This window comes from Streptacidiphilus sp. PB12-B1b (assembly GCF_014084125.1).
GTDB lineage: Bacteria > Actinomycetota > Actinomycetes > Streptomycetales > Streptomycetaceae > Streptacidiphilus.
The window spans coordinates 1,193,120-1,423,805 of the sequence record NZ_CP048405.1 but is presented as its reverse complement, the minus strand read 5'-3'; the positions used below and the strand labels follow the sequence as shown (position 1 = coordinate 1,423,805).

180 protein-coding genes, 5 tRNA genes, 3 rRNA genes, 1 other RNA gene and 4 pseudogenes (2 of these 193 cut by a window edge) are annotated in these 230,686 nt (G+C 73.0%); 71 read left to right on the top strand and 122 right to left on the bottom strand.

Annotated features, from left to right (window positions below):
• On the top strand, positions 1 to 467 hold the 3' portion of the coding sequence (locus GXW83_RS06480; RefSeq protein ID WP_225447445.1) for an acyl-CoA dehydrogenase family protein. The gene continues 712 nt to the left of window position 1, outside the view; the window shows 467 of its 1,179 coding nt (coding positions 713-1,179); its start codon lies off the left edge, out of view; it ends in the stop codon at positions 465 to 467.
• Between the two features lie 27 nt (positions 468 to 494).
• On the opposite strand, the gene GXW83_RS06475 is transcribed toward GXW83_RS06480, so the two are convergent.
• Complete coding sequence (locus GXW83_RS06475; protein WP_182441921.1) at positions 495 to 962, bottom strand: universal stress protein; 468 nt, start codon at positions 960 to 962, stop codon at positions 495 to 497.
• A gap of 681 nt (positions 963 to 1,643) precedes the next feature.
• Here GXW83_RS06475 and GXW83_RS06470 point away from each other — a divergent pair.
• The 4 genes and pseudogenes from GXW83_RS06470 (at position 1,644) to GXW83_RS06455 (ending at position 5,334) form a co-directional block, all read left to right on the top strand.
• Entirely contained in the window at positions 1,644 to 2,465 is an 822-nt protein-coding gene (locus GXW83_RS06470; protein WP_225446802.1) for an HAD family hydrolase, read from the top strand.
• Between the two features lie 417 nt (positions 2,466 to 2,882).
• A pseudogene (locus GXW83_RS06465) lies at positions 2,883 to 4,121 on the top strand (GlxA family transcriptional regulator); the annotation flags it as partial.
• Between the two features lie 421 nt (positions 4,122 to 4,542).
• Complete coding sequence (orn, locus tag GXW83_RS06460) at positions 4,543 to 5,145, top strand: oligoribonuclease (RefSeq protein ID WP_182441920.1); 603 nt, start codon at positions 4,543 to 4,545, stop codon at positions 5,143 to 5,145.
• A gap of 113 nt (positions 5,146 to 5,258) precedes the next feature.
• Positions 5,259 to 5,334, top strand: a tRNA-His gene (locus GXW83_RS06455).
• A gap of 113 nt (positions 5,335 to 5,447) precedes the next feature.
• Here the strand turns inward: GXW83_RS06455 and GXW83_RS06450 are convergent.
• The 3 genes from GXW83_RS06450 to GXW83_RS06440 form a co-directional block, all read right to left on the bottom strand.
• The gene (locus tag GXW83_RS06450; RefSeq protein ID WP_182447129.1) at positions 5,448 to 6,458 is read right to left on the bottom strand and encodes a slipin family protein; all 1,011 of its coding nucleotides are present in this window, start codon (positions 6,456 to 6,458) and stop codon (positions 5,448 to 5,450) included.
• A gap of 93 nt (positions 6,459 to 6,551) precedes the next feature.
• On the bottom strand, positions 6,552 to 7,325 hold the full coding sequence (locus GXW83_RS06445) for a pentapeptide repeat-containing protein (protein WP_225446801.1): 774 nt from the start codon (positions 7,323 to 7,325) through the stop codon (positions 6,552 to 6,554).
• A gap of 72 nt (positions 7,326 to 7,397) precedes the next feature.
• Entirely contained in the window at positions 7,398 to 8,441 is a 1,044-nt protein-coding gene (locus GXW83_RS06440) for a LacI family DNA-binding transcriptional regulator (protein ID WP_182441919.1), read from the bottom strand.
• A 251-nt stretch (positions 8,442 to 8,692) separates the two neighbouring features.
• Between GXW83_RS06440 and GXW83_RS06435 the strand changes: the two genes are divergently transcribed.
• The 8 genes and pseudogenes from GXW83_RS06435 to GXW83_RS06400 all read left to right on the top strand — a co-directional run bounded on the left by GXW83_RS06435 (position 8,693) and on the right by GXW83_RS06400 (position 18,700).
• Positions 8,693 to 10,261, top strand: coding sequence for a glycoside hydrolase family 1 protein (locus tag GXW83_RS06435; protein ID WP_182441918.1), 1,569 nt, complete (start codon positions 8,693 to 8,695; stop codon positions 10,259 to 10,261).
• 112 nt (positions 10,262 to 10,373) lie between these two features.
• Positions 10,374 to 10,679: a hypothetical protein gene (locus GXW83_RS06430; RefSeq protein WP_182441917.1), complete on the top strand. Its 306-nt coding sequence runs from the start codon at positions 10,374 to 10,376 to the stop codon at positions 10,677 to 10,679.
• 447 nt (positions 10,680 to 11,126) lie between these two features.
• On the top strand, positions 11,127 to 12,251 hold the full coding sequence (locus GXW83_RS06425; RefSeq protein WP_182441916.1) for a LacI family DNA-binding transcriptional regulator: 1,125 nt from the start codon (positions 11,127 to 11,129) through the stop codon (positions 12,249 to 12,251).
• A 12-nt stretch (positions 12,252 to 12,263) separates the two neighbouring features.
• Positions 12,264 to 13,250 (top strand): ABC transporter permease, encoded by a 987-nt coding sequence (locus GXW83_RS06420; RefSeq protein ID WP_182441915.1) that lies wholly within the window; start codon positions 12,264 to 12,266, stop codon positions 13,248 to 13,250.
• A 3-nt stretch (positions 13,251 to 13,253) separates the two neighbouring features.
• The gene (locus GXW83_RS06415; protein WP_182441914.1) at positions 13,254 to 14,390 is read left to right on the top strand and encodes an ABC transporter permease; all 1,137 of its coding nucleotides are present in this window, start codon (positions 13,254 to 13,256) and stop codon (positions 14,388 to 14,390) included.
• Between the two features lie 8 nt (positions 14,391 to 14,398).
• Positions 14,399 to 15,403, top strand: a pseudogene (locus GXW83_RS06410) (ABC transporter ATP-binding protein); the annotation flags it as partial.
• Positions 15,404 to 15,567: 164 nt separating this feature from the next.
• Entirely contained in the window at positions 15,568 to 16,728 is a 1,161-nt protein-coding gene (locus GXW83_RS06405) for an ABC transporter ATP-binding protein (protein ID WP_182441913.1), read from the top strand.
• Positions 16,729 to 16,975: 247 nt separating this feature from the next.
• Positions 16,976 to 18,700: an ABC transporter substrate-binding protein gene (locus GXW83_RS06400; protein ID WP_182441912.1), complete on the top strand. Its 1,725-nt coding sequence runs from the start codon at positions 16,976 to 16,978 to the stop codon at positions 18,698 to 18,700.
• 11 nt (positions 18,701 to 18,711) lie between these two features.
• Here GXW83_RS06400 and GXW83_RS06395 read toward each other — a convergent pair whose 3' ends face one another.
• Positions 18,712 to 19,569, bottom strand: a complete 858-nt coding sequence (locus tag GXW83_RS06395; RefSeq protein WP_225446799.1) for a spermidine synthase — start codon at positions 19,567 to 19,569, stop codon at positions 18,712 to 18,714.
• A 38-nt stretch (positions 19,570 to 19,607) separates the two neighbouring features.
• Positions 19,608 to 19,964, bottom strand: coding sequence for a hypothetical protein (locus tag GXW83_RS06390; RefSeq protein ID WP_225446798.1), 357 nt, complete (start codon positions 19,962 to 19,964; stop codon positions 19,608 to 19,610).
• 243 nt (positions 19,965 to 20,207) lie between these two features.
• Here GXW83_RS06390 and GXW83_RS06385 point away from each other — a divergent pair, with 243 nt between their 5' ends.
• Positions 20,208 to 21,566, top strand: coding sequence for a tetratricopeptide repeat protein (locus GXW83_RS06385; protein WP_182441910.1), 1,359 nt, complete (start codon positions 20,208 to 20,210; stop codon positions 21,564 to 21,566).
• Positions 21,567 to 21,588: 22 nt separating this feature from the next.
• Complete coding sequence (locus tag GXW83_RS06380; protein ID WP_182441909.1) at positions 21,589 to 22,689, top strand: Gfo/Idh/MocA family oxidoreductase; 1,101 nt, start codon at positions 21,589 to 21,591, stop codon at positions 22,687 to 22,689.
• Positions 22,690 to 22,704: 15 nt separating this feature from the next.
• Here GXW83_RS06380 and GXW83_RS06375 read toward each other — a convergent pair whose 3' ends face one another.
• Positions 22,705 to 23,343, bottom strand: coding sequence for a histidine phosphatase family protein (locus GXW83_RS06375; RefSeq protein WP_182441908.1), 639 nt, complete (start codon positions 23,341 to 23,343; stop codon positions 22,705 to 22,707).
• Between the two features lie 135 nt (positions 23,344 to 23,478).
• Between GXW83_RS06375 and GXW83_RS06370 the strand changes: the two genes are divergently transcribed.
• From GXW83_RS06370 to GXW83_RS06345, 6 genes are all read left to right on the top strand, one after another.
• Entirely contained in the window at positions 23,479 to 24,741 is a 1,263-nt protein-coding gene (locus tag GXW83_RS06370; protein WP_182441907.1) for a hypothetical protein, read from the top strand.
• Positions 24,738 to 26,402, top strand: a complete 1,665-nt coding sequence (locus GXW83_RS06365) for a hypothetical protein (RefSeq protein ID WP_225446797.1) — start codon at positions 24,738 to 24,740, stop codon at positions 26,400 to 26,402. Before GXW83_RS06370 ends, GXW83_RS06365 begins: the two co-directional genes overlap by 4 nt.
• Entirely contained in the window at positions 26,399 to 27,760 is a 1,362-nt protein-coding gene (locus GXW83_RS06360) for an AAA family ATPase (RefSeq protein WP_182441906.1), read from the top strand. The genes GXW83_RS06365 and GXW83_RS06360 overlap by 4 nt, the downstream gene beginning before the upstream one ends.
• 209 nt (positions 27,761 to 27,969) lie before the next feature.
• The gene (locus GXW83_RS06355) at positions 27,970 to 28,320 is read left to right on the top strand and encodes a hypothetical protein (protein WP_182441905.1); all 351 of its coding nucleotides are present in this window, start codon (positions 27,970 to 27,972) and stop codon (positions 28,318 to 28,320) included.
• Between the two features lie 174 nt (positions 28,321 to 28,494).
• Positions 28,495 to 29,121 carry a bifunctional DNA primase/polymerase gene (locus tag GXW83_RS06350; RefSeq protein ID WP_182441904.1) on the top strand — a complete coding sequence of 209 codons (627 nt, stop codon included), beginning with the start codon at positions 28,495 to 28,497 and terminating at the stop codon, positions 29,119 to 29,121.
• A gap of 100 nt (positions 29,122 to 29,221) precedes the next feature.
• Positions 29,222 to 29,295: transfer RNA gene (locus GXW83_RS06345), tRNA-Lys, on the top strand.
• Between the two features lie 89 nt (positions 29,296 to 29,384).
• Here the strand turns inward: GXW83_RS06345 and GXW83_RS06340 are convergent.
• On the bottom strand, positions 29,385 to 33,761 hold the full coding sequence (locus GXW83_RS06340; protein WP_255431350.1) for an amino acid adenylation domain-containing protein: 4,377 nt from the start codon (positions 33,759 to 33,761) through the stop codon (positions 29,385 to 29,387).
• On the bottom strand, positions 33,713 to 40,531 hold the full coding sequence (locus GXW83_RS33840) for a type I polyketide synthase (protein ID WP_225446796.1): 6,819 nt from the start codon (positions 40,529 to 40,531) through the stop codon (positions 33,713 to 33,715). Before GXW83_RS33840 ends, GXW83_RS06340 begins: the two co-directional genes overlap by 49 nt.
• 615 nt (positions 40,532 to 41,146) lie before the next feature.
• Here GXW83_RS33840 and GXW83_RS06310 point away from each other — a divergent pair.
• Positions 41,147 to 42,238, top strand: coding sequence for a helix-turn-helix transcriptional regulator (locus GXW83_RS06310; protein ID WP_182441902.1), 1,092 nt, complete (start codon positions 41,147 to 41,149; stop codon positions 42,236 to 42,238).
• Here GXW83_RS06310 and GXW83_RS06305 read toward each other — a convergent pair.
• The 4 genes from GXW83_RS06305 to GXW83_RS06290 form a co-directional block, all read right to left on the bottom strand.
• Entirely contained in the window at positions 42,183 to 42,590 is a 408-nt protein-coding gene (locus tag GXW83_RS06305; RefSeq protein ID WP_370466576.1) for a thiol-disulfide oxidoreductase DCC family protein, read from the bottom strand. The genes GXW83_RS06310 and GXW83_RS06305 overlap by 56 nt on opposite strands.
• A 64-nt stretch (positions 42,591 to 42,654) precedes the next feature.
• On the bottom strand, positions 42,655 to 44,721 hold the full coding sequence (locus GXW83_RS06300) for a phenylalanine--tRNA ligase beta subunit-related protein (protein ID WP_182441900.1): 2,067 nt from the start codon (positions 44,719 to 44,721) through the stop codon (positions 42,655 to 42,657).
• A 2-nt stretch (positions 44,722 to 44,723) separates the two neighbouring features.
• Entirely contained in the window at positions 44,724 to 45,680 is a 957-nt protein-coding gene (pheS, locus tag GXW83_RS06295; protein WP_225446795.1) for a phenylalanine--tRNA ligase subunit alpha, read from the bottom strand.
• A gap of 211 nt (positions 45,681 to 45,891) precedes the next feature.
• Positions 45,892 to 46,791 (bottom strand): hypothetical protein, encoded by a 900-nt coding sequence (locus GXW83_RS06290; RefSeq protein WP_182441898.1) that lies wholly within the window; start codon positions 46,789 to 46,791, stop codon positions 45,892 to 45,894.
• Positions 46,792 to 47,166: 375 nt separating this feature from the next.
• On the opposite strand from GXW83_RS06290, the gene GXW83_RS06285 reads away from it, so the two are divergent.
• Genes GXW83_RS06285 through GXW83_RS06250 form a run of 8 tightly spaced genes read left to right on the top strand, consistent with a single transcriptional unit; the run spans position 47,167 to position 55,495 of the window.
• Complete coding sequence (locus GXW83_RS06285) at positions 47,167 to 48,189, top strand: amino acid--tRNA ligase-related protein (protein ID WP_182441897.1); 1,023 nt, start codon at positions 47,167 to 47,169, stop codon at positions 48,187 to 48,189.
• Positions 48,190 to 48,240: 51 nt separating this feature from the next.
• Positions 48,241 to 49,113, top strand: a complete 873-nt coding sequence (locus GXW83_RS06280; RefSeq protein ID WP_182441896.1) for a bifunctional 2-polyprenyl-6-hydroxyphenol methylase/3-demethylubiquinol 3-O-methyltransferase UbiG — start codon at positions 48,241 to 48,243, stop codon at positions 49,111 to 49,113.
• A gap of 6 nt (positions 49,114 to 49,119) precedes the next feature.
• A complete protein-coding gene (locus GXW83_RS06275; protein ID WP_182441895.1) occupies positions 49,120 to 50,154 on the top strand; it encodes an LD-carboxypeptidase in 1,035 nt (344 codons plus the stop codon).
• A complete protein-coding gene (locus tag GXW83_RS06270; protein ID WP_182441894.1) occupies positions 50,151 to 50,666 on the top strand; it encodes a hypothetical protein in 516 nt (171 codons plus the stop codon). The genes GXW83_RS06275 and GXW83_RS06270 overlap by 4 nt, the downstream gene beginning before the upstream one ends.
• Positions 50,666 to 51,580, top strand: a complete 915-nt coding sequence (locus tag GXW83_RS06265) for a hypothetical protein (RefSeq protein WP_182441893.1) — start codon at positions 50,666 to 50,668, stop codon at positions 51,578 to 51,580. The genes GXW83_RS06270 and GXW83_RS06265 overlap by 1 nt, the downstream gene beginning before the upstream one ends.
• Before the next feature lies 1 nt (position 51,581).
• Positions 51,582 to 52,871 (top strand): alanine--tRNA ligase-related protein, encoded by a 1,290-nt coding sequence (locus GXW83_RS06260; RefSeq protein WP_182441892.1) that lies wholly within the window; start codon positions 51,582 to 51,584, stop codon positions 52,869 to 52,871.
• A gap of 4 nt (positions 52,872 to 52,875) precedes the next feature.
• Entirely contained in the window at positions 52,876 to 54,156 is a 1,281-nt protein-coding gene (locus tag GXW83_RS06255) for an MFS transporter (protein ID WP_182441891.1), read from the top strand.
• 49 nt (positions 54,157 to 54,205) lie between these two features.
• Positions 54,206 to 55,495 (top strand): ATP-grasp domain-containing protein, encoded by a 1,290-nt coding sequence (locus GXW83_RS06250; RefSeq protein ID WP_182441890.1) that lies wholly within the window; start codon positions 54,206 to 54,208, stop codon positions 55,493 to 55,495.
• A 606-nt stretch (positions 55,496 to 56,101) separates the two neighbouring features.
• Here the strand turns inward: GXW83_RS06250 and GXW83_RS06245 are convergent.
• From GXW83_RS06245 to GXW83_RS06230, 4 genes are all read right to left on the bottom strand, one after another.
• Positions 56,102 to 59,071 carry a BTAD domain-containing putative transcriptional regulator gene (locus GXW83_RS06245; protein WP_225446794.1) on the bottom strand — a complete coding sequence of 990 codons (2,970 nt, stop codon included), beginning with the start codon at positions 59,069 to 59,071 and terminating at the stop codon, positions 56,102 to 56,104.
• Positions 59,072 to 59,206: 135 nt separating this feature from the next.
• Positions 59,207 to 59,584, bottom strand: coding sequence for an MmcQ/YjbR family DNA-binding protein (locus tag GXW83_RS06240; protein WP_182441889.1), 378 nt, complete (start codon positions 59,582 to 59,584; stop codon positions 59,207 to 59,209).
• A 20-nt stretch (positions 59,585 to 59,604) separates the two neighbouring features.
• On the bottom strand, positions 59,605 to 60,897 hold the full coding sequence (locus GXW83_RS06235) for a lytic transglycosylase domain-containing protein (protein WP_182441888.1): 1,293 nt from the start codon (positions 60,895 to 60,897) through the stop codon (positions 59,605 to 59,607).
• Entirely contained in the window at positions 60,894 to 61,649 is a 756-nt protein-coding gene (locus GXW83_RS06230) for a hypothetical protein (protein WP_182441887.1), read from the bottom strand. The genes GXW83_RS06235 and GXW83_RS06230 overlap by 4 nt, the downstream gene beginning before the upstream one ends.
• A 292-nt stretch (positions 61,650 to 61,941) precedes the next feature.
• Here GXW83_RS06230 and GXW83_RS06225 point away from each other — a divergent pair, with 292 nt between their 5' ends.
• Entirely contained in the window at positions 61,942 to 63,201 is a 1,260-nt protein-coding gene (locus GXW83_RS06225; protein ID WP_225446793.1) for an MFS transporter, read from the top strand.
• 82 nt (positions 63,202 to 63,283) lie between these two features.
• On the opposite strand, the gene GXW83_RS34800 is transcribed toward GXW83_RS06225, so the two are convergent.
• From GXW83_RS34800 to GXW83_RS06205, 4 genes are all read right to left on the bottom strand, one after another.
• On the bottom strand, positions 63,284 to 63,481 hold the full coding sequence (locus GXW83_RS34800; protein ID WP_182441886.1) for an EAL domain-containing protein: 198 nt from the start codon (positions 63,479 to 63,481) through the stop codon (positions 63,284 to 63,286).
• Positions 63,427 to 65,286 (bottom strand): bifunctional diguanylate cyclase/phosphodiesterase, encoded by a 1,860-nt coding sequence (locus tag GXW83_RS06215; protein WP_182441885.1) that lies wholly within the window; start codon positions 65,284 to 65,286, stop codon positions 63,427 to 63,429. The genes GXW83_RS34800 and GXW83_RS06215 overlap by 55 nt, the downstream gene beginning before the upstream one ends.
• Before the next feature lie 371 nt (positions 65,287 to 65,657).
• On the bottom strand, positions 65,658 to 66,713 hold the full coding sequence (locus tag GXW83_RS06210; protein WP_182441884.1) for a GNAT family N-acetyltransferase: 1,056 nt from the start codon (positions 66,711 to 66,713) through the stop codon (positions 65,658 to 65,660).
• A gap of 143 nt (positions 66,714 to 66,856) precedes the next feature.
• The gene (locus tag GXW83_RS06205; RefSeq protein ID WP_182441883.1) at positions 66,857 to 68,128 is read right to left on the bottom strand and encodes an ROK family transcriptional regulator; all 1,272 of its coding nucleotides are present in this window, start codon (positions 68,126 to 68,128) and stop codon (positions 66,857 to 66,859) included.
• A 251-nt stretch (positions 68,129 to 68,379) separates the two neighbouring features.
• Between GXW83_RS06205 and GXW83_RS06200 the strand changes: the two genes are divergently transcribed.
• Positions 68,380 to 69,756 carry a GH1 family beta-glucosidase gene (locus GXW83_RS06200; protein WP_182441882.1) on the top strand — a complete coding sequence of 459 codons (1,377 nt, stop codon included), beginning with the start codon at positions 68,380 to 68,382 and terminating at the stop codon, positions 69,754 to 69,756.
• Positions 69,757 to 69,851: 95 nt separating this feature from the next.
• Here GXW83_RS06200 and serS read toward each other — a convergent pair whose 3' ends face one another.
• Both serS and GXW83_RS06190 read right to left on the bottom strand, forming a co-directional pair.
• Positions 69,852 to 71,174 carry a serine--tRNA ligase gene (gene serS, locus GXW83_RS06195; protein WP_182441881.1) on the bottom strand — a complete coding sequence of 441 codons (1,323 nt, stop codon included), beginning with the start codon at positions 71,172 to 71,174 and terminating at the stop codon, positions 69,852 to 69,854.
• A 123-nt stretch (positions 71,175 to 71,297) separates the two neighbouring features.
• Positions 71,298 to 71,684 carry a methyltransferase type 11 gene (locus GXW83_RS06190; protein WP_225446792.1) on the bottom strand — a complete coding sequence of 129 codons (387 nt, stop codon included), beginning with the start codon at positions 71,682 to 71,684 and terminating at the stop codon, positions 71,298 to 71,300.
• Positions 71,685 to 71,827: 143 nt separating this feature from the next.
• Between GXW83_RS06190 and GXW83_RS34795 the strand changes: the two genes are divergently transcribed.
• Positions 71,828 to 71,962: a hypothetical protein gene (locus GXW83_RS34795; RefSeq protein ID WP_255431286.1), complete on the top strand. Its 135-nt coding sequence runs from the start codon at positions 71,828 to 71,830 to the stop codon at positions 71,960 to 71,962.
• Positions 71,963 to 72,041: 79 nt separating this feature from the next.
• Here GXW83_RS34795 and GXW83_RS06185 read toward each other — a convergent pair.
• A tRNA-Lys gene (locus tag GXW83_RS06185) sits at positions 72,042 to 72,115 on the bottom strand.
• Between the two features lie 194 nt (positions 72,116 to 72,309).
• Here GXW83_RS06185 and GXW83_RS06180 point away from each other — a divergent pair.
• The 3 genes from GXW83_RS06180 to GXW83_RS06170 all read left to right on the top strand — a co-directional run bounded on the left by GXW83_RS06180 (position 72,310) and on the right by GXW83_RS06170 (position 75,659).
• Positions 72,310 to 73,350: an LLM class flavin-dependent oxidoreductase gene (locus GXW83_RS06180; protein WP_225446791.1), complete on the top strand. Its 1,041-nt coding sequence runs from the start codon at positions 72,310 to 72,312 to the stop codon at positions 73,348 to 73,350.
• A complete protein-coding gene (locus tag GXW83_RS06175; RefSeq protein WP_182441878.1) occupies positions 73,347 to 74,228 on the top strand; it encodes a 1-aminocyclopropane-1-carboxylate deaminase/D-cysteine desulfhydrase in 882 nt (293 codons plus the stop codon). The genes GXW83_RS06180 and GXW83_RS06175 overlap by 4 nt, the downstream gene beginning before the upstream one ends.
• 165 nt (positions 74,229 to 74,393) lie before the next feature.
• Entirely contained in the window at positions 74,394 to 75,659 is a 1,266-nt protein-coding gene (locus GXW83_RS06170; RefSeq protein ID WP_370466573.1) for a carbohydrate-binding protein, read from the top strand.
• 96 nt (positions 75,660 to 75,755) lie between these two features.
• On the opposite strand, the gene GXW83_RS06165 is transcribed toward GXW83_RS06170, so the two are convergent.
• Positions 75,756 to 75,989 (bottom strand): acyl-CoA carboxylase epsilon subunit, encoded by a 234-nt coding sequence (locus GXW83_RS06165; protein WP_225446790.1) that lies wholly within the window; start codon positions 75,987 to 75,989, stop codon positions 75,756 to 75,758.
• Between the two features lie 36 nt (positions 75,990 to 76,025).
• Positions 76,026 to 77,636 carry an acyl-CoA carboxylase subunit beta gene (locus GXW83_RS06160; protein WP_182441877.1) on the bottom strand — a complete coding sequence of 537 codons (1,611 nt, stop codon included), beginning with the start codon at positions 77,634 to 77,636 and terminating at the stop codon, positions 76,026 to 76,028.
• 267 nt (positions 77,637 to 77,903) lie between these two features.
• On the opposite strand from GXW83_RS06160, the gene GXW83_RS06155 reads away from it, so the two are divergent.
• Together GXW83_RS06155 and GXW83_RS06150 are read left to right on the top strand one after the other, a co-directional pair.
• On the top strand, positions 77,904 to 78,608 hold the full coding sequence (locus GXW83_RS06155) for a hypothetical protein (RefSeq protein WP_182441876.1): 705 nt from the start codon (positions 77,904 to 77,906) through the stop codon (positions 78,606 to 78,608).
• A gap of 147 nt (positions 78,609 to 78,755) precedes the next feature.
• Positions 78,756 to 79,454, top strand: a complete 699-nt coding sequence (locus GXW83_RS06150) for a thiol:disulfide interchange protein DsbA/DsbL (RefSeq protein WP_182441875.1) — start codon at positions 78,756 to 78,758, stop codon at positions 79,452 to 79,454.
• Here GXW83_RS06150 and GXW83_RS06145 read toward each other — a convergent pair.
• The 8 genes from GXW83_RS06145 to GXW83_RS06110 all read right to left on the bottom strand — a co-directional run bounded on the left by GXW83_RS06145 (position 79,442) and on the right by GXW83_RS06110 (position 90,635).
• On the bottom strand, positions 79,442 to 80,149 hold the full coding sequence (locus tag GXW83_RS06145; protein WP_182441874.1) for a response regulator: 708 nt from the start codon (positions 80,147 to 80,149) through the stop codon (positions 79,442 to 79,444). The two genes, GXW83_RS06150 and GXW83_RS06145, sit on opposite strands and share 13 nt — an antisense overlap.
• Complete coding sequence (locus GXW83_RS06140; protein WP_225446789.1) at positions 80,146 to 82,926, bottom strand: ATP-binding protein; 2,781 nt, start codon at positions 82,924 to 82,926, stop codon at positions 80,146 to 80,148. Before GXW83_RS06140 ends, GXW83_RS06145 begins: the two co-directional genes overlap by 4 nt.
• 213 nt (positions 82,927 to 83,139) lie before the next feature.
• Positions 83,140 to 85,071, bottom strand: coding sequence for an APC family permease (locus GXW83_RS06135; protein WP_182441873.1), 1,932 nt, complete (start codon positions 85,069 to 85,071; stop codon positions 83,140 to 83,142).
• A 194-nt stretch (positions 85,072 to 85,265) separates the two neighbouring features.
• Positions 85,266 to 86,543 carry an MBL fold metallo-hydrolase gene (locus GXW83_RS06130; protein ID WP_182441872.1) on the bottom strand — a complete coding sequence of 426 codons (1,278 nt, stop codon included), beginning with the start codon at positions 86,541 to 86,543 and terminating at the stop codon, positions 85,266 to 85,268.
• 3 nt (positions 86,544 to 86,546) lie between these two features.
• On the bottom strand, positions 86,547 to 87,281 hold the full coding sequence (locus GXW83_RS06125; protein ID WP_182441871.1) for an HAD family hydrolase: 735 nt from the start codon (positions 87,279 to 87,281) through the stop codon (positions 86,547 to 86,549).
• A complete protein-coding gene (locus GXW83_RS06120; protein ID WP_225446788.1) occupies positions 87,274 to 88,221 on the bottom strand; it encodes a carbohydrate ABC transporter permease in 948 nt (315 codons plus the stop codon). Before GXW83_RS06120 ends, GXW83_RS06125 begins: the two co-directional genes overlap by 8 nt.
• Positions 88,218 to 89,531 carry an extracellular solute-binding protein gene (locus GXW83_RS06115; RefSeq protein ID WP_182441870.1) on the bottom strand — a complete coding sequence of 438 codons (1,314 nt, stop codon included), beginning with the start codon at positions 89,529 to 89,531 and terminating at the stop codon, positions 88,218 to 88,220. Before GXW83_RS06115 ends, GXW83_RS06120 begins: the two co-directional genes overlap by 4 nt.
• A 162-nt stretch (positions 89,532 to 89,693) precedes the next feature.
• Positions 89,694 to 90,635 carry a carbohydrate ABC transporter permease gene (locus GXW83_RS06110; protein WP_182441869.1) on the bottom strand — a complete coding sequence of 314 codons (942 nt, stop codon included), beginning with the start codon at positions 90,633 to 90,635 and terminating at the stop codon, positions 89,694 to 89,696.
• A 439-nt stretch (positions 90,636 to 91,074) separates the two neighbouring features.
• On the opposite strand from GXW83_RS06110, the gene GXW83_RS06105 reads away from it, so the two are divergent.
• On the top strand, positions 91,075 to 91,851 hold the full coding sequence (locus tag GXW83_RS06105; RefSeq protein ID WP_182441868.1) for a DedA family protein: 777 nt from the start codon (positions 91,075 to 91,077) through the stop codon (positions 91,849 to 91,851).
• Positions 91,852 to 91,885: 34 nt separating this feature from the next.
• Here the strand turns inward: GXW83_RS06105 and ung are convergent, their stop codons facing one another.
• The 9 genes from ung to GXW83_RS06060 form a co-directional block, all read right to left on the bottom strand.
• Entirely contained in the window at positions 91,886 to 92,581 is a 696-nt protein-coding gene (gene ung / locus GXW83_RS06100; RefSeq protein ID WP_182441867.1) for a uracil-DNA glycosylase, read from the bottom strand.
• Between the two features lie 75 nt (positions 92,582 to 92,656).
• Complete coding sequence (locus GXW83_RS06095) at positions 92,657 to 93,496, bottom strand: TetR/AcrR family transcriptional regulator (protein WP_182441866.1); 840 nt, start codon at positions 93,494 to 93,496, stop codon at positions 92,657 to 92,659.
• A 72-nt stretch (positions 93,497 to 93,568) separates the two neighbouring features.
• Positions 93,569 to 94,267: a class F sortase gene (locus tag GXW83_RS06090; RefSeq protein WP_182441865.1), complete on the bottom strand. Its 699-nt coding sequence runs from the start codon at positions 94,265 to 94,267 to the stop codon at positions 93,569 to 93,571.
• On the bottom strand, positions 94,260 to 95,099 hold the full coding sequence (locus GXW83_RS06085; RefSeq protein ID WP_182441864.1) for a hypothetical protein: 840 nt from the start codon (positions 95,097 to 95,099) through the stop codon (positions 94,260 to 94,262). Before GXW83_RS06085 ends, GXW83_RS06090 begins: the two co-directional genes overlap by 8 nt.
• A gap of 236 nt (positions 95,100 to 95,335) precedes the next feature.
• On the bottom strand, positions 95,336 to 96,115 hold the full coding sequence (locus tag GXW83_RS06080; RefSeq protein WP_182441863.1) for an HAD-IIA family hydrolase: 780 nt from the start codon (positions 96,113 to 96,115) through the stop codon (positions 95,336 to 95,338).
• 120 nt (positions 96,116 to 96,235) lie between these two features.
• Positions 96,236 to 96,949, bottom strand: coding sequence for a phosphonatase-like hydrolase (locus GXW83_RS06075; RefSeq protein WP_182441862.1), 714 nt, complete (start codon positions 96,947 to 96,949; stop codon positions 96,236 to 96,238).
• On the bottom strand, positions 96,949 to 98,067 hold the full coding sequence (locus GXW83_RS06070; RefSeq protein ID WP_182441861.1) for a TIGR03364 family FAD-dependent oxidoreductase: 1,119 nt from the start codon (positions 98,065 to 98,067) through the stop codon (positions 96,949 to 96,951). Before GXW83_RS06070 ends, GXW83_RS06075 begins: the two co-directional genes overlap by 1 nt.
• 141 nt (positions 98,068 to 98,208) lie before the next feature.
• On the bottom strand, positions 98,209 to 99,273 hold the full coding sequence (locus tag GXW83_RS06065; RefSeq protein WP_182441860.1) for an adenosine deaminase: 1,065 nt from the start codon (positions 99,271 to 99,273) through the stop codon (positions 98,209 to 98,211).
• A gap of 81 nt (positions 99,274 to 99,354) precedes the next feature.
• Positions 99,355 to 100,650, bottom strand: a complete 1,296-nt coding sequence (locus tag GXW83_RS06060; RefSeq protein WP_225446787.1) for a DUF445 domain-containing protein — start codon at positions 100,648 to 100,650, stop codon at positions 99,355 to 99,357.
• Between the two features lie 152 nt (positions 100,651 to 100,802).
• On the opposite strand from GXW83_RS06060, the gene GXW83_RS06055 reads away from it, so the two are divergent.
• Positions 100,803 to 101,852 (top strand): aminotransferase class V-fold PLP-dependent enzyme, encoded by a 1,050-nt coding sequence (locus GXW83_RS06055; protein ID WP_225446786.1) that lies wholly within the window; start codon positions 100,803 to 100,805, stop codon positions 101,850 to 101,852.
• A 26-nt stretch (positions 101,853 to 101,878) separates the two neighbouring features.
• Here the strand turns inward: GXW83_RS06055 and GXW83_RS06050 are convergent, their stop codons facing one another.
• From GXW83_RS06050 to GXW83_RS06035, 4 genes are read right to left on the bottom strand one after another with little or no spacing between them, the layout of a single operon-like run.
• Positions 101,879 to 103,645 carry a beta-N-acetylhexosaminidase gene (locus tag GXW83_RS06050; RefSeq protein WP_182441859.1) on the bottom strand — a complete coding sequence of 589 codons (1,767 nt, stop codon included), beginning with the start codon at positions 103,643 to 103,645 and terminating at the stop codon, positions 101,879 to 101,881.
• 32 nt (positions 103,646 to 103,677) lie between these two features.
• Positions 103,678 to 104,670 (bottom strand): ATP-binding cassette domain-containing protein, encoded by a 993-nt coding sequence (locus tag GXW83_RS06045; RefSeq protein ID WP_225446785.1) that lies wholly within the window; start codon positions 104,668 to 104,670, stop codon positions 103,678 to 103,680.
• 56 nt (positions 104,671 to 104,726) lie between these two features.
• The gene (locus tag GXW83_RS06040) at positions 104,727 to 105,590 is read right to left on the bottom strand and encodes an ABC transporter permease (RefSeq protein WP_370466571.1); all 864 of its coding nucleotides are present in this window, start codon (positions 105,588 to 105,590) and stop codon (positions 104,727 to 104,729) included.
• Entirely contained in the window at positions 105,583 to 106,398 is an 816-nt protein-coding gene (locus tag GXW83_RS06035) for an ABC-2 family transporter protein (protein ID WP_182447118.1), read from the bottom strand. The genes GXW83_RS06040 and GXW83_RS06035 overlap by 8 nt, the downstream gene beginning before the upstream one ends.
• Before the next feature lie 387 nt (positions 106,399 to 106,785).
• Between GXW83_RS06035 and GXW83_RS06030 the strand changes: the two genes are divergently transcribed.
• Positions 106,786 to 109,209 (top strand): transglycosylase domain-containing protein, encoded by a 2,424-nt coding sequence (locus GXW83_RS06030; protein ID WP_182441858.1) that lies wholly within the window; start codon positions 106,786 to 106,788, stop codon positions 109,207 to 109,209.
• A gap of 125 nt (positions 109,210 to 109,334) precedes the next feature.
• On the opposite strand, the gene GXW83_RS06025 is transcribed toward GXW83_RS06030, so the two are convergent.
• Together GXW83_RS06025 and GXW83_RS06020 are read right to left on the bottom strand one after the other, a co-directional pair.
• Entirely contained in the window at positions 109,335 to 109,637 is a 303-nt protein-coding gene (locus GXW83_RS06025; RefSeq protein ID WP_182447115.1) for a co-chaperone GroES, read from the bottom strand.
• Between the two features lie 129 nt (positions 109,638 to 109,766).
• Positions 109,767 to 110,114: a DUF3618 domain-containing protein gene (locus GXW83_RS06020; protein WP_225446784.1), complete on the bottom strand. Its 348-nt coding sequence runs from the start codon at positions 110,112 to 110,114 to the stop codon at positions 109,767 to 109,769.
• 139 nt (positions 110,115 to 110,253) lie between these two features.
• Here GXW83_RS06020 and bcp point away from each other — a divergent pair, with 139 nt between their 5' ends.
• Positions 110,254 to 110,721: a thioredoxin-dependent thiol peroxidase gene (gene bcp, locus GXW83_RS06015; RefSeq protein ID WP_182441856.1), complete on the top strand. Its 468-nt coding sequence runs from the start codon at positions 110,254 to 110,256 to the stop codon at positions 110,719 to 110,721.
• A gap of 92 nt (positions 110,722 to 110,813) precedes the next feature.
• On the opposite strand, the gene GXW83_RS06010 is transcribed toward bcp, so the two are convergent.
• Positions 110,814 to 112,424 (bottom strand): glycosyl hydrolase family 18 protein, encoded by a 1,611-nt coding sequence (locus GXW83_RS06010; RefSeq protein WP_370466864.1) that lies wholly within the window; start codon positions 112,422 to 112,424, stop codon positions 110,814 to 110,816.
• Here GXW83_RS06010 and GXW83_RS35270 point away from each other — a divergent pair.
• Positions 112,384 to 112,833, top strand: a complete 450-nt coding sequence (locus GXW83_RS35270; RefSeq protein WP_370466909.1) for a hypothetical protein — start codon at positions 112,384 to 112,386, stop codon at positions 112,831 to 112,833. The genes GXW83_RS06010 and GXW83_RS35270 overlap by 41 nt on opposite strands.
• Here GXW83_RS35270 and GXW83_RS35265 read toward each other — a convergent pair.
• Positions 112,761 to 113,072: pseudogene (locus GXW83_RS35265) on the bottom strand (carbohydrate binding domain-containing protein); the annotation flags it as partial. The gene GXW83_RS35270 and the pseudogene GXW83_RS35265 overlap by 73 nt on opposite strands.
• A 264-nt stretch (positions 113,073 to 113,336) precedes the next feature.
• Positions 113,337 to 114,209 carry a glycosyl hydrolase family 18 protein gene (locus tag GXW83_RS33835; protein ID WP_225446783.1) on the bottom strand — a complete coding sequence of 291 codons (873 nt, stop codon included), beginning with the start codon at positions 114,207 to 114,209 and terminating at the stop codon, positions 113,337 to 113,339.
• A 12-nt stretch (positions 114,210 to 114,221) separates the two neighbouring features.
• On the opposite strand from GXW83_RS33835, the gene GXW83_RS34790 reads away from it, so the two are divergent.
• Positions 114,222 to 114,563, top strand: a complete 342-nt coding sequence (locus GXW83_RS34790) for a hypothetical protein (protein ID WP_255431372.1) — start codon at positions 114,222 to 114,224, stop codon at positions 114,561 to 114,563.
• Here GXW83_RS34790 and GXW83_RS33830 read toward each other — a convergent pair.
• Positions 114,491 to 114,904, bottom strand: a pseudogene (locus tag GXW83_RS33830) (carbohydrate binding domain-containing protein); the annotation flags it as partial. The gene GXW83_RS34790 and the pseudogene GXW83_RS33830 sit on opposite strands and share 73 nt — an antisense overlap.
• A gap of 469 nt (positions 114,905 to 115,373) precedes the next feature.
• Here GXW83_RS33830 and GXW83_RS06000 point away from each other — a divergent pair.
• Both GXW83_RS06000 and GXW83_RS05995 read left to right on the top strand, forming a co-directional pair.
• A complete protein-coding gene (locus GXW83_RS06000) occupies positions 115,374 to 116,063 on the top strand; it encodes an HNH endonuclease signature motif containing protein (protein ID WP_182441854.1) in 690 nt (229 codons plus the stop codon).
• 12 nt (positions 116,064 to 116,075) lie between these two features.
• Positions 116,076 to 116,149 (top strand) — tRNA-Leu (locus GXW83_RS05995).
• A 73-nt stretch (positions 116,150 to 116,222) separates the two neighbouring features.
• Here the strand turns inward: GXW83_RS05995 and rdgB are convergent.
• From rdgB to GXW83_RS05980, 3 genes are all read right to left on the bottom strand, one after another.
• The gene (gene rdgB, locus GXW83_RS05990; RefSeq protein WP_182441853.1) at positions 116,223 to 116,828 is read right to left on the bottom strand and encodes an RdgB/HAM1 family non-canonical purine NTP pyrophosphatase; all 606 of its coding nucleotides are present in this window, start codon (positions 116,826 to 116,828) and stop codon (positions 116,223 to 116,225) included.
• Positions 116,829 to 116,833: 5 nt separating this feature from the next.
• A complete protein-coding gene (gene rph, locus GXW83_RS05985; RefSeq protein WP_182441852.1) occupies positions 116,834 to 117,559 on the bottom strand; it encodes a ribonuclease PH in 726 nt (241 codons plus the stop codon).
• A 64-nt stretch (positions 117,560 to 117,623) separates the two neighbouring features.
• On the bottom strand, positions 117,624 to 117,902 hold the full coding sequence (locus tag GXW83_RS05980; RefSeq protein WP_225446782.1) for a glucose PTS transporter subunit EIIB: 279 nt from the start codon (positions 117,900 to 117,902) through the stop codon (positions 117,624 to 117,626).
• A gap of 86 nt (positions 117,903 to 117,988) precedes the next feature.
• Between GXW83_RS05980 and GXW83_RS05975 the strand changes: the two genes are divergently transcribed.
• A complete protein-coding gene (locus GXW83_RS05975; RefSeq protein ID WP_182447114.1) occupies positions 117,989 to 119,287 on the top strand; it encodes a PTS transporter subunit EIIC in 1,299 nt (432 codons plus the stop codon).
• Here GXW83_RS05975 and GXW83_RS05970 read toward each other — a convergent pair whose 3' ends face one another.
• From GXW83_RS05970 to clpS, 8 genes are all read right to left on the bottom strand, one after another.
• Positions 119,288 to 120,034, bottom strand: coding sequence for an MBL fold metallo-hydrolase (locus GXW83_RS05970; protein WP_182441850.1), 747 nt, complete (start codon positions 120,032 to 120,034; stop codon positions 119,288 to 119,290).
• 175 nt (positions 120,035 to 120,209) lie between these two features.
• Positions 120,210 to 120,410, bottom strand: coding sequence for a MarR family transcriptional regulator (locus GXW83_RS05965; RefSeq protein WP_182441849.1), 201 nt, complete (start codon positions 120,408 to 120,410; stop codon positions 120,210 to 120,212).
• A 310-nt stretch (positions 120,411 to 120,720) separates the two neighbouring features.
• Positions 120,721 to 121,689, bottom strand: a complete 969-nt coding sequence (locus GXW83_RS05960) for a PLP-dependent cysteine synthase family protein (protein ID WP_182441848.1) — start codon at positions 121,687 to 121,689, stop codon at positions 120,721 to 120,723.
• Positions 121,689 to 121,967 (bottom strand): MoaD/ThiS family protein, encoded by a 279-nt coding sequence (locus GXW83_RS05955; protein WP_182441847.1) that lies wholly within the window; start codon positions 121,965 to 121,967, stop codon positions 121,689 to 121,691. The genes GXW83_RS05960 and GXW83_RS05955 overlap by 1 nt, the downstream gene beginning before the upstream one ends.
• A gap of 84 nt (positions 121,968 to 122,051) precedes the next feature.
• A complete protein-coding gene (locus GXW83_RS35260; protein WP_370466569.1) occupies positions 122,052 to 122,156 on the bottom strand; it encodes a putative leader peptide in 105 nt (34 codons plus the stop codon).
• A 99-nt stretch (positions 122,157 to 122,255) separates the two neighbouring features.
• A complete protein-coding gene (locus tag GXW83_RS05950; protein ID WP_182441846.1) occupies positions 122,256 to 122,684 on the bottom strand; it encodes a Mov34/MPN/PAD-1 family protein in 429 nt (142 codons plus the stop codon).
• A 144-nt stretch (positions 122,685 to 122,828) separates the two neighbouring features.
• Positions 122,829 to 123,428 (bottom strand): DUF2017 domain-containing protein, encoded by a 600-nt coding sequence (locus GXW83_RS05945; RefSeq protein ID WP_182441845.1) that lies wholly within the window; start codon positions 123,426 to 123,428, stop codon positions 122,829 to 122,831.
• A 62-nt stretch (positions 123,429 to 123,490) separates the two neighbouring features.
• The gene (clpS, locus tag GXW83_RS05940; protein ID WP_182441844.1) at positions 123,491 to 123,793 is read right to left on the bottom strand and encodes an ATP-dependent Clp protease adapter ClpS; all 303 of its coding nucleotides are present in this window, start codon (positions 123,791 to 123,793) and stop codon (positions 123,491 to 123,493) included.
• Positions 123,794 to 123,970: 177 nt separating this feature from the next.
• Here clpS and GXW83_RS05935 point away from each other — a divergent pair, with 177 nt between their 5' ends.
• Together GXW83_RS05935 and GXW83_RS05930 are read left to right on the top strand one after the other, a co-directional pair.
• Positions 123,971 to 125,362, top strand: a complete 1,392-nt coding sequence (locus GXW83_RS05935) for a nicotinate phosphoribosyltransferase (RefSeq protein ID WP_182441843.1) — start codon at positions 123,971 to 123,973, stop codon at positions 125,360 to 125,362.
• A gap of 176 nt (positions 125,363 to 125,538) precedes the next feature.
• Positions 125,539 to 126,135, top strand: a complete 597-nt coding sequence (locus GXW83_RS05930) for a nicotinamidase (RefSeq protein WP_182441842.1) — start codon at positions 125,539 to 125,541, stop codon at positions 126,133 to 126,135.
• A 195-nt stretch (positions 126,136 to 126,330) separates the two neighbouring features.
• Here the strand turns inward: GXW83_RS05930 and GXW83_RS05925 are convergent, their stop codons facing one another.
• Positions 126,331 to 127,314, bottom strand: a complete 984-nt coding sequence (locus GXW83_RS05925; RefSeq protein ID WP_182441841.1) for a phospholipase D-like domain-containing protein — start codon at positions 127,312 to 127,314, stop codon at positions 126,331 to 126,333.
• A gap of 587 nt (positions 127,315 to 127,901) precedes the next feature.
• On the opposite strand from GXW83_RS05925, the gene GXW83_RS05920 reads away from it, so the two are divergent.
• Positions 127,902 to 128,204, top strand: coding sequence for a hypothetical protein (locus GXW83_RS05920; protein WP_182441840.1), 303 nt, complete (start codon positions 127,902 to 127,904; stop codon positions 128,202 to 128,204).
• Positions 128,205 to 128,276: 72 nt separating this feature from the next.
• Here GXW83_RS05920 and GXW83_RS05915 read toward each other — a convergent pair whose 3' ends face one another.
• Together GXW83_RS05915 and GXW83_RS05910 are read right to left on the bottom strand one after the other, a co-directional pair.
• The gene (locus GXW83_RS05915; RefSeq protein ID WP_182441839.1) at positions 128,277 to 128,909 is read right to left on the bottom strand and encodes an RDD family protein; all 633 of its coding nucleotides are present in this window, start codon (positions 128,907 to 128,909) and stop codon (positions 128,277 to 128,279) included.
• 84 nt (positions 128,910 to 128,993) lie between these two features.
• Positions 128,994 to 129,512 (bottom strand): RDD family protein, encoded by a 519-nt coding sequence (locus GXW83_RS05910; protein WP_182441838.1) that lies wholly within the window; start codon positions 129,510 to 129,512, stop codon positions 128,994 to 128,996.
• Between the two features lie 1,528 nt (positions 129,513 to 131,040).
• Between GXW83_RS05910 and GXW83_RS05905 the strand changes: the two genes are divergently transcribed.
• Entirely contained in the window at positions 131,041 to 131,487 is a 447-nt protein-coding gene (locus GXW83_RS05905; protein ID WP_182441837.1) for an SsgA family sporulation/cell division regulator, read from the top strand.
• Here GXW83_RS05905 and GXW83_RS05900 read toward each other — a convergent pair.
• The 4 genes from GXW83_RS05900 to GXW83_RS05885 form a co-directional block, all read right to left on the bottom strand.
• Positions 131,407 to 132,831 carry a glycosyltransferase 87 family protein gene (locus GXW83_RS05900; RefSeq protein ID WP_225446781.1) on the bottom strand — a complete coding sequence of 475 codons (1,425 nt, stop codon included), beginning with the start codon at positions 132,829 to 132,831 and terminating at the stop codon, positions 131,407 to 131,409. The genes GXW83_RS05905 and GXW83_RS05900 overlap by 81 nt on opposite strands.
• A 175-nt stretch (positions 132,832 to 133,006) precedes the next feature.
• Entirely contained in the window at positions 133,007 to 134,536 is a 1,530-nt protein-coding gene (locus GXW83_RS05895; protein WP_182441836.1) for a cellulose binding domain-containing protein, read from the bottom strand.
• Between the two features lie 211 nt (positions 134,537 to 134,747).
• A complete protein-coding gene (locus tag GXW83_RS05890; RefSeq protein ID WP_182441835.1) occupies positions 134,748 to 136,160 on the bottom strand; it encodes a HAMP domain-containing sensor histidine kinase in 1,413 nt (470 codons plus the stop codon).
• Positions 136,157 to 136,879, bottom strand: coding sequence for a response regulator transcription factor (locus GXW83_RS05885; RefSeq protein ID WP_182441834.1), 723 nt, complete (start codon positions 136,877 to 136,879; stop codon positions 136,157 to 136,159). The genes GXW83_RS05890 and GXW83_RS05885 overlap by 4 nt, the downstream gene beginning before the upstream one ends.
• Before the next feature lie 62 nt (positions 136,880 to 136,941).
• On the opposite strand from GXW83_RS05885, the gene GXW83_RS05880 reads away from it, so the two are divergent.
• The gene (locus GXW83_RS05880) at positions 136,942 to 137,541 is read left to right on the top strand and encodes a hypothetical protein (RefSeq protein WP_182441833.1); all 600 of its coding nucleotides are present in this window, start codon (positions 136,942 to 136,944) and stop codon (positions 137,539 to 137,541) included.
• A gap of 18 nt (positions 137,542 to 137,559) precedes the next feature.
• Here GXW83_RS05880 and GXW83_RS05875 read toward each other — a convergent pair whose 3' ends face one another.
• Together GXW83_RS05875 and hppD are read right to left on the bottom strand one after the other, a co-directional pair.
• Positions 137,560 to 138,951, bottom strand: a complete 1,392-nt coding sequence (locus tag GXW83_RS05875; RefSeq protein ID WP_182441832.1) for an FAD-binding oxidoreductase — start codon at positions 138,949 to 138,951, stop codon at positions 137,560 to 137,562.
• Between the two features lie 132 nt (positions 138,952 to 139,083).
• Complete coding sequence (hppD, locus tag GXW83_RS05870; protein WP_182441831.1) at positions 139,084 to 140,190, bottom strand: 4-hydroxyphenylpyruvate dioxygenase; 1,107 nt, start codon at positions 140,188 to 140,190, stop codon at positions 139,084 to 139,086.
• Positions 140,191 to 140,339: 149 nt separating this feature from the next.
• Here hppD and GXW83_RS05865 point away from each other — a divergent pair, with 149 nt between their 5' ends.
• Positions 140,340 to 140,825, top strand: coding sequence for an Lrp/AsnC family transcriptional regulator (locus GXW83_RS05865; protein WP_225446780.1), 486 nt, complete (start codon positions 140,340 to 140,342; stop codon positions 140,823 to 140,825).
• Between the two features lie 10 nt (positions 140,826 to 140,835).
• On the opposite strand, the gene GXW83_RS05860 is transcribed toward GXW83_RS05865, so the two are convergent.
• From GXW83_RS05860 to GXW83_RS05845, 4 genes are all read right to left on the bottom strand, one after another.
• Entirely contained in the window at positions 140,836 to 141,657 is an 822-nt protein-coding gene (locus GXW83_RS05860) for a S16 family serine protease (protein WP_225446779.1), read from the bottom strand.
• A gap of 112 nt (positions 141,658 to 141,769) precedes the next feature.
• Entirely contained in the window at positions 141,770 to 142,444 is a 675-nt protein-coding gene (locus GXW83_RS05855) for an IclR family transcriptional regulator (protein WP_182441830.1), read from the bottom strand.
• 236 nt (positions 142,445 to 142,680) lie between these two features.
• Positions 142,681 to 144,465, bottom strand: coding sequence for a DEAD/DEAH box helicase (locus tag GXW83_RS05850; protein WP_182441829.1), 1,785 nt, complete (start codon positions 144,463 to 144,465; stop codon positions 142,681 to 142,683).
• A 122-nt stretch (positions 144,466 to 144,587) separates the two neighbouring features.
• Entirely contained in the window at positions 144,588 to 146,000 is a 1,413-nt protein-coding gene (locus GXW83_RS05845) for an MFS transporter (protein WP_182441828.1), read from the bottom strand.
• 367 nt (positions 146,001 to 146,367) lie between these two features.
• Here GXW83_RS05845 and GXW83_RS05840 point away from each other — a divergent pair.
• Positions 146,368 to 146,439 (top strand) — tRNA-Cys (locus tag GXW83_RS05840).
• 139 nt (positions 146,440 to 146,578) lie between these two features.
• On the opposite strand, the gene GXW83_RS05835 is transcribed toward GXW83_RS05840, so the two are convergent.
• The 6 genes from GXW83_RS05835 to GXW83_RS05810 all read right to left on the bottom strand — a co-directional run bounded on the left by GXW83_RS05835 (position 146,579) and on the right by GXW83_RS05810 (position 154,066).
• Entirely contained in the window at positions 146,579 to 148,999 is a 2,421-nt protein-coding gene (locus GXW83_RS05835; RefSeq protein WP_182441827.1) for a xanthine dehydrogenase family protein molybdopterin-binding subunit, read from the bottom strand.
• Positions 148,996 to 150,279, bottom strand: coding sequence for a 2Fe-2S iron-sulfur cluster-binding protein (locus tag GXW83_RS35255; protein ID WP_370466565.1), 1,284 nt, complete (start codon positions 150,277 to 150,279; stop codon positions 148,996 to 148,998). The genes GXW83_RS05835 and GXW83_RS35255 overlap by 4 nt, the downstream gene beginning before the upstream one ends.
• Complete coding sequence (locus GXW83_RS05825) at positions 150,276 to 151,121, bottom strand: xanthine dehydrogenase family protein subunit M (RefSeq protein ID WP_182447110.1); 846 nt, start codon at positions 151,119 to 151,121, stop codon at positions 150,276 to 150,278. The genes GXW83_RS35255 and GXW83_RS05825 overlap by 4 nt, the downstream gene beginning before the upstream one ends.
• Positions 151,122 to 151,373: 252 nt before the next feature.
• Positions 151,374 to 153,053, bottom strand: a complete 1,680-nt coding sequence (locus GXW83_RS05820) for a beta-N-acetylhexosaminidase (RefSeq protein ID WP_182441826.1) — start codon at positions 153,051 to 153,053, stop codon at positions 151,374 to 151,376.
• Positions 153,054 to 153,142: 89 nt separating this feature from the next.
• Positions 153,143 to 153,448 (bottom strand): DUF3039 domain-containing protein, encoded by a 306-nt coding sequence (locus GXW83_RS05815; RefSeq protein WP_182441825.1) that lies wholly within the window; start codon positions 153,446 to 153,448, stop codon positions 153,143 to 153,145.
• Positions 153,449 to 153,487: 39 nt separating this feature from the next.
• Positions 153,488 to 154,066, bottom strand: a complete 579-nt coding sequence (locus tag GXW83_RS05810; RefSeq protein ID WP_182447109.1) for a YqgE/AlgH family protein — start codon at positions 154,064 to 154,066, stop codon at positions 153,488 to 153,490.
• A 362-nt stretch (positions 154,067 to 154,428) separates the two neighbouring features.
• On the opposite strand from GXW83_RS05810, the gene murA reads away from it, so the two are divergent.
• A complete protein-coding gene (murA, locus tag GXW83_RS05805) occupies positions 154,429 to 155,757 on the top strand; it encodes a UDP-N-acetylglucosamine 1-carboxyvinyltransferase (protein ID WP_182441824.1) in 1,329 nt (442 codons plus the stop codon).
• A gap of 164 nt (positions 155,758 to 155,921) precedes the next feature.
• Here murA and GXW83_RS05800 read toward each other — a convergent pair whose 3' ends face one another.
• The 8 genes from GXW83_RS05800 to ftsE form a co-directional block, all read right to left on the bottom strand.
• Positions 155,922 to 156,203: an HU family DNA-binding protein gene (locus GXW83_RS05800; protein ID WP_030260605.1), complete on the bottom strand. Its 282-nt coding sequence runs from the start codon at positions 156,201 to 156,203 to the stop codon at positions 155,922 to 155,924.
• Between the two features lie 559 nt (positions 156,204 to 156,762).
• A complete protein-coding gene (locus GXW83_RS05795; RefSeq protein ID WP_182441823.1) occupies positions 156,763 to 158,214 on the bottom strand; it encodes an NAD-dependent malic enzyme in 1,452 nt (483 codons plus the stop codon).
• A 457-nt stretch (positions 158,215 to 158,671) separates the two neighbouring features.
• Entirely contained in the window at positions 158,672 to 161,062 is a 2,391-nt protein-coding gene (locus GXW83_RS05790; protein ID WP_182441822.1) for a UvrD-helicase domain-containing protein, read from the bottom strand.
• A gap of 97 nt (positions 161,063 to 161,159) precedes the next feature.
• A complete protein-coding gene (locus GXW83_RS05785) occupies positions 161,160 to 162,296 on the bottom strand; it encodes a winged helix DNA-binding domain-containing protein (RefSeq protein WP_182441821.1) in 1,137 nt (378 codons plus the stop codon).
• 92 nt (positions 162,297 to 162,388) lie between these two features.
• Positions 162,389 to 162,758, bottom strand: a transfer-messenger RNA (tmRNA) gene (ssrA, locus tag GXW83_RS05780).
• 120 nt (positions 162,759 to 162,878) lie between these two features.
• The gene (gene smpB, locus GXW83_RS05775; protein WP_225446778.1) at positions 162,879 to 163,376 is read right to left on the bottom strand and encodes an SsrA-binding protein SmpB; all 498 of its coding nucleotides are present in this window, start codon (positions 163,374 to 163,376) and stop codon (positions 162,879 to 162,881) included.
• A gap of 73 nt (positions 163,377 to 163,449) precedes the next feature.
• Positions 163,450 to 164,370, bottom strand: coding sequence for a permease-like cell division protein FtsX (gene ftsX, locus GXW83_RS05770; protein WP_182441819.1), 921 nt, complete (start codon positions 164,368 to 164,370; stop codon positions 163,450 to 163,452).
• A gap of 70 nt (positions 164,371 to 164,440) precedes the next feature.
• Entirely contained in the window at positions 164,441 to 165,130 is a 690-nt protein-coding gene (gene ftsE, locus GXW83_RS05765) for a cell division ATP-binding protein FtsE (protein WP_182441818.1), read from the bottom strand.
• Positions 165,131 to 165,513: 383 nt separating this feature from the next.
• On the opposite strand from ftsE, the gene GXW83_RS05760 reads away from it, so the two are divergent.
• Positions 165,514 to 165,714 (top strand): hypothetical protein, encoded by a 201-nt coding sequence (locus tag GXW83_RS05760; RefSeq protein ID WP_182441817.1) that lies wholly within the window; start codon positions 165,514 to 165,516, stop codon positions 165,712 to 165,714.
• Positions 165,715 to 165,875: 161 nt separating this feature from the next.
• Here the strand turns inward: GXW83_RS05760 and GXW83_RS05755 are convergent, their stop codons facing one another.
• The 4 genes from GXW83_RS05755 to GXW83_RS05740 form a co-directional block, all read right to left on the bottom strand.
• Positions 165,876 to 166,457 carry a hypothetical protein gene (locus tag GXW83_RS05755; protein ID WP_182441816.1) on the bottom strand — a complete coding sequence of 194 codons (582 nt, stop codon included), beginning with the start codon at positions 166,455 to 166,457 and terminating at the stop codon, positions 165,876 to 165,878.
• A gap of 235 nt (positions 166,458 to 166,692) precedes the next feature.
• Entirely contained in the window at positions 166,693 to 167,802 is a 1,110-nt protein-coding gene (gene prfB, locus GXW83_RS05750; RefSeq protein WP_182441815.1) for a peptide chain release factor 2, read from the bottom strand.
• 161 nt (positions 167,803 to 167,963) lie between these two features.
• On the bottom strand, positions 167,964 to 169,436 hold the full coding sequence (locus GXW83_RS05745) for a serine/threonine-protein kinase (RefSeq protein WP_182441814.1): 1,473 nt from the start codon (positions 169,434 to 169,436) through the stop codon (positions 167,964 to 167,966).
• Positions 169,437 to 169,573: 137 nt separating this feature from the next.
• The gene (locus GXW83_RS05740; RefSeq protein ID WP_182441813.1) at positions 169,574 to 171,577 is read right to left on the bottom strand and encodes a serine/threonine-protein kinase; all 2,004 of its coding nucleotides are present in this window, start codon (positions 171,575 to 171,577) and stop codon (positions 169,574 to 169,576) included.
• A 376-nt stretch (positions 171,578 to 171,953) separates the two neighbouring features.
• Here GXW83_RS05740 and GXW83_RS05735 point away from each other — a divergent pair, with 376 nt between their 5' ends.
• Complete coding sequence (locus tag GXW83_RS05735; protein ID WP_182441812.1) at positions 171,954 to 174,809, top strand: FHA domain-containing protein; 2,856 nt, start codon at positions 171,954 to 171,956, stop codon at positions 174,807 to 174,809.
• Between the two features lie 147 nt (positions 174,810 to 174,956).
• On the opposite strand, the gene GXW83_RS05730 is transcribed toward GXW83_RS05735, so the two are convergent.
• From GXW83_RS05730 to GXW83_RS05720, 3 genes are all read right to left on the bottom strand, one after another.
• Positions 174,957 to 179,888, bottom strand: a complete 4,932-nt coding sequence (locus tag GXW83_RS05730; RefSeq protein ID WP_182441811.1) for an NAD-glutamate dehydrogenase — start codon at positions 179,886 to 179,888, stop codon at positions 174,957 to 174,959.
• A gap of 452 nt (positions 179,889 to 180,340) precedes the next feature.
• Positions 180,341 to 181,015: an HAD family hydrolase gene (locus GXW83_RS05725; RefSeq protein ID WP_182441810.1), complete on the bottom strand. Its 675-nt coding sequence runs from the start codon at positions 181,013 to 181,015 to the stop codon at positions 180,341 to 180,343.
• 49 nt (positions 181,016 to 181,064) lie between these two features.
• Positions 181,065 to 181,580, bottom strand: coding sequence for a hypothetical protein (locus GXW83_RS05720; protein ID WP_182441809.1), 516 nt, complete (start codon positions 181,578 to 181,580; stop codon positions 181,065 to 181,067).
• 362 nt (positions 181,581 to 181,942) lie between these two features.
• On the opposite strand from GXW83_RS05720, the gene GXW83_RS05715 reads away from it, so the two are divergent.
• Positions 181,943 to 182,398, top strand: a complete 456-nt coding sequence (locus tag GXW83_RS05715; RefSeq protein WP_182441808.1) for an Rv3235 family protein — start codon at positions 181,943 to 181,945, stop codon at positions 182,396 to 182,398.
• A 36-nt stretch (positions 182,399 to 182,434) separates the two neighbouring features.
• Here GXW83_RS05715 and secA read toward each other — a convergent pair whose 3' ends face one another.
• The 5 genes from secA to pelF all read right to left on the bottom strand — a co-directional run bounded on the left by secA (position 182,435) and on the right by pelF (position 189,983).
• Positions 182,435 to 185,194, bottom strand: coding sequence for a preprotein translocase subunit SecA (secA, locus tag GXW83_RS05710; protein WP_182441807.1), 2,760 nt, complete (start codon positions 185,192 to 185,194; stop codon positions 182,435 to 182,437).
• 237 nt (positions 185,195 to 185,431) lie between these two features.
• Positions 185,432 to 186,316: an endo alpha-1,4 polygalactosaminidase gene (locus GXW83_RS05705; RefSeq protein WP_182441806.1), complete on the bottom strand. Its 885-nt coding sequence runs from the start codon at positions 186,314 to 186,316 to the stop codon at positions 185,432 to 185,434.
• A 38-nt stretch (positions 186,317 to 186,354) separates the two neighbouring features.
• On the bottom strand, positions 186,355 to 187,053 hold the full coding sequence (locus GXW83_RS05700; RefSeq protein WP_225446777.1) for a spherulation-specific family 4 protein: 699 nt from the start codon (positions 187,051 to 187,053) through the stop codon (positions 186,355 to 186,357).
• A gap of 42 nt (positions 187,054 to 187,095) precedes the next feature.
• Positions 187,096 to 188,511, bottom strand: coding sequence for a hypothetical protein (locus tag GXW83_RS05695; protein ID WP_182441804.1), 1,416 nt, complete (start codon positions 188,509 to 188,511; stop codon positions 187,096 to 187,098).
• Complete coding sequence (pelF, locus tag GXW83_RS05690) at positions 188,511 to 189,983, bottom strand: GT4 family glycosyltransferase PelF (protein ID WP_182441803.1); 1,473 nt, start codon at positions 189,981 to 189,983, stop codon at positions 188,511 to 188,513. The genes GXW83_RS05695 and pelF overlap by 1 nt, the downstream gene beginning before the upstream one ends.
• Before the next feature lie 520 nt (positions 189,984 to 190,503).
• On the opposite strand from pelF, the gene GXW83_RS05685 reads away from it, so the two are divergent.
• A complete protein-coding gene (locus tag GXW83_RS05685) occupies positions 190,504 to 191,706 on the top strand; it encodes a winged helix-turn-helix domain-containing protein (RefSeq protein WP_182441802.1) in 1,203 nt (400 codons plus the stop codon).
• Between the two features lie 19 nt (positions 191,707 to 191,725).
• Here GXW83_RS05685 and GXW83_RS05680 read toward each other — a convergent pair whose 3' ends face one another.
• Both GXW83_RS05680 and hpf read right to left on the bottom strand, forming a co-directional pair.
• A complete protein-coding gene (locus GXW83_RS05680; protein ID WP_182441801.1) occupies positions 191,726 to 192,451 on the bottom strand; it encodes a response regulator transcription factor in 726 nt (241 codons plus the stop codon).
• A 166-nt stretch (positions 192,452 to 192,617) separates the two neighbouring features.
• Complete coding sequence (gene hpf / locus GXW83_RS05675) at positions 192,618 to 193,235, bottom strand: ribosome hibernation-promoting factor, HPF/YfiA family (protein ID WP_182441800.1); 618 nt, start codon at positions 193,233 to 193,235, stop codon at positions 192,618 to 192,620.
• Positions 193,236 to 193,588: 353 nt separating this feature from the next.
• Between hpf and GXW83_RS05670 the strand changes: the two genes are divergently transcribed.
• Positions 193,589 to 194,368, top strand: coding sequence for a ComF family protein (locus GXW83_RS05670; RefSeq protein ID WP_182441799.1), 780 nt, complete (start codon positions 193,589 to 193,591; stop codon positions 194,366 to 194,368).
• Here the strand turns inward: GXW83_RS05670 and GXW83_RS05665 are convergent.
• The 8 genes from GXW83_RS05665 to ahcY form a co-directional block, all read right to left on the bottom strand.
• On the bottom strand, positions 194,356 to 196,236 hold the full coding sequence (locus GXW83_RS05665; protein ID WP_182441798.1) for an LpqB family beta-propeller domain-containing protein: 1,881 nt from the start codon (positions 196,234 to 196,236) through the stop codon (positions 194,356 to 194,358). The genes GXW83_RS05670 and GXW83_RS05665 overlap by 13 nt on opposite strands.
• The gene (mtrB, locus tag GXW83_RS05660; protein WP_225446776.1) at positions 196,211 to 198,187 is read right to left on the bottom strand and encodes an MtrAB system histidine kinase MtrB; all 1,977 of its coding nucleotides are present in this window, start codon (positions 198,185 to 198,187) and stop codon (positions 196,211 to 196,213) included. The genes GXW83_RS05665 and mtrB overlap by 26 nt, the downstream gene beginning before the upstream one ends.
• Before the next feature lie 76 nt (positions 198,188 to 198,263).
• The gene (mtrA, locus tag GXW83_RS05655) at positions 198,264 to 198,941 is read right to left on the bottom strand and encodes an MtrAB system response regulator MtrA (RefSeq protein ID WP_182441796.1); all 678 of its coding nucleotides are present in this window, start codon (positions 198,939 to 198,941) and stop codon (positions 198,264 to 198,266) included.
• Between the two features lie 413 nt (positions 198,942 to 199,354).
• Positions 199,355 to 199,471, bottom strand: a 5S ribosomal RNA gene (gene rrf, locus GXW83_RS05650).
• Between the two features lie 88 nt (positions 199,472 to 199,559).
• A 23S ribosomal RNA gene (locus tag GXW83_RS05645) occupies positions 199,560 to 202,684 on the bottom strand.
• A 314-nt stretch (positions 202,685 to 202,998) separates the two neighbouring features.
• A 16S ribosomal RNA gene (locus GXW83_RS05640) occupies positions 202,999 to 204,517 on the bottom strand.
• The 16S, 23S and 5S rRNA genes sit together here, the layout of an rRNA operon.
• 514 nt (positions 204,518 to 205,031) lie before the next feature.
• Positions 205,032 to 205,661 (bottom strand): hypothetical protein, encoded by a 630-nt coding sequence (locus GXW83_RS05635; RefSeq protein WP_182441795.1) that lies wholly within the window; start codon positions 205,659 to 205,661, stop codon positions 205,032 to 205,034.
• A gap of 87 nt (positions 205,662 to 205,748) precedes the next feature.
• A complete protein-coding gene (ahcY, locus tag GXW83_RS05630; RefSeq protein ID WP_182441794.1) occupies positions 205,749 to 207,197 on the bottom strand; it encodes an adenosylhomocysteinase in 1,449 nt (482 codons plus the stop codon).
• A gap of 521 nt (positions 207,198 to 207,718) precedes the next feature.
• Between ahcY and GXW83_RS05625 the strand changes: the two genes are divergently transcribed.
• The 3 genes from GXW83_RS05625 to GXW83_RS05615 all read left to right on the top strand — a co-directional run bounded on the left by GXW83_RS05625 (position 207,719) and on the right by GXW83_RS05615 (position 210,214).
• A complete protein-coding gene (locus tag GXW83_RS05625) occupies positions 207,719 to 208,741 on the top strand; it encodes a heavy metal-binding domain-containing protein (RefSeq protein WP_182441793.1) in 1,023 nt (340 codons plus the stop codon).
• A 79-nt stretch (positions 208,742 to 208,820) separates the two neighbouring features.
• Entirely contained in the window at positions 208,821 to 209,651 is an 831-nt protein-coding gene (locus GXW83_RS05620) for a heavy metal-binding domain-containing protein (protein WP_225446775.1), read from the top strand.
• An 80-nt stretch (positions 209,652 to 209,731) separates the two neighbouring features.
• A complete protein-coding gene (locus tag GXW83_RS05615; protein WP_225446774.1) occupies positions 209,732 to 210,214 on the top strand; it encodes a hypothetical protein in 483 nt (160 codons plus the stop codon).
• A gap of 93 nt (positions 210,215 to 210,307) precedes the next feature.
• Here the strand turns inward: GXW83_RS05615 and manA are convergent, their stop codons facing one another.
• From manA to GXW83_RS05590, 5 genes are all read right to left on the bottom strand, one after another.
• Positions 210,308 to 211,576, bottom strand: coding sequence for a mannose-6-phosphate isomerase, class I (gene manA / locus GXW83_RS05610; protein WP_182441792.1), 1,269 nt, complete (start codon positions 211,574 to 211,576; stop codon positions 210,308 to 210,310).
• Positions 211,577 to 211,635: 59 nt separating this feature from the next.
• A complete protein-coding gene (locus tag GXW83_RS05605) occupies positions 211,636 to 212,973 on the bottom strand; it encodes an SIS domain-containing protein (RefSeq protein WP_182441791.1) in 1,338 nt (445 codons plus the stop codon).
• Between the two features lie 31 nt (positions 212,974 to 213,004).
• Positions 213,005 to 213,175 (bottom strand): Trm112 family protein, encoded by a 171-nt coding sequence (locus tag GXW83_RS05600; protein ID WP_182441790.1) that lies wholly within the window; start codon positions 213,173 to 213,175, stop codon positions 213,005 to 213,007.
• Positions 213,176 to 213,301: 126 nt separating this feature from the next.
• A complete protein-coding gene (locus GXW83_RS05595) occupies positions 213,302 to 214,693 on the bottom strand; it encodes a phosphomannomutase/phosphoglucomutase (RefSeq protein WP_225446773.1) in 1,392 nt (463 codons plus the stop codon).
• Between the two features lie 132 nt (positions 214,694 to 214,825).
• The gene (locus GXW83_RS05590) at positions 214,826 to 215,197 is read right to left on the bottom strand and encodes a DUF3499 domain-containing protein (RefSeq protein ID WP_182447106.1); all 372 of its coding nucleotides are present in this window, start codon (positions 215,195 to 215,197) and stop codon (positions 214,826 to 214,828) included.
• A gap of 143 nt (positions 215,198 to 215,340) precedes the next feature.
• Between GXW83_RS05590 and GXW83_RS05585 the strand changes: the two genes are divergently transcribed.
• On the top strand, positions 215,341 to 215,799 hold the full coding sequence (locus GXW83_RS05585) for a metallopeptidase family protein (RefSeq protein ID WP_225446772.1): 459 nt from the start codon (positions 215,341 to 215,343) through the stop codon (positions 215,797 to 215,799).
• 47 nt (positions 215,800 to 215,846) lie between these two features.
• On the opposite strand, the gene GXW83_RS05580 is transcribed toward GXW83_RS05585, so the two are convergent.
• The 3 genes from GXW83_RS05580 to GXW83_RS05570 form a co-directional block, all read right to left on the bottom strand.
• On the bottom strand, positions 215,847 to 217,352 hold the full coding sequence (locus GXW83_RS05580) for a DUF5719 family protein (protein WP_182441788.1): 1,506 nt from the start codon (positions 217,350 to 217,352) through the stop codon (positions 215,847 to 215,849).
• A 6-nt stretch (positions 217,353 to 217,358) separates the two neighbouring features.
• Complete coding sequence (locus GXW83_RS05575) at positions 217,359 to 221,372, bottom strand: glycosyltransferase family 2 protein (RefSeq protein ID WP_182441787.1); 4,014 nt, start codon at positions 221,370 to 221,372, stop codon at positions 217,359 to 217,361.
• 283 nt (positions 221,373 to 221,655) lie between these two features.
• Positions 221,656 to 221,925 (bottom strand): WhiB family transcriptional regulator, encoded by a 270-nt coding sequence (locus GXW83_RS05570; RefSeq protein WP_182441786.1) that lies wholly within the window; start codon positions 221,923 to 221,925, stop codon positions 221,656 to 221,658.
• A gap of 715 nt (positions 221,926 to 222,640) precedes the next feature.
• On the opposite strand from GXW83_RS05570, the gene GXW83_RS05565 reads away from it, so the two are divergent.
• The 5 genes from GXW83_RS05565 (at position 222,641) to GXW83_RS05545 (ending at position 227,690) form a co-directional block, all read left to right on the top strand.
• Entirely contained in the window at positions 222,641 to 223,213 is a 573-nt protein-coding gene (locus GXW83_RS05565; RefSeq protein ID WP_225446771.1) for a cysteine dioxygenase family protein, read from the top strand.
• A gap of 92 nt (positions 223,214 to 223,305) precedes the next feature.
• On the top strand, positions 223,306 to 224,106 hold the full coding sequence (locus tag GXW83_RS05560) for a response regulator transcription factor (RefSeq protein WP_182447103.1): 801 nt from the start codon (positions 223,306 to 223,308) through the stop codon (positions 224,104 to 224,106).
• Complete coding sequence (locus tag GXW83_RS05555; RefSeq protein ID WP_182441785.1) at positions 224,103 to 225,278, top strand: cell wall metabolism sensor histidine kinase WalK; 1,176 nt, start codon at positions 224,103 to 224,105, stop codon at positions 225,276 to 225,278. Before GXW83_RS05560 ends, GXW83_RS05555 begins: the two co-directional genes overlap by 4 nt.
• 88 nt (positions 225,279 to 225,366) lie before the next feature.
• A complete protein-coding gene (gene cofD, locus GXW83_RS05550) occupies positions 225,367 to 226,377 on the top strand; it encodes a 2-phospho-L-lactate transferase (protein ID WP_182441784.1) in 1,011 nt (336 codons plus the stop codon).
• On the top strand, positions 226,374 to 227,690 hold the full coding sequence (locus GXW83_RS05545; RefSeq protein WP_182441783.1) for a coenzyme F420-0:L-glutamate ligase: 1,317 nt from the start codon (positions 226,374 to 226,376) through the stop codon (positions 227,688 to 227,690). Before cofD ends, GXW83_RS05545 begins: the two co-directional genes overlap by 4 nt.
• Positions 227,691 to 227,742: 52 nt before the next feature.
• On the opposite strand, the gene GXW83_RS05540 is transcribed toward GXW83_RS05545, so the two are convergent.
• Positions 227,743 to 228,747: a DNA-3-methyladenine glycosylase gene (locus GXW83_RS05540; protein ID WP_225447439.1), complete on the bottom strand. Its 1,005-nt coding sequence runs from the start codon at positions 228,745 to 228,747 to the stop codon at positions 227,743 to 227,745.
• A gap of 97 nt (positions 228,748 to 228,844) precedes the next feature.
• Between GXW83_RS05540 and GXW83_RS05535 the strand changes: the two genes are divergently transcribed.
• Together GXW83_RS05535 and GXW83_RS05530 are read left to right on the top strand one after the other, a co-directional pair.
• Positions 228,845 to 229,609, top strand: coding sequence for a TIGR03089 family protein (locus tag GXW83_RS05535; protein WP_182441782.1), 765 nt, complete (start codon positions 228,845 to 228,847; stop codon positions 229,607 to 229,609).
• A gap of 202 nt (positions 229,610 to 229,811) precedes the next feature.
• Positions 229,812 to 230,686: the 5' portion of a LytR C-terminal domain-containing protein gene (locus GXW83_RS05530; RefSeq protein WP_182441781.1), read on the top strand. The gene runs 22 nt beyond the window's last position; the window shows 875 of its 897 coding nt (coding positions 1-875); its start codon is at positions 229,812 to 229,814; its stop codon lies beyond the right edge, outside the window.

The window sequence follows — 230,686 nt, the reverse complement described above, 5'->3', positions numbered from 1 at the left end:
AAGGCCGCGGCTACGCCCAGTTCCTCCGGATCCTCGACGAGGGCCGTATCGCCATCGCCGCCCTGGCCACCGGCCTGGCCCAGGGGTGCGTGGACGAGTCGTTGACCTATGCCGCGCAGCGGAGGGCCTTCGGCAGGCACATCGGCGCCAACCAAGCCATCCAGTTCAAGATCGCCGACATGGAGATGCGCGCACACACCTCCCGGTTGGCCTGGTACCACGCCGCCTCCCGGCTGCTGTCGGGCGAGCGGTTCAAGAAGGAGGCGGCCATCGCCAAGCTCCACTCCTCCGAAGCGGCCGTGACCAATGCCCGCGAGGCCACCCAGATCCACGGCGGCTACGGGTTCATGAACGAGTACCCGGTGGCCCGCTTCTGGCGGGACAGCAAGATCCTGGAGATCGGCGAGGGGACCTCGGAGGTCCAGCGGATGCTGATCGCCCGCGAGCTGGGCATGACCTCCGACTGAACCGGGTCCGCAGCCCGGCCCCTGGGCTCAGGGGATCACCACGACCGGCCGGTTGGCACGACGCGCCAGCCGGCCGGCCACCGAGCCGAAGATGCGGCCGAGGACGCCGTGCGTGCCGCCGACGACGATGGCGTCGGCCGCGTACTCACGGGCGACCTCCTCCAGCTCGTGGCAGATGTCGCCGCCCCGCTCCACCAGCACCCAGGGGACGTCGCACAGGTACTCGGCGCAGGCCAGTTCCAGACCGAGCACCTCGGTGCGGTGGTCCGGGACGTCCACGAAGACAGGGGGTTCGCACCCGGCCCAGACCGTGGCCGGGAGCCTGTTGGCCACATGGACGATCACCAGCCCGGCGCGGGACCGGCGGGCCATGCCCACGGCGTACGCCAGCGCCCGCTCACTGGAGACCGATCCGTCGAAGCCGACGACGACACCGTGGAGGAACGCCGGGTCGCAGGGCCGTACGCCCTGCGACTGAAGTTCAAAACCGGCCATAGGAGGAGGGGTTCCCGTCGGGAGCTCGGGCGGGGACGTGTGCGGTGTCTGCGGCGGGACCTCCCCGCCCCGGCCCGGCCGCCCGCTGAGCTGCGGCTTCCACAGCTTTGATCGGGGCCTGGGCGGGCGCGGCTTCGGCTGCTCCGTGGGATGAGCCGCGGATCTGCCGTCGCTCGGCTCAGGAAGCTCGTAACCGGCCATGGTCATGGGAGTTTCGGCGAGGTGGGATGGGGACTGATATGCATGGTCACGACCCGGAACCGTGCGAACCGGCGGCAGCTGTCCGACGCCCCGTTCCGGCAACGAAACGGACCGAGTGATGGCTTGCGCGACCTCTTCCCTCCAGGGTACGGCGACAATCTGTTCTCGCCCAGACGCAGAGCGCTAGGAGGACACGGTTACCACGAATGGCGGTCGCGTACGCCGGGGCGCGCTGGGCGTGCATGGAGCATGCCGCAGCGGACGCGCATGCGCAACGGTGCCCGGGGGCCCCGTTTCACCGGCTTGCGGCGGCCCGGCCCGGCGCTGATCGCCACAGCCGCGGCGGCGCCCCGCGGCGGCTTGCGCGCCGGGCGGCGACCCCCTGCTCAGACCGGCCGCCCGCTACCGGATCGCACCCTTTTCGGTCAGTTTTGTCGCCATGCCTCGTGCATATGCCAACGGACTGAAACGATGCGCTGCATGCCACCCCTCATGCTGTTCGACCTCGACAACACCCTGGTGGACCGAAACCGCGCGTTCCGCTCATGGGCCCTGGCATTCCTCAGCCAGCGCTCCCTCCCCCCGGCCGACCTCGACTGGCTGGTCACCCTCGACTGCGGCGGCTACCTCGACCGGCAGATCCTGATGCACGCGGCCTGCGAGCGCTACGGCCTCGGCGACTGCGTCGAGGTGCTGCTGAAGGAGTACCGGCAGACCCTCACCGGGCTGATCGAGCTCCCGGCCTCGCACCGGGCGGCCCTGGCCGACGCGCGGGCGGCGGGGTGGACCATCGGCATCGTCAGCAACGGCGCGACCGCGCACCAGCTCGCCAAGATCGAACGCACCGGCCTGGCCGACCTGGTGGACGGCTGGGTCATCTCCGAGGAGGCCGGCTACGCCAAACCCGACCCCCGCATCTTCCGGCTCGCCGCCCGGCGCTGCGGCGCGGCCGGGACGCCCGACTGGAGCGCCGACGCCTGGATGGTGGGCGACCACGCCCCCGCCGACATCGTCGGCGCCCGGGTCTGCGGGCTGCGCAGCGTATGGCTCGACCACGGGCGCCCCTGGCCCGAAACCGACTACTACCCCACCCTGACCGCCGGAACACTTCCGGACGCCGTCCGGCTGATACTCGCCGCAACCGGAGCGCTCGTACCGCCCAGAACACCGGGAACCGGACAGCACCCTGCGCCCCCTTATGCGCCCCTACGCGCCCCCAATGCCTCCGAACACTGCTTTTCGGTCAACTTCGCAGGCGTCCAACGAGGTTGTACGAATGCCACTTCCGGACACAGGCACTGACCAGCGCGTTCTCACGAACCGGCCATCGGGCCCTGCGACAACTGGCCAGCGCCGGACACGCCCCCTTCCCCGACGGCCCGTCGGGTGCGACCCTCGGTGATCGAATGCTTCACGCCAAATTGCCATGTCGACATAGCGTTAGATGGTGAACTTGTCGCACCAGCAACCCTGGACGCAGTAGATTCGATCTTGGCGAGGGCGGGGGCCGCGAAGTGCAGCACTGGACCGTACAACCATGACGCCTCAGGCGTGGGCCGCGCGCTCGGCAGTCCCGGAATTCCGTCCGGGGGCCCCGACCGTCGCACCACCTGCGTCGGCGGACGACACGACCGAGGGGGCCGGAGCGCCTTGAGCAGGGTGAGCAGGAGCGCCGCAACGACGGACGGCGCGATGTCCCCGCACAGCCGACATGGAGCGATCCCTGCCCCCGGCCCCGGTGAACGCGGCGCCGGCACCCCGCCCCCGCCCTGCGACGAAGCCGCCGCGACCGGCGCGGCGGCCCGGAAGCTCTCCGGGCGCCGCCGCCCCGAGGTGGTGGCCGTGCTGCTGTTCAGCGGCGCGCCGATCTTCGAGAGCTCCATCCCGCTGTCCGTCTTCGGCGTCGACCGGCAGGACGCCGGCGTCCCCCGCTACCGGCTGCTGGTCTGCGCCGGCGAGGAGGGCCCGCTGGCCACCACCGGCGGCCTGACCATGACCGCGCCGTACGGGCTGGAGTCCATCGGCCGGGCCGGGACGGTCGTCGTCCCCGCCTGGCGCTCGGCCGCCCAGCTCCCGCCGCCGGAGGCGCTGGAGGCGCTGCGCAAGGCCCACCGCGAGGGGGCCAGGATCATCGGCCTGTGCACCGGCGCCTTCGTGCTGGCCGCGGCCGGGCTGCTGGACGGCCGCGCGGCGACCACCCACTGGATGTACGCGCCGACCCTGGCCAAGCGCTACCCGCAGATCCAGGTCGATCCGCGGGAGCTGTTCATCGACGACGGCGACGTCCTCACCAGCGCCGGCACCGCCGCCGGGATCGACCTCTGTCTGCACGTGGTGCGCAGCGACCACGGCTCCGAGGCCGCCGCGGCGCTGGCCCGCCGCCTGGTCGTCCCCGCGCGCCGCAGCGGCGGCCAGGCCCAGTACATCGACCGGTCTTTACCGGAGGAAATCGGCAACGATCCACTCGCCGAGGTCGTGACCTGGGCCCTGGACAACCTCTCCAAGCAGTTCGACGTCGAGACCCTGGCCGCCCGTGCCTACATGAGCCGCCGGACCTTCGACCGGCGCTTCCGCTCGCTCACCGGCAGCGCCCCGCTGCAGTGGCTCATCTCGCAGCGGGTGCTGCAGGCCCAGCGGCTGCTGGAGAGCACCGACGTCTCCGTGGACGAGGTCGCCCGCAGGTGCGGCTTCCGCTCCCCGGTGGCGCTGCGCGGCCACTTCCGGCGCCAGCTCGGGGTCTCCCCCGCCGTCTACCGGACGTCCTTCCGCTCGCGGCAGTCGATCGGCGCCCCGCTGGAGCCGCTGTCGGCGTCCACGGCGGGCGGCGCGGCGGGCCCGGGGGCCGGGCAGGGCACCGGGTCGGCGGGCGGCGGCACGCTCGCGGCCGTGCCCGCGGTCAGCATCCCGGTGCAGGGGCATTCGGTGACCGGCGTCCCGGCCCAGGGCGGGCCCGCACTGGGCAGTCCGGAGCAGACCCGGATCCCCCGGCCGAACGTACGCACGCGGCGCGGCGGCCACCCGGTCCCCGGTGACCAGGGAGGCGCCGACCACGCGGCGGCCGAGGACGGCCGAGGCGAGCGCGCCTTCACCGACCCCGGGCCGGGTACGGCCCGGGCGCACCCGGACGGCGCCGCCGTCGTCTTCCAGCGCGGCGCCCAGAACTGACCTGCGGCGGCACGGTCGGTCGAGCCCTCCGGGCGCGGCCGACCGGCGCCGGGCACCCGGGCAGCGGCCTGTTCCGTGCCCGGTTTGACTTGTGCGCCGGACGGCAGATGATCGACTATGCGGGAGCGGTCGTGCGCCACGGCGTCGTCCGGCCCGGGCACAGCCAGGTACCGGCGGAAACGTTCCGGTAGAACCCTTCAGGACGGTGAAGCGCGTGAACGATCGCATGGTCTGGATCGACTGCGAGATGACAGGTCTCGACCTCGGGCAGGACGCGCTGGTGGAGGTCGCCGCGCTGGTCACCGACTCCGAGCTGAACATCCTGGGCGAGGGCGTGGACGTCGTGGTGCGCCCGCCCGCCTCGTCGCTCGAGACGATGCCGGAGGTGGTCCGCGAGATGCACACCGCCTCGGGGCTGCTGGAGGAGCTGGAGCAGGGGGTCACCCTGGCCGAGGCCGAGGCGCAGGTGCTGGCGTACATCCGCGAGCACATCCCGGAGGCCGGGAAGGCCCCCCTGTGCGGCAACTCGGTCGGCACCGACCGGGGCTTCCTGGCCCGTGACATGCCCGCGCTGGACGCACACCTGCACTACCGGATCGTCGACGTCTCCTCCGTCAAGGAGCTGGCCCGCCGCTGGTACCCGCGCGCCTACTACAACAGCCCCAAGAAGCAGGGGAACCACCGGGCCCTCGCGGACATCCGGGAGAGCATCGCGGAACTGGCCTTCTACCGGGAGGCCGTGTTCGTGCCGCAGCCCGGCCCGGACACCGACACCGCCCGCGACATCGCCGCACGCCATCAGCTGCCCGGGGCCTGACCTGCCGGTACGCGAGCCGGCGACGCGGGCGGCCGGCTGGAAAAGCCGGTCGTGAGCACAGGTCGGGATCCTGTAGAGTTATCCCCGTCAGCGCGACAGAGCGTCGACAGATGGTGGGTGTAGCTCAGCTGGCAGAGCACTGGGTTGTGATCCCAGGTGTCGCGGGTTCGAGCCCCGTCACTCACCCCATCGGACAAGGGCCGGTTCTCCTCGGAGAGTCGGCCCTTGGCTGTTTTCCGCGCGCCCTCCGCCCGTTTCCCGGCCGACGCAGGGTCAGCTGCGGTGGGGCGCGCGGCTGTTGGTCACTCGGCGGCCCGGCGCCGCTGCCCGGTCTCGTCGGCGTCCGTGTCGGCGTAGGCGTCGGTGTCTGCCGCCGGGCCGGTCGCGGTGCTGTCGGACGGCCGGTCCAGACCCTCGATCTGCGGGACGCCGTCGACCTTCGGGAGCTCCTCCGGCTCGGGCACCGGCGCGATGTCGGGCAGGGCCGCCAGGGCGTCGTCCAGCGAGACCGGCTCGGGCATCGGCCTGCGCGGCACCGAGGTGGGCGACTTGGACTTCTCCGGGGTGGCGCCGTCGAGGAAGCGCAGCAGCTCCACCGGGAACGGCAGGACCAGCGTGGAGTTCTTCTCGGCGGCGACCTCGACCACGGTCTGCAGCAGTCGCAGCTGGAGCGCGGCCGGGGTCTCGCTCATGATCATGGCTGCCTCGGACAGCTTCTGGGACGCCTGGAACTCGCCGTCGGCGGTGATGATGCGGGCGCGCCGCTCCCGCTCGGCCTCGGCCTGGCGGGACATCGACCGCTTCATCGACTCCGGCAGGGCGACGTCCTTGATCTCCACCCGGTCGATCATGACGCCCCACCCGGTGGAGGGGCTCTCCAGCATCAGTTCCAGGCCCTGGTTCAGCGGCTCCCGGTTGGTGAGCAGGTCGTCCAGTTCACTCTTGCCGATGATGGAGCGCAGCGAGGTCTGGGCGACCTGGGACATGGCGAAGGTGTAGTTCTGCACGTTCACCGAGGCCAGGACCGGATCGTGGACCCGGAAGTACACCACCGCGTCGACCCGCACCGTGACGTTGTCGCGGGTGATGCCCTCCTGGGCGGGCACCGGCATGGTGATGATCTGGACGTTGACCTTGCGCAGCCGGTCCGCGATCGGGATCAGCAGGGTGAGGCCGGGCTGTCTGATCGTCTTGTGCACCCGGCCGAAGCGGAACACCACCCCGCGTTCGAACTGCTGGACGACGCGAACGCCGGTCGCCAGCCACAACGCACCCGCCCCCAGTACCCCGAGCACTACATCGACCACGAGCATGTCAGGCACCCCGACTCTTGGTCCGCGCGAATTTCCGGAAGCGGTCAGCTTCCACGCTACTCGGCAGCCCCGGTCACCGGAACACTTGCGGGATCAACCACTCACCGGGACCACCTGCACGCCGAAGGCCGACAGCAGCGCCGCGGCCTGGCGCTCGGAGACAACGGCGCCGCGCAGCACCGGCAGATCCTGGACGGCGACCTCGCCCAGGTCCGAGCCGCGGAGGTCGGCCCCGGCGAAGCGGACCGAGCGCAGCTCGGCGCCGCCGAGGCGGCAGCCGTCCAGCACCGCGTCCCGGAAGTCGCAGCCGGTGAGGTCCGCCTCGGTGAGGTTCAGCCCGTCCAGGGTGCGGCCGCGGAAGTCCAGACCGGCCAGGTCGGCCAGGCCGAGATGGCAGCGGGTGAAGCCGTAGTCGAGGCCGCGCAGGCCGGAGAGCCGGGCCCCGACCAGGCGGCACTCCTCGAACCGGGCCCCGGCCAGCAGCGCCGAGCCCCACTGCGAGTTGGCCAGGTCCACGCCGGTGAAGCGGGCGTCGGTGAAGTCGCCCCGCCCGGCCTTGAGGAAGGCCGCGCTGCCGCGCTCGAACCTGGCCTGCTCGGCCATGGCCCCGCCGAGGTCGGCGCGGTCCAGTCGGCAGTCGACGAACGCGGCCTCGGCCAGCTGGGCGCCGCGCAGGTCGGCACCGTCGAAGGCGCAGTCGCGGAAGGTGTAGGGCGCGCCGGGGTAGCCCAGCGCCCGGCGCAGGTCGAGACCGGAGAAGTCGACGCCGGAGAGGTCCCGCCGGTCGGCGAGCAGGGCGAGGGCGTCGGCGGCGTCGGCCGGACTGGCGGGGCTGCCCGGGTGCGGCCCCGGATTCTGAGTGGTCACGCAGACGACGCTCTCACACGGCACCGACAGACGCCGCCCGGCCCCTCGGCGGGGGTCGGCGGCGGTCCGTGCTCAGGCGGAGGCCCGGCGCACCAGCTCGGTGGCGAGTTCGACCCGGTGGTGGGTGCGGGTGGGCGCGGCGATCTCGTCCAGCAGCAGCCGGGCCATCATCCGCCCCATCTCCTCGGTCGGCTGGCGGACCGTGGTCAGCGGCGGGTCGGTGTGCCGGGCCACCGAGGAGTCGTCGAAGCCGACCACCGCGACGTCGTCGGGCACGCTCCGGCCCGCGGCGCGCAGCGCCCGCAGCGCGCCGACCGCGGTCAGGTCGGAGGCGGCGAAGACGCCGTCCAGGTCGGGCCGCTGCCGCAGCAGTTCGGCCATGGCCCGCTGCCCGGTCTCCTCGGTGAAGTCGCCGTGCACCACCAGCTCCTCGCTGAACGGCAGCCCCACCTCCTCCAGCGCCTGCCGGTAGCCGAGCAGGCGGCTGCGGCCCGCCTCCATGCCGAGCGGGCCGGTGATGGTGGCGATCCGGCTGCAGCCCCGCAGCGCGAGGTGGCGGACGGCCGTCTGGGCGCCGCCCCGGTTGTCGCAGTCGACGTAGCTGAGCGGTTCCAGCACGGAGCGGCGGCCGCCGAGGACGGCCGGTACGCCGATGCGTTCGAGCAGGTCCAGTACCGGGTCGTCGGTGCGCACGGAGACCATCAGCACGCCGTCGACCCGGTGCCCGCTGAGGTAGGAGGCCAGCCGGGTGCGCTCCTGGTCGGTGCGGACCAGGATGAGCAGCAACTGCATGTCGGTCTCGGAGAGTTCGCTGGCCACGCCCCGGATGATCTGCGCGAAGAAGGGCTCGGAGGCCAGCCTGGTCTCGGTCTCCGGGATGACCAGCGCGATGGCGTCGGTGCGGCTGGTGACCAGGGTGCGGGCGGCGCGGTTGGGGACGTAGCCGAGTTCGGCGATGGCCTGTTCGACCACGGCCCGGGCCTGGTCGCTGACTCCGGGGGCGCCGTTCACCACCCGCGACACCGTGCCCCGGCCGACCCCGGCGTGTCGGGCGACGGCCTCCAGGGTGGGACGGGCAGGGCGCCGCTCCGGCGACCGATCGGCGGCGTGAGTCATCGCGCACCCTCCTTCTGGTTCGAGTGGCACCTTAGACCACACCGTGCGGGAGCGCTCCCGTCCGGTTCCGGGGTGCAGGGCCGCGTGCTTGACAGTGGCTCCGGTTGGGACGACGATTTCGACAGGCTCGGTGGGAGCGCTCCCATACATGCGGGCACTCCCTCACCGCTTCCACTAGGCCCACCGGTGCCGGCGTTCCCGCCCGGCGCCGCCTGCCGTATTCGCCCTCCATGCCTTGGGAGCGCTCCCATATGACCGCAGTCCGCTCAGTCACCGTTCCGGCCGCCGCCCCGGCGACCGCCCCCGCGTCCCCCGCAGCCTCGCGGCCGACCGCGCCGGCGCCCGCGACGCCGGGACCGGCCGACACCGTGTCGACCCGGACCGCCGGCTCCGGCCTGCTGCGCTTCCCCAGCACCTTCCTGTGGGGCGCGGCCACCGCCGCCTACCAGATCGAGGGGGCCGCCGCCGAGGACGGCCGGACCCCGTCGATCTGGGACACCTACAGCCACACCCCGGGCCGCGTCCGCAACGGCGACACCGGGGACACCGCCGCCGACCACTACCACCGGTTCCGGGACGACATCGCGCTCATGTCGCAGCTGAGCCTGCAGGCGTACCGCTTCTCGGTGTCCTGGTCCCGGGTCCAGCCCACCGGGCGCGGCCCCGCCGTCGAGCGCGGCCTGGACTTCTACCGGGCGCTGGTGGACGGCCTGCTGGAGGCCGGGATCACCCCGGTGGCGACGCTCTACCACTGGGACCTGCCGCAGGAGCTGGAGGACGCCGGCGGCTGGCCGGTGCGCGACACCGCCGAGCGCTTCGGCGAGTACGCGGCGCTGATGGCGGACGCGCTGGGCGACCGGGTCCGGCTGTGGACCACGCTCAACGAGCCCTGGTGCTCCGCCTTCCTCGGCTACGGCTCCGGCGTGCACGCCCCCGGGCGCACCGAACCCGCCTCCTCGCTGCGCGCCGCACACCACCTCAACCTCGGCCACGGCCGCGCCGTCGCGGCGCTGCGGGCGGCGCTGCCCTCCGCCGCGCAGCTGTCGGTCACGCTGAACCTGCACGAGGTGCGCCCGCTGAGCGAGAGCATGGCCGACCGCGAGGCCGCCCGCCGGATCGACGCGGTCGGCAACCGGGTCTTCACCGGCCCGATCCTGCACGGCGCCTACCCCGAGGACCTGCGCGCCGACACCGCGCACCTGCTGGACTGGGACGAGCTGGTCCAGTACGGGGACCTGGCCGCGATCTCGGCGCCGATCGACCTGCTGGGCATCAACTACTACACGCCCACGCTGGTCTCCTCCCGGCTGGGCACCGACGGCCTGGGCGCCGGCACCGGCGCGGCGACCAGGAACGACGGCCACGGCCGCAGCGAGCACTCGCCCTGGCCGGGCTCGGAGGACGTGATCTTCCACCTGCCGCCGGGCGAGCGCACGGCGATGAACTGGAGCATCGACCCGAGCGGCCTGTACGACCTGCTGACCCGGGTCCACCGCGAGCACCCGGGGCTGCCGCTGCTGGTGACCGAGAACGGTGCCGCCTTCGACGACTACGTCAATCCCGAGGGGGAGGTGCGCGACCCCGAGCGCATCGCCTACCTGCGGGAGCACCTCGCCGCGGTGCACGCCGCGATCGCGGACGGGGTGGACGTCCGCGGCTACTTCCTGTGGTCGCTGATGGACAACTTCGAGTGGGCGTACGGCTACGGCAAGCGCTTCGGCGCGGTGTACGTGGACTACGCGACCCAGCGGCGCATCCTCAAGTCCAGCGCCCACTGGTACGCGGAGGCGATCCGCCAGGGGGGCGTGAGCGACTCCTGAGCGCCCCCCGCATGCCGCGTCGCGCTCCCGTTACGGGGGCGCGACGCCGGTCGTTGTGCCCGTGAGACGCCGACGGCGGGCGCGGCGTCCATCCCGAGAGAGTTGCGACCCCATGCGCCACGCTCCCACGGCAGGCGCGCGCCTCAGGCGTGCCGCCGTCCTCGCCTCGCTGCTGTCGGCCGCCTGGTGCGCGGCGCAGCATTCCGCATGGGGGCACGAGTCGGCCCCGGACGTCCCGGTGCGCGCCGCCGTGCACACCCCAGCCCGCGCCTCGGTCCCGCTGGACGGGATGCGGGCCCCCGCCGGGCGTCCCGGCGACGCGGACGACCCCACGTCCGCCTTGGTGCCCATCGCGCTGGGCCTGGTGCTGACCGGCATCGCCTCCTACAAGCACCGCGGGCTGCCCGGCGGGCACTAGCCGCCGGATCGGACGACCGCTCACAGCGCTGTCCGCGTAAGCGCTTCCAGACGCATCAGCAGTTCGTCTGCGCAGGGTCGCCGCATGCCCTGCGGCGCAGCCGCGCGCGGCCCTTCGTCCGATCCCGGCCGACCACGGGGATTCGGACTGTGAACGCTCCCGAACAGCCGCCGCCGTCCGAACCACCTCCGGAAAACGGCCGCCACCTGCACCAAAAGGGCGCGATCGGGCCCGGGGCCGCTCCGGGAACGACAGCTGACGCCTCGCCAGTGCGTTCATTTCATGAACGTGAATCGGCGATTTCCGCCGGTTGAAGCGACGAAAAGTCACATCACCGTAACGGGGCCGACATTCACTCTTGCGATGCGTTCGGCACGGTCCTACCTTCATCGCAGACAGCGCCCGGTAAGCGCTTACGGAACAACCCCCGACCTGGAGAGGTCCCCCATGGACGCACGAGCCGGCAACGGTGCGACGCCGACGATCTACGATGTCGCCCGCCGCGCCGGCGTCTCCATCGCCTCCGTCTCACGGGTCCTCAACGGCCGGGACAATCCGCGTCCGGAGACCCGGGACCGGGTCATGAAGGCCATCGGCGAGCTGGGCTTCGTCCCCGACGGGGCGGCCCGCGCGCTGAGCAACCGGCTCAAGCAGGTGGTGGGCGTGGTGTTCCGCCGGGTCTACGGCACCGACGACGGCATGTTCGAGGACGAGACCGAGAGCCTGCTCTTCGGCGACCAGATCAACCGGGGCATCGAGATCGTCGCCGGACGCCGCGGCTACGACCTGCTGGTCAGCTCCGTCAACATCGACGAACACACCCTGCCCAACCGGATCATGACCATCGCCGGGAAGTGCGACGGCCTGATCCTGCACGACCAGGTGCTCTCCCCCGCCGGGATCGCCAACATCGCCAGGACCGTCCCGGTGGTGACCCTGGCGGGCGCCAGCGGCGGCCCCACCGCCAACGTCCGCGGCGACAGCGCCACCAGCATGCGGGAGTTGGCCCGGCACCTGGTGCGGGACCACGGCTACCGGCGGCTGGCCTACATCGCCGGGCACGCGGACAGCCCCGACAACATCGTCCGCGGCCGCTCGTTCGTGGCCGAGGCGCAGGCGCTCGGAGGGGAGTGCCTGACCGGCCCGGCCTGGCAGGGCGACTACTCGGCCGGGAGCGGGGTGCAGATCATCCGCGGGCTGATCGCCGTCGGGGCGACGCTGCCCCGGGCCATCGCCTGCGCCAACGACCAGACCGCGCTGGGCGTCATCTACGCCCTCGCCGAGCACGGCTTCGACGTGCCGGGCGACGTGGCCGTGACCGGCTTCGACGACCTGCCCTTCGCCCGGCACCTGCGACCCCAGTTGACCACCGTGCGCCAGCCCATCCAGGAGATCGGCGCCCGAGCCTTCGAGGTCCTCCACAACATGATCACTGCCGACAGCGGCGGGAGCGCTCCCACAGAGGACGGGGCCGAGCTGCCCGACATCGTGCTGCCCACGCGACTCGTCCGCCGCGAGAGCTGCGGCTGCCCGCCCGACTCCCAGCCGCCCGTGTGGCGCCAGATCCCCTGAAAGGAGCCGACGATGAACACGATCCTGCGCCGCCTCGGCTTCTACCTGATCGCCGCCTACGCCGCCGTCACGCTGAACTTCTTCCTGCCGCGCATGCTCCCCGGCAACGCCCTGCAGTCCATCCTGCAGAGCCTGCGCACCACCACCCTCACCCACGCCCAACTCGCGGCCATGTCGGCCCAGTACGGCCTGGACAGCAACCAGAGCCTGCTCGCGCAGTACCTCGGCTACCTCGGCAAGCTGGCCCACGGCAACCTGGGCACCTCCACCCTGCAGTCGGTTCCGGTCACCTCCATCCTCGGCAACGACCTGCCCTGGACGATCGGGCTGATCGGCTCCGCCACCATCGTCGCCTTCGTCCTCGGGACGCTGCTCGGCATCGTCGTCGGCTGGCGGCGCAGCGGACTGCTGGACGCGCTGCTGCCGGTGATGACCTTCTTCCAGGCCGTGCCCTACTTCATCCTGGCGCTGCTGCTCCTGCTCACCGGCGGCTTCTACTGGAAGCTCTTCCCCTACAACGGCGGCTACACCACCGGCCGTGATCCGCTGACCGAGGGCTGGAACTGGCCCTTCATCAACAGCGTGGTCTCACACGGGGTGCTGCCCGCGGCCACGGTCGCGCTGGCCTCCATCGCCGGCTGGATCATCGGCATGCGCAACATGATGGTGACCACCATGGACGAGGACTACGTCCTGGTCGCGGCGGCCAAGGGCCTGCCGCAGTGGCGGGTGGTGGCGGTGGCGGCGCGCAACGCGATCCTGCCCAGCATCTCCAACTTCGCGCTCTCCATCAGCCTGGTGGTGACCGGCTCCATCGTCACCGAGATCGTCTTCTCCTACCCCGGCGTCGGCTACGCCATCTACCAGGCCATCCTCAACGCCGACTACCCGGTGATGCAGGGCATCCTGCTGGTCGTCACCTTCACCGTGCTCGGCGCCAACCTGCTGGCGGACATCGCCTACGTGATCCTCGACCCCCGCGCCCGCAGGGAGGGCTGACCCATGGCTGTTCCGACCACGACCCCCGCGCCCGCCCCGGCCGCCGCGCCCGCGACCCGGCGCGCCTCCCGAATACCCCGCTCCCCCAAGGTGATCGTCGGCGGGACGCTGCTGCTGCTGTTCGCGCTGCTGGCGGTCTTCGGCCCGATCATCGCCCCGCACTCGCCCGACTGGCAGGCGTCCACCAAGGTCAGCGTGCCGCAGCCGCCGTCCGGCCGGTTCCTGCTCGGCACCGACCAGTTCCAGCACGACATCTTCTCGCAGGTGCTGGCCGGCGGTCGGGACACGCTGCTGATCGCCTTCTTCGCCGGCGTCATCGCCACCGCGCTGTCCATCCTGGTGGGCGTGACCGCGGGCTACATCGGCGGCCTCACCGACGAACTGCTCTCCATCCTCGCCAACATCTTCCTCGCCCTGCCCGGGCTGCTGATCCTGATCGTGGTGATGCGCCCGCTGCCGCCGTCCGACACCAACAACCCGCTGATCATCGGGCTGGTGATCGGCCTCACCGCCTGGGCCTGGGGCGCGCGGGTGCTGCGGGCGCAGACGCTGGCGCTGCGCAACCAGGACTACGTCGAGTCGGCCCGGGTGATCGGCGAACGCAAGCCCCGGATCATCGTGTTCGAGGTGCTGCCCAACCTGCTGCCGATCCTGGCCTCGTCCTTCATCTTCACGGTCATCTACGCCATCGGCACCTATGTGTCGCTGTCCTGGCTGGGCGTCATCAACCCGGCCAGCAACACCTGGGGCACCATGCTCAACAGCGCCCAGCAGTCCAGCGCGATGCTCAGCAACTACTGGTGGTGGTACGTGCCGCCGGCGCTGTGCGTGGCCCTGGTCGGCATCGCACTGGCGCTGCTCAACTTCGGCATCGACGAGATCATCAACCCCCGGCTGCGGTCGGCCCGCACCCGCCACCGGGGCGTGCGGTTCACCCTCGGCCTGACCCCGGTGCTGCTCACCGAGCGGGCCGACCAGGCAGAGCAGGCCCGGCAGGCGGGGCGCGCCGACCAGGAGGCCCGGGCCGAGCGGGCCGCGACGGCGGAGCAGCCCACCGCGGTGGCGCTGAAGCCGCAGCCGCCGGCCGACCCGGAGAGCCTCACCTCCACCACCACCGCAGCGAACGGAGACTCCCTGTGAGCGCGACCCTGCCGGCCGCCGAACCGGTGCTGGAGGTACGCAACCTCTGCGTCGACTACGGCCTGGGGCCCCGGGCGGTGCACGGCGTCACCGACGCCACGCTGACCCTGCACCGGGGCGAGGTCCTGGGCCTGGCCGGGGAGAGCGGCTCCGGCAAGTCCACCCTGGCGTACGCGCTGACCCGGCTGCTGCGCGCGCCCGGCGTGATCACCGGCGGCGAGGTGCTGTTCCACAACCGCCCGCAGGGGTCCGGGCAGACCGAGACCGTCGACCTGCTCGCCGCCGACGCCGCCGAGCTGCGCCGAATCCGCTGGTCCCAGCTGGCCGTGGTGTTCCAGAGCGCCATGCACGCGCTCAACCCGGTGGCCCGGGTGGACGCCCAGCTCACCGACGTGCTGCGGGCGCACCGGCGGCAGATGACCGCGGCCGAGCGGCGCGAACGCGCGGTGGAGCTGCTGCGGATGGTCGGCATCAGCGAGGACCGGCTGCGCAGCTACCCGCACGAGCTCTCCGGCGGCATGCGCCAACGCGTCATGATCGCCATGGCGCTGGCGCTGGAACCGCAGGTCGTGATCATGGACGAGCCGACCACGGCCCTGGACGTGGTCACCCAGCGGGAGATCCTGGAGGAGCTGATGCAGCTCCGGGAGCGGCTCGGCTTCGCCATCGTCTTCATCACCCACGACCTGTCGCTGCTGCTCGAACTGGCCGACTCCATCGCCATCATGTACGCCGGACGGCTGGTCGAACGGGCCGGCGCGGGCGAGCTGTTCCACGCCCCCCGACACCCGTACAGCCTGGGCCTGCTCAACTCCTTCCCGGCGCTGCACGGGGAGCGCGTCCGGATGGAGGGCATCCCCGGCTCGCCGCCCTCGCTGACCGCGCTCCCCGGCGGCTGCGCCTTCCACCCCCGTTGCACCTTCGCCATGGACCGCTGCCGCACCGACACGCCCCCGCTGGCCCGGCCCGCGGCCTCGGCTCCGGACGTCGAGCGGCTGGCGGCCTGCTGGCTGCAGGACGGACGCCAACCCGCGCCCGCACCGCTGGCCCTGCCCGACGGCGGCACCCCTGATCCCGCCGACACCCCCGACTCCGCGGCCGGTGCCGCCGACTCCGCGCCACCGGCGGGCGACCGCGCCCGCACCACGTCCAGCAGCGAGACCGCAGGGAGCGACCAGTGACCCCGACCCCGGGCGGGACGCCCACCGCCACCGCAGACACCGCCGACACCGGCGCCACCGTCGTCCACGGACCCCGGCGGCCCGGCGTCCCGGTCCTCGAAGCCCGGCGGCTCACCAAGCACTTCCCGGTGCACCAGTTCGGCCCCGGCTCGCGGCGGCAGGTGGTGCACGCCGTCGAGGACATCTCGCTGGCACTGCCGCAGGGCACGGTCACCGCGGTGGTCGGCGAGAGCGGCTCGGGCAAGTCCACCCTGGCCCGGCTGCTGACCCAGCTGATCACCCCCACCTCCGGCGAACTGCTGCTGAACGGCGTCCCCGTGGGCACCAGCGCCAAGGCCCGGCGGGAGTACACCCGGCAGGTGCACCTGGTGCTGCAGGACCCGTTCTCCTCGCTGAACGCCGTGCACAGCGTCCGCTACCACCTGGAGCGGCCGCTGAAGCTGCACCGCCGGACCGCCCGCGCCGAGCTGGACGCCAAGACGCTGGAGCTGCTGGAGCGGGTCGCACTCAGCCCCGCCTCCGGGTTCGTCGACAAGTACCCGCACGAGCTGTCCGGCGGCCAGCGCCAGCGGGTGGCCATCGCGCGCGGCCTGGCCGTCGAGCCCAAGGTGCTGCTCGCCGACGAGCCGGTCTCCATGCTGGACGTCTCCATCCGGCTGGGCGTCCTCAACCTGCTGGACGAGCTGCGCCGGCAGGAGCAGCTGGCCATCCTGTACGTCACGCACGACATCGCCTCGGCCCGCTACCTCGCCGACACGGTGCTGGTGATGTACGCGGGCCAGGTGGTGGAGTCGGGGCCGGCCACCGGGATCACCGACGCCCCGGCGCACCCGTACACGCAGCTGCTGCTCAGCGCCGCGCCCGACCCCGGGCGGAGCGAGCCGCCGGTGCTGCGCGGCCGGGGCTCCCCGCCGAGCCTGGTGAACCCGCCGAGCGGCTGCCGGTTCCACCCGCGCTGCCCGTTCGCCATGGCGGTGTGCGAGGAGACCGCCCCGCCGGCCTTCACCGTCGCCCCGGACCAGGTCGCCGCCTGCTGGCTGCACGCCCCGGACACGCCTAAGGGCCCGGAGGCGGCACCGGCCGCTGAGGCGGCTCAGGCCCCGGAGCCGGACGGGCCGCCCTCCGGCACGGGCGGCAGCACGGGCACCACCGAGTAGCGAACGCCAGGGAGCCGTCATGGGAGACCCCGCAAGACCCGGCAGGCGCCGGGGCCCGCCTTCCGCTCCGCCGCCAGGAGCGGCCCCGGGCGAGCTGCAACTCCACCGGGGCCGCGGCCCGTACCGCAATCCACCGCTGTACCAGCAGTCACAGATCCGCCAAGACCCTGCACGCCATGGTCACGTACTCCGTGGCCGCCCACCGCTGGCCGGCAGCGCGCCGACCGGACACAAGGAGCCTACGACAATGAGTCGCAACACCACCATGAAGGGGCTTGCCCTGGTGGCCGTCATCGGCCTGGGCCTGACCGCCTGCACCAGCTCCAGCTCCAGCACCTCCGGGAGCAGCAGCAACGCCGCGGGTGGGAGCGCCGCCGGCAAGACCCTGGTGATCGAGGACAACCCGGAGCCCTCGTTCGCCAACGACTTCAACCCGCTGGTGAGCACCTCCGCCAGCTCCACCGAGAACACCGACTCGCTGGTCTACGAACCGCTGTTCATGATCAACAGCATCAACGCGACCGAGGCCCCGATCCCCTGGCTGGCCAAGAGCTACGCCTGGTCCAACGGCAACAAGACGCTGACCCTGAGCCTGCAGCAGGGCGTCAAGTGGAGCGACGGCAAGCCCTTCAGCTCCGCCGACGTGGCGTTCACCTTCAACCTGCTGCAGAAGTTCCCCGCGGCCAACACCGGCGGCGTGCCCGCGACCACCAGCATCACCACCCCGGACGCCAACACCGTGGTGATGAACTTCGCCGACCCGGAGTCCGCCAACTTCGTCGGCATCGCCAACCAGATGATCCTGCCGCAGCACCTGTGGGCCTCCGTCGCCAACCCGGCGACGGCCGTCATCCCGGCCTCGCAGGCCATCGGCACCGGCCCGTACCTGGTCGACAGCTTCGGCACCCAGGACATCACCTACAAGGTCAACCCGAGCTACTGGGGCACCAAGCCGAAGGTCCCGAAGATCTCGCTGCCCGCGTACGCCACCAACGACGCCGCGACGCTGGCGCTGGCCTCCGGTGACGTCGACCTGACCGGCAACGACATCGCCAACGTGCAGAGCGTGTTCGTCGCCAAGGACCCGGCGCACAACCACCTCTTCCAGACCACCGCGCCGTACTACCCGGCGGGCAACACGGTCTCGCTGCTGCTCAACAACAAGAGCCCGAACGCCCCGGCCCTGGCCGACGTGAAGGTGCGGCAGGCGATCAGCGCGGGCGTGGACCGGGCCAGCCTGGCCTCGCAGTGCGAGACCGACTACGAGGCCCCGGCGACCTCGTCCGGCGGGGTGACGCTGCCGACCGACGCGGGCGCCCTGGACGCGTCGCTCAGCAACGACCTGCAGTCGAGCGCGGACACGTCCAAGGTCACCTCGCTGCTCCAGGCCGACGGCTACACCAAGTCGGGCGGCAAGTGGACCAAGGGCGGCAAGACCATCAAGTTCACCATCATCGACCCCAACAGCTTCGCCGACTACTGGTGCGACGCCAAGGCCATCGCCAGCGGGCTGGACGCGCAGGGCTTCGACGTCAGCGCCAACGGCGGCTTCACCGGCGACACCTGGGGCACCGCCGTCACCAACGGCAACTTCGACGCCACCCTGCACTGGGGCCAGGGCTCGACCACCTTCCAGCGGCTGCAGTTCATCCTGGACCCGAGCTCCACGGCCGCCGTCGGCCAGCCCGCCAGCGGTGACCTGGAGCGCTACAGCAGCCCGGCCGCCACGGCCGCCGTCACCGCCTACGAGAACGCCACCACCCCGGCGGCGGAGACCACGGCGCTGAACTCGCTGCAGCAGCTCATGTCCACGGACGTCCCGGCGGTGCCGGTGCTGTACGGAGCGGCCTGGTACCAGTACAGCTCGCTGAACTACACGGGCTGGCCGACCTCGACCAACCCGTACATCAGCCCCGCCCCCAACAGCCAGGGCTACGAGTACATCATCCTGCACCTGACGCCGGTCAGCTGATCAGCGGAGGTTCACCCGAAGGCTCCCGGCGGGGGTGCGGGTGAGGGTCTCGCGCCCCCGTCGGTGACAGGAACGGCTCCTGCCTGGAAGTCCACCAGGCGGGGGCCGTTCTCCACGCGCCCGGGGAACGGGTCGGTGGCGATCCGCCGGGTCAACTCCTCGACCGGGAGCGGCTGCTGGGCGGCCACCAGCACCAGGTTCCCGAACCGGCGGCCGCGCAGCACGGTCGGATCGGCGATCAGCGCCACCTCGGCGAAGACCGCGCGCAGCGTCGCCACCTGCCCGCGGGCGAAGTCGAGCCGTCCGCCGTCGGTGATGTTGACGGCGTAACGGCCGTCCGGGCGCAGGGCCTTGGCGGCGAGCGCGGCGAACTCCACCGAGGTGCAGTGCGCGGGGATGCGCGCGCCGCTGTAGACGTCGGCGACGACCAGGTCGGCCGCGGCCTCGGGGCTGCGGGCCAGGACGTCCCGGGCGTCGCCGCCGCGCACCCGCAGCTGCCAGCCGCGGTCGAGCGGCAGCTCCCGGCGGACGAGCTCGGTGAGCCGGGTGTCGATCTCCGCCACCTGCTGCCGGGAGCGGGGGCGGCTCGCGGCGACGTAGCGGGCCAGGGTCAGCGCCCCGCCGCCCAGGTGCAGCGCGGTGACCGGCCTGCCGGGGGCGGCGGCCAGGTCGGCGACGTGGCCGAGCCGGCGCTGGTACTCGAAGGACAGGTAGGTCGGGTCGGCCAGGTCGACATGGGACTGCGGCGCGCCGTCCAGCAGCAGCGTCCAGGCGTCGGAGCGGTCCCGGTCACGGACGATCTCGGCCAGGCCGGAGTCGACCTGCTCGGCGATCCTGCTGTCCCTGGAGTCCTGCTGCTTGCGCGCCACCCGTACGAGTATGCCGGTGCGGCCCGGGAGAGCGCAGGTCAGGACCGGTCGGAGCCGCTGGCGGCGAGCGTCCGGGCGGCCTCGCCGAGGGCGGCGCAGAGCAGCGCCGGATCGGTCAGGGTGCGCTCGGGCGAGGGCGGGAGCAGCCAGTTGCGGTCGTTCTCGGGCGGCGGGGCCTGGTTCCAGGAGCGGCCGGGCAGGTGCCAGGCGTCGGCCGCGCCGACCGGGACCAGGAACGAGAGCGTGGCGTCGGCGTCCTCGTGCAGCACCGGGCCGCAGGCACCGCGCAGCCGCAGGATGTCCACGGTCTCCAGCCCCTGCCGCTCGGGGACCGTCACCACGTCGCACGAGGGCGCGGTCCGGATCTCCCGGCTGCTGCGGACAGCGTTGTGCATGGTCGCCTCCATCACCGTGCGCGCCGCAGTTCCGTGTCGGCGCTCTACCCATGACAACGTCGCGGAGCGCCGGAAAGCCACGGGCGCGGGACTTGGCGGGTCATGGCATTTCATAGCAGATCGCCGTCGGGGTGTCCGCTTTGCCAGAAAACCCTCCGTGTTCGACGACCTACGGAGAGTACTGTCATGGCGCACCAGTAGGACCAGCCCGTCAGCAGGACCAGCCAGACAAGGGGCAGCCCCATGAGCAACACCCTTGACCGCTCCCCCAACCAGTTGATGCGCGAGCTGCGGGGCGACCTCTCCCCCGGCGAGTTCGCCGCCGCCGTCCGCCGCGCCGCCCGCGAGATCGGCGAGCACGTCTCCTGCGACGCGCGCTACGTGGGCCGGATCGAGTCCGGGGAGATCCGCTGCCCCAACTACGCCTACGAGAGGGTCTTCCGGCACATGTTCCCCGGCTCCTCGCTGCAGGAGCTGGGCTTCGCCCCGCGCCGGGAGGTACGGCGCCCGCAGGCGCGGCGGCACCCGCCGGGCGGCGGGGAGCCTCCGAGTCCGGGCGTCCCGCCCGAGGTCCGCTTCGAGATCCACGAGGAGAACGACGACGTGCACCGACGCACGTTCCTGACCGGTGGCCCCGCCGCCGTGGCCACCGCCCTGGGCCTGGACCAGCCGGCCTGCGCCGAGGTGGCGCCGGGCGCCCGGGTCGGCGTCGAGGACGCCCGGCGGGTCGAGGCGGCCGTCCACGACATCCGGCTCCTGGACGACGCCCACGGCGCGGACGGCCTGTTCGACCGGGCCGGCCGGGCCCTGCGCACCGCCTACCAGCTGCTCAACAGCGGCAGCTACACCGCCCGGGTCGAGCAGCGGTTGCAGGCCGCCGCGGGCGAGCTGGCCATCTCCGTCGGCTGGCTGGCCCACGACTCCGGCCGGCTGGGCGAGGCCCGGTCCTTCTACGCCGAGGCCCTGGCCACCGCGCGGATGGCCGACGACGCCGCTTTGGAGGCGCACTCCTTCTGCAACAGCGCCTTCCTGGCCCGCGACGCCGGGCGCCCGCGCGAGGCCGTCCGGGCCGCCCAGGCGGCGCAGCAGGCCGCCAGGGGACTGGGCTCGGCCCGGCTGCTCTCGCTGCTGGCGATGCGGGAGGCGGGCGGCTGGGCGCAGTTGCAGGACCAGGGGGCCTGCGAGCGCTCGCTCGGCCTGGCCAGGAGGCTCTTCGGGCAGGGGCCCGGTGACGCCGACCCCGCCTGGATGTCCTTCTACGGCGAGGCGGAGCTGCTGGGCCTGGAATCCCAGTGCTGGTCGGCCCTGGGCCGCTGGGAGCCGGCCGCGGAGCGCGCCCGGCAGGCCATAGAGCTGCAGCAGCCGCACTTCGTCCGCAACCGCGCCCTGTACACCGCGGAGCTGGCGCACGACCAGCTCGGCCGGGGCGAGCCGGCGGCGGCGGCCGAGAGCGGCAGCCAGGTGGTGGCGCTGTTCGGCGAGGTCCGCTCGACCCGGATCCGGAGCATGGTCGCGGGCACCGCCGCGCGGCTGCGCGCGCACCGCGCCGTACCGGAGGTGGCGGACTTCCTGGAGCGCTACGACACGGCGCCTGCCTGCTGACATGCTTGGATAGCCTGGCGGCATGACTACGCACACCCCCGAGCACACCCCGGGGCACACCCCGGACCGGCGCCTGCGGGTCGGGCTCATCGGCTACGGCCTGGCGGGCTCGGTCTTCCACGCGCCGCTGATCAGCACCACGCCCGGACTCTCGCTCGCCGCCGTCGTCACCGCCAACCCGGAGCGGCAGGCCCAGGCCCGGGCCGAGCACCCGGGGGTGGCGGTGGTCGACGGCATCGACGGGCTGTGGCCGCTCGACCTGGACCTGGTCGTGGTCGCCTCGCCCAACCGGCTGCACGTCGCCCATGCCACGGCGGCGCTGGAGGCCGGGGTGGCGGTGGTCGTGGACAAGCCGCTGGCCGCCTCGGCCGAGGAGGCCGACGCCCTGAACGCCCACGCGGAGCGGCTCGGGCTGCCGCTGAGCGTGTTCCAGAACCGGCGCTGGGACGGCGACTTCCTCACCGTCGCCGAGCTGGTGCGGTCCGGCCGGCTCGGCACGGTGCACCGGTTCGAGTCCCGCTTCGAGCGCTGGCGGCCGCAGCTCAAGGGCGGCTGGCGCGAGCTGGGCGACCCGGCCGAGGCCGGGGGCCTGCTGTACGACCTGGGCAGCCACCTGGTCGACCAGGCCCTGACCCTGTTCGGGCCGGTCGCCGAGGTCTACGCCGAGGTGGACTGCCGCCGCGACGGCGCGCAGGCCGACGACGACGCCTTCGTGGCGCTGCGGCACGCCAACGGCGTCCGCTCGCACCTGTGGATGAGCGCCGTCACCGGCTCCCTCGGCCCGCGCTTCCGGGTGCTGGGCAGCGAGAGCGCCTATGTCTGCTACGGCCTGGACGGCCAGGAGGCGGCGCTGCGCGAGGGCCGCACCCCGGCCGACGACGGCTGGGGTGCGGTGCCCGAGTCCGCCTACGGGCTGCTCGGCGCGGGCGAGGAGGCGGCGCCCCACCCGACCCTGCCCGGCCGCTACCAGCACTACTACGCCCAGGTCGCCGAGGCCCTGCACGGCCGCGCGCCGCTCCCGGTCGAGGGCAGGGACGCGGTGGCCACGCTGGCGGTGCTGGCCGCCGCCCGGCGCTCGGCGGCGGAGCGGCAGCTGGTGCCGCTCGGCCCGGAGCAGGGCTGACGCCCGGCCGACCGGTCAGGCCAGGTGCGAGCCGTCGTTCCACAGCTCGACGGCGCGCGCCCCGTACTCCCAGGTGAGCACGGACAGGGTGGCCGGGCCGAGCTTCAGCCGCTGCGCGTACTCGGGCGGCAGGCCGAGCCAGCGGGCGGTGAGGATGCGCAGCAGGTGGCCGTGGGCGAAGACGACGACGTCGTTGTCGGCGCTGTGCATGGTGGTGGTGTCCGGGTCAGGCACCCCGCCGTGCTCGGCGGTCCAGTCGATGAAACGGTCGACCCGGGCGGACACCTCGGCCAGGGTCTCGCCGCCCGGCACGCCGTCGCGCCAGATCAGCCAGCCGGGCCGGTCGCTCGCGCGGATGTCCGGGCCGGTGCGTCCCTCGTACTGCCCGTAGTCCCATTCGAGCAGGTCCGGGCAGTCCACGGCGCGGGCGCCGAAGCCGGCGAGCTCGCAGGTCTCGCGGGCGCGCAGCAGCGGGCTGGTGCGGATCTGCGCGTCCGGGAGGCCGCCCCAGGGCTCGCGCTTCAGCCGGTCGCCGAGGCGGCGGCCCATCTCGCGGCCCTCCTCGGTGAGCGGGATGTCGGTGCGGCCGGTGTGCCGGCCGGACGCGGACCATTCGGTCTCGCCGTGCCGGACCAGCAGAATCCGCGAGGGCATGGGGAACTCCTTCGGTGCGGGGCAGCGGGCGTGCGGTCGGTGGGCGGCCCGGTGTGCACCACCATGATCCCTGATCCACCCCTGACCGCCGCTTTCACCCGGTTGTCGGTGCCGGATGCGAGACTGGCCTGCACCATGGACCACGTTGACACCGGGGCGCACCGCACCCCACTGGAGCAGCGCCTCGCGGCCCTGCGCGCCGGCGCCCCGCAGCGCAGTCTGGACGCCCGGGCGCTGGCGGCGCTCGCTGCCAACCCCGGCTGCCGGCGCCGCGCCGTGCTGGACGCCGCCGGGGTGGACAAGTCCGCGCTGGCCACCCGGCTCGGCAGCCCGGCGCCGTTCGGCCAGTCGCCGTTCGCCATCACCCGCGGCCTGGCGTTCGAGAAGCGGATCACCTCGGACGGCTTCGCCGGGCTGCTGGAGCTGCTGCGGCAGCACCTGCCGCTGTCCGCGCCGTTCGACCGGGGCGACGACCGTCCGGCGGTGGTCCCCGACCTGGTCACCGACCGCACCCTGCCCGAGCAGCGGATCGCCGCCACCCGGGTGGCGCTCGCCCGCGCGGCGGAGCGGCCCGGCGTCTGGACCATCCTCGACCATCCGCTGCTGCGGCTGGACGTCGCCGGCTCGCGGGTGCTGCTGGAGCCGGACGTGATCGCGGTGCGGCCGGACGGCCGGTGGACGGTCGTGGAGATCAAGTCCTTCCCGATCCTGGACGGCAGCGCGGACCCGGCCAAGGTCGGGGCGGCGGCGCGGCAGGCCGCCGTCTACGTGCTGGCGCTGCGGGCGACCGCCGCGGAGCTGGCCGAGGTGCCGCCCTCGGACGACCCCTACGATCCCTACACGGAGCCCGAGGGCCTGGCCGGGGCCCCGGCCGGGACGGTGCTGCTGGTCTGCCCGAAGGACTTCTCCAACCGGGCGACGGCCGCCGCCGTCGACGTCCGCAAGCCGATGGCGGTCACCCGCCGGCAGCTGGACCGGCTGACCAGGATCGAGCAGCTGCTGGACCTGCTCCCGGCGGGCACCAGCTTCGACCTGGACCCGGACCGGGCCGGCACTGGGCTGGACGACGCCGTCGGCGCGCTCGACGCCGCCTATGCGCCGGACTGCCTGGCCGCCTGCGAGCTGGCCTTCCACTGCCGCAGCGAGGCGCGCTGCGCGGGCGCGGTGGAGGTGCTGGGCCGCGGGGTGCGCGGCGAGCTGGGCAGCCTGCGCACGGTGGAGCAGGCGCTGGCGGCGGCGGACCCGGCGGGCGGCGCGGGGGTCGGCGCGGGGCCCGGCGGCCCGGGCCGACCGGGCGATCCCGGCGACGCCGAGGCGGCGGCCCGGCTGGCCCGCGCCGCCGGGCTGCGCGCCGAGGCCCTGGCCGCCGCGGGCGCTGCCGCCGGGGGCCGGGGATGAGCCTACTGGCGACGCTGGCGCGGTTGCAGGCCGTGCGCAGCGGTCGGGCGGAGCCGCTGGCCACCGTGCTGCACCGGCACTTGGCGGAGCGGCCGATGGTGCTGGTGCCGCTGGCCGCCGCGGGCGAGGCGGGCGCGCCGCTGGCGGTGATGCTGGGCCGGGACCGGGAGCGGCCCCGGCTGCTGACGGTCCCGCAGCCGCTGGACCGGGACCGGCGGTTCGCGTTCCTGGCCGACCTCGCCGACGAGCTGCTGCCCTACCTGGAGTCCTTCGGGCAGGACGTCGAGATCCTGACCAAGGAGACCAAGGACGCGCAGACCGGCGAGCGGACCGAGGTCTCCCGCGAGCTGTGCCTGGACGCGCCGCAGCTGGTGGTGCCCAACCGGGGCGGGGTGGAGCTGCTGGGGCTGCTCGGCCGGTCCACCCGGTTCCGCCGCACCGCGGAGGACCCCGACCCGGGCCCCTACCCGGCGCCGGCCCGAGTGCCGCTGCTCGGCCGCCACCTCACCCACCTGCGGGAACGCTCCCAGGTGCCGGGCTCGTCGATGCTGGTGGCGATGACCGACCTGCTGTCCCGGCACTGGGCGACCGGGCAGAGCGCCCTGGAGGACCAGCACCTGGGCGCGCTGCTGGGGTGGATCGACCCGCCGCCGGGGCTGACCGGCGCGCAGGCGGCGCTGCACGCCGAGACCGGGCGCGACGACCGGGGACAGCTGCTGTGCCCGCCGGCCGGCCCCAGCACGGATCCGCACTTCGACAGCCAGCTGCTGGCCCCGGCGATCAACCGCTACGACGCGGCCCGGCAGGCCGCGGCCGGGCACGCGGCCGACCGGGCCCTGGTCGAGGCCCGGGAGCAGGAGGTGAACGAGCTGCTGGCGGGCGTGCTCCGGCCGGTCTGGGAGCAGCTCTGGCACGGCCTGGAGCTGCTGCGCACCCTTCCTGCGGCCGGTCATCTGGCGGAGCGCTGGACCGGCGACCGCTGGTCCTACACCGCGCACCGGGACCGGATCGCGGCGGGCGAGCCGCCGCAGCCGATCCGGGACGACGCGGTGACCGCCGCCCGCAAGCTGGCGCAGCGCGAACGCGAACAGACGACGGTCGGCGTCCAGGAGGCCCTGGACGATCCGCTGGCCATGGCCGAGCGCCGGCTGGCCGGGGAGGCGCTGGTGGGCACGGTCACGGCGGTGGAACCGGAGTACGACACCAGCCGCAGGACGCCCAGGCCGAGGCCGCTGCTGACGGTGCGCACCGCTGACCGGCCGCACGCCGAGCCGGGCCAGGAGCTGCACCGGGCCGGCGGCCCGGGCGGCCAGCGGGCGGTGCTGGTCGCCGCCGGAAGCGACGGCGAAGGCGGGGACGACAGCGGGGGCGGGGGCGCCGACGGCCCGGGCAGCGTCACGCTCCGGCTGGTCAGCGGCATGGGCCTGAAGAAGGAGCCCGCGCCCGGGAGCGTTCCCGAGGTGGGGGAGACGGTGTGCTTCACCGTCTTCGAGCTGACGGCCCGCCAGTCCGCGCCGCTGCCCGAGCCGGAGGACACGCCGTGGACCCACGGCGGCCCGCCGGGAACGCTCCCGGCCGGGACCGTAGGGATCACCGGGGCCGCCGAACCGGCCGGGCCCGCCGCCGTAGCAGCCGACCATGATGGAGGGTCCGTCCGTTGAGCCCGCTCTCCCCCGCCCCGTCCGCGCCCGGCGGCCCCGCCGCCGAGGCCGACCGGGCGGTCGCCGCCATCCTGGAGGCGACCCTGCACGGCAGTGAGCGCGGCACGGTGGTGGACTCCCCGCCCGGCGCGGGCAAGTCCACGCTGGTGGTGCGGGCCGCCCGGGAGCTGGTCGGCTCCGGCGAGCGGCTGATGGTGGTCGCGCAGACCAACAGCCAGGTGGACGACCTGGTGGACCGGCTGGCCACGGCCGATCCCGGGCTCACCGTGGGGCGGCTGCACGGCAGCGACGCCGCCCCCGATCCGGGCGTGCTGCGCCACCCCAACGTGCTGCCCTCGGCCAAGGTGTCCGACCTGGCGGAACAGGACGTGGTGGTGTCCACCGCGGCCAAGTGGCAGTGGGTCAAGGGCGTCGATCCGTGGCGGCACGCCATCGTGGACGAGGCCTACCAGATGCGGTCGGACGCGCTGCTGGCCGTGGCCCGGCTGTTCGAACGGGCGCTGTTCGTCGGCGATCCGGGGCAGCTCGACCCGTTCACCATCGTCGGCACGGAGCAGTGGGCCGGGCTCAGCTACGACCCGTCCAGCAGCGCCGTGGTGACGCTGCTGGCGCACAACCCGCGGATCGTCCCGCACCGGCTGCCGGTGTCCTGGCGGCTGCCGGCGTCGGCCGCGCCGCTGGTCTCGGCCGCGTTCTACCCGTACGCGCCGTTCCGGGCCGGGACCGGGGCGGGTGAGCGGCTGCTGCGGCTGTCGGCGGCGGGGGACGGCTCGGCGGCCGACCGGGTGATCGACATCGCCGCCGAGACCGGTTGGGGCCTGCTGGAGCTCCCGGCCAGGCACACCGTCCGGACCGATCCGGAGGCGGTGCGGGCGGTCGCCGGGTTGGTCCGGCGGCTGCTCGACCGGCGCGGGGTCTGCGCTTCCGAGCGCGGCGAGAGCCCGCTGGGCGCCGACCGGATCGCGGTCGGCACCGCCCACCGGGACCAGGCCGCCGCCGTCCGCGCCGCGCTGGCCGGGCTCGGCGTGCCGGTGGCCGGGGGCGGCGGCGAGGGCGTCACGGTGGACACCGCCAACCGGCTGCAGGGCCGGGAGTACGACGTGACGGTGGTGCTGCACCCGCTCTCCGGGCGTCCGGACGCGACCGCCTTCCACCTGGAGACGGGGCGGTTGTGCGTGCTGGCCTCCCGGCACCGGCACGCCTGCATCGTGGTGGCCCGGGCCGGGATCGCCGGGCTGCTGGACGAGCACCCCTCGACCGAGCCGGTGCGGCTGGGCGTGACCGTGGCGTTCCCGGACGGCTGGGAGGCCAACCACGCCGTCCTCGCACACCTGGCCGAACACCGGGTAACCGGCTGATCACAGGCGGCTGGTAGCGGGCGGGGGCGCACGCCGGGCGGACGCACCCTGATTGCGGTGGCACGGGAATAGGCGCAGCGTGCCGCCCTGTTCCGTACCTGGCGGCCTGGCCTGACAATGGAATGCGGCCGACCCGGCGGGCGCACCGCCGGACAGCCAGGCCCGCCGCTCTCTCCCTGATGACACGCGACCCGCACGGAGGTGCCCCGATGTCCGACTCCCCCGCCGACCGCTTGCCGCAGCGGAGGCTCCGCCCCGCCCCGCTGCTCTTCGAGCCCGGCCTGGCGGAACCGGAGCAGGAGCACTTCTTCGACCTGGAGTCGATCGAGGACCCCCGCGAACTGCTGCGCCGCTCGACCGAGCTGACCCTGGCGTTCCGGGCCGCCGCCGAGCGGGCGAGCGACTTCCAGGCCATCGCCGCCGCCCAGCTGGCCGACCCCCGGCACTTCGACAGCCTCAGCTTCGAGGAGATCGCCGCCCGGGCGGACTGGACGCCGGACTACGCCGCCAAGATGGTGGAGCACGGCCGGGGCCTCCAGCGGCAGCAGCGGCTGGGCTGAGCCCGGGCCGAACGCCCGAGCCAGGGCACTCGGACCACGGCACCCGAGCCAGGCACTCGGGCTGGGCACCTGGCATATGCCGGGGAGGATACGCCGCACCCACCGGGCCTGTCCGGCGTTCCGCGTTTCCCGCCCCGTCCCTCCTCGACCGCGAGTAGCTGTAGAGGGGTGGACATGTGGACGCATCAGTCGATCGAGTACGTCACCGTCGCCGGCGAGGCGTGGCTGGCCTCCGCCAGCGAGTATCCGCGCAGCATGCGCGCCCTGTGGGAGTCCCAGCCCTGGGCCCCCACGGTGCTGCCCTGCGGGCGCACCTTCGATGCGGTGAACCTGCCCGGCCTGTTCGGCAGACGGGTGGTGGACGAGCTGTGGGAGTCCGGTCCCGGCTGCGGCCCGGTCGCCACCCACCGGGGCCGGATCCTGATCTTCACCGAGGTCGGCACCGCCGCCCGGCTGCGCTCCCTGCTGGTGTGGGAGGAGTGGGCGCGCGATGTGCCGCCGCTGCTCTGCCACGGCCAGGGGGACGCCATCACCGTGCCGCCGGTGCGGCGGATGGTGGACGCCCCGGAGGGCCCCAACCGGTGGATCGTCGCGCCGGACTCGCACGAGCCCTGGCTGCCGGGGGCGTCGGTCCTGCTCTGGGCCTGCGTCCGGGCGGCGCGCTGCCCGGTGGCCGAGGGGCCCGCCGACGGCGTCGGCGTCGGCGCCGATCCCGCGCCGCGGCCCACCCAGACCACCACCCCGCTGGCCTCGTCCCCGGGTCGGCTGCAGCTGCTGGACTCGGCCTCGCCCTGGGCCTGACCTGCCCGCCGTCCGGGGGGGCGAGGGCACCGGTCCGGCGTCCGGGGGCACCGATTCGGCAAGGAGGCCCCTCGTCATGTAATGTTTTCGACGTCAGCAAGCGCCGCTAGCTCAGTTGGTTAGAGCAGCTGACTCTTAATCAGCGGGTCCGGGGTTCGAGTCCCTGGCGGCGCACAGCAGATGGTTTGTACGATCTGGGCCTTCTCCTTTCGGGGAGAGGGCCCAGATCGTTTTCCGGGCCAGATCGTTTTCCGGGCCGGGGCTCAGCCGCGCAGCGGGGTTCCCGGCGCCTCGGTCAGCCCGGCCAGCAGCGCGGTGAACTGCTCCGACCAGCGCGTCACGGTCTCCGCGTCCAGGAGGTCGCTGGAGTACTCGAACGCCGCGTCCACCACCTCATCGTCGGGGGCGAAGACGAGGTACAGCTCGGTTCGGGCCGCGCCCGGGACCGGCAGCGGGCTCACCCGGGCGGTCAGGCCGGGCAGTACCGGACCGCTGCCCTCATTGGTGATCACAGTGAACATGACCGCGGGCGAGCACATCTCGCCGTAGGCCGGATCGACGAGCGCGAACGCCTCCGTGAGCGGCAGCGACTCCCGGTCCAGCGCGGTGAACAGCCGGGTGCCGGTGCGGCGGACCAGGTCAGGGAAGTCCGTCGCGGCGCCCGTGGAGATCCGGACCGGCACCGCCTCGCCCAGGTAGCCGATGATGCCCTCGTGCGCGGGCAGCGACCGCTTGGCGCTCGACAGGGCCAGGACCACCTCCTCCTGCCCGGCCAGCCCGGACAGCCACAGCCCGGCGGCAGCGGCCAGCACCACGGGCAGGGTGCTGCCCGTGGCCGCCGCCAGCGACCGCAGCCGACCGGTCAGTGCGGCGGGGAGGGTGAACCGGTGCAGGCCCCCGCGCCCCGACAGCCGGGGAGGCCTGGGCCGGTCGTAGGGAAGGGCCGGGGCCAGCGGAGCGTCCGCCAGCTCCGTCCGCCAGAAGCGCTCCAGCTCCGCCCTCCGGTCGCCGGTCAATTCCCGCTGCTCCCAGCGGGCGTAGTCCGTGGCCTGAGCCACCGGCGCCTGCGGGGGCGCCTCCTGCCCGGACAGCGCGGACGCGTAGCTCCGGGAGATCTCCTGCCACAGCAGTTCGAGTGACCAGCCGTCACCGACGATGTGGTGCATCACCAGGCACAGGGTCCAGTGCTCCTCGTCGATCCGGCCCAGCCGCAGCCGGAACAGCGGCGCCCGGTCGAGCGCGAAGGGCTCACCCGCCTGGGCCTCGCACCAGTCCTGGATCTGCGACGGGTCGGGGCCCAGCGGGGACACCGGCAGGGCTGCCTCGAAGGGGGCCAGGACCTCCTGGACCAGGCTGCCGTCCCGCTGGACGATCCGGGTGCGCAACGCCGAGTGCCGGGCGGCGACAGCCGTGAAGGCCGCCCGCAGCGCCTCGACGTCCAGCGCGCCGACGAGGTCGACCCGGACGCACATGTTGTGCACGGCCGGCATGCCGTGCGCCTGGTGCCTGCGCCACATCCGCCGCTGCGCCGAGGTGCACGGGGCGACGTCGACTGGCTGCCCGTCCGCCGTCGGCTCGGCCGTCGGCTCCTCGCCCGGGGGCACGGTCTCGGCCATGCCGCGGATGGTGGGCCGCAGGAAGAAGTCGGCCAGTGACATCTCGACGCCGAGCTCGCGCCGGACCTGGCCGAGCAGCCGGACCACCTTCAGCGAGTGCCCGCCGAGGGCGAAGAAGGACTGCGTGACATCCACCTCCGACCGCCCGAGCGACGCGCACCAGATCGCGTGCAGGGACGCCTCCAGCGGCGCCGCGGGCGCCGTGGCCGCACGGGGCTGCGCTGCCGGGGCCGGAAGCCTGCCCCGGTCCAGCTTGCCGCTGGGGTTCAACGGCAGCGCCTTCAACTGGACCCACTGCTGCGGCACCAGGTAGCCGGGCATGCGCGCGGCGGCCTGCCGGATCACCCGGTCGAGTGCCCCGCTGTCCGCCGGGTCGTCCAGGACCAGGTAGCCGACCAGCTGGGCCTCGCCGTCACCGTCCGGGCGGACCACCACGGCCGCGTCCCGGACGCCGTCCATCAGCGCCAGCGTCCGCTGCACCTCGCCCAGTTCGACCCGGTGCCCGCGGATCTTCACCTGGTCGTCGTTGCGGCCGCGGAACTCCAGGTTGCCGTCCGCCCGCCAGCGCGCCAGGTCGCCGGTGCGGTAGAGGCGCGACGCGGGGGCGTGCGGGTCGGCCGGGAACGCCTTCTCGGTCTCGGCCGGCCGTCCCCGGTAGCCGTCGGCGACGGACACCCCGGCGAGATGGATCTCGCCGACCGCCCCGACCGGGACCGGGCGGCCGTCGGCCCCGAGCAGACGGATCTCCACGCCGTCGATGGGCCTGCCGATCGGCGGCGCCAGGTCGTCGGAGCCGACCCGGTACGCGGTGGAGGCAACCGAACCCTCGGTCGGACCGTACATGTTGAAGAACGCGCAGTCCGGATGCGCGGCCAGGAACTCGCGCAGCGCCACGGAACTGCCGGTGGTCTCACCGGCCGAGACCAGGGTGCGCAGCGAGGGAAGCGAAGGCCCGCTCTCCATCAGGTACTTCAGCGGGGTGAACGGCATGAACAGCCGCTCCACCCGGTGCTGCCGGACCACCTCGGCCACGGCCCCGGGGTCGTAGCGCAGCTTGTCGTCGATCAGGACCAGCCGGGCGCCCGAGGCCAGGGTCGTGAAGATCTCCATGACGCTGCCGTCGAACGCCTGCGAGAACCACTGCAGCGTGTTCTGGGGCGGGTGCTGCCGCAGGTCCCAGCGCACCAGGTTGACCGGCCCCCGGTGCGGTACCGCCACCGGCTTGGGAAAGCCGGTCGATCCGGAGGTGTAGATGCAGTAGGCCAGGTCATCGGGGCCGACCGGCCCGGCGGACGGCGCCTCGTCCGGCTGCGGGGCGCCCGCGTGCGGGTCGTCCGCGTGCAGGTCGTCCATGTGCAGGACGGCGAGTCCGGCGGGCAGCGGGACGGTGTCCACCACGGCGCGAGCGGTCAGCAGCAGCGGCACCCCGCTGTCGGCCAGGATGAACTCCAGCCTGGCCGAGGGCGCGGACGGGTCCAGCGGCAGGTATCCGGCACCGGCCTTCAGCACGCCGAGCAGCGCGGTGATCAGCTCGGTCCCCCGGGGCAGGCAGACCGCGACCAGATCGCCCCGGCCGACACCCCGGGCCAGCAGCAGCCGAGCTGTCCGATCGGCCGCCGCGTTCAGCTGACTGTACGTCAACTCCGTTGTGCGATGCACGAGGGCCACCGCGTCCGGCGCCGACTCGGCTGCCCGGGAGATCAGTTCATGCAGGCACTCCGGGGCGTCCGCCTCCGGTTCGGGCTCGGCGGACCCTCCCTGCCAGCGGCTCAGCAGCTCACGATCGGACGCCGTCAGCGCGGTCAGTTCGGAGAGCCGGACATCGGGATCGGCCAGCGCCCGGTCCAGTACCTGCTCCGCATAGTCCAGCAGCCGAACGATCGTGGCCTCGTCGAACAGCCCCGCGTCGTACTCCACGACCCAGCGCACACCGTCCGCGTGGTGGGTGAGGTACAGGGTGACGTCCACCGGCGCCCGGCGGCTCGGCAGATCGACCAGAGCCACCCCGAGTCCGGGCGCGAAGGTGAGCCCGGTCGCGCTCTCGTACTCCACCGCGATCTGGAACAGCGGATTGCGTCCGGCCTCCCGATCGGGGTTGAGCTCGCGGACCAGCTCGTCGAACGGCACCAGCCGGTGCTCGTAGGCGTCCATGCTGGACGCGGTCAGACGGCGTACCAGCGCGCCGAAGCCGGGGTCTCCGGACAGGTCCATCCGTAGGGGCACGGTGTCCACGAACATGCCGACAGCCTGCTCGGAGCCCTCCGGACGGTGGGTGAGGCCGGTGCCGACCACCAGGTCGTCCTGGCCGCTCAGCCGCCGGAGCGCGACGCCGATGGCGCCGAGCAGCGTGCTGAAGGCAGTGGCCCGCTGGTCCCGGGCGAAGCGGACCAGCCGGGCGGCGGTCGCGGCCGGCATGTCGTGGGTGAGGCAGGCCCCCTGGACGGCCCCCGACGCCGGGCGGGGCCGGTCGGTCGGAAGCTCCAGTTCGGCTGCCCCCGCCAGACGCTCGCGCCAGTAGCGCAGGTCCGCGGCGTGCTGCTGCGGATCGACCGCTTCGAAGGCCGACCGGTCGGGCTCCGGAAGTACCGGAAGACCGGTCGGCAGTTCCGGCCAGGCACGGTAGAAGGCTGCCAGGTCCTGGGTGAGGATCAGGGTGGAGAGCGAGTCGAAGACGATGTGGTGCGCGGTCAGGAACAGCACATGGTGCTCATCGGCCAGGCGCACCAGGCGGGCCCGCAGCAGCGGGCCCTCGGCCAGGTCGAACGGCCTGCTGCCGACGGTGTCCACCAGCTCCCGCAGCGCCGCCTCCTCGGTGTCCGCGCTCCGGTCCAGGAGCGGGCAGTCGAGCCGGACCCGGTCGCGTACCAGCATGCGGGGCTCGCCGTCGGCCCCGCCGACCACGCTCCGCAGCGCCGGATGGCGGTCCACCACCCGTTGCAGCGAGGCGCGCAGCGCCTCCACGTCCAGCGGACCGGTCAGTCGGATCGCCTTGGGCTCGTTGTAACTGGTGCGGTCGGGGTGCAGCTGCTCCAGGAACCAGATCCGGCGCTGGGCCGGGGAGAGCGGTCGGCCCGTGACGGCGACCGGCTGGGGCCGGTGTTCCCCGCCGGGTGCGAAGCGGGAACGCAGGGCGTCCACGAGCGGCAGACCGGCCAGGACCCGGTCCGCGGGGACGCCGAAGTCCACGAAGCAGGCGATCTCGGCGACTCCCCCGCCAGCAGCCGCTCGACCACCGGCGCGCAGCTGTCCGGGGTGCCGATCAGGGCGCGGGACTCGCAGTAGCGCCGGTAGGCCTGCTCAAGGAGGAACTCGACGTCGTCGGCGGGGGTGTTGTCGAGGTCGATCTCCAGCCCGAGGCTGTTGGTCACCTGGTCGAACAGCGAGAGCGAGGAGCGCAGGTAGTCGCAGAACGGGGCGAAGGCCTCCTGCCGGGCCCGGTCGAGGTCCTCGCCCAGGTAGGTGTGCAGCAGGACCACCACCCGGCCCGCGTCCGGGTCCAGGCCGTGCTCAGCCCGGGTCCGGCGGTAGAGGGCGATATTGGCGAGCAGCTGGTCGACGCTCTGCGCCATCAGGTTGGTGACGACACCCAGGTCGTGCTCGGCGGCGAGGCGGTAGCTCTCCGGGTTGCCGACGACGGCCGCGAACATCGGCGGGGCCGCCTGCACCGGGGCCGGGTGCAGGCGTACGCCCACCTGCTCCCCGCTGCCCGAGGTGGCCCGGATCTCCGAGCCGGACCAGAGCTGCCGGACGGTCTCCAGCCGGCGGTACATCAGCTCGCGTTGGCTGCCGAAGTTCTCCGGGGCAAGGACGAAGTCGTTGGCGTGCCAGCCGCTGGCAAAGCACAGCCCGGCCCGGCCGTGCGACAGGTTGTCCACCACCGACCATTCCTCGGCGACCCGGATCGGGTTGTGCAGCGGCAGCACCACCGAACCGGCGTTCAGCCGGATCCTGCTCGTCCGGGTGGCGAGGGCGGCGGCCAGCACGGACGGGTTGGGGAACAGCGCGCCGAAGGAGTGGAAGTGCCGCTCCGGCAGCCAGAGGGCGTGGAAGCCCTGCTGGTCGGCGAAGTGGGCGGCCTCCATGATCAGGCCGTACTTGTCACCGGCGGCCTGATCGGGGTAGTCGCCGAAGAAGTACAGGCTGAAGTCGCACCCGCTGCCGGAGGGCGCGGGCGCGGGCGCGGCTGGAGCGGCGGCGCGGGGCGCGGGTGCGGGCGCGGGTGCGGCTGGCGCTGCGGCGCGGGGCGTGAGCGCGGGTGCGGCTGGAGCTGAGGCGAGGGAAGCGGGTGCGGGCGTGCCGCCGGTCGCGGTCCCGGCTGGGGGCAGCGGCTGGGCGGCGGGGGCAGCCGGGGCGACGGGCTGGGCAGCGGGGGCGGTGAGCTGGGTGACGGGGACGGCGAGGTCAGCAGCGAGGGCGGCAGGCTGGACGGCGGGGGCGGCAGGCCCGGCGGCGGGGGTGGCGAGGATGTCGAGCTGGCGCTGGAGCAGGCCGGTGACCTGCTCCACCATGCGCTCGGTCAGGACGAGTTGGCGCTCCAGCAGGGACGATGCGGCGGTCCCCGCGACCGTCCCGGGCGGAGGCCCTGCGGGCAGGGGCAGCACCGGCGCGGATCCCCCTGCGTCGGCCACGGCGGGCGCCGGAGACAGGTCGGCCGCAGGTGCATCCGACCGAGCAGCTGCCGTCCCGGCGGCAGAGCCGACGGCCGGGACGGTGACAGGGACGGTGGCGGAGAGGGCGGCAGGGCCCGCGGCCGGGACGGCAGTTGGGACGGGAACGGCAGCGGTCCCGAGGCGCTGGGCGAGTCTGCGGGGGGTGTCGGTGTCGCCGAAGAGGTCCCGCAGGGGGATCTGCGCGTCGAACTCCTTGCCCAGTTCGCGGGCGATCGCCATCAGCGCCAACGAGTCGGCGCCCTGGTCGAGGAAGGTGCGGTCGGGATCGAGGCCCTGGGCCCCGGTTCCGAGCCGGCGGGCGACCGACTCGACGACCCGGGACAGTACGTCCTCGCTGGGCACGGCTTCCTCCAGCGGCATGGCTTCCTCCAGTGGGTCGGTCCGGCCGAGGGGCCGATGCCTGCGGGGCAGCGGGGTGCTGCTGAACGGGTAGCCCGGCAGCGGCACCCGCCGGCCTTCCGCCGCGAGTCCGTGCCAGTCGATCTCGACGCCCTGCTCGTACAGTTCCGCGAGGGCCGGCAGCAGCGCGTACGCGTGCCCTCTGCGCAGGGTCGGGTGCCAGCTGCTGTCCGGCAGGGCCCGTCGGCCCAGGCTGCTGAGCGATCCGTCAGGCCCCAGCTCGACGTACCGGGCACAGCCGGTACGGTCCACCGCGCGCAGTGCCGCATCGAAGTCCACGGTGCTCCGGGCCTGCCGACGCAGGTAGCCGGGCGGCAGTTCCGCCCCCACCGGCAGCAGGGCTCCCTCGACGGCGGTCACCAGCGGAACGCGCAGCGGGCGGAGCCGGAGCCGGTCCAGGTACCGCTGGAACTCCTGGAGGGCCGGAACCATCGACTCCGAGTGGAACGCGCGCTCCACCGGGAGCCGCCGCCAGGGGACGTCCCGGCGTTCGAGCAGCTGCACGGCTGCGGCGACGGCCGCCTCACCGCCCGACAGCACATGGCGTTCAGGACCGTTCGCCGCTGCCAGGTCGAGACCGGTGTCCGCGGCGAGCCCCTCGGCGGTGCCCCGGTCCGCCACCACGGCGAGCATGCCGCCGGGTTCGGTGCGGGTCCACATCAACTCGCCTCTCCTGGCGGTGATCCACAGCCCGTCGTGCAGGGTGAGGGCCCCGGCTACGTAGAGAGCCGCGTACTCGCCCAAGCTGTGCCCGAGCACGACGCCCGGCGAGACGCCGAGCGAGCGCCAGGCCTCGACCTGTGCGGCCTGGAGCGCGAAGAGTGCGGGCTGCGCGGTGCCGTCCGACCGGACCGGGGCCGCATCAGGGTCGCCGGGAGCGCCGGAGTCGCCGGGGTCGCCGTGGAGCAGCAGGTCGAGCAGGGAGCCGCCGACGTCCTGCCGGTACTGCTGTTCGCAGTCGTCCAGGACCCGGCGCGCGACCGGGGACTGCGCGTACAGCCGGGCGGCCGCCCCCGACAGGATGCTCCCCTGGCCCGCGAACGCGAAGGCCAGGGACGGCTGTGCACGGGCGGGCCCGACCGTGGGGCGGTCGCGCAGGGCGGCTGCCAGTTCGCGCGGGTCGCGTCCGACGACCGCACGCCGGTAGGGCAGATGCGGTCGGCCCAGGCCCAGGGCGGCGACCAGATCGGTGGTGTCCGCCGTGGCCGCGCTGTCGAGGTGGTCGGCGAGCCGCTCGGCGAGCCGGTCCAGGGCGGTCGGGTCCGCCGCCGAGACCGGGAGCACCACAGCGGCCCGGCGGTCCGGCCTGCCCGGTACGGCGGGCGGCTCCTCCAGCACCACATGGGCGTTGGTGCCGCCGACGCCCAGCGCGCTCACCCCGGCGCGGCGCGGGCCGCTGCCGGACGGCCACGGGCGCAGCGCGGTCGGGATGAAGAACCGGCCCCCGGCCAGGTCGAGTTCCGGGTTGTGCCGGTCGAGGTTGATCGTGGGCACCAGCTCGGCGTGTTGGAGCATCAGGACGGCCTTGATCAGCCCGGCCATGCCCGCGCAGGTGTCCAGGTGGCCGATGTTGGCCTTGACCGAGCCGACCGCGCAGCGCTCCTCGGGGCCCCGGTCGGCGCCGAGCGCCTGCGCCAGCGCCTGCAGTTCGACCGGGTCGCCGAGCGGGGTGCCGGTGCCGTGCGCCTCGACGTAGGAGATGGTCGCCGGTGCCGCGCCGGCCCGGTGCAGTGCCTGCCGCACCACGTCGACCTGCCCGGCCACGCTGGGCGCGGTGAAGCCGACCTTGCTCCGCCCGTCGTTGTTGACGGCGGTCCCGAGGATGACCGCGTGCACGGTGTCGCCGTCGGCGAGCGCCCGGTCGTACCGCTTGAGCAGGACGGCGGCGACCCCGTTGCCGCCGACGGTGCCGTCCGCGGCGGCGTCGAAGGGGCGGCAGCGGCCGGTGGCCGACAGGATCGAACCGGGCGAGTGCCGATAGCCCTGCTCCTGCGGCGTGCGGACGGCGGCCGCTCCGGCCAGGGCCATGTCGGCGTCGCCGTCGAGCAGGGCCTGGACCGCCAGGTGCACGGCCACCAGCGAGGTCGAGCAGGCGGTCTGCACCCCTATCGCCGGGCCGGTCAGTCCGAGCCGGTAGGCGACCCGGGAGGCGAGGAAGTCCTGCTGGACGCCGATCGCGGCCTCGAGCGCGGACTGCGGATCGGCGCCCGGCCCGGAGGCGTGGTCCCCGGCCCGGTCCTGGTGGCCGTAGAGCTGCATGCCCGATCCGGCGAAGACCCCCGTCCGGCCCTGCTGTCCCCGGCCCGCATAGCCGGCGTGCTCCAGCGCGTGGTAGCAGCACTGGAGGAACAACCGGTGGGCTGGGTCGGTGAGTTCGGCCTCGCTGGGGCTCATGCCGAAGAACCCGGCGTCGAAGCCGTCCACGTCGTCGAGGGCGCCTGCCACCGGCCGGTGGTCGGGGTGGTCGGCCAGCTCGCGCGGTATGCCGGCGCGATCCAGCTGGTCGGGGGTGAAGACGGACACGCTGTCGGCACCGGCCCGCAGATTCGCCCAGTACTGGTCGAGGTCGGCGGCGCCGGGGAACCGTCCGGCCATGCCGATGACGGCGATCCTGCGGTCGTCGCCGGATCCGCCGGGCCCGGTCGGGCGGGCCTGCCGGGGCGCCGGACCGGTGTCCTGCGACCGGCTCGTCGACAGGTCGGCCTGACGGGCGGCCAGGAACGCGGTCAGGGCGTCGACGGTGGGGTGTTCGAAGAGAGCCGTGGTCGGGATCGGCAGGCCCGACCGCTGCTCCAGCAGAGCGCGCAGCCGGACCAGGGTGATCGAGGTCAGGCCCAGTTCGTAGAACGGGGACGCGCCGTCCACCTCCCGGCCCAGGATCTCGGCGGCGGCCTCCCGGACCATCCGCCCCAGGTCGAGCGGGTCGGTGCCGCCCTGCGAGGCCGGAGCGGCACTGCCCTGCGCAGCCGGAGCGGCACCGCCTTGCGCGGCCGGGGCGTCGAACTCCCCGGCCAGCAGCCGTTCGCGGAGTTCGCCGCGCCGGACCTTGCCGCTGGCCGTGATCGGGAACCGCTCGGTCGGCACGGCCACGACCCTGGCCGCCACCAGCCGCAGCCGGGTGAACAGCGCCGCCCTGACCTCCCGTCCGATCCGCTCCGGCTCGGCCGGATCGCCCGGCCGGGCCGCGAACAGGAGGACGAGGTCCTCGCTCCCGGTCGCGGGGTTGGGGACGCCGCAGGCGCCCACCGCGCCGGCGGTCACCCCGGCGACCGTCGCGGCGGCCGCCTCGATCTCCTGGCAGTAGTGGTTCTGGCCGTTGAGGATGATGACGTCCTTGGCCCGGCCGGTGATCACCAGCTCCCCGCCCGCCAGGTATCCGAGGTCCCCGGTCTCCAGCCAGTCCCCGTCGGCGAAGGCGGCGGCGGTGGCCCGCGCGTCGTTGGCGTAGCCGGCGGTGACCCGGGCGGAGCGCACCTGCAGTCGGCCGATCCGCCGCTCCGGGAGCAGCGTGCCCGCGCCGTCCACGATCCGCAGGGCGGCGCCGGGCTCGGGGGGCCCGACCGACACGAAGGTCAGCACCTCCGGGCCGTCGGCGCTGTCGTCCGCGAACACCAACTCGCCGCCCAGGCTGGACCGCAGGACCCGGTGGACGCCGGCGCCATCGGCGGGGCGGCGCCCGTAGGCGATGCCGGTCGTGGTCTCGGCCATGCCCCAGGCCGGTACGAAGGAGTCGCCGGGGACGCCGTGGGCGGCGGTGGCGGCGAGGAACTCGGCCACCGACGACGGCAGGATCTGCTCCCCGCCGGAGAGCAGGATCCGGATCGGCGTGAGGTCCCAGTGCCTGCCGGGGTTCCGGGCCAGGGCCTGGGAGACGAGCCGGTAGCCGAACATCGGCGCCCAGGTGTGGGTGGTCCGGTGCTCGGCGAGCAGGTCCAGCCAGCGCAGCGGCTCGCCCAGGACGAGTTCGGTCGGCGCGTGCACATTGGTGCAGCCGACGAAGACCTCCAGCAGGTGGTGCAGCAGGAAGGCGCCGCTGTGGTCGACCGGCAGCCAGTTGAGCGTGGAGTCGCCGGGGTCCAGGCCCAGCGTGCGGCGCGCGCCGTGGGCGAACTCGGCGAGCGCCCGATGGGTGAGCTGCGCCGCCTTGGGCGCTCCGGTGCTGCCCGAGGAGAGCATGAGCAGGGCGATGTCGTCCTCGGCGGGCCGGTGGTGGTCGCTGGCGGGCGCGTGCCCGGCCAGGGCCGCGACGTCCACGGTCCTGGGCTCGTCGGGGCCGAACCGCCCGGCCTGGCGGCGCACCGCGGCGGCGCCCGGGGCGTCGGTGACGATCAACGGCCGGTCCAGCAGCCGCCAGCTGTGGACCAGGCGTTCCAGCACCGGGCCGCCGGCACCGCCCTCGCAAGCGCCGGCGATGGCCGCGGGGCGCAGGCCGCCCAGCAGGCAGGCCCAGAACGCCGGGAAGAAGTCCGGCAGTTGCAGCCCCTGGAGCACGATGTGATCCCCCGGGGCGGCGCCCTGCGCCCGCAGCCCGGACAGCAGGCGGCGGGCCCGTTCCAGCAGCTCGGGGTAGGTGAGGGTGCTCGGCTGGCCGTCCGCGGAGACGGTCACCACCCCGGCGTCCGGCGCGCGGACGGCGGTGGTCAGCAGCGCGGTGACGGCGTCGGCCGGATCGTCGCCGGTCAGGTGGATCTCCGCGCCTTGGCTCAGGGCCAGGGGCGGCGGCACGGGCAGCGGCATAGACAGGGGGGTGGCTGCTGGCAGCACGGGACTTCCTCGGTGTCTCAGGCGGTGTGGTCGAGCCCGGTCCGGGGCGTGGGCGGACACGACGGTGACCGGTCGGTGCGCAAGAAATTCGAGGAGAGGTCGGCGGTATTCTCCCGGCCCATTTCCGTCAGCCATGAATGGGCGCACCAGGGCCCTGCGAATGAACGGCCGTCGCTCAACTATTTCGCCGCCGCCCGGGGAAGTCCAGCAATTCCCGGGGCGGCGTCGCGTCATGGCGAGGAACGGTCAGCGGTGCCGCTGCGTCCACATGGTGAGACGCGAGGGCGGTCGGGGCAGGCACCGCGGCCTCACCCCACCGCCCGGGTGCGGCCGGAATACGCCGCAGCTCAGGGCAGTTGACGCCGGTGGAGCAAGCCGTCCGCGCGGGCGGCAGCAGGCCCGCGTGCCGGGAAATCGGCCGCCGTCCGGCGGGGATTGGTTGCGCTTGACCACCGCACCCAAGTATGTAAAAGTCCCGACCATTGCTTGCGCGTCCGATTCGTACGAAGGACCGCCCGCCCCGCGCACCGGTACGGAATCCAACGGGCAGGATCAGCGCTGGGGGAGGAGATTCGAGTGAAGAACGAAGAGCCCGAGGACAGGATCGACAACTTGGCCCGGCTGCTGTACTGGACGGCGGGCGGGCGAACGGACTGGGATGCGGCCACGCTCGGCCCGGAGGTGGGGGCCGAGCCGGTGCAGGTGGAGCAGGCGGTTGCCCGGCTCGCCGATCTCGGGCTGCTCACCCCCACCCCGACGGTGCCCTCGGGCTACACCTGCACCCGCCCCGAGGAGGCGCTGACCCGGCTGCTCGCGTCCGAGGAGCAGATCCTGGCGGAGGGCCGGCGCCGCCTGGCCAGTACCCGGGACCGGGTCAGGACGCTGATGCGGAGCTTCCCGATGGAGGGGCAGCTGGCCGGCGGGGCGCACATCGAGCTGCTGCCCTCCGGCGCCGAGGTCAACGCCTTCATCCAGGAGCGGGTGGGCGGAATCCAGCAGCGACAGCTGGTGATGCACCCGGGCGGGGCCCCGCCGCAGGAGCTGATCGACGAGATGATCATGCGGGACATCGAGGTGATCTCCCGGGGCGTGCAGATCAAGGCCCTGTACCCCAGGCACATCGCCTCGATCGGCTATGTCCGCGACTACCTGGCCGAGGCCACCCACCAGGGCGCCGACGTCCGGCTGGCGTCCTACCTGCCGATCCGGATGATCCTGCTGGACGAGAACCTGGCGGTGCTGCCGATCGCCCCCGAGGACACCTCGAAGGGCGCCTTCGCCATCCGCAGCGCCGAGGTCGTGCGCTCGCTGGAGGCCATCTTCGACTTCCACTGGCACGGCGCCTCGATGGCGGACGAGGTGCTGCACGAGGCCGAGCACGCCGGGCTGCTCTCGTTGACCGCCCAGGAGCTGGCGATCGTCAGGATGCTCGCCATGGGCGCGAAGGACGACGCGATCGCCCGTCAGCTCAGCGTCTCCCCGAGGACGCTGAGCCGGGCCATCGCCACCCTGCAGAACCGGTTGGGCGTGCAGAGCCGCTTCCAGGCCGCGGTGCACCTCACCCGGGCCGGGCTGCTGGACGACCCGGCCGGGCCCCCGCTGTCCCCGGTGCTCAGCGCCGAGGCAGGGCGCACTGCGCCGTACCGCCGGGCAGCCGGTGCCGGTTGAGCGCCACCAGCCGGTAGACGCCGGCGGCCAGCAGGCCGATCGGCGGCAGCAGGCTCGCCGCCGCCGCGAAGGCCACCGGCGCCGGGCCGGTGCGGAGCAGCAGCCGGGCCACCGCCTGCGCGCCGCCGTACACCTGACGGGTGGGCGTGACCCAGAGCACCTCGTGCTCGGCCCGGTCCACCGTGGCCCGGTGGCCGGTGAACTCGGCGATGGCGGGCATGTCGGCGAACTGGAACGGCGTCGCCTGCCAGCCCTCGGTGCCCAGGCGGCGCTCGGCGAACCGGACGCTGCTGGAGCAGAAGGCGCAGTCCCCGTCGTACAGCAGCACAGGGTTCTGGGGCACGGTGGGCATCTCCTCGGATGGGGCCCGGTGCGCCCGCCGCCGGGACGGCGGACGCACCGGGAGGGCCGGACGGTCAGGCGCGCAGGTGCACGCCTTCGGTGCCGAAGCGCTCGGTCACGGCCTGGACCAGCTGGTCCAGCACCTGGTTGGTGTCCTCCGCCGGACGGGGCGGCTCGCTGTCGAAACGCAGCAGGTAGGTGACGGACCGCCGGCCGGGGTCGGCCCGGTCCGGCAGGAAGACGTCGTCGACCTCGACCGAGCGCAGCCACTCCGGGGCGGCCTCGCGCAGCGTCTCGGCCACCTGGTCGTTGGAGACCGTGCGGGGGGTGACGAAGTCGAGCATCCGCTCGACCGCCGGGTCCTCCTTGAACCGCTCGCCGACCGCCCGCTCCGTCCGCACCGACCAGGCCTCCAGGTCGAGTTCCAGGTAGACCGGGCGCTTGCCGCCGAGCCCGGCCCGGTGCCGCACGTCGGGGTGCACCTCGCCGCAGACGCCCGCGGGGGCCCCGTCCACCAGCAGTTCGGCGCTGCGGTGCGGGTGCAGGAAGTCGGCCAGGGGGTGGCTCTCCGGGAGCCGCCGCACGGTCAGCCGGACGCCGCAGGCGAGTGCGATCTCCTCGGCCGCACCGCGCAGGAAGAAGAAGTCCGCGGTGCCGGACTTGCCGGACCACAGCCCCTCCTGGAGCTCCCCGGAGACGATCGCCCAGAGCACCGGGCGCTCGTGACAGAAGCCGTTGGCGGCCTCCGTCGAGGGCTCGAACACCCGGGTCACCTCGAACAGCCGGATCCACTCCTGCTTGAAGCGCAGGTTGGCGCCGACCGCGACGACCGCCTGGGCCAGGCAGTTGTTCTTGAGCATCGAGTACCGGCGGTCCTCGGCGTTGGCGATGCCGACGTGTGCCGCCAGCGGGTGACCGTCGGACGGCGAGAGGACCTTCAGGGTGTCCTTGGCGTAGAAGCCGTCGGTGAAGGTCTCGTAGAAGCCGAGGCCGACCAGGGTGTCGCCGATCGTCCCGACCAGCTCCTCGTGCGGGGTCGGGGCGGCGCCGAGGCCGGCCGGCAGCGGCTGGGCCGGGAGCTGGTCGAAGCCGATGTGCCTGGCCAGCTCCTCGTACAGGTCCTCGGTCTCCTTGACGTCCCAGATGCGGGTGCCGGGGACCTCGAACCGGCCCTCGCCGACGGCCCGGAAGCCGTACGCGGCCAGCCGCTCGGCCACCTCGTCGGCGTCCAGCGCGGCGCCGAGGAAGGTCGAGGCCCGCTCCGCGTCCACGGTCAGCACCGGCAGCGAACCCGCCCAGCGGCGCGGCTCGCTGGTCGTGCCGGTCCGCACGGCGGCCCCGGCCCCCTCCAGCAGGGCCAGCGCCCGGCCGGCCCCGGCGTGCACCGCGGTCGGGTCGGCGCCGCGCTCGAAGCGCTGGGACACCGGGTTGGACAGCCCCAGCGCCGTGGCCGCGAGCCGGACCGGGACCGGCTCGAACGCAGCCGACTCCAGCAGCACCCGGCGGGTACCGGCGGTCACCCGGGCGAGTTCGCCGCCGACCACCCCGGCCACCGCGATGATCTTCTCCTGGTCGGCCACCACCAGCGTGCCCTCCGGCAGCGCCCGGGCGGTCTCGGCGCCGATCGCCCGGAAGCTCTCGTCGGCCCGGCTCTCCCGGACCTCGACCGCCCCGACCACCCGGTCGGCGTCGAACACCTGGACCGGCTGGCCGAGTTCGAGACCGGCCGCCTCCGCCGCGTCCAGCACGCTCAGACCGGTGTGCAGGTCGGCGGTGACCAGCCGCTCGACGGTGTCGGCGGGCAGCTCGGCCGCCCCGTCCAGCACCTCCAGCGCGGTCAGGGTGTAGGCCAGGCAGCGGTCCGAGGACACCGAGACCGCGGGGCCGTCGGCGCCGACCACGATCGGGGCGACGGCGACGGTGGCGAGCGGAAGGCCGAGCCGGGCCGACAGCTCCAGGGCGACCCCGGCGTAGCTGCGGTGGTCCCCCCGGTTGGCCAGGAACTCCAGGCTCACCGCGGTCAGCGGACCGTCCGCGGTGATGCTCTTGACCTCCAGGCCGGACTCGTCCAGGGCGTTGCGGAACACGGTGGCGTCGCCGGGGAGTCCGGGGAGGAAGGTCCGCAGACCTGCGATCGTCATTTTCATTGCTGGCCTCGGTGAAGGTAGTTCAGCAGGCGCTGGTCGGATCCGTAGAGCGGCCTGACCTTGGAGACGCCCAGCCACTGCGCGGTCATCCGGGTGGTGCCCCAGCCGAACGCGATACCGGTGATCCCGTCCCGGTCGTAGCCGAACTCGCGCAGCACCGCCGGGTGGATCATGCCGGCCCCGATGATGGTCACCCAGCCGATGTGGTGGCAGGCCTCGCAGCCGGCGCCGCCGCAGTTGGTGCAGGCGATGTCGAGCCCGAGCGAGGGCTCGGTGTACGGGTAGTACTTGGGCTTGAAGCGGAACCTGACGTCCTCGCCGTAGAGCGAGGTGGCGACGAAGGCGAGCAGACTCTTCAGGTGGCCGACGCTCAGGCCCGGCTCCAGCCAGAAGCCCTCCAGCTGGTGGAACATCGCCAGGTGGGTGGCGTCCACCGCCTCGTTGCGGTACACCCGCCCGGCCGCCGCGATCTTGATCGGCAGCTCCCTGCCCTGGCCGAGGACGCGCGCCTGGACGGTGGTGGTGTGCGAGCGCAACAGCTTCTCGGGGCCCAGCCAGAAGGTGTCCTGCATGTCCCGGGCAGGGTGGTGCTTCGGGATGTTGAGGGCGTCGAAGTTGTGGTAGGCGTCCTCGACCTCAGGGCCCTCGGCGTGCTCGAACCCGAGCTGCCGCAGGACGGCCAGGCAGCGCTGCACGACCTCGGTGAGCGGGTGCCAGGAGCCGGTTCGCGGCGCCTGGCCGGGCAGCGTGACATCGAGCCACTCCGCCTCCAACTGCTTGGCGGTCTCCGCCTTGCGGGCCGCATCGACCCGGGCGTCGATCTCGCGCTGCATGTGCTGCGAGAGTTCGTTCAGCCGGACTGCCTGCTCCCGGCGCTCCTCCTCCGGCAGGTCGGCCAGGCGACGGAATCCCTCCTTGATGACGCTGCGGCGGCCGAGGAATGAGGTTCGCACCGCCTCAAGCTCGACTCGTTGGGACGCCCCGGACAACTCGTCCAGGAAGGATCGTCGCAAGCTCTCGATGTCTGTCAACTCACCCACTCCATAACTTGATCTGCAGTCCGTCGGCGCCGAGGGCCCGTTCCACCGCCCCGGACGGGACACCACGGGCTCAGTCCGCTTCGGGCTGCACGGCCTTCGGGGCGCACCAGCCGGCTCAACGTCGTCAGGTCTTCCAGGCCCCCAGGAGCATCGCCAGGCCACGACCGGCAGCCAGACTGCAATAGCGAAGCTTACCAACAGCGTTGATCGCCGCGGCCATCTCGCCGAGCAGCAGCTCGTGCGCGGCGGGCAGCGAGGTCAGCTCCGTGGTGCTGCGACCGGCGGGCCCCTCGACGTGCAGCCAGCCGTCCTCCAGCCGCAGCCGGTGCCCGCCGTCCAGCAGGTCGAGCCGCTCGACCTGGGCCGTGGCCCGGGAGGTGACCGCCCAGGCCAGCCGGGCCCCCTGGGCGAAGTCGACCAGCCCGACGTCCGCGCCGGAGCCCGGGCCCAGGCTGCACAACACCTGCGGCTCGCCCAGCAGTTGGCAGACCAGATCCAGGTAGGGGGCGACCGCCCGGAGCGCGGCCTGGGCCGGGGCGCCGTCGGCCAGCGCCCCCCAGCGGCCCCAGCGGTGCGCCTCCACCTGGCGGAATCCGGAGACCGCCAGTACACCGCAGGTCAGCGGCCCCCAGCTGTGGCCCTGGGCGGCCGCACCGAGCAGGGCCCGGTGCGGCGCCAGCAGGCCGATCGGCCGGTCGCTCGCGCGCTCCGCCGTCAGCAGGCCGTCCAACTCCTCGACCGTGAGCGGGAAAGGATCGGCCAGCAGCACCGCCTTGCCCGAATCGGCCAGTTGGCGCACCTTCCGCAGGCGTTCCGGGCCGGTCTCGTCGAGCACCACCAGATCGACCTCCGGCGCGGCCAGCAGCTGCCGCCAGCCCCGGCCGACGCCGCCCCCGAGGTCGAGCACGGCCGACAGTTCCAGGGCCGCGCTGCGCCTGAGCACGGCCGCCGTACCGGACAGGGTCAGCCCGACGCCGGCGACCACGGCGGAGGGCACCGCCGCTGGGGGGACTAGGGACAGCACAGGGACACCACTCCAGAGGGCGGACGAACGAGCAGCGGCGTGCTTTCCGGTTCAATTCGGCTGCGCGGCCAGCCTGGCATTCGTGGCCGAACGGAATCCAGTACAGAACGCGGCGGGGTCCCGCCGTGGCGACTTCTCGCACCGCTCCGGGCCTGTCTTGCCATGCGAGACACCGCCGGGAACGTGCGGAATCCGCACTGCCGCGACCGGAATTGGCGGCGACCGGACATGGCCACTGGACGCAGCCCAAATCCCTGGACCGGTACGCCGATTGGTGTCCACGATGATGTGTGCCGCAATTCCGGTGAGTCCTGCGGATCGGCGCCGTCCATTCGTCGGGCCGAGTAAGCCGGCCCAACACAGCAAAGGACCTCCATGTCTGTCGAGACGACTCCCGCACCGCGTTCCTGGAAGAACCCGGACGACCACTACCTGACGGTGCTGGAAAACCCGTGGTACCGGAACCTGACCGTGCTCCAGGATGTCATCGCCCACCGGACCACCGCCTTCTGGACCGAGCGCAGGGCGCGGAACCTGCACCTCCCGATCACCACCGGCTCGATCTCCAGCCCGATGGGCCGGGGCAGCGACAGCAGCCCGGTGATGGTGAACCTGGAGGGCGTCCCCACCTACCTCGCGGACTCCATGCAGTTCATGCTCGAGTTCGGCTGCCGGCTCGCGCCCGAGGGCTCGTACTACCTGATGCCGTCCTTCCGCGGCGAGCCGGCCGACGAGACCCACCTGTGCCAGTTCTTCCACAGCGAGGCCGAGATCGTCGGCGGCCTGGACGACGTCATCCGCACCGTGGAGGACTACCTCAGGTACCTGGCGGCGGGCCTGCTGGCGTACGCCGGTGACGCGGTCCGCGAGATGGCCGGAACGGTGGAGCACCTGGAGGAGCTGGCCGGCTCCTCGGCGCTGCCGCGGATCACCTTCGACGAGGCGGTCGAGCGGCTGGACGCCGACCCGCGCTTCGTCACCGAGTTGGAGCCCCGCTGCCGCAACCTGACCCGCGCCGGGGAGCGCGAGCTGATGGAGCAGTTCGGCGGGTACGTCTGGGTGACCCACCCCGACCACCTGAGCGTGCCGTTCTACCAGGCGTTCGACGAGGCCGACCCGACCAAGGCGCTCAGCGCCGACCTGCTGTTCGGCGTCGGTGAGACGGTCGGCTCCGGCGAGCGGCACCCGGACGGGGAGACCCTCGCCAAGGCGCTGAGCCTGCACGAGGTCCCCGCCGAGAGCTACGAGTGGTACACGGTCATGAAGCAGCGCCATCCACTCCGCACCGCCGGTTTCGGCCTGGGCGTCGAGCGCTTCCTGCTCTGGGCGACCAAGCACGACGACATCCGCGACCTCGCCCTGCTGCTCCGCTTCAACGGCAGCGCCATCCTGCCCTGATCCGCAGCCCCTCCCCTGACGCTCCGTCACCTCCATGATAGGAAAACCGCAATGACGTCCCAGCTCTCCGAATCCGTCGACAGCGCCGAGCACGCCGAGGTGCTCAGCTACTTCCGGGACAAGGCCGACGGCTACGACCGGGTCGACGAGCAGGTCTACTGGCGCCTCTCCGACGAACTGCTCTGGGAGTCCATCGAGCGCCACGTGCTGCCGAACCTGCCCCAGGGCGGCCGGCTGCTGGACGCGGGCGGCGGCACCGGCCGCTGGACCGACCGGCTGCTGACCGCCCGCCCGGACCTCACCGGGGTGCTGTACGACCTCAGCCCCGACATGTCCCGGCACGCGACCGCCAAGGCCGAGCAGCACGGCTACCAGGACCGCCTGACCGTGGTGAACGGCGACCTGATGAACGTCGCCGAGGACCTGGCCGGCCACAGCTTCGACCTGGTGATCAGCTTCCACAACGTGCTGGGCTTCGTCGCCGAGCCGACCGAGGTGCTGCGCCAGCTCAGCTCGCTGATGAACCCGGGCGCCCAGATGGCCCTGGTGCTGCCGAACCGCTACCACACGGCCTTCTTCAACATCATGGTCGGCAACCTGGACGAGGCCCGCTCGGCCGTGCTCGACCGCACCGGCAGGTTCACCCCGGACATGCCCGCCATGCACCTGTTCACGCCCACCGAGCTCCAGGGCGACCTGGCCCGGGTCGGCCTGCACACCACCGTCCGCACCGGCTACCCGGTGCTGGTCTACCCCGGCTACCAGGAGACCCAGCTGGACGGCTCCAGCGCGGGCGTGCTGCGCACCCTGTCGGACCCGGAGCACTACCGGCAGATCCGCGAGCTGGAGCTGAGCCTGCTCGGCGAGAGCGCGCTGGCCGAGCGCGGCAACAACCTCTTCTTCGTCGCCAAGCGCGGGGCGTGAGCCACCGTGCCAGGACCCAGCACGACGGCACCCGGGGTGCTGCGGCCCGCGCCGCTGCGCCCGGGTGACACGATCGGAGTCTGCGCGCCGTCGATGGCGCACGCGGCCCGCTACCCCCGGCGCCGGGAGCGGGCGCTGGCCCACCTGGAGGAGCTCGGCTACCGGGTCAGGGGCGGACGGAACTGGCTGCGCGACACCGGCCACACCGCCGGGACGCCCGCCGATCGCGCCGCCGACCTGCACGAGTTGTACCTGGACGACCAGGTCCGGGCGATCATGACCTCGATCGGCGGGTACAACGCGAACCAGCTGCTCGACCTGCTGGACTACGACCTGATCCGGGCCCACCCGAAGCCGCTGGTCGGCTACAGCGACACCACGGCGCTGCTGGTCGCCATCTGGCAGCGCACCGGCACCGGTGTCGTGCTCGGGCCGCAACTCCTGCCGCAGTGGGGCGAGTTCGGCGGCAGCCTGGAGTACACCCGGCGGATGTTCCAGCAGGTGCTGGGCTGCGACCGGCCGATCGGCCCGGTCCCGCTCCCGGCCGAGCAGGTGACCGAGTTCCTGCCCTGGGACGCGGCGGACGACCGGCCGCGCACCGTGCTCAGCGCCGCCCCGGCCCGCGCCCTGCGCGCGGGCCGCGCCACCGGCTTCCTGATCGGCGGGAACCTGGAGACCCTGCTCTCGCTGGCCGGGACCGGCTACTGGCCCGAACTGGACGGCGCGCTCCTGCTCCTGGAGAGCACCGGCGCCGATCCGGCCAAGCTGACCGCCCAGTTCACCCAGCTGCGCCAGATCGGCGTACTGGACCGGATCGCCGGCCTCGGCCTGGGCCGGTTCACCGATCCGGAGTTCGACCGCTCCGAGGCGCTGGCCGAGCTGGTCGCCCAGGAGACCGCCGGGTTCCAGGGGCCGGTGGTCAGCGGGCTGCCGTTCGGCCACACCGACCCCATGCTCTGCGTCCCGTTCGGCGCGCGGGCGGAGCTGACCGCCGCCGCGGAGTGCGGGCTCACCGTGCTGGACAGCGCGGTGGCGGCGTGAGCGGTGGACCTCGGAGCACCGCCGTGCACCGGGCGCCGCTGCTGGCCGCCGCCGTCCTGGGCGGACTGACCGCGGCGCAGTTCGTGCACACCGTCCGGGACCGCAACCGGTGGCCGATCTGCTCCAACAACATGTTCAACCGGGTGATGCCCGACCGGCTCCCGCAGCTGCGGGTCCGGCTCCGGGACGGCGATCGCTGGACCGAGCCGCGCTCGGTGTACGGCCTGCTGCCGCTCGAGTTCTTCCGGGTGGTGGACATCTGCGCCGCGGTCCTGCTGGAGAACGAGGACACGGAGGTCCGGGACCGGTTCTGCCGCCGGGTGGTGCAGCGCCTCAACGCCCGCCCCTGGAAGGGCTTCGACGAGGTCGCCGGCTCCGAGCGGCCGACCTCCGCGCGGGGGTTCACCGGCCTGGAGATGCTGTTGGTGACGGTGGACCTGGCCGACTACTCCCGCAGCACCGACTCACCGCTCCACGACCGCCAGGTCCTTCACCGCTGGGAGACCGACTGATGCTGCGCAGGGTCACCGACATCCTGTTCCGACAAGCCGACGCGCCCGCCCGGATGCGGCTGACCAGGACGGTGCTGGGCGCAGCCGCGCTCCGCACCCTCTGGCACCTGCCGGACGGCTCCTTCTTCGAGGAGCACGCCGACACCGTGATGTCCGAACAGGTCTGCGGCAAGCCGCGGTTCACCCTCACCCGACAGCAGTACGACCTGCTCAGGGGGGCCGGCCTGGTCGGTATGGCGCTCTGGACGGCCGGGGTCAGGCACCCCGCCGTCCGGACGGTCGCGGCCACCGCGTTCATCTCCACCAACGCCTACGTCGCCCACTTCCACCCGAGGTTCTGGAACTACAACAGCCACCTCAGCCTGTTCGTCGGCGTGGCCGCCGCAGCGGACCTGCGGCCCCCGCTGGACGACCCGCTGCCGGAGCGGACCGCCCAACTGCAGTCGGTCGCCCTGGCCTCCATGCAGCTCGGCGCGGCCACCGTCTACAGCCAGGCCGGGCTCTCCAAGCTGGTGCACGGCGGCCGGGAGTGGATGACCACCGGACGCACCGTGAAGGGCTCGCTGGCCGTGCTCGGCACCCCGGCGGGGGCCGAGTTGAGCCGCAACGACGAGCTCATGCGGCTGATCGCGGTGCTCACCGTCCTCGGTGAGGCGGCCTTCCTCCCGCTGCTGGTGGCCCGCTGGCAGGACCGGCGGCTCATCGGCGCCGGCGCCGTCGGCTTCCACCTGCTGACCAGGCGCTATCTGGGGATCTCGTTCTGGCACATGTGGTGGCTGCACCCGGCGCTGTTCGTGGTCCCGCTGGTCGGCGACGACCGGAGCGCGTCGAGGGCGCACCGGCTGGGCGTCGCCCTGCTGAAGGGCTTCGCGGACCAGATGTGCACCCTTCCCGCCAAGCCGAACGGAGTCTGAAGTGCCCCAGGACGTCGTACTGTCCCGACTCGCCGGGGCCCGGGCGGCGCGTGCCCGGCTGGAGGAGTGGTCGGTCGGCTTCACCGACTGGTTCCAGGCCGCCGGGGCCCGCCGGCTGGCCCCGGAGCCCGCGGTACCCACCACGGACCGCACCATCCTGTTCACCAACTCCGCCGTGGTGCCGTTCAAGCCGTTCATCCGGGGCGATCAGCCGCTGGACGGCGACTGGGTGACGGTCCGTCAGCCGTGTGTGCGCAGCCAGAACCTGCGCGCCACCTTCCTGGCGGACTTCCACACCGAGTTCGTGCTGCACTTCGAGATGCTGGGCGCGATGGCGCCGGCCGACCGGCTGGACGACTTCGCGTCGGCGGTGGCCGGGTACTTCGGCCGTGAACTCGGCCTAGCCGCCGACGAGGTGGCGTTCAAGGTGGCCTCCGGCCACCGCGACCTGGACGACGCCTGGCAGCGGGCCTGGGCCGGCCCGGTCGCCCACGACGGCGAAGCGGAGGACTTCTACGCCTGGAGCTTCGGGGACGAGGGGATGACCGGCCGGGGCGCCACCTTCTGCCTGGTCCAACCGGACGGCAGCTGGCGCGATCTGGGCAACCTGATCGCCTTCGAGTGGCAGGGCTCGACCGTGGCCTACGGCTTCGGCATCGGGGTGGAGACCCTGGCCGCCGGGCTGACCGCCGCGCGCTGGGTGATCGACTCCACTCCCGAGGGCTGCCTCTCCCTGCCGGAGACCCCGCAACAGGCCAAGCTGGCTGACCTGTTGGGGCTGCTGGTGCAGCTGTACCGGGCCGGTATCGTCCCCGCCAAGCGCGCCCAGGGCTACATCATGCGCAAGGCACTGGTGTACATCGAGCGGCTGGCCGCCCAACTCGGTGTGACCGACCAGGAGCTGATCACCCGGCTGTCCGGGATCGGCGCGGTCGACGCCCCGGACACCGACGTGGCGGCGCTGTTCCGGACCGACCTGCACCAGCTCCGACGCGACAGCGCCACGACCCGCCCGGTCGACCTCTCCTTCCTCTGCGACGCCGGGCTCGATCCCGAACTCCTGTGCGGGGCAGCGGAGGAGATCAGCCTGCCCGGACTCCTGGGCCTGGAGGCCCGGGTGCTGGACACCTGGCGAGGCGCGTCGCTCCCGGCCGGGCAGCAGTCGGTGACCGTCACGCTCGACCTCACCTCGTCGGAGGCGCTCCAGCCCGCCGCCCTGCGCGAGGTCCTGCGCGACATCTCCGAGCAGCTCTGTGCGCGCTTCTCGGCCACCCTGCGCGGAAGCCTGTGAGTTGATGGGAACCCAAGGCAAGCACCGGCTCGGCCACGGCTACTGGATGCTGTTCGCGTCCGTGAGCGTCTCCAGCCTCGGTGACGGCCTGCGGCTGGTGGCGATGCCGCTGCTGGCGCTGTCGCTGACGCACAGCGCGGTGGACATCTCGCTGGTCATGGTCGTCGCCGCGCTGCCCGGACTGCTGGTCGGACCGCTGATCGGGGTGATGGTCGACCGGCTCGACCGGCGCCGGATCCTGACCGCCGCCCACGTGGTCCGGGCCGGGCTGGTGCTCTGCTTCGCCACGGTGATCGTGTCGGACCGGACCGCGCTCTGGCAGGTCTACGCGATGACCGCGGCGCTCTCGGTGGCCGAGCTGTTCGCCGAGTCCGCGACCTTCGCCCTGATCTCCCTGCCGGTGCCGCCGGAGCTGCTGGAGAAGGCGAACTCCCGGTTCTTCTCGGCCCGGATGCTGACCCAGCAGGTGCTCGGCTCGCCGCTGGCCGGTGTGCTGTTCGGCGTCGCCGTCTGCGCCCCGTTCTTCGCCGAGGGCGGCCTGTTCGCCGTGGCCGCCCTGGTCTCGCTGCTGATCCCGGTCCTGCGGCGGCCCGGCGCGGCAGCCGAGCCGCAGGCCCCGCCCGCACCGGACGGGCCGCGCCCCTCCGTGCTCGCCCAGCTGCGGGAGGCGGTCGGGATCATCGGCCGGTACCCGCTGCTGCGCACCATCCTGGTGAGCGAGATGGTGCTCAACTTCTGGATGCTGATCGCCACCGCGCTGATGGTGGTGTACGCCAAGCGGGACCTCGGCCTGACCGACACCCAGTACACCCTGCTGTTCAGCGCCGCCGCGCTGGGCAGCGTGCTCGGCGGCCTGCTGGCCCCGGTGCTGGTCCGCCGCCTCGGGGTGGAGTGGACGATGGCGCTGGCCCTGCTGGCGACCGGCCTGAGCCGACTGGCCCTCGGCCTGACCACCGGGCCCTGGCTCGCCACCGCGACCTTCTTCAGCTGCGGCGCGGCCGTCTTCGTCTGGGACATCGCGGCCGCCTCCTACCAGCAGCGGGTCACCCCCAACCACCTCCAGGGGCGGATGCTCACCACCCTCTACGCCTTCAGCTACGGCGCCGCGGTGGTCGCCGCCCTCACCGGCGGCCTGCTGTCCGAACTCATCGGCGTCCGTGCCGTGGTGGTCGTCGGCGCGGCCGCCGTGCTGCTGATCGGCGCGTACTGGCTGCGCCTCGCCCTGCGCGGGCGGCCGCCGTCCACCGGCGCGCTCGCCCCGATGGACGCGGCCACCGTGTCCTGATCCGCACTCCCGTCAACGTCACACCCCTTACGAACTGCTGAGGATCACCATGACCGACATCAGCGCACAGCGGCCTGAGCAGGTCGTCGTCTGCAAGTGGAACCCGGAGCTGATCGGCTCGCTGCTCGACAGCGGGCTGGACGTGTACGTGGTGCTGGACGACTTCGACGTCGACCACATGCACCCCGACTGGGAGCTGCTGGGCCGAGCCGCCCGGGTCTACCGGGTGAGCGAGTTCGACTCCCTGGAGGAGATCTCCGCGGTGGCGGCCGACCTCTCGCTCCGCGGGGTCAGCGGCGACCGGATCATCAGTTTCACCGAGTTCAGCCAGTTCGGCGCCGGCTACCTGGCCATCCTGCTGGGCGGCCAGGGGGATCCGCTCCGGCACGTGGCCTACCGGGACAAGCGGCTGATGAAGCAGCGGGTGGCGGCGGCCGGCGTCCGCACCGCCGCCTGGGCGAGCCTGCCCGACCCGAACGACCAGCAGGACGTGGCGGCGGTCTGCGAGCGGCTGGCCTTCCCGCTCGTGGTCAAGCCGGTCTCCGGCGGCGGCGCCATCGGCACGTTCACCGTGCACTCCCCCGACGAGCTGGCGTCGAAGCTGGCCGCGATCGGGCCGATCCCGATCGTGAAGTCCCGCCAGCTCATCGCGGAGGAGTTCGTCACCGGCCGGGAGCTGCACATCGACGCCGTGTGGGACGGCGACGAACCGCTCTTCCTGGTGGTCAGCGCCTACTTCATGACCCGGCTCACGGTGCTGGAGGGCATCGCCCACATCCCCGAGGCCGGTCTGCCGCTGGACGGCAGCACCGTGATCAACGCCGAGGACGACCCCGAGCTGTACCGGCGCGTGCTGGACCTGCACCGGCAGGTGAACCGGGCGCTGGGCATCGAACGCGCCGTCACCCACCTGGAGGTGTTCCAGCGCCCCGACGGCGAGCTGGTCTTCTCCGAGATCGCCACCCGGCTCGGCGGCGGCTGGATCCCGCCGCTGCTGGGCGAGGCCACCGGACTGGAGGTCCACCACGCGCTGGGCCAGGCCCTGGTCACCGGCAAGCTCCCCGCGCCGCGGCCCAGCCGGCGGCACCTCGGCGCGCTGCACCTGCGCCCGGCGGCCCCCGGGCGGATCACCGCGATCCCGAGCGTCGAGACGATGCTGGCCATGGACGGCGTGCTGCGGGCCCAGCCGCTGCGCGGCGTCGGCGACGTGGTGGACCTCTCGCACGCGTCCGAGTGGTGCGTCTTCGTGGTCCTGGGCGCCGACACGGCCGACGAGTTCGACGCGCTGGTGGAGCGGGTCGGCCGCGAGTTCCGGGTCGAGGTCGGGCCGGTGGAATGAGAAAGCAGGCGGGGGCGCCCTTTTCGGACGCCCCCGCCTGGCGAAAGCCACCGGAATTCAGCACCCCGCCGTACGGGAATGCCCTTTCCGGAGGAGTACGGCTACCACCAGCCGTTGATCGAGACAAAAAGAATACGCATCTCAGCCCCCTGGAATCGAATCGTCGAATCGCGTTGCCGGAATCCCGTCCGCTCTTTCCGACCACACTAGACGGGAGCGATAAATTCCGGATCTTCAGGACGTCTGCACCCGATAGTCCGCATCAGCGCCCGCACCCCGGCCACCCCGGGCAGCCGGGCACGTATCGGATATAGATGGGGCGTTGATCGCGGTCTGCGACGATGGGCGGAACACATCGGGAACAGCGAAGCACTACGAGGGGCGCACAGGGTGATCGTGAGAAGGAGCCTCAAGACGGCAGGTCGGCGCGGTTGGGCCGCGGCGCTGGCGGCGGCGCTGGGCGTGGCCGCCGTCCTCGCTGTCGTCGGCGGGACGGCGGACCGGCCTTCCCCTGGCGCGACGCAGCACCACGCGTGGGCTGCGAGCGCGTGGAACAGCACCGGGGAGCCCCCGGTCAACTGACCGGAGGCCGTGCCGCAGCCGGCGTCACGCCTGCAGCAACCGACCGACGTCCGCCGCGTCCGGGAGTCCGAGCTGGACGAAGAGGGCGTGCGCCCGCTCCCACTGCGTGCGGGCGTCGGCGGTCAGGCCCAGGCCGGCCTGGGCCTGACCGAGCACCACCAGGGCGTACGCCTGGTTGCGTACCGCTCCGATCTCCTCGCAGCGGGCGACCGCCTCGGCGGCCTGCTCCACCGCCTCCTGGGTGCGGCCGGTGATCCGTAGCGTCTCGGCGAGCCGGTACTGCGCCTGGGCCTCGCGGTCCCGGAAGCCGGCCGAGCGGCACACACCGAGGCACTCGGTGTAGCGGGCGGCGGCGTGCTCGTACCGGCCCTCCTCGTGCAGCGCCAGGCCGAGCACGTACAGCGCGTAGGCGATTCCCGGGAGGTCGTTCATGGAGCGCAGCAGTTGCAGGGTGTTCTCGCAGGCCGGTACCGCCTCCGCTGCCCGGCCGCTGCCCACCCGGGCCAGCGCCGCGTTGATCGTGGTCGCCGCCTCCCCGGACTGGTGACCCAGCGTACGGGCGAGCACGATCGCCTCGTCGAAGCAGGCCACGGCCTCGTCGTGGCGGCCCAGGAACTGGGCGGCCACCCCGAGGTCGTTGAGCGCCTGCCGGAGGATGACGGTGTCCCCGGTGCTCCGGGACGCCTTGATGGCCGCGCGGGCGTGCTCCTCGGCATCGGCGGGCCGGGCCGCCTGCAAGGCGATGGTGCTGCACAGCAGCCGGGCCCGCCCGGACGTCCGCACATCCCCCCGGCGCTCGGCCGCCCGGACCAACTCCATGGCGGTGGGCGCCAGTTGACCGAACCTGATGTCACGGCTGAAGGAGCTGAGGGCGATCAGCAGGTCGACCGCGGCCCGCAGCTGCCCGGTGTCCAGCTCCGCCGGCAGGCCGACGGCCTGCAGCACCGCCGCCGTGATCACCTCGATCTCGCCGGTGATCCACGCCCGCGCCTCGTGGACGTCGTCGAACCGCAGCCCCGGCGATCTCACCGGGCCCAGGGAGTCGGCCACCGGATCCCCCGGGACGGCGTGCGAGAACGCACTGCACGCGCTGGCCAGCAGGAAGTCGAGCAGCCGGTCCAGGGCCTGCGCGGCTTCGGACCGGTCCTGGCTGCCCGCCCGTTGCAGGGCGAAGACGCGCACCAGGTCGTGGTAGCGGTAGCGGCCCGGTTCGAGCGACTCCAGCATCGCGGCGTCCACGAGGGACTCCAGCAGGTGCTCGGTCGTCTCCTCGTCGGCGGCGAGCACGGCCGCCGCCGCCGCAAGCCCGACGGCCGGTGCGCCCGCGACGGCTATCAGCCGGAAGGCGCGGGCCTGCGGAGGCGTCAACTGCCGGTACCCGAGCTCGAACGTGGCATAGATGGAGGCCCCGCCGATGCTCAGCTCCTCGAGGCGGCGCTGCTCGTTGGAGAGCCGGGCGGTCATCGTCGCTATGGTCCACCGGGGGCGGGCCGCCAGCCTGGCGGCCACCATCCGGATGGCGAGCGGCAGGAACCCGCAGGCCGTGACCAGTTGGAGCGCCTCGGCCGGTTCTGCGGCGAGCCGCTCGTGCCCGATGACCGCGCCGAGCAGGGCGAGCGCCTCGTCGGGCTGGAACGCCTCCAGGCTGAGCTGGGCCGACAGCGGCAGCCCGAACAGCCGCGACCTGCTGGTGACGATCACCCCGCAGTCGACCGATCCCGGAACCAGGTCCAGCACCTGCGCCGCGTCCCGCGCGTTGTCCAGCACGATCAGTATCCGGCGGCTGTCCAGCATGGAACGGAACAGCTTGCAGCGGTCGTCGAGCCCCTCGGGTATCCACCGGACCTCGACGCCCAGCGCGGTGAGGAAGCCCGACAGGACGACGCCGGGCTCCACCGGAGTGTCGTCGTTCCCGCGCAGGTCGGCGTAGAGCTGGCCGTCGGGGTACGCCTGGCGTACCCCGTGCGCGATGCGCAGGGCCAGCGAGGTCTTGCCGATCCCGCCCATCCCGACCAGCGCCACCACCGTCAGCGCCGGGTGCCCGGGCCGCTCCAGCAGGGCGCACAGGCTGGCGGCGGCGCCGGCCCGGCCGATGAAGTCGGGCAGATCGGAGGGGAGTTGCGCCGGTACCGGCAGCTGGGGAGCCGGTTGCGGGCCCGGGCCGAGTGCCGGATCGTCCTCCGGTCCCGGCCTGGGCTCGTCGCGGGTCACGACGTCCTCGGCCGCCGCCATGGACAGGGCCGGATCGCATTCCAGGATCTGCCGGTGCACCGCGCTCAGCTCCGGCCCCGGATCGATGCCCTGCTCCTCCGCGAGCAGCTTCCGGACGCCGCTGAACACCGCGAGCGCGTCGGCCTGCCGGCCCGCTCCGTACAGCGCGCGCATCAGCAGGGCGTAGGGGCGCTCGCGCAGCGGGTGCTCGGTCGTCAGCTCCGCCAGCCCCGGGACGACCAGCCGGTGGCGGCCGAGGGCCAGGTCCAGGTCGAAGCGCTCCTCCAGCACCGCGACCCGCAGCTCCTCCAGCCGGTCCCGCTGCCCCTGCGCGAAGGGCCCGGGCACGCCTGCCAGCGACTCCCCCTGCCACAGGTCGAGGGCGTCGGCGAGCAGCGCGCTCGCCGCCTCCGTCCGCCCCGAGGAGCGGGCCTGCGCCGACTCCCGGATCAGCGACTCGGCCCGCCAGACGTCCAGCGCGGACAGCGGGACGGCCAGCCGGTAGCCGTCCCCGGCCGACAGCAGCACGCTCAGCGTCGAGGGGTCCGGCTCCAGGAGCCGCCGCAGCTGCCAGGCGTAGGTCCGGATCATCGTGACGGCCGTGCTGGGCGGTTCGGAACTCCACAGGGCGTCGACCAGCTGCGCCATCGAGACCGCGTGCCCCGACCGCAGCAGCAGGGCCGCGAGCACGGCCCGCAGCTGCGGCGGCCCGACCCGCAGCTCGGCATCTCCCCGGTACGCACGCAGCTCGCCGAGCACAGCGAAAGAAAGCTCGTCCGTCACCCTGCCGACACCCCTTCGACCACGCCACTTCGTCGTCGCAGCACCATGGCGCAGGACGGCGGAGCCGCCCACTGGTTTCTCACTGCTGGTCAGTCCCGCGACGGCTGAGCCTATCCCGGCCCCGGCCGTCCCGGGCTACCGGCCGCTGCGGCGGTTGCCGGGCCAGTCGAGCAGCAGCCGCTGGGCCCGCGGCAGCCGGGAGACGACCAGGTCGTAGGAGTCCTCGATCATCTCCCCGAGCAGCAGCGGCGGCACCCCGCCGTCCAGCCGCACGGTGTTCCAGTGCCGCTTGTTGAGGTGCCAGCCGCCGGTGATCTCCGGGTGCGCCGCGCGCAGCCGCACGGCCAGCTCCGGATCGCACTTCAGGCTGATCCGCAGCGGTTCGCCCCGCAGCGCGGTCAGCGCGAAGATCTTCCCGCCGACCTTGAACACGGACGTCTCCGGGCCGAACGGGAAGGTCTCGACGGCTCCGTTCAGCTCCAGGCAGGCGGCTCGCAACGCTTCAGGGGTCATCCGCAGATTCTGCTACACGCTCAGGGCTTGAACGGCAGCGGCCAGGCCGGACGGGGTGATCCCGGCCGGGCCGACGCGGGCTCCTGCGAACCGGACGGGCCGGGTGCGGACGGTTGGGAGGACGTCGGCCCGGACGACGCGGCGGACGGCGTCGCCGGGACCGGGACGATCGGGACGACCGGGGAGGTCGGCACCTCCGGGGCCGAGCTGGGGTTCGGGTTCGGTGGGGTGACCGGCGGCCGGGGCTGCGGACGCGGGTGGCGGTGCGGCCGGGGGCGGAACTGCCCGGAGGCGCCCTGGCGGTAGTACGCGGCCCAGGCCCGCACCGCCGTCACGTAGTTCTGGTCGTCGTTGTAGGTGAGCACCGCGTCGTCGTACTCCCCGGGCACCGAGAGGTCGCGGCCGTCGGCGCACAGGTAGCGGGCGGTGGTGAGGGCGGCGTCGTAGATGTTCTGCGGGTCGGCCCGGCCGTCGCCGTTGCCGTCGGCGCCCCACTCCTCCCAGGTCGTGGGCATGAACTGCATGGGGCCCACGGCCCGGTCCCAGACCCGGTCACCGTCCAGCCGGCCGTGGTCGGTGTCGCGCACCACCATGTAGCCGTTGGAGCCGTTGAGGGTGGGCCCGTAGATCGCCGGATAGCTGGTGCCGTCGGACAGCACCCGGCCCGCGTACGCCTGCGAGGACTCGATCTGGCCGATCCCGGCCAGCATCGGCCAGTCCAGGTGGCAGCCGGGGCGGTGCCGGCGCTCGCGCGACTCCGCGGCCAGGTAGGCCAGGTAGACGGTGTGCGGCAGCTGCGGGGTGCCGCTGGAGGGCGGCATCTGCAGGTCGACCGGGGCGTAGGCGGCGTTGGAGCTGCTCAGGCCCGCCTGGATGTCGGCCGAGTCCCCGTCCGGGACCATGCCGATGCCGTCCGCCGGCACGTAGACCGTGCCGACGCCGTTCACGGCCAGCGGCTCCGCACCGAACGCCGGGAGGTCCTCGCGGGCCTGGCCGGAGGCGATCTCGTCCTGCGACGGCGTGCGGCCGAACAGGCCCTGCAGGTACGGCGTCTGCGCGGCGGCGGCCGACATGGCGTCGACCGAGACCGGCCCGGAGACCGCGCCGGGGGCGCTGTCGGGGGCGGCGCCGGGCACCGCGTCCGAGGCGGAGACGGCGGCGAGCGTGGAGACGCCGGCGAAGCCGGGGGCGGCCGCCGGGAGCGCCCGGGCCTGAGGCGACTGCGCCGCCCCCAGCAGCGCCGCGAGCAGGGCTCCGGCGACGACGGCCAGTCCGATCCGGGTGGCGGCCATCGGCCGCTGCGGCTCGTTCATACCCGGGGCAGGGGTCGGCGGCGGTGCAGCAGGACGACGGCCAGGGCCGTGCCCGCGGAGAGCGCGACCGCCCCCAGCAGCCGGGGCAGCGACGGCGGTCGGCCGATCCTGCCACCGGTGTTGGTCACCGTCGCGGCCCTGGTCCGGCCGTCCATGGAGGCGGCGTCGGCGTCCACCCGCGCCGCCACGGCCCCCTGGCCCGGCCTCGGGTGCAGCGCGACGCCCTTGGGGGCGATCACCGCGAGATCGGGCTGGCCGTCCGTCAGGATGCTCACGCTGCCGGGCTCCAGCTGCGCGGGCAGCATCCGCGGCGAGGCCAGGTTCAGCTGGACGACCTGCTCCACCGGCGCGCCGAGGGACCTCCCGGTGACGGTGAGGGTGAGCGGCCGGGCGAAGGGGCGGTCCAGCGGATCACCGGCCAGGGTGTACGCCTTCAGGCCGACGGCGGCGACGGTGCGCTGCGCGGTGAAGCCCTCTCCGGCCAGCAGGTCGTCGACACCGGCCGCGTCCGCGGTGGTGAGCCTGACGTCGGCCGGTTCGCGCAGCGCCTCGGCCGGGACCTCCAGGGTGACCTTCCCGGCCGGGACCGGGGCGGTGATGTCGCCGCCCTGGGGGCCGAGGACGCGCTGGGCGACCGTCAGAGAGCTCAGCTCCGGCGCGGCAGGGCCGGCGGGGGTGGCGGCCCGCGCGGACGAGGCGCAGAGGATCAGCACCGCCCCGGCGACTGCGGCGGTTCCGCTGGTGGTGGACATCTGACGTGCGGTCCCTTCTGACGGTGGTCGGAGGCGGAAGGCCGTACCGCCTCCACCGACGATGCACGCGCGGTCGGATTTCCGGGTCGTCTGCCGATCGAACCGCAGGGGAACCGTCCGAATGTCGTATTGGCGGACCACCCGGATGGCCCCTACGCTCCGGCCGCACGGATCCGGTCGGAGGTCTGGCGCCGGGCCTGGCCGATCCCTACCATGAGCCCAGCCAAAACGTGAGCAGTGCTCATTTTGCCCGGGGAACACCGCCCGTCCGAGGAGCCTCCGAGGAGCAGCAGTGGCGCATGTCACCGACGACGACGTCCCCGGGACCGTCGCCCCCGGAGCGCCGCCGCAGCCGCCGCCCGGCGCGGTCGGCCGGGGCTGGCTGGGCGGGTTCGTACTGGCCAACTTCGGTATGCAGATCGCGCTGCAGACCCCCAGCACCTTTCTGATCCCGCAGCAGATCGCCGCCATCGACCCGCACGGCAAGGTCGTCGCGTACGCCTGGGCCAGCGCCGTGGGCGCGGTCGCCGGGCTGGTCGCCGCGCCGCTGGCGGGGGCGCTGTCGGACCGTACCACCGGCCGCCACGGGCGGCGGCGGCCGTGGATGCTGGGCGGCACGGCCGCCTCGATCCTGGTGCTGGCCGCCATGGGGCTCGCCGACAGCGTATGGGCGGTGTCGCTGGGCGCGCTGGGCCTGTCGGCGGCCATGTGCGCGCTGGGCGCGGGGCTGAACACCGTCGTCCCCGACCTGGTCCCGGTGGCGGAGCGGGGGCGGGTGCTGGGGTGGGCGTCGGTGCCGCAGGCGGCCGGGCTGGCGCTGGGCGGCGTGCTGGTGGGGCTGGCGCCGGGCAGCCTGGCGGGCTACCTGGTGCTGGCGGCGACGCTGCTGCTGGTGCTGCCGTTCGCCCGGAGCACGCCGGACCGCCCGCTGCCGCGCGAGGCCCGGCAGCGGCTGTCCTGGGGCCTGCTGCTGGACGGCTGGCGGATCGACCCCCGGCGCACGCCCGACTTCGCCTGGGCGCTGGCGACCCGCTTCATCATGTACCTCGGCTACGGCCTGGGCACGCTCTACATCCCGTACTTCCTCAGCGACGTGGTGCACCGCAAGGGCGACCTGCTGCTGGTGGTGGCGGTGAACGCGGCCGCGGTGGTGGCGGTGGCGGTGGTCAGCGGGCGGCTCTCGGACCGGCTGGGGGCGCGCCGCCCGCTGGTGTCGGCCGGTTCGGTGCTGATGGCGGTGCCCGCGCTGATGCTGGCGGCCTGGCCGACCTGGACCATGACGCTGGTCAGCTCGGTGCTGCTGGGCGTCGGCTTCGGCGTGTACGTGGGCGTGGACCTGGCGCTGGTCACCCAGGTGCTGCCGTCGCGGACGGACTCGGCCCGGGATCTGGCCGTGGCCGGGCAGATGGGCTCGCTGCCGTACGTCCTGGTCCCGGTCCTGGCCGCGGTGATCATCCACTACCTGGGCGGCTACAGCGGGCTGTACGTCGCCTCCGGCCTCAGCTCGCTGCTGGGCGCGGCGCTGGTGTGGCGGATCCGCTCGGTGCGGTAGCCGCCGGGAGCCGTAGCCGCCCGGGTGCCGGAGCCGCCCGGAGCCGCCGACGGCCGGGGCGCCGGGGCCGGGACGCCCGGGCCTACCGGGTCCGGCGCGCCAGCAGCTTGTCGATCTCGGCCGCCTCGGCGGCCCGGCCGTAGAGCCAGCCCTGCGCGCTGTCGCAGCCGGTGGCCCGGAGCAGCCCGGCCTGCAGCTCGCTCTCCACGCCCTCGGCGGTCACGGTCAGCCCCAGCGTGTGCGCCAGCCGGACGAGCGCGGCGACGATCTGCTCGTCCACCGCCTCGCCCTCGGCCGGGGGGTGTCGTGGAAGCCCTCGACGAAGGAGCCGGCCAGCTTCAGGGCGTGCACCGGCAGCCGGCTGAGGTAGGCCAGGTTGGAGTAGCCGGTGCCGAAGTCGTCGATGGCGATCCGCACGCCCATCGCGGCCAGCGCGTGCAGGCCCTCGCGCGGGCGTCCGGCGGGGCCCATGACCTCGCTCTCGGTCAGTTCGAGCTGCAGCAGCCGGGCCGGGAGCCGGGTCGCGCCGAGGGTCTCGGCGACGTCCGCGACCACGTCCGAATCCCGGAACTGGCGGGCCGCCAGATTCACGCTGACGTACAGCTCGCTCTGCGGGAACCGCTCCAGCCAGGCCCTGGCCTGGGCGCAGGCGGTCTCCAGCACCCAGCGGCCGAGCGGGACAATGGCACCGGTCTCCTCGGCGATGCCGATGAAGCGGTCCGGCGAGAGCCTGCCGAACTGCGGGTGCTGCCAGCGGACCAGGGCCTCCACCCCGAGCAGCGCCGGCTCCCCCTCGCCCTGGAGGTCGACCAGCGGCTGGTACTCGACCACGAACTCGCCGCGCTCCAGGGCCGGGCGCATGGTCGTCGCCAGCAGCTGGCGGGTCATCTGCCCGGCGATCCGCTCGGCGTCGTAGAAGGCCCAGCGCGCCCGGCCGTCGGCCTTGGCCCAGCACAGGGTGGCGTCGGCGTCCTTGACCAGGTCGGCCGGGGAGGTGCCGGGCACCGGGCGCTCCACCACGCCGACGCTGGCGGTGGCCGCCACCCGCTGCCCGGCCAGGTCGTAGGGGACGCCGAGGACCTCCACGATCTCGGCCGCCAGCGCGGACAGCTCCGCGCCGCCCTGGCTCCGGGGCACCAGCACCGCGAACTCGTCGCCGCCGACCCGCGCCACCAGGTGGCCGCGCTCGCCGAAGCGCTGCTCCAGCCGCCGGGCCACGGCGACCAGCAGTTCGTCGCCGACCTGCGGGCCGAGGGTGTCGTTGACGGCCGAGAAGCCGTCCAGGTCGAGGTAGCACAGCCCGATCCGGCGGTCGGGCTCGGCCAGGGCTCCGGTCAGCTGCTCGAAGAAGAGGGAGCGGTTGGGCAGCCGGGTCAGCGGGTCGTGCCGGGCCTGGTAGTGCAGCCGGTCGCCGAGCCTGCGGGTCTCGGAGATGTCCTCGACCATGGCCAGGGTGTACTGCGGCAGGCCGCCGGCGTCCCGGATCAGCGAGACGGTGATGTTGGTCCACACCGCGTGGCCCTGACGGTGCAGCAGCCGCTTCTCCAGCCGGATGCGGTCCCGGTCGCCGCGCAGCAGTTCCAGGTAGATGCGGCGCGGGTGCTCCTCGACGTCCATCAGCTCGTGGATGTGCAGCCGGGTCAGCTCCGCCACGGTACGGCCGAGCATCTCCGCCAGGGCCGGGTTGGCCTCGGTGATCCGGTCCTCGGCGTCGACCAGGGCCATGCCGATCCCGGCGTCGGTGAAGGCGGCGCGGAAGCGGGTCTCGCTGTCGCGCAGGGCCTCCTGGAGGCAGCTGGAGCGGTCGTGCGGCTGGTCGCAGGCGGGGCAGGACACCGCCGCCGGGTCGGCTCCGGCCTGGTCGGCGCCGCCCTCGGAGCCGCCGCTGCCGACCGCCGCGCCGACGGCCCCCGACGGGGCCCCGGCCGACGACTGGGCCGGGGGCGCGGCGACGGCGGCGTCGAGGGATGCCCCGATCGCGGCGCCGAGGGCCGCGTCCACGGCGGCCTGCACCGCCTCGCGGACGGCAGCGCCGCCGCCGGTACCGGTGCCCGCGCTCATGCCCGTGCCTGTGCCCGTGCTCATGCCCGTGCTTGTAGTCATGCTCATGCCAACGCCCGTACCCGTACCCGACCCCGAGTCAACCCCCCGGCCGGTGCTGCTGTCCTCGCCGCTCGGGGCTCCGTTCGGGCCTGGCACAGCTCTCCTGTCCTGTGCTCCGCTCAGTCACTACGCACGGTAGCGATCATAGGTGGGGTGCTCGGACGGGAGCCACTGTTAGCGGAACGATTCACCCTTGCGGGGACGGAGCCGGGGGCGGGACGACCACCTGTGCGAGGGCGCGCGCGCCGTGCGTACCGGCGTCCGCCCCCGGGCCGCGCGCCGACCCACCGTGACCGCCCGCCGTGACCGCCCGCCGTGACCGCCCGCGGTGGCTGCCCGCCGTGGCCCGCTGCTCAGTCCAGCGCCAGCCGGAAGGCGCGCTCCTGACCCACCGTCCGGAAGCCCAGCCGCTCATTGATGGCGATCATGTGCTCGTTGGTCTCCGCGCACAGCGTCTCCACCACCGCCACCTCCGGGTGCGCGCCGAGCAGCCACTGCAGCATGGACGCCTTCACCCACAGCCCCAGGCCCCGGCCCCGGTGCGCCCGGTCCACCGCGGTGTCGGACTGCCGGGCCACCGGACCGGCCCCGTCCCGGAGCACGATCTCGCTGAACCCGGCCACCGCCTCGTGCCCCTGCTCGTCCTCGCAGAGCGCGGCCACCGTCAGCAGCGCGTCGCCGCGCGCCGCGTGCCGTTCGGCCAGCCTGCGCACCCGCTCCTCGTCCCACGGGGCGCGCACCTCGTCCAACTCGTCCGCGGTGTCGCCCATGGCGTTGCGGGCCCGGGCGTACGCCGCCGACAGGTCGGCGGGGACCACGCCCTGCCAGCGGGCCAGGTGATAGCCCTCGCTGGCGGCCCGGACCACGGCCCGCAGCTCGTCCTGGTCGCAGCCGGCCACGTCCAGCCGCAGCCGACGGTAGCCCTGCCCGGCGGCGAAGCCCCGGGACACCAGCAGCCCCTCCGCCGGCGTCCCGGCCACGACGGTCGCCACCAGGCTGCTCCGGCCGGACGCCCGCGCCTGCTCCCGGACCGCCTCCAGCAGCAGCCCGCCGACGCCCTCGCGGCGCCGGTCCGGGTGCACGGACAGCTGGAACCGGGCCGAATCCCGCAGCCCCTCGGCGTCGACCAGCCGCAGCACGGCCGTGCCGACCGGCTCGCCCTCGGCGTCCCGGGCGAGCCAGCGCAGCAGTTGCTCGCCGCCGGTCACGGCGCGCAGCACCGCCGCCACCCGGTTGCGGCCGCCGCCCGGCTCCGGCCGGGCGGGAGCGTCCGGGTCACCGGGGTCGTCGGCGACGGCGCAGGCGGCCTCGATCCGGAACCAGCCGTCGATCTCGTCCTCGCGCAGCCCGGGGCCCTCGCCCAGCCGCACGACCGTGATGCCCTCGTCCTGGATCCGCTTGCGGGTCACGCGACAACCTCCGCGATCAGGGCGCACCGGTCCGGCCGGGCGCCGACATCCCCACAGCATGCGCGATCACCTGCTCCGCGAACAGGTGGCCCCCCGTGTGAAACAACTCACCCGGCCGCCCGGCCCGGCGGCCGCCGACCCGCTCAGGGGCGCTGGCGTACCGTCAGTGCGGCCGGGCGGGCCGGGGCACCGCCGGAGTTGAGGAAGCGGGCGACCGGCAGGGTGGCCGCGCCGCGCGCGACCGCGTCCGGGCCGAGCCGGCCCAGCTCGACGGCGGTGCGCGAGAACGGGTAGTGCAGGGCGTGCTCGCGGGCGACGTCCGTGATCCGCGGCAGCAGCCGACCGGCCAGCAGCAGCCCGGCCCAGCCGCCGATGATCACCCGCTCCGGATTGAAGAGGTTGACCAGGTTGCCGATGCCGACGCCGATGTGGAGCGCGGTGTCGTCCAGCACCGCGCGGGCGGCGCGGGCCTCGGGCGTCGACTGCTCCTGGTCGGCGGCGCGCAGGATGCGGCGCAGCTCGGACTCCTCGTCGGCGACGTCCTCGGGGGCCTCGCCCACGGCCTCGCGGTAGCGGGCGATGACCGACTCGGCGCCGATGTACGCCTCCAGGCAGCCCCGGGCGCCGCAGCGGCAGCGGCGTCCGCCGATCACGGCGGTGACATGGCCCCACTCCCCGGCGCTGGTGCTGGAGCCCCGGTAGGGCGCGCCCCCGGCCAGCACGGACGCGCCGACGCCCGAGCCGATCAGCAGGAACACGGTGTCGGCGGCCTCGCGCCCGGCGCCGAACCACATCTCGGCCTGGCCCATGGTGGTGGCGCCGTTGTCGATGAACAGCGGCAGGTCGGTGGCCTTGCGCAGCATGGCCTCCAGCGGCACGCCGTCCCAGCCGATGGTCTGGCAGTGGACGAGGGACTCGGGCAGCCCCTGGACGATGCCGGGCACGCCGATGCCGACGCCGAGCACCCCCGGGCCGGCGCCCGCACCGCCGTCCGCCTGCTGGACGTAGCCGACGGCCTCGATGCCGGTGGCGATGGCGGTGACGACCACCTCCGGCTCGTAGTGGCCCGCGCTCATCGGGATGTCGGCCCGGGCCAGTTCGTTCAGGGCCAGGTCGAAGCGCTCCACCCGGACGTGGGTCTCGCCGACGTCCACGCCGATCACCTGGAAGCGGGAGGCGTCGACCTCCAGCAGGATGCGCGGCCGACCGCCCTCGGACTCGACCGCCCCGGCCTCGACCACGATCCCGGCCTCGATCATCTCGGCCACCACATTGCTGACCGAGGCGGTGCTCAGCCCGGTGGCCCGGCTCAGGTCCTGCCGACTGACCTGGTCGTGGAAGTAGAGGTGGCGCAGCAACAGGGACCGGTTCGACCGCCGTAGGTCCCGGACGTTCCTTCCGGCCTGGTCTGCCATGGGCCGCCTTCCTGTCATGAGCGGCTCGGAACCGCGCTGAACCCTATCGTCGCGGACACGCCGAGCGCACCCGAGCCGGGGCCCGCCGGGAGCGGCGCCGCCGTCGGCCCCCTTGACGAACCCAGTATTCCAGACGTTAAATCACACCTCGAAATAAGTCGTGACAAAACCGGGGGTCAATCGGGCAGTGCAGGCCGCCGCCGTTCCCGCGCAGCGCCCCCCGAACCGCACCGGCCGATCCGAGGAGACCCATGCCCGCGCCCGACACCGACGCCTTCGGCCCCGGCTTCCTCTGGGGTGTGGCCACCTCCGCCTACCAGATCGAGGGAGCCACCGCCGAGGACGGCAGATCGCCCAGCATCTGGGACACCTTCTGCCGGGTTCCCGGCGCGATCGACAACGGCGACGACGGCGACGCGGCCTGCGACCACTACCGCCGCTGGCCCGAGGACGTCGCCCTGATGCGCGGCCTCGGCGTGGACTCCTACCGCTTCTCACTGGCCTGGCCGAGGATCGTCCCCGGCGGCACCGGCCCGGTCAACCCGGCCGGGCTCGCCTTCTACGACCGGCTGGTGGACGCGCTGCTGGAGGCGGGCATCCGCCCCAACGCCACCCTCTACCACTGGGACCTGCCGCAGGTGCTGCAGGACCGGGGCGGCTGGTCCGAGCGCGCCACCGCCGAGGCGTTCGCCGAGTACGCGGGCGCGGCCGCCGCCGCGCTCGGCGACCGGGTCACCGACTGGTGCACCCTCAACGAGCCGCTGTGCAGCGCCTGGATCGGCCACCTGGAGGGCAGGATGGCGCCCGGCGTACGCGATCTGACGACCGCCGTCCGCGCCTCCTTCCACCTCCACCTCGGCCACGGGCTCGCCGCCCAGGCCGTGCGCGCCGCCTCGCCCGGGCCGGTGCGCCTCGGCATCGTCAACAACCTCAGCACCTGCGAGCCCGGCTCCACCGACCCGGCCGACCTGGCCGCGACCGTCCGCGCCGACGGCCACATCAACCGCTGGTGGCTCGACCCGGTCCTGGGCCGCGGCTACCCGCAGGACATGCTGGACGTCTACCGGGTCGAACTGCCGGACCGCGGCGGCGATCTGGCGACCATCGCGCAGCCGCTGGACTGGATGGGCGTCAACTACTACTTCCGGCAGATCATCGCCGCCGACCCGACCGGCCCGGCCCCGTACTTCCGCCAGCTGCCCGGGCCCAACCCGGAGCACACCGCCATGGGCTGGGAGGTCCACGCCGCCGGGCTGGAGGAGCTGCTGCTGCGGCTCACCCGCGAGTACGGCGTGCGCGAGCTGATGGTGACCGAGAACGGCGCGGCCTACCACGACACCGTCGCCGCCGACGGCTCGGTCACCGACCCCGGGCGCACCGCCTACCTGGAGCAGCACCTGGCCGCCTGCGCCCGGGCCACCGCCGCGGGCGCGCCGCTGACCGGCTACTACGCCTGGTCACTGCTGGACAACTTCGAGTGGGCGTACGGCTACGACAAGCGCTTCGGCCTGGTCCACGTCGACTACCCGACCCAGCGGCGGACGGTGAAGGCCAGCGGGCGGCGCTATGCGGAGATCATCCACGCCCACCGCGAGGCCGCCCGCCGACAGGCCCGGCTGTCCGCCTGACGGCGGCGGCCGCTGCACCGACCCGTCGACGGGTGCGCACCGGTCCTGACTACCGGAGCGCACCCGTCGGCGCCCAACGGCTCGGGCTGCTCCGGCTACTTCGGCTGCTCGGGCTGCTCGGGCCGCTCCGGCGCCGGGGTGCCGTCCGGGTTGATCCGGCGGAAGCCCAGGTAGCGGACGAGCGACTCGGGCAGCAGCACCGAGCCGTCCGGCTGCTGGTGCTGCTCCAGCACGGCGGCCAGGGTGCGGCCGATCGGCAGCCCGGAGCCGTTGACGGTGGCGGCCGGGACCGGCTTGCCGTTCTCGTCCCGGGTGCGGATGCCCGCGCGCCGCCCCTGGAAGGTGCCGAAGTCGGACACCGAGGAGATCTCGCGGTAGGTGGACTGGCTCGGCAGCCACACCTCGATGTCATAGGTGAGCTGCGAGGAGAAGCCGGTGTCCCCCGCCGCCAGGGTGACCACCCGGTACGCCAGGTCCAGCTCGCGCAGGCACGCCTCGGCGTGGCCGGTCATCCGCTCCATCTCGGCCCGGGCGTCCTGCGGCGCGCAGATCCGCACCATCTCGACCTTGGAGAACTGGTGCTGGCGGATCAGCCCGCGGGTGTCCCGGCCGTACGAGCCCGCCTCCGAGCGGAAGCAGGGGGTGTGCGCGGTCAGCGCGATCGGCAGCTCGGCCGGGGCGATGATCTCGTCCGCGTACAGGTTGGTCAGCGGCACCTCGGCGGTGGGGATCAGGAACAGCTCGCGCTCGGCGACGCCGGTGGCGAACAGGTCCTCCTCGAACTTCGGCAGCTGGCCGGTGCCGGTCATGGTGGAGCGGGTGACCAGGAACGGCACCGAGTGCTCGGTGTAGCCGTGCTGCCGGGTGTGCAGGTCCAGGAACAGCCCGGCCAGCGCGCGCTCCAGGGCCGCACCGACCCCGCGCAGCACGCTGAAGCGGGGGCCGGAGAGCTTGGTGGCCCGGCCGAAGTCCAGGATGCCCATGGACTCGCCCAGGTCCACGTGGTCCTTGGGGGTGAAGGAGAACTCCGGCGGCGTGCCCACCCGGCGCTGCTCGACCGCGAACTCCTCCGAGTCGCCGTCCGGCGCGTCGTCCGAGGGCAGGTTCGGGATCGTCAGCAGCAGCTGCGTCAGCTCCTGCTGGACCTGCTCGTGCTCGGCCTCGGTCTCGCGGATCTGCTCCTTGAGCTTGCGCGCGGTCTCCTTCAGCCCGGAGACGTCCGCACCGGCCCGGGCGGCCTGCTGCACCTCGGCCGCGACCCGCTTGGCCTCGGAGCGCAGCTCATCGGCGATGCGGATGCTCTGGTTGCGGCGGGACTGGAGGCTCTCCAGGGCGGCGAGATCCAGGGCGTAGCCGCGACGCGCCAGGCGGCGCACGGCCTCGTCGCCCAGGTCGATCAGAGCGCGTGCATCATGCATGAGAGGGCTTCTCCTCGGGCGGGACTGTCGGTGGGCCTGCGGTGGTCAGACGTTAGCAAGGATGGCCCCTACGGCGACGGCCCCGGCCAGGGCGGCCCGGCGGGACGGCCCCGCGCGGCCGCCTCAGCGGACGGCGCCGCCCCGGGTCGCGATGACCGCCTCGGTGCGGACCAGCTCGCGGTAGCGCCCGTCGGGGACGGCGGCGGTCAGCGCGGCCCGCAGCTCGGCCTCGAACGCGTCCTTGGCGGAGCCGAGTTGCAGCGGACTGCTGAAGCTGTACGAGAACTGCAGCCCGACCACCTGGTCCAGGTCGCGCTCCAGCACCCGGTCCCACTGCACCGCCTCCATCCGGCAGAACGCGGACCGGGCCAGCACCGGCTCGTGCCGCTCGGCGGGCTCGGTGTACGTCCCGGAACCGGCCCGTCGCACCGGCCCCAGGTAACGCTCGCGGACGTCGGCGACCACCGCGAGCCACGGCGGCGGCGCCACGTCGTCGTGCGGCGCGCCCACCGAGGCCAGCACCACCGCCCCGGCGGGCGGCAGCAGCGCGTCCAGCTCCCGCAGCAGGCCTCACCCACCTGACGACCTCCGCTCCGGTAGCCCTCACGGCGATCACGGAGCCGGACATCCCCCGCGGCACGGAAACCGTGAATGTGGCCGTCACCTTCGACTACCGGCAGAACTGGTGGAGCGGTGACCCGTCACTCAGCAACGGGGAAATGTCCTGGGGGTACACACTCGTCCACGAACACGGCCGCTGGCTGGTGGACGACTGCGGCATGGGGTGACCAGCCACGAGCCGGCGAGAAAACGATCAGGGCCTCCCCACTCACGCGGGGAGGCCCTGATCGGACTGCTTAGGTGCTGTGCGCCGCCAGGGACTCGAACCCCGGACCCGCTGATTAAGAGTCAGCTGCTCTAACCAACTGAGCTAGCGGCGCGTCGTGCCTGGCCTTGTTGCTTTTCGCCTGGGCACAGCAGAAATACTACCTGACCTGGTGAGGTGCTCGTGACCACGGCCGGGAGGCCGGGAGGCCGGAGGTGCGGGGGCGGGGGCAGGCGGCGGGAACAGACTCGGGGGCGGGCGGGTTGGCATGTGGTGTCCGCGCGCACGCCAGTCCGGGAGCAGATCACCGTGAGTCACGCCGAGGTACCCACCCCCCTGTCGATACTCGACCTGGCCACTGTCGGCGACGGCTACACCCCCACCCAGGCGCTGGCCGCCACGACCGAGCTGGCGCGCAAGGCCGAGGGCTGGGGGTTCCACCGATTCTGGGTGGCCGAGCACCACGGCATGCCGGGCGTCGCCAGCTCCGCCCCGGCGGTACTGCTGGCGCACCTGGCGGCCGCGACCCGGACCATCCGGCTCGGCTCGGGCGGGGTGATGCTGCCGAACCACGCGCCGCTGGTGGTCGCCGAGCAGTTCGGCACGCTGCACGCGCTGCACCCCGGGCGGATCGACCTGGGCCTGGGGCGGGCCCCGGGGACGGACCCGGCGACCGCACGGGCGCTGCGGCGCGGGCAGCTGGACGAGACCGCCGAGGAGTTCCCCCGGCTGCTCGGCGAGCTGATCCACTTCCTGGACGACGACTTCCCGGCCGGGCACCCGTACCAGCGGCTGCGTGCGGTGCCCGGGCAGGCGAGCGCCCCCGGCACCGGCCGGCCGCCGATCTGGCTGCTGGGCTCGTCCGGCTTCAGCGCGCAGCTGGCCGGGCGGATGGGCCTGCCGTTCGCCTTCGCGCACCACTTCAGCGCCGCGAACACGGTCCCGGCGCTGGATCTGTACCGGGATTCGTTCCGCCCCTCGGAGGTGCTCTCGGAGCCGTACGCGCTGATCGGGGTGGGTGCGGTGGCCGCCGACACCCCGGCCGCGGCGCGGCGGCTGGCCGGGTCGGGCGCGCTGGCCATGCTGCGGCTGCGGCGGGGCCATCCGGGCCTGGTGCCGACGCCGGAGGAGGCCGAGGCGCACCCGTACTCCGAGGTCGAGCGGGAATTCGTGGACTCCTGGCTGGCGAACGTGATCATCGGCGATGTGCCGCAGGTCCGGGAGGGCCTGGAACAGCTGCGCAAGCGCACCGGCGCGGACGAGCTGATGATCACCAGCAATATCCACGGCCACGAGGCGCGGCAGCACTCGTACGAGCTGGTGGCGCAGGCCTACGGGCTGATCGGGTGAGCCTTTCGCCCGGGGCCGCCCGGGGTTCGCCGTTGCAGGAGCTGGCGGACGAGCGGCTGCGCCGGGCGGGGGTGCGGCTGCTGCTGAAGCGGGACGACCTGCTGCACCCGACCGTGCCCGGCAACAAGTGGCGCAAGCTGCTGCCCAATCTGGCCGAGGCCCGGGCCTGTGGCCACACCGCCGTGCTGACCTTCGGCGGGGCGTACTCCAACCATCTGCGGGCCACCGCGGCGGCGGGGCGCGCCGCCGCTCTGCGGACGGTCGGCGTGGTCCGCGGCGACGAGCTGCGCGACCGGCCGTTGAACCCGTCGCTGGCGCAGGCGGCGGCCTGGGGCATGGAGTTGGACTTTCTGGACCGGGCGAGCTGGCGTGAGCGGCAGTCAGAAGCGGTACTGGGAAGGCTCCTTGAGCGACACGGCCCGGCGCTGGTGGTGCCCGAGGGCGGCAGCAACCCGGCCGGGGTACGCGGATGCGTGCCGCTGGGGCGGGAGTTGGCCGCCTCGGGGGCATCGGTGGTGTGCTGCTCGGTGGGCACCGGCGGCACCCTCGCCGGGTTGGCCGCCGGGCTGGCCGAAGGTCAACAGGCGCTCGGCTACGCGTCGTTGAAGCACGCCCCGCTGGCGGCGGAGACGGCCGCGCTGCAACGGGACGCCTTCGGCCGGACGACGTCCAACTGGCGGATCGAGGACGGCTGGCACCTCGGCGGCTACGGCCGGACCACGCCTGAACTGACCGCCTTCGCCGATGACTTCCGCTCCCGGCACGGGGTCTCGCTGGACCTCGGCTACGAGGCCAAGGCCATGTTCGGGCTGATGGCCGGGCTGGGCTCGGGGCCGTTCGCGGCCGGGACGACGGTGGCGTTCCTGATCGCGGGCTGACCGGCTCGGGGCGCAATCCGGCTGATGGCTGCCTTAAGCGGGCGTCAACAGAGAATTGGTCTAGTCCTAGGTCTAGGCCATTCTCTTGACGTGTGTCGGACACCTCCATCATCGTGGGCAGACGTACCCGCACCCGTGTTCCTCTCCCCCACGAGGAGTCCCGCAGTGTTCCGCTTCCGATCACCACGCGTCCTGGCCGCGCTCACCGCTGCCGGGCTGATCGCCGCCGGCGTCGCGGTCGCAGCCGACAGCAGTGCCCAGGCCGCCACCACCACGGCCCTGAGCAGCAACTGGTACGCCGCCGCTCCCTACCTGATGCCGTTGCAGAACGACCCGCCGAACCCCACCACGGTGATGGCCGCCACCGGCATCAAGGCGTTCCAGCTGGCCTTCATCCTGGCCCCCAACAGCGGTGGCTGTACGCCGACCTGGGACGGCACCAACCCGGTCGCCGGCGACACCACCGTCGCCGCCACCATCGCCGCGATCCGCGCGGCCGGCGGTGACGTCTCGGTCTCCATCGGCGGCTACAACGGCACCAAGCTCGGCCAGGTCTGCGGTACTCCGGCCGCGACCGCCGCCGCCTACCAGCAGGTCATCACCCAGTACGGGCTGCACGCCATCGACTTCGACCTCGAGGAGCCGGAGTACGAGAACACCGCCGCCGTGGCCAACGAGATCGGCGCCGCGCAGATCCTGCAGCAGAACAACCCCGGGCTGTACGTCTCGGTGACCACTCCCGGCACCACCGCCGGTACCGGCTGGTTCGGCACCCAGATGCTCGACCAGGCCAAGGCCGACGGCTTCACCCCCAACAACTTCTCGATCATGCCCTTCGACGGCGGCTTCAACGGCGCCGCCTCGCAGATCTCCGCGCTCCAGGCGTTCAACACCATCCTGATGAACACCTTCGGCTGGACCTCGGCGCAGGCGTACGCCCACGAGGGCATCTCGATGATGAACGGGCGCTCCGACAGCGGTGAGTACTTCTACCAGTCGGACTTCCAGACGGTGTTGAACTTCGCCGAGAGCGTCGGCCTGGCCCGCTACACCAACTGGTCGGTCAACCGGGACCAGCAGTGCACCCCGCCCGACAACAACGGCCAGACGTCCGGGACATGCAGCAGCGTGCCGCAGCAGCCCTGGGACTTCACCAAGTACAGCGTCGAATTCGCGGGCGCCACACCGCCGGTGAGCGGCCCCACGCCGACGCCGACGCCGACCCCGACGCCCACCGCGTCGCCGACCGGCGGCCCGACCTCCTCCCCCACCGGCGGCACGTGCACCGCGGCCGCCTGGAACTCGGCCACCGCCTACACCGGCGGAGCCGTGGTCAGCTACAACGGCCAGCAGTGGACGGCCAAGTGGTGGACCGAGAACGACGCCCCCGGCGGCCCGGCGGGCGTGTGGACCGACGACGGCGCCTGCTGACCCCGGTCCGGGCATGACACGGCGGGGCGGCACCCACCCGGCTGCCGCCCCGCCCTGCGTACTGCCGACTACCGGCGGCTGCCGACTGCCGGCTGCTCAGCTGTGCCAGCTCACCGGCGAGCGGTAGAACTCCGGGCGGCGCTCCGGCCGCTGCCAGCGGGCCTGGCTGCGGGCGGCGCTCAGTTTGGCGTCCCGGCCCTGGTCGGCGGCGGCGCGGGCGAGCAGGACGGCGGTCAGCGCGGCGAGTTCCTCGTCGCCGAGCTTTCCCTTGACGACGCGGACCACGGGGTCGGCGGACGTCTTCGCTGGGGGGGCCACTGCGGTGGTCACGACTACTCCTCGGGCTGCGGGTCTGTGGGGCAGGGGCTACTGCGGCGGGTTGCCGTGCTTGCGGGCAGGCAGGTCGGCGTGCTTGGTGCGGAGCATGTGCAGCGAGCGGATCAGCACGTTGCGGGTGGCGGCGGGGTCGATGACGTCGTCGACCAGACCGCGCTCAGCCGCGTAGTAGGGGTGCATCAGCTCGTCCTTGTACTGCTTGACCATCTGGACGCGCTTGGCCTCGGGGTCGTCGGCGGCGGCGATCTCGCGGCGGAAGATGACGTTGGCGGCGCCCTCGGCGCCCATGACCGCGATCTCGTTGGTCGGCCAGGCGAAGGCCAGGTCCGCGCCCACGCTGCGGGAGTCCATCACGATGTACGCGCCGCCGTACGCCTTGCGCAGCACCAGCGAGATCCTGGGCACGGTGGCGTTGCAGTAGGCGTACAGCAGCTTCGCGCCGTGGCGGATGATGCCGCCGTGCTCCTGGTCCACGCCGGGCAGGAAGCCGGGCACGTCCAGCAGGGTGATCAGCGGGATGTTGAAGGCGTCGCACATCTGCACGAAGCGGGCGGCCTTCTCGCTGGCGTGGATGTCCAGCACCCCGGCCAGGGACTGCGGCTGGTTGGCCACGATCCCCACCACCTGCCCGTCGAGGCGGGTCAGCGCCACGATCACGTTGGTCGCCCAGCGCTCGTGGATCTCCATGTACTGGCCGTCGTCGGCGATCTCCTCGATCACCTTGCGCATGTCGTACGGGCGGTTGCCGTCGGCCGGGACGAGGTCCAGCAGCGCGTCGCAGGAGCGGTCGGCCGGGTCCTCGGTGGGCTCCACCGGGGCGGTCTCGCGGTTGTTCTGCGGCAGCATCGACAGCAGGAACCGGACCTCCTCCAGGCAGGTCCGCTCGTCGTCGTAGGCGAAGTGGGAGACCCCGGACACCTCGGAGTGCACGTCCGCGCCGCCCAGGCCGTTCTGCGAGATCTTCTCGCCGGTCACCGCCTGCACCACGTCGGGGCCGGTGATGAACATCTGCGAGGTCTCGCGGACCATGAAGACAAAGTCCGTCAGCGCCGGCGAGTACGCCGCGCCGCCGGCGCACGGGCCGAGCATCACGCTGATCTGCGGAATCACCCCCGAGGCACGGGTGTTGCGCTGGAAGATCCCGCCGTAGCCGGCCAGCGCGGTGACGCCCTCCTGGATCCGGGCGCCGGCGCCGTCGTTCAGCGACACCAGCGGCGCGCCCGCCGAGATGGCCATGTCCATGATCTTGTGGATCTTCTGCGCGTGCGCTTCGCCCAGCGCGCCGCCGAAGATGCGGAAGTCGTGGGCGTAGACGAACACCGTCCGGCCGTGCACCGCACCCCAACCGGTGATCACACCGTCGGTGTAGGGCTTCTTGTCCTCCAGGCCGAAGCCGGTCGCCCGGTGCCGGCGCAGCGGCTCCACCTCGCTGAACGAACCCTCGTCCAGCAGCAGCGCGATCCGCTCCCGCGCCGTCAGCTTGCCCTTCGCGTGCTGCGCCTCGGTCGCCCGCTCACTGGGCCCCGCCAGCGCAGACTCGCGGATGGCGTGCAGCTCGGCCGTACGCCCCCGGCTGTCGGTGGTCGCCACCGGCGTCTCAGGTGCCTCGACTGCCTCGGGTGCCTCACGCAGATCGGTCATCTTCTTCAGCACTCCATGTCTACCCAGGTCAGACCCGAACCGGACCGCAGCTGGGACAGCGAACCAGCTCACCCTTCGACCCTACGAGGCGTACCCCCGGATCCGGGCAGTCGGTTCCGTACAACACCTGACGCGATTCCATGGCGAAGCTGAACAGGAGCACGGCCCCATCTACCTGGCACAGGGCCGCAGAGCTGCGCGGATCGGCCAAACCCCATCCGGGCAAGGTTCATCCGGTTTTCACAAAACACCACTAGGGTGCGGCGCATGTCCACCACAAGCCCCTCCGGCTCCCCCAGCCCCGCCGATCCCGTCGACCCCCGGACGGGTGACGACGACGCCGCGCCCGTGGCCGACCCCACAGCCGCGATCGCCGCCGCCACGGCCGCGACCGGCACCGCCACCACGGCACTGACCAAGACCGAGGAGGGGTTCAAGCCCGCCGCACCCTTCGTCCCGGCCTGGTCGCCGCGCCCGCACGACCAGCTCAGCCCCGAGGACAAGGACCCCGAGGACCTCACCGACGAGGAGCTGGAGGCGCTCACCCAGGGCGAGACCTCCAAGGGCGTGGTCGGCGGCGCCTTCGCCATCGCCGCCGGAGCCCTCGGCCTGGCGTCGATCACCGGCACCTGGGTCAGCAACGTGGTCTACGAGCGCCAGCAGCTGATCGGCAGCATCGCCTCCAACGGCAAGTCCAGCGCCCAGGTGATCGCCGCCGAGTACGCCGCCCCCTGGCACAAGGTCGCCATGCTGAACGGCGTGTTTGCCGTCGCCGCCTTCGTCGTCGCCCTCGGCGTGCTGATAGCCGGCTACTTCCTGGCCGCCCGGCCGATGCCGGGCTGGGCCCGCGCCGTCGCCTGGGCCGCGCTCGCGCTCAGCGTCATCGGCCTGGCCGTCTCCGGGGTCATGTACTTCGACCTGGGCATCCACACCATCGTCGCCCCGGCCGCCGCCGGCTCCGGCACCGGCTGACCGGGCGGCGCCCCCCGCCCCGCCCGGTGCGTGTCCTCCGGGCGGGCGAATACCCGGGGCCGCCGCCGTGTCCCGGGGGCTCCCTGCGGCGGTTGTTGGCAGGGTGCCCCCATGCCTGCCCCGATGCGTGCCCCCGTGCCTGCCCCCGTGTCCGCCCCCACGGGCAAGAAGCCGATCAAGCAGTCGCTGCTCCGCGTCTGCGCCGCGCTGACCCTCGCCGCCGCGGCGCTCGCGCTGCAGGCCCCGACCGGACGCGCCGAGGCCGCCCCCCGGGCGGGCGTCGACTTCGTCCGGCTGCCGCACCCGGTGGCGCAGGCGCCCCGGCAGCAGGTGGTCGAGGTGTTCTGGTACGGCTGCGAGCACTCGTACCAGCTGGAGACCCCGCTGGACGACTGGGCCGCCCGGCAGAGCCCCCCGGTGCACATCACGCGCATCCCCGCGGCCTGGTCGAACACGCCGGTGATGCTGGCCTACGCCCGGCTCTACTACACCCTCGACCGGCTCGGCGCGGCCCAGCAGCTCGCCCTGCCCGCGTTCCACGCCGTCCTGGACGAGCGGCGGTCGTTGACCACCGAGGACACCGCCGCCGACTGGGCCGCCGAGCAGGGCGTCGACCCCGACGCCTTCCGCAGCGCGTACGAGTCGGCGCAGGTGCAGCAGGAGACCGAGGCCGCGCCGGCGCTGCGCGAGTCCTACGACGTGCACGAGATGCCCAGCGTGGTCGTCGGCGGCACCTACCGCACCTCGCCGTTCCTGGCCGACGGCGGCGTGGCCGGGACGGTCCCGGTGGTGGACTACCTGTACCAGCGGGCGCGGGCGGCGGCGCCCGAGCGTCAGGGCTGGTAGCGGTAGCCCATCCCGGGCTCGGTCAGCAGGTGGCGCGGGTGCGCCGGGTCGGGCTCCAGCTTGCGGCGCAGCCCGGCCAGGTAGACCCGCAGGTAGTTGGTCTTGGACTCGTGCCCGGGGCCCCACACGTCGTCCAGGATCTGCCGCCCCGTCACCAGCCGTCCGGGGTGGGCCAGCAGCAGCGCCAGCACCCGCCACTCGGTGGGGGTCAGCCGGGGCTCCTCGGGCCGCTCCTGGCCGGGCTGCCACGGGCCGTCGGCGCGGCGCCGGACGGTGCAGTTGACCACGTCGACGGTGTAGCCGCCGAGCTCGACGGCCAGCGGCGGCTCCTCCGGCGAGGGCCGCCGCAGGACCGCGCGCAGCCGGGCCAGCAGCTCGTTCATGGAGAACGGCTTGGTGACGTAGTCGTCGGCCCCGGCGTCCAGCGCGGCGACCTTCTCGGCGGCCCCGGAGCGCCCGGAGAGCACGATGATCGGGACCTTGCTCCAGACCCGCAGCGCCTGGATCACGTCCACGCCGTCCAGGTCGGGCAGGCCGAGGTCGAGGATCACCGCCTCGGGCGGCGTACGCACGGCCTGGCGCAGCGCGGAGCTGCCGTCGGCGGCGGTGGCCACCAGGTAGTGCCGGGCCTTGAGGTTGATCCGGAGCGCGCGCAGCATCTGCGGCTCGTCGTCGACGACCAGGACGCGGGTCAAAGGCGTGATCCTTCCGGTGCGGTCGCGCGGCCCTGGTCGGCCTGTACGTCGGGGTTCTGGTCGGCGGAGTGCTGGTCGGCCGGGGCCTGCTGCGGGGCCCGGTCGAGCGGCGCGGCCGGGAGCGAGAGGACCATGGTCAGGCCGCCGCCGGGGGTGTCCTCGGGGGTGAGCGTGCCGCCCATGGCCTCGGCCAGGCCGCGCGAAAGGGCGAGGCCGAGGCCGACGCCGCTGTCGTTGTCGGTGTCGCCGAGCCGCTGGAACGGCTGGAAGATCCGGTCCCGGTCCTCCGGCGGCAGCCCCTGGCCGCGGTCGACGACCCGCAGCTCCACCCGCTCGCCGTGGGCGCTGGCGGTCAGCAGCACCGGCGTCCCGACCGGGGTGTGCCGGACGCCGTTGGCGATCAGGTTGGCCAGCACCCGTTCCAGCAGCGGCGGATCGGCGAGCACGGGAGGGGCGGCGTCCAGGCCGATGGCGGAGACGGGCTCGCCGCCGGCGCCGGAGAGCGAGTCCAGCGCGGTCGAGTAGACCTCGTCCAGCGCGGTCGGCTGGAGGTCCAGGGTGAGCGCCCCGGCCTGCAGCCTGCTCATGTCGAGCAGGTTCTCCACCAGCCGGGTGAGCTTGCCGAGGGCCTGTTCGGCGGTGGCCAGGAGTTCGCGCTGGTCCTCGGCGCTGAACTGGACGTCCTCGCTGCGCAGCGAGGAGACCGAGGCGAGCGCGACCGCCAGCGGGGTGCGCAGGTCGTGGCTGACGGCGGCGAGCAGCGCGGAGCGCAGCCGGTCGGCCGCCTTGACCGGTTCGACCTCGGCGGCGGCCTCGGCGAGCCGGGCGCGTTCCAGGGCGACCGCGACATGCGCGGCGAACGCCGACAGCACCCGCCGGTCGGCGGCCGGCAGGCTGCGTCCGCGCAGCACCATGACGGTGTCGCTGCTGACCGGTATCGCCTCGACGGCAGCGGTGTCGGCGGCGTTCGCGGCGCCGCCGGGGACGGCATCGGCGGCGTCGGCGGCGTTGTCGGTGCCGGGTGCCATCCTGGAGTCCGGAGCCGCCACCGGGGACGGGGCCGGGGCCGTACCCGGGGCGGCGTCCGACGCCCGGGCGGGTGGCAGCGCCGGTGCCGCCCCCTGCCCGAACTCCTCCTCGCCGGTGCGGCGCAGCGTCACGCTCACCATGCCGAAGGTCTCCCGCAGCCGCGCCAGCAGCGCCGGTACGGCCTGGTCGCCGCGCAGCACGCTGCCCGCGACCGCGGAGAGCGTCTCCGCCTCGGCGGTGGCGCGGGCGGCGCGACCGGCCAGCCGGGTGGCCCGGTCGACGATGCTGGCCACGATGATCGCAACGACGGCGAAGACGCACAGCGCGAGCACGTTGTTGGGGTCGGAGATGGTGAAGCGGTGGACCGGCGGGATGAAGTAGTAGTTGAGCAGCAGCGACGCGGTGAGGGAGGCGACCAGGGCGGACACCACGCCGCCGAGGCAGGCGGTGCCGACGACGGCGAGCAGGAACAGCAGGATGTCGCTGGTGGTGTTGACCGGCGCGCGCAGCTGGGTGAGCAGCACGGTCAGCGCCGGCGGGGCGAGCAGCCCGGCCACCGGTCCGGCCACGCGCCGCCGCCGGGTGCGCGGCCGTCCCGGCACGGGCAGTCCGCGGCCGGCGCCGGAGTTCTCGTGGGTGACCATGTGGACGTCGATGTCGCCGGAGAGCTCGACTGTGGTCTCGCCGATGCCGCGCCCGGTGAGCGAGCGCAGCAGCCGTCCGCGCCTGCTGGTGCCGAGGACGAGCTGGGTGGCGTTCTCGGCGCGGGCGAAGTCCAGCAGGGCGCGGGGGATGTCGTCGCCGACGACGGAGTGCGCGCTGCCGCCGAGGGTCTCCACCAGGCGGCGCTGGGCGGCGAGGGCGGCCGGGTTGGCGTCGGCCAGGCCGTCGCTGCGGGCCACGTGCACGGCCAGCAGCTCGCCCCCGGCCGAGCGGTCGGCGATCCGGGCCGCGCGGCGGATCAGCGTCTCCCCCTCGGGGCCGCCGGTGAGGGCCACCACGACGCGTTCCCGGGTCTCCCAGACCCGGCTGATGCCGTGTTCGGCCCGGTAGGTCTGCAGCCCCTCGTCGACCCGCCCGGCGAGCCACAGCAGGGCGAGCTCGCGCAGCGCGGTGAGGTTGCCGACCCGGAAGTAGTTGGACAGCGCGGCGTCGACCTTCTCGGCGGCGTAGACGTTGCCGTGGGCCATGCGGCGGCGCAGCCCCTCGGGGGCCATGTCGACCAGCTCGATCTGGTCGGCCCGGCGGACCACCTCGTCCGGCACGGTCTCGCGCTGCGGCACCCCGGTGATCCTCTCGACCACGTCGTTGAGCGACTCCAGGTGCTGGACGTTGACGGTGGTGAGCACGTCGATGCCGGCGTCCAGCAGCTCCTGGACGTCCTGCCAGCGCTTGGCGTGGCGTCCGCCGGGGACGTTGGTGTGCGCGAGCTCGTCCACCAGGGCGACCTCGGGGCGGCGGGCGATGACGGCGTCGGTGTCCATCTCGGTGAACTCCGCGCCTCGGTAGCGCCGGTCGAGACGGGGCAGCACCTCCAGCCCGGCGAGCAGGTCCTCGGTGTGCCGGCGCCGGTGGCACTCGACGTAGGCGACGACGACGTCGCTGCCGCGCTCCTGGCGGCGGCGGGCCTCGTCCAGCATCCGGTAGGTCTTGCCGACGCCGGGGGCCGCACCGAGCAGCACCTTCAACCGGCCCCGACCGGCGCCGGAGCGCGCGTAGGACGCGGGACTGTCGTACTGGTGCGACACCTGCGGCGTTTCCTTCCCGCTGCGGTGCTTCCCACGATGGGAGCCTCCCTGCAGGCAACCGCATGACACCCCCGATGAGCAGCGGCGTTAACGCTTTCCTGACACGTAGCGGGTGGCTGCATACGCAATCTTGACCTCACGGCCGTGCACGGCCGCCGCGCACGGCCGCGCCCGGTGCCGCGCCGGCGGTCCGGGCCGCCGGCGCGGCGCCCGCTAGCGGTCCAGGCGCAGCCGCAGGCGGCAGACGGTGGCCTCGGTGCCGCGCCGGACCGCGCGGGCGATCAGCGCGCCGCGCTGGTTGTGCAGCGGCCAGGTCCACCAGTGCGCGGGCTCGACCTCGGCGATCAGGACGGTGACCCGGTCGTAGGCGTGCGCGGCGGACAGCTCGCGCAGGCAGGCCACCAGGGGTCGGCTCAGTTCCCTTCGTTCCGAGGGGAGTTCGACCAGCGGGACGCCGGGCTGCCAGGCCTCCCAGCCGGCGCGCAGGGTGTCGGCGGCGGCCCGGTCCTCGTCGTCGCCCCCGGTCGGGACGACGGTGACGGCGACGACCTCGTCGCCGAGCGAGACGGCGGCGGAGACCGCCTCGCGGGTCAGCCGGGAGAGCCCGCCGACCGGGACGACCACCAGCGAGTGGGTCCGGACCGGCGCCTCGGGGATGCGGCCCAGGCCGAGCTGCTCGCCTATTCGCTCGTACGAGTGACGTATCCGGGAGAACAGCAGGACCAGCAGCGGCAGCGTGATACAGATGATCCAGGCGCCCTCGGTGAACTTGGTGAGGGTCTCCACGACGGTCGCCGCTGCGGTGAGCAGCGCGCCGAATCCATTGAGAGCGGCCTTCCGCCGCCAGCCGGGGATCCGGTTCAGGTGCCAGTGCCGGACCATCCCCACCTGGCAGACGGTGAAGCCGACGAAGACGCCGATGGCGAACAGCGGCACCAGGCTGTTCACATTCCCGCCCGAGCCGACGAGCAGCGCGGCGGAGGCGAGCGCGAGGGCCAGCACGCCGTGCCGGTAGACCTGGTGGTCCGCGCGGAGAGCGAAGACATGCGGCAGGTGGTTGTCGCGCGCGAGCAGCCGCAGCAGGACGGGCAGGCCGCCGAAGGAGGTGTTGGCGGCCAGGGCCAGCAGCAGCACGGTGGCGAACTGGACGACGTAGAAACCGATGCCGTGGCCGAGCGCGGCGTCGGTGAGCTGCGCGAGGACGGTCACCCCGGCCACCGGCTGGAGGTGGAAGCGACCGATGAGCACGGCCAGACCGATCAGCATGGCGCCGAGCAGCCCGCCGAGGGCCATCTCGGTGTGCTGGGCCCGTTTGACGCCGGGCGCGCGGAAGGAGGGGACGGCGTTGGCGATGGCCTCGACGCCGGTCAGCGCCGAGCAGCCGGAGGCGAAGGCACGGAGCAGCAGCAGGACGCCCACCGACTGCGCGTGGGCGGCGAGTTCGGAGGTGTGACCGGCGGCGAGGAGCCCGACCGGTGCGTGCCGGAACAGTCCGACGGCGACCACGGTGAGGATGGAGATGACGAACACCGCAGTGGGGATCATGAAGGCGCGGGCCGATTCCGCGATGCCGCGCAGGTTGATCGCGGTGACCAGGGCGAGCACGGCCAGGCAGAGCCACAGCCGGTCGCCGTAGAGGCCGGGGAAGGCCGAGGTGAGGGCGGCCACCCCGGCGGTGACGGAGACGGCGACGTTCAGCACGTAGTCGATGACCAGGGAACCCGCGGCGACCAGGGCGGTGCGGCGGCCGAGGTGGGTCCGGGCGACGGCGTAGGAGCCGCCGCCGTCCGGGAAGGCCGCTATGACCTGCCGGTAGGAGAGCGTGAGCACGGCGAGCAGGACGGCGATGGCGATGGTCACCGGGAGCGTGAAGCCCAGCCCGTGGGCCCCGGCCGCGGCCAGGACCACGACGATGGCCTCCGGCCCGTAGGCCACGGAGGCCATGGCGTCCAGCGAGAGCGCGGCGAGGCCGCCGAGAGCGGTCAGCCGGTCGCGGCCCTCCGCGCCCGACCGCGGCGCGCGGCCGGTGCCGGGTTCGGGGGGTTCGCCGTCCTCGCCCGGGGCGGCGGGTGTCGCTGCCGCCTCCGGTACCGCTGCCGTCGGCGGCTCGGCCGCCGCTGTCGTTGCCGGTGCCTCTGTGTCCATCCCCGTCAGCCTTCCCATGACCTGCCGAGCCTGTACGCGTGCGCGTCGCACTGCCGGCTCATGCTGGCCCCGCCGCAGACCGGCGATCTGCGACGCGTACGGGATCTTAACGGCAGGCCGCCCCGCCCTACCGCCTCTGACGACGGCGGGCGGCGCGGGGCGGACCGGCGGGCGGGGCGGACCGGCGGGAGGGTCTACGACAGTGCGCGGCCCGCGAAGTCGTAGCGGGTGGCGTACTCGGCCACGACCCGGCTGGTGCCCGACGGCGGGTGCAGCCGGAAGGGAGCGGTGGTGTGGATGGGGAAGACGGTGCGCGGGCGCATCCGCTCCAGCATGGTGTGCAGGTGGTCCTGGCTGGCGTGGCCGGAGCAGCCGATCTGCCGCAGCGGGATGCCCAGCGCCGACAGCCAGTCGGTGAAGGGCTCCCAGCGCGGCTCGAACGGGCCGAGGGGCTCGCCGTTGGCGTGGACGAAGACGCTCGCCGGGCAGCCCTCGCCGACCGGCAGGTCCAGCAGCGACGGCAGGTCGTCCGGGTCGGGCACGACCACGTACGCCGACGGCGCGGCATGGACGTCCGACCAGGGCACCTCGGCGGGCGAGAGCACGCCGTCGACGCCGAGCAGCTGGAGGAAGGCCGCGGTGGGCGCGGGCCAGACGATGCGGCGTCCGGCCGCCTCGGCGATGCCGAGGAAGGCCCGCACCCGCTCCAGGTCCCGCGGGTACACCGACAGCAGCACCAGCCCGGGGGTGCGCTCCAGGGCGGCGGCGAAGTCGCGCTGCACGTCGCTCTCGTCGCGGAGCCGCCCGCTGGGATCCCACCCCAGGGTGGTGCCCTCGGTGGCCAGGACGCCGCACTCGGCCGCGCGCTCCACGAAGCCCCAGGAGCGCTCGGGGTGGTGGCCGTGGAAGCGGATGTCGCCGGTGAAGGCGAGCGTCCCGGCGGGGGTGTGGACCAGGTACCCGGAGGCCCCGGGGACGTCGTGGTCGACCGCGACGCACTCGACCTCCATCGAGCCGACCCGGGTGCGCTGCCCGTCGGCGAGCCTGCGCCAGGCGGGGTCGCCGTGGGTAAGGCCCTGCCCGGTGGCGCTGAGCGCCTGGAGCAGGTCCACGGCGTCGGTGTGGGCGTGCACGGCGACGTCCTCGCGGAGGAATCCGGCGAGGCCGACGTGGTCGATGTGCGGGTGGCTGACGAAGACGGCCGTCTCGCCCACCGGATCGCCGAGGGCGTCGGCGGAACGCGGGTCGAGGGCGGCCGGGTCGAACAGCCCGGGGATGCGCGGAGCGGTGCCCATGCGCAGCCGGTCGGCGAGCTCGCGTCCGGGGCGGACCCGGACCGGCAGGCGGAAGGGATCGCGGCCGCTGGGGATGTCCAGGCCGATGTCCAGCAGGACGCGGTGGCCGCCGTCCTCGATCATGATCTTGCTTCCGCCGATGACGCCGAGGCCACCCCAGAATTCGATGGCGACCATATGTCAGTTCCTCTCGGCGAGCGACCGGGCCTGTGCCCAGTTACGTACGGTGTCGAGGACTCCCTCGACCAGGGGTGCGGTGATGTGCGCGGGGCCGTCGGCGCGGCCGAAGCGGTCGATGTAGGCGCCGACCGCGCCGATCCCCATGCCCGGCGCGATGTCGTTGGTCCAGTGGTCGCCGACGACCAGCAGCCGCGCGCCGTCGGCGGCGGGGACGGTCGCAGCGTCCGGGGGCAGTCCCAGCTCGCGGCGCAGCAGCCGCTCCAGGCCCGCGGGCTTTCCGGTGCCGGAGACCACCTCGTCCACCAGCGGCAGCACCTCCAGCCGCTCCAGCAGCGGGTCGAGCCCGTGCGCCGGGCTGTTGGTGGCCAGCACCACCCGCACGCCCCGGGCCCGCAGCTCCGCCAGCAGCTCGGCGTAGGCGGTGGGGACCTCCAGTTCGCAGCCGGGCCCGGCCATGTAGGCGCGGGTCCCGGTGAAGGCGGCGGCGAGCGCGGCCTCGTCCACGCCCTGGCGGCGGGCGAGGACGGCGACGGCCTCCCAGCCGTCGACGGCCTCGGGCACCGCCGGGGCGCCCTCGTCGAGGTAGCGCTCCAGGCCGTCCAGCAGCTCCCGGCGGGCCGGGGCGGGCAGCGCCTGCGCGGCCCGCCAGGCGTACTGCTGCAGGGGCGCGTCGCCCCGGTAGAGGGTGCCGTCGAAGTCGGTGACCAGGACCAGCCCCGTCAGTTCGTCAGCCACGGACGCCTCCGGTGGACGCCATGGCGCCGGTGATGAACTGGCGCTGCAGGGCCAGGAAGAGGACCAGCACCGGCAGGGTGGTGAAGGTGACCGCGGCGCACATGGCGGTGAAGTCCGTGCCGTCGGCCCCGGCGAAGCTGGACACGCCCACCTCGATCGGCTGGACGCTGGGGCTGGTCGTCATGATCAGCGGCCACAGGAAGGAGTTCCAGCTCGCCATGAAGGTGTTCAGGACGATGATCAGCAGCGCGGGCCGGACCATCGGCACGCCGATGTACCAGAGCATCCGCAGCCGTCCCGCGCCGTCCAGCTCGGCGGCGTCGAACAGCTCGGTCGGCACCGCCAGGAAGAACTGCCGGACCAGGAAGATCCCGAAGACGCTGGCGCCGAAGGGGACGATCTGGATCCAGTAGGTGTTCAGCCAGTTGATGTCGGTGGCGATCACGTAGTCCGGGATGAGCAGCACCGTGGTGGGGACCATCAGCACCGACAGCACCAGCACGAACAGCGCGTTGCGGCCCTTGAACCGCATCACCCCGAAGGCGAAGCCGGCCAGCAGCGAGGTGATCAGCGCCAGCGCGGTGGTGGCCGCGCCGACCAGCACGGTGTTCAGGAAGAACCGCCCCCAGGGCTCGGCGGCCCAGGCCCGGGAGTAGTTGTTCCAGTGCCAGTGCGGCAGCAGGATGCCGCTGAGGGAGGCGGTCGCGCTCGACGAGTTCAGCGAGGTGGCGACCACGTAGTAGAAGGGGAGCAGGAACAGCAGGGCGACGAGCACGGCTGCCGTCCGGCTGACGGCGGTGCCGAGGCGCGAAGCCCCGACCGGGCGTGAGGGGGCGCTGCGGGCGGGGGCGGGGTGCGCCGAGGCGCGCCGCCGGAGGAGGCCCCGGCGACGCGTCCCGGCCCGTTCGCCCACGCGGGCGCCGGGTGCGGCCAAGGTCACTGATCGGCCTGCTTGTCCGCCAGGGCCGCCTTCTGCGCCGCGTCCAGCGCGGACTTCGGGTCGGCGCCCTTCTCCAGGACGGCCTGGATGGCGACGACCTCTTCGCCCTCGACCTGCTCCACCCAGGCGTAGGCGGGCTGCGGCACCGCATACTGCAGGGCGGCGACGGCCGTGGGCAGGTAGGGGTTCTTGGCGATGAAGGCGGACATCAGCGGCAGCGCCGCCGGGGTCACCGGGAGGTAGCCGGTCTGCTCGGACCACTGGGCCTGGCTCGACGCTGAGGCCAGGAACTGCATGTACTTCCAGCCCGCGGCCTGCTGTGCGGGGGTGGCGGAGGCGAACATCGCCACGTTGGTGCCGGACATGATGTTGGTCGGCGCGCCGGACGGGCCGACCGGCAGCACCTCGGTGCCCAGGGCGAACTTGTTGCCCACGGCCTGGTTCTCGTAGTAGTAGCCCGCTGCGCTGCTCAGGTCGAAGGCGCCCTTCTGGGCGCCGAGCGCGGTCTCGCCGGGGTAGTTGGTGCCGGTGGCGAGCGCGCCCTCGCCCTCGAGGGTCTTCATGTAGGTGAGGGCTTGGACCGCGGCGGCGCTGTTCAGCTGCGGGGTGCCGTCCGGGGCGACGTCGGGGGTGCCGTAGGCGGCGGCGAGGGCGGCGAACATGGTCTGGCCGCCCGCCGGGGAGGCGCTGGAGCCGGGGTCGACGGTGATGGCGGTGACGCCCTTGCCGGAGACGGCCTTGGCGTCGGTGGCGAACTGGTCCCAGGTGGTGGGCGCGGCCAGGCCCTTGGCCTTGAGCATGTCGGCGTTGTAGTACATGACCTGGACGCTCTTGTTGAACGGCCACATCCACAGCTTGCCGTCGGGCAGCTTGAGGTCCTTCTGCACCCCGGTGTAGAAGCCGGACAGCCCGGCCGGGTTGTCGCTGCCCGCGTACGTGCGGGCCGGCAGGATGGCATCGCTGTTGGCGAAGGTCGCGGCCCAGCTCTCGTAGACCTGGCCGAGGGTGGGCGCGTTGTGCCCGGAGACGCCGGCGGTCTCCTTGGCGAGCAGGTTGCCGTAGCTGGTCTGGTACTCCAGGTTGACGGTGATGCCCGGGTTGGCCTTCTCGAAGGCGTTGGTCAGCGCGACCAGGGTGGTCTTCTGGGCGCCGCTGTCCATGATCGACATGAAGCTGATGGTGGTCTTGCCCCCGGCCTTGGCGGAGGAGCCGCCGGAGCCGGAGGAGCCGCTGGAGGAGGAACAGCCGGCCAGGGCGACGAGTGCGGTGGCGGAGGCGAGCAGCGCGAGGCTGCGGCGGTTGCGGGACATGACGGGTGGACCCCTTTGCAGGCGAGGTGGTGCACGGGCGACGTGGTGCGGGCGTGGTGCTGTTCGTGCGTGTGCTGTTGTGCGTGGTGCTGTACGGGAGGGTGACGTTCGGGGGTGACGCGGGTGCGTCCGGCGGCGCACCGGGCGCGGGGGCGCGCGGCGTCAGCGGGTGTCGGCGATCTCGCTGCCGGTGCGGCGCCGGAGCAGGGTGAAGGCAGCGGTGATCACGAAGAGGACCACCGCCAGCGCGGCCCCGTAGCCGGTGTGGAAGAGCAGGAAGGCCTCTTGGTAGAGCAGGTAGCTGAGGGTGGTGGTCGCGTAGTCCGGGCCGCCGGAGCTCATCTCGTAGAACTGGGTGAACGCCTGCAGCGAGGTGATGCTGCTGATGATGACCACGAAGGTGGTGACCGGGCGCAGCTGCGGCCAGGTGATGTGCCAGAACTCCTGCCAGGCGTTGGCGCCGTCCATCCGGGCGGCCTCGCTCATCTCGGTGGAGACGACGGACAGGCCGCCGAGGAAGAGCACCACGGTGAAGCCGACCTCGTGCCAGAGGCTGAAGACGATCACCGAGGGCATGGCCCAGGTGGAGGACTGCAGCCATTGCAGGGCGGGCAGGTGCAGGGCCCGCAACACGCTGTTGGCCAGGCCGAACTGCGGATTGAAGATCCACACCCAGGCCACCGAGGTGGCGACCACCGGGGTGATGAAGGGGGCGAAGATCGCCACCCGCCCGGCGTTCAGCAGTCGGCCGCCGCGCTGGAGCAGCAGCGCGATGCCGAGGCCCAGCGCGGTTCCGCCGATGACGGTGGCGCCGCTGAAGTAGAGCGAGTGCCAGAGGCTGGAGAGGAAGCTCGGCGTACTGGAGCCGAACAGCGCCTGGTAGTTGGCGAAGCCGATGTACTTGGACATGGACGTGTTCAGCACGTTCCACTTGAAGGTGCTGATGTAGACGGTGTAGCCGGTCGGGGCGATGACGAAGACCGCGAAGATCAGCACAGCCGGAGCGGAGTACACCCAGCCCATGGGGCTCTCACGTGCACGTTTGATGCGCTTGGCGGGGGTCGTCCGACCTGCCCGCGCCAGCACCTCGCTGTACTGCGCCATTCGCCAACTCCGCACCTCGTCCAGCTCTTGTCAGCACTGAGTGAAACGCGCGTAGATAGCGTGCCTATGACAAACAGGGAAACACTTGGCGACGACGGACGGTCGCGATCAGATCATGTGTCATCCTGGAAGGCTGGCCACTTCCAACTTCTGACCGAAGGTCAGCCGCCGGGCGGCGCCGACGACACCCCTCGGTCGCCTGTACGACGTCCACGGACGGGTTGACCCGGACCGCCCGCCGACGGGTGACGGCAGGCGACCGCCGCCGCACGCAGAGCGACCCATCCGCAGCTCGCAGCCCCTGCCCCGGGCGTGGCGTCAGTAAGAGTCGGTTTAGGCTGTGCCGACAGTGCGGTCGGGGATGGGATCATTGGACCGGCTAGCGTTGTTTTACGGCGAACGGCCCCACCCGTCGGAACAACACCCAGCAAGGAGCCCCATGAGCGCGGCTGCGTCCCTGTTCGACTCCTCCTGGGTATCCATAGCTGCCGTGCTCGCGGTGGTCTCCGACGCCTTCGTTCCGCTGATTCCCGACGGAACCGTGGTGATTGCCGCCACACTCGACTCCCACACCTCCCCGCTGCTGCTGGGCGTGGCCGTGGCGCTGGCCTCCTTCTGCGGGGACCTGCTGCTGCTGCGGGCCGCGCGGCGGGCGGCCGGGTGGGCGCAGCGGCGCCTCAACCGCAAGCCGGGCGCGGCCGCCGCCGCCGCACACGTCCTCGGGCTGCTGGAGACCAAGCGCGGCCGGACGATACTGCTGCTGCGCTTCGTGACCGGCGGGCGGAGCCTGCTGGACCTGCTGGTCGGCACCAGCACCAAGCCGCCGCGCCACTACCTGCGCTGGTCGGCGCTGTCCTCGACGGTATGGGCCACCTACATCGTCGGCCTGGGCTACCTGAACGCGCACACCTTCAACACCAGTTGGATCAGCTTCGCGGTGTCCTGCGTGGCGGCGGGCGCGGTCAGCGCGGTGATCGCGCGGATGGTGCAGCGGCAGCGCAGGCAGGCCCGCGCGGCGGCGGCGTCCGCCGCCGGGGCGACGGCCCCCGCCGAGGCGCGGGCCCAGCCGGCGGACCCGGCCCATGCCCACGCCCCGGCCCTGCCGCAGATCCCGGCGCAGGCTTCGGCTCCGGCGTCCGCCTCGGTCGCCGTGGCGGCCTCGGTGCCCGCGCAGGCTGCGGCGGCCGAGCCGGAGACCGCGCCCGCCGCCGGCTGACACCGGCGGGCGGGCAAAGGGGCGGGGGCGGCTCCTAGTCGGGCAGGCGCCAGTCGACCGGGGGCCGGCCGAGGTCCGCGAGGGCCTTGTCCACCTGCGAGAACGGCCGGGTGCCGAGGAAGTGCTTCACCGACAGCGGCGAGGGGTGCCCCATCTGCACGACCGCGTTGCGGCTGGTGTCGATCAGCGGCAGCTTCTTCTTGGCGTAGCCGCCCCACAGCACGAAGACCACCGGCTCGGGCTGCTCGTTGACCGCGCGGATCACCGCGTCGGTGAAGGTCTCCCAGCCCTTGCCCTTGTGCGAGTTGGCCTCGTGCGCGCGGACCGTGAGCACCGCGTTGAGCAGCAGGACGCCCTGGTCGGCCCAGGCCTGGAGGTTGCCGTGGTCGGGCGTGGGCAGGCCGAGGTCGGTGCCGAGCTCCTTGTAGACGTTGCGCAGCGACGGGGGCACCCGCACGCCGCGCTTCACCGAGAAGCACATGCCGTGCGCCTGGTTGTCGTCGTGGTACGGGTCCTGGCCCAGCAGCAGCACCTTGACCTGCCCGTACGGGGTGGCCTCCAGGGCGGAGAACACCTCGCCGCTCGGCGGGAAGACCTGGCCCGCCGCGCGCTCGGCGGCGACGAACTCGGCCAGCTGCGCGAAGTAGGGCTTGGCGGTCTCACCGGCGAGGACGCCCTGCCAGGACTCGGGCAGCGCGAACTCGTCGAGCGGGGACGGTGAGAGTGACATCGGGGTGCGACCTCCAGTGCGACCCGGCTCCGGGGGGAGCCGACTGCACAGCACGGTAGCGGGTGCCGCTGACAGTCAGCCGCCCGTCCCCGAGCCCTCCCCCGGCCCGGAGCCGGACCCGGAGCCGGACCCGGAATCCGCCCCAGAGCCGGACCCCGAGCCGGTACGGTCGTCGGCTGCCGCCGCGAGGGCCGCGGCGACGCCGTCCAGGACCCGCTCCAGGCCCCGGCGGAAGACCCGGTCCGGGTCGGGGCGGTCGTCCGCCTCCGCGACGAAGCGGGCCATCAGCGGGTGCTGCCCGGCGGCGAAGACGTCGGTGAGGTAGGGGCCGACCAGCCGCCGGTAGTCGTCCTGGCTCCGGCCGGTGCGGCGGGCCGCCTCGGCCTCGGCGATCTCGGCCAGCGCCACGCCCCGGACGTACGCGACGACGACGCCGGTGAGGCCCGCCATCTCGTCGATGCCCAGGCCCCTACCGTCCAGGCAGCCCAGCAGCCACTCGGTGCGGCGCAGCACGTTGGGCCCGAGCGGCGGGCGGCTCAGGCCGACCGGCAGCAGCCAGGGGTGGCGCAGCAGCAGGTCGCGGTAGCCGACGGCGAAGCGGTGCAGGTCGGCCCGCCAGTCGTCCAGGTGGCCCCGGCCGGAGCCGCCCTCGCCGAACACCTGGTCGGCCATCAGGTCGAGCAGGTCGTCCTTGGTCTCGACGTAGCGGTACAGCGACATGGTGCCCACGCCGAGTTCGGTGGCGATCCGGCGCATGGAGACGGCGTCCACGCCCTCGGCGTCGGCGACGGCGACGGCCGCGGCGACGATGGCGGGCAGGGTGAGCGAGGGCTGCGGTCCGCGCCCGGCCACCCGGGGCCTGGCCCAGACCGGGGTGCGTCGGGCGGGTCGGCCCGCCGAGCGTTCTGCTGCCACGGGCACCTCTCTCGCAGGCCGCGCTCCCGCCCCGGGAGCTGCGTACATGGTACGCAGCCGCCGGGGTCGGCCTCAGCGCACGCCGCTGAGGTGGGCGAAGAGGACCACGTTGCCGGTGTACTCCTGGCGGGCGCGGTCGTAGCCGCCGCCGCAGGTGATGATCCGCAGCTCGGCGTCGGGGCTGGGGCCGTAGACCAGGGCGGCCGGGAAGCCGGTCTTTGCGTACGTCTTCAGCCGGTCCACGGTGAACACCGCGGTGGTGCCGTCCAGCCGGACCACCTCGACCTGCGCGCCGGGCCGGACCGCCGACAGGTTCCACATCACCGCCGGGCCGGTGCGGGTGTCGACGTGGCCGACCAGGACGGCGGTGCCGGCCTCGCCCGGGGTGACCGAGTCGCGCAGCCAGCCGGCGGTCCTGGGCTGCGAGAACGGCGGCAGCTCGGGCGACCCCTTGCTGTCCATGCCGAGGCCGAGCAGCGGCGCGGTCAGGCCGACGGAGGGGATGGAGAACTGGATCGGGGTGGACCTGTCCAGCGGCCGGTGCACGGTCCGGGCGGCCCGGCCGGGCGTGCGGTGCAGCGCGTCGTCCGAGGTGGAGGCGGTGGACGCGGCGGCGGACTGCGGGCCCGCCGCCGCGAGCCCCCGGTCCGCGTGGGCGAGCCCGAGCGCCGCCCCCGCGAAGGCGACGGCGCACAGGCAGCCGGAGAGCGTCCCGGTCGCCAGCCCGACGGTGCGGCGCACCGAGCGTCCCGGCAGCCGCAGCTCAGCCACGGCGGAGGGCGCGTCGGCGCTGGCAGGTGAAGAGGACGGCGGCGGCGACGGCCGCACCGATCAAGCCGAGCGAGGCGTACTGCTCGGCGCGGGAGGGCAGCTCGCCGGTGGGCCGGGCGTCGTCCAGGCCGAAGGCGGAGCCGAGCCCGGCGGCCAGGCCGGACGGGCCCAGCCCGGAGCCGGCCAGCCGGGTGGCGCCCCAGCCGCCACCGGCCGCCGGGGCGCCGAGGGCGCGGACGGTCATCGTGCCGGCAGCGACCGTCCTGCCGCGGCAGGTCTCCAGCACGGCGTAGTCGCCCGGCTGGGCGCCCCGGGCGACGGCGCCCTGGGCGAACAGGCCGCCGTCGGCGGCCATGGCGAGCGGGGCGGGGGCGGCCAGCGCGGCCGAGATGACGGTGCCCGCGCCGCCGCCGCAGTCGGCGAAGGTCCGCAGGTCCACGGTGCCGCCGGGGCGGGTGGTCGCCGGGGCGACCATGATCACGTCCACCACCGGCCCGGCCCCGGGCAGGGCGACGGCGTCGGCGCCCGTGCCAGCGGCGGCACCCGCGCCGGGGGCGGGAGCGGCGGCGGGGCCGCCTGCGGTCACCAGGGTGGTGACGGTGTGGCCGCCGCCGGGGAGGGCGGCCGTACGCGCGGCGGGGTGGGCGGCCGGCTGCGGCGCGGGGGCGTCCGGGCCGGTCGCGGCGGCGAAGGCGGGGGCGCCGCCCGCCGCCAGCACCGCCGCCACCGCCGCGGCGGTGAACGCCGCCCGGGCTCCGGTGCCGGGCCCCGGAGGGCGCCTGCCGCTCCGGTCGCGCGATCGTTCGGCCTGCTCGTCGGTCCTGCTGGACACGCGGGGCTCCTCTCGGTCCGGGCTCGCCGAGGTGGGTCTCGGCCCGCTCGCCCTCGGAGCCCAAAATATGACGAGATACCAGCTTTTGCCGGGACGACATACACCGGGTGACGTTCCGTCAGGGCCGACCGGGTGAGCCCGTCATCCGAACGGCCCCGCCCTCGAACACGAGGACGGGGCCGCAGACGGAGAGAGCGCAGCAGGCGGATGGGGGCGGCAGGCGGCCGGGGGCGCGCTCAGATCTCCTCGATCAGGTCGGCGACCGACTTCACCACCCGGGAGGGGCGGTACGGGAAGCGCTCCACCTCGGTCTGCTGGGTCAGGCCGGTGAGCACCAGCACCGTCTCCAGACCGGCCTCCATGCCCGACTTGATGTCGGTGTCCATCCGGTCGCCGATCATGGCCGTGGTCTCCGAGTGCGCGTTCAGCGTGTTCAGCGCCTCGCGCATCATCAGCGGGTTGGGCTTGCCGACGAAGTACGGCTCCACCCCGGTGGCCTTGGTGATCAGCGCCGCGACCGAGCCGGTCGCCGGGAGCACGCCCTCGGTGGAGGGGCCGGTCTCGTCGGGGTTGGTGCAGATGAACCGGGCGCCGTCGTTGATCAGCCGGATCGCCTTGGTCAGCGCCTCGAAGCTGTAGGTGCGGGTCTCCCCCAGCACGACGTAGTCGGGGCGGCTGTCGGTGAGGACGTAGCCGATCGCGTGCAGCGCGGTGGTCAGGCCCGCCTCGCCGATGACGTACGCGGTGCCGGCCGGGCGCTGGCCGTGCAGGAACTTCGCGGTGGCCAGCGCCGAGGTCCAGATGCACTCCTCGGGGACGTCCAGGCCCATGCCGGCCAGCCGGGCGTGCAGATCGCGCGGGGTGTAGATGGAGTTGTTGGTCAGCACCAGGAAGGGCTTGCCGGACTGGCGCAGCCGCGAGATGAACTCGTCCGCGCCGGGGATGATCGTCCCCTCATGGACGAGGACGCCGTCCATGTCCGTCAGCCACGACTCGACCGGCTTGCGTTCCGCCACGTCGGCATCTCCTCAATCAGTGGGTTGGGCTGCCCCGACGACCTCAGCCTACTGGTGCGCCGGGCCCCCGTCGTGTGCCGTCCCGCCTGCCGGGACGGCACACGACAGGGGCCGCGGGGCCTAGCCCAGCAGCAGCTGCGGCAGCTCCGCGACCGAGGCGAGGACGTGGGTGGCCCCGCCCGCGCGCAGCCGCTCGGCGTCGTGCGCCCCGGTGAGCACGCCCGCGACCACGCCCGCGCCGGAGCGCGCGCCGCAGAGCATGTCGTAGCCGGTGTCGCCGACCACGGCCAGCTCCCGGACGTCGTCGGCCGCGCCGGTGCGCAGCAGCGCCGCCAGGGCGAGGTCCGGGTAGGGGCGGCCGCGGCCGCCCGCGTCGGCCGGGCAGAGCACCAGGTCGGCGAGGGACTCCCAGCCGAGCGCGGTGAGGATGCGCTGCTGGGTGGGGCCGGAGAAGCCGGTGGTGAGCACGACCGTCAGGCCCGCTCCGCGCAGTTCGCGGACGGCCTTCTCGGCGCCGGGCAGCGCGGCGCAGTGGCCCTGGTCGACCAGCCGGTCGTAGGCGGCCTCGAAGGCGCGGTTGCCCTGCTGGGCCTTGGCCTCGTCGCCGAACAGCGCACGGAAGACGCTGATCTTGCTCTCGCCCATGGTGTCCCGGACGTGCTGGACCATCCGCGCGTGCTCGTCGGTGCCGTGGACCACGCCCAGTTCGGCCGCGGCGGCGTCGAACGCCTGCTCCACCAGGCCGTCGTCGGCCACGGTGGTGCCCGCCATGTCCAGCACGACCAGCCGGGTACGCGGCCCGGTCTCGCGCCCGGCAGCAGTCTGATCAGCCATCACAGTCCCATCTCCGTCACGGTCGCCTCGCCGATCGCGGGCGAACAGGTCATTCCGCGGCCCCCGGGGCCGGTCACCAGCCAGACGCCGTCGCGCACCTGCTGGCGGTGGACCACCTCGGCGGTGTCCACGCACTGCGCGTACACCCCGGCCCAGCGGCGGCGCACGGGCGGCAGCGGGCGGCCCAGCAGGTGCTCGGCCACGCCGGCCAGGTACGTGTACGGCTCCTCGACCACGTCGAAGCCGAACGGCTGGTCGTACTCGTGGGTGTCGCCGATGGTCAGCGAGCCGTCGGCGCGCTGGACCAGCAGCAGCTGCATCCGGTGCCCGGCGGCGACCGGGTGCTGCGGCTGGGCGCTGTTGAGCGCCTCCAGGGCCGGGCCGGCGTAGGCCGGGTAGTAGCGGAAGCTGTCGCCGTCCGCCACCGAGGTGGTCAGCTGCTCGCCGAGCGGCTCGGTCTGCATCATCTGCAGCCGCACCCGGCGCACCGGCAGCTCCGGCGCCAGCTCCCGGACCAGGCCGCCCAGCCAGGCGCCGGTGCACAGGACCACGGCGTCGCCGCTGTGCAGCTCGCCCCGGTCGTCGCGGACGCCGCGGCCGACGACCTCGCGGACCTCCCGGCCGCCGAGGAAGGTGTACCGGCCGGAGGCGGCGAGCCGGTCCTGCAGCGCACGCTGCGTCACCCGCGGCTCGACCTGGGCGTCCTGGGCGCACCACAGGCCGCCGAGCAGCTCGCCGCGGAGCGCGGGGTTGTGCTTGCGCACGGCGTCGGCGTCCAGCAGCTCCCAGCCGCGCACCCCGGCGTCGGGCCGGGCGGCGGCCTCGGCGGCGACCGCGTACTCCGCCTCGGTGCGGACCACGGTCAGCGAGCCGTCGGCCCGGAAGCCGACCTCGGGGACCTGCTCGGCTATCGCGCCCCACAGCTCCCGGGCGCGCAGCGCGGTCGCCAGCTCGGGCCCCTCGGCCCGGCCGCCGACCCACACCAGCCCGAAGTTGCGCACAGACGCGCCCCGCGCCTGCGGTTCGCGCTCCAGATGGACGACCTCATGTCCGCGCTCGACCAGATGCCATGCGTGCATGGTCCCGAGCGCGCCTGCTCCTACGACGATGACTCTCACGGGGTCGACCATGGAGCTTCTGGATGACATGACGGACGACCTCCGGTGAATCGGGCATGAACAGCTCCAACAAGTTGTCCATACAACTTACCGGACACCTGGCCGGAGCTGTCCACCCCCGCCGCCCCGGGAGCGGCCGGCTCAGAGCGCCTGCCACCCCTTCAGGTACGCGTCGATCTCGGCGATGATCGCGGCCTTGCCGGCGTCGTCCAGGAAGGACGCCCGCACGCCCTGCCGCGCCAGCTCGGCGATCCCGGCCTCGTCCAGGCCGAGCAGCCCGGCGGCGACCGTGTACTCGTGGTTCAGGTCGGTGCCGAACATCGGCGGGTCGTCGCTGTTGACCGTGACGTACAGCCCGGCGTCCACCATCTGCCGGATCGGGTGCTCCTCCATCCGCTCGACCACCCGGGTGGCGATGTTGGAGGTGGGGCAGACCTCCAGCGGAATGCGGTGCTCGCCCAGGTAGTCCACCAGCCGCGGGTCGCGGACCGAGGTGGTGCCGTGGCCGATGCGCTCGGCGCCCAGGACCTGCAGCGCGTCCCAGACCGTCTGCGGGCCGGTGGCCTCGCCCGCGTGCGGGACGCTGTGCAGGCCCGCGGCGCGCGCCCGGTCGAAGTACGGCTGGAACTGCGGGCGCGGCACGCCCGCCTCCGGACCGCCCAGGCCGAAGCTGACCAGCCCCTCCGGGCGCAGATCCAGCGCCAAGCGCTCGGTGATCTCGGCGGACTCCAGCCCGGCCTCGCCGGGGATGTCGAAGCACCAGCGCAGCACCACGCCCAGCTCCGACTCGGCCGCCTTGCGGGCGTCCTCGATGGCCTCCATGAACGCCTCGCCGGGGATGCCGCGCCGCACCGAGCTGTACGGGGTGACGGTCAGCTCGGCGTAGCGGATGTTCTGCCGGGCCATGTCCACGGCCACCCCGTACGTCAGCGCGCGGACGTCGGCGGCGTCCCGGATCAGGTCCACCACCGACAGGTAGACCTGGATGAAGTGGCCGAAGTCGGTGAACTCGAAGTACTCGGCCAGCGCCTGCGGATCGGTCGGCACCGAGGTCCGGCCCTGGTAGCGGGCCGCCAGTCCGGCCACCACCGCCGGCGAGGCCGAGCCGACGTGGTGGACGTGCAGCTCCGCCTTGGGCAGCCCGGCGACGAAGCCCTCGATCCCGCCGCCCGCCCCGCTCTGGATTCCGTGCTGTACCGCTGCCATGGACCCGCTCCCATCCGTTCCGCTCGACGAACTGGCAGCTTCTCACAGCGGCGCGGACGGCCCGGAGGGGAGCGGAGCGGCTCAGAACAGCGCGGAGACGGCGTGGATGAGCAGCCCGGCCAGGGCGCCCACCACGGTGCCGTTGATCCGGATGAACTGCAGGTCGCGGCCGACGTTGGCCTCGATCTTGCGGGAGGCCTCGTCCGCGTCCCAGCTCGCCACGGTCTCCGAGATCAGCGAGGTGATCTCGCCCCGGTAGGTGTCCACCACGTACTCCGCCGCGTCCTCCAGCCAGCCGTCGACCTTGGCCTGCATCGCCGGGTCGGTGGCCAACCGCGCGCCGAAGGAGCGGATGCCGTCGCGCAGCCGCACCCGCAGCTGGCTGTTCTCGTCCTCGGCGGCCTCCAGCACCATGCCGCGCACCGAGCTCCAGGCGGACGCGATCAGGTCCTGCACCTCCGGGCGGGCCAGCAGGTCGGTCTTGGCGCGCTCGACCTTGGCGATGGTCTCCGGATCGGTGCGCAGCTCCTTGGCGAAGTCCGCCAGGAAGCTGTCCACCGCGCCCCGCGCCGCGTGCTGCGGATCGTCCCTGACCTCCTCGGAGAAGCGCAGCAGCTCCCGGTAGACCTTGACGCCGACCTGCCGGTCGATGAACTTCGGGGTCCAGCCCGGGGTCTCCTCGGCGATGGTCTGGATCACCGTGTCCCGGTGCTCCACCAGCCAGCTGTTGGCCCGCAGCACGCACAGGTCGACCACGCCCCGGTGCCCGCCCTCGGAGACGATCCGGTCCAGCATCCGGCCTATCGGCTGGGCCACCGGCTGGGCGGCGGCCCGCCGGGTCACCGCCTCGCCGATGACCGCCTGCACGGCGTCGTCGCGCAGCACCGCCAGCGCGCCGCGCAGCGCGGCCGACGCCTCCCGGGTGACCCGCTCGGCGCTGCCGGGCGCGGACAGCCACTCGCCGAGCCGCCGCCCGACGCCCAGGGCTCTCAACCGGCCCCGGACCACCTCCACGGAGAGGAAGTTCTCGCCGACGAACTGACCCAGGCTGCGCCCGAAGACGTCCTTCTTGGTGGGGATGATCGCGGTGTGCGGGATGGGCAGCCCGAGCGGGCGGCGGAACAGCGCCGTCACCGCGAACCAGTCCGCGAGCGCACCCACCATGCCCGCCTCGGCGGCGGCCTGGACGTACCCGGCCCAGGCGCCGACGCGGTCGTGCACACCCCAACTGGCCAGGGCGTAGACCACCGTCGCCGCGACCAGGAAGCCGGTGGCGATGGCCTTCATCCGCCGTACGCCACGCCGCTTCACCTCGTCCGACGCCGTGTAGCGCACCCCGAGCGGGCGTTCGGCCTTACTGTCTTCGAGCGTATCCACGTTCCCAGTCTTACCTCTTCGAGATCGACGTACGGGAGATACCCGCCTTGTCAGCTCTGCCGGGCCCGGGTGGCCTGTCCGGTTATGCCGAACATTTCATCGAACCGGACGGTTATCTGGACTTCGGACGATTCGGACCTCCCTCCGCGGACGTGGTGGAGACCACGACCGGTCTGCTGACCCAGTCCTCGCACGGCACCTCCCGGACCGTGGACGAGCTGATGCGCCAGGAGCTGCGGGCGCGTCAGGCCGCGGCCCGGCTGCTGGGCCTGAACGCCGCCTCCGCGGACCTGGAGCGGGTCGCGCTGCTCCCCAACACCAGCACCGGCCTGTTCCACGCGGCCCTCGGCCTGCCGCGCGGGGAGGTGCTGGTGCCGGGGCAGGAGTTCCCCTCCAACCTGTACCCGTGGCGTCGCGCCGCGGCGCTCGGCCGGGTACAACCCGTACCACTCGCCGCTGACAGGCTCGGCCGGATCACGCCCGACCTGGTGCGTTCCGCGCTCACCCGGGAGACGGTCGCGGTGTCGGTGTCCGCGGTGGACTACCGCACCGGCTTCCGCGCCGACCTGGGCGGCATCCGCGAGGTCATCGGGGCGGACCGGCTGCTGGTCGTGGACGCGATCCAGGGCATGGGCGCCACCGAGCTGCCCTGGACGGCCGCGGACCTGCTGGTGACCGGCGGTCAGAAGTGGCTGCGGGCGGGCTGGTCCACCGGCTTCCTGTACGCCTCGGCGGCGGCCCTGGAGCGGCTGCAGCCGGTGCTGACCGGCTGGACCGGGGTCGCCGACGCAGGCGTCTTCGACGGCCGCGAGCACCCGCCGGCGCAGGGCGCGCAGCGCTTCTCGGTCACCAACGCCAACCCGGTCGCGGCCGGCGGCCTGGCCCGCGCGCTGGAGCTGGTCGAGCGGGTCGGCATGCGCCGGATCGCCGCGCACATCGCCCAGCGCACCGACGAGCTGGTCGACACCGTGCGCAGCACCGGCGGCACGGTGCTCTCGCCGACGGCCGAGCACGAGCGCGCCGGGATCGTCTCCTTCGCACTGCCGAAGACCGATCCGGCGCTGGTCGGGGCGGCGCTGGAGAGGCACGGGGTGACCGCGACCGTCCGCGCCGACCGGATCAGGCTGTGCGCGCACGCCTCCACCACGCTGGCCACGGTCGACCTGGTGCACAGCGCGCTGCGCTCGCTGCAGCGGGGCTGACCGGCGGGGCCGTCGGCCCGGGCAGCTCAGGGCGCGGGCCAGGGGACGCCGGGGGCCCTGGTCCAGGCCAGCTGCTGGGCGTCCCAGCGCGGGGCCTGGGCGGCCAGCCGGAGCCGGAAGGAGGACCAGTCGCGGTCGGCCTGCGGGGTCCAGCCGACCTCGGCCAGGGCGGGCAGCCGGGGCAGCAGCATGGTCTGCAGCTGCTGCGGGGTGGCGATGGTCTCGGTCCACACGGCGGCCTCGACCCCGGCCACCGCGTTCGACGGAACGCCCGCCAGCAGCGTCGCCGGATCCCAGCCGTAGCTCCTGGCGACGCCGACGTACCCGGCCCAGTCCAGGCCGAGCGGGGTGGAGGCGTCGTACTTCTGGTCCAGGTAGGCGTGGTCGGCGGGCTCCAGCAGCAGCCGGGCGCCGCCGCGGACGGCGGCGGCGAGCCGGGCGGGCAGCCCGGCGGGCTCCTGCGAGACCGGGTGCCACACCCCGAGCAGCGCCGGGCCGCCCCGGGCCGAGGCGGCGTCCTCCCACGCCTCGGGCTGCTTGCCGTGGGCCCGGGCGATGGCCGACACCCGGGTCATGAACGCGGCGTAGTCGGCCGGGTCGACGGACAGCGCCTCGTCGCCGCCGACGTCCAGGTACGGCCCGGGCGTCAGCCGGGCCAGCTCCGCCACCACCTGGTCGACGAAGGCGTAGCTGGACGGGCTGCCGGTGCACAGGCTGTCCGTCGCCCCGCCGACCCGGGTGTACGGACGGGGGTCGGCCGCGCCGGAGCCGCCGCAGGCCAGCGCCGGGTAGGCGGTGAGCGCCGCGTTGATGTGCGCGGGCATGTCCACCTCGGGGACGACGGTGATGTAGCGGGCCGCCGCGTAGGCCACGATCGCCCGGTAGTCGGCGTCGGTGTAGTAGCCGCCCGGGCCGCCGCCGATCTCGGTGGCCGCGCCGACGCCGGTCAGCCCGGGCAGGCCGGGCACGGCGATCCGCCAGCCCTGGTCGTCCGTCAGGTGCAGGTGCAGGTAGTTGAACTTGTACTCGGCGAGCAGGTCGATGGTCTGCTCGACCACCGGCACCGGGAAGAAGTGCCGGGCGACGTCCAGCTCGGCGCTGCGGACGGCGTAGCGCGGCTGGTCGGCGATGCGCACCGCGGGCACCATTCCCGGGCCCTTGGCGGGCAGCAGCTGGCGCAGCGTCTGCACGCCGTGGAACAGCCCGGCGCCGGTCACGGCGGTGACCAGCACCCCGCCCGGGCCGGAGGCGAGCCGGTAGCCCTCCGGTCCGGTGCCGGCGGCCGGGTCCAGCCGCAGCACCACGCCGCCGTCGCCGGCCTGCGCCAGCCCGGCCCCGAGCACGGCCGCGCCGGGCCCGGTGGCGGGCGGCTCGGCGCCGCGCACCGGCAGGGTGAGGCCGGTCGAGGCGCGCAGCAGCGCGGCCAGCTGCCCGGCCACCTGCCCGGCGGCCGGACCGCCCTCGGCCCGCAGCACGGTCGCCGGGGTGACCGGGTACCCGGGCCCGCCGGTGGCGGCGACCGCCGAGGGCTCCGGCACCAGCGGCAGCGCCGCTCCGGCCGCGTTGCCGCCCGACGGGGCCACCGCACCGGCAGCCGCGCCCGAGCCGGAGCCCGGGCCGGAGCCGGAGCCGGTACCGGCGGCGGACAAGGACGAGGGGTCCGAGGGGGACGACGGGGCCGGGGACGAGTCGGAGGACACCGACCCCGGCCGGGACGCCCCGCACCCGGAGACGGCGGCCGCCAGCGACAGGGCCAGCAGGGCACTCGCGGCGACCAGCGCTTTCCGGACCATGCAGGTAATCGTCTCAACTGCTCATAGGCAACTCAATCACCCACGCCCACCGCCCGGGCACCAGTTCCGGCGATATCCCCGTACATGCGTGCGATGACGTCCTCGATGGCCGGCTCCCGCACCGACAGGTCCACCAGCGGATAGGCCGCGGCGACCGCCGCCACCAGCGGCGCGGCGCTCTGAGAGGCCGGGAAGGCCAGCCACTGGCGCGGCCCCTCGACCCGCACCACCCGGGTGCCCGGCACCTCGATCGGCGGCGCGGCCGAGGCCAGGTCCACCACCAGCGTCCGCTCGCTGCGCCCGGTGTCGTGCAGCCCCTCCAGGCCGCCGTCGTAGACCACCCGGCCGTGGTCGATCACCATCACCCGCGAGCACAGGCGTTCGATGTCGGTGAGGTCGTGCGTGGTGAGCAGCACCGTGGTGCCCGCCTCCGCATTGGTCTCGGCGAGGAACTCCCGCACCCGGTTCCTGCTGACCACGTCCAGTCCGATGGTGGGCTCGTCCAGGTACAGCACCTCCGGATCGTGCAGCAGCGCCGCGGTGATGTCGCCGCGCATCCGCTGCCCCAGCGAGAGCTGCCGCACCGGCACGTCCAGCAGTGGGCCCAGCTCCAGCAGCTCCACGCAGCGGTCCAGATTGGCCCGGTAGCGGGCCGGCTCGATCCGGTAGATCCGCCGGGCCAGCTCGTACGAGTCCCGCAGCGGCAGGTCCCACCACAGCGTGGTGCGCTGCCCGAAGACCACGCCGATGCGCCGCGCCAGCCGGGTCCGCTCCCGCTGCGGATCGACCCCGGCCACCCGCAGCCGCCCGGACGAGGGCACCAGGATGCCGGTCAGCATCTTGACGGTGGTGGACTTGCCCGCGCCGTTGGGCCCGATGTAGCCCACCATCTCCCCGGCCCGGACGCTGAAGCTCAGGTCCTCCACCGCCCGGACCTCGACCCGCTCGCGCCGCAGCCGCCCGACCCTGCGGCGCACCGTGAACGTCCGCGCCACGTTCTCGACCTCGATGATTCCCGTTCCCACGATCCATGCCTCCGATTTCTCCGCCGCCTCCGCGGAGGCGTTCGGCTTCCGACGAGTCAGCTTCCGGTGCTGCGGTAGGCGCGCAGCCCCGCGCGCCAGGCCAGCCCGGCGGCCGTCGCGCAGACCAGCGCGGCCACCGGGGAGGCGAAGCGGAACCAGCCGGGCAGCCCCAGCGGATCCGGCAGGCCGAGGACGTACAGCGCGGGCAGCCAGTTCACGAACGCCAGCGGCACCCCGTACACCACGCCCCGTACCAGGTCGCGGGCGTAGATCGTGGGCGGGTACTGGAGCATCGTCGCCCCGCCGTAGGTCACCGAGTTCTGCACCTCGGCGGCGTCGGTGGCGAAGAACTGGAAGGCCGCCCCGGCGACGAACACCGACCCGAAGATCACACTGCCGCAGACCAGCAGCACCGCCGTCACCAGCAGCCGCCCGGCCGTCCAGTCCAGGTGCAGCCGGGACACCGCCCAGGCCAGGACCAGCAGGGACTGCACCACCCGGCCCGTCCGCCGCAACGCGAAACGGTCCGCGCCGAGCTGCGCCAGCGCGGCGGCCGGACGCACCAGCACGGTGTCCACCGAGCCGTCCCGCACCCGCTGCCCGAGCTGGTCCAGGCTGCCCACCGCCAGATCGGCCAGGCCCAGGGTGGCCCCCGAGGTGCCGTACAGGAACGCCACCTGCGGCAGCGTCCAGCCGCCCAGCGCCGAGGTGTGCAGGAACATGATCGCGATCACGGCGAAGTCCAGGCCGGAGGTGACCGCGTTGCCGATCGTGGTCAGCCAGAACGAGGTCCGGTACGCCAGCGAGGCCCGCAGCCACATCCGCGCGACCAGCGCGTAGACGCGCAGCGCCTCGTAGATCCGGGCCGGCAGGCCGGCCGGGGCCGGGAGCGCGGCCGGCACCGCCCGCTGCTCAGCCACCCTGGACCACCACCTTGGCCGCCGCCGCCCGCTGCACCAGCCGGCCCGCGCCCAGCAGCACCAGCGCCCACAGCAGCTGCAGCGCCAGGCCGGAGAGCAGCGCGCCGCCGGTCCGCCGCTGAAGGAAGACGTCCTCCGGGATCTGTACCATGCCCGCCCACGGCAGGTGCTGCGCGACCGCGCCCAGCGCCGGGGGCAGCAGCGTCAGCGGCAGCAGGAAGCCGGAGAAGAACATCCCCAGCACCGCTGTGACCTGCCGCACACCCCGGGCGTCCAGCAGCCAGAAGCCGGTCAGCGAGGCCATGTAGCGCAGCGCGAAGCTGACGACGACCGCCAGCACCAGCGACGCCAGGAACCCGGCCCAGGTCAGCGCCGCCTCGGCGGCTCCCCCGGCGGGCATCCGCAGCCGGAAGAACAGCGCACCGACGGCCAGCGGCAGCACCCCGCGCGACAGCAGGTGGTAGCCGGCCCGGCCCAGGTCGGCGGCCAGCCACCAGCCCTGCTGGTCCACCGGCCGGTACAGGTCCACCGCGATGTCGCCGGAGGTGATCCGCGCCTCCAGGTCGTCCTGGATGCCGCCGCCCATCGCCGCCACCGGCACCATCAGGGACTGGCCCAGCCAGACGTAGGTGAGGGCGGCGCCCAGGTCGTAGCCGCCCAGGTGCGGCCGGATCTCCCACAGCGCCCGGTAGGTGTAGGCGATGAAGAAGCCGAAGACGGTGTTGGTGAAGACCCCGGCCCAGGTCGCCGCCCGGTAGGTGGCGTACCGGCGGAAGCTGCCCCGGGCGACCGCCGCGTACAGCCGCAGCGCCGACAGCCCCGGCCGGGGCGCGGCGGAGGGTACCGGGCGGGGGTGTCGTTGAGGTGGACTGGGCGGGTGGGTGGCGTCGACGGTCGGCGTCATCCGGGAACCACATCCTCTCGATAACGCGTCTGGGCGTACGACGCCGCATGCGCGCGCACGCCAAGGAGGCCCCGTCCGCAGCGACCCGGGGGTACGCGGAGGGGCTTGCCGTATGGAGTTGTCCTCAAGCGAGCGTAGCGACCCGCAGGGGCGCGCCGCATCCGGTTTCACCGGCCCTCATGGGGCATCCGGGCAGAAGACAGACATAATCGGACGCAACCACGCACCGTCGGCAGGCCACACAACCGTGAGCAGGCAGGAGCGTCCGCCAGGCCGAGGAGCACCACGCAGATGAGTCAAGGACCACAGGGACCGGGCTGGGGAACCCCCGACCGCGATCCGGAGGGCCTCCGACGCGACCCCCTCGACCACGCACCACAGCACGCGCAGGCGTACGGCTACCCGTCCGCGCCCGACGCCCTGGCCGCCGAGGACCGCTCCGACGGCGGCGGCGCGGGCGCGGGCGGACGCGAGCGCCGCCGCGCCAGGAAGCGCGCCCGCAAGGCCGCGCGCCGGGCCAAGCCCTGGTGGCGGCGGACGATCCCGACCTGGCGGATGGTCCTGGGCGGCGTGCTGACCGTGCTGCTGCTCGGCATCGGCGCCTTCGTCCTCATGTACATGGTGGTGCAGGTGCCCGACCCCAACGCCGCCGCCACCGCGCAGAGCAACGTCTACTACTACGCCGACAACAAGACCGAGATCGGTCAGACCGGCCTGGTCAACCGGGTCTCCGTGCCCATCGGGCAGATCTCCCAGACCATGCAGCACGCCGCCGTCTCCGCCGAGGACCGCACCTTCTACAGCAACCGCGGCGTCAGCATCACCGGCATGGCCCGGGCCGGCTGGTACACGGTCAGCGGCCGGGGCCTGCAGGGCGGCTCCACCATCACCCAGCAGTACGTCAAGAACTACTACCTCAACCAGGAGCAGAACGTCGCCCGCAAGGCCAAGGAGTTCTTCATCTCGCTCAAGGTCGACCAGACCGAGAGCAAGGACACCATCATGGCCGGGTACCTCAACACCAGCTACTTCGGCCGCGGCGCCTACGGCATCCAGGCCGCCGCCCAGGCCTACTACGGCGTCAACGCCTCCCAGCTGAACGTCCCGCAGGCGGCCTACCTGGCCGCACTGCTGCAGGCCCCCAGCGCGTACGACGTCGCCACCGCCACCCCCGCGGGCAAGGCCAACGCCGTCGCCCGCTGGAACTACGTGCTGGACGGCATGGTCAAGCTCGGCTGGCTCACCCCCGGGCAGCGGGCCGCCGAGAAGTTCCCCGCCACCAAGGAGCCCACCGCCGTCAACGGCGTCAGCGGCCAGGCCGGCTACCTGATCGACATCGCCGACCAGTACCTGACCGACAACAACGTCGTCGACCCGGCCACCCTGGCCGCCGGCGGCTGGCGGATCACCACCACCTTCGTCAAGAACGACCAGGACGCCCTCACCTCGGCCGTCCGCAGCCAGCTCACCCAGCAGCTGCCGGACACCGCCAAGGCCAAGGACGTCCGCGCCGCCGCCGGCTCGGTCGACCCCACCACCGGCAGGCTCGTCGCCGCGTACGGCGGCCCCGACTACGCCAAGCAGGAGTTCAACGACGCCACCCGCACCGACATCCAGGTCGGCTCCACCTTCAAGGCCTTCGACCTGGCCGCCGGGCTGCAGAACAACGCCACCACCCAGGACGGCGACCCGATCACGCCCTCCACCCTGTACGACGGCACCAGCGGCCGCAGCGTCCAGGGCCTGCCCAAGGGCCTGTCCTACGCGCCGCCCAACGAGGACGACGTCGACTACGGCGAGATCAGCCTCGCGTACGCCATGAAGAAGTCGGTCAACAGCGTGTACGCCCAGGAGGCCGCCGACGCCGGACTGAACAACGTCCGCAACGCCGCCATCGCGGCCGGGCTGCCCACCGACACCCCCAACATGAGCGCGGGCAACCCCTCCCTGGCGCTGGGCGTGGCCACCCCGGACGCCATCCAGCTGGCCGGGGCCTACGCCACCTTCGCCGACCACGGCCGGCAGATCACCCCCTGGTCGGTGCAGGCGCTCAGCCACGACGGCCAGTCCAAGGCGCTGCCTGAGCACCAGGCCAGGACCGCGTTCAGCCGCGACACCGCCGACACCGTCACCTCCGTCCTGGAGGGCGTCGTCAGCCCCTCCGGAACCGGCTACCTGGCCCTCGGCCTGGACCGCCCGGCGGCGGGCAAGACCGGCACCACCGACAGCAACAACTCGGCCTGGTTCGTCGGCTACACCCCGCAGCTGGTCACCTCGGTCGGCCTGTTCGCCGAGGACCCGACCACCCACGCCCGGCTCTCCCTGGGCGAGGCCGCGGGCGTCGACCGGGTCAACGGCGGGGCCTTCCCGACCCAGATCTGGACCGCCTACATGACCGAGGCCCTCGACGGCCAACCGGTCGCGCAGTTCGACCTCGACAGCGCCGCCTCCACCTCCACCCAGCCGCAGGCCCCCGCCCCGACCACCCAGGCGCCCACGCCGACCGCGCCGAACACCCCCTCCACCCCGGCCACCGCACCGACCACCCCCGGCCGGCCGACGCCCAGCGCGCCCGCACCCACCACCTCCGCGCCGACGCCGCCCGCCTCCACCCCGCCGACGCCCGCCCCGTCCACCCCGCCGGCCGACACCCCGACCGCCGGCCCGCTCGCCCCGAACACCGCACCCCCGCCCGGCACCGCCCCCCACCCGTAACGGCCCCGCGCCGGGGCGGCGTCGAGGCGGGGCGCTTCCCGGACGCCTGAGCAGACCCGCCCCGGCCGGGGTGCGGTCGGGGCGGGTCTCAGGTCACAGATGCAAGCTCAGGTCACAGGCTCAGGTCAGAGATAAAGGCCGGTGCTGCCCTGGCCCTCGCCCACGCGCTCGGACGCCACCGCGTGGATGTCCCGCTCGCGGAGCAGCACATACATGACGCCGCGGACCTCGACCTCGGCCCGGTCCTCCGGGTCGTACAGCACACGGTCGCCCGGCTCGATGCTGCGCACGTTCTGGCCGACCGCGACCGCCTCCGCCCAGGCGCAGCGGCGCGAGAGCTCGGCCGTCGCCGGGATCAGGATGCCTCCGGTCGAGCGGCGGTCGCCCTCCGGGCCGTCCGCGCGCACCAGCACCCGGTCGTGCAGCATCTTGATGGGCAGTTTCTCGCCCAGGGGGTATCCCCGTTCGGTGGAATCGTTCACGCATGGACGGTACACCGAACAGCGGACACGCCCGCGCGCGACCGGCAACCCCGCCCGCGCGCACCCCCGGCTGTGCTACCTGCGGCGCCGGCGCAGCAGGACCACGCCGACCACCAGCGCGGCGCCGACCGCCGCGACGGGCACGATCCGCTCCTTGCGCGGGCTGCCCTTCTCGTCCACGAACTGCGCCTTCACCTGCTCGACGCTGCGGTTCACCGCCACGAACGCCTTGCTGGTCTTCTGCTCGACCGTAGCCCTGACCTGCGCTTTGGCCGAACCGATCACCGTAGAGGGGTGCACCGCCACGGCCAGCTCGTCCAGCGTGGCCGCGAGCTGCCGCCTTGTCCGGACGATGTCCGCCTCGATCTGGGCTGCGCTGCGGACGTCCTTGCCGTCCTTACCCCTCGTGCTGACCTCGCCCACGAGGACACCTTCCCTCCGTCGCCACCTGATGCTCTCGGACAGTTTGTCAGGTGATGAGCCGCCACGCGCAGCGGCACCCGCCTTCGGAGTACGTTCTGTATGCGCGACCCCCCCATCCGAGATCCAGGAGCACCTACCCATGAGTGAGCGACTGAAGCCCGGCGACACCGCCCCGGCCTTCTCCCTTCAGGACGCGGACGGCAAGGAGGTGTCCCTCGCCGAGCACCTCGGCCGCAAGGTCATCGTCTACTTCTACCCGGCGGCACTGACACCCGGCTGCACCAAGCAGGCGTGCGACTTCACCGACAACCTGGACGTGCTGGCCCAGGCCGGGTACGACGTGCTGGGCATCTCCCCGGACAAGCCGGAGAAGCTGGGCAAGTTCCGCGAGAAGGAGAACCTCAAGGTCACGCTGCTGGCCGACCCGGACAAGGAGGTCCTCACCGCGTACGGGGCGTTCGGCGAGAAGACCATGTACGGCAAGACCGTGACCGGGGTGATCCGCTCGACCGTGGTCGTCGACGAGCAGGGCCGGATCGAGCACGCCTTCTACAACGTCAAGGCGACCGGCCACGTGGCCAAGCTGATCCGCGACCTCGGCGTCTGAACGACCTCGGCGTCCGAGCCCCCTCCCGGCGGACGCCACAGGGGCGGCGCACCTCCCGGTGCGCCGCCCCTGCCTGTCCCACCCGGTGCCGGTTACGGCATCGACTTCACCAGGGTGTTGATCAGGGTGCTGCTGGAGTCGTCACCCTCGAACGAGTAGGCGAATATCCCGCCCAGGCCGTTCGCCGTGGCGTACGAGCCGCGCGCGGTGATCGCCTGCGGCGTGTCACCCGTGTAGAAGGTGCCGTTGCTGTAGATCCAGGAACTGTCCGTGGTCGGATCCCAGTGGACCGTGGAACCCGTCGTCAGGCCCTGCGCCACCAGCTCCTTCCAGTCGGCGATCCCGGCCTCCTGGGTGTACGTCTGCACCGGGCTGGCACCGGTCGCGGGCTCGTACAGGCCGTAGTTGCTGCCCGCCGTCACCCCCGACCAGCCACGGAAGTAGAACGGCACCCCCAGCACCAGCTTGCTCGCCGGGAACCCGCCGGTGATCCCGTACTGCGGATCGCCCTTGGTGTACGCCTTGATCGTCTCGTCGATGTTGTACTGCTCGTTGCCGGGCGCGACCACCGGGCTCGGGTCGCTCGCCGAGGCGTGCAGCGGGTCCTGGAAGTCCGTCGGACCGTCCGTCTCCCACGCGCCGTGCATGTCGTAGGTCATGATGTCGCCGTAGTCCAGGTACTGCGAGATCGCGGCCGGCTGGATGTCGGCGATCTTGTCCTGGCCGCTGGGCAGCGCCGCGGTCAGCAGGTAGTGCTTGCCGATGCTGTTGCCGTACGCGTCCAGCTCGCTGCGGAACTCGCCCAGCAGCGCGGTGTAGTTCGCGGTGTCGGCGGCCGAGTAGTGGTTGCCCGCGTGGCCGTCGGCCGAGCCCGGGTACTCCCAGTCGATGTCGATGCCGTCGAACAGGCCCGCCGCCGAGGCCGTGCCGCCGGAGGCGTCACCGGAGATACCCGTCGGCAGGTTGCCCTTGATGAACATGTTGATGCAGGAGGAGACGAACGCCTGCCGGGAGGCGGCCGTCGCAGCCGCGTCGGAGAAGTACTTGGAGTACGTCCAGCCGCCGATCGACAGCACGATCCGCAGGTTGGGGTCCTCCGCCTTCAGCTCCCGCAGCTGGTTGAAGTTGCCCTTGATCGGCTGCGACCAGGCGTCCGAGGAGCCGTCCACACTGATGTCGCCGGTGTACGACTTCTGGTAGTCCGCGAACGCGTCACCCGCGCCGTCGCCCGCGTTCGGGTCCGAGTCGTTGGTCGAGTCCGACGCCTTGACCGCCTCGAAGCAGGTGTGCGAGGTCGGGTCGATGTTCTCGAAGGCGTAGGTGATGACCTTCAGGCCCGAGGCCGCGCCCGACGTGGCCACGTTCTTCGGGTAGTAGGCGTTGCCGTAGATGCCCCACTGGTCGAAGTACGCCGACTTCATCGGACCGCTCGCGGCAGCCCCCGTCGTCGCCGAGACCGGCGCGGACTCGGCCGAGGCGTGGCCGTCCTTGTCGTAGCCCTGGACGGTGAAGGTGTACGCGGTGTTGGGCAGCAGCGAGCTGACCGTCACCGAGTCGCCCATCGACGTCGCCATCAGGTTGGCGCCCGAGTAGACGTAGTACGCGGGGGCGTCCCCGGTCTGCGAGTTGTCGGTCGAGCCCTTCCACGACAGCGTCACCGCCGTGTTGGTGACCTTCGCCGTCAGCCCGGTCGGCGCGGTCACCAGGCCGTCACCGGTCGGAGCCGTGCCGGTGCCGGTACCGCTGCTGGCGGAGGCGGACGGCGACGGGCTGGCCGAGGCCGACTGCGAGGGCGAGGCGCTCGCGGAGGCCGACGGGGAGGGCGGCGCCGACTGCGACGGCGAGGCGCTCGCCGACGGGGACGGCGAGGACGAGGCCGACTGCGACGGCGAGGCGGACGCGCTGGCGCTCGGGCTGCCGGACGCCCCGCCCGGACCCGTCAGCGACACATCGTCCGCGTTGTACGTGCCCTCGCCGTACCAGCCGTGGGTGTACACCTGCACCGAAGTGGTCAACGCACCCGTGGTGAAACTCGTCGACAGCTGCGTCCAGCCGGACGTGCCGGGCGTCCAGGTGCTCGCCGTCACCCCGGTGCCGGTCGCCCCCAGGTAGACGTACTCACCCTGGACGTACGCCGACAGGCTGTACGTGGTGTTCGGCAGCACCGTCACGGTCTGCGCGCACTGCGCGTCATCACTGGAGGAGGCGGCGCCGGCAAGCGCCCAGGACCCGCTGTGGACGGGCGTGGAGACCACGCTGTCCAGCGTCGAGCAGGACCATCCGCTCAGGCTGCCGGCCTCAAACCCGCTGTTGGACAGCAGATTTGTCGCCGCCGCACTGGCCGACGCCATGCTGGAAGCGAGGGCCGCGGTACCGGCGAACAGCACGGTGGCGGTGGCCAGCGCCGTACTGCGCTTCAACCTCCGCTCCGGGCCTCGGCGGGCGGACAGGAAACGCTCTGACATGACGTACTCCTCGTGAACTGTGGGGGGTGTGGTGCTGGTCCTGCGGGTGGAGCCGTGGGGCGTCACCCGCGCCGGGGGTGAGCTGCGACAGGCAAGTGGGGGATTACCGGCCGCCGCCCGGCGCGGGTGGGTCTGTGGGGGTGCCGGCCGTCAGCCGTTGAACTGGGTGACGATCTTGGTGAAGTCGTACGGGTTCTGCGTGACGCTGCTGCAGGCCCCGTCGGCCCAGTAGTGCACGACGCTCGGATCGCAGGCCCGGTCCCGGTTGACGTCCCAGTAGGAGAACTGAGCGGCGTGGTTGGCCTGGACGAAGCCGAGCAGGTCGGTGAAGGTGGACTGGGTGAACAGCTCGCTCGGCTGGTCGGTGTGACCGTTCATCAGCTGCACGCCCAGGTGCGACCAGGCCGTGGCGGCGTTCCAGCCGTACAGCGTCTCCAGCTGGGCGACCACGTCGTTGGCGACGCCCTCGGCCGCCGCCGTCTCGGTGCCGCTGTCGAGGCCGAAGTCGAAGTCCATGATGTTGACCCGGTCGATCCGGGCGCCGTCGTTGATCGCCTGCTGGATCTCGTCCCGTCCGGTGTCGGGCAGGCCGACCGTGGTCATCGGGATGGTCAGCGAGACCTGCAGCTTGGGGTCCTCCGACTCCAGCAGCTTGATCGCGCCCCAGCGGACCGCCATGTTGGCGTCCAGGCTGCCGTTCTCCCAGTCCAGGTCGATCCGGGTGAGGTCGTACTTGGTGATCACCTGCTGGTACGCGGCGGCGAGGGCGGTGCTGCTGCCGCAGTCGCTGCCCAGCTCGGTGCCGTTGTAGCCGCCGAAGGAGACGCTCACATCGCCGCCGGCGGCCCGGATCGCGTTGACGTCCGCCAGGACGGCGGTGTCGCTCGACACCGGGGAGGAGGCGTCGCCGTCCCAGGCCGGGGTGCAGTTGCCGGAGTCCAGCACGAAGGCCAGCAGGAACTGGTTCTCACCGGAGCCGGCGACGATGTCGGAGACGGCCTGCGGGGAGTTGTCCAGCGGCATGAAGTACACCGGGTGGGTGAAGCCGGTGCTGGGCGGGGGCTGACCGGGGTGGTCGGCGTCCCGGTGGGGGTGGGGGTGGCGCTCGCCGTGGGGCCGGCGCTCGCGGTGGGGGTGGCCGTGGGGGTCGGAGTGGCGGTGGGGCTGCTGGTGGGGCCTCCGCCGCCGGCCGGAGCCGGGCCGGTCAGGGCCAGGTTGTCGGCGCGGAACGTGCCCTCGCCGTACCAGCCGTGGACGTACACCTGCACCGAGGTGGTCGATGCGCCGGTGCTGAAGCTGGTCGACAGTGTGGTCCAACTGGCAGCGCTGGGCGTCCAGTTGGAGGCGGTCACGCCGGTACCGGTGGCACCGAGGTAGACGTAGTCGCCCTCCACCTGGCCGGTGAGGGTGTAGGTCGAGTTCGGCACGACGGCGACGGTCTGCGTACACTGCGCGTCGTCCTGCCCGGCGGGAGTTCCGGCCAGGGCGTAGGAGCCTGCGGCGACCGGTGTGCCCACCACCGCGTCCAGGGTGGAACAGCTCCACCCGCTCAGATTCCCGCTCTCGAAGCCGGGATTGACCAGCAGCTGGCTGCTGGACGCCTGCGCCGAACCGTCGACGGCCACCAGCCCGCCCAGCCCGAGCAGGGCGGCGGTACAGACCGCCAGCAACTCCCGTCTGACGCGCCGGACTTGTCCGTTGATGGGCTTCTCGATCATCTCTGCCTCCGCAACCACAACATCCGTCACCTGAACCTGCGGTCCCGCTACGGCAGTTGATCCGAGGCCCCCACGCAACTCCTCAGTAGCAACCGCGTGCTGCATAAATTGGCCTGGACCAACCCTCAGCGTCAAGACACCATTCAGCAACGTGTCACTTAATTTTCTTTAAGGTTCAACGAAGGGGCAGGTCAGCGGCCATCCTGCGGAAACTGGCCTAGTCCTATTGGTCTCAACCACATCCGTGTACGCGCGTTCAAACCCGTGTGACCGACGCCACACCCCGCCCCCCGTGCCCCCTCGGGCACCCACCTCGTTGACCCCGGCGAGGCCCAAGCCAACCCGGCCCCGGCACCCTCGACCGCCCCGACCCCACCTCGTCACCCAAGGGACCGGCCGAGCCATGCCCGCCTCCACCCACGCACCCGCCCGCCGCGCCCCTGCCACCCACCCACCGCAGGGAGCACCCATGTCAAGCCTCTACACCCGCGCCCGCCTCGCAACGCTGGCGCCCACGGCGTCGTCCCAGGACGACCTGCTCGCCCTCCTCGGCCTGGAGGCCACACCCCAGCGCCGCATCTACCTTCGCCGGAAGCTCACCGAGTTCGACATCCCGACGGACCACTTCCCGCAGCCCGCTGTGGTCCACACCCGGGAGCTCCTCCAGGAGGGCGTCGACCACGCCGAGAGCTTCGCAGGCGTGGTGAGGCACCTGGGCCTCCGCCCGGCCGGCGGCACCCAGGCTTATATCGCCCGGCGTATCAGGGAGTTCGGCATCGACACGTCGCACTTCACCGGACAGGCCCACAATCGTGGCAAGCGGCTCAAGGGGCGCTCCGTGGACTTCCTCGTCCAGCGGCCGGCAACGGCCAAGCGTGTACCCGGACAGCGGCTGCGTCTCGCCCTCATCGAGAGCGGGCGGCCCGATGCGTGTGCGCTCTGCGGGAACACGGGCACCTGGCTGGGCAAACCGATCACCCTTGAGGTGGATCACATCAACGGCGACTGGTCGGACAACCGGGCGGAGAACCTGCGCATGCTCTGCCCCAACTGCCACACGCAGACGGAGACATACTGCGGGCGCAACAAGAACCGACGGAGCCGTCAGCCGCCGTCCGGAGCGGCCCGTACGTGTACCGCTTCTGCGGCCATCGGATAGTGTTGGAGCGCTGCGCCCGTGCCCCAACAGGGAGAGGGACGGTCTTTAGGTGGCCGGGGTTGTGGGTTCGAATCCCACCGGGCGCACAGCAGAACGGCCGCTTCGTCCTGGACGAGGCGGCCGTTCCTGTGACCGGCAGAAACCGGGAATCCCGGCCCCTCAGGCGGGGAGGGTGCGGAGGAGGGGGGTGAGGGCGCGGAAGGCGTGGCCGCGGTGGCTGATGGCGTTCTTCTGGTCCGGGGTGAGCTCGGCGCAGGTGACGTCGTAGCCGTCGGGCTGCAGGATCGGGTCGTAGCCGAAGCCGTGGGTGCCGACCGGCTCGTACCGCAGGGTGCCCGGGAGCCGGCCCTCGACCACGTGCTCGGTGCCGTCCGGGAGGGCCAGGGCGGCCGCGCAGCGGAAGTGCGCGGTGCGGTGCGGCGGCGCGATGTCGCCCAGCTGGGCGAGCAGCAGCTCCAGGTTGGCCTTGTCGTCGCCGTGGGTGCCGGCCCAGCGCGCGGAGAAGATGCCGGGGGCGCCGCCGAGGACGTCCACGGAGAGGCCGGAGTCGTCGGCGACCGCCGGCAGCCCGGTGGCCTGGGCCAGGGCGTGGGCCTTGAGCAGGGCGTTCTCGGCGAAGGTCACGCCGGTCTCGCGGACGTCCGGGATCTCGGGGTAGGCGTCGGCGCCGACCAGGTCGATGTCGAGCCCGGCCGCGCCGAGGATGGCGCGCAGTTCGCCGACCTTGTGGGCGTTGCGGGTGGCGAGGATCAGTCGTGCGGTCATCGCGGTCAGCCCTCCAGTGCCTTGCGCTGGATCTCGTCCAGCTCCGCGCAGCCGAGCTGGCCGAGGTCGAGCAGTTGGTCGAGCAGCGCGCGGTCGAAGGGCGCGCCCTCGGCGGTGCCCTGGACCTCGACGAACTTTCCGTCGCCGGTGCAGACGATGTTCATGTCGGTCTCGGCGCGGACGTCCTCCTCGTAGCAGAGGTCGAGCATGGGGACGCCGCCGACGATGCCGACGCTGACGGCGCTGACCGCGCCGACGATGGGCTCGGCCTTGGCCCGGGTGATCTTCTTGGCCTGGGCCCAGCGGACCGCGTCGACCAGGGCGACGTAGGCGCCGGTGATGGCGGCGGTGCGGGTGCCGCCGTCCGCCTGGAGGACGTCGCAGTCGATGGCGATGGTGTTCTCGGACAGGGCGCGGGTGTCGACCACGCCGCGCAGGGAGCGGCCGATCAGGCGGCTGATCTCATGGGTGCGTCCGCCGATCTTGCCGCGGACGGACTCGCGGTCGTTGCGGGTGTTGGTGGCGCGCGGCAGCATCGCGTACTCGCCGGTCACCCAGCCCTCGCCGCTGCCGCGCCGCCAGCGCGGCACGCCCTCGGTCACGCTCGCGGTGCACAGCACGCGGGTGTCGCCGAACGAGACGAGGACCGATCCTTCCGCGTGCTTGCTCCAGCCGCGTTCGATGGTGATGGGGCGGAGCTGGTCGTCGGTACGGCCGTCGGTGCGTGTCATGGTTCCGACCCTATCGGGTGGGAAAGGCCGCTCGCGGGGGTGTCGGGCAGGAGCGGCCGGGCGGTCACATCATGTCTTCGATCTCGGAGGCGATGGGGTCGGCGTCGGTGCCGATGACGACCTGGACGGCGGTGCCCATGCGGACGACTCCGTGGGCGCCGGCGGCCTTGAGGGCGGTCTCGTCCACCTTGGACGGGTCGACGACCTCGGTGCGCAGCCGGGTGATGCAGCCCTCGACCTCGTCGATGTTCTCGATGCCGCCGAGGCCGGCGACGATCTTCTCAGCCTTTGTGGCCATGGTGCCCGCTCCTGCCGTGTCGTCTGTTTGTACAAAGTAACGCACGGTTGGCTGTGTTTCGCTCGCATAGTTCCGCTTTTGTCCGTGAGGATGGCGTCAGCGGGTCGGTGGCCCCCCGGGGAGGAGAGTCCATGAGTTCGGCCGGTGCCGTCGCTCCGCGGAAGCCGTGGTGGCAGGGGCTGGTCAGCGGTCTGCAGAAGATGGGGCGGAGTCTGCAGCTGCCGATCGCGGTGCTGCCGGCGGCGGGGATCCTGAACCGGCTGGGCCAGCCGGACATCCACACCCGCTGGCATTTTCCGGAGAAGCTGGTGCAGGTGTTCGGCGGCGCGGGCGGGGCGCTGCTGGACGGGTCGCTGGGGCTGCCGCTGCTGTTCGCGGTGGGGGTGGCGATCGGGATGGCGAAGAAGTCGGACGGGTCGACGGCGCTGGCGGCGGTGGCGGGTTTCCTGGTCTACCACAATGTGCTGGCGACCTTTGCGAGCTGTGCGCGGCCGTCGGTGCTGTCGGGGCAGGTGTGCCTGACCGGTCCGGCGGCGGGGCCGTACTCGGCGGCGGCGCTGCCCGTGGCGCAGAATCCGGGGGTGTTCGGCGGCATCGTCATCGGGTTGATGACGGCCTACCTGTGGCAGCGGTACCACCGGGTGAAGCTGGTGGACTGGTTGGGTTTCTTCAACGGCCGCCGGCTGGTGCCGATCATCATGTCGGGTGCGGCGCTGCTGTTCGCGGTGGTGTGCCTGTGGGTGTGGCCGCCGATCGGGCGGGGGTTGGACAGTTTCGCGGACGGGCTGACGGATCTGGGCTCGACCGGTTCGGGGGTCTTCGGGGTGGCCAACCGGCTGTTGCTGGTCGTCGGTCTGCACCAGTTCCTGAACGTGTTCTTCTGGTTCCAGTTCGGCAGTTACACCGAGCCGGACGGGACGGTGGTGCACGGGGACGTCAACCGGTTCCTGGCGGGTGATCCGACGGCGGGTCAGTTCACTTCGGGTTTCTTCCCGATCATGATGTTCGCGTTGCCGGCGGCGGCGATGGCCATCGCGCACTGTGCCAAGCCGAGTCGGCGCAAGGAGGTGACCGGGATGATGGTCTCGGTGGCGTTGACCTCGTTCATGACCGGGGTGACCGAGCCGATCGAGTACTCGTTCCTGTATGTCGCGCCGGTGCTGTACGCGGTCCACGCGCTGCTGACGGGGGTGTCGATGGCGGTGACCTGGGCGGTGGGGGTGCACGACGGGTTCAGCTTCTCGGCGGGGCTGATCGACTACGTGATCAACTGGAGTCTGGCGACCAAGCCGTGGCTGATTTTGCCGATCGGGGCGGTGTTCGCGGTGGTCTACTACACGGTGTTCCGGGTCGTCATCACCGTCTTCGACCTGAAGACGCCGGGCCGGGAGGACGACGCGGACGAGCTGGAGCAGGCCAACGTGCGGTAGTCAGAGGTGGTAGACCGCGCCGGGGCGGGCGAGTTCGACCGGGCCGGTGTAGGCGGCGACGGCGTCGGCGCGGTTCTGCTCGGGGTCGGTCCACGGCGGGATGTGGGTCAGCACCAGGCGTCCGACGCCGGCCTGGGCGGCGGCCTCCCCGGCCTGACGGCCGTTCAGGTGGAGGTCGGGGATGTCCTCCTTGCCGTGGGTGAAGGCGGCTTCGCTGAGCAGCAGGTCGGCTCCGCGGGCGAGGTCGACGAGTTGGTCGCAGGGGCCGGTGTCGCCGGTGTAGACGAGGGAGCGGCCGCCGTGTTCGATCCGGAAGGCGAAGGCCTCGACCGGGTGGGCGACTCTGGTGGCGGTGATGCTGAGCGGGCCGAGCTGGAAGGTGCCCTCTTCCAGTGTGTTGAAGTCGAAGACCTGCTTCATGCCGGGGTGCTCGTCCATGTCGTAGGCGCGGGCGAGGCGTTCGGCGGTGCCGTGCGGGCCGTGGACGGGCAGCGGGTCGGGGCAGCCGCCGACGCGGTAGTTGCGGGCGACGTAGTAGGCGCACATGTCGATGCAGTGGTCCGCGTGCAGGTGGCTGAGCAGGACCGCGTCGACCTCGTAGAGGCCGCAGTAGCGCTGGAGGGCGCCGAGGGCGCCGTTGCCGAGGTCGATGACCAGCCGGTATCCGTCGGCCTGGAGCAGGTAGCAGGAGCAGGGCGAGTCGGCTGACGGGAAGCTCCCCGAGCATCCCACCACGGTCAGATCCATGCCGCGTCCTCCGCCTGCCGGTACCGGTGCTGCCGCTTCATTGCGTTCGTGCGTGAGAGTCGAGAGTAAGGCGGCGGTATGGTTTCGCAGTCGTCCGCGGGGCCGGTTGTGGTCGGAATCACCAGTACGGGGGGCGCGGGGCGCTCCCCTGTACGGGCGGTGTGCGAGTGGCGGGTCAGCGGTCCCGGTTGCGGGGGCGTCGGGCGCTCCAGGCGCGGATGGTTTCGGCGTACCAGCGGGGCTGGCCGAGGACGGTGACGACGTCGGGTTCGGGCAGGACGCCTTGGCGGCGGTAGGACTTGACGGTGTCCGGCTGGACGCCGATGTGGGCTGCGATCTGCACATAGGACCAGAGTTCGCCACTGCGAGGACTCATGACGTCCCTCCTCCGATGGGTGCGTGACCAGCGCCGTTCGGTGCGCGGCGGGGTCGGCTGTTCTGCTCCCACCTTTTTCCAGAGGCGCGGGGGCAAAGCGGAGGAATGTCCCTTGTCGTCGTTCTGTTACGGTTTGGGGTCAGAATACGGATATATAAAAGGCCGCGAGCGGAGTCCCCATGGTGCGGCCCGGTATGTGCTCGTACGTGCGGGGGGCAGGGGAACATCCGATCGCGGCCTGGGGCGCGGCTTGTCGCCGGGCCCCTGCCGGGGTCGTGTGCGGGGTGTTGCGGGGTGTGCGCGGGGCCGGTCAGGCCCAGAGCTGGCCCTGGAGGGCGGCGACGGCGTCCTCGGTGGTCTCGGCGGTGTAGATGCCGGTGGAGAGGTACTTCCAGCCGCCGTCGGCGACGACGAAGGCGATGTCGGCGCTCTGGCCGGCCTGGGCGGCCTTGCGGCCGACGCCGAGGGCGGCGTGCAGGATGGCGCCGGTGGAGACGCCCGCGAAGATGCCCTCCTGCTGGAGCAGCTCGCGGGTGCGGCGGACGGCGTCGGCGGAGCCGACGGAGAAGCGGGTGCTGAGCACGGAGGCGTCGTACAGCTCGGGGACGAAGCCCTCGTCGAGGTTGCGCAGCCCGTAGACGAGGTCGTCGTAGCGGGGCTCGGCGGCGACGACGGTGATGCCGGGGGTCTTCTCGCGCAGGTAACGGCCGACGCCCATGAGGGTGCCGGTGGTGCCGAGGCCGGCCACGAAGTGGGTGACGGTGGGCAGGTCGGCGAGGATCTCGGGGCCGGTGGTGGCGTAGTGCGCGCCGGCGTTGTCGGGGTTGCCGTACTGGTAGAGCATGACCCAGTCGGGGTGTTCGGCGGCGAGTTCCTTGGCGACCCGGACGGCGGTGTTGGAGCCGCCGGCGGCCGGGGAGGGGATGACTTCGGCGCCCCACATGCGGAGCAGTTCGCGGCGTTCCTCGCTGGTGTTCTCGGGCATGACGCAGACCATGCGGTAGCCCTTGAGCTTGGCTGCCATGGCGAGGGAGATGCCGGTGTTGCCGCTGGTGGGTTCGAGGACGGTGCAGCCGGGGGTGAGGCGTCCGTCCGCTTCGGCGCGTTCGATCATGTGGAGCGCGGGGCGGTCCTTGATCGATCCGGTGGGGTTGCGGTCCTCCAGCTTGGCCCAGAGGCGAACGGCACCCGACTCGTTGCCGGGGATGCCCGCGGAGAGCCGGGGCAGGCCGACAAGGGGGGTGTTGCCGACGGCGTCGAGCGGGGTGCCGTACCGCATCAGACGGAACCGCCGGCCACGGCGGGGAGGATGGTGACGCTGTCACCGGCGGCGACGGCGGTGTTGATGCCGTCGAGGAAGCGGACGTCCTCGTCGTTGAGGTAGACGTTGACGAAGCGGCGGAGCTCGCCGGCGTCGACGAGGCGCTCGCGGATGCCGGGGTGCCGGGCGTCGAGGTCGGAGAAGAGGTCGCCCAGGGTGGCACCGCTGCCCTCGACGGCCTTGGCGCCGTCGGTGTAGGTGCGGAGGATGGTGGGGATGCGGACCTCGATGGCCATGGCTGCACTCCAGAGGGTGGCGGGGCGGGCGGGGTGGTCGCCCGCGGGCGGGCGGAGCGGGTGTGGGCCGCGCGGGCGGGGCGGTCAGCGGGCGCGACAGATCGCGCTGGCGAGGCGGCACAGGTCGACGTGCAGCCGCGCCACGAGGCGGATGCCTGCGGCGGGAGGGCTCACGTCGAGGTAACGCATGCGGTCATCGTATAGATTCCCGAGCGGGCTGCGGGATGGCCGTCTTGCCTGGTGGGCGCTTTCGTCCCGGTGTGTGGGATGTCACGCCGGGGCGGCCGGTCAGGCGGGGTCGTCGACGATCCGGACGTCCTCCTCGGTGATCACGCCGTCCACGATGCGGAACGAGCGGAACTGGAACGGGCCGTCGTCGTTGCCGCATTCGGCGGTGGAGACCAGCACGTAGTGCGCCTGCGGCTCGGAGGCGTAGGAGACGTCGGTGCGCGAGGGGTACGCCTCGGTGGCGGTGTGGGAGTGGTAGACGACCACCGGCTCCTCGTCCCGGTCGTCCATCTCCCGGTAGAGCTTGAGCAGGTCGCCGGAGTCGAACTCGTAGAAGGTGGGCGAGCGGGCCGCGTTCAGCATCGGGATGAAGCGCTCGGGGCGCCCGCTCCCGGCCGGTCCGGCGACAACGCCGCATGCCTCGTCGGGGTGGTCGGCGCGGGCGTGGGCGACGATCTGGTCGTGCAGGGCGCGGGTGATGGTCAGCATGGCGCCAGGATAGGACGCCGCCCGCCCGGCGCCCGGGCGGGCGCGGGGTCGGCAGGGCCAGAGGTCAGCGGGGCAGCGGGGCAGCGGGGCAGCGGGGCAGCGGGGCAGCGGGGCAGCGGGGTTCAGGGGTCAGAGCGCCAGCGGTCAGCGGGTGAGGGCGTCGAGCAGGCTCTCCTGGAGCTGGCCGAGCCAGACGAAGGCCATGAGCAGCGGCTTGCGCGGGTCCTCGTCGGCCAGGACGTAGGGGTCGGCGTCGTGGTCGCCGGTGACCTGGAGCCGGCTGCCGAGGGTGAGCCGCAGGTCGTTGAGGGCGCCGAGCCAGTGGCGGCAGCCCTCGTCGTCCAGGGTGAGCTCGACCCGGCCCCGGCGGCCGGTGGGGGCCTGGTCGAGGCTGCGGACCAGGGCCAGGCCGTCCTCGCGCTTGCGGGCGCGCAGGTCGTTCTCGGTGAACCGGCGGAACTCGGCGGAGTACTCGGCGGTCCGGAGGTCCTCGCTGCCCTCGGCGGCGTCGGGTCCGTCGCCGTAGGCGTCGGGGAAGAGCCGGGCCAGGGCGGGGTCATCCGGGGCCTTGCTGGGGCCGGTGGCGAAGAGGCGCGCGAGCGGGTCGTCGCTGTCCGCGGCCTCGTCGCCGGGGCCGATGAGTTCCAGCATCTGGACGGCGAAGCTCCGCAGGATGGATGCCTCGACCTGGTCCAGGGTGATCGCGGCACCGCCGTGGCGGACGGGCTTGAAGAGTCCGGACATGAGGAGTTCGGTGACGCCTTTCGGGTTCGTCGTGCTGGGCGGGGCAGGGTGGTGCCGGTGCGTCACTTGTCGTGCCGCAGCGTGGCCCAGAGCCCGTAGCCGTGCATGGCCTGGACGTCGCGCTCCATCTCCTCGCGGGTTCCGCTGGAGACCACGGCGTGGCCCTTGTGGTGGACGTCCATCATGAGCGCCCGGGCCTTGTCCTTGGGGTAGCCGAAGTACGACTGGAAGACGTAGACCACGTAGCTCATCAGGTTCACCGGGTCGTCGTGGACGATCGTCACCCACGGGAGGTCGGGTTCCTGCACCGCCTGGGGCGCCGAATCCGACTCGGTGCGCTCGATCTCGACCGGCGCGACACTCACGGCGGTGGCTCCTGTTCGGTGGGTTCCCCGGAAGCGGCCGGCGGGCGGCTACCGAAGGCTGGTGGGAGGGTTGTGCCGTACCTGTCCATGCTGCCATCCGGGGGATGCCGAAGCGATCCGGGGCTCACCCGGAGGAGAAATCGTCAGAGTGACGAGTATTCGCGGTAGCATCGTCCTATGGACGCCGCTTCCCTCTCCGCGAGTGCCACGGACCTCCCCGCGCGTGCCCCGGCGGCGTACGCCGCCGCGCCCGCGGATTCCACCGCGCTGCTCACCGACCGCTACGAGCTGACCATGCTGCAGGCCGCCCTGCGCAGCGGCGCGGCGCGGCGCCACTCGGTCTTCGAGGTCTTCACCCGCCGCCTGCCGGAGGGCCGCCGCTACGGCGTGGCCGCCGGGATCGGCCGGGTGCTGGACGCGGTGGAGGCGTTCCGCTTCACCGCCCCGCAGCTGGACTGGCTCGCCGACGAGCGGATCGTGGACGACGCCACCCTGGCCTGGCTGGCGGACTACCGGTTCCGCGGCGACATCCGGGGCTACGGCGAGGGCGAGTGCTACTTCCCGGGCTCGCCGGTGCTGGTGGTCGAGGGGAGCTTCGCCGAGGCGGTGATCCTGGAGACGGCGATCCTGTCGATCCTCAACTACGACTCGGCGATCGCCGCCGCGGCCTCGCGGATGTCGGCCGCGGCGGGCTCCCGGCCGCTGATCGAGATGGGCGCGCGCCGGGCGCACGAGCTGGCGGCGGTCTCGGCGGCCCGGGCCGCCTATGTGGCGGGCTTCGCGGCCACCTCGGACCTGCAGGCGGGCTTCCGCTACGGCATCCCCACCAGGGGGACAAGCGCGCACGCGTTCACCCTGCTGCACGACAGCGAGCGGGACGCGTTCACCGCGCAGATCGAGTCGATGGGGCGCGGGACGACCCTGCTCATCGACACCTACGACCTGGACGAGGCGGTCCGCACCGCGATCGACGTGGCCGGGCCGGGGCTCGGGGCGGTCCGGATCGACTCCGGCGACCTGCTGATGCTGGCGCACCGGGTCCGCCGGCAGCTGGACGAGCTGGGCGCCAAGGAGACCCGGATCACGGTCACCAGCGATCTGGACGAGTACGCCATCGCGGCGCTGGGCAGCGCACCGGTCGACGGCTACGGGGTGGGCACCTCGCTGGTCACCGGCAGCGGGCAGCCGACCTGCGCCATGGTCTACAAGCTGGTCGCCCGGGCCTCCTCGGCTGATCCGCAGGCGCCGCTGGTGCCGGTGGCGAAACGTTCCGCCGGGGCCAAGGGGAGCCGTGGCGGGCGCAAGTGGGCGGCCCGGCGGCTGGACGCCGAGGGCGTAGCCGAGGCCGAGGTCGTCGGCGTCGGACCGGTCCCGCACGATCTCGGCGACCGGCTGCTGCACCGTACCCTGGTACGCGGGGGCGAGATCGTCGGCCGCGAGCCGCTGGCGGACGCGCGTGCGAGGCACCTGCGTTCGCGCGAGCAGCTGCCCATGTCGGCGACGCAGTTGTCGAAGGGTGAGCCGGTGATCCCGACCGAGTACGTGACCCGTTCGGGTCACGCCGGCTGACGGTGGAGGCGGGTGATGACGGGCGTCGGGGCTCATGCGGCGCGCGCTGCTCTTCCCCAGCGTCCGGCGCGGTCCCTACGCTCTGTCCCAGCACCCGCACACGTCCGCGCACCCGCACATGTCCGCCCCACCGTTTTCCGTCCGGCCGCTGAGCCCCCTGTAAGCGAGGTCCCCCGATGCACCGCGCACTGATCGTCGTCGACGTGCAGAACGACTTCTGCGAAGGCGGCAGCCTCGCGGTGAGCGGGGGCTCGGAGGTTGCCGCGTCCATCACCGACCTGGTCGCCGAGTCCTCCGCCGGATACCGGCACGTGGTCGCCACCCGCGACCACCATGTGGACCCGGGCGAACACTTCTCGGACACCCCGGACTTCGTCAGCAGCTGGCCGGTGCATTGCGTCGCGGGCACCGAGGGCGTCGGCTTCCACCCCAACTTCGCCCCCTCGGTGACCTCCGGCGCGATCGAGGCGGTGTTCGACAAGGGCGCGTACTCCGCCGCCTACAGCGGCTTCGAGGGCGCCAACGAGAACGGCGAGACGCTGGCCGGGTGGCTGCGCGAGCGGGGGGTCACCGAGGTCGACGTGGTCGGCATCGCCACCGACCACTGCGTCCGGGCCACCGCCCTGGACGCCGCCCGCGAGGGCTTCACCACCCGCGTCCTGCTGGACCTGACGGCGGGGGTGGCCAAGGAGACGACCGAGGCCGCGCTGGAGCAGTTGCAGGCGGCGGGCGTGGTGCTGACCGGCACGCCGGTGGTGCTCGCCGCGGGCTGACGGCGGGGTGCCGTCGTGCGCACCGGGGAGGCTTTGCCTTTGCGGCCAAGTGCTTGGAAGGCACCTGCTTCGCGCGCGCCGTGCGCACCGGGGAGGCTCCGGTGCGCACGGCCCGCTCCCGCAGGGCGCCGTCCGGACCGGTGCCTCGGGGTCTGCGGGCCCCGAAGCGGCCGGACGGGCCGGGCGCTGCGGCGGCTAGGCCGCGCCGCCGCCCGCGTAGTCGCTGTTGAAGGCGGTCTCGATGACCGAGGCGACGCCCGAGTCCTTGAGGATGATGCCCAGCTCGCGGTTGCTGCCGAGCGAGTTGCTGGTGATGTTCATCGACCCGGCCTCGACGTTCTGGGTGGACAGGCCGTAGTCGGCGACGATCGCCTTGGCGTGGATGTAGAAGCCGGTGCTGGAGGAGTAGCCGACGACCGTGCCGCCCGCGTCCTCGACCTTGTTGACCTCGGAGGAGTAGTCGGAGGGGGTCTCCAGCACGACGCGCACGGTGACGCCGCGCTCCGCGTCGGCGACGATCGCGTTGACCACGGCGGTGTCGCTGAACTCCTCCTCCTCGACGTCCAGGGTGGTGGTCGCGCCGTTGATCACGGACAGCAGCCGGCTCTGGGCGGTGGTCGGCGACCACAGCAGGTTGTCGCCGTCGCTCGGGGTGATCGAGGTGTGCGCGTAGTCGGCGGCGAAGACCTTCTCGATCGCGGCGACGTCGGTCTGGTCGTTGTCGAAGACCCCGTAGTCGCGGCTGGTCGGGTAGTACTCGGAGGTCAGGTTGCCGGTCAGGATCAGCGACTCGTCGCCGTTGACGGTGATCGTCTTCTGGTGGGTGTAGGTGAACGACGAGGAGGAGTAGACGACGCCCACGCCGGCCGCCTTGAGGGCGGAGTAGGCGGAGGAGTTGGTCGAGGTCTCCTCGCGGTCCAGGATGACCCGGACCTTGACGCCGGCCTTCTCGCGGGCGATCAGGTCGTTGACCGCGGTGGTGTCCTTGAGCTCGTACATGGTCATGTCGAGCGTGGAGGTCGCGGAGTTGATGAAGGAGTAGATCGTCGGCTCGCTCGTGCCCAGAGCAAAAGTGAATGCCGAGTAGGTGCTGGCGGCGTGGGCGGGGAGGGCGGTGCTGAACGCAGCGGCGCAGGCGGCCATGGCTATCCCGGCACGGCGTACAGATGTGCGCAACATGTGTGTCTCCCAAGACACTTGATGGATCATCAGCCCGTCGGGACCAATGCGCTATCCAGAGAACCACGCGCGTAGACCGGTGGGAATACCTGCTCGGTTAACTTGTCATGACCACTTGTCTACGCGCGTACGATCGACCGGGTACGCACCGTCCGACGCGGGCTGCGCGAACGCCTGCGACCACGCCCGCAGCGGCGGCGCCCCGGAACCGCCCCGGCCCCGGGGCGCCGAAGGTGAACATCATGTGTGCCCGCCGTGACAGTGGGGCATACGCCGATCGGGGCCGGGCCGGTGCGCCGCTAGGAGACCACGCGCGTAGACCGCCCGGAACCGACGACCAATGAGCGGCGCACGACCACCTGTCTACCCGCGTTCAGCAGCGGCATGGCGGACGGGCGGGGCGATCGGGCGGCAGGGGCGGCACGCGGAGCTGCCAGCGGCATAGTCGGGCCGTCCGCCTGTTCGATGAGTCCGTGCGCCCCCGTGTGCCCCTCAAGCCGAGTCCTTACCCTGGGGTCGTCGGGTCCGCCCAGGGGTACACCGCAGGAGAACGTCCCGACTCCCCCGCCGCGAAGGACGGAACAGCCATGCCACGCCTGACCCCCGCTCAGATCTGCTACGGCACCCTCGCCGTCGTCATCGCCACGGTCGCGCTCCTGGCCGCCTCCGGCACGCACAGCCTGCTCACCACGGCGCTGATGGCGATTCTCGGGATCACCCTGGGGACGATCGCGGCCGCCCTGGCCATCACCGCGCCCGACCGGCGCGGGCACACCGCCGCCCGCCGCCGCAGCAGCCTGCTGGTGGCCCGCAACCGTCCGGCGCAGGCGCGGCACACCGCGGCGTCGGGCTACGAGTCGATCCCGGAGCACGAGGGCAGCAGGCGATAGCCGCGGCACGAGGCCCGGGGCCGGCACCGGACAGTCCGGACGCCGGCCCCGGGCCCGTGAGGTGACGGTCGGTCAGACTGCTTTCACCACGACCGTCTTGGCGGCCTTGTCGTGCAGGCACTGGCGGTAGGGGCGGTCCCAGGTGCACCACAGGATGTTGAGCAGCGAGAACAGCGCCGGGATGCAGAGGAAGCTCAGCAGGCCCGGCAGCCAGTACACGGCGGACCGGATCCACCCGGTGCTGCCGGTCGGCGCGGAGCCGTTGGCCAGCACCGCCACCCTGATCCGCATGGCCTTCTTGCCCAGCGTCTGACCGTGCGACAGGGTCAGCATCAGCCCCTCGTAGACGAAGCCCAGCAGCACGAGGGTCACCTCGGCCGCCGCCGCGCGGCCGGAGCTGTGGGTGTGGCCGGTGAGCAGCAGCAGCGTCAGCGGCACCCCGACGACGGCGAGCAGCACGGTGTCGATGATCCGCGCGAGCAGCCGGTGCCCCAGCCCGCCCAGCGGCGGCATCTCGGCGACCGGCCCGGGCCCGGCGGTGCTGGGACCGTACGGGTTGGTGCCGTACGGGTCCGGGTTGTAGTAGGGGCCGCCGGACGGCGGCTGACCGTACGGCGGCGGGGCCTGGCCGTACGACGAACCGCCCGGGGCGGGCTTCTCGAACGAGGGCGGGGTCGGCCCGTCGGGCGGCTCAGGTGTCGTCATGAATCGAGTAGATCATCTGATATGCCGACATAGCGGGAGCAGACGCCCGACGGCCGTCCAATCGGGTGAGCGGCGCGCCGCCCGTCAGCGCCGCTGTGCGGCGGCGGAGGTGACGAAGGTCCGGCCCAGCTTGTCGTGCCAGCACTGCCGCCACGGCCGGTCCACCATGCACCACAGCAGGTCGGCCGCGCCCACCAGCAGCAGTACCAGCAACTGGTAGGACAGCCAGCGGGCCAGCACCCGGCCGAAGCCGGGCTTCTGCTTGGAGCGCAGGTCCAGCACCCGCAGGCCGCAGATGGCCTTGCCCAGGGTCCGCCCCCAGACGGCGGTCGGCAGCGCCTCGTACACGAAGCCGACCGCGAGCACCGCCGCGACCAGCAGTCCGACGCTCCCCAGCACCGTGGGATCCACCAGCCAGACCGTGCTCCGGCCGTCCAGATCCCGCGCGAGGTCCACCTTCTGCTGGAGGTGGGTCTGCACGGAGGCGACCAGCGGGACGGCGATCGGGGTGACCACGGCGGCCACGACCACCATGTCGAACAACCGGGCCGCCATCCGCCGCCCGAGCAGCGCGGGGCGGGGGCCGCTGGACCGCCCGCCCACGGCCCGCATCCGCCGCCGTGGCGGCGCGGCGTCGTCGGGGTCGGGGTCGGCGGTGCCGGGGCGGTGTCGGCGCCGGGGGCGGTGGCGGCGGGGGCGGCCGGTGCGGGCGCGGGCGGTTGCGGCGCGGGCGCGGCAGCCGGGGCCGGGGCCGGGGCCGGTGGGGCGTACCCGGCTGCGGTCGGGGCGACCGACGCGGCCGGTGCCGGGGCGGGCGGGGCGGCGGCCTCCGGGGCGGCGAAGGGGTTCCGGCCGGAGGCGTCCGGCCGGAAGGGGTTGCGGGCCGGACGGCCGCCGCCGACCGGGAAGGGCTGCGGGCCCGGCACCGGCGCGGGCTCCTCCGCGAAGGGGTCCGGGACCGGCCGGGCCGCCGGGGCGAAGGAGTGGCGGGCCGCACGGGTGTCGGGGAACGGCTGCGGGCCGGGCACCGGCGCGGGCTCCTCGGCGAAGGGGTCAGGGACCGGGCGCGCGGCGGGCGGATAGGCAGCCCGGGGGCGGCGCTCGCCGCCGGACGGCCGGGGGTCGGGCTCGTCGGGGACCACGGACAGCGCGACCGGGGCCGGGCGGGGCGCGGGCGGCTGGGCGGCGATCCGGGCGGCGGGCGGCACGGGATCGGGGGCGGGCTCCAGCCGCAGCGGGCTGCCGCCGTACGCCGGGGCGGCCTCCGGGCCGGGGCCGGACGCCGCCGGGGCCATGCCGTCGGCGGACGCCTCCGGCCAGGGCGTCGCGTACCCGCCGCGCCCGCCCGGGAGCGGCTCCGGGCCTGCGGCGGCCACCGGCCCCTGCGGGCCTGCGCCCGGCGGGGCGTGCTCGGGGGCTCCCCAGGAGACCCAGCGCGGCACGCGGCCGGTCTCCATCAGGCCCCGCTGCTGCTGCGCGTCGGCGTGCCAGCGGCTCCCGGCGGCGCCGTCGTCGTCCGGCTGCTCCTCCGGGCCGGGCAGGGTGGTGGGCAGACCGCCGGTCCCGTCCAGGTAGATCGGCCCGGACTCGTCCGGCCCGGCGGTCTGCTCCGGCCGGGCGGGCCGGTCCGGGGGCAGCTGCGGCGACGGCGGCGGGACGCTCATCGAGGGCGTGATCGGGCGTGCCGTCGCGCGCGGCGGCGGGAGCTCCTCGCCGTCCGGCGGCGCGGGGCGGCTCGTCCCGGGCAGCCAGCGATCCCCGTCCCAGTAGCGGACGTAGCCGGGGATCGAGGGGTCGGGGTAGTAGCCGGCCGAAGGGCGGCCGTAGGCCTCGGACCCTGCGGAGGATGGAACCGACATGGAGATGGACCTGCTTCGTCTGCGTTGCCGGACGGCGCACTGGTGGGGATCGGAATGCGCCCAGTCATCGAGCCGTGACAAAGCGTAGTACCCGGGCGGCGCAGCACGGGCCTTTTGTCGGACAACGCGCCCGGAGAAGGCCCTTTCCGGGACCGCTGCCGCGAACTCCGGCGAACATGCGGCGAACTGCTGTAAGAGTCGGCGTCCCGCGCACTCTCCACCGGTACGGGGTCCGGTTGCGGCTCCGGCGCGTGACGGAGAGGGGCAGGGCGATGACGGACGGCGACGAGGGTGTGCGGGGCGGCGTCGAGCGCGAGGTGCGCCAGGAGCTGACGGTGAGCCTGGTGCTCGCACCGGACCGGAGCGTGCCCGTGCCCGCGCTGCTGGTCTACCGGGCGGCGGACCCGTACGCGGTGCACATCACCTTCCACCTGGGCCAGGACTCCCCGGTGAGCTGGGTGTTCGCCCGGGATCTGCTGATCGAGGGGGTGTTCCGGGCGTGCGGGCACGGGGACGTGCGGGTCTGGCCGACGCGGTTGGGCGGGCGCAGTGTGATGTGCCTGGCGCTCAGCTCCCCCGCCGGGGACGCGTTGATCGAGGCTCCGTCGGGGGTGCTGGCGTCCTGGCTGGAGCGCTCGCTACGGCTGGTCCCGGCCGGCCGGGAGGAGGACGCCCTGGACCTGGACGGGGCGCTGGCCGCCCTCCTGGCCGGGCACTGACGCGGCGTGCGCGGTCGGGCGCCGCCGTCGTCGGCGCCGGCAGCGGCGCAGGCGTTCTCCGGCGAGGAGCAGGAAGGCGAGGCCGAGGATCGGGTAGAGGGCGGCTATGGGCTGCAGGGCGTAGGGGATGCGCAGGTTGCTGAGGCCCTTGTGCGGGACGGTCCACATGGCGAAGGAGCAGAAGGCGAGGCCGGTGGCGGCGGCGGTGGCGCGCCACCTGAGCCGGCGCGGGCCGCCCGCACGGTGGCGGGCGCGCTCGTGGGCGGCCTCGGCGCAGAGCAGCACGATCAGCGGGACGCACCAGACCCAGTGGTGGGTCCAGCTGATCGGGGAGATCAGCAGGGCGGTGACGGCGCAGCAGAGCACCGACCAGGCGCGGGCGCGCGGGAGGTCCCCGGCGCTGCGGTGGATGCCGACGGCGACGGTGAGGCCGAGGACCGCGACGGCGGCGCTGAGCAGCAGGGTGCTGGTGCCGCTGTGGGTGGTGTGCAGGACCCGGTCCAGGACGCCGCGCAGGGACTGGTTGTCGACGATGTACTCCTTGCCGACCCGGGTGGTGTCGTAGAGGTCGCCGGTCCAGAACTCGACGGAGGCGTGCGGCAGGACGAGGGCGCCGATCACCATCGTCCCCAGGCAGCTGAGCCCGGCCGTGACGGCGGCCCTGGTCCGGCCGCTGATCAGCAGGTAGACGGCGAACAGGCCCGGGGTGATCTTGATGGCGGCGGCGAGGCCGAGGGCGATGCCCTTGCTGCGGCTGCTGTCCGGGCGGGTGAGGTCGTAGAGCACCAGGACGCCGATGAGCAGGTTGATCTGCCCGTAGCGCAGGGTGGTGAAGACGGGCTCCAGCCAGACGCCGAGGCCGACGGTGAGCAGTACCAGCGCGGGGCGCATGGCGCGTCTGGGCCAGTCGGCGAGCAGTGCGGAGAGGTAGCCGAAGGCTCCGAGCAGGACCAGGTTGGCGCAGGTGACCAGGGGGCGCAGCAGGTCGACCGGGATCCAGGTGGTGGGGGTGAACAGCATGGCGGCGAAGGGCGGGTAGGTCGCCGGCAGGGCGTACTGGGTGACCCGCAGGTCGTACAGGTCGTGGCCGTGGGCGACGGCGCCGCCCTCGGCCCGGTAGACCACCATGTCGATCATGGAGACGTGGGCCAGGTGGCGGACCACGGCGTAGAGCAGCAGTGAGCCGAGCGCGGCCCAGAGGGCGGCCAGCGTCGGCCGCCGGGGGGCGTCGCGGACGGCGGTGACGGCGCTGCGCAGGGGCGCGGGCATGCGCAGGAGCGCCGGGGGTGCGGCGGTGGCGCCGTCCTCGGTGTCCGGGCCGGCGCTCTGGCCGAGACTCGTCACGCGACCCTCCCTGTGTGCATACCGTGGGTGACCCTAGCGGATCTCTGTGCTCCTCCGGTGGGTGGGGCGAGTCCAGCCAACCATGCCGGTGTGACAACGGACAGCGGGCCCTCCGATCTCCTGGGATCGGAGGGCCCGCGGACCATGGGGGTGGTGGCGGTCGGCCTGCGGCCGGTCAGCCGGTGTAGGCGCCCAGGGCCTTGGCGAAGGCGTACTGCGTCTGGACGATGCTGCTGCAGCTCGGCGAGGCGTAGCTCTGGGCCCCGCCGGAGCACTCCTGGTCGCGGGCGGCGGACCACATGGACAGCCAGGCCAGGTGCTTGCCGGTGGCGAAGGCCGCCAGCTGGGTGGCGTCGGCGACGGTGAAGACCTCGTCGCTGGTGTCGTTGACGCCGATCATGGGGGTGACGGCGACGTGGGCCCACGCCTGCGCGTCGGTCCAGCCGAAGATGCTCTTGATCTGGGCCTCGGTGGCGGTGGCGGCGTCGATGGCGTAGGTGCCCATCTGGCCGCTGGGGTCGGGTGCGGCGGAGTCGCCGTAGTCCATGGCCATGATGTTGACGGCGGAGATGTCCACCCCGTTGGCTTTGGCGTCCTGGAGCAGGTCGGTGCCGGACTGGACCAGGCCGGAGGGCAGCACCGGCAGGGTGAAGGAGACGTCCAGGGTCCTGCCCTGGGTCTTGGCGGCGGCCTGGAGCTGGGCGATGGCCTGATCGCGGCGGGTGATGCCGGCGGTGTCGCTCGCGGCGGCGCCCTCGACGTCGAAGTCGATCTTCGTCAGTCGATAGGCGGTGATGACCTGCTGGTAGGCGGCGGCCAGCGAGCTGACGGAGGTGCAGGACTCGGCCAGCTCGGTGCCGTTGGCCCCGCCGAAGGAGACCCGGACGTCGCCTCCGGCCGCCCGCAGCTCGTTCATCTGGCCGGGGTCGGGGGTGTCGGCGAGGGTGGAGACGCCGCCCCACTCGGGGGTGCAGCCGCTGCCGGCGGTGATGAAGGCGAGGTTGTCGTCCTTGGCGGCTCCGGCCTTGGCGGCGGCGGCCGTGTCGTAGGGCGGCCACAGGGAGGTGTCGACGTAGGGCGAGAAGGCCGCGTCGGCGCTGGTGCCCGAGCCGGTGCCGGTGGTCGGCGCGGCGGTGGGGGTCGGGCTGGTGGGCGCGCCGGTGGGGGTGGGGGTGCTGGTCGGCGTGGGCCGGGCGGTGGGTGTGGGGCTGGTGGGCGGCGGGGTGGAGGGCTGGCCGCTGGGGGTGGGCGCGGTGCCGGTGGAGCAGTCCGCGCCGTTGATGGTGCAGCCGGTGGGCGCGCCGGTGCCCTGGACGACGAAGCCCACGACGGCGTGCTGGTCGGTCGTCAAGGTGCTGTCCCAGGCGGCCGGGGTGACCGTGATCTTCTGTCCGCTGGCGGTGTAGGAGGCGTTCCACAGCGAGCTGATCTTCGCTCCGGAGGGCAGGTCGAACGTCAGCGACCAGCCGTTCACGGTGGAGCTGGTGGCGTTGCTGACGTCGTACTGGCCGCTGTAGCCGCTGCCCCAGTCGCTGGTGGTGGAGTAGACGGCGCCGACGGTGGCTGCTCCGGCGGAGGCCGCGAGGGCCACCACCGTGCCGCCGACCAGGGCGGCCGCGACGGCGGAGGCGCCGACGAGGGTGGCCCGGCGGGAGCGGCGGCGGCGTGAGCCCCGGGTGCTGCGGCTGTGTTCTGACGGCGTCATTCAGGTACCTCCATGGAGCAGGTCGGGGGCCGGACCGCGGGAGCCGCGCAGGGGGCTGGGCGTCCGTGGGACGCGCCCGCTCCGGCCGCCGCCGACGCTACCGGCCGCCCCGGGGCGGAAAGCGGCCGCTCAGACAGGGGTGTGGCTCCCTTACGGCGCCCTTAAGGATCAGGCCCCGCAACAGGTCCGCAACCGACGCCGCAACAGGCCGTCAGCGGACCAGCCGCACCCGGGGGGTGGCGCGGCGCCGGCCGCGCTCGCGCGGGGCGCGGGGGCCGGGCTCGGCCGCGGCGGTGTGCAGCACCAGCTGGATCTCGGTGCCGCCCAGCACCGAGCGGCCGACCGCGACCCCGCCACCGGTGGACTGCGCCACCCGCCGGACGATGTCCAGGCCGAGGCCGGTGGAGCCCTCGCCGCCGTGGCCGTGGCCGCGCAGCAGCGCGGAGTCGGCGTCGTCGATGCCCGGTCCGGCGTCGCTGACCAGGATGGTGACCGCCTCCGGCCGGGCGTGGACGTCCACGGTGAAGCCGGTGCCCTCGGGGGTGTGCCGGAAGATGTTGCCGAGCAGCGCGTCCAGGGCCGCGCCCAAATCGGCCGCGCCGACCGGGACGACGGCCGGACCGGCGTCCCCGACCAGCTGCCAGTGCCGGGCCTCGTCCTCGGCCAGGGCGGACCAGAAGCCGACCCGGTCCCGGATGACCTCGGCGGCGTCGCAGCTCAGCGGGGCGGGGGCGGTGGCGAAGCGGTCGTCCCGGCCGCGTGCGGTGCGGATGATCTGGTCGACCTCGCGTTCCAGCTGGGCGACGGCGTGCCGGGTCTGCTCGGCGGCGTCGCCGGTGCCCAGCGAGGCGGCGTTGAGCCGGAGCACGGTCAGCGGGGTGCGCAGCCGGTGCGAGAGGTCCGCGGCCAGCTCGCGTTCGGCGACGACCAGTTGCACCACCCGGTCGGCCATGGCGTTGAACGCGGCGGCGGCGTCGCGCAGTTCCGGCGGGGAGTCGTCGGCCTGCGGGACGCGCACCGCCAGGTCGCCCGCGCCCAGTGCCCGGGCGGCGCCGGCGAGGCGGCGGGCGGAGCCGACGATGCGGGTGCCCAGCCGGTCGGCGACCAGGACCGAGATCAGCACCAGCACCACGGCCACCCCGCTGAGCACCAGCCAGGCGGCGGCCACGCCCTGGTCCAGCTGGGCGTCGGGGATGAACACCTCCACCACCGCCACTCCCCCGCTGGCCACCGCGACCGGTTGCAGGTAGGCGTAGCCGCCGGGGACGGTGACGGTGCCGCTGCGGCCGTCGGCGGCGGCGCTGCTGATCTCGGCGGCGGTGCTGCGGGTGTCGCCGATGGTCACCAGGCCGGTGCGGGTGGGCACGTGGACGGCGGTCTCCCAGCCGGCGCCGCCGCCCTGGGCCTGCGGGCCGCTGCCCTGGAGGGTGGCGACGGCGCGTTGCAGGGCGTTCTGGTCGGTGGTGATGGCCAGCGCCGGGCCGAGGGCGGCGGCCTGGCGTTCGGCTCCGCTGAAGGCCCGGTCGCGGGCGGTCTCGCGGACCATCAGCCCGAGCGGGATGAGGAAGGCCAGCGCGACCATGGTGGTCACCGCGATGCAGACCTTGACCAGGGCCCATCTCACGGCGTGGGCTGCCCGTCGGCGGCTGCGGGCTCGGCGCTGTTGTGCGGCACGTCCAGCCGGACGCCGACGCCGCGCACGGTGTGCAGGTAGCGCGGCTGGGAGGCGGTCTCGCCGAGCTTGCGGCGCAGCCAGGAGAGGTGCACGTCGATGGTCTGGTCGGTGCCGTAGGGCTGCCGCCAGACCTCGGCCAGCAGCTCCCGGCGCGGGACGACCACGCCGGGCCGGGCGGCGAGGAAGGAGAGCAGGTCGAACTCGCGGCGGGTGAGGTCGAGGTCGGCGCCGTCCAGGGTGACCTCGCGGCGCTGCAGGTCGATGCAGAGCCCGCCGACCTGGAGCAGCTGCCCGCTGCCGGGGGCGGATCCGGCGCGGCGCAGCACGGCGGCCATCCGGGCGCTGAGGTGGTCCCCGGAGAAGGGCTTGACCAGGTAGTCGTCGGCACCGGCGTTGAGCAGCCGGACGATCTCGGCCTCGTCGTCCCGGGCGGTGGAGATGATCACCGGGACGTCGGTCAGGCCCCGGATCATCTTCAGCGCCTCGCTGCCGTCCAGGTCGGGCAGGCCGAGGTCGAGGATGACCACGTCGCAGCCGATCTGGGCGACCTCGCGCAGCGCCTCGAGGGCGGTGCCGACGCTGCGCACCGCGTGTCCCGCTCCCGAAAGATGACGTATCAGGGCGGATCGCACAAAGGGGTCGTCTTCGACCACCAGGACCGTTGCCATGGGGTGTGACGGTACGCCATTCGGGTGCCGGGCGGACAGCCGCGAGAGGCCATACTGGGCGGGTGCGAATGGGTCCGGTCCGGGCGGGAGCGTGGGCGGCGGCGACGGCGGCGGCCGTGTCCGTGGCCTGGCTCGGGGTGCACCGGGTGCTCGGGGACTCCTCGTACGAGCAGCCGCGGATGCTGGTGGCGGTGCAGGCCGCGGGCTCGCCGGCGGCGCCGCCGCTGCCGACCGCGATCGGTTCGGCCTCGGAGCGGGCGCAGCCGACGCCGGGCGCCTCGGCCACCGCGCAGGCGTCCCGGAGCCCGGCGCCCCGGCACAGCCCGGGCGGCGCGGGCGGCACCGGCAGCACCGGCGGTACCGGCGGTACCGGCGGTACCAGCAGCTCGGGCAGTAACAGCAGTTCGGGCGGTACCGGCGGGGCCGGGGTCTCCGACAGCGGGGACATCCAGAGCTACACCCGGCCGGGCGGCCGGATCGTGGTGGCGATGGGGGCGTCGTCGGCGAGCCTGGTCTCGGCCACCGCCGACACCGGCTGGTCCATGCACACCTGGACCGGCGACGACTGGCTGCGGGTGGACTTCGACCAGGGCACCGCCGACTCGATCTTCTACGTGACCTGGAACGGCCACGCCCCCATGGTGCAGACCTGGGGTCCGTGAGCCCGCACCGCGCGGCGGCTACAGCACCTTGCCCGGGTTGAGCAGGCCCAGCGGGTCGAACGCGGCCTTCACCCGGCGCTGCAACTCCAGCCCCAGCGGCCCGAGTTCGCGGGCCAGCCAGTCCTTCTTCAGCAGCCCGACGCCGTGTTCGCCGGTGATGGTGCCGCCGAGCTCCAGCCCCAGCGCCATGATCTCGTCGAAGGAGGCGCGGGCGCGGGCCGCCTCGTCCTGGTCGTCGGCGTCGAAGACCACCACCGGGTGGGTGTTGCCGTCGCCCGCGTGGCAGCAGGTGCCGATGGTCAGGTCGAAGCGCTCGGCGATCTCGGCGACGCCGCGCAGCATGGGCGCGAGCGCGCTGCGGGGCACGGCGACGTCGTCGACCATGGTGGTGCCGAGCGCGTCCATCGCGGTCAGCACCAGCCTGCGGGCCTGCAGCAGCAGGTCGGACTCGGCGCTGTCGGCGGCCGGGACGACCTCGGTGGCGCCCGCGGCCCGGCACAGGTCGGTGACGGCGGCGAGGTCGGTGGCCGGGTCGACGGTGTCGAAGGCGACCAGCAGCAGCGCCGCTGTGGAGTCCGGGAGACCCATCTTGGCAAGGGAGTTGACGGCCCGTACGGTCACCGTGTCCATCAGCTCCATCAGCGAGGGCGTGTGCCCGGACTCCATGATGGTGCAGACGGCGGCGCAGGCGGCGTCGGTGCTGGGGAACTCGGCGGCCAGCGCCAACTGCGGCGGCGGGGTGGGCCGCAGCGCCAGCACGGCCCGGACGACCACGCCCAGGCTGCCCTCGGAGCCGACGATCAGCCGGGTCAGGTCGTACCCGGCGACGCCCTTGGCGGTGCGCCGCCCGGTCCGCAGCAGTTCGCCGTCGGCGAGGACGACGTCCAGCCCGAGCACGTACTCGGCGGTGACGCCGTACTTGACGCAGCACAGGCCGCCGGAGCCGGTGCCGATGTTGCCGCCGATGGTGCAGCTCTCCCAACTCGACGGGTCGGGAAGGTAGCTGAGCCGGTACTTGGCGGCGGCCCGGGACAGCTCGGCGTTGATCACGCCCGGTTCGACCACCGCGGTGCGGTTGACCGGGTCGATCTCCAGGATGCGGTTCATCCGCACCAGCGAGAGCAGGATGCAGCCCTCCACGGCGTTGGCCGCGCCGGACAGCCCGGTGCGCGCGCCCTGCGGGACGACCGGCACCCGCAGCGCGGTCGCGGTCCGCATCACGTGCTGGACCTGCTCGACGGTGTCCGGGAAGACCAGCACCGCCGGGGCTCCGGCCTCGCAGAAGCCGGCCATGTCGTGCCGGTAGGCGTCGGTGACGTCCGGGTCGACGACCACCGCCCCCTCCGGCAGGCCCGCACGGAGCAGCTCCACCAGGCGCTGCGGCTCCGACGGCTCAGATCGCTCGCTCATCGTCTCGCTCCTCGTACGACTCTCCGGCCCGGGCGGCCGGGCGGACACGGCCCGGGTCCATCCAGCCACGCCGGGAGGGGCCCGTCCAGTCCTGCCCCGGGAGTCGCGGTACCGGGGCGGTACCGGGGGCGGCTACAGGTTGCCGCGCAGCTCCTGCTCGCGCTCGATGGCCTCGAACAGCGCCTTGAAGTTGCCCTTGCCGAAGCCCATCGAGCCGTGCCGCTCGATGAGTTCGAAGAAGACCGTGGGCCGGTCCTGGACCGGCTTGGTGAAGATCTGCAGCAGGTAGCCGTCCTCGTCCCGGTCGGCCAGGATCTTCAGCTCGCGCAGCCGGTCCAGCGGCACCCGGGTCTCGCCGACCCACTCGCCCAGCGTGTCGTAGTAGCTGTCCGGGGTGTCCAGGAACTGCACGCCGGCCGCGCGCATGTCCCGGACGGTGGCGACGATGTCGTTGGTGGCCAGGGCCAGGTGCTGCACGCCGGGGCCGCCGTAGAACTCCAGGTACTCGTCGATCTGCGACTTCTTCTTGGCCACGGCCGGCTCGTTCAGCGGGAACTTCACCTTGCGGGTGCCGTCCGCGACGACCTTGGACATCAGCGCGGAGTACTCGGTGGCGATGTCGTCGCCGACGAACTCCTTCATGTTGGTGAAGCCCATGACCCGGTTGTAGAACTCCACCCACTCGTTCATCCGGCCCAGCTCGACATTGCCCACGCAGTGGTCGACGGCCTGGAAGAAGCGGCGCGCCGGGGGCTCCACGATCGGGGTGCGGGCCGCGTAGCCGGGCAGGTACGGGCCGTCGTAGCCGCTGCGGTCGACCAGGGTGTGCCGGGTCTCGCCGTAGGTGGCGATGGCGGCGAGCACCACCGTGCCGTGCTCGTCCTTCAGCTCGTACGGCTCCTCCAGCGAGCGCGCGCCGTGCGCGACGGCGTAGGCGTGGGCCGCGTGCACGTCGGGGACCTCGATGGCCAGGTCGACCACGCCGTCGCCGTGCTCGGCGACGTGCCGCTCCAGGAACACGCCGCGCTCGGTCACCGGCTTGACCACCGAGGTGAAGACGAACCGGGCGCTGCCGGACTCCAGCACCCAGGACGCCGTCTCGCGCTCGCCGGTCTCCGGACCCGCGTACGCCACCAGCCGCATGCCGAACGCGGTCGAGTAGTAGTGGGCGGCCTGCTTGGCGTTGCCGACGGCGAAGACGATCGCGTCCATCCCCTTGACGGGAAATTCATCGGTCATGGCGTCCTCCGGTGGGTGAACTGCGGATGCGCGTACCGTCGCGCTGTTGGCACGGCTGCGCAACTGTGCCGCGAAACGCTGCGCATGCTGTACGGACGGCCCAGTGATCGGCGAGAATCACTGGACACACTGCCCAGTCAGGAGGCCCGGTGTCCGGAATCGACCAGCTGGACGGCGCGCTGCTCGCCATGCTCGCCGAGGATCCGCGCCCCGGCGTGCTGGAATGCTCCAGGCGGCTGGGGGTGGCGCGGGGGACGGTGCAGGCGCGGCTGGACCGGCTGCGGGCGCGCGGGGTGATCCGGGGCTTCGCGCCGGAGCTGGACCCGGGCGCGCTGGGCTACCCGGTGACGGCCTTCGCCACGCTGGAGATCTCCCAGGGGCAGGGCGCGGACGTCCGGGCGCACCTGGCGTCGGTGCCGGAGGTGCTGGAGCTGCACACCATCACCGGCATGGGCGACATGCTGTGCCGGATCGTCGCCCGCTCCAATGCCGACCTGCAGCGGGTGATCGACCTGGTGGTCGGCTTCGACGGGATCGTCCGCGCCTCCACCGCCATCGCCCTGGAGAACCCGGTGCCCTACCGGGTGCTGCCGCTGGTCGCGGAGGCCGCCGCGTCGGCTGCGGCGGCGGGCTGAACCGGCCGGGTCAGGAGCAGGACGGGACGGTGCCCGTGCCGGTCTGCAGCGCGTGCAGCGCGCTCAGCGCGTCCTGCAGGCTGGTCACCGGGACCAGCCGCAGCCCCTTGGGCAGGCCCGCCTCGGCGTCGCCGCACTCGGCCTGCGGGACCAGGAACACCGTCGCGCCGTCCCGCGCGGCCGCCTTGGTCTTCAGCGCCACCCCGCCGACCTGCGAGACCGCGCCCGAGCCGTCGATCTCGCCGGTGCCGGCGATGGTCGCGCCGTTGGTGAGGTCCCCGGCCGCGCCCGGCTTGCCGGTGCCGTTGCCGTCCAGCTCGTCGATGATCCCCAGGGTGAACAGCAGCCCGGCGCTGGGCCCGCCCACGCCGGCCAGGCTGAGCTGCACCTTGACCGTGGACGGGGACAGCTTGAGGTAGTCCAGCGCGGCCGTGGTGGCGGCGTCCTGCGAGTCGGTCATCTCCTGCTGGTTGACGGCGTTGACCTGCGCCACCGACTGCCCCGCCGGGTAGACCGCGTCCCGGGGCACCACCGCCTCGCTCGGGTCGGGCCAGGCCCGCAGCGCGGCCCCGATGGAGACGGAGTCCTGCGGCGGGGTGGCCGCGATCGTCACCATCCGCAGCTCGCCGCTGGTCTGCCGGAGCGGGTGCCCGGTGATGGTGATCACCTTCTGGCCGTCGTAGCCGCCGAGGGTGTTCACGGTGATCCCCGGGTACATGATCGTGAACGGCAGCGGCACGAACGCGGCGACGGCGACCAGCGCCGCGACCACGGCCGTGCACAGAGCGAGGATCAGCGGGCGGCGGGGAAGCGCAGACAGAGAGAACGACACACCCGGAATCCAAACACACCCGCCGCCGCGCGTGCCGGTCGGCTCGCGGAATCCGCGCCCGGTGCGGGCCCGGCGACCGGCCCGGCGGCAGGCGCGGGCGTGCGGTGCGGCCTCAGCGCAGCGCCTCGGCCACCTGCGCGGCGGCCTCGACCACCCTCGGGCCGACCCGCTCCGGGACCATCCCGCCCAGCAGCACCACGCCCACACTGCCCTCGATGCCGGTCAGCCCCGGCAGCGCCGCCGCCGCGCCCGAGGCGCCGGAGCGCTCGTCCGGGCCGCTGACGGTGAAGCCCGGGTCCGGCTGCCCGTCGGGCCGGTCGCCGTAGTGGCCGCCGTAGCGCAGGGCCCGGGCCGCCAGGATGGCGCGTCCGGCGGCGTTGTCGTCCAGCTGGTGCCGCAGCCCGGTCCGGTAGGCGACGTGGAAGTCGGTCCAGCTGGGCTCGGCCACGGCCACCACCAGCGCGTCCGCGCCGTCCACCAGGGTCAGGTGGGCGGTGGCGCCGAGGTCCTCGGCGAGGCCGCGCAGCGCGGGCAGCGCCGCCTCGCGCAGCAGCGGGTGCACCCGGTTGGCCAGCCGCAGCACGCCCAGCCCGACCCGGACCCGGCCGCCGAGGTCCCGGCGCACCAGCCCGTGCTGCTCCAGCGTGGCCAGCAGCCGGTAGACGACGGTCCGGTTCACCTCCAGCCGGGCGGCCAGCTCGGTGACGGTCAGGCCGCGCTCGGAGTCGGCGAGCAGCTTGAGCACCCGGACGCCCCGGTCCAGGGTCTGCGAGGTCTCGGCGGTCACGGCGCGCGTTCCCTTCCGCCGGTGGTGACTGTGGCGGGGACGCTAGCCAGGGAGTACCGCTCTGCGGAAGGGGCCGTCCAGAATTCGGTCACGATCGTTGCCAACGACCCGGACAAGACGGGGAAACCGGACAGAAGCAGCAGCGGAACCGTTACCGTTCCGCGTCCGGTTCCCCAGCCTGCTGTCAGGAAGCGCGGCCGGGCGGCGGGACCGGCCGGGCTTCCGGGCGGCGGCGGTCACGACACGCGGGTGGCCCACTCCTGGATCTTCTTGATCCGCGCCTGCAGCTGGCCCGCCGTGGCCTGCGCGGTCAGCGGCCCGCCGCAGACCCGGCGCAGCTCGTTGTGGATGGTGCCGTGCGGTTGGTTGGTGCGGTGGTGCCAGGCGCCGACCAGGCCGTTCAGCTCCTTGCGCAGTTCCTGCAGCTGCTTGTGGGTGACCACCGGGCGCTTCTCGGCGGGCAGCTCGATCAGGTCGGCCTCCTCGGCGGGCCTGGCCTTGCTGCGCTGGATCTGCCGGGTCTGCCGCCGCTGGAGCAGCATCTGCACCTGGTCGGGCTCCAGCAGGCCGGGGATGCCGAGGTACTCCTCCTCCTCCTCGGAGCCCGCGTGGGCCTGCATGCCGAACTCGTTGCCGTCGTACAGCACCCGGTCGAAGACCGCGTCCGACTCCAGTGCCTCCCAGGGCAGGTCGTCCATGCCGCCGTCGGCCTCGTCCTTGGTCTTCTCGGCCTCGGCGAGCAGCGCGTCCTCCTCGTCGAAGAGGCCGTCCTCCTTGGTCTTCTTGCGGTCCAGGACGTGGTCGCGCTGGATCTCCATCTCGTTGGCGAAGGTCAGCAGCGTGGGCACGGACGGCAGGAACACCGAGGCGGTCTCACCGCGCTTGCGGGCCCGGACGAAGCGGCCGACGGCCTGGGCGAAGAACAGCGGTGTGGAGATGGAGGTGGCGTACACGCCGACGGCCAGCCGGGGCACGTCCACGCCCTCGGAGACCATGCGCACGGCCACCATCCAGCGCTGGGTGCCCTCGGAGAAGTCGGAGATCCGCTGGGACGCCTCGGCCTCGTCGGACAGCACCAGCGTGACGCCCTCGCCGGTGATCTCCCGGATCATCTTGGCGTAGGCCCGGGCGACGTTCTGGTCGGTGGCGATGACCAGCCCGCCCGCGTCCGGGATGCCCTTGCGGACCTCGGTCAGCCGCCGGTCGGCGGCGCGCAGCACGTTCGGCATCCACTCGCCCTGCGGCGCGAGCGCGGTGCGCCACGCCTGGGCGACGGCGTCCTTGGTCATCGGCTCGCCGAGCCGGGCGGCGACCTCGTCCCCGGCCTTGGTGCGCCAGCGCATGTTGCCGCTGTACGACAGGAATATCACCGGCCGGACCACGTGGTCGGCCAAGGCATGGCCGTAGCCGTAGGTGTAGTCGGCGACGCTCTTGCGGATGCCGTCGTTGCCGGCCTCGTAGCTGACGAAGGGGATCGGGTTGGTGTCGGAGCGGAACGGCGTGCCGGTGAGCGCGAGCCGGCGGGTGGCCGGCTCGAACGCCTCGGCGCAGGCCTCGCCCCAGGACTTGGAGTCGCCGGCGTGGTGGATCTCGTCCATGATCACCAGGGTCTTGCGCTGCTCGACCCGGTTCCGGTGCAGCATCGGGTTGACCCCGACACCGGCGTAGGTGACGACGATGCCCTGGTAGTCGCGCGACAGCGGTCCGCTGCTGTAGCCCGGGTCCAGCCTGATCCCTATCCGCGCGGCGGCCTCGGCCCACTGCTTCTTCAGGTGCTCGGTCGGGGCGACCACGGTGATCTGCTGCACGACGTGGTTGTGCAGCAGGTACGACGCCAGCGTCAGCGCGAACGTGGTCTTCCCGGCGCCGGGGGTGGCGACCGCGAGGAAGTCCCGCGGCTGCTGCTCGACGTAGCGCTCCATCGCGGCCTGCTGCCAGGCGCGGAGCTTCCCGGCGGTGCCCCAGGGGGCCCGGCCGGGGAAGGCGGGGGACAGATGGTGGGAGGCGGCTGCGGTACTCACGGTCTCCGGGCTGGGTCGGCGGCAGGACAGGTGTCACAGACGGTCTTCGGACAACCCGCCCAGCCTACCGGCGGCGCCCGCCGCCGCGATGTCATCCGCGTGTCCGGCGGGCGGCAGCGCGCTCACCTGGGCCGGGGCCGGGCGCGGGAGCAGAGGACGGCGGCGGCCAGGGCGACGGCGGCCATGGTGGCGAAGACGGCGCCGAAGCCGCGCGGCGAGCCGGTGCCGAGGGCGGCGAACAGCGCCCCGGCCACGCCGGTCAGCAGCACGTTCCCGAGGGCGTCGCTGACCTGCAGCGAGGCGGAGTTCTCGCCGGTCTCCTCGGGCGCGGACAGCCCCAGCATCAGCACCCCGACCGAGGAGACGGTCATCCCCATGCCCGCGCCGCCGACCGCCCAGGCGCAGGCGACCACGTACGCCGGGACGGAGTGCAGCAGCGCCAGCCCGGCCCCGGCGATGGCCAGCCCCGACATCACCAGGCCGCAGCGGATCAGCAGGGCCCGGTGCCGGTCCGCGCCCGGGCGGCCCTGGATCCAGGAGCCCAGCGCCCAGCTGAGGCCGCCGCTGGTGAGCGAGAGCCCCGCCAGCGTCGGCGACAGGCCGCGCTGGGTGACCAGCATCAGCGGAATGAACGCCTCGGCGGCGAAGAAGCTCCCGGCGGCCATCCCGCGCAGCAGGATCACCGTCGGCAGGCCGCGCCCGGCGCGCAGGGTGCCGCGCGGCAGCAGCCGCAGCACGGCCGGGACGAGCAGCAGCAGCCCGGCGGCGGCCGGGAGCAGCGCCAGCGGGTCGAGCAGCTGCCCGGCGTACTCCAGCAGGCCCGCGCCGGCCGCGAGCGCGACCGCGAGCAGGATCCGGCGGCGGTCCAGCGCCCAGCTGCGCTCCCCGGCGTCCTCGGCCTGCAGCCGTCGCAGCTGCGGCAGCATCAGCACCACCGGCAGCAGCACCAGCACCGGGATGGACAGGAACACCCAGCGCCAGCCGAGGTGCTGGGTGACCGTGCCGGAGATCACCGGGCCGACGATCGAGGGCAGCACCCAGGAGGCGGAGAAGGCCGCGAAGACCGACGCCCGCAGCCGCTCCGGGTAGGCGCGGCCGACCACCACGTACAGGGCCACGATCAGCAGCCCGCCGCCGAGGCCCTGGACCGCCCGCCCGGCGACGAAGATCCCCATGGACTGCGCGGTCCCGGCGACGACCAGGCCCACGCCGAAGGTGCCGATGCCGGCCGCCAGCGGCCCGAGCGGGCCGCGCTTGTCGGCCCACTCGCCGGAGACGACCATCGCCAGCAGGCTGGCGGTGAAGTAGCCGGAGAAGGCGAAGGCGTACAGCCCCAGGCCGTGCAGGGCGCGGGCGGCGACCGGCATGGCGGTGTTGACGGCGGTGGCCTCGAAGGCGACCAGCAGCACGCAGGAGACGATGCCGAGGGTCAGCGCGCGGTAGCGGCCGCTGAGCACCCCGCCGGTGTCCGGGTCGGGGACGGCCGGCGGAACGGGTTCGGACGGCTTCGTCGAGCCGGGGGCTGGGGTGGTCACCGGAGCTATGGTAAGGCCCGCAGCTCGGTTTGACCCCTGTCCTGCGGCGGATGCCGCCTGGGCCGGACGGCGTAGGACCGGCGGGCCGCCGACGGCCGCTCGCACCCGCAATCAATTCACGGAAAGTATTGACGGCCGGGGGGCGTATTCGCGTACAGTGAATTCAACGGCCGGAGCGGCCGGGGAGAACTGCCGACGACAGGGGTGTTCCGATGGACAGGAAGGCCGAGCGCACCGCGCCGTACGCCGCCTGCGCCACCCCCTGTACCGGCGCGGCGTGTCGCTGTTCCGCCGCCTCCTGTCCGGCCTGTTGAGGGTCTGACACCCACCCCGCCCAACACCTGCGCGACCGTCCCGGTCGCCGCACGGCCGTGTGCCCGAGTGGTTCAGGGGACCGCCTGCAAAGCGGTTTACACCGGTTCGAATCCGGTCATGGCCTCCGAAGGAACAACCAGGAATGCGCGGGAATTGCGCACGCCTTTATTCGGCGTGCAATTCCCGCGCATTCGGGAGAGAAAACAGAAAAGGTCCGGCCATCGCAGTGGCCGGACCTTTTCGTGCGCGCTCCCGCGCCCCGCTCACCCCGCGATGTCCTCCGGCGGGATCGGCAGCCGGTTCACCGGTCGGCCGGTGGCCGCCCGCACCGCCGCCGCCACCGCCGCCGGGGAGACCGCCGCCGGGGCGGCGCCGACCGCCTTGGCGCCGAACGGCGCGACCACGTCGCGTTCCTCCAGCAGCGCCGCGATCCGCACCTCGGGGGCGTCCAGCGCGGTCGGCAGCCGGTAGCGGGTGAAGGACGGGTTGACGATCCGTCCGCCGTCGCTGACCAGCTCCTCCATCAGCGCCAGGCCCAGGCCCTGGGTCGCCCCGGCCTCGATCCGGGCGGCGATCTGCTCCGGGTTCAGCGCCCGGCCGACGTCCTGCGCCACGGCCAGTTCCACCACCCGTACCGTGCCCAGCTCCACGTCCACGTCCACGACCGCGCGCATGGCGCAGAACGCCAGCCCGACGAAGGCGTCGCCCTGCCCGGTCTCCGGGTTCAGCGGCTCGGTCGGGTGCGGGCGGCACTGCGCGGTGGCCCACAGGTCCTTGTCCTCCAGGGCCTGCAGCACCGGCATGCCGAGCACCCCGTCGTAGGAGGTGATCTTGCCGTCGCTGATGGTGAGCAGCTCCGGCGACATGCCGAACTGCACCGCCAGCGGCTGCAGCAGCTGGTGCCGGACCATCAGCGCGGCGCGCTCGACGGCGCCGCCGGACACCCAGGTCTGCCGTCCGCGTGCCGAGGGCCCGGCGGCGGGCTGGTCGGTGTCGACCGGCGCGATGTAGACGTCGGTGACGCCCAGGACGTCCTGGACGATCTGCCGGGCCAGCGTTGAGAAGCCGGTGCCGGTGTCCACGGCCGTGCACATCACCGACGCCTGCGAGCCGGTGACCCGTACCGACGCGGTGGAGACCTCGTCGGCGCCCTCCGCGCCGAGCATGTGCACCATGCCCACGGCGTAGCCGATGCCGCGCCGCACCGCGGCCGGATCGCCCGCGCCGCCGGGGCCGCCGGGCAGCAGCCACTCGTCGTCCGGCTGGTCCACCGGCAACGGCGGCAGCGGCTCGGCGGCGACCGCGTCCAGCAGCTCGCGGACCGGCGCCGGGCAGGTCACGGCCTGGCCGGTGGGCAGCAGGTCGCCGGTGGACATGGCGTTGCGGCGGCGGATCTCCAGCGGGTCCAGGTCGAGCGCGGCCGCCAGCTGGTCCAGCTGCGACTCGTAGGCGAAGCAGGTCTGCAGCGCGCCCTCGCCGCGCATCCGCCCGGCCGGCGGGTTGTTGGTGCGCACCGCCCAGGCGTCCACGAAGACGTGCGGCACCACGTACGGCCCGGCGGCCAGGGCGGCGGCCGCCGCCAGCGCCTCGCTGGACACCTCGGCGTACGCGCCGCCGTCCAGCAGCAGCTGCGCCTCGACCTTCACCAGCCGGCCCTCGACGTCGGCGTGGTGCCGGTAGCGCAGCAGCGCCGGGTGGCGGTGCGCATGGGTCAGGAAGGACTCCTCGCGGGTCAGCACCATCTTCACCGGGTGCCCGGTGCGGATCGCCAGCAGGCCCAGGGCCACCTGGAAGCCGACGTCCTCGCGGTCGGCGGTGGCGCCGGGGACGCCGCTGACGACCAGCCGGACCCGGTCCGGCTCCAGCCCCAGGCAGTGCGCGGCCCGGTCGCGGTCGCCGTGCGGGTCGGTGCTGGCGACGTGCAGCTCCACGCCGCCGTCCGGGCGCGGCACGGCCAGGCCCGCCTCGGCGCCGATCGGCGCCGGGTCCTGGCGGCCCACCCGGTACAGGCCCTCGACCACGACCGCCCCGGCCGCCTCCGGGTCGCCGAAGCGCACCGGCAGGTGGCGGAAGAGGTTGCCGTCGGGGTGGATCGCCGGGGCGGCGAACGCCTGCTCGGGGTCGGTCAGCGGCTCCAGCGGCTCGTAGACGACGACCACGGCCGCCGCGGCGAGCCGGGCGGTGTCGGGGTGGTCGGCGGCCACGGCGGCGACCGGCTCGCCGTGGTGGCGCACCACGTCGACCGCGAACACCGGCCGGTCCTGGGCGATCGGCCCGCTGGGCGCGCCGTCGGGCAGGCCCGCCGGGCCCGGGCGCAGGTCGGCGGCGGTGACCACGGCGTGCACGCCGGGGACGGCCAGGGCCGGGCCGATGTCCACCGACACGATCCGGGCGTGGGCGTACGGGGAGCGGGTGACCGCGCCCCAGAGCAGGCCCTCGGCCCACAGGTCGGCGGCGTACGGGTAGACGCCCATGGTCTTGGCCAGGGCGTCGGCGCGCATCGGCGAGGAGCCCAGGCCGTTGTCGGAGGACTTCTGCTCCGGCAGCCCGGCCAGGGTCGCCGAGGCGGCGGGGGCGGCGCCGACCACCGTGCCCAGGGCGGCGCCGGTCGCGCTGCCGGGGGCGCCCTGCGGTACGCCGGGGAGGGGCCCCAGGCTCTCGCCTTCGCTGGCTGGGGTGGTCATGCTCCGGCCTCCGGGGCGGCGGGGGTCTGCTGGTGCGGCACGGCATACGTGCCGGGGTCGGCGCCGTAGCCGGCCGCGTCCGGGTACACACCGGTGGTGGGCTGGTACTCGTACTGCGGCTGCGGCCGGTCCTCGGGCGGGCCCTGCGGCTGCGGCCGGTCCTCGGGCGGGCCCTGCTGCTGCGGCAGCTCGACGTACGGGGCCTGGCCGCCGTAGCCGTGGCCCTGGCTCTGCGCCTGGCCGTGGCCCTGGCTCTGACTGTGGCTCTGCGCCTGGCCGTGTGCCTGGCCGTGTCCGTGCCCGGCGAACTGCGGCTCGGGGAAGGGCTGCTCGCCGGTGAACGGTCCGCCCGGGAACGGCTGCTCGCCGGTGAACGGGTCACCGGAGAACTGCTCGCCGGGGAACTGGTCGCCGGTGAAGGGCTGCTCGCCCGGGTAGGGCGGGCCGCCGGGGTAGCCCTGGTCGGCCGGGTAGCCCGGCTCCGGGTAGCCGGCGGGACCGGCCGGGTAGGGCTGCTGCTCCGGGTGGGGCGGCTGGCCGGGGCCGACCGCCGAGGGCTCCTCGGCGGCCTGCGGCACACCGGACGGCTGCGGCTCGAACGGCAGCTGCTCGGACGGCAGCGGTTCGGAGGCCGACTGCTTGGGCAGCGGCAGTCCGGACGCCGGGGGCTGGGGAGACTGCTGCTCCGCGACCGGAGCGGTGCTCTCGTCCGGCTCGGCGTCGGCCTCCGCCTGCTCCGCCCGGCTCTGCGCCACCGCCTGCACGGCCGCCAGCGCGCCCCGGTATCCGGTGCAGCGGCACAGGTTGCCGCACAGCGCCTCGCGGGACTCCAGCTCGGTCGGCTGGTGGTTGCGCTCCAGCAGGTCGTGCACGGCCATCGCCAGGCCGGGCACGCAGTAGCCGCACTGCACCGCGCCGCTCCCGGCCAGCGCCCGCTGCACGTCCGAGGCGGTGCCGTCGTCGGCGAGCCCCTCGACGGTGCGGATCTCGCTGTCCGCCGCCAGCGCCGCGGGGATCAGGCAGGCCGCCGTCAGCTGGCCGTCCAGCTGCACCGAGCAGGCGCCGCACTCGCCCTGGTCGCAGCCGCCCTTGGCGCCCGCCAGGCCGAGCCGCTCGCGCAGCACGTACAGCAGGCTCTCGCCGATCCAGGCGTCCGCGACCGGCCGCTCCACCCCGTTGACCCGCAGCGTGTACGAGGCCCGGGGCGACTCGTCCGTACCAAAACCGCCGTTGCCGGAGGCGGGCGCGGTCATCGCCGAAGTTGCCAGAAAGTCAGTCACGCGAGCGCCCTCCCGAGTGCGCGGCGGGCCAGTACAGCCACGGTACGACGCAGCCGGGCGACCGTGACGGCCGCCCCCCCGTCCGGGCCGCCGGGCGGCTCCGGGACGCAGGCCGAGGCGACGTACTCGCCGAAGGCCGCCGCGGCAGCGGGGTCTATGGCCCGGTCGCCGTCCCAGTCGATGCAGCCGGAGACCCACTGCTCGGCCTCCAGCGGCCGCAGCGGCACCGGGGCGACCGCGCCGACCGCGCAGCGCACCGCGCGCCGGGCCGGGTCCAGCACCAGCGCGACCGAGGCGGAGGCCCGGGCGGGCCCGGTCCGGTTGGTGGCCTTGAGGAACACCTGCGGGGCGTGCAGCAGCGGAATCCGCACGTAGCCGAGGAGTTCGCCGCCGCGCAGCGGGTCGAGGCCGGTGAGCAGGTGGCTGACCGGGACCTCGCGGGCGCCCTCCGGGCCGACCAGGGTGACCGACGCCTCCAGCGCCGCCAGCACCGGCAGGGTATCCCCGGCCGGGTCGGCGGTGACGATGTTGCCGCCCAGCGTCCCGGCGTTGCGGACCTGCGGCGGGCCGGCGGTGCGGGCGGCGGCGGCCAGGGCGGGCATCAGCGCGGCGAAGTCGGGGCGGCCCATGCGGGCGTGGGTGAGTCCGGCGCCGAGCTGCGCCGAGCCGTCCTGGTACTGCCAGCCGCGCAGCTCGTTGATGCGTCCCAGCCCGATCAGTGCCATCGGGCGCAGCAGACCCGCGTTGACGGCGCCCATGAGGTCGGTCCCGCCGGCCACGGGCACGGCGGCGGGCGAGGCCGCCAGTGCCGCGACGGCCTCGTCCAGCGAGGACGGGAGCATGATCGTTTGGTTCACCTGTGTCCCACCGAGCTCGGATTGCACACACCGCTGCCGCTTCTCGCCCGTACCGTACGTGGAAACGCGCCGTACGCGCACCCCGCGAGTTGCGGTGGGGCAACTCTGACACACCTGGGCGCGGCCGTGATCCCCTCCCCCGCCAGTGAGTTGACCCGGTTTTCGTGGCTTTTGCCCGAATTGGCGGGCGACCGGTCCGGCTCTGTGCGGCGGCGCCGCCGCGGCTCCCGGGCCGGGTCAGACCAGCGGCGGCAGCCCCTCGATCGGACGACCCGGCACCCCCGGGCGGCGCTGCCACGGGTGCGGCCCGGACTGCGGGCGGTACTCGACGCCGAGCGCGTCCAGCCGGGCCAGGTGGCCGCGCAGCCGGGCCTCGAATCCGGCGTAGTCCCGCTCGGCGGACTGCTGCGGCAGCTGCGACCAGGCCACCTCGGCGAAGGCCGCCAGCCGGGGGAAGGCGTGGTAGTCCACGTCGCGGGCGTCGTCCATGAACTCCGTCCACAGGTTGGCCTGAGTGCCGATCACATGCGCGGCGGCGTCCGGGTCGGTGCGCAGCTCCGGCGGCAGCGGCTCGAACCGGTAGACGTCCTCCAGCGAGCGCACCCAGCCGACCGGGACCGGCTCGTCCTCGCCCGGGGCCTGCCGGTGGTCCAGGTAGACCTGCTGCTCCGGGCACATGACCACGTCGTGGCCGGCCCGGGCGGCGGTGATCCCGGCCCGGTAGCCGCGCCAGGAGGAGACGGCCGCGCCGGGGGCCAGGCCGCCGTCGAGGATCTCGTCCCAGCCGATCAGCCGGCGTCCGCGGGCGGCCAGCCAGGCGTCGAAGTGCCGGATGAACCAGCTCTGCAGCTCGTCCTCGTTGGCCAGCCCCAACTCCTCGATCCGGGCCTGGGCGGAGGCGCTGGCCTTCCACTGCTCCTTGGGGCACTCGTCACCGCCGAGGTGGATGAAGGTCGAGGGGAAGATCTCCAGGACCTCCTCCAGCACGTGCTCGTAGAAGCGCAGCGTGCCGTCCTCGACGTTGAGCACGTTGTGGTTGATGCCCCAGTCGGTCCAGGTGGCCAGCGCGGCGGTGTCCACCACGTCGTGGTTGCCCAGCTCCGGGTAGGCGGCGATGGCGGCCTGGGCGTGGCCCGGGACGTCGATCTCGGGGACGACGGTGATCTGCCGCTCGGCGGCGTAGGCGACGATCTCGCGCAGGTCGTCCTGGGTGTAGAAGCCGCCGTGCGGCCGGTCGTCGCGTCGGCGGCCGTCCCGGGGGGTTCCGGCGACGCCCTCGGGCAGCAGGCCGTCGGGGACGCCGCCGCGGTAGCCGACCATGGACCGCTCGCGCCAGGCCCCGGCCCCGGTCAGCCGGGGGTAGCGCCGCACCTCGATCCGCCAGCCCTGGTCGTCGGTGAGGTGCAGGTGCAGCACGTTGAGCTTGTGCGCGGCCAGCAGGTCGAGGTAGCGCAGCACGTCGGCCTTGGGCAGGAAGTGCCGGGCGACGTCTAGCAGCACGCCGCGCCAGCCGAAGCGGGGCCGGTCGGCGACGGTGAGGCAGGGGACGGTCCAGCCGTCGCACCTGAGCGGGGCGCGCCGGTGGGCCTCGGGGCCGAGCAGTTGACGCAGCGTCTGCGCGCCCCAGAACAGCCCGGCGGCGGCCCCGCCGGTGATCCGCACCCGGTCGGCGGTCACCTCCAGCCGGTAGCCCTCCGGCTCCAGGCCGTCCGCCAGCTCCAGCTCGACGGCGGTGGCCGCGCCGCCGCCGGTCGCGGGCAGCAGCTCGTAGCCGGTCGCCGCCCCCAGCTCGGCGCGCAGCCGGCGCCTGACCCCCTCGGTCCCCGGGCCGCCGTCCAGGGTGGTGGCCGCGTCCAGGCGGAAGACGCCGGGCCGGGCGGGGCTCTCCAGGGACAGCGGGGCAGGTATGAGGTCCATGAGAAGCCATCCTGCCCCGCTGCGCCGCCAATGGTCCAGACCTATCCAGGGGCCGGACGCATCCCGGGGGCAGCCGCCCCGGGCGCGGGTCAGCTGTCCTTGCCGCCCTTGCCGGCCTTGTCCTTGTCCCCGCCGCCGTCGAGGCCCTCGAAGATCTCCTTGCACATGGGGCAGACCGGGTACTTCTTCGGGTCGCGCCCGGGCACCCAGACCTTGCCGCACAGCGCCACGACCGGCGAGCCGGACAGCGCGCTGTCCATGATCTTGTCGCGCTTCACGTAGTGCGCGAACCGCTCGTGATCGCCGTCGCCGTGGGATACCTGGGGGACCGGCTCCACCAGGGTGCCGGTGCTGCCGCCGCGCTCGGGCTGGTGCTGGGGCTCAAGGGTGCTCATGGCACACCAGTCTAGAACTCGTGCCGCGCCGCGCAGGAATCAGTTCAGCGAGGGGTCGTCCGGATAGGTGGCCACCAGCGCCAGCTCGCCGCGCTGCCGCCGCAGCACCGCCCGCCACAGCCGCTCCGGGTCGGGCGAGGAGACGTCCCCCGGCTCGGACTCGACCAGGTACCAGACGCCCTCCAGCAGCTCGTCCTCCAGCTGCCCGGGGGCCCATCCGGCGTAGCCGGCGAAGATCCGCAGCGAACCCAGCTCGGGGGCCAGCAGCTCCGGCGGGGACTCCAGGTCCACCAGGCCGATCGCCCCGTGCACCCGCCGCCAGCCGAGGAACTCCCCGGCCGGCCACTCCCCCGGCACCACCGCCAGGCCCAGCGCGGAGTCCAGCGCCACCGGGCCGCCCTGGAACACCACGGCGGGCTCCCCGGCCAGCCCGCCCCAGCTCTCCAGCACCGAGCCGACCTCCACGCCGGTGGGGCGGTTCAGGACCACGCCCAGGGTGCCCTCGGCGTCATGGTCGAGCAGCAGCACCACCGCACGGTCGAAGTTGGGATCGGTCAGCGCGGGCGTTGCCACGAGCAGCCTGCCCGCCAGCGAGACGGCCTCGGTCATGGCAGAAATGATCCCGCACTTTCCCGCGGGCGGGCAACGGAACGGCGGCCGACACGGCGGTCGGCGCAACGGGCCGCCCCGGCTGCGGCGCGACACGCAGCCACCCCGCCGGAGTGCCAGATCGGGCCGTACGCGGACAGCCGTGCGAAAGTTGTTCCGGCAAGGCCCAGTCCGATGAGAGCTTCACCACACAGGCAGCCCCCCGCTCCTCCTGCCCACCCCGGCAGCCCCGGCAAACACCCGCACCGCCCGGGAACCGTCGCCGTGCGCACTACCATCTTCTCAGGTGTTGGACTCCTGAGGTGTTGGAACCCTCGCGCGCCGAACACCCACCCGCAGCGCCCCCCTTATCCCTCCCCAGGATCGAGACCATGACCGACGACGTCCTGCTTGTCCACGGCGGCAACCCGCTGGAAGGCGAGATCCGTGTCCGCGGCGCGAAGAACCTCGTGCCCAAGGCCATGGTGGCCGCCCTGCTCGGGCAGGAGCCGAGCCGGCTCCGCAACGTCCCGGACATCCGTGACGTCAAGGTCGTCCGCGGCCTGCTCCAGCTGCACGGGGTCACCGTCCTGCCCGGCGACGAGCCCGGGGAGCTGGTGCTGGACCCCTCGCACGTGGAGAGCGCCAACGTCGCCGACATCGACGCGCACGCGGGCAGCTCGCGCATCCCGATCCTGTTCTGCGGGCCGCTGCTGCACCGCCTCGGCCACGCCTTCATCCCCGGCCTGGGCGGCTGCGACATCGGCGGACGCCCCGTCGACTTCCACTTCGACGTGCTGCGGCAGTTCGGCGCGGTCATCGAGAAGCACCCGCAGGGAACGGTTCTGACGGCCCCGCAGCGGCTGCGCGGCTGCAAGATCGAGCTGCCCTACCCCTCGGTCGGCGCCACCGAGCAGGTGCTGCTGACCGCCGTCCTCGCCGAGGGCGTCACCGAGCTGCGCAACGCGGCCATCGAGCCGGAGATCGTCGACCTGATCTGCGTGCTGCAGAAGATGGGCGCGATCATCTCCATGGGGACCGACCGGACCATCCTGGTCACCGGCGTGGACCGGCTCACCGGCTACAACCACCGGGCGCTGCCGGACCGGCTGGAGTCCGCCTCCTGGGCCTGCGCGGCGCTGGCCACCGGCGGCAACATCTACGTCCACGGCGCGCGCCAGCTGGAGATGATGACCTTCCTCAACACCTTCCGGAAGGTCGGCGGGGCGTTCGAGGTGGACGACGAGGGCATCCGCTTCTGGCACCCCGGCGGCGAGCTGAACGCCATCGCACTGGAGACCGACGTCCACCCCGGCTTCCAGACCGACTGGCAGCAGCCGCTGGTGGTGGCGCTGACCCAGGCCACCGGCCTGTCCATCGTGCACGAGACCGTGTACGAGTCGCGGCTGGGCTTCACCTCCGCGCTCAACCAGATGGGCGCTCACATCCAGCTCTACCGCGAGTGCCTGGGCAGCACGCCCTGCCGGTTCGGGCAGCGCAACTTCCTGCACTCGGCGGTCGTCTCCGGGCCGTCCAAGCTGCTCGGCGGCGAGCTGGTCATCCCCGACCTGCGCGGCGGCTTCTCCTACCTGATCGCGGCGCTGGCCGCGCAGGGCACCTCCAGCGTCCACGGCATCGACCTGATCAACCGGGGCTACGAGAACTTCATGGAGAAGCTGCGGGCGCTCGGCGCGCACGTGGCGCTGCCCGGGCAGGAGTGACCCCCGGGGGCCGTGCCGGGCCCCTGGCGCTGCGAACGGCCGCGGATCGGTGATCCGCGGCCGTCGGCGTTCGCGGGCGGCCCGCAGGCGGCCGGAACGGCACCGCGCCGGGCCCCTCCTCCGGTGGGAGGACGGACCCGGCGCGGTGGGTGCTGCCGAGAGGCCTACTTGCCCTTGGCGGCTTCCTTGAGCTTGGAGCCCGCGGAGACCTTCACGCTGTAGCCGGCCGCGATCTGGATCGGGTCGCCGGTCTGCGGGTTGCGCGCGGTGCGCGCGGCGCGGTGGGTGCGCTCGAAGGTCAGGAAGCCGGGAATGGTGACCTTCTCGTCGCCCTTGGCGACGACGTCGCCGACGACCTCGGCGAGCGCGGCCAGAACGGCGTCGGCGTCCTTGCGGGTCACCTCGGCGCGCTCGGACAGAGCGGCCACCAGCTCACTGCGGTTCATATGTACTCCATGTGGTCTGTCGCGTTGCGATCCTCGGCTGCCCCAAAGGACCGCCGCCTCGGCTGCCGAGCCACCCACTCGGGTGACTCCCGACAGACGATGGGGGATCTCGTTCGATGCCCCAGGCTGCGCAAATCTCTTGCCTTGGCACGAATCCTGCCCCCACTACCGCCGGGAAAGCGAATCCGGCACCCGTGAGAGTCACACGAACAGCGCCACATGCCGAGCACCGTGACACCGTGTCCGTACCGGCCCGACCCCCGGCTGGGGTGGGCCGCTGCGACTCTCGGCGGAGACCGCGGCGGCCGCCCCGCACGCGGGCACGGCACGCTGGTCCAGGGACACCGTACGCCCTGGGACGAGAACCGCCCAAACGGGGACGTTCCATGGACATGGCGGGACGTCCCTGGGAGTTCCCTGGGAAACCCCTGGGACGGCCCCGAACGGCCCGGCAACGGCCCTGGGACGGCCCTGCACGCCCCCCGAACGGCCCTGGGACGGCCTGGGACGCCCTGGGACGCCCCGGGGCCGGGGCCGTCCGGCGGGTCGGACGTGCGGGTCAGACGTGGACCACCGGGGCGCCGCCCGGCTCGCCCGCCGACACCGGTGCGGCCTGCGCCTCACCCGCCGCCTGGGCGGCCTCGCGGACGGCGGCGGCCACGGTCTTGGAGACGTCCGGGTGGAACACGCTGGGGATGATGTAGTTGGCGTTGAGCTGCTCGGGGGCGACGGTCGCGGCCAGCGCCCGGGCGGCGGCGATCATCATCTCGCTGTTGACGGTGCGGCTCTGCGCGTCCAGCAGGCCGCGGAAGACGCCCGGGAACACCAGTACATTGTTGATCTGGTTGGGGAAGTCGCTGCGCCCGGTGGCGACGACGGCGGCGGTCTGCCGGGCCACCGCCGGGTCCACCTCCGGGTCGGGGTTGGCCAGCGCGAAGACGATGGCGTCCGAGGCCATGGCGGCGATGTCCTCGCCGTCCAGCACGTTGGGCGCGGAGACGCCGATGAAGACGTCGGCGCCGCGCACGGCCTCCTTCAGCGTGCCGGTGCGGTTGCTGCGGTTGGTGTTCTCGGCGATCCAGCGCAGCGAGTCGTCCAGGTCCTCCCGGCCGAGGTGGACGACGCCCTGCACGTCGGCGACGGTGGCGTGGCGCACCCCGGCGTCCAGCAGCAGCCGCAGGATGGCCGTGCCGGCCGCCCCGGCGCCGGACATGACCACCCGTACGTCGCCGATCTCCTTGCCGACCACCTGCAGCGCGTTGGTGAGCGCGGCCAGGACGACGATGGCGGTGCCGTGCTGGTCGTCGTGGAAGACCGGGATGTCCAGGGCCTCGCGCAGCCGGGCCTCGATCTCGAAGCAGCGCGGCGCGGAGATGTCCTCCAGGTTGATCCCGGCGAAGCCCGGCGCGATGGCCTTGACGATGGCGACGATCTCGTCGCTGTCCTGGGTGTCCAGGCAGATCGGCCAGGCGTCGATCCCGGCGAAGCGCTTGAACAGCGCGGCCTTGCCCTCCATCACCGGCAGCGCGGCCATCGGGCCGATGTTGCCGAGGCCGAGCACGGCCGAGCCGTCGGTCACCACGGCGACGCTGTTGCGCTTGATGGTGAGCCGGCGGGCGTCCTCCGGGTTCTCGGCGATGGCCATGCACACCCGGGCGACCCCGGGGGTGTAGATCATGCTGAGGTCGTCGCGGTTGCGGATCGGCAGCTTGGACGACATCTCGATCTTGCCGCCGAGGTGCAGCAGGAAGGTGCGGTCGGAAACCTTGCCGATCTCGACGCCGTCGATGGTGCGCAGCTTGTCGACGATCTCCTCGGCGTGGGCCACGGAGGCGGCGGCGATGGTGACGTCGATGCGCAGCGCCTCGAGGCCGGAAGCGGTGACGTCGAGGCCGGTGACGGACCCGCCGGAGGACTCCACCAGGGTGGTGATCTGGCTCACCGCGTTGCCACGGGCCGGGACCTCCATACGAACCGTGATCGAGTTCGACACGCTTGGCACCGTTGCCATCGTTCCTTCTTCCATGGGCGCTGTTCGCTGTGCTCGGTCGCAGATTTCGCTTCGATGATCCCACCTACCAGCGGGTAAGTGGAAATATTGTTCCACTGCGCGGACAGCCCGGGATCGGCCGAAATCCCCGTGGCCACGGGGGAAACAGCGGCCGAACGGGGGCCCCGGGGGCGGCGCGCGGGCACCGGTCGTGATCACGGTGCGGAAGTTTCTCCGGCGAAGGGAATGCGTTCCCGGGAGGCTTTGTTAGTCTGGGTGTGCGACACCGGCTCGATCCAAGCCCCCGGGCCCAACCTTAGTCGCTTCGAGCGACCACTTGCCGCGAGGCGAGCATGGCGGGTCGGTGTCGCACTGACCGTCAGCGAAGGCTCCCCACCCCACCGGTGGGGAGCCTTCGTCGTTCCTGCCGCGGCGTCACGGCAGGCGCGACGTCACGGCAGGAACGGCAGGCGCAACGTCACTGCAGCAGGGCGGGCACCCCGTCCGCGTCCGGCAGGTCCAGCGGCCCGGACAGCACGGTCAGCCGCTGGGTCGCCCGGGTCAGCGCCACGTACAGCACCCGCAGCCCCGCGTCGGACTCCCCGGCGATGCCGGACGGGTCGGCGACCACGGTGGCGTCGTACTCCAGGCCCTTGGCCTCCAGGCTGCCCAGCGCCACCGCCCGCGTCCCCAGCCCGGCGATCCAGCCCGCGGCCTCCTCCCGGCGGTCCATCGGGACGACGATGCCGACCGTGCCGTCCACCTCCGCCAGCAGCCGTTCGACCTCGGCCCGGGCCGCCGCCCCCACCCGCTCCTCCTGCGCCACCGAGACGAACCGCGGGTGGACGCCGGTGGAGCGCACCGCGTTCGGCGCCTCCGTGCCCGGCGCGGCCTGCGCCAGGATGCGCGCCGCCACCTCGGCGATCTCGGCCGGGTTCCGGTAGTTGGTGGTGAGCGTGTAGCGGCGGCGCTGCTTGCCGCCCAGGGTCTCGTCCATCGCGGCCTGCGCCTCGGCCGGATCGATCCAGGAGCTCTGCGCCGGGTCGCCGACGATCGTCCAGGTGGCCTGGCGGGCGCGGCGGCCGATCATCCGCCACTGCATCGGCGTGAGGTCCTGCGCCTCGTCCACGATGACGTGCGCGTACTCGGTGCGCTCCACCGGCTCGCGGCGCTGGTCCCAGGAGCGGCGGGTGCGCTCGGCGAAGGTGGTGACCTCCTCCAGGCCGGTCAGCAGGTCCACCGGGTTCACCTCCCGGGCGCGCGGCCGTGCGGCCTCGCCCAGCAGCAGCCCCAGCTCGTCCAGCAGCGCCACATCGTGCGCGGTGACGCTGCCCCGGCCCTCGTCGTCCAGGTGCCGCCAGGAGCCGGCGATCAGCCGGGACTCCTGCTGGCTCAGCTCGCCGCGCACCAGCCGGCCGATCCGGCGCTGGTCGCGCAGGGTCGCCAGCACCCGGCGCGGCGTCAGCGCGGGCCACCAGGCGTCCAGGAAGGCCAGGAACGCGTCGTCGTCGCTGACGTGCTCGTCGAACGCCTCCCGCTCGCGCTGCTGCTGCTCGCGGTCGACCCGCTCGCCGCTGCGCGGCCGGGTGCGCAGCAGCAGCGACCACAGGGCGTCCAGCAGCAGCCTGCGGGCGCGCGGGCGCAGCAGGTTGACGGGGGTGCCGCCGGTGCCCAGCACGGTGCGGCGCAGGCCGCGCAGCGCGTTGGCGTCCAGCCGCAGGACCTCCCCGAGCGCGACCACCCGCAGCTCGGCGGGGGTGTCGTCGACGTCCAGGGCGGCCCGGGCGGCGCGGCGCATCAGCGCCACCATCCGCGAGGAGCCCTTGACCCGGGCCGCCTCCGGGCTGTCGTAGGCGTCGGCCTCGATGCCGTCGACCAGGCTGCCCACGGCGCGGATGGCCACCTGGCCCTCCTCGCCCAGCGCGGGCAGCACGCCCTCGGTGTACGAGACCAGCAGCGGCGTCGGGCTGACCACCAGGATGCCGCCCGCGTACCGGCGCCGGTCCTGGTAGAGCAGGAACGCCGCCCGGTGCAGCGCCACGGCGGTCTTGCCGGTCCCGGGGCCGCCGGTGACCAGGGTCGCCCCGGCCGCGGCGGCCCGGATCACGATGTCCTGCTCCTGCTGGATGCTGGAGACGATGTCGCGCATGGTGTGGCTGCGGGCCCGGCCCAGGGTCGCCATCAGCGCGCCGTCGCCGATGACCGCCAGCGGCTGGCCGTCCAGCAGCGGCTCCAGCTCGGGGCGCAGCAGGTCGTCCTCGACGCCGAGCACCCGTCGGCCGCGCGAGCGGATCACCCGGCGGCGCAGCACCCGGCCCGGCTGCAGCGGGGTGGCCCGGTAGAACGGCGCGGCGGCGGGCGCGCGCCAGTCGATGACCAGCGGCCCGTACTCGGCGTCCAGCACCCCGATCCGGCCGATGTGCAGCGACTCGGCGACGACCGGGTCGGCCGGGTCCAGCGGCGTCTGCGAGGGGAAGCCGTCCTCCTCCGGGCGGTCGGGCTGCTGCAGGTCGATCCGGCCGAACAGGAAGTCCTCGAACTCGCTGTTCAGCCGGTTCAGATGGGCTCCGGCCTGGAACACCTGCGCGTCGCGCTCGGCCAGCGCGCCGGGCGTGCCGACCTGGAACTTGCGGCTGGCGTCGTCGAGGATGAACTCGGCCTCGGCGAGCTTCTCCTCCAGGCGGTGGTACACCTGGTCGAGGTGGAGCTGCTCCACGGCGATCTCGCGGTCGCGCAGCGTCTCGGCGTGCGCGTGCGCGTCGGCGGGCGTGCGCGACGCCGCCGGTGCCTCCGCGGTCGCCGGTGTGTCGCCGGTCGCCGGTGTGTCGCCGGATCTGCTGGTACCGCCGGTCCTGCTGGGCGCGGACATGGGCCCCCTGTCGTACGTGGTCTGCATTGCGTCCCCATGGCGCAAAGGGGGACGGGCAACCCTACGCCATCGCCCGCCCGGAGGGGGCAGCGGAGCCTCAGCGACCTGCGGGGGCGTCCTCGAGCACCACCCGCCCGGCCGCGTCCGGCGCCGTCCCCGGGGCGTCGGACGCGGTGTGGAACCGCAGCAGGGCCTGCGCCTCGGCGTGCAGCGCGGACAGGTCGGCGTCGGCGAGCGGCGCGAACGGGCGCAGGGTCAGCGTCGCCGCGCCGCGCCCGGTCTGCAGCGCCCAGGTGCCCCGGATCCGGCCGTCGACCAGGAACGCGGGCCGGTAGCCGTTGCCCTGGGCGAGCAGCGGCAGATCCGCGGCGGCGACGATGCGGGCGCGGTCCTCGTGGCCGAGCACGGCGTTGTCGTAGACCGGCAGCAGCCGGACCGGCGCGGGGGTGTCCTGGTCCGGGCGCGGCGCATCGGGCAGGTCGAACAGCTCGCGGCCGGTGGCGGCGTCGGCGAAGACCCGCAGCCCCGGGCGGAGCCGCTGGAACACCTCGGCCAGCCGGGTCAGCCCGCACCACGCCTGCGCGTCGCGGACGCCCGCCGGGCCGAACGCGGCCAGGTAGCGCAGGACCAGCGCGTCCGGCGAGGGGTCGGGCTCCAGCGGGCGGCCGAGCCAGTGCTCGGCGGTGGTGGAGGCCGCCTGCCCGCTGCGGCCCCACAGCCCGCGCGGCGGCACCTGCACCAGTGGCAGCCCGTCGCGCACCGCCCAGGCCAGGGTGGACGGGTCGCGGCCGGGGAAGCTCTCCAGCAGCGCCGCGCCGAGCTGCGCGTTGGTCAGCGGCCGGTCCGCGAGCAGCTCCCGGGCGACGGCGGCCAGCCGCTCCGGCTCCACTCCGGCCAGCGCCCGGCGGTAGACCGCCCGGCCGTACGGCCCCCGGTCGTTCACCGGCTGGCACAGCGGGCGCAGCGCCAGCGCGTCGGCGGCGCTGTGCAGGTGGATGGTGCCGCGCAGGGTGGAGATCCGCACCGCGGCCCGTCCGGTCATCAGCCGGGACAGCTCCTCCGGGTCGAAGCCGCTCAGCCGCGTCCACAGGCCGGTGTAGGGCGCGGCGGGCACCTGCGACTGCAGGCCCACCAGGTGCTCGACGGTCTCCAGCACCCCATGCGGCTCCCGCGCCAGCAGCCGCTGCCGGGCGAGCAGGGCGCGGTTCAGTGCGCGGGCGCTCAGCTTCTCCATGCCCGTACGCTACGGCCCGGCCCGGCCCGGAACGCAGCAACGCCCCCGACCGGCCGGGAACGGCTGGGCGGAGGCGTTGCTGCCATGGGGTGTGGTGGAGGTGGCGGGAATCGAACCCGCGTCCTGTGGTGCGGAACCAGGGCTTCTCCGAGCGCAGTCCGCTGTGCTTTTCTCGGCCCCGGCAGTCACGCGGACAAGCCGCCGACAGGCCCAGTCACTGTTTGATTTTCCGCCGCACCCCGTGACCGGATACGACGGTGGAGTTCCCTAGATTATGCCAGGGTCCGGGACGGGAACGCGCCCGGTCTGACACCTTCGGTTACTCGCTCAGGCGGCGAGGGCGAAGGAATCGCGCTTGGAGTTGGCGATTATAGTTTGCGGCCCGTGGTTTACGAGATCATTGCCGCGTTCCTCGGCTCGCTTCCCCTGGATCGACATCCCCAGTCGAAACCGATCACCCCCATGGGGTGCTGTTCTTTTGTCAATGCGGGTCTGTTCCAGCCACCGCAGCTCCGCGCGGACCTGGGGGGACCGGTGGAGCACCTTCATCCTACGGCCACGCCGACGCGGGGGTCCAGTTCATTACCCCTGGGAGCGGCGGCGCACCGCCGCCAGGGCGCGGTCGGTCTCGCGGCGGTCCTGCTTCTCGCGCAGCGTCTGCCGCTTGTCGTGCAGCTTCTTGCCCTGGGCCAGGGCGAGCATCAGCTTGGCCCGGCCGTCCTTGAAGTACAGCGAGAGCGGCACCAGGGTGAATCCGGATTCGCGCAGTCTGGAGTCCAGCTTGCGGATCTCCTCCTTGTGCATGAGCAGCTTGCGCTTGCGCCGGGCGGCGTGGTTGGTCCAGGTGCCCTGGGCGTACTCCATGATGTGCACGTTGTGCAGCCACGCCTCGCCGCCGGTGATCTCCGCGAAGCCGTCCACCAGGGAGGCCCGGCCGGCCCGCAGCGATTTCACCTCGGTGCCGGTGAGCACCAGGCCGCACTCGATCTCGTCCAGGATGTTGTAGTCGTGCCGCGCTTTCTTGTTCTGCGCGATGATCTTGCGTCCGGGTTCTTTTACCTTGGCCATGATGCGGGTCATTGTCGCACCCGGGGGCGCCGGTCGGCACCGGAGTTGTCCGGCGGGGGCCGGGCCGACCGGCGTCCGGGAGCGGTCAGACCCGCAGGTACTTGCGCAGGGTGAGGAAGGCGGCGATCGAGGACATGCCCACACCGATCACCAGGATCAGCGGCATCACCTTGAAGACCGGGCCCCAGCCGATGAAGTTGATCAGGGCGATCTGCTTGCTCAGGAACTGGTCCACCAGCAGGTACTTGCCGACCGCCAGCATCCCGGAGGCCAGCGCCGCGCCGACCACGGCGGCGAAGGCCGCCTCGGCGATGAACGGCATCTGCACGTAGAAGTTGGACGCGCCGACCAGCCGCATGATCCCGGTCTCGCGCTTGCGGCTGAAGGCCGACACCCGGACGGTGTTGACGACCAGCAGCATGGTCACCGCCAGCATGATCGCCATGATCGTCCAGGCCACCACCTGGGCCCCGTTGAGCAGGTTGAACAGCGGCTTCAGCACTTCGCTCTGGTCCTGGACCAGGCTGACCCCGGGCTGCCCGGCGACCATGCTGGTGATCTGGTCGTACTTCTGCGGGTCGTACAGCTTCACCCGGAGCGAGTACTCCATCTGGTCCGGGGTGAGCCCGGCCAGCAGCGGGTTGTTCGGCGACTCCTGCTTGTAGTTGTCGAACGCCTGCTGCTGGGTCTCGGTGTAGATCGTCTGGACCAGGCCGCTGGACTGCAGCTGCGAGCGCACCGCGGAGATCTGCGCGGCCGTCGCCTGGCCGGAGACGCAGCCCGGGTACATCTTCACGTTGCCCGCGTCGGTGTGGTTGCAGAAGAAGACCGAGACCTCCACCCGGCTGTCCCAGTAGCCGCGCATGTTGCCGACCTGGGCGTTCAGCAGGATGGCCGCCCCCGCCAGCGCCAGCGAGAGCGCCACGCTCACGATGACCGCGATGGTCATCGTCAGATTGCGCCGGAGACCTACACCGATCTCCGACATGACGAACTGTGCTCGCATGACTTCCTAGCTGGTCGGGGCGCCGCCGTGGTGCGGACGCCGATGTGCCGAGGTGCGGTCGGGCGGCAGGTCAGTGCTGGTACCCGTACACGCCGCGGGACTGGTCGCGGACCAGGTGGCCCTGGTCCAGTTCGATGACGCGCTTGCGCATCTGGTCGACGATGGCCTGGTCGTGCGTGGCCATCAGCACGGTGGTGCCGGTCCGGTTGATCCGGTCCAGCAGCTTCATGATGCCGACGGAATTCTGCGGGTCCAGGTTTCCGGTCGGCTCGTCCGCGATCAGCAGCATCGGGCGGTTCACGAAGGCGCGGGCGATGGCCACGCGCTGCTGCTCACCGCCGGACAGCTCACCGGGCATGCGGTCCTGCTTGCCGGCCAGGCCGACCAGCTCCAGCACCTCGGGCACGACCTTGCCGATGACCGAGCGCGGCTTGCCGATGACCTCCAGCGCGAACGCGACGTTCTGGCCGACGGTCTTGTTCGGCAGCAGGCGGAAGTCCTGGAAGACCGTGCCCAGTTGGCGCCGCATCTGCGGGACCTTCCAGTTGGACAGCTTGGCCAGGTCCTTGCCGAGCACGTGCACGTCGCCGGTGCTGGGCCGCTCCTCGCGCAGGATCAGCCGCAGGAACGTCGACTTGCCGGAACCTGAGGAGCCGACCAGGAAGACGAACTCGCCCTTCTCGATCTCTAGCGAGACGTTGTCCAGCGCGGGACGGTTCTGCTTGGGATACGTCTTGGAGACGTTGTCGAATCGGATCACGGCTGCATCACGGTCGGCCAGTCTAGGTGGAGGGCGGCGGTGCAGTTCCCGTGTTGCGGGACCTTCACACCCTCTTCGCGGGCAGGGACGGGGCAGACGGCGGAGCCGCACCGCAGGACGACGCAGAGCTCCCCCGGTTGGCCGACCTTACGCGACGCGGACACCGGCGTGCAGGTTCAGGCCGCGAATAGTGCGGGAGTTCACGGACATATAGGCATAAAACGCACCAAAGAAACGGGGTTTCGCCATGGATTCACCGGGATGGTGACGCAGTGCGATCATCTGCTGAAGCGGAACCCGGCCGGATTGTGTTCGACGTGGCACAGTGGAGGGAACCCACCCGGCATGGTGTCTCGTTGGGCAGGTCGGAGGAGGAGATCGTTGTGACGTTCGACCGTCTGGTGTGCGCCAACTGTGCGGGACCGGTGAGCGAGGGGCGGTGCCCCACCTGCCGAGCGAGTCGGCGGCAGCTGGAGGAGCAGGAGCAGCAGCGACTCTTCGGCTCGCTCTCCCCCATGGCCCTGATCGCGCTGATCGCGGCCCTGGTCGCGTGCGCGCTGATAGCCCGGCACGCCTTCGCGTAGCCGCTGATCCGACCGACATTCGACAGGCGCGGCCCCCGGGATGCCCGGGGGCCGCGCCTGCGGTACGTCTGCGGTGTCTCTGCGGCGCGCTGAGTTCCGGAAGAACCGCGGGTTCGAGGACCGCGCCGGGTTCGGGGCCGCGCCGGGTTCGGGGGCCGGCGTCAGCCGCGGGTGCGGGCGGCCCGGCGGGGGCCGAAGCGGAACACCAGGCCGCCGGCGATCAGGGTCGCGCTGCCGCCCAGCAGCAGCGGGACGCTCCGGTCCGTCCCGGTCTCGGCGAGGGTCTGCCGGACCGGAGGGGCGCTCATTCCGCCCTGCGCGCCGCCTGCGGGCGCTGAGGAGGCGGCGGCCGACCCGGAGGGCGTCGGGGCCGGGATCGAGGCCGAAGCCGGGGCCGAGGGGCTCGCCGGGAGCGAGCCGCCGCCGGTGGCCGTGCCGGTGGGGGCGGTCGGAGCGGTGGGGGCGGTGGTCGGCGCCGCCGTCGGCGCGCCGGTGTCGGTGGGCGCGCCCGTGGGCGTGTCGCCCGCCGGGTCGGTGGACGCCCCGGTCGGGTCGGTCGGGTCCGCCGGAGCGGTGCCGGGGTCGGTGGCCGCGCCGGTCCCGGTGTCGGCGCCGGTGACGCCCGGGCCGGTGGCGTCCGAGCCGCTGCCGTCGGTGCCGATGACCGCCTGGTTGGGCGCGACCCCGGGCACGGAGACCGCCTCGGCCACCCCCGTCACCGTCAGGCCCGCTCCGGACAGCACCAGCGCCGCACCGGCGATGCGCGCCGCCCGGGAGCGTAGGCCCCCAGGTTTTCTTCGGTGTCCGTTTCGCACTACCGCCCCTCTCGCCACACGGGTGCCCGCAGGCGCGGGCACTGCGCGGTCAGCATGGTGAAAAGCGGCACCTGACGTCAACGGCGATCTGTCCGCTTTCGCGGGCAGATCGCCGTTGACGTCAGGAAATATGCGCTGCGGTCCCGTGCGGGCCGGTACGGGCCTAGGCGTTCTTCTCGTTCTGCTTGCGCCAGCGGATGCCGGCCTCGATGAAGCCGTCCAGCTCGCCGTCCAGCACCGCCTGCGGGTTGCCCACCTCGTACTGCGTGCGCAGGTCCTTGACCTGCTGGTACGGGTGCAGGACATAGGAGCGCATCTGGTTGCCCCAGGAGTTGCCGCCGTCCTTGAGCGCGTCCATCTCCGCCTTCTCCTCCTGGCGGCGGCGCTCCAGCAGCTTGGCCTGGAGGACGTTCATGGCGCTGGCGCGGTTCTGGATCTGCGAGCGCTCGTTCTGGCAGGAGACCACGATGCCGGTCGGCAGGTGGGTGATCCGCACCGCCGAGTCGGTGGTGTTGACGCCCTGGCCGCCGGGGCCGGAGGAGCGGTACACGTCCACCCGCAGCTCGGTCTCGTCGATGTCGATGTGGTCGGCCTTCTCGACCACCGGCAGCACCTCGACGCCGGCGAAGGACGTCTGGCGGCGGCCCTGGTTGTCGAAGGGCGAGATCCGGACCAGCCGGTGGGTGCCCTGCTCGACCGAGAGCGTGCCGTAGGCGTAGGGGACCTTGACGCCGAAGGTCGCCGACTTGATCCCGGCCTCCTCGGCGTACGAGGTGTCGTAGACCTCGGTCGGGTAGCCGTGCCGCTCGGCCCAGCGCAGGTACATGCGCATCAGCCGCTCGGCGAAGTCGGCGGCGTCCACGCCGCCCGCCTCGGCACGGATGTTGACCAGCGCCTCGCGGACGTCGTACTCGCCGGAGAGGAGGGTCCTGACCTCCATCTCGGCCACGGCCTTCTGGACGGACGCCAGCTCGGTCTCGGCCTCGGCCCGGGCCTCGGCGTCGCCCTCGTCCTCGGCCAGCTCGAACATGACCGCGAGGTCCTCGATCCGGCCGCGCAGGGTCTGCACCTTGCGCAGCTCGCCCTGCAGGTAGGAGAGCTTGCTGGTGACCTGCTGGGCCGCGTCCACGTCGTCCCAGAGGTCGGGGGCGGCGGCCTGCTCCTCGAAGACCGCGATGTCGGCCCGGATCTTGTCGAGGTCGACCACTGCCTCGATCGACGACATGGTCGTTTCGAGGGACTTGAGTTCTTCGGAAGGATCGATGGCTGCCACGCCACCAGCCTAATGGTTCCGGCCGGTGGACTGAGCCGCGAGGCCCCCGCGAGGCCCGCGCAGGGGCGCGGCGACGGCCGTCGGGCCCCTGCGCCGGGCCGGGCGACCCCGCGCCAACGGCATGCCCGGCCGGGCCGGGCGGCCGTCGGGCCGGTGCCCGGCTACGCCGTCGGGGTGGGCGCGCCGCCCCGGGCGCGGCCGGGCAGGGCCGCCCGGACCGTGACCGTGGCGGCGACCGTGCGTCCGGCCGGGGCTCCGGGCCCGGCCTGCGCGAGGCCGCCCCCGCCGGGATCGGCCCTGCCCGGGTCGACCGGCGGGAGGTGGGCGGCGGGGGTGTCGGCGGCCGAGTCGCCGGAGCTGCCCGGGGCCGGGCTGTCGCTGGCACCGGCGCCGCCGGCGCCCCGGCCGCCGCTGCCGTCCAGCGCCTCGTACGCCCCGACCGCCCCGGCCGCGACCAGCACCGCCAGCACCGCGCCGACCACCAGGCGGCGCCTGCGCACCACCGGCCCCGGGCCGGCCCGGCGCGTGCCGCCGTGCCGGTGGGCGGCGCCGCCGGGGCGCTCGGCGGCCCGCTCCGAGGACCCGCGCTCGGCGCGGGAGGCCGCCGCGAAGGACGCCAGCTCCTCGGCGCTGGGGCGGCGCAGGCTGGTGTGGGTGTCCCGGCTGGAGTCGGGCTGCGCGCCGGGCACCAGCGGGACGGCCGGTCCGCGGCGGCGCGGCTGGACCCGCTGCTCCTCCTCGTCCTCGTCCTCCCGGTAGTCCAGGACGGCGGGCGGCAGCGCCGGGTGCGCGACGTCCAGGCTGGGCAGCCCGGCCAGCGAGGGCAGCTGCTCGCGCAGCCGGGTCGCCAGCTCGGCGGCGCGCAGCCGCGAGGCCGGTGCCTTGGCCAGGCACTGGGCTATCACCTTCCACAGCTCCTCGGGCAGGCCCGGGAGCGGCGCGACGGCCTCGGTGACGTGGCGGCGCAGCACCGCGCCGGTGTGGCCGCCGCCGAAGGGCGTGAAACCGGCCAGCAGCTCGTACAGGACGGTGGCCAGGGCGTAGATGTCGACGGCCGCGCGCGGCTCCAGCCCCTCGATGACCTCGGGGGCGAGGTAGTCGGGGGTGCCGATGATCCGGGTGGCCCTGGTCCGCCGGGGGGCGTCCACCAGCCGGGCGATGCCGAAGTCGGAGAGCTTGGCCCGGGGCGCGCCGCCGGGGCCGGGCGAGGAGGCCTGGTCGAGCAGGATGTTCTCGGGCTTCACGTCCCGGTGGACGATGCCCGCGGCGTGGGCGGCGGCGAGGCCCTCGGCGACGTCCGCGGCGATGGAGACGGCGGCCTGCGGCGTCAGCGGGCCCTCGCGGTCCAGCCGGGAGCGCAGGTCGGCGCCGTGGACCAGCTCCATCACCAGCGCGAGGTCGTCGCCGTCGACGACCAGGTCGTGCACACCGACCACCCGGGGGTGGTCCAGGCTGGTCAGCGCGGTGCGCTCCTGGACGAAGCGGCCGACCAGGACCTGGTCCATGGCCAGGTCCTCGCGGAGCAGCTTGATGGCCACCGGGCCCTCGGGGCCTTCGCCGAGCCAGACTGTCCCCGCCGAGCCGCGGCCGATCACCTGGTGCGCGGTGTAGCGGCTACCGATCTTGCGTGCCAAGGCTGCTCCGTGCGCGGATGAGGTGGCTGGCCGTGTGTCAGCCACCAACGTACGCGGAGTAGGGCCGCTTGGGTGAACCAGGTGCGGTTACTTCGTGCCGTAAGTCGACAAAGCGTCAATCCCGATGCCGGGAAAGGTCAGTTGCCGACCGACGGCAGAGAGGGCGTCGACGGCAGCGTCGGGGTGGCGTTCTTGATCTTGTTGGCGGCGCTGCCGGCCGCGCCGGTGATGCTGTGGAACCAGTGGTTCACCTGGTGCCACCAGCCCTCCACGTTCTGGATCCAGTGCTGGACCGGCGTGAAGTACCAGATCACGGCCACGATGACGGCCAGGATCAGCAGCGTGCGCAGACAGCCCGAACCGGGGATGCGCATCCGCCGACGGCGCGCGGGCCTCGGCTCGCGCCGCGGGCGCGGCTCGGGCTCCGGCTCGCGCGGCGGCGCGGAGCGCGGTGCCCGCTCGGGCTCGGGCTCGGCGATGCGCTCCGGGATGTGCCCCCCGGCCCGCTCCCGCGCCCGCGGCGGCGGGGACTGCGGCGGGTACGCGCCGGACCGGCCCCTGGCTCGGGCGTCCTGGCTGGTCTGGCCGTTCTGGCCGCCCTGCCCGTTCTGGCCCGGACGGTGCTGCGGCTGCGGCTGGTACGGGTCCGCCTGGTAGCCGGCGTCCTGATATCCGGCGTCCTGGTAGCCGCCGCCTTGGTGACCGCCGTCCTGGTAGCCGCCGGGCGCGGCCCGGTACGGCGGCGGGGCCACCTGCGGCCGGGAGCGCTGCTGCGGCTCGGCCGGGGCCGGGTAGCCGATCTGGGTCTGCTCGTTGCGGGTGCGGGCGGCCCGCAGCTGGCTCTGCCACGGGTGCGGGCCCTCGGGCTGCCCCGGGGCGTCCTGCGGCTCCACCCAGGGCTGCCGGGTGGTCTGCTGCCCGGCCTGCTGGAAGGCGGGCTGCACCCGGGTGGGGTCAGCCGCGCCCGGGGGCAGCAGCTGGGTCGGGTCGGCCGAGCCGAACTGGCCGTGCTGCCCGGTCTGCGCGAACTGCGCCGTCTGCCCTGCCTGGCCCGTCTGCCCCGGCCGGCCCGTCTGCGGCAGGAAGGCGGTACGGGCCTCCGGGCCCGCGCCGTCCAGACCGGAGCCCTGGCCCGAGCCCTCGCCGGGGCCCGAGCCGCCGGCGAGCACGGTGGTCGCGGCCGGGTCGTAGCGCAGGCCGTCCGGGACGGTCGCCCCGCGCGGGTCGACCGCCGGGGCGGCCGGGGCCAGCAGCGCGCCGACGGCGAAGGCCGCGTCGATGGCCGCGGGCGAGGCGTGCACGCCCACGCCGGAGGCGACCGTGCGCAGCGCCGTGGCCAGGGTCACCGCCGTCGGCCGGGCGGTCGGGTCCTTGCGCAGGCAGGCCTCGATCACGGTCCACAGCGGCTCGGGCAGGTTCCGGGGCCGCTCGGGCTCCTGGCTGAGGTGCGCCTGCAGGATCTGCAGCGGCCCGTCGCCGTGGAACGGCGGCCGCCCGGTGACCAGCTCGTACAGCATGATCCCGGCGCCGTAGACGTCCACGGCCGCGGTCTGCTCGCGGCCCTCGGCGGATTCCGGGGCGACGTACGCCGGGGTGCCGACGAACTCGTGGGTGCGGGTGATGCCGGGCGAGTCGGCGAGCCGGGCGATGCCGAAGTCGGTGAGCAGCGGGTGCATCTGCTCGGTGCCGTCCTCGCTGCGCAGGGTGGCCAGCAGCACGTTGGCGGGCTTCAGGTCGCGGTGGACGATGCCGTCGGCGTGGCTGGTGGCGAGGGCGTCGGCGACCTGGGCCATCAGCAGCGAGCCCGCGACGGCGCTCAGCGGGCCCTGTGCGCTCAGGTAGCGGTGCAGGTCGGGGCCGTCGACCAGGTCCATGACCAGGGCCAGCAGCTCGCCCTCGACCACCAGGTCGCGGACCCGGACGATGTTGGGGTGGACCAGCCGCAGCAGCGCCGAGCGCTCCCGCAGGAAGCGCATGACGATGTCCGGGTCGGTCGCCAGCTCCTCCTTGAGGACCTTGATGGCGACGACCTGGTCGCCGGGGCCGCCGGCCTCGTCCCGTACCCGGGCGCGCCAGACGGTACCGGTGGCGCCGCGGCCGAGCGGCTCCTCCAGCAGGTACTTGCTGCCAACCGGACGCACCCGTGCGCTCCTCGTCGTGCCTTGCGCCGTTGGGTGCCGGTCCCCCCGGCCCCGCTCCAGCTGTCTGCCTGTCTGCGTGTTCGTGTTCGGCAACTCTAATGGCGTTCGATCCGCGGGGCTTCCCCTGCGGTCCCGCGGCATACTTCCCTGCCACATGCTGCTGCTCCATGCGTATACCCGGTGGACGCCGGGGCCGGGGAGGTAAGTTCCCAAGATCACTGCTTTGGGTGCCGTGGTCGTGTTGTCGGTGGCGGATGGGAGGATGCCTTCAGCACCGTTGCGCCCACCTCGCGTACGGGGGTGATGTGTTGTGCCTGAGCGCGGCGGTGGGCGACACCAGGTCCGGGTATTGGCTGGGCGGAAGGGGCGGACCACGATGCAGATCCGGCTGAGCGTGTGCGGCCCGCGGGACGGGGTGCCGCCGCTACCGGCGCACGGCCAGGCGCAGGCCGCCGTACCGGCGTCGTCGCAGGTCGTGGACGTCCTGGTGACCGCCCCGGCCGGGACGGCGCTGGGGGCGGTGGCGGGCGCGCTCGCGGGCGCGGTCGGCGGCCGCCAGGGCGCGCGGGGCGGCCGGGCGGCCACCCACGTCCAGCTGTACGCGGGCGACCAGCGGCTGGACGAGCGCGCCGTGCTCGGGCACCCGCCGCTGGTGGACGGCGCGCTGCTGCGGCTGGACGAGCCCGATCCGGACCACGTCCCGCTCTCCCTGGAGGACTCCCCGGCCGAGCTGCGGGTCGTCGGCGGGCCGGACGCGGGGGGAATCCACCTGCTGCAGGCCGGTCAGGTCCGGGTGGGCCGCTCCTCCGCCGCCGACGTCCCGCTGGACGATCCCGACGTCTCCCGGTTCCACCTGCTGCTCGACGTCTCCGAGGACGGCCGGGTGACGGTCGCCGACAGCGGCTCCACCAACGGCACCACCCTGGACGGCCGCCCGGTCGGCCCGGAGCCGCGCACGGTCCCGCCCGGGGCGCTGATCGGCCTCGGCGAGTCGGTGCTGCGGATCGCGCCCGGCCACCTGGACCGGGCCGACCTGATCCCGGACGGCCAGGGCCAGGTGCAGCTGGTGCCGCGACCGGCACCGCCGGTGCCCAGCGGGCCGCGCGGCCGGACCGCGACCGGCACCGGGGCGGGCGCGCCGGAGCCCGCCGCACGCCCGCTGGCCTCCCGCGCGCGGGGTCTGTTGACGCTCAGGGGGCGCGTGCCGCGCCCCGGTGCGCCGCTGGACCCGCCGCTCGCCGCCCAGGGCGGCAGCGCCGCCGTGAGCAGCTCCAGCACCCCCACCCCGGCCTCCGGCGTACGCCTCCCGGCGCTCACCCCGGCGGTGCGCTCCACCCGCTGGCCCGACCCGGCCGAGCTGCTGCTCACCGCGCTCGGCCCGGGCCCCCGGCTGTGGGAGCGCGGGCTCGACCACCCCGACACCCTGGCGCTGCGCCTGGGCAGCACCAGCCGCCCGGCCGCGCCGGTGGTGCTGGACCTGCGCGCCGTCGGCAGCCTCGGCCTGACCGGGCCGCGCCACCGGCTCACCGGCCTCGCCCGGGCGCTGCTCGCCCAGCTCGCGGTGCTGCACGGCCCGAGCGTGCTGGAGCTGGTCCTGGTCAGCGCCGACCCCGCCCGCCCGACCGGGGAGCGCGGCGGCGACTGGTCCTGGCTGTACTGGCTGCCGCAGCTGCGGCCCGGCCGGGGCCAGGCGTGCCGGCTGCTGACCGCGCTCGAGCCGGAGCAGGCGCAGGCCCGGCTGGCCGAGCTGCGCCGACCGGTGCAGCGGGCCGGCGGCGCCACCGTGCTGCTGGTCGACGGCGATCCGGGCAGCGTCGCCGCCCGCAACGACCTGGCCCGGGTCCTGGCCGAGGGCCCCGCCTCCGGCGTGCACGCCATCTGCCTCGCCGACCACCCCGACCTGCTGCCGCGCGGCTGCGGCGCCACCGCCGCGGTCACCGGCGAGGTCGGCACGCTGCTGACGCTGGAGCGCCCGGTCGCGCCGCCCTACCCCTCGGCCTCCGGCGGCCACCACCGGGCCCACCCGGCGCGCGAGCTGATCGAGGGCATCGCCCTGGACGCGGTCTCCGCCGCCTGGGCGGAGGGGCTGGCCCGCGCGCTCGCCCCGCTGCGGGAGGCCGACAGCGGCCACCGGCCCGGTCGCGGCGCCCTTCCCGACGCCCCCCGGCTGCTCGACCTGCTCGGCCTGGACGTGGTCACCCCGGCCCAGATCTCCAGCCGCTGGACCGACCTGCAGCTGGCCTCCGGGACGCTGCCGGCCGCCGTGGTCGGCGCGGACCGCGACGGCCCCTGCGGTCTGGACCTGAGCGACCACCTGCTGATCGGCGGCGCACCCGGATCGGGCCGCACCGAGCTGCTGCGCACCCTGCTGGCGTCGCTGTCGGTGGCCGAACGCCCGGACCGGCTCGGGGTGCTGCTGATCGAGGCCCGGCCGCCGCAGGACCAGGCCCGCGGCCTGCGCCCCTGCCTGGAGCTGCCGCAGGTCACCGGATACGTCGACGGCTCGGACGAGTTGCGGCTGCTGCACGCCGCCCAGGCCCTGACCGCCGAGCTGGACCGGCGCGAACTGCTGCTCCAGGGGCGCTCGTTCGCCTCCTGGCACGCCGAGCGCGCGCTGTCCCGGCTGGCGCCCCCCAGGCGCGCCCCCGACGACTACCCGCGGCCCCCGGGCGCCGGCCGGACCGTCCTGGACACCGCCCCGCCCTCGCGGCTGCTGGTGGTCGTCGACGACCACGACGAACTGCTGCTGCCGGGCAGGGAGCGGGCCGCGCTGGCCGCCGCCCTGGACGCGGTCGCCCTGCGCGGGCCGCGCCTCGGCGTCCACCTCGCGGTGGCCACCGGCCACCCGGACCGCAGCAGCGGCAGCGAGCTGGACGAGGCGGCGCAGCTGCGGGTGGCCCTGCGGGTGGACGACCCGCGGCTGTCGTCCCTGCTGATCCACGTGGAGGACGCCGCGACCGTCACCGAGGAGCACCCGGGGCGCGGCTACGTCCGCTACGCCGACGGCCGGGTGACCGGCTTCCAGGGCGCGCGGGTCAGCGGGCGCATCCCGCGCACGGCCACGCTGCGGCCGACCGTGGCCCCGCTGGACTGGGCGGCCATGGGCGATCCCCCGGCCCGCCGCCCGGTGCGCGAGCTGGGCAACGGCCCGACCGATCTGGCGCTGCTCGCCAGCGCCCTGCAACGGGCCGCCGAGACCTTGGACGCCCCGCCCCCGCCGCCGCTGCTCTGAGCACTGCCGCCGCTGCCAGCATCCGGGCCGCTGCTGCGGGCACCCGGGCCGCTGCCGCGAGCGCCGAGCCGGTGCTGTGACGGCGCAGGGCCGCCCCCGACGTTCGGGGGCGGCCCTGCGTGCGTGCACCTGCCGGCGGTCGGCCGGTCAGCGCATCGAACCGGTGCGCAGCAGCGTGCGGATGACCCGCATGGCGACGCTCAGGTTGGCCAGGTCGAACGACTCCGCACCCCTTATGTCGTCGAGCGTGGCCCGCGCCCGGGTGACCAGCGTGGAGTTGTCCTCGGCCCAGGCGGTGAACCGCTGCTCCGGGGTGGCTCCCTGGCCGCCGTGGTCCAGCAGGTCCTGGGTGAGCACCGCGTGCGCCGCGAAGAGGTCCTCGCGGATGGCGGCGCGCGCCATGGACTGCCAGCGGTCGTCGCGCGGCAGCTCGATGATCCGGTCCAGCAGGCCGGAGATCTGCAGCCGGTCGGCGAGGTCGTAGTAGACCTCGGCGACGGTGCGGACGTCCTGCCCGGTGCGGTCGGCGACCTCGACGATGTCGAGCGTCGGGAAGGCCGAGGAGAGCCCGGCCATCCGGGTCGCCAGCAGCACCGGCACCCCGGCCGACGCCAACTCCTGGTAGACGCTGTCGAACCACTCGCGGTCGGAGCCGTGCAGCAGGTCCGGCAGCAGGGACCAGACCTCGTTGCAGCGGTCCCGGAAGAACGTGATGGTCTCGGCGATGTCCAGCGGCTGGCGGCGGTTGTTGAGCAGCCAGCGGGTGGCGCGCTCGACCAGGCGCCGGCTGTGCAGCCGCATCTGCGTCTGCAACTCGGCCGGGACGCTGTTGTCCAGGTCCTCGATCTCGGCCCACATGCCCTTGAGGTCGAAGATGGAGCGGGCGGCGGTGTGCGAGCGGACGATCTCCTCGTACGTCGCGCCGGTCTCCTCCTTCAGCCGGAAGGCGAAGGTGCAACCGCCCCGGTTGATGGTCTCGTTGACCAGCACCGTGGTGATGATCTCGCGGTGCAGGGCGTGCGCGTCGATCTGCTCGGCGAAGCGCTCCTGCAGCTGCGAGGGGAAGTAGCGGTGCAGCTTGCCGCGCAGGTACGGGTCGTCCGGCAGGTCGGAGGCCAGGATCTCGTCCGACAGCGTGATCTTGGTGTAGGCGAGCAGCACCGACATCTCGGGCTGGGTCAACCCCCGCCCGGCGCTGGAGCGTTCGCGCAGCTGGGCATTGCTCGGCAGGAACTCCAGGGCCCGGTTGAGGTGCCCGTCGGCGACCAGCTTGCGCATCATCCGGGCGTGGACGTTGAGCATGCTCGGCGCCTGCGCCAGGGCGTTGGCCAGGGCGACGTTCTGCGCGTAGTTGTTGCGCAGGACGTGCTCGCCGATGTCCTCGGTCATCTCGGCCAGCAGGGCGTTGCGCTGCTCGACCGTCATGCCGCCTTCGTTGACGACCCGGTTGAGCAGGATCTTGATGTTGACCTCGTGGTCGGAGGTGTCGACACCGGCCGAGTTGTCGATGGCGTCGGTGTTGACCGCGCCGCCGGTCGGCTCGCCGTCGGGGCCGAGCGGGCCGCCGCTGGTGGCGAACTCGATCCGGCCGAGCTGGGTGGCGCCGAGGTTGCCGCCCTCGCCGAGGACCTTGACCCGCAGCTCGGAGCCGTTGACCCGGATGGCGTCGTTGGCCTTGTCGCCGACCTCGGCGTTGTTCTCCGCGGCCGCCTTGATGTAGGTGCCGATGCCGCCGTTCCACAGCAGGTCGACCGGGGCGAGCAGGATCGCCTTCATCAGCTCGGCCGGGGTGAGCCGGGTGGTGCCGTCGGCGATGCCGAGCGCCTCGCGCATCTGCGGGGTGATGTTGATGGACTTGGCGGTCCGCGGGAAGATCCCGCCGCCGGCCGAGACCAGCGCCTTGTCGTAGTCCTCCCAGGAGCTGCGCGGCAGGTCGAACAGCCGCTTGCGCTCGGCGAAGGAGGTCGCCGCGTCCGGGTCCGGGTCCACGAAGATGTGCCGGTGGTCGAAGGCCGCGACCAGCCGGATGTGCTCGCTGAGCAGCATGCCGTTGCCGAAGACGTCACCGGACATGTCGCCGATGCCGACGACGGTGAAGTCCTCGCTCTGGGTGTCGTGGCCCAGCTCGCGGAAGTGCCGCTTGACCGACTCCCAGGCGCCCTTGGCGGTGATGCCCATGCCCTTGTGGTCGTATCCGGCGGAGCCGCCGGAGGCGAAGGCGTCGCCGAGCCAGAAGCCGTACGACTCGGCGACCTCGTTGGCGATGTCGGAGAAGGTCGCGGTGCCCTTGTCGGCGGCGACGACCAGGTAGGTGTCGTCGCCGTCGTGCCGGACGACGTCCTTGGGCGGGACGACGCCGGTGCCGGCGATCAGGTTGTCGGTGATGTCCAGCAGGCCGCTGATGAAGGTCTTGTAGGAGGCGATGCCCTCGGCCATCCAGGCGGCGCGGTCCACGTTCGGGTCGGGCAGCTGCTTGGCGACGAAGCCGCCCTTGGAGCCGACCGGCACGATCACCGTGTTCTTCACCATCTGCGCCTTGACCAGGCCCAGCACCTCGGTGCGGAAGTCCTCGCGGCGGTCGGACCAGCGCAGGCCGCCGCGGGCGACCTTGCCGAAGCGCAGGTGCACGCCCTCGACCTGCGGCGAGTACACCCAGATCTCGTACGCCGGGCGGGGCGCGGGGAGGTCCGGAATGGCCTGCGGGTCGAACTTCATCGACACGTAGGAGTGCGGCTCGCCGGTCTGCGGGTCGCGCTGGAAGAAGTTGGTCCGCAGCGTCGCCTTGATCAGGGTGAGGAAGGAGCGCAGGATGCGGTCCTCGTCCAGGCTGACGACCTGGTCGAGCGCGCCGTCCAGCTCCTCCAGGATGCCCTCGGTGAGCTCGTCCGCGCCCTGCCGGTGGGCGGGCGACAGCCGCGCCTCGAACAGGTTCACCAGCAGGTGGGTGGCGTGGACGTTGTTGGTGAGCGCGTCCTCCACGTAGTCCTGGGAGAAGGTGGACCCGGCCTGGCGCAGGTACTTGGCGTAGGCGCGCAGCACCACGGCCTGGCGCCAGGTCAGCCCGGCGCGCAGGATCAGCGAGTTGAAGCCGTCGTTCTCGACCTTGCCGGTCCAGGCGGCGGCGAACGCCTCCTGGAAGCGCTCGCGGGCGTCCTCGGTGATGTTGCCGGCCACGTCGGGCCGCAGCCGCAGGCCGAAGTCGTACACCCAGGCGGCCGTGCCGTCGCTTCGGGACAGCTCGTACGGGTGCTCGTCGAGGACCTCGACGCCCAGGCGCTGCAGCACCGGCAGCACCTCGCTGAGCGAGACCGAGCCGCCCACCCAGTAGATCTTGAAGCGGCTCTCGTCGGCGGGCGCGCCCTCGACCTGGTAGAGGTTCAGCCGGAAGTCGGTCGGGCCGGTCAGCGACTCCAGCCGGTGCATGTCGGCGACGGCCTGGGCCGGGGTGAAGTCGGCGCGGTAGCCGTCGGGGAAGGCCCCGGCGTAGCGGCGCGAGGCCAGCGCGGCCTCCTCGTCGCTGTAGAGCAGCGCCAGTTCCTCGTTGAAGTTGTCCACCCAGGAGCGGGCGGCCTCGGCCAGCTTGGCCTCCAGCCGCTCCACGTCGGCGTCGGTCAGCTGCGGCAGCTCGCTGCCGGCCGGTACCCGGACCACGAAGTGCAGCCGGGCGAGCACCGATTCGGTGTTCCACGCGGTGTAGTCGATGGCGGAGCCGCCGAGCTCCTGCATCAGCAGGTCCATCAGCCGCAGCCGGACGCGAGTGGTGTAGCGGTCACGCGGCAGGTACACCAGCGCGGAGAAGTAGCGGCCGTACTCGTCCTGACGCAGGAACAGCCGCAGCTTGCGGCGCTCCTGGAGGTAGAGGACGTTCAGCGCGACCTGGAGCAGTTCGTCGGCCGGGGTCTGGAACAGCTCGTCGCGGGGGTAGGTCGCCAGGATCTGGACCAGGTCGCGGGCGTCGTGGCTCTCCGGGGTGAAGCCGGAGTCGGCGACGACCTGGGCGACCTTGCCGCGCACCACCGGGATGCGGGTGACCGACTCGGTGTAGGCGGAGGCGGTCAGCAGGCCGAGGAAGCGGCGCTCGCCGATGACGTTGCCCTGGGCGTCGAACTTCTTGACGCCCACGTAGTCCAGGTAGGACGGCCGGTGCACGGTGGCGCGGCTGTTGGCCTTGGTCAGCACCAGCAGCTTCCGCTCGCGGGCCTTGGAGCGGGCCGGCGCGGCGAGACGGCTGAAGGAGGCGGAGGACATGGCGTCCCCGGCGTGCGCGTGGGCGCGCGGGTCGGAGCGCAGCACCCCGAGGCCGGTGCCGGGGACGGCGTGCAGCACGTCCTCGCCCTCCTCGGACTGGACCAGGTCGTACTCGCGGTACCCGAGGAAGGTGAAGTGGTCGTCAGCAAGCCAGCGCAGCAGCTCCTGGGCCTCCTCGACCTCGGTCCGCGGCAGCTCGGCCGGGGGCTCGCCGTGCAGGTCGTCGGCCAGGCGCAGGGCGCTCTCGCGCATCTTCGTCCAGTCCTCGACGACCTCGCGGACGTCCACCAGGACCCGGCGCAGGTCGGCCTCGACGGCGGTGAGCTGCTCGCGCTCGGTCTCGCGGTCGATCTCGATGTGCATCCAGGACTCCAGCAGGGCGTCCTGCGGCTTGTCCGTGGTGCAGGCGTCGACGTCGAGGATCTCCAGCAGCTTGCCGGTGATGTCGCGGCGGACCAGCAGCTGCGGGTGGATCACCACATGGATCGCGCGCCCGAGCCGGGAGAGTTCGTTGGTGACGGAGTCCACCAGGAACGGCATGTCGTCGGTGACCACCTCGACCACGGTACGGCCGCAGGACCAGCCGTCCTCCTCGGAGGCCGGGGTGTACACCCGCACCTCCGCCGTGCCCTGCGGGCGGTTCGCCGCCAAGCCGTAGTGGGATGCCGCCGCTCCGTAGATGTCGACCGGGTCGCGGTCGAGCAGGTCCTCCGGTGCCGTGTGCAGGTAGTAGTGCCGGAGGTACGAGGCCAGGGCACCCTCGCCGAGCGGCTCCCCCTGAGCGGCCTTGCTGAGCAGGTCGGCCTTGGCTGCGTCCAGCTGGGTCTGCATGGTTATCTGGCTCCTGTCGCGCGCCGTTGCGTGACTCGGTGGTATTCGTCTGCTGCACGAGACCGCCGAGACTGCCCGTATCCTCCCGCATGTCCGGTAACGGAAGCGAATGACCCGGCGAATCCCGCCCATCGACGAGGTTTCACGGCGAGCCTAACGGGGGTAAGGGGGACTGTCAGGGGCCGGATCGGAGCAGTGCGTCAGGATCTTTGGTCCCACGTGTACGAGTTGTCCAGGTGGCATCTGTGGACCGGGTGTGCGGGCAACCCCTAACGTCCGACGGCCCACCCCTGACCCTGCCGGAGCGGGCCCCGCGAACGCGCCCCCTCGGGGCCGTGCCCGGGTCCGCACCCGCATCCGCGCCCTGACCACCGGTCAGACAGCCGGGCATCGGCCCTCCCCCGCAGGCAGCCCGCCCGTCCGTCCGGCGTCCGTCCGGCGTCAGCCCGGCGTCAGCCCGCGGCGACCAGCTCCTCCGCGTAGGCGACCGCCTCGGCCAGGGTGTCGGCCACCGGCACGCCGAACCGCTCCAGCTCCCGGCGGCTGTGCGAGCCGCCGGTGAACAGCACGGCGTGCGCCCCGGCGTGCGCGGCGGCGCGGGCGTCGTCCAGGGCGTCGCCGATCAGCACCGTGCGCGCCGGGCTGACCTGCTCGGCCGCCAGCGCCTGCAGGTGCCGGACCAGGTACTCGGCCTTGCCGGAGACGCCGCCGGTGCCGTCCCGGCCGTCGACCCGGAGGAAGTGCCGCTGCAGGCCCAGGCTGCGTATCAGCGGGACCAGCTCGTCGTGCCCGTACATGGACAGCAACGACTGCGTCCGCTCGCCCGCGCCCAGCAGCCAGGCGGCCAGCAGGCCCTCGGCGCCGACGGTGAGCCGGCAGCCGTCGCGCAGGGCCGTGTAGTGGCCGTGGAAGCAGGCGTCCATCTGCTCCCACTCCTCCCGGGCGAGGCTGCGCCCCATCCGGTGCTCATAGAAGTCGATCACCGGAACCCGGTAGGTCTCCCGGTACTGCTCCACGGTGAGCGGGCCGAGGCCCAGCTCGGCGAAGGCGGCATTGCTGGCCGCCACCACCGCGTCGATGTCGTCGAAGAGGGTGCCGTTCCAGTCCCAGACGAGGTGTACACGCATGGAAGGACCGTATCCGGGGGCACTGACAGCCGGAAGCATCGGGCAGCGCTCAGGGGAGCAGGGCGGGGAGTTCCTGGATGGCGTACCAGAGGAGCTCGTGGTCCTCGGCGCCGTCCACGGTGAAGCGGGCGTCCTCGTCCCCGGCGTCGGCGGCGGCCACCGCGGCGGCGGCGGCCGCGACGTCGTCCAGGACCTCGGCGTCGTCGGCGTCGGCGTGCACCGCGGCGGCCTTGGCCAGCAGCAGCGGCTCGGACAGGGTCACCGCGCCGAGGGCGGCCGGGTGCTCGTGCTCGATGTCGACCTGCAGGCCGACCGCGCGGTCGGGGACGTCCACCGCGACCACCACCCGGCGGCGCGGCGCCTTGGCGTCGTCGGCGAGCAGCCGCAGCGAGGACTGGGCCGCGCGGACCAGCGCCGCGTACTCCAACTCCTCGATGTCGTCGCTGAGATACCACTCCCGAAGCGCGGGCGTGACCGCATACGCGCGCAGCGGAGCCTGGCCGAGGCTCCCCTCGGCATGCGCCTGCGCCAGGGCGTTCAGGGTGGTCGGGACGTACACGCGCATCGGGGCGCTCCGGGGGAGGTCGGGGAGGAAGTTCCTGCGCCCAGCATAGGCGTCCGCCGCCCGCCGCCCGCCGGATCACCCGGACGGCCCCGCAGCGTGATCGATCGGGTGGGTTCCGATAGCTGTGGGTAAACGCCGGATCGCACAGCTGACGGATGTTCGCGCAGGTCAGAGCCTCTGTTGCACTCGGATAGGTGAACTTCGCAGGGTGAGCCGCGTCCGACAGCGGGTGCTTGTTGCTGTCAGTGGCAGCGAGTACCACTGTGCTCACGCTCAGCAGCAGGACTCCGCCGCAGGGACTCCGCCGCCGAGACCCAGCCGCACACACTTTCGCGTTCACACCGACGACAGGGGTTGCCACCATGGTCGAGACCCAGATCCAGCAGGCCGTCGCTCCCGCACCGGGCGCGGTGCGGCTCGGACGGCTCCACGGCGTGGGCGCCGGCCGGCTCCGGCACTGCGACCCCGCCCCCACCCGCACCGACGCCAACCTGCTGGCCAGCCGCTACGCCCAGCGGCTGCTGGAGGTGCTCAGCGGGCACCGGGTGTGCGAGCAGCTGACCGCCCTGTCCACCGAGGAGGTCCACGACGACGTCCGCACCCTGGTCCGCCGCCGCTGCCTGCTCGGCCCCGGCGGCACCCGGCCGGTGCTCTGGAAGGTCTTCGACGACTCCCCCGCGCCCGGGGTGCTGGAGGTGGCCGCGTCGGTGCGGGTCGGCGACCGGCTGGAGATGCTGGCGTTCCGGCTGGAGCTGCGCCGCGCCCCGCGCCACCGGAACGGCACATGGCGGTTCACCGCCCTGGAAACCAGGTGGTGAACCGCCATGACGGTGCTGCTACGGGTGCTGCGGTGGCTACTTCTTGCGGCGACGGCCCTTGGCGGCCCGGCGGCGGTCCGCGCGGGTCTCCGTCACGCCGTCCTCGACCGCCTCGTCGTCGTTGAGGAAGTCGCCCTCGATCACGCCGCCCTCGCCGTCCACCGACGGGGCGGTGTAGTGCAGCCGGTCCGGACGCTGCGGGGCCTCCAAGCCCTTGGCGCGGATCTCCGGACGGTTGCCGTCCAGCGGCTTCTCCAGCTCGACCGCGTCGGCGTCGGGCAGGGGGACCTCCTCGACCTGCTGCTCGACCTGGACCTCCAGGTTGAACAGGTAGCCGACGGACTCCTCCTTGATGCCCTCCATCATCGCGGAGAACATGTCGAAGCCCTCACGCTGGTACTCGACCAGGGGGTCGCGCTGGGCCAGGGCCCGCATGCCGATGCCCTCCTGGAGGTAGTCCATCTCGTAGAGGTGCTCGCGCCAGCGGCGGTCCAGCACCGAGAGCACGACCCGGCGCTCCAGCTCCCGCATCACCGGCTCGCCGAGCTGCTGCTCGCGCTCGACGTACTTGGCGTGCAGGTCCTCGCGGACCGCCTCGGCCAGCAGGTCGGCGGTGATGCCGGAGCGGTCGCCGTGCTCCTCCTCCAGGTCCTCGACGGTCAGGCTGATCGGGTACAGCTGGCCCAGAGCCGTCCAGAGCTTGTCGAAGTCCCACTCCTCGGCGAAGCCGTCCGCCGTGGCGTTCTTCACATAGGCCTCGACCGTGTCGTCCATGAAGTGGTCGATCTGCTCGCGCAGGTCCTCGCCCTCCAGGACGCGGCGGCGCTCGCCGTAGATCACCTCGCGCTGGCGGTTCAGCACCTCGTCGTACTTCAGGACGTTCTTGCGGATCTCGAAGTTCTGCTGCTCGACCTGGGTCTGCGCGGAGGCGATGGCCCGGGTGACCATCTTCGACTCGATCGGCACGTCCTCGGGGACGTTGGCCATCGACAGCACGCGCTCGACCATGCCCGCCTTGAACAGGCGCATCAGGTCGTCGCCCAGCGACAGGTAGAAGCGGGACTCGCCCGGGTCGCCCTGACGGCCGGAACGGCCGCGCAGCTGGTTGTCGATCCGGCGGGACTCGTGCCGCTCGGTGCCGAGCACGTAGAGGCCGCCCAGCTCCTGGACCTCCTCTTGCTCGGCCTTGACCGCGGCCTTGGCCTTCTCCAGCGCGTCCGGCCAGGCGGCCTCGTACTCCTCGGGGGTGTCCACCGGGGAGAGCCCGCGCTGCGCCAGCTCGGCCGAGGCCAGGTGCTCGGGGTTGCCGCCGAGCATGATGTCGGTGCCGCGGCCGGCCATGTTGGTGGCCACGGTGACCGCGCCCTTGCGCCCGGCCTGGGCGACGACCTGCGCCTCGCGCTCGTGGTGCTTGGCGTTCAGCACCTCGTGCTGGATGCCGCGCTTGCGCAGCTCCTGCGCCAGGTACTCGGACTTCTCGACGCTGACCGTGCCGACCAGGATCGGCTGGCCCTTGGCGTGCTTGTCGGCGATGTCCTCGACCACGGCGGCGAACTTGGCCGGCTCGGACTTGTAGATCAGGTCGGGCTGGTCGATGCGCAGCGGCACCCGGTTGGTGGGGATCGGCACCACGCCGAGCTTGTAGATCTGGTGGAACTCCGCCGCCTCGGTCTGCGCGGTACCGGTCATCCCGGACAGCTTGTCGTACAGGCGGAAGAAGTTCTGCAGGGTGATGGTGGCCAGCGTCTGGTTCTCGTTCTGGACCTCCACCCCCTCCTTGGCCTCGATCGCCTGGTGCATGCCCTCGTTGTAGCGGCGACCGGCGAGGATGCGGCCGGTGTGCTCGTCGACGATGAGGACCTCGCCCTCCATGACGACGTAGTCCTTGTCCTTCTTGTACAGCTCCTTGGCCTTGATGGCGTTGTTCAGGAAGCCGACAAGCGGGGTGTTGGCGGACTCGTAGAGGTTGTCGATGCCCAGGTAGTCCTCGACCCGGGTGACACCGGACTCCAGGACGCCCACGGTGCGCTTCTTCTCGTCGACCTCGTAGTCCACGTCGATCTTCAGCCGCTTGACCAGCTTGGCGAAGTCGCCGTACCACTTGGTGGCCTGGTCGGCCGGGCCGGAGATGATCAGCGGCGTACGGGCCTCGTCGATCAGGATCGAGTCGACCTCGTCCACGATGGCGAAGTTGTGGCCGCGCTGTACCAGTTCGTCCTGCGACCACGCCATGTTGTCGCGCAGGTAGTCGAAGCCGAACTCGTTGTTGGTGCCGTACGTGATGTCGCAGGCGTACTGCTTGCGGCGCTCGGCCGGGCTCATGTTGGCGAGGATCACGCCGACCTCGAGGCCGAGGAAGCGGTGCACCCGGCCCATCCACTCCGAGTCGCGCTCGGCGAGGTAGTCGTTGACCGTGATCAGGTGCACACCCTTGCCGGTCAGGGCGTTCAAGTACGCGGGGAGCGTGCCGACGAGGGTCTTGCCCTCACCGGTGCGCATCTCGGCGACGTACCCGTTGTGCAGGGCCGCGCCGCCCATGATCTGTACGTCGTAGTGGCGCTGGCCGAGGGTGCGCTTCGCGGCCTCACGAACGGTCGCAAAGGCTTCGGGGAGGATGTCATCCAGGGACTCACCGTCCGCGAGGCGCTCCCGGTACTCGTCGGTGAGCGCACGCAGCTGCGCATCCGTCAGGTTGACGAAGTCCTCTTCGATGGAGTTGACCTGGGCGGCAATGCGGTTCAGCTTACGAAGGATCTTTCCTTCGCCTACGCGCAAGACCTTGTCGAAGACGGACACGTGGGCTGGCTCCTTGCCTGGGCTGGCACTGGGCGATCGGTGCAGTGGCGATGGAGACACACCACCGCGCCGCCATCGTATGCGAGGAAACGAGCGGGCCGGGAGGCCCGTCAGCACTATCCATCGCCATCACCCGTGCGAGTGGGTCGGTCAGGACCGTCAACTTTATACAAATCAGACATGAGAATTCTCCAGGACGACCAGGAATCCCCTTCCGGCCTCTGGTGTTGCGGGCGCTCAGCACGGCTCGCGCCAGGCGTCCAGCGAGAGGTGCTTCAGCTCCGCGCTGAAACCCAGCCGCCGGGCGGCCGGGCAGAAGGCGGCGAGGGGCAGGTTGTACTCGGCCTGGAACACGGCCTTCCCGGCGGCGACGAAAGGGATCAGCTCATCGCACTCCTGATATTCGGCGCACTGCTCGTCGACGGAGAAGTCGAAGGCGCCGACCAGCTGGGGCACCTGGTCGAGGTCGTTCTTCAGGGCCACCGCGAGACCCCGGGCATGGGCCAGTGCCGCCACCATCCGATTGAAGGAGAGCTGATCGGCGGCGGTGAGCGGGAATCCGGTGTCATTGGCGTAGCCGTCGACATTGTCGGGCTCGACACCGTCGAAGCCCTTGCTGCGGCACATGGCGAACCTGGCCGCAATGATCGGCTCCAGCAGGTCCAGCCGCCGAATGTCCAGCCAGCGCTCGCCCGGCCAGCCGTCCGACCGGCCGAGCAGCACGGCGGGGAAGCGCTGCCGGTCGGGGCGGAAGTCCTCGTACGAGCCCACGCTGAGGTAGCAGACCACCTTCCGGCCCCGCGCGTGCAGGGCGGCGACCTGCGCGGCGGTGGTGGTGAAGCCGTCGACGTCGTAGACGGCGGCGTCGACGCCGGTGTCGAGCGGCCCGCTGAGCTGCCACTGCCAGCCGGTGCCCGGCTTCGGCTGCCACCGCACCGCCCCGCCGACCGGGGCCGTCCCGGCCGTGGACGCGGGGCCGGCCGTGGGAGCCGGACCGGCCGTCGGCGGGGCGGCCGTCGGCGGGGCGGTTGCGGTGGGGGCGGCGCCCGAGGAGCCGCTCCCGGGGCTGCAGGCAGCCGCCGCCAGCGCCCCCACCAGCACCCCCGCGAGCGCAGCGACCATGCGTCCCGCGCCCGGCCCGCCGCGCCCGCCGCGGCGGCTCAGCACCGGTCCCGGGCCGGAGCCGGCGCGCACAGCTGCGGCATCAGCACGCCCCAGGGGTTCGCGCCCGTGCCCGGGGTGGCGTAGCTGACCGCCGCGTGACGCAGCCGCGCCAACTCGGCGACGGCCGAGCACAGGGCGGCCGGGGTGCCGTGCACCAGGTGCCCGAAGCGCTGCGCCGGGAAGGACTCCGTCCACGGCGGCGTGCGCAGCGCCCGGTACTGCTCCCACTCCCCCTCGAAGGTGATCACCAGGTCGGCGACCTCGGCGAAGCCCGGGTGCGGGTGGACGCCCGGGTTGAACACCACCGCGGCGGCGTCCAGCGAGCGCGCCGCGACCGCGAGCCGACGGTAGTGCGGCAGCGAGTCCAGCCCCGACGCGGCCTGGTCGAGGAAGACCCCGTCCACGCCGTACCAGTCGCGGTGGCGGGCGATGTCCGCCACCACCTCGCGGTGGTGGCGGCGGCCGTAGTCGCTGTCAACGTAGCCGAGCAGCGGCACCCCGGCCGAGCGCAGCCGGGCGGCGACCGCGGCGAACTCCGGCTCCGGCTCCGGCCCCGGTCCGCTGTGCGGGTTGAGGACCACCCCGGCCAGCGAGTCGGCGTGGGCCTCGACCATGGCCCAGGGCTCCGGCTCGGTGCCGGGATAGGCGTAGAGGGGGACGAGCAGCCGTCGCCCGGCTGCCTCGTGGGTCGTCAATGTCACTCCATTGTCAAGGATCTGATGGCACATCAGCTCGGGTCAGCGGTGCACGGTCGCCCGCCCGAGCGTCCCGCAGGCGACCAGCAGCAGCACCACTGCCGCCGCGCCGCCCACCTGGGTCTCGGCCGCTCCCGCCAGCGTCGCGGCCGCGGCGGGGGCGCATATCCCGGCGGCGAGCCAGGCCGAGCCCAGGGCCTGGAGCAGCAGCGCCGTCCAGACCGCCGCGCCCAGCGGCAGCAGCGCCAGGAGCTGCGCGCCGACGGGGAGCCCGGCCAGGGCCGCACCGAGGACGATCCCCAGGGCCGCGAGTATGCCGAGGTAGCTGCCGAGACCCAGCAGCAGCGAGTGGACCGAGCGCAGCGCGAAGGCCCGCGAGCTGGCGGCGGCCCGCAGGGCGTGGTGGATGCGACTGCGGTAGCCGTAGAGCAGCCACTCCGCGGGGCCCATGCTGAGGGTGAGCGCGACCGTCGGCGCCACCTCGACATGGCTGCCGCGCAGGGCGGTGCCCAGCGTCAGCAGGGCCATGGCCAGCCCGAACAGGGCGTGCGGCAGGGAGGCGTACAGGCCGGGCGGGGGCTCGTCGGCGTCGGCGTCCTGCCCCTGGCGGCAGGCCCGCAGCGCGCGCACGGCCTGCGCGACGGCCAGCAGCAGCGTGCACAGCAGCAGCGGCACCAGCCCGGCTGTCGCCGGAGTCAGCCCGGTGACGACGGCCGCGCCGCCGAGCGCGGCCGGGGCGAGCGCGCCCAGCAGTGCGGCTTCGCCGCCCAGCACCAGCAGCACGCAGGAGGCGCCCATGTAGACCGACTGCCCGGCGCAGAACAGCAGCACATCGCCGACGTGCCGACCGGTGAGCAGCGCCGCGACCAGCGCGCCGACGGTGCCGAGCAGCGCGCCGGCCAGAGCGCCGCGGCCCAGGCAGCGCCCGGCCGAGCGGCGGCCGCCACGCCCCAGCCACAGGTGCGCCCGGTGGGCCAGCCCCTGGTTCCAGCCCCAGCACAGCAGCAGCGAGGTCGCCAGGGCGAAGGTCCCGTGCGGCAGGCCGCCCCGGTCGGCGGGGCCGCTGAGGATCGGACGGCCGAGCGGGAAGGCCAGCCCGGGCAGCGCGTAGACCAGGCCGCGCAGCAGGCTGGCCGACAGCGGCGCGGCCCACGGCGAGGGTGCCGGTTCCGGCTCGGGGTAGTCCCGGGGGGTGTCGGCGTACAGCTCCTCGGCCAGCTCGAAGGCGTCCATTCGGCCGTAGTCGCGCTGGACCTGACGATCCGTCACGCCGTCGGCCTCGATGGCGGCAGCGACTTCGAAGGGGTGCACGGCGGCTGCGGCGACACCGCTGAAGCGGGCCGCCGCCTCCCGCGCCGGATCGACCGCGCCGCCCCCGGGTGCGGCGGCCGGGCGCGGCAGTGGCGGCGGAAGCGGTGCCAGGCTGAGCCCGGGCAGGAGTTCCAGGGTCGCGCTCATCAGCAGCACCCGGCCAGGGCCGGCTCCGCCGCCGGGGTCCAGCTCTCGCGCGGCTGCTCCAGCAGGGCCCGGTAGAGGCCGTGGAAGGTGGTGACGGTCCGCTCGAGGGTGAACCGGTCGAGCACCCGCTCGCGCGCGGAGCGGCCCAGCGCGGTGCGGCGCCCCGGATCGCGCAGCAGTCCCAGGGCCGCCCGCGCCATGGCCTCCGGCTCGCGCGGCGGCACCACCAGCCCGGCTTCCCCGACCGCCTCGCGGACCCCGCCGACGTCGGTGGAGACCGTGGCCCGGCCGCAGGCCATGGCCTCGATCAGGCTGAACGGGAAGCCCTCGGAGATGCTGGACAGCATCACCACGCTGCCGGCCGCGTAGGCGTGCCGGACGGTGTCGATCCGGCCTTCGAAGGAGACGCCGGGTGCCACCCCGAGCTGCGCGGCGAGCCGGTCCAACTGCTCCCGGTAGGGCTCGCCCCCGGCCGGCACGCCACCGAACAACCGCAGCCTGGCGTCCGGGATCTCGGCCCGGACCAGAGCGAAGGCCCGGATGAGGGTCTCCAAATCCTTGATCGGGTCGATCCGCCCGGCCCAGCTCAGCGTCGGCGTCCGCGGCTCGGGGCCGGCGTAGGGGAAGAGGTCGGGGTCGACCCCGTTGTAGACGGTGCGGATCCGCTCGGGATCACAGCCGCCGCGCTCCTCCCAGCGCCGGTTGTAGCGGTTGCACGGGGTGATCAGGTCGGCCCCCCGGTAGCCCTCGGTGGCGAGCATCCGGAAGAAGCCCAGGATCAGTGCCTTCACCGGCCAGCGGTAGGGCGCCGTGCGGTAGCTCAGATAGCGCTCGCGCAGGTAGATGCCGTGCTCGGAGAGGAGCAGCGGCACCCCGTGGAAGCGCCGCGCGGTCAGCCCCGGCAGCACCGCGAGGCCCCCGGTCACGGCGTGCGCCACCCCCCGGCTGGGCGGCTGGACCGCCAGCGGGCGCAGGGCGTGCTCCAGCAGGTCGGTGGCCTGCAGGGCGTCCTGGACGGTGGGGCGGGCGGCATGGGTGGCCAGGAACGGGAGGGACCACAGGGACTGCAGCGAGCGCAGCGCCCCCTCGCTGCGCAGGGCGGCCGTGAGCGAGCCGCCGGTCAGCGCGAACTCGGCCAGCTCGTACAGCTCGTCGGCGAAGTAGTGCTCGAAGTCGGCGTCCAGCAGCGAGAGCAGGAACCGCTCGTACCCGGCGAGGAAGCGCCGCAGCTCGCGCCCGCGCGGCGCGGCGCCCGAGGGCATCCGGCCCCACAGCGGAGCCGAGCTGACGGACGCCACCTGCGGCGGCAGCGTCCAGACGTGGGGCTCGCGGCCGCTGCCGGTGATCCCGAGGACGTGGAACCGCACGTCCGGCATGCCCTGGACGAGTTGGTCGCACCAGACACTCACCCCGCCGTGGACGTACGGGTAGGTGCCCTCGGTGAGCAGGGTGACTTCGACTGGCCCGTTCATGGTTGTGTGTGCCCCCTCCGGCATCGACACGTCGCCGGGCGCGTCCGGGGCCTCGCGGTGGGCGGCCCGGGACACGGTGCGATCGCTGCGTGCTGCTGTCCGACTGCTGTCGCTGCTGCTCTGTCGCCGCTCGTCCGTCGCCGCTCGTCCGTCGCCGCTGTCTGCTGCCTGCCTGCCGCGCCGCTCGTTGCCCGGGCGCGGCCCGCCGCCGACCGGGCGGTCACGGCCGCACCGCGTGCGGAAGACCCTGCATCGGATCGAGTCGGCGCGCTCTCCCCCGGCCCTGCCGTGCCTGCTGTTCCGGGGCCCGGCCCCGGCACCTTCCCCCGTCGCCCCCGCGACTCCTGCGCCCGCAGTCAGATGCTAGGAGCCCGGACCGACAGTTCAGCGGGCCTTCCAGGGACTTCGGCGGATATCTCACCCCTGCGAGTGATGCCGACGGCCACCTGTTCGCTTCGGTGCTCCGCAGCCGCGGCCGCCGGCGCCGGGTGTGTCAGTGGCGGGTCCTACGCTGGCCCCCATGAGTAGCGCCGCGCCCCGCCCCACGCTCACCCTCTCCGCCGACGAGGCCCGCCGGATCGCCCTGCGCGCCCAGGGCCTGCTCGGCGCGCCGGACCGCCGCGGCGGTGTCCGCGGCGTCCTGCGGCACCTGGGCGCAGTGCAGCTGGACACCATCTCGGTACTGGCCCGCTCCCACGAGCTGATCCCGTACGCCCGGCTGGGCGCGGTCGGCCGCCCCGCCGTCGAGGCCGCCTACTGGGGTGCGGGCACCACCTTCGAGTACTGGTCGCACGCGGCGTGCATCCTGCCCATCGAGGAGTGGCCGCTGTTCTCCTTCCGGCGGCGGGCCTTCCTGGCCCGCGGCCACCGCTGGCACCGGCTGCAGGACGCCGAGCGCTCCTGCGCCGAGGTGCTGGACCGGCTGCGCACGGACGGCCCGCTCACCGCCACCGAGCTGGGCGGGGCGAAGGCAGGCGGCGAGTGGTGGGACTGGTCCGAGACCAAGATCGCCGTGGAGTGGCTGCTCGACACCGGCCAGGTGGTCTGCGGCGAGCGCCGCTCCTGGAAGCGCGTCTACGACCTGGCCGAGCGCGCCGTCCCCGCCGCGCTGCTCGACGCCGACCCCGACGACGACGCCTGCCTGCGGCAGCTGCTGCACCAGTCCGGCGTGGCCCTGGGCGTGGCCACCGCCAAGGACCTCTCCGACTACCACCGGTTGAAGTCCCAGCAGGTCACGGCCGCGCTGCCGGACAGCGGCCTGGTCCCGGTGCTGGTCGAGGGCTGGGGTCGGGCCGGGGCCGCCGCCACGGCCTGGGCCGATCCGGCCGCGCTGGCCGCCGAGCCGCGCGGACGCCACCGCACCACGCTGCTGTCGCCGTTCGACTCCCTGGTGTGGGACCGCGCCCGCACCGAGCGGATCTTCGGCCTCACCCACAGGCTGGAGGCGTACACGCCCAAGGAGAAGCGGCAGCACGGCTACTTCGCCATGCCGCTGCTGACCGGTGGCCAGCTGGTGGGCCGCGTCGACCCGGCCCGCGAGGGCCGGACGCTGGTCGCCCGGCAGGTGTCGCTGGACTCCGCCAAGCACCTGGAGGCCCTGGCCCGCGCGCTGACCGAGGCGGCGAGCTGGGTCGGCTGCGACGGCGTACGGGTCGAGCGGCTGCACGCCGAGGCGCTGCGCCCAGCCCTGGAAGGGCTGCTCGCCGCCCCTGCCGTCGGCTGACCGCCCGGCCGCGCGGGGCTCACCCTATTTCGAGGATCTTCTCCCGCATCGCGTAGACCACGGCCTCCATCCTGGAGTGCAGCTGCAGCTTCTCCAGGATGTTGCGCACATGGTTCTTCACGGTGTTCTCGCTGATGAACAGCTGCTTGGCGATGTCGCGGTTGTTCAGCCCGGTCGCCACCAGCTTGAGCACCTCCAGCTCGCGGTCGGTCAGCCGGGGCGCGGGCAGCATCCGGTCGTCCGAACGCTGCTGGATCATCGACTTGAACTCGGTGAGCAGCTTCGCCGCCATGGACGGGCTGATCTGCGACTGGCCGTCGGCGACGGCCCGGATCGCGGTGGCGACCTCGTCGGTGGAGATCTCCTTCAGCAGGTAGCCGGTGGCCCCCGCCTTGATCGCCTCGTACAGGTCGGCTTCCTCGTCGCTGATCGTCAGCATGATGATCTTCGTACTGGGGGCTGCCTCCTTGATGGAGGTGCACGCCTCGATGCCGCTGCGCCTGGGCATCCGCACGTCCATCAGGATGATGTCGGGCAGCAGGTCGACGGCCTTCTCCACGGCCTCGGCGCCGTCCCCGGCCTCGCCCACGACCTGGATGTCCTCCTCCTGCGCGAGGACGATCTCCAGACCGCGCCGGAACAGTGCGTGGTCGTCCACGACCAGGACCCTGATCGGCTCGACGGCACGGCGCGGACGCTCGGCGTCCCGGTCGTCGTCGCTCCGGTGGTCCCATCGCTCCCCCATCCGGTCCTCCCCCTCGGCTGGTCGGCTCTTGCCGCTATGATTCCACGCTCCGCGAGCCGCGCGATCAACCATCGGCAGCCAATTCACTCCTGGGTGCACCGCGGGCGCGCACAGCGCACAACGAGGGGCGCGACGCCCGGCGCCACGCCCCTCGACTCGTCCGGTGCTACTCCTCCAGCTTGAGGTGGATCACCCCGTAGTCGTATCCGTGCCGGCGGTAGACCACGCTGGGCTGACCGGTGTCGCTGTCCATGAACAGGTAGAAGTCGTGCCCGACCAGTTCCATCTCGTAGAACGCCTGGTCGAGCGCCATCGGGACAGCCGCGTGCGTCTTCTCGCGGACGATCAGCGGGCCCTCGCCCTCGATCTCCAGCGACCCGATCCGGGTCAGCGGGGGCGCCTGCGACTCGTGGTCGGCAGCGGCCTGGGCCTCGGCCTCCTCGGCCATCTGGGCCGACGCCTCGGCGACGCTCAAGGTACGGTGCATCCGGCGGCGGTCGGCGGCCTTGCGCAACTGCGCGTCCAGCTTGGCCGAGGCCAGGTCGAGCGCCGCGTACGGATCGGGCGCGCACGCCTCGGCCCGGATCACCGGGCCCTTGCTGAGCAGGGTGATCTCCACCCGGTCGGACCGCTCCGCCTGCCGGGGATTGCGCTCCTTGGACAGCTCCACGTCGAGGCTGATGACCTTGCCGTCGAGCTTCTGGATGTGCTCCAGCTTCTCGGCCACGTGCTTGCGGAACCGCTCGGGCACCTCGGTTTTGCGACCCTTCACGACGATGTCCACGCAGATCTCCGATCCCTAGCACTGTCACCGGCGGACCCGCAGAGGTCCGCACGGCCCGTCGAGTACGCAGCACCGCCCGCCCGGGGTGGACGGGGCCGCCCCTCACCCCACTCCTCCCCGCTCACGGCGGTCGGAACCCCATAGAACATCGGATCCCCTGCTTCCGCTCGCCCGGCAGCGACCGCCCGCCGCCCCCTGGGCCGCCACCGCCCGGCAGAGTCTTCGACCGGTGCTGCCGCCGTTCGAGTGAAGACCGGCCAAAGGCCGGACAATGCAGCCACCGCACCGAAAGGCTGGGGGCGGCCGGTGATCCACAACCCTGCCGACCACCCTGCCGACCGGAGGAGGCCGCCATGGCCAGCAAGCCCGTCCACATCCTCGACGCCGCCCTGGACCTGCTCGTCCCCGCCCACTGTGTGGGCTGCGACCAGCCGCACACCCAGCTCTGCCCGGACTGCCGCAACCTGCTGGAGGGCGCGCGGCCCACCCCCGCACGCCCCACGGCCGCGCCGGCCGACCTGCCCGAGGTCTTCGCCGCCACGCCCTACGCGGGCGCGGTCCGGCAGATCCTGCTCGCCCACAAGGAACGCGGGGCGCTGCGCCTGGCCCATCCGCTCGGCACGGCCCTGGCCGCGACCGTGCGCTGCGCCGTCCCGCCCGGCGCCGCCAGCCGGGCGCTGCCGCTGCTGCTGGTGCCGATGCCGTCCGCGCCGGCCACCGTACGGGCGCGCGGCCACGACCCCACCCTGCGGCTGAGCCGCGCCGCAGCCGCAGCCCTGCGCCGCGCGGGCGTCCCGGCCCGACTGCTGCCCGCCCTGCGCCAGCGCCGCCGGGTGGCCGACCAGTCCGGGCTCAGCGCCGCCGACCGCCTGCGGAACCTGCGCGGAGCCCTGGGCGTGCATCCGCACCGGCGGCACCATCTCGGCCGGGGCCGGGTCATCCTGGTGGACGACCTGGTGACCACCGGGGCGACCCTCGCCGAGGGCGCCCGGGCCCTGTCCGCGGCGGGCGGGGACGTCCTGGTGGCGGCCGTGGTCGCGGCCACGCCCAGACACGCCGACCACCCGCCCTCAGGCCGGCCTGCGGGTCCTGCCCAGTCTGCCGGGCCTGCCGGGCCGGATCAGCCCGGGTAGCTCGGCATCGGCCCGGGATCGGCTGCGGCCCCCTCGGTGCGGACCTTCCGCCAGACGTTGACGCCCGTCTCCCACAGGTAGACCCGGCCCGAGTCGGTGGGGTCGCCGTTGGAGTCGCCCAGCAGCGGCGCTTTGGTCAGGTCCGGCTCGGACTGCAGTGCTGCGATCGACGTCATCCCGCTGGTCGTCTGCGGCGCGGCGGGCGACGGTATCAGCGCCGTCGATCCGTCGACCTCCCAGACCGACAGGGCCTTCGCCGACGTCGGCGACTGCCCCAGCACCATCACGCTGTCGTCGTCCATCCAGGACACGGCCTGGACGCTGTTCAGCGACTGGGCGACATTGTGCAGCCCGAAGACGGTCATCACCGGAGCAGCCGGGGTGCCGGAACGCGCCACCCAGCCGACCTCGGCGGTGCTGGAGCCCGCGCCGTCGACGATCAGCGCGATCCTGGCGCCGTCGTCGGAGACCCGGAGCCCGGCCACCGTGTCGCCCGCCGCCAGTCCCTTCACCGTGACCGGCACACGGACGGCCCCGTTGTCGGTGACCGCCACCACCGGCGAGTGCGAGGCGGGGTCGCTGTCCACCGCCCACAGCGTCCCGGTGGAGTCCCAGCTCGGGCTGCTGATCGACTTCGGCGGCGCGTGCAGCGCCGAGCGCTGCGAGCTGGACGATCCGGTCAGGTTGCCCACATACAGGTCCTGTCCGCTGCGCGGCACGACGGCGACCCGCCCGCTGGTCCCGGGGGCGACCGCGAACGCGCCGATGCCCAGGCCCGCCGGCTCCAGCTGGCCGGGCACGGGCACCGCCTGGCCGCTGATGACGTCCAGGCTGTCCAGGCGGCCCGCGGCGTCCACGAAGTACGCGGTGGCGTCGCCGGGCGGCTGCGCCGGCTCATAGGCGTTGCCGGTGCCGGTCCAGCACATCTCGGCCCCGGTGGCATGGTCGTAGAGCGCGGCCGACCTCACCTGCTGGCTGCTGCTGCCCTGCTGGTCCGGTACCGAGCCGAGGGTGGCGAGCATCTGCGCGGCCGCCTCGTCGCACCGGCCGCGGTTGTCCAGCAGCGCGTTGTCCTGCGAGCTCAGCACCACCTTGGCGGCCCCGTTGCCGTCGGTCGAGACGGAGTCCACCGAGACGCCGGACGGGAACGCCGAGGAGACCACCGGCCCGAGCCAGGGCGGGGCGCCGTTGGCCAGCGCCCGGGCCGCGTCCCGGAGCGGGTCTATCCGGATGCGCACCCAGACCGGGTTCGCCACCAGCGGCGGCTCGCCGGCACCGCCGGTCGAGTTCTTGCCCGGATAGTAGAGATCGACGGACTCGTACAGCCGCTGGAAGTCTGTCGGCCGGATGATCAGGCCCTGGGGCAGATCGGTGATCTGCCAGTTCCCCTTGGAGTTCCTGACGAAGCTGAACCGCTCCCGGACCTGCTTCTGCGGGCCCGACGGCCCCGGGGTGTAGTCCTGCTGGGAGTTGAGCGTCGCCACCAGGTCGCCGGTGACGTCGAAGGTCATCTTCCCGCTGGCGGGACTGCCGGAGACCGGGTCCTGGTGCAGGTGGTCCAGCACCATCACCTGGGCGGCCGGGTTCCAGGAGCCGGGGTCGGCCAGGTACTCCTTGGCCGTGGTGTAGTCGGCCTCGTCGCTGACCAGGTCGTCCAGGAAGCCGACCAGCAGGTCGGCGGGCCCGTCCCCCGGCTGCGGCGGAACGGCCACCACGACCAGGCGGGTGGACTGGGTGCTGCTGTCCTGGCTGCCGGCGTCCGGGGCCGGAGCCCCGCTGTCCGGCATGGTCGCGCAGCCCGCAAGCACCATGCCCAGCGCCATCGCCCCCAGCGTCCGGGCACTACCCCTGCGCAGCCGCACCCTCATCCCGCCCCTCCTTAGCCACCACGACCTGCGCACCGGTGGCGCCGTACCCCGACGCAGCCCGGACGTCCGCCGGATTGCTCGGAGGCAGCGGCATCCGACCGGCCATCCCGGGGATCACCGAACCGTACCCCAGCACCCCTCCCAGGCCGGGCCCCAGTCCCACGCCCAGGGCAACCCCCGCATCCAGCGGTTCCTTGAGGTCGGCGGCGTCCGTCTGCCGCGCGGACCGCCGGTACGGCATGCCCGCGAGGTCCAGCCCCCGGTTGCTGCGGGAGTCCTCGGGCTCCAGCGGGATCGGCGAGCGGTGCACCTCGCCGCCGGCGTTGCGCGGCACGGTGAGCCGGAACTGCGAGCCCCCGCCGGGCTCTCCCCAGGCGTGCAGCCAGCCGCCGTGCAGGGCGGCGTCCTCCAGCGCGATGGACAGCCCGAGGCCGGTTCCCCCGGTGGTCCGCGCCCGGGCCGGGTCGGCCCGCCAGAAGCGGTTGAACACCCGCGACGCCTCGCCCGGCTTCAGGCCGATGCCGTGGTCGCGGACGGCGACGGCGACCGCGCCGTCCCCGGCGGCGAGCCGCACCTCGATGTCCCGGCCCTCACCGTGCTCCAGCGCGTTGACGACCAGGTTCCGCAGGATGCGCTCGATCCGGCGCGGATCGACCTCGGCCACCACCGGCTCGTCCCCGCCCCGGACCAGGACGGCACTGCCCTTGGTCCGCGCCAGCGGCTCGGCGCCCTCGATCACCCGGGACACCACGTCCCGCAGGTCGGCCGGTTCGGCGTCCAGGATGGCCGCGCCCGCGTCGAAGCGGCTGATCTCCAGCAGGTCGGCCAACAGCGACTCGAAACGGTCCAGCTGGTTCTGCAGCAGCTCGGCGGACCGCTCCGCCGCCGGGTCGCCGAAGTCCTCACGGGACTCGTACAGCAGGTCGGCAGCCATGCGGACCGTGGTCAGCGGGGTCCGCAGCTCGTGCGAGACGTCCGAGACGAAGCGCCGCTGCACCCGGGAGAGCTCCTCCAGCTGGCGGATCTGCGACTGCAGCGCACTGCCCATCCGGTTGAAGGACTCGCCGAGACGGGCGATGTCGTCCGTCCCGGTGACCTTCATCCGCTCCTCCAGCCGGCCGTCGGCCAGCCGCTCGGAGATCTCGGCAGCCATCCGCACCGGTGTCACCACCTGCCGGACCACCAGCCAGGAGATCGCACCGAGCAGGATCACCACGAACACCCCGGCCACGGCCAGCGTGTTGGTGACCAGGTTGAGGGTGTTCTGCTCCAACGTGAACGGGAACAGGTAGTACAGCTGGTAGGACTGCCCGTTCACCTTCAGCTGCTCGGCGACGATCAGCCCCGCCTTGCTGCCGCTGTCGCCCTCGTCGTGGATGGTCGTGTACTGCTCCTGCAGCGTCCCCGCGTTGTTCGCCACCTGGCTCTGGAAGGCGATCGGGATGCTCGCGTTCGGGTCGACGTTGCCGACCTCGCGCGGGTTGTTGGAGTCCGGGGTGTCGGCGCTGTTCGCCTGGACGTTGGTGTCCGTCCCCGGGACCATGCCGACCAGGGCGTACTGACCGGTGCCGCTGTTCGCCAGCAGTTTGACCTGCGTCGAGAGCCAGGTGCCGATGTCGACCTGGCTTCCGGAGCTGGGCTGGCCGGTACCGCCGGTGGTGTCGGCGGACCGCGCAGCGGTGCTGCTGCTGCTCTGGTCCTGGGCCGTGGCCTGGGACTGGGCGACCGCGAACCCGCTCTGGGCCTGGATCTTCGCCGCGTCCTGCTTGGCCTCGAGGAGCCCGTTGCGGACAGCACTCATCACCACGACGCCCAGCACCAGCACCACCGCGAGCGACAGCACCAGCGTGATGGCGACCACGCGCGCCTGGATGGACCGGCGGTAGAGGCCGGTCAGTCGTATGAATGGGCGTGCCGCCCGTCGATGGATCATCCGCAGCAGTGCGTGCATACCGCCTTTGTCCCCATCACTGGTAGCCGACCGCCCGCCGTCCGGCTGGGGCGCGGCGGGGGTCCGACCACTCATATCAACTCGGTCCCGCCTTGTAGCCGACGCCTCGAACCGTCACCACGATCTCGGGACGCTCGGGGTCGCGCTCGATCTTCGATCGCAGCCGCTGGACGTGGACGTTCACCAGCCGCGTGTCAGCGGCATGGCGGTAGCCCCAGACCTGCTCCAGCAGCACCTCGCGGGTGAACACCTGCCAGGGCTTACGGGCAAGCGCCACCAGCAGATCGAACTCCAGCGGAGTCAGCGGAATGCCACGACCGTCGCGCTTCACCGAGTGGCCGGCCACGTCGATCACCAGATCGCCGATGGACAGCTGCTCGGGGCTGGGCTCCTCAGCCCGACGAAGCCGTGCCCGCACCCGGGCGACCAGCTCCTTCGGCTTGAAGGGCTTGGTCATGTAGTCGTCAGCCCCGGACTCAAGACCGACGACGACGTCAACCGTGTCGGTCTTGGCAGTGAGCATGACGATCGGCACGCCGGACTCGGCACGGATCTGACGACAGACGTCGATCCCGTCCCTGCCCGGCAACATCAGGTCGAGCAACACCAGGTCGGGCTTCACCTCGCGGAAGGCGGCCAGAGCCTTGTCGCCGTCAGCGACAAAAGACGGCTCAAAACCCTCCCCGCGCAGCACGATGCCAAGCATCTCAGCCAGAGCAGTGTCGTCATCGACGATCAAGACGCGTCCCTTCATGCCCCCATGGTCTCATTCCGGAAACGTGAGCTGGGGCACAGTCGGCAGAGAGATCCGCCACTCGTTCGAGCCACAGGGCCTCCGAGCAGGAACTTTGGCGACAAAAGTCACATTCCAGACAGCCGAGGAGGCTGTGCGGCGCACAGCTGTTCACCGACGTGCGTCCGAAAGCGACACTTCCCACACGCGCCCGCCGGTCAGACCCGGCTCAGATCCCGGCCAGACGTCGATCATGGTCCGTTCAAGCCGCTCAGGCCGGCTCCGCCAGCGGCAGCAGAGGTCACTCCTCAGCCACGGCCGACGCCTCCAGGGGGCTCCCGAAGGCCGACGGAGCTGCCGACAGGCTCGGAAATGGGTCCAGATATGCGGAAAGGCCCTCTGACTCGAGGTCAGAGGGCCTTTCACGAAAGGTTGTTCGGCGGTGTCCTACTCTCCCACAAGGTCCCCCTTGCAGTACCATCGGCGCTATGAGGCTTAGCTTCCGGGTTCGGAATGTAACCGGGCGTTTCCCTCACGCTATGACCACCGAAACACTATGAAGTTGACCCGCACTCCCCGGCATCCTGCCCCCGGGGAGGGGTCGTTGCTTCAGAACAACACAGTGGACGCGTAGCAACTATGGACAAGCCCTCGGCCTATTAGTACCGGTCAGCTCCACCCCTCACAGGGCTTCCACACCCGGCCTATCAACCCAGTCGTCTACTGGGAGCCTTACCCACTCGATGGTGGTGGGAGTCCTCATCTCGAAGCAGGCTTCCCGCTTAGATGCTTTCAGCGGTTATCCCTCCCGAACGTAGCCAACCAGCCATGCCCTTGGCAGGACAACTGGCACACCAGAGGTTCGTCCGTCCCGGTCCTCTCGTACTAGGGACAGCCCTTCTCAAGACTCCTGCGCGCGCAGCGGATAGGGACCGAACTGTCTCACGACGTTCTAAACCCAGCTCGCGTACCGCTTTAATGGGCGAACAGCCCAACCCTTGGGACCTACTCCAGCCCCAGGATGCGACGAGCCGACATCGAGGTGCCAAACCATCCCGTCGATATGGACTCTTGGGGAAGATCAGCCTGTTATCCCCGGGGTACCTTTTATCCGTTGAGCGACGGCGCTTCCACAAGCCACCGCCGGATCACTAGTCCCTGCTTTCGCACCTGCTCGACCCGTCGGTCTCACAGTCAAGCTCCCTTGTGCACTTACACTCAACACCTGATTGCCAACCAGGCTGAGGGAACCTTTGGGCGCCTCCGTTACATTTTAGGAGGCAACCGCCCCAGTTAAACTACCCACCAGACACTGTCCCTGATCCGGATCACGGACCCAGGTTAGACATCCAGCACGACCAGAGTGGTATTTCAACGACGACTCCACAACCACTGGCGTGGCCGCTTCACAGTCTCCCACCTATCCTACACAAGCCGAACCGAACACCAATATCAAGCTATAGTAAAGGTCCCGGGGTCTTTCCGTCCTGCTGCGCGAAACGAGCATCTTTACTCGTAATGCAATTTCACCGGGCCTATGGTTGAGACAGTCGAGAAGTCGTTACGCCATTCGTGCAGGTCGGAACTTACCCGACAAGGAATTTCGCTACCTTAGGATGGTTATAGTTACCACCGCCGTTTACTGGCGCTTAAGTTCTCAGCCTCGCCACACCGAAGCGCAGCTAACCGGTCCCCTTAACGTTCCAGCACCGGGCAGGCGTCAGTCCGTATACATCGCCTTACGGCTTCGCACGGACCTGTGTTTTTAGTAAACAGTCGCTTCTCGCTGGTCTCTGCGGCCGGCCACAGCTCAGGCAGCACGTGCCATCACCACAACCGGCCCCCCTTCTCCCGAAGTTACGGGGGCATTTTGCCGAGTTCCTTAACCATAGTTCACCCGAACGCCTCGGTATTCTCTACCTGACCACCTGAGTCGGTTTGGGGTACGGGCCGCCATGAAACTCGCTAGAGGCTTTTCTCGACAGCATAGGATCATCCACTTCACCACAATCGGCTCGGCATCAGGTCTCAGACTATGTGAACGGCGGATTTGCCTACCGTTCGTCCTACACCCTTACCCCGGGACAACCACCGCCCGGGCTGGACTACCTTCCTGCGTCACCCCATCGCTCACCTACTACCAGCTCGGTTCACCGGCTCCACCACTTCCCCTTGTCCGAAGACTCCGGGACGGCTTCACGGGCTTAGCATTACCGGGTTCGACGTTGGCGCTTCAAAGCGGGTACGGGAATATCAACCCGTTGTCCATCGACTACGCCTGTCGGCCTCGCCTTAGGTCCCGACTTACCCTGGGCAGATCAGCTTGACCCAGGAACCCTTGGTCAATCGGCGCAAGAGTTTCCCACTCTTGTATCGCTACTCATGCCTGCATTCTCACTCGTATACCGTCCACGACTGGCTTCCGCCGCCGCTTCACCCGGCACACGACGCTCCCCTACCCATCACAGCCCCCGTTAGGGGTTGACACTGCAATGACACGGCTTCGGCGGTGTACTTGAGCCCCGCTACATTGTCGGCGCGGAATCACTTGACCAGTGAGCTATTACGCACTCTTTAAAGGGTGGCTGCTTCTAAGCCAACCTCCTGGTTGTCTCTGCGACTCCACATCCTTTCCCACTTAGCACACGCTTAGGGGCCTTAGCCGGTGTTCTGGGCTGTTTCCCTCTCGACCATGGAGCTTATCCCCCACAGTCTCACTGCCGCGCTCTCACTTACCGGCATTCGGAGTTTGGCTAAGGTCAGTAACCCGGTGGGGCCCATCGCCTATCCAGTGCTCTACCTCCGGCAAGAAACACACGACGCTGCACCTAAATGCATTTCGGGGAGAACCAGCTATCACGGAGTTTGATTGGCCTTTCACCCCTAACCACAGGTCATCCCCCAGGTTTTCAACCCTGGTGGGTTCGGTCCTCCACACGGTCTTACCCGCGCTTCAACCTGCCCATGGCTAGATCACTCCGCTTCGGGTCTTGGGCGCGCTACTATGTCGCCCTATTCGGACTCGCTTTCGCTACGGCTACCCCACACGGGTTAACCTCGCAACACACCGCAAACTCGCAGGCTCATTCTTCAAAAGGCACGCAGTCACGACAGCTGTGTGCAAGCACACGCTGCGACGCTCCCACGGCTTGTAGGCACACGGTTTCAGGTACTATTTCACTCCGCTCCCGCGGTACTTTTCACCATTCCCTCACGGTACTGTCCGCTATCGGTCACTAGGGAATATTTAGGCTTAGCGGGTGGTCCCGCCAGATTCACACGGAGTTTCACGGGATCCGTGCTACTTGGGAAAAACTCAAGAGAGCCGTACAGGTTTCGTCTACGGGGGTCTTACCCTCTACGCCGGACCTTTCGCATGTCCTTCGACTACCCATACGGTTTCTGACTCTCCGACCGGCCGGCAGACCGGTCAAGAATTCTCCCACGACCCCGAAGTGGCAACCCCTGCCGGGTCTCACACCACAACGGTTTAGCCTCATCCGATTTCGCTCGCCACTACTCTCGGAATCACGGTTGTTTTCTCTTCCTGCGGGTACTGAGATGTTTCACTTCCCCGCGTTCCCTCCACACTGCCTATGTGTTCAGCAGCGGGTGACAGCCCATGACGACTGCCGGGTTTCCCCATTCGGACACCCCCGGATCAAAGCTCGGTTGACAGCTCCCCGGGGCCTATCGTGGCCTCCCACGTCCTTCATCGGTTCCTAGTGCCAAGGCATCCACCGTGCGCCCTTAAAAACTTGGCCACAGATGCTCGCGTCCACTGTGCAGTTCTCAAGCAACGACCAGCCACCCATCACCCCCACACCCGAAGGCCGTGGAGTTCACTGGGGCCGGCACTGAAGACCACGAACCTTGACGGCCGTGCCCTCAGGACCCAACAACGTGCCCGACCCGATCCACCCGACCCCGCGTTCCACGCACCCCGAAAGGTGCAGTACTAGCGGCGACAAGCCGATCGTGCCGAATAGTCAACGTTCCACCCATGAGCGAACCACCGTCAGACATGCGCTGACGATATGGCCCTCTGACCGCCGAGGCGGTAAGAAGTGCTCCTTAGAAAGGAGGTGATCCAGCCGCACCTTCCGGTACGGCTACCTTGTTACGACTTCGTCCCAATCGCTGGTCCCACCTTCGACAGCTCCTTCCCTTGCGGGTTAGGCCACCGGCTTCGGGTGTTACCGACTTTCGTGACGTGACGGGCGGTGTGTACAAGGCCCGGGAACGTATTCACCGCAGCAATGCTGATCTGCGATTACTAGCAACTCCGACTTCATGGGGTCGAGTTGCAGACCCCAATCCGAACTGAGACCGGCTTTTTGAGATTCGCTCCACCTCGCGGTATCGCAGCTCATTGTACCGGCCATTGTAGCACGTGTGCAGCCCAAGACATAAGGGGCATGATGATTTGACGTCGTCCCCACCTTCCTCCGAGTTGACCCCGGCAGTCTCCTGTGAGTCCCCGGCATAACCCGCTGGCAACACAGAACGAGGGTTGCGCTCGTTGCGGGACTTAACCCAACATCTCACGACACGAGCTGACGACAACCATGCACCACCTGTATACCGACCACAAGGGGGCGACCATCTCTGGCCGTTTCCGGTATATGTCAAGCCTTGGTAAGGTTCTTCGCGTTGCGTCGAATTAAGCCACATGCTCCGCTGCTTGTGCGGGCCCCCGTCAATTCCTTTGAGTTTTAGCCTTGCGGCCGTACTCCCCAGGCGGGGAACTTAATGCGTTAGCTGCGGCGCGGACCACGTGGAATGTGACCCACACCTAGTTCCCAACGTTTACGGCGTGGACTACCAGGGTATCTAATCCTGTTCGCTCCCCACGCTTTCGCTCCTCAGCGTCAGTAATGGCCCAGAGATCCGCCTTCGCCACCGGTGTTCCTCCTGATATCTGCGCATTTCACCGCTACACCAGGAATTCCGATCTCCCCTACCACACTCTAGCCTGCCCGTATCGAATGCAGACCCGGAGTTAAGCCCCGGGCTTTCACATCCGACGCGACAAGCCGCCTACGAGCTCTTTACGCCCAATAATTCCGGACAACGCTCGCACCCTACGTATTACCGCGGCTGCTGGCACGTAGTTAGCCGGTGCTTCTTCTGCAGGTACCGTCACTTGCGCTTCTTCCCTGCTGAAAGAGGTTTACAACCCGAAGGCCGTCATCCCTCACGCGGCGTCGCTGCATCAGGCTTTCGCCCATTGTGCAATATTCCCCACTGCTGCCTCCCGTAGGAGTCTGGGCCGTGTCTCAGTCCCAGTGTGGCCGGTCGCCCTCTCAGGCCGGCTACCCGTCGTCGCCTTGGTAGGCCATCACCCCACCAACAAGCTGATAGGCCGCGGGCCCATCCCAGATCGCCGGAGCTTTCCACGCACACCCCATGCGGAGATGCGTCGTATCCGGTATTAGCACCGGTTTCCCGGTGTTGTCCCAGAATCTGGGGCAGGTTGCCCACGTGTTACTCACCCGTTCGCCACTGATCCACCCCGAAGGGCTTCACCGTTCGACTTGCATGTGTTAAGCACGCCGCCAGCGTTCGTCCTGAGCCAGGATCAAACTCTCCGTGAATGATTTCCCGTGATCGGGATACCACCCGCGAAAGAGCGGCACGACAGTCAGCGGAACAGCCGACCTCGTGCACTGCGTCCTCGCTAGTGTTTTGTGCATCAAAGGAACCACGTCCAAAAACGGACGGGGTATCAACATATCTGGCGTTGACTTTTGGCACGCTGTTGAGTTCTCAAGGAACGGACGCTTCCTTCAAGACCCTTTCACCAGTCTCTCCGGGCGCTTCGTTCTTCGTTGTGAAGCCTAGCAGATCCGTTTCGTCCGATCGAACCGGGCGATTTGTTTCCGCAGATTGTCGGCGGCAGATTTCCCTGCCGTTGCCGATTACTTTACCAGGCTTTCCAGGCCGCTTTTGCGGCCCACTCGCCCCATTGCATCGGGGCAGCATTCATCCGGCATTTCTGCCTGATTCCGTGCTGGGTTTCGATGCCCTTGGGCCGAGCGAGGTGTTCGAGACTACCCCTGGGTTCGCCTGCTGTCCAATCCAGGCAACCGCTCGAACCTACCGGGGCTGTCAGGGCCCGTCAACGGTTTTGCTGGGGGGCGTCTCCAGCTGCTCCAGCTCGATGCCCGGAGCGGAAAGCACCACGTCACCGGCCAGGTGGACCATGCCCTCCTCGCCGGTGGCGAGGTCGGCCACCCGGTAGTGCTCGACGTCCAGCGGTCCGCTGTCAGTGGGGTGTGATTCGATCGCGTCCAGGGTCCACCCCTGGTCGAAGGTTCGTGGTGCAAGCACGGGTTCGGTCAGGGCGACGACGCGCAGCCGTGCGCTGCCGCCGGGGGCGAGGCGGAGCAGTCGTGCGGACGCGATGAGGAACGAGGGCGAGCGGCCGGCGAAGGCGTGCGCGCGGTCGCTGCCTTCGCGGGTGTGGCGTGCGTCGGTGTCGGCACTGTGGGAGCGGACCCAGGTGAGTCCGTCCATCGCCCCGCCGCGGATCTGCCAGCCACCGTGACGGAGTTCGAGGCGCAGCGGCCGACTGCGCGAGTCGAGGGTCAGGTCCACCGAGCCGTCCGGGGCGCCGTCGGTGCCGAAGGTCTGCGCGGTGTAGCGCCAGCCGGACGGTCCCGGCGCGCAGCTGAAGCGTTCTTCACCGAGAGGAGTGTCGTCATGGGTGTCGTAGAACGAGTATCGGCCGCTGGGCATGGTTCGTTCCTGAGGTGTGCGAACGGCCGAGTGGCCGGCGCCCGCAGGCGCCGGCCACTCGGAGGGGTACTGGTGTGCCGGGCGGGATCAGTAGCGGTACTGGTCCGGCTTGTACGGGCCCTCGACCGGGACGCCGATGTAGGCGGCCTGCTCGTCGCTGAGCACGGTCAGCTTCACGCCCAGGGCGTCCAGGTGCAGGCGGGCCACCTTCTCGTCCAGGTGCTTCGGCAGCACGTACACATCGACCGGGTACTCCTCGGTCTTCGTGAACAGCTCGATCTGCGCGATGGTCTGGTTGGCGAACGAGTTGGACATCACGAAGGACGGGTGTCCGGTGGCGTTGCCGAGGTTCAGCAGGCGGCCCTCGGAGAGCATGATGATGGCGTGCCCGTCGGCGAAGCGCCACTCGTGGACCTGGGGCTTGATCTCGGTCTTGACGACGCCGGGGATCTTTGCGAGCCCGGCGATGTCGATCTCGTTGTCGAAGTGGCCGATGTTGCCGACGATGGCCTGGTGCTTCATCTGCTCCATGTGGCTGGCAAGGATGATGTCCTTGTTGCCGGTGGTGGTGATGAAGATGTCGGCGATGCCGACCACGTCTTCCAGGGTGGTGACCTGGTAGCCGTCCATGGCGGCCTGCAGCGCGCAGATCGGGTCGACCTCGGTGACGATGACCCGGGCGCCCTGGCCGCGCAGCGACTCGGCGCAGCCCTTGCCGACGTCGCCGTAACCGCAGACGACCGCGACCTTGCCGCCGATGAGGACGTCGGTGGCGCGGTTGATGCCGTCGATCAGCGAGTGGCGGCAGCCGTACTTGTTGTCGAACTTGGACTTGGTGACCGCGTCGTTGACGTTGATGGCCGGGAAGAGCAGCGAGCCTTCGCGGTGCATCTCGTACAGGCGGTGGACACCGGTGGTGGTCTCCTCGGTGACGCCCTTGATGGCGTCGGCGGCCTCGGTCCACTTGCGCGGGGACTCGGCCAGGGTGCGGTTCAGCAGCTCCAGGACGATCCGGAACTCCTCGTTGTCCGCCGTCGAGGGGTCGGGGGCGGCGCCGAGCTTCTCGAACTCCACGCCCTTGTGGACCAGCATGGTGGCGTCGCCGCCGTCGTCGAGGATCATGTTCGGGCCGACCTCGCCGGGCCAGGTGAGGGCCTGCTCCGTGCACCACCAGTACTCGGTGAGGGTCTCACCCTTCCAGGCGAAGACCGGGACGCCCTTGGGGTCCTCCGGGGTGCCCTCCGGGCCCACGGCGATGGCGGCCGCGGCGTGGTCCTGGGTGGAGAAGATGTTGCAGGAACACCAGCGGACCTCGGCGCCCAGCGCGACCAGGGTCTCGATCAGCACGGCCGTCTGGATGGTCATGTGCAGCGAACCGGTGATCCGGGCGCCCGCCAGCGGCTGGGCCGCCGCGTACTCCTTGCGGATCGACATCAGACCGGGCATCTCGTGCTCGGCGAGCTGGATCTCCTTGCGGCCGAAGGCGGCCAGGGAGAGGTCGGCGACCTTGAAGTCACCGGAGGGAGCAGCAGACATGTTCTCTCTTCTCAATCGCTCGATGGCACCGGTTGTCACCGGCTGGGCTCGGACGGGGCCAGGCGGGTATGACGGGCAGCCCCCTCCGCCTCGGCGGCGGGTGCACGCGTACACGGGCCTGGGCTCGCGCACGCGGGACGACACGTTTGGTCCTAGGCGTGTCCCACAGCTGTCAAACCTGTTCTGGCCACATGCGTCGGAGGCCCTCTCTCCCTCGGATGGCCCGCCCGTCCACACCCGGAGGTGTTTCTGTTCGAACGCACCCGACCGCCATCAGCAGCGACGTCTGGCTCTGGAACGAATCTACACCGCCGGGCCCGGCCGACAGTCGAGTTCCGGTAGGAGACCGGCCATACCGGGGCTAGTGCCGAGGCGGCGCACGACTCGACATCCGACCCGCGGGGCCTGTGTCATGGTTTTGGAACACAGGCGTACATTCCCGGTGTGCGCGGTCGAATCCCCGCTCTAGGGTTCGATGCGGCGAACCTCCACCGGTCCGCGCGACGAGAGCAGGAGACTGTATGTCGGTGCCATGGAGCGGGGCCGGGCTGCCGCCGGCCGCCGCTGAGCGGATGGCCGAGATCAAGGGCAGCGGCACGTGGACCTCGGCGCTGTCGACCAACGAGTTCGCGGCGATCCGCAGTGTCGGCTTCGAGCCCGTGGGCCAGGTGATGGGCTCCGCCGTCTACCACGTCGGGCGCAGCGGCGCGTACTGGGGTTACCACGACTGCCTGTACCAGGGCGCCGGTTTCGGCTTCAGCTACGGGAACCTCGGGAACGCCCCGATCGCCCTCTCCGGGCAGGGCGCTCCCTCGGCTGGGCTGGTGGCGGTGTTCGAGCAGGCGCGGCGCTCCGCCCTGGACCGGATGACGGCGGAGTGCACGGCGCTCGGCGGCGACGGCGTGGTCTCGGCCGAGCTGACCATGGCGCCGTTCCCCGCGCAGCCCAACTGCCTGGAGTTCAAGGTCATCGGCACCGCAGTGCGGGCGCAGGGCCCCCACCGCCCGAGGCAGCCGTTCACCTCGCATCTGGACGGGCAGGGCTTCGCCAAGCTGCTGGCCTCCGGCTGGGTGCCGGTGGAACTGCTGGTGGGGATGTCGATCGGGGTGCGCCACGACGACTACCGGACCCAGTCGCAGACGTACTCCTGGCAGAACGTGGAGGTCGCCGGGTGGAGCGAGCTGGTGCACGGGGTGCGGGCCGACGCCCGTCGGCAGTTGCAGCGCCAGGGTGCGCGGCACGGCGGCGACGGGATCATCATGGCCAGCAGTGCGCTGCGGGTGTGGCGGGAGGGCTGTATCCGGGCCCGCAACCGCAACTCCGAGGGCGAGGACCACGTGGCCGAGTCCACCATGGTGGCGACCACCATCGCGCGTTTCAAGACCCGGGAGGTCGCGCCCACGACGCTCTCGGTGCTGCCTCTGGGCGACCGCGGCGACAAGCTGCGCAGGCGTCTGGCGGCGGTGGCGTCCAGCCCGTACGGGGACGCCGGCGAATACCGTCGGCTGGTACAGCAGCTGAACGAACTGAACGGCCAGGTATGAGCAGGTGCAGCTGGTTCGCCGAGCGAACCGGAGTCATTCCGTCCGCGCTGAGTGCAATCATGCGAGTAGGGGTAGCGAAATGAGCAAGGTGGAACCGACCGCTGAGGGTGTCCCGGCCGACGCGATGCGGCGGCTGGCCGAGCTGGAGCCGGGCAAGCCCGGTTCGATCTTCACCAGCGACCTGTCCGTCAACGAGTTCCTGCTGGTCCGCGAGGCGGGGTTCAAGCCGATCGGGCTGGTTCTCGGCAGCTCCATCTACCACGTGGGCATGCAGATCGGGCGCTGGAACAAGAACCAGGAGCTGGGGACGCTCAGCCAGGCGATGTACCACGCCCGCGAGCTGGCGATGACCCGGATGGAGGCGGAGGCCGCCTCGCTGGGCGCGGACGGCATCGTCGGGGTGCGGCTGACGGTGGAGGCCCGCGAGTTCGGCAACGACGTCGCCGAGTTCATCGCCATCGGCACGGCCGTCAAGGCGGACCACCCCGCCCCGGGCGGTCAGACCTGGCGCAACAACAAGGGCCAGCCGTTCACCTCCGACCTCTCCGGCCAGGACTTCTGGACCCTGATCCGGGCCGGCTACGCGCCGCTGGGCATGGTGATGGGCACCTGCGTCTACCACATCGCGCACCAGCGGATGGGCGCGGTGTTCTCCAACATCGGCAAGAACGTCGAGATCGAGCAGTTCACCCAGGCCCTGTACGACGCCCGGGAGCTGGCCATGGCCCGGATGCAGGCTGAGGCCGAGGAACTGCACGCGGAGGGCGTGGTCGGGGTGCAGCTGAATGCGCACAACCACCGCTGGGGCGGCCACACCACCGAGTTCTTCTCCATCGGCACGGCGGTCCGGCCGCTGCGGTCCGACCACGAGATCGAGCGGCCCACCATGGTCCTCAGCCTGGACGGGTGAGAGGCTCGACTGAAGCGGTTCGAAGTCCGAGAGTGTCCGAGAGTGCCAGGACAGCCAGTACACGAGTGCGGGGAATCATGATGGGCGAGCAGGATCCGTTGCCGGCCCGGCCGGAGGACGTCAGGGGTGCGGCGGACGGCGCGGCGCTGGAGGGGGAGCTGAACGATCCGGGCATGTCCCTGGACATGCTGGCGGCCGCGCTGCGCCGGGACTCCACCGACCTGGAGATCTACGTCAAGGTGCTCACCGACTCGCTGGCGGACGCGCTGCCGCCGGGGTCGGTCTCCTTCGACCGCAAGCGCAGCATGGGCGACCGGATGTCGGGCCGCGAGGGCAAGGTGGAGCGGCTGGAGGTGACGCTGGACGACCGCCGGCTGATCCTGACGCTGGCGCACGGGCGTCCGCAGGGCGAGGTGGCGACGGTGGTGCGCGGGGTGGTGCTGTCCCGCAAGCCGGTGGCGCTGGACGAGTGGGCGAGGGAGCTGGCGTCGGCGGTGGCCCAGCGGGCCCAGTCGGACGCGCGGGCCCGGGCGGCCCTGGAGAAGCTGGTCCTCGGCGGCTGATCGGATCACTCGTTCGAGTGGTGATCGCCCCGCTTTCCGGTCCTGGTGACCGAAAGGCGGGGCGATTGTCGTCGGCGGGGTGTAGTTGTGGGACTACACCGAAACCGTGGCCCGGAAGACCGTGCTGCGGGTGTCGGCGACTGCGCTGCCGACCAGGAGGCCGGGGCCACCGGCGGGGACGAATGACGATTCGCCCGGGTGGAGCGTGATGGTGGATCCGTCGGCACCGGTGAGGAGCGTGCTTCCCTCGGTGCACAGCAGGATCTGCGGGGTGGCGGCGGGGATGCCCCGGGTCTGCGGCGCCGCGCCGCCCAGGGTGAATCGGGAGAGCCGGAACTCGTCGACGGGTACCGGGTACAGCTCCTCGCCGTCCAGGTCCGCTGCCGGGAGCGGGCGCAGGACGTCCGGGTCGGCGCCGCGGAACTCGACGACAGCGAGCAGTTCGGGGATGTCCACGTGCTTGGGGGTGAGTCCGCAGCGGAGCACATTGTCGGAGTTGGCGAGGATCTCGACGCCCAGGCCGTGCAGGTAGGCGTGCGGGATGCCGGCGCCCAGGAAGAGGGCCTCGCCCGGCGCCAGCCGGACGTCGTTCAGCAGGAGGGCGGCGATGACGCCGGCGTCCTCCGGGTAGGCGTGGCCGATGGCCGCGTAGGAACCGAGGAAGGAGAGCAGTGAAGCGGGGAGGCCGGCCAGGGCGGAGCCTGCGGTGTCTTCGGCTTCCACGGCCTTGGCGGCACGGTCCAGGGCCTCGACGGTCTGCCGGACGGCGACGGCGGTCGCCTGCGGGGCGGCGGTGAGGACGGCGGTGAGGACCTCCCGGAGGGCCTCCTGCTCGGGCTTCTCGCGCAGCACCCGGGCCAGTGGCGCCAGCGCGGGTACGGCGAGCGCGTCGAGAAGGGCGGCGGTCCCGGCGGGTCTGCGGAATCCGCACAGGCCGACGAACTCGGTGAGCGCGCAGATCAGCTCGGGTTTGTGGTTGGCGTCCTTGTAGTTGCGTTCGAAGGCGTCCAGCGGCACCCCGCGGGCCTCCTCGGCGGCGAAGCCGGCGCGGGCCCGGGCGAGGTCGGGGTGGACCTGGAGCGACAGCGGCTCACCGGCCGCGAGGATCTTCAACAGGAAGGGGAGCGACGGGCCGAAACGGTCGACGGTGAGGGCGCCGAGCTCGGCCTCGGGGTCGGCGGCGATGAGTGCGTTCAGCGGCTGGGGCCCGTGGCCCCGGTCCAGGGTCGAGGGCGCGCCGGGGTGGGCGCCCATCCACAGTTCCGCCTGGGGCTCGCCCGTCGGCGCGACCCCGAGGAGTTCGGGCAGCGCGGTCCTCGAACCCCAGGAGTACGGGCGGATGACATTGGTCAGACGATCCACGAGTCAGATCCTGATCTGTGCCGCCTGGCAGAGGCGGAGGCCGTTGGGAGGTGCATGCGTCAGTGGATGCGCGGACGCGTCGAGGAGGCGAGGCCCAGGTAGACGGCTGCGAAGTCGGTCAGGGCGACCAGCTCGGTCAGGGCGACGAGCGCGTCGGTGTGGGAGGAGGTGAGTTCCTGGATGCCGACCTGGTGGTCCGCGGCCAGGCGGTGGGCCCGGGACACGGCGTGCGGGGTCGGGCGCGGCTCCGGCGCGGGCGCGGCGTCGGGCTCCGGCTGGGACGGCGGCTGTGACGGGGCCTGGGCCTGGGCCGGTGACGGGGCCTGAGCGCTGTCGCCGGGAGGCGCGGGCGACTCGGCGGGGCGCGGGGTGCGGCGCAGCAGCAGGAGCTTGTACCGCAGCGCGTCGGTCTCCTCGGTGCGGTCGCGGAAGAAGTCGTCCTCGTCGGTCTGCGAGCCGAGTTGTCCGAGGAGCAGGCCGCGTTGGGCGGTGAGCGCCTCCGGCAGCATTCCGGTGACGGCGGGGCGGGCGGCCTCGTCGGCGAGCATGGCGGCGAAGCGGCGGGCGACCGCGGCGGTTCCCGGGCTGTCGCTCCAGATCAGCGGGAGCACCCCGTCGAGCTGGATGGCCAGGCCCTTGGCCGGGTTGGTGTACGTGTCGGCGGCCGGGCCGCAGCGGACGGCGACGTCGTCCAGCTGGTCGGCGGCGGCCTGGAGGGAGGAGAACGGGATGGAGACCAGGCCGACGCGGTCGGCGAGGGCGAGCATCGGGGCGAGCAGGCCCCACAGCGTCGAGGGCGGGTCCTGGGGCAGGTCGCGTTCGAGCCCGGGGGTCGGTTCGCCGGGGCCTGCGGCGGCCTCGAACGGCAGCGGGAGCCCGCGGACCTGCAGGGTCGCCCCGGCGAGGGGGCTGCCGGCGGGCGCGACCGAGACGACGGTGCAGCCGCGGGTGTATGCCTGCTGGGCCAGGGTGATCAGCCCGGGCTCGGTTCCGCTGCTGGAGAGGATCAGCAGCAGGTCGGACGGGCCCGCCCAGCCGGGGAGGCTCCAGTCGAGGCTGAGGGCGAAGTCGGAGCGCAGGTCGCTCGGGGTCGCGGACGGTGACGGCCGGTCGGGCGCGTGGGCCGGGTCGGCCAGGGCCGGGCCGAGGACCACGACCGGGCAGACGGTGCCGCCGAGCGCCGCGAGCAGTTCGCCCGCGAGGACGGCGGTGCCGTGCCCGGCCACGAAGGCGGCCCGGGGCCTGCCTTCGGGCCGCAGCTGGTCCAGCCCTGCCTCGCCGGCCAGGCGGAGCGCCCTGCGCACGGTGGCCCCGGCCGAGGCGAGGTCGAGCAGCAGGCCCGCCTCGTCGGCACGGGTCAGCGCGGCCGGGTCGTCCAGCAGCCACTCCTCGAACATACGGCGGTCTCCTGCGCGATCGTGGCCGGTGTCAGTCGGGGCGCCGGGCTTCGTCGACGAGGAGCACCGGGATCCCGTCGCGGACAGGGTAGGCCAGGCCGCAGTCGGCGCCGGTGCAGACCAGCTCCTCGGCGGTCTCCCTGAGCGGTGCGTGGCACTGCGGGCAGGCGAAGATCTCCAGCAGCGCGGGGTCGATGCTCATTCCGGTGTGCTCCGTGGGTGGTGTGAGGAGGTGCGTGGTGCTTCCGGGTGCTTCCCGGGAAGCTACCGTACCGCTGCCCGGCCCACGGCGGGCCGGGCAGGGCGGCGGACGGTCGGGTGCGGCCGGTCAGCCGCGGACGATGGCCAGGACCCGGTCGCGGACCTCGGCCACGGCGGCCTGGTCGCGGGCCTCGACGTTGAGCCGCAGCAGCGGCTCGGTGTTGGATGCCCGCAGGTTGAACCACCAGCCGTCGCCGGTGACGGTGAGGCCGTCCAACTCGTCGAAGGTCACCCCGGGCACCTCGGCGTAGGCCGCGCGGACGGCGGCGGAGCGGGCCGCCTGGTCGTCCACGGTGCTGTTGATCTCGCCGGAGGCGGCGTAGCGGTCGTACTCGGCGACCAGCGCGGACAGGATGCCCTGCTGGCCGCCGAGCGCGGCCAGCACGTGCAGGGCGGCCAGCATGCCGGTGTCGGCGCGCCAGAAGTCGCGGAAGTAGTAGTGGGCGGAGTGCTCGCCGCCGAAGACCGCGCCGGTGCGGGCCATCTCCTGCTTGATGAAGGAGTGGCCGACACGGGTGCGGACGGTCTTGCCGCCGTGCTCGCGGACGACCTCGGGCACGGCCTGGGAGGTGATCAGGTTGTGGATGATCGTCGGCTCCTCCTCCCCCGCCGCCTTGGCCCTGGCCAGCTCGCGGACGGCGACCAGGGCGGTGATCGCGGAGGGGGAGACCGGCTCGCCGCGCTCGTCCACCACGAAGCAGCGGTCGGCGTCGCCGTCGAAGGCGAGGCCGATGTCGGCGCCGACCTCGCGGACCTTGGCCTGGAGGTCGACCAGGTTCTTGGGGTCGAGCGGGTTGGCCTCGTGGTTGGGGAAGGTCCCGTCGAGCTCGAAGTACATCGGGACGACGTCCAGCGGCAGGCCGTCGAAGACGGTCGGGACGGTGTGGCCGCCCATGCCGTTGCCGGCGTCCACGGCGACCTTCAGCGGGCGGATGGCGCTGAGGTCGACCAGGCCGCGCAGGTGGGCCGCGTACGGCTGGAGTTCGTCCTGCCGGGTGATCCGGCCCGGGGCGGCGGCGCCCGCGGCCGGGGGGATGCTGACGGCGCCGTCGGCGTCCGTCCAGCTCTCGACCAGTTCGCGGATCTCCACCAGGCCGGTGTCCTCGCCGACCGGCGCGGCCCCGGCGCGGCACATCTTGATGCCGTTGTACTGGGCGGGGTTGTGGCTGGCGGTGAACATCGCCCCGGGCAGGTCGAGCTTGCCGCTGGCGAAGTACAGCTGGTCGGTGGAGCAGAGGCCGATCTCCACCACGTCCGCGCCCTGGGCGGCGGCGCCCTCGGCGAAGGCCCGGCTCAGCCCGGGCGAGGACGGGCGCATGTCGTGGCCGACGACGATCGCCTCGGCGCCGGTGACCCGCACGAACGCCGCCCCGAAGGCCCCGGAGAGCGCTTCGTCCCACTGGTCGGGGACCACGCCGCGCACGTCGTACGCCTTCACGATCTGCTTGAGGTCACGCACTCGGGGTCTCCGCCATTCTCGTCGCACGTCGGCGCACGTCGTCACAACGCCTTTCGACGTTCCTCTGCCGCCGGGGAGCATCCTCGTCCCCGGGAGGCACAGTACCGGGTGCCCGTGTACGGACGGTTGTGGTCAGGCGTCGGGCGAGCGCAGCACCCGCAGGTGGCCGCGGCGGCCGACCTCCGTCGGATCCGCCTGGCTGCCGCCGTCCTGGCGGCGCGCGGGCGGGCGGGCCGCCTCGCGGACGGCGTTGGCCAGTGCCTCCAGGTCGTCGCCGCTGGGCCGGATCGGTCCGGAGTCGACGGTGAGGCGGACCACGTCCCAGCCGCGCGGCGCGGTGAGCCGCTCGGAGTGCTCGGCGCACAGGTCGTAGCAGTGCGGTTCGGCGTAGGTGGCGAGCGGACCGAGGACGGCGGTCGAGTCCGCGTAGACGTACGTCAGCGTCGCAACGGCGGGACGACCGCACGCGGTGCGCGAACATCGACGGACAGGGCTCACGACGATGGACGGTACCGCACTCGTGACCGGGCCGCGACGACCATCCCCGTGTGTCGCCCGGAATGTGCCACGAACATGTCCCGAAGACGCCCCCGGCGGCGTCCCCGGATGGCCTGGATCGGGGGCAAACCTTCAGTAGTGTTGCCCGGGTGGACAGACCAGCCGCCTCCGACAGCCGCCCGCGCCGACGGGACCGACACGGTCGCGGGCTGCGCGGCCCGCTCGCGCCCCCGCAGGTGCCGATCGCGCTGAGCAGATCGGAGATCTTCGACGACTACGTGCGCGAGTCGGTGGAGCGGTTGGAGCGGCGCTGGCCGCAGCTGGGCGAGGTGGAGTTCGCCGTCCAGGACGTGCCCGGGCCGCTTCCGGGCGAGCCGGAGCAGGAGCCCGAGGACGCCCGGGCGGACGACGTGCCGCTGGCGCGGCTGCTGCCCGCCCCGAAGGGCGGCGCGCCGCGGATCGTGGTCTACCGGCGGCCGGTGGAGAGCCGGGCCAAGGGACGGGACGAGCGCGCCGCGCTGGTCCACGAGATCGTGGTGGAGCAGGTCGCCGAGTTCCTGGGGGTCGAGCCGGAGGCGGTGGACCCCCGCTTCGGCGAGGACGACTGACGGCGGCTGGGCCGGTCGGGCGCCCCGGCCCTGACCGGCCCGGCCGGTCAGGGCAGCAGGACCGAGCCGTCCTGGACGACGTGCGGGATCTCCACCGTGCTGTGGTCGTCCGAGAGCTGCTGGAGGGTGAAGCCGGGCACCGAACCGCTCTTCCGGCTGATCATGCGTGCCGCGTAGACCGGCCCGCCGGACGCGGGTTCGACGGTGACCGCGAACGTCCCGCCGCCGGACGGCGCCTTGGGCGTCACCGCGACCGTCGTACCGGCCGGGATGGTCACCTGCTGCACGACCGGGGTGGAGCCGCTGCCGCCGACCGAGCTGACCTTGACCGTGGAGGCCGCGCCGGTGGCGGTGAGCAGCAGCGTGGAATCCCCGGCGGAGAGGCCCGCCGCGGTGGCGCGCTCCCCGATGGGGCCCGTCCCGGTCAGGTAGCCGGTGTCGGTCGAGGTGCCGCTGCCGCGCACCACCTCGATGCCGGCGACGACCGGCGCGGGCGCCTGGCCGGTGTCGGAGGCGGGTGACAGCCGCAGCGCGGCCGGTTGGCCCCGGGTGATGGCGCCGAGGTCCACGGAGGTCACCGTGCCCGCCTTGACCTGGACGGTCTCGTGCCCGGCCGGGGTGATCCAGCCGCTCTGCGAGGCGAGCTGGACGTTCAGGTCGGCGTCGCTGGTGCCCGGGTCGGCGACCACCAGGGTGGCGTCGCTGAGGTCGCCGGGCAGCCCGGAGATGATCTGGGTGGTGCCGAGGGTGGTGGCCGGGATCCAGTCGGCGCCCTTGCTGCCGCTGTCGGCGTGCAGCGCGGCGGCGATCCGGCCGGTGTGCACGACCACGTGCACGGCCAGCGCGGTGTTGGTGTTGAAGGGGCTGAGCAGGCTCGACAGCGACAGCGACAGGCTGCCGTCGGCGGGGATGTCCAGGTTGGACGCCTGGGCGTCCTCGACCTCGCCGGAGACGTTGAAGATGTGGATGTCGGCGTCGGAGGCGGTGGACTCGGTGTTGGTCAGCTCGATGACGTCGTTGCTGCCCTTGTTCGAGTCGGCTCCGGCGAACCAGAAGTCGGTGCCGGGGGCGGTGCAGGCCGTCCCGGAGAGGATCGCGCCGGTGGTCGTGGTCTGCTGCACGGTGAAGCCGGGGGCCGTGGCCCCGGTGGCGGCGGCGAGCAGCGCGGGCGCCTTGTCCCCGGCGGCGGCCTTGGCGGTGGTGGAGCCGCCGACGGAGGTCTGCGTGACCACGGTCTGCGCCGGGGCCGCGGGGGCGGAGGCGGACGCCGAGGGGGCGCCGCCGGTCGCCGGGGCCGCGGCGAGCGCCTGCAGCGAGGCGCTGCCGCTGGTCGAGGCGGAGCTGGCCGACCCCGGGGCGGCGAGGCTGTAGACCGTGCCGCCGCTGCCCTGGAGCGGCGGCGGGCAGACCAGGCTGGTGTTCTGCACCGCGGTCCGCACGGTGGTGCCGGAGACGGCCGCCTGACCCGTCGGCGGATGGACCTCGGCGATGCCCACGGCCAGCGCGAGCACACCGACGGCTCCGAGCAGGGACTGCGTGGTACGGCTGATCATCTCGGCTCAGTTCCCGGTTCCGTCGTGGTGGGTGCCGTGCGTGTCGTTGCCCTGGAGCCACGGGTCGTCGGGCGGGAGGGAGCCGTAGGCGCCGGTGTCGTGCTGCGGCACGGCCTGGCCGGGCACGGGCGCGCCGCCGGGCCAGTCGTAGCCCTGCTGCGGCGGGTAGCCGGGGTCGGCCGGCCGGCCCGGCTCGGCCGGGTAGCCCTCGCCGTAGTACGGCTGCTCCTGGTAGGGCTGCGGCTGCTCGGGGTACGGCTGCTCCGGGTAGTACGGCTGCTGGTAGCCCGGCTCGACCGGGTACGCCTGCTCGTACGACTGCTGCTCGTACTCCTGTTGCTCGTAGGGCTGGGCCGGCGCCTGGTACTGGTCCCAGCCGTAGGGCTGGGCGGCGGGCTGCTGCGGGTAGCCCTGCTGCTCCCAGCTCTGCTGGCTCGGGACGAAGGCCGGGGCAGGTTCGGCGGCGGGCCCGGTGGCCGGAGCGTCGGCATCGGGGGCCGGGCCGGGGTCGGCGGCGGCGGCGGGGTCGAACGGCTGGAAGGGGTCCTGGCCGGGCGCGGCCTCACCGCCCGGGGCCACGGGGTCGCCAGGGGCCAGGGGGTCGCCCGGCGCCTGCGGGCCGTCCGGTGCCTCCGCCGCGAGCCGGCGGGCCCGGCGCGAGCCCGGCGCCGGTACGTCGGCGGCTGCGGCCAGCGCCTCCGGGCTCTCGCCGTCCTCGGGCTGGTCGTCGTCGCGCCGGTCGCGCCGTCCCGGGAGCGCCAGCACCAGCACCACCAGCGCCAGGAAGCACTGCCCGGCGATCCAGCCGACGTGGCCGGTGCTCTCGCTGTAGGAGACCGCCAGCCTGCCGCCGTTGGCCGGGAGCTGGAAGCCCTGCGCCCAGCCGTCGACCGGGGCGGTCGGGGTGAGCGCCGTGCCGTCGAGGGTGGCGTGCCAGCCGGGGTCGGCCGAGTCGGCGAGCCGCAGCACCCGGCCGGAGGAGCCGGAGGGGATGGTGGCGTGCACGTCCACCGCGCCGGACGGCACGTTGACGTCCGCGCTGCCGGGGGCCTGGATGGCGGCCCGGGCGACGTTCTGGGTGAGCCGCCAGATGCTGCCGCTCTGCTGCTCGTTCAGCCGGGTGAGGCCGGGGGTGCCGTCGAGGGCGTCGCTGACCTGGGTGCTGACCGGCGCGAGCACCTGGATGTACTGCACGGCGTAGTCGGCCAGCTGGGAGGCGGGGTCGCCGCCCGCGCCCGCGACCAGGTTGCCGATCAGCGCACCCAGGTCGGCGGAGGGCTTGGTGGCGTCGGTGGCCTCGGCGCTGCCGACGGTCGGGCCCGCGCCGCGCACCAGGGCGTACGAGACCACGCCGCCGTTGTCGCCGGTGCGCAGCACCAGGGTGCGCACCTGTTCGACGCTGTCCGCCTGTTGGGCGATGAAGGCGGGCACCAGTTGGCCGTTGCCGCGCGCCAGCGGGCCGTCCGCGCCGCGGACCACCCACCAGCCGGCTGCGGCGACCGGGGCGAGCCCGGCGGTGAGCAGGACGACCGCCGCGACCGGCTGCCGCCAGCCGAAGTCGATTCCGGCGACCCGGGCCCGGGCGCCGTCCGCGCCGATGGCGGCGGCGGAGAGCAGCGCGATCCCGGCGATCAGCGTCGCCGGTCCGGCCCAGACCGACACCGGGGCCTGGCCCGGTCCGGGGACGACCTTGGCGGTGCCGGTGAGGACGGTGCCGAGCAGACCGACGCAGGCCCCGCCCCAGGCGGCGACGACGGCCCGGCGGCGGTCGGCGCGCAGCAGCGCGGCCAGGGCCGCCAGCACGATGCCGACGACCAGGACGCCGGGGACCGCGCCGCTGCCGCCGGGGCTGAGCAGCAGCAGGTTGGTCGGCGTCGCGGTGGGGCCGACCGCGCCGGGGATGCCGGCCTCCAGCAGCAGTCGGCCGGGGTGCGCGAACAGGCCGAGCGACCAGGGCGCGAGCACCAGCAGCGGGGTTCCGGCGATGACCAGGCAGCGCAGGCCCAGGCTGCGCAGCGCGCTGACGCCGCTGCCGAAGGCGCCGCCGCGCAGGAGGGCGGCGATCAGCGCGCCGAGCATCAGCAGCAGGCCGAGCACCCAGGCGAGCGGTACGAAGGCGGTGGTGAGGGTGAGCAGCAGGGCGGCCACCCAGGCGCTGCGCCAGCCGGGGCGTCCGCCGCGGGCCGCGGTCTCGCGGCGGATGCCGAGGCCGACGGCGATGGCGGCGGCGCGGGCCAGCGGCGGCAGCAGCACGGCCAGGATGGCGGTGCCGATGCGGCCCTGGGCGAGGGCGCCGGTGGCGGCGGGCAGCAGGGCGTATCCGGCGCTGGCCCAGGCGCGGACGAAGCGGGAGGCGATCAGCGGCCGGGAGACCAGGTAGGCGGAGACCCCGGCCAGCGGGACGGCCAGGATCAGCACCAGGCCCACGGCCAGGCTGGGGTTGCCGAAGGTGAGGGTGGCCAGTGCGGCGAGCACGCCCAGGTAGGGGGGCGCGCCGCCGGCCGAGCCGACGCCGTTGGCCTGCCAGGTCGCGGCGTACTGCTGCCACAGGTCGCCGGCGCCGCCGGGGGTGGGCAGCAGCGCGCCGCCGTACAGGGCGCCGGTGCCGATGAGGTTGCGGCAGGCGACCAGTGTGATCAGCAGCAGTCCGGCGAAGAGCACCGGGGCGGGTTTGCGGGCGATCCGCTTGAGCCGGGCGAACTGCTCGATCTCCAGGAACTCGGCGTCGTCGTCGACCGGTCCGGACTCGACCGAGCCGTGTCGGCTGGACATGGCCTCGTTGCCGGTGCGCCCGGCGAATTCGGCCACCAGGTTCTCCACGGCGGCGCGGGTGGTGGCGCCGGGCGCGGGGAACAGGCTGCGGTCGTCGATGGCGTCGGGGCTGCGGGTGCGCCGGCGGCGGCCGCGTGCGGCGACGACGGCGCCGAAGCGCAGCAGCACGTGGGCCAGGCCGGCGAGTTCGTCCACGGCCTGGCCGGGGGTCTTGCCGAGGAGGTAGCCGAGCGCCCGGAGCAGGGTGCTGAGGGTGATCCGCAGCAGCAGGTAGGGCAGCAGCAGGCCGCGGGAGTTGGCGAGCAGGGTGAAGACCGCGCCGGCCTTGTCGATGCGGTGCGGGTGGCCCGGGCGGGCGCAGTCGATGGGGCGGCGTTCGCGGCTGGCGGCCTCGGCGTGGCGCATGGCGGCGTCGGGGGCGACGACGGTGCGGTGCCCGGCGGCGGCGACGCGCCAGCACAGGTCGACGTCGTCGCGCATCAGCGGCAGGGCCTTGTCGAAGCCGCCGAGCTGCTCGAAGACGTCGCGGCGGATCAGCATCCCGGCGGTGGAGACGGAGAGCACCGGGCGGACCTGGTCGCGCTGGCCCTGGTCCTGTTCGCGGCGGTCCAGGCCGGTCCAGCGGCGGCCGCTGCGGGCGATGCTGACGCCGACCTCCAGCAGCTGCCTGCGGTCGTACCAGCTGCGGAGCTTGGGGCCGACGACGGCGGCGGTGGGGGTGGTCTCGGCGACCTGGAGCAGCTTGCGCAGCGCGTCGGGCGCGGGCTCGCAGTCGTCGTGGAGCAGCCACAGCCATTCGACGGGCTCGGTGGAGCCCCCGGCGAGGAGCTGGTCGGCGGCGAGTTCGTCGTGGTGGCCGAGCGGGTCGCCGAACTGGTCGCCGCCGCCGTCCTCGACCGGGTCGTAGCCGACGGCGCCGATGGCGTAGGGGAGGTCCTCGGGGCGCAGCGGGCTGCTGCCGCGCACGGTCTCGTTGACGGCGGTGCCGAAGCCGGTGCGGCGGCCGTACTGGCGGACGGCGTCGGGGCCGAGGGCGTCGGCGAGCAGCTGCGGGGTGCGGTCGGTGGAGCCGGTGTCGGCGGCGAGGATCCGCTGGACGGGGCGGTCCTGGGCGAAGAGGCCGTTCAGGGCCTGCGGCAGCCAGCGGGCTCCGTCGTGGGCGACCAGGACGGCGGTGACCAGGTGCCGGGGGTACGCGGGCGGGCGTCCCGACGTGGGGTGGCCGTAGGGAGTCGCTGTGGCAGTCATCGCGGTGGCTGGCCCCGGTTCGCTGGATGGCAGGGTGTGCGCGTTCCCGGGGCGGGGCCTGGTGGTGCCGGCTTCCGGTCCGGTGGTGCGCGGGTCGCCGGGGCGCCTGTGGGGACGCGCCCGGTTGGAGCGCACCACACTAACGGGTGTTTCCGGGGAGGTAGGGAACCGGTGGCGGGTCACCGGTCGCGCAGCGGCCGCCGGGGGCACGCGGAGGCGGACACGGCACCGCCCCGACCAGGGGGAACCGGTCGGGGCGGCGGGGACTGCGGTCGGCGGGCGGTCAGACGACGGCCTTCTTGAGGCGGCGGCGCTCGCGCTCGGAGAGGCCGCCCCAGATGCCGAAGCGCTCGTCGTTGGCCAGGGCGTACTCCAGGCACTCGGAGCGGACCTCGCAGGCAAGGCAGACCTTCTTGGCCTCGCGGGTGGAGCCGCCCTTCTCGGGGAAGAAGGACTCGGGGTCGGTCTGGGCGCAGAGGGCGCGCTCCTGCCAGCCGAGCTCTTCCTCGCCGGTTTCGTCATCGGCGATCATCAACTCAAAGAGCTCGCTCATCAGCGCGTCTCCTACCCCTCTTAGCGTGCGTCCCCGTGGCGGCCGTTGTCGAAGTGACGAAACGACACGAGTGAAATTACAAGTGCGCCACTCTGGCCCAGTCAAGCTGTGCTCTGGTATTGGGCCCGGGATTCACTCCCTGGAACCAAGCGGCCACGATAAGTGTGCATAACCGGACAAACCAGAAATCCGCACTTCAGCCCCGCCTCGACGCACTCCCGCCGCTGCGGCCGGAGCCGCGGCGGTCGGCCGCGAGCGCCGGACGCCCTGCACCGGACGCCCGTGTACAGGGACGGGATTCCGGGGGTGGCCGGTTGCGGAACCGTCACGGACGCGCCGTGAACAGGTGTGCGCACAGGGGCGCAGCATGTTGGAACGCCTTGTTCCCGGGGGTCCGGGAGGCCAAACCAAAACTGGGGCATATCGCCCGATCAGGTGATTTGGGGCGCAGCGCCCCGGTCCAGGTTGACAAGGGACCGCCGTGCAGGATGTGCTATCGGCTATGTCAGAGCACCGCGCAACCACCAGGAGCCTCCACGGCGCGCTCCGTCGTGGCTCCAGCGCGCTCTGTTGTCGTTGCTGTAGCTAGGGCCTGTCCTTCACAGGCCCTCAGGCCGATGCCGCCGCTCATGCGCCGCAGCGCGTGAAGGGACGGCAGGCCGCCCGGGAAGTCTCCGCCACTCCCCCGCACACGGCTTCAGCAAGGACCTCTCACGTGTCTCGCCCCCAGTCCACCCGCGTGTCCTACGACGGCCTGAGCGATGTCAGCATCGCCGGCGACCCGCTGGCCTGGCCGCACCTCGCGCCCGCCCCGCTCACCCGGCCGACCACCGTCGGCGACTTCGCCGCGCTCGCCCGCGCCGTCGCCGCCGACCCGGACCGCTGGCGTCCGCTGGTCCGCTACGACGCACTGACCCGCTGGTACTCCCGGCTGGAGACCGGCCCCGGGTACGAGGTGTGGCTGCTCAGCTGGCTGCCCGGCCAGGGCAGCGGCGGCCACGACCACGGCCGCTCCTCCGGCGTGCTCTCCGTGCTCCAGGGCGAGCTGACCGAGCGCTCGCTGACCGGCGCCGGGCAGACCGTGCGGCGGCTCGGCGAGGGCGCCCAGCGGATGTTCGCGCCCGGCTACCTGCACGAGGTGGTGAACGACTCGCTGGAGCCCGCCGTCAGCGTCCACGTCTACTTCCCTGGGCTCACCGAGATGACGCCGTACGGCTCGGGCTGGTCCCGGCCGCGCGCCGGGGAGCAGCACGCCGCCGCGCCCACGGCCGACAGCCGGACCCTGTAGCCCCTCACGCAGATCCTTACGGAAGTCGTACGGTCGGGCCCGGGCCGGACCTGCAAGGCGCGGGGGCTCCTACCCTCGTAAGGGTGACCCGCATCCTGGTCGTCGACGACGACCCCACCGTCGCCGAGGTCGTGGCCGGCTACCTGCTCCGGGCCGGCTACCTCGTCGAGCGCGCCGAGGACGGCCGCGCCGCGCTGGAGCGCGTCGCCGAGACCCGCCCCGACCTGCTCGTCCTGGACCTGATGCTGCCCGGGATCGACGGCCTGGAGGTCTGTCGGCAGATCCGCGCCGACCGGGCCACCAGGGCCCTGCCCGTCGTGATGCTCACCGCCAAGGGCGACGAGCACGACCGGATCCTCGGCCTGGAACTCGGCGCGGACGACTACGTCACCAAGCCCTTCTCGCCGCGCGAGCTGATGCTGCGGATCCAGTCGGTGCTGCGCCGCAGCGCGAGCCCGCCGCCCCCGCCCTCCCCGGAGCCGCTGCGCGCCGGGGACCTGGTGCTCGACCCTGCGGCCCGGCGCGCCCAACGCGCCGGGCGGGAACTGACGCTGACCCTGCGCGAGTTCGACCTGCTGGCCTTCCTGCTGCAGCACCCGGGCACCGCCTTCGGCCGCGAGGAGCTCATGCGCAACGTCTGGGGCTGGGACTTCGGCGACCTCTCCACGGTCACCGTGCACGTCCGCAGGCTGCGGGAGAAGGTCGAGGACGACCCGGCCGCGCCCCGGCTGATCACCACCGTCTGGGGCGTCGGCTACCGCTTCGACCCGGTCCCGGCCGCAGCGGACACGGCAGACGCGGACCCGGACGGGGCCGGGGCCGGGGCCGGGGCCGAAGACGGGTCCGCAACCGGGGCCGGCTCGGCCGGGGCCGCGCGCGGGGCGGGCGCATGAACGACTACCTGGTGATGGCCGGCTACGCCGCCGCCGGGGCCGGAGTGGCCGGGCTGCTCGGCTGGCCCGCCATCGTGCTGCTGCGCCGCCGCTCGCTGGCCCTGTCGCTGTTCACGGTGGCCCTGGTGACCGCCCTGTCGCTGTCCGCCAGCACCATCGCGGTCGCCCGCGCCATGCTGCTGATGCGCCACGACTACGCCGTGGTCACCATCGTGCTGATCATGGGCTGCCTGGTGTCGCTGGCGGTCGCCGCGCTGCTCAGCCGTCAGGTGGTGGTCGGCAGCCGGGCGCTGACCCGGGCCGCGCGGACGGTGGGCAGCGACGACGGCTTCACCGCCCCGGCCGGGCCGCTCAGCTCGGAACTGGCCGCGCTCAGCTCCGAACTGGCCGCCACCAGCGCCCGTCTGGCCCGCTCCCGGGAGCGCGAGCGCGCCCTGGAGTCCTCCCGGCGGGAGCTGATCGCCTGGATCTCGCACGACCTGCGCACCCCGCTGGCCGGACTGCGGGCGATGGCGGAGGCGCTGGAGGACGGGGTCGCCGACGACCCGCAGCGCTACCACGCCCGGATGCGCACCGAGGTGGACCGGCTCACCGGCATGGTCGACGACCTGTTCGAGCTGTCCCGCATCCAGGCCGGGGCGCTCACCCTGACCCTGTCCCGGGTCTCCGTCTACGACCTGGTCGGCGACGCCATAGCCGGGGCCTACCCGCTGGCCCGGGAGCGCGGGGTGCGCCTGGTCGGCGACCGGGTCGCGCCCGCGCCGGTGGAGGTGGACAGCCGGGAGATCACCCGGGTGCTGGGCAATCTGCTGATCAACGCCATCCGCTCGACCCCGGCCGACGGCACGGTCGCCGTCGCAGCCCGGCGGGAGCAGCAGGAGGTGGTGGTGTCGGTCACCGACGGCTGCGGCGGCATCGACGAGCAGGACCTCGCCCGGGTCTTCGAGACCGGCTGGCGCGGCGGCAGCGCCCGGACCCCGCGCAGCGTCCCCACCGCGCCGTCCGGGGCGGTGCAGCACCACGGCGACACCGGTGCGGGGCTCGGGCTGGCCATCGTGCGCGGCATCGTGGAGGCGCACGCCGGGCGGGCGACCGTCCGCAACGTGCACGGCGGCTGCTGCTTCGAGATCGCGCTGCCGGCGGCCAGCCCCACCGCCCCGGCCCCGGCCTGACACCGGCGGCCCGGCCTGAGGCAGGCGGATCCGGCGGCCGCGCAGGCCGGAGCCCCCGTCCGGGAGCGCACCTGCGAGGATGGTCGGCATGCGCATTGTGGTTCTGGCCGGAGGAATCGGCGGCGCGCGCTTTCTGCGCGGCCTCAAGGAAGCAGTCGGGCCCCAGGCCGACATCACCGTCATCGGCAACACCGGGGACGACATCCACCTGTTCGGGCTGAAGGTCTGCCCGGACCTGGACACCGTGATGTACACCCTGGGCGGCGGCATCCACGAGGAGCAGGGCTGGGGCAGGGCCGACGAGTCCTTCGCCGTCAAGGACGAGCTGAAGGCGTACGGCGTCGGCCCGGAGTGGTTCGGGCTGGGCGACAAGGACTTCGCCACGCACATCGTGCGGACCCAGATGCTGGGCGCGGGCTACCCGTTGAGCGCCGTCACCGAGGCGCTGTGCGCCCGCTGGCAGCCGGGGGTCCGGCTGATCCCGATGTCCGACGACCGGGTGGAGACGCACGTCCTGATCGAGCAGGACGGGGCGAAGAAGGCGGTGCACTTCCAGGAGTTCTGGGTGAAGCTGCACGCCACCGTCCCGGCCGAGGCGATCATCCCGGTCGGCGCGGAGAGCGCCAGGCCCGCGCCGGGCGTGCTGGAGGCCATCGCCGAGGCCGACGTCATCCTCTTCCCGCCGTCCAACCCGGTGGTCAGCGTGGGCACGATCCTGGCCGTGCCCGGCATCCGCGCGGCCGTGGCCGCGGCCGCCGCGCCGGTCGTCGGCCTGTCGCCGATCATCGGCGCGGCGCCGGTCCGGGGCATGGCCGACAAGGTCCTGGCCGCCGTCGGCGTGGAGACCTCGGCCGCCGCGGTCGCCCGGCACTACGGCAGCAGGGCCGCGGCGCCCGGCGACGCGAGCGGGGGCGGCGGCCAGGGGGCCGGGCTCCTGGACGGGTGGCTGGTGGACGAGGCGGACGCGGACGCCGTCGCCGAGGTGGAGGCGGCCGGGATCCCCTGCCGGGCCGTGCCGTTGTGGATGACCGACGTGGAACGGACCGCCGCCATGGCGCGCGCCGCGCTGGAGCTGGCCGAGGCGGTGCGCCGGGCATGAGCGGCTTCGAGGTACGCGGGGTCTCCGGCATCCCCGAGGTGGCCGCCGGGGACGACCTGGCCGGGCTGCTGCTGGCCGCGATCGACGGCGGCGGCCTGGACGCCGGGCTCCGGGACGGCGACATCCTGCTGGTCACCTCCAAGATCGTGAGCAAGGCCGAGGGTCGGCTGGTCCGGGCGGACGACCGGGAGGCGGCGATCGACGCCGAGACGGTGCGCGTGGTCGCCCGGCGCGGGCGGACCAGGATCGTCGAGAACCGGCAGGGCCTGGTCATGGCCGCCGCCGGGGTGGACGCCTCCAACACCCCGTCAGGGACGGTGCTGCTGCTGCCCGAGGACCCGGACGCCTCCGCCCGCGCGCTGCGCAAGCGGCTGCACGAGCTGACCGGCACCCGGATCGCCGTGGTCGTCACCGACACCTTCGGGCGGCCCTGGCGCAACGGCCTGACCGACGTCGCCATCGGCGCGGCCGGGCTGGACGTGCTGGAGGACCACCGGGGCCGCAGCGACTCGCACGGCAACGAGCTGGCGCTGACCGTCACCGCCACCGCCGACGAACTCGCCTCCGCCGCCGACCTGGTGAAGGGCAAGACCTCCGGCCGCCCGGTCGCGGTGGTGCGGGGGCTGGGCCGGCTGGTGACCGAGGACGACGGCCCCGGTGTACGGCCGCTGATCCGCTCGGCGGCCGAGGACATGTTCCGACTGGGCACCTCGGAGGCGGTCCGCGAGGCCGTCACCGGGCGGCGCACCGTGCGCCGGTTCACCGACGAGCCGGTGGACCCGGGCGCGGTCCGGCGCGCGGTCGCGGCGGCGGTCACCGCGCCCGCGCCGCACCACACCACCCCGTGGCGGTTCGTGCTGCTGGAGTCGCCCGAGGCCCGGACGGCGCTGCTGGACGCCATGCTGGCTGCCTGGAACCGGGACCTGCGGGAGCTGGACGGCTGGAGCGAGGAGCGCGTGGCCACCCGGGTGCGCCGGGGCGATGTGCTGCGCAACGCGCCGTACCTGGTCGTGCCGTGCCTGGTCATGGACGGCGCGCACGCCTACCCGGACGACCGCAGGGCCGCCGCCGAGCGGGAGATGTTCGTGGTGGCGCTGGGCGCGGCGGTGGAGAACCTGCTGGTCACCCTGGCCGGCGAGGGGCTGGGCTCGGCCTGGGTGTCGTCCACCATGTTCTGCCGGGACACCGTCCGCGAGGTGCTGGACCTGCCCCCGGGCTGGGATCCGATGGGCGCGGTCGCGGTCGGCCGCCCGGCCGCCCCGGCCCCCGAGCGTCCCGCACGGGACGCGGACGCCTTCGTCGAGGTCCGGTAGCGGCCGGTCTGTCAGCGGCCGGGCCCGGCGGCCGCCCCGATCCGGCGGCAGGCTACATCCGGCGGAAGTCGTGGGGCGCGTAGCGGGGCGCGTGGCGCGGGGCGCGCACCGCGATCAGCCGGATCAGTCGGCAGACCCGGTGCCGGTGCCCCGCGTAGGGCCGCAGCAGGTCCAGCATGCCCGCGTCGTCGGTGCGTTCACGGCCCGCCAGCGCCCAGCCGACGGTGTTGGGCAGGTGCAGGTCGCCGACGGTCACCGCGTCGGCGTCCCCGTTGCAGCGCTGGACGGTCTCGGCGACCGTCCACACCCCGATCCCGGGGACGCTGCGCAGCAGCGCGGACGCCTCGGCGGGCGGCAGCACCGAGGCGCGCTCCAGCCGCGCGGCCAGCCGGGCGGCGCGCACGGCGGTGGCCGAGCGCTGGCCGTCCACCCCGGCCCGGTGCCAGGACCAGGACGGCACCAGGGCCCAGTCGCGGGCGGCCGGGGCCACCCGCAGCCCGTCCGGTACCGGCCCGGGGGCGGAGCCGGGGGGCGGCAGCGGCGCCGGGCCGCCGTGCTGGCGCAGCAGGTACTGCCAGGCCCGGTGCGCCTCGCCGACGGTGACCCGCTGCCCCAGCACCGCCGGCACCAGGGACTCCATGACCAGCCCGGTCCGGCCGATCCGCAGCTGCGGATGGCGGCGGTGGGCGTCGCGCAGCACCGGGTGCGCCGACGGGTCGAAGCCGGAGGGGTCGTCGTCGGCGCCGAGCAGCGCCGGGAGCCGGTCCAGCAGCCAGTCCGCGCCGGGGCCCCAGGCGTGCGCCCGGACCACGCCGTCGGCGGGCGCGGGGGCGATCCGCAGCGTCCCCGGACCGGCCGGGGTGCGCGACACCCGCCACACCGCGCCGTCGGCGGCGGTCTGGAAGGCCGGGTCGCCGTAGCCGAAGCGCAGCACCTCCAGCGCGGCCAGCAGCCCGCGCCGGTCCGCCTCCCAGCCGGGACGCCAGTCCCGGGCGGCCGCTCGGCGGACCTCCGGGGCGGCCGTCCCCGACACCTCGTACGCCACCGGCGTTCCCATCTCCACCCCGGCAACAGTACGCTCGCGCCCACGCGACCCTGCTGCGCCGTACAGGTGCGCGATCACGTCCGACCCAAGGCATAGGCTGGACCCCACCATGAGCCAGACACCCCTCAGCGGCGCAGCGACCCCCGCCGATCTGCTGCGCTCCGCCCTTGCGACCGATCCGGCCCGACCACTGGTCACCTACTACGACGACGCCACCGGCGAGAGAGTCGAACTCTCCGTCAAGACCTTCGACAACTGGGTGGCGAAGACCGCCAACCTGCTGCAGGACGACCTGGCCGCCGCCCCCGACGACCGGGTGGCGCTGCTGCTGCCCGCGCACTGGCAGACCGCCATCTGGCTGTTCGCCTGCTGGTCGGTGGGGCTGACGGTGTGTCCCGGGGGCGAGCCCGCCGAGGCCGCGCTGGTGGTGAGCGGCCCGGACACGCTGGCCGCCGCGCTGGCCTGCCCGGGCGAGCGGGTGGCGCTGGCGCTGCGCCCGCTGGGCGGGCGGTTCCCGGAGCTGCCGGCCGGTTTCGTGGACTACGCCGCGGAGGTCCCGGCGCAGGGTGACCGTTTCGTCCCGTATGCCCCGGTGGACGCGGACCGTCCGGCGCTGGTGGTGGACGGCGAGGAGCTGACCGGCGGGCGGACCGTGACGCTGGCCGGGGACCACGCCGAGAGCCTGGGCCTGAAGCCCGGGGACCGGGTGCTGAGCACGCTGTCGTTCGACGACTGGGCCGGGCTGGGCGGGGGCCTGCTGGCACCGCTGGCGGCCGGGGCCTCGGTGGTGCTCTGCCGCAACAGCGGGCAGCTGGCTCCCGAGGCCATGGAGCAGCGGATCGCCTCCGAGCGGGTGACCCACCGCGTCGGCTGACCGCCGCCGCCGACCGCCGCCGCCTTTCGTGCCGCGCCCCTGCGCGCCCCCCGCCGGTATGACCGGGGGCGCACGGGGGCGCGCGGCGTGATCGCCTTCACGCCCTGCTGCTGAGCTGCGAACTTGTCACCGGCACCGCACCCCCCGGGGCGACCGGCTAGTCTGGCCGACTCGGAGCAGCATTCGTGGAGCGGAGCGGCACGTGCGGACTGGTGAGGGGCTGGGCGCGGGGGGCGGCGAGATCGACCCCGCCGACCTGTGGGTCCTCGACCCCGCCACCGGCGAGTACCGGCTGCGGCAGCCGGGCGAGCGCCCGCCCCCGCCGTCACCGGCCGGGTACGCCGCACCGGCCGCACCCGCCGCGTGGGCGGCCACCACGACCGCCCCGCCCCTGGCCCCGGCGCCGACTCCGGCCCAGGCGCAGGCACCTTCACCGGCCCCGGCCCCGGGCGGCGGACGGGCCTCGCGGCGGCGGCAGCCCGGCGTCCGCACCGGCCCGTGGATCGCCGGGGCGCTGTGCTTCCTGGTGGCCGTGGGCGGCGCCAGCGCCTATGCGCTGAGCAGGGGCTCCAGTGCCGACGCCGACAACGCGACGACGGCCGTGCCCCGGTCGGCCTGCAGCGCCTCCCACCCGGCCGCCCCGGCGCCGACGTCCAGCGTCGAACCGCCGGTCTCCGGCAGCTTCCTCAACGGTTCCAAGGCCGCCCCGATCGACATCCGGGTGACCGTGCTGGACGGCAGCGGCACCTTCGGCCAGGCCGAGGCGGTCCTGGAGTGGATGCAGAACACCAAGGGCTACCTGCGCTCCAGCAACGGCGGCCCGGCGCCCGCGGTCGTCCCCAGGACGACGCTGGTCTACGCGCCCGACCACGCCTCCCAGGCCCGGGCGCTGGCCCAGGCGATGGGCCTGCCCGCCTCGGCGCTGCACGGCGACGGCGACACCGGCGGGACGATCGGCCGGATGGTGCTGACGCTGGGCCAGGACTTCCACGGCATAGGCAAGCCGTTCGCGGTCCTCGTCCCCGCTGCACCCTCCGCCTCGGCTCCGGCCCCGGCCGGCGGCGGCGCCGGAGCCGC

Bases quoted from the DNA above. Each gene is read 5' to 3' on its own strand.
- GXW83_RS06425 (WP_182441916.1), top strand. From the start codon at position 11,127: ATGGACGCACGAGCCGGCAACGGTGCGACGCCGACGATCTACGATGTC.
- GXW83_RS05545 (WP_182441783.1), top strand. From the start codon at position 226,374: ATGAGCGGCTTCGAGGTACGCGGGGTCTCCGGCATCCCCGAGGTGGCC.
- GXW83_RS06350 (WP_182441904.1), top strand. From the start codon at position 28,495: ATGTGGACGCATCAGTCGATCGAGTACGTCACCGTCGCCGGCGAGGCG.
- GXW83_RS06025 (WP_182447115.1), bottom strand. From the start codon at position 109,637: ATGCTGCACGACCGGGTGCTGGTGCGCGCGGACGGCCCGGAGGGCGAC.
- GXW83_RS06240 (WP_182441889.1), bottom strand. From the start codon at position 59,584: ATGACCCCTGAAGCGTTGCGAGCCGCCTGCCTGGAGCTGAACGGAGCC.
- GXW83_RS05825 (WP_182447110.1), bottom strand. From the start codon at position 151,121: ATGCTCCCGTCCTCGCTGGACGAGGCCGTCGCGGCACTGGCGGCCTCG.
- GXW83_RS05785 (WP_182441821.1), bottom strand. From the start codon at position 162,296: ATGGAGAAGCTGAGCGCCCGCGCACTGAACCGCGCCCTGCTCGCCCGG.
- rdgB (WP_182441853.1), bottom strand. From the start codon at position 116,828: ATGACCGCACGACTGATCCTCGCCACCCGCAACGCCCACAAGGTCGGC.
- GXW83_RS05600 (WP_182441790.1), bottom strand. From the start codon at position 213,175: ATGAGCATCGACCCCGCGCTGCTGGAGATCTTCGCCTGCCCGCAGTGC.
- cofD (WP_182441784.1), top strand. From the start codon at position 225,367: ATGCGCATTGTGGTTCTGGCCGGAGGAATCGGCGGCGCGCGCTTTCTG.
- GXW83_RS05730 (WP_182441811.1), bottom strand. From the start codon at position 179,888: ATGCAGACCCAGCTGGACGCAGCCAAGGCCGACCTGCTCAGCAAGGCC.
- GXW83_RS05720 (WP_182441809.1), bottom strand. From the start codon at position 181,580: ATGCGCGTGTACGTCCCGACCACCCTGAACGCCCTGGCGCAGGCGCAT.
- GXW83_RS06110 (WP_182441869.1), bottom strand. From the start codon at position 90,635: ATGGCGCAGTACAGCGAGGTGCTGGCGCGGGCAGGTCGGACGACCCCC.
- GXW83_RS06475 (WP_182441921.1), bottom strand. From the start codon at position 962: ATGGCCGGTTTTGAACTTCAGTCGCAGGGCGTACGGCCCTGCGACCCG.
- GXW83_RS06265 (WP_182441893.1), top strand. From the start codon at position 50,666: ATGCTGCGCAGGGTCACCGACATCCTGTTCCGACAAGCCGACGCGCCC.
- GXW83_RS06235 (WP_182441888.1), bottom strand. From the start codon at position 60,897: ATGAACGAGCCGCAGCGGCCGATGGCCGCCACCCGGATCGGACTGGCC.
- GXW83_RS06470 (WP_225446802.1), top strand. From the start codon at position 1,644: ATGCCACCCCTCATGCTGTTCGACCTCGACAACACCCTGGTGGACCGA.
- GXW83_RS05540 (WP_225447439.1), bottom strand. From the start codon at position 228,747: ATGGGAACGCCGGTGGCGTACGAGGTGTCGGGGACGGCCGCCCCGGAG.
- GXW83_RS06400 (WP_182441912.1), top strand. From the start codon at position 16,976: ATGAGTCGCAACACCACCATGAAGGGGCTTGCCCTGGTGGCCGTCATC.
- GXW83_RS05635 (WP_182441795.1), bottom strand. From the start codon at position 205,661: ATGCCCAGCGGCCGATACTCGTTCTACGACACCCATGACGACACTCCT.
- GXW83_RS06355 (WP_182441905.1), top strand. From the start codon at position 27,970: ATGTCCGACTCCCCCGCCGACCGCTTGCCGCAGCGGAGGCTCCGCCCC.
- ung (WP_182441867.1), bottom strand. From the start codon at position 92,581: ATGTCACTCTCACCGTCCCCGCTCGACGAGTTCGCGCTGCCCGAGTCC.
- GXW83_RS05695 (WP_182441804.1), bottom strand. From the start codon at position 188,511: ATGAGCGCGACCCTGGAACTCCTGCCCGGGCTCAGCCTGGCACCGCTT.
- GXW83_RS06280 (WP_182441896.1), top strand. From the start codon at position 48,241: ATGACGTCCCAGCTCTCCGAATCCGTCGACAGCGCCGAGCACGCCGAG.
- GXW83_RS05970 (WP_182441850.1), bottom strand. From the start codon at position 120,034: ATGGATCTGACCGTGGTGGGATGCTCGGGGAGCTTCCCGTCAGCCGAC.
- GXW83_RS06030 (WP_182441858.1), top strand. From the start codon at position 106,786: ATGAGTCAAGGACCACAGGGACCGGGCTGGGGAACCCCCGACCGCGAT.
- GXW83_RS05790 (WP_182441822.1), bottom strand. From the start codon at position 161,062: ATGTCCGCGCCCAGCAGGACCGGCGGTACCAGCAGATCCGGCGACACA.
- GXW83_RS05670 (WP_182441799.1), top strand. From the start codon at position 193,589: ATGGCCAGCAAGCCCGTCCACATCCTCGACGCCGCCCTGGACCTGCTC.
- GXW83_RS05535 (WP_182441782.1), top strand. From the start codon at position 228,845: ATGAGCCAGACACCCCTCAGCGGCGCAGCGACCCCCGCCGATCTGCTG.
- GXW83_RS05915 (WP_182441839.1), bottom strand. From the start codon at position 128,909: ATGACGACACCTGAGCCGCCCGACGGGCCGACCCCGCCCTCGTTCGAG.
- GXW83_RS05735 (WP_182441812.1), top strand. From the start codon at position 171,954: ATGCAGATCCGGCTGAGCGTGTGCGGCCCGCGGGACGGGGTGCCGCCG.
- GXW83_RS06305 (WP_370466576.1), bottom strand. From the start codon at position 42,590: ATGCCCACCGTGCCCCAGAACCCTGTGCTGCTGTACGACGGGGACTGC.
- GXW83_RS06285 (WP_182441897.1), top strand. From the start codon at position 47,167: ATGTCTGTCGAGACGACTCCCGCACCGCGTTCCTGGAAGAACCCGGAC.
- hppD (WP_182441831.1), bottom strand. From the start codon at position 140,190: ATGACCGATGAATTTCCCGTCAAGGGGATGGACGCGATCGTCTTCGCC.
- GXW83_RS06370 (WP_182441907.1), top strand. From the start codon at position 23,479: ATGGACCACGTTGACACCGGGGCGCACCGCACCCCACTGGAGCAGCGC.
- GXW83_RS06205 (WP_182441883.1), bottom strand. From the start codon at position 68,128: ATGGCAGACCAGGCCGGAAGGAACGTCCGGGACCTACGGCGGTCGAAC.
- GXW83_RS06255 (WP_182441891.1), top strand. From the start codon at position 52,876: ATGGGAACCCAAGGCAAGCACCGGCTCGGCCACGGCTACTGGATGCTG.
- GXW83_RS05605 (WP_182441791.1), bottom strand. From the start codon at position 212,973: ATGTTCGAGGAGTGGCTGCTGGACGACCCGGCCGCGCTGACCCGTGCC.
- GXW83_RS05925 (WP_182441841.1), bottom strand. From the start codon at position 127,314: ATGTTGCGCACATCTGTACGCCGTGCCGGGATAGCCATGGCCGCCTGC.
- GXW83_RS06450 (WP_182447129.1), bottom strand. From the start codon at position 6,458: ATGCTCGTGGTCGATGTAGTGCTCGGGGTACTGGGGGCGGGTGCGTTG.
- GXW83_RS05685 (WP_182441802.1), top strand. From the start codon at position 190,504: ATGAGTAGCGCCGCGCCCCGCCCCACGCTCACCCTCTCCGCCGACGAG.
- GXW83_RS06160 (WP_182441877.1), bottom strand. From the start codon at position 77,636: ATGACCGATCTGCGTGAGGCACCCGAGGCAGTCGAGGCACCTGAGACG.
- ahcY (WP_182441794.1), bottom strand. From the start codon at position 207,197: ATGTCTGCTGCTCCCTCCGGTGACTTCAAGGTCGCCGACCTCTCCCTG.
- mtrB (WP_225446776.1), bottom strand. From the start codon at position 198,187: ATGCACGCACTGCTGCGGATGATCCATCGACGGGCGGCACGCCCATTC.
- GXW83_RS06385 (WP_182441910.1), top strand. From the start codon at position 20,208: ATGAGCAACACCCTTGACCGCTCCCCCAACCAGTTGATGCGCGAGCTG.
- GXW83_RS05965 (WP_182441849.1), bottom strand. From the start codon at position 120,410: ATGAGTCCTCGCAGTGGCGAACTCTGGTCCTATGTGCAGATCGCAGCC.
- mtrA (WP_182441796.1), bottom strand. From the start codon at position 198,941: ATGAAGGGACGCGTCTTGATCGTCGATGACGACACTGCTCTGGCTGAG.
- GXW83_RS06435 (WP_182441918.1), top strand. From the start codon at position 8,693: ATGACCGCAGTCCGCTCAGTCACCGTTCCGGCCGCCGCCCCGGCGACC.
- GXW83_RS05945 (WP_182441845.1), bottom strand. From the start codon at position 123,428: ATGTCCGGACTCTTCAAGCCCGTCCGCCACGGCGGTGCCGCGATCACC.
- GXW83_RS05955 (WP_182441847.1), bottom strand. From the start codon at position 121,967: ATGGCCATCGAGGTCCGCATCCCCACCATCCTCCGCACCTACACCGAC.
- GXW83_RS06430 (WP_182441917.1), top strand. From the start codon at position 10,374: ATGCGCCACGCTCCCACGGCAGGCGCGCGCCTCAGGCGTGCCGCCGTC.
- GXW83_RS06000 (WP_182441854.1), top strand. From the start codon at position 115,374: ATGTCAAGCCTCTACACCCGCGCCCGCCTCGCAACGCTGGCGCCCACG.
- GXW83_RS05975 (WP_182447114.1), top strand. From the start codon at position 117,989: ATGAGTTCGGCCGGTGCCGTCGCTCCGCGGAAGCCGTGGTGGCAGGGG.
- GXW83_RS05960 (WP_182441848.1), bottom strand. From the start codon at position 121,689: ATGCGGTACGGCACCCCGCTCGACGCCGTCGGCAACACCCCCCTTGTC.
- GXW83_RS05575 (WP_182441787.1), bottom strand. From the start codon at position 221,372: ATGACTGCCACAGCGACTCCCTACGGCCACCCCACGTCGGGACGCCCG.
- GXW83_RS06390 (WP_225446798.1), bottom strand. From the start codon at position 19,964: ATGCACAACGCTGTCCGCAGCAGCCGGGAGATCCGGACCGCGCCCTCG.
- GXW83_RS05920 (WP_182441840.1), top strand. From the start codon at position 127,902: ATGCCACGCCTGACCCCCGCTCAGATCTGCTACGGCACCCTCGCCGTC.
- GXW83_RS06300 (WP_182441900.1), bottom strand. From the start codon at position 44,721: ATGACGATCGCAGGTCTGCGGACCTTCCTCCCCGGACTCCCCGGCGAC.
- GXW83_RS05820 (WP_182441826.1), bottom strand. From the start codon at position 153,053: ATGGACCTCATACCTGCCCCGCTGTCCCTGGAGAGCCCCGCCCGGCCC.
- GXW83_RS06050 (WP_182441859.1), bottom strand. From the start codon at position 103,645: ATGGTCCGGAAAGCGCTGGTCGCCGCGAGTGCCCTGCTGGCCCTGTCG.
- GXW83_RS06130 (WP_182441872.1), bottom strand. From the start codon at position 86,543: ATGGTCGCCATCGAATTCTGGGGTGGCCTCGGCGTCATCGGCGGAAGC.
- GXW83_RS35260 (WP_370466569.1), bottom strand. From the start codon at position 122,156: ATGCGTTACCTCGACGTGAGCCCTCCCGCCGCAGGCATCCGCCTCGTG.
- GXW83_RS06115 (WP_182441870.1), bottom strand. From the start codon at position 89,531: ATGTCCCGCAACCGCCGCAGCCTCGCGCTGCTCGCCTCCGCCACCGCA.
- smpB (WP_225446778.1), bottom strand. From the start codon at position 163,376: ATGACCCGCATCATGGCCAAGGTAAAAGAACCCGGACGCAAGATCATC.
- GXW83_RS06375 (WP_182441908.1), bottom strand. From the start codon at position 23,343: ATGCCCTCGCGGATTCTGCTGGTCCGGCACGGCGAGACCGAATGGTCC.
- GXW83_RS05835 (WP_182441827.1), bottom strand. From the start codon at position 148,999: ATGACCACCCCAGCCAGCGAAGGCGAGAGCCTGGGGCCCCTCCCCGGC.
- GXW83_RS05715 (WP_182441808.1), top strand. From the start codon at position 181,943: ATGGTCGAGACCCAGATCCAGCAGGCCGTCGCTCCCGCACCGGGCGCG.
- GXW83_RS05555 (WP_182441785.1), top strand. From the start codon at position 224,103: ATGAACGACTACCTGGTGATGGCCGGCTACGCCGCCGCCGGGGCCGGA.
- pelF (WP_182441803.1), bottom strand. From the start codon at position 189,983: ATGAACGGGCCAGTCGAAGTCACCCTGCTCACCGAGGGCACCTACCCG.
- serS (WP_182441881.1), bottom strand. From the start codon at position 71,174: ATGCATGATGCACGCGCTCTGATCGACCTGGGCGACGAGGCCGTGCGC.
- rph (WP_182441852.1), bottom strand. From the start codon at position 117,559: ATGACACGCACCGACGGCCGTACCGACGACCAGCTCCGCCCCATCACC.
- GXW83_RS05885 (WP_182441834.1), bottom strand. From the start codon at position 136,879: ATGGCAACGGTCCTGGTGGTCGAAGACGACCCCTTTGTGCGATCCGCC.
- GXW83_RS06075 (WP_182441862.1), bottom strand. From the start codon at position 96,949: ATGGCTGATCAGACTGCTGCCGGGCGCGAGACCGGGCCGCGTACCCGG.
- GXW83_RS06415 (WP_182441914.1), top strand. From the start codon at position 13,254: ATGGCTGTTCCGACCACGACCCCCGCGCCCGCCCCGGCCGCCGCGCCC.
- GXW83_RS06365 (WP_225446797.1), top strand. From the start codon at position 24,738: ATGAGCCTACTGGCGACGCTGGCGCGGTTGCAGGCCGTGCGCAGCGGT.
- GXW83_RS05815 (WP_182441825.1), bottom strand. From the start codon at position 153,448: ATGAGCACCCTTGAGCCCCAGCACCAGCCCGAGCGCGGCGGCAGCACC.
- murA (WP_182441824.1), top strand. From the start codon at position 154,429: ATGACCGACGACGTCCTGCTTGTCCACGGCGGCAACCCGCTGGAAGGC.
- GXW83_RS05895 (WP_182441836.1), bottom strand. From the start codon at position 134,536: ATGACGCCGTCAGAACACAGCCGCAGCACCCGGGGCTCACGCCGCCGC.
- GXW83_RS05705 (WP_182441806.1), bottom strand. From the start codon at position 186,316: ATGGTCGCTGCGCTCGCGGGGGTGCTGGTGGGGGCGCTGGCGGCGGCT.
- GXW83_RS06250 (WP_182441890.1), top strand. From the start codon at position 54,206: ATGACCGACATCAGCGCACAGCGGCCTGAGCAGGTCGTCGTCTGCAAG.
- GXW83_RS05580 (WP_182441788.1), bottom strand. From the start codon at position 217,352: ATGATCAGCCGTACCACGCAGTCCCTGCTCGGAGCCGTCGGTGTGCTC.
- GXW83_RS05620 (WP_225446775.1), top strand. From the start codon at position 208,821: ATGAGCAAGGTGGAACCGACCGCTGAGGGTGTCCCGGCCGACGCGATG.
- GXW83_RS06380 (WP_182441909.1), top strand. From the start codon at position 21,589: ATGACTACGCACACCCCCGAGCACACCCCGGGGCACACCCCGGACCGG.
- GXW83_RS33835 (WP_225446783.1), bottom strand. From the start codon at position 114,209: ATGCCGCTGGACAACTCCCCGCAGGCCGTCTCCGACATCGTCGCCGGC.
- GXW83_RS05570 (WP_182441786.1), bottom strand. From the start codon at position 221,925: ATGAGCGAGCTCTTTGAGTTGATGATCGCCGATGACGAAACCGGCGAG.
- GXW83_RS05875 (WP_182441832.1), bottom strand. From the start codon at position 138,951: ATGAGCGAGCGATCTGAGCCGTCGGAGCCGCAGCGCCTGGTGGAGCTG.
- GXW83_RS05950 (WP_182441846.1), bottom strand. From the start codon at position 122,684: ATGCTGACCATCACCCGCGCCCTGCACGACCAGATCGTCGCCCACGCC.
- GXW83_RS06065 (WP_182441860.1), bottom strand. From the start codon at position 99,273: ATGGCAGCGGTACAGCACGGAATCCAGAGCGGGGCGGGCGGCGGGATC.
- GXW83_RS06230 (WP_182441887.1), bottom strand. From the start codon at position 61,649: ATGTCCACCACCAGCGGAACCGCCGCAGTCGCCGGGGCGGTGCTGATC.
- ftsX (WP_182441819.1), bottom strand. From the start codon at position 164,370: ATGCGAGCACAGTTCGTCATGTCGGAGATCGGTGTAGGTCTCCGGCGC.
- GXW83_RS05905 (WP_182441837.1), top strand. From the start codon at position 131,041: ATGACGGACGGCGACGAGGGTGTGCGGGGCGGCGTCGAGCGCGAGGTG.
- GXW83_RS05795 (WP_182441823.1), bottom strand. From the start codon at position 158,214: ATGGCAACGGTGCCAAGCGTGTCGAACTCGATCACGGTTCGTATGGAG.
- GXW83_RS05725 (WP_182441810.1), bottom strand. From the start codon at position 181,015: ATGCGTGTACACCTCGTCTGGGACTGGAACGGCACCCTCTTCGACGAC.
- GXW83_RS05665 (WP_182441798.1), bottom strand. From the start codon at position 196,236: ATGAGGGTGCGGCTGCGCAGGGGTAGTGCCCGGACGCTGGGGGCGATG.
- GXW83_RS06200 (WP_182441882.1), top strand. From the start codon at position 68,380: ATGCCCGCGCCCGACACCGACGCCTTCGGCCCCGGCTTCCTCTGGGGT.
- GXW83_RS05615 (WP_225446774.1), top strand. From the start codon at position 209,732: ATGGGCGAGCAGGATCCGTTGCCGGCCCGGCCGGAGGACGTCAGGGGT.
- bcp (WP_182441856.1), top strand. From the start codon at position 110,254: ATGAGTGAGCGACTGAAGCCCGGCGACACCGCCCCGGCCTTCTCCCTT.
- GXW83_RS05625 (WP_182441793.1), top strand. From the start codon at position 207,719: ATGTCGGTGCCATGGAGCGGGGCCGGGCTGCCGCCGGCCGCCGCTGAG.
- GXW83_RS06135 (WP_182441873.1), bottom strand. From the start codon at position 85,071: ATGGACACAGAGGCACCGGCAACGACAGCGGCGGCCGAGCCGCCGACG.
- GXW83_RS06420 (WP_182441915.1), top strand. From the start codon at position 12,264: ATGAACACGATCCTGCGCCGCCTCGGCTTCTACCTGATCGCCGCCTAC.
- GXW83_RS05935 (WP_182441843.1), top strand. From the start codon at position 123,971: ATGGACGCCGCTTCCCTCTCCGCGAGTGCCACGGACCTCCCCGCGCGT.
- GXW83_RS05680 (WP_182441801.1), bottom strand. From the start codon at position 192,451: ATGGGGGAGCGATGGGACCACCGGAGCGACGACGACCGGGACGCCGAG.
- GXW83_RS06215 (WP_182441885.1), bottom strand. From the start codon at position 65,286: ATGAGCACGGGCACAGGCACGGGCATGAGCGCGGGCACCGGTACCGGC.
- GXW83_RS06155 (WP_182441876.1), top strand. From the start codon at position 77,904: ATGTCCACCACAAGCCCCTCCGGCTCCCCCAGCCCCGCCGATCCCGTC.
- GXW83_RS06440 (WP_182441919.1), bottom strand. From the start codon at position 8,441: ATGACTCACGCCGCCGATCGGTCGCCGGAGCGGCGCCCTGCCCGTCCC.
- GXW83_RS06105 (WP_182441868.1), top strand. From the start codon at position 91,075: ATGAGCGCGGCTGCGTCCCTGTTCGACTCCTCCTGGGTATCCATAGCT.
- GXW83_RS05930 (WP_182441842.1), top strand. From the start codon at position 125,539: ATGCACCGCGCACTGATCGTCGTCGACGTGCAGAACGACTTCTGCGAA.
- GXW83_RS05800 (WP_030260605.1), bottom strand. From the start codon at position 156,203: ATGAACCGCAGTGAGCTGGTGGCCGCTCTGTCCGAGCGCGCCGAGGTG.